The organism is Paenibacillus sp. 01T47 (genome assembly GCF_056398245.1).
Window position 1 is genome coordinate 1 of sequence record NZ_JBFTPA010000014.1, and the last position, 203,042, is coordinate 203,042.

The 203,042-nt window shown below is 44.8% G+C and carries 180 protein-coding genes, 6 tRNA genes, 1 rRNA gene, 4 pseudogenes and 1 other annotated feature; of the genes and pseudogenes, 46 read left to right on the forward strand and 145 right to left on the reverse strand.

Features of this window, described 5'->3' with window-relative positions; all coding sequences use genetic code 11:
- Positions 1-14 precede the first annotated feature (14 nt).
- Positions 15-110, forward strand: coding sequence for an IS3 family transposase (locus AC1DOV_RS23275; RefSeq protein ID WP_441878496.1), 96 nt, complete (start codon positions 15-17; stop codon positions 108-110).
- A 59-nt stretch (positions 111-169) separates the two neighbouring features.
- Here AC1DOV_RS23275 and AC1DOV_RS23280 read toward each other — a convergent pair whose 3' ends face one another.
- From AC1DOV_RS23280 to AC1DOV_RS23295, 4 genes are all read right to left on the reverse strand, one after another.
- The gene (locus AC1DOV_RS23280; protein WP_477551211.1) at positions 170-613 is read right to left on the reverse strand and encodes a hypothetical protein; all 444 of its coding nucleotides are present in this window, start codon (positions 611-613) and stop codon (positions 170-172) included.
- Between the two features lie 4 nt (positions 614-617).
- Positions 618-866 (reverse strand): NAD-dependent epimerase/dehydratase family protein, encoded by a 249-nt coding sequence (locus AC1DOV_RS23285; RefSeq protein WP_477551212.1) that lies wholly within the window; start codon positions 864-866, stop codon positions 618-620.
- A 176-nt stretch (positions 867-1,042) separates the two neighbouring features.
- Positions 1,043-2,527 (reverse strand): amidase family protein, encoded by a 1,485-nt coding sequence (locus tag AC1DOV_RS23290; RefSeq protein WP_477551213.1) that lies wholly within the window; start codon positions 2,525-2,527, stop codon positions 1,043-1,045.
- A gap of 141 nt (positions 2,528-2,668) precedes the next feature.
- Positions 2,669-3,637, reverse strand: a complete 969-nt coding sequence (locus AC1DOV_RS23295; protein WP_477509839.1) for a DMT family transporter — start codon at positions 3,635-3,637, stop codon at positions 2,669-2,671.
- Between the two features lie 117 nt (positions 3,638-3,754).
- Between AC1DOV_RS23295 and AC1DOV_RS23300 the strand changes: the two genes are divergently transcribed.
- Positions 3,755-5,107, forward strand: a complete 1,353-nt coding sequence (locus tag AC1DOV_RS23300) for an aminotransferase-like domain-containing protein (protein WP_441880723.1) — start codon at positions 3,755-3,757, stop codon at positions 5,105-5,107.
- A gap of 3 nt (positions 5,108-5,110) precedes the next feature.
- Here the strand turns inward: AC1DOV_RS23300 and pruA are convergent, their stop codons facing one another.
- Genes pruA through AC1DOV_RS23315 form a run of 3 tightly spaced genes read right to left on the reverse strand, consistent with a single transcriptional unit; the run spans position 5,111 to position 8,838 of the window.
- The gene (pruA, locus tag AC1DOV_RS23305) at positions 5,111-6,658 is read right to left on the reverse strand and encodes an L-glutamate gamma-semialdehyde dehydrogenase (RefSeq protein ID WP_441880724.1); all 1,548 of its coding nucleotides are present in this window, start codon (positions 6,656-6,658) and stop codon (positions 5,111-5,113) included.
- A 60-nt stretch (positions 6,659-6,718) separates the two neighbouring features.
- On the reverse strand, positions 6,719-7,621 hold the full coding sequence (gene rocF / locus AC1DOV_RS23310) for an arginase (RefSeq protein WP_441880725.1): 903 nt from the start codon (positions 7,619-7,621) through the stop codon (positions 6,719-6,721).
- Positions 7,622-7,626: 5 nt separating this feature from the next.
- Positions 7,627-8,838, reverse strand: coding sequence for an ornithine--oxo-acid transaminase (locus AC1DOV_RS23315; protein ID WP_441880726.1), 1,212 nt, complete (start codon positions 8,836-8,838; stop codon positions 7,627-7,629).
- Positions 8,839-9,008: 170 nt separating this feature from the next.
- Between AC1DOV_RS23315 and AC1DOV_RS23320 the strand changes: the two genes are divergently transcribed.
- Positions 9,009-9,320, forward strand: a complete 312-nt coding sequence (locus AC1DOV_RS23320) for a hypothetical protein (protein WP_477509840.1) — start codon at positions 9,009-9,011, stop codon at positions 9,318-9,320.
- A 79-nt stretch (positions 9,321-9,399) separates the two neighbouring features.
- Here AC1DOV_RS23320 and AC1DOV_RS23325 read toward each other — a convergent pair whose 3' ends face one another.
- The 3 genes from AC1DOV_RS23325 to AC1DOV_RS23335 all read right to left on the reverse strand — a co-directional run bounded on the left by AC1DOV_RS23325 (position 9,400) and on the right by AC1DOV_RS23335 (position 11,468).
- Positions 9,400-9,696: a DUF6509 family protein gene (locus tag AC1DOV_RS23325; protein ID WP_339204976.1), complete on the reverse strand. Its 297-nt coding sequence runs from the start codon at positions 9,694-9,696 to the stop codon at positions 9,400-9,402.
- Between the two features lie 109 nt (positions 9,697-9,805).
- Positions 9,806-10,738 (reverse strand): manganese-dependent inorganic pyrophosphatase, encoded by a 933-nt coding sequence (locus tag AC1DOV_RS23330; protein WP_430063283.1) that lies wholly within the window; start codon positions 10,736-10,738, stop codon positions 9,806-9,808.
- A gap of 136 nt (positions 10,739-10,874) precedes the next feature.
- A complete protein-coding gene (locus tag AC1DOV_RS23335) occupies positions 10,875-11,468 on the reverse strand; it encodes a GNAT family N-acetyltransferase (RefSeq protein ID WP_477509842.1) in 594 nt (197 codons plus the stop codon).
- Between the two features lie 412 nt (positions 11,469-11,880).
- Between AC1DOV_RS23335 and AC1DOV_RS23340 the strand changes: the two genes are divergently transcribed.
- The 9 genes from AC1DOV_RS23340 to AC1DOV_RS23380 all read left to right on the forward strand — a co-directional run bounded on the left by AC1DOV_RS23340 (position 11,881) and on the right by AC1DOV_RS23380 (position 19,391).
- On the forward strand, positions 11,881-12,534 hold the full coding sequence (locus tag AC1DOV_RS23340) for a hypothetical protein (RefSeq protein ID WP_477551214.1): 654 nt from the start codon (positions 11,881-11,883) through the stop codon (positions 12,532-12,534).
- 242 nt (positions 12,535-12,776) lie between these two features.
- Complete coding sequence (locus AC1DOV_RS23345) at positions 12,777-13,328, forward strand: RNA polymerase sigma factor (protein WP_477509844.1); 552 nt, start codon at positions 12,777-12,779, stop codon at positions 13,326-13,328.
- The gene (locus AC1DOV_RS23350; protein ID WP_441880732.1) at positions 13,321-14,085 is read left to right on the forward strand and encodes a hypothetical protein; all 765 of its coding nucleotides are present in this window, start codon (positions 13,321-13,323) and stop codon (positions 14,083-14,085) included. The genes AC1DOV_RS23345 and AC1DOV_RS23350 overlap by 8 nt, the downstream gene beginning before the upstream one ends.
- Before the next feature lies 1 nt (position 14,086).
- Positions 14,087-14,968, forward strand: coding sequence for an ABC transporter ATP-binding protein (locus tag AC1DOV_RS23355; RefSeq protein WP_441880733.1), 882 nt, complete (start codon positions 14,087-14,089; stop codon positions 14,966-14,968).
- Positions 14,965-16,254, forward strand: coding sequence for a hypothetical protein (locus AC1DOV_RS23360; RefSeq protein ID WP_441880734.1), 1,290 nt, complete (start codon positions 14,965-14,967; stop codon positions 16,252-16,254). The genes AC1DOV_RS23355 and AC1DOV_RS23360 overlap by 4 nt, the downstream gene beginning before the upstream one ends.
- A gap of 12 nt (positions 16,255-16,266) precedes the next feature.
- Positions 16,267-17,412, forward strand: a complete 1,146-nt coding sequence (locus tag AC1DOV_RS23365) for a hypothetical protein (RefSeq protein WP_477509845.1) — start codon at positions 16,267-16,269, stop codon at positions 17,410-17,412.
- Positions 17,413-17,559: 147 nt separating this feature from the next.
- Positions 17,560-17,988: a MarR family winged helix-turn-helix transcriptional regulator gene (locus AC1DOV_RS23370; protein ID WP_076267273.1), complete on the forward strand. Its 429-nt coding sequence runs from the start codon at positions 17,560-17,562 to the stop codon at positions 17,986-17,988.
- 91 nt (positions 17,989-18,079) lie between these two features.
- Entirely contained in the window at positions 18,080-18,913 is an 834-nt protein-coding gene (locus AC1DOV_RS23375; protein ID WP_477509846.1) for an NmrA family NAD(P)-binding protein, read from the forward strand.
- The gene (locus AC1DOV_RS23380; protein ID WP_477509847.1) at positions 18,906-19,391 is read left to right on the forward strand and encodes an anthrone oxygenase family protein; all 486 of its coding nucleotides are present in this window, start codon (positions 18,906-18,908) and stop codon (positions 19,389-19,391) included. The genes AC1DOV_RS23375 and AC1DOV_RS23380 overlap by 8 nt, the downstream gene beginning before the upstream one ends.
- Before the next feature lie 9 nt (positions 19,392-19,400).
- Here the strand turns inward: AC1DOV_RS23380 and AC1DOV_RS23385 are convergent, their stop codons facing one another.
- The 4 genes from AC1DOV_RS23385 to AC1DOV_RS23400 all read right to left on the reverse strand — a co-directional run bounded on the left by AC1DOV_RS23385 (position 19,401) and on the right by AC1DOV_RS23400 (position 23,004).
- Positions 19,401-19,856, reverse strand: coding sequence for a GNAT family N-acetyltransferase (locus AC1DOV_RS23385; protein WP_477509848.1), 456 nt, complete (start codon positions 19,854-19,856; stop codon positions 19,401-19,403).
- A gap of 322 nt (positions 19,857-20,178) precedes the next feature.
- A complete protein-coding gene (locus tag AC1DOV_RS23390; protein ID WP_441958153.1) occupies positions 20,179-21,072 on the reverse strand; it encodes a sugar phosphate isomerase/epimerase family protein in 894 nt (297 codons plus the stop codon).
- A 19-nt stretch (positions 21,073-21,091) separates the two neighbouring features.
- A complete protein-coding gene (locus tag AC1DOV_RS23395; RefSeq protein WP_477509849.1) occupies positions 21,092-21,949 on the reverse strand; it encodes a sugar phosphate isomerase/epimerase family protein in 858 nt (285 codons plus the stop codon).
- Positions 21,946-23,004: a Gfo/Idh/MocA family protein gene (locus AC1DOV_RS23400; RefSeq protein WP_076267279.1), complete on the reverse strand. Its 1,059-nt coding sequence runs from the start codon at positions 23,002-23,004 to the stop codon at positions 21,946-21,948. The genes AC1DOV_RS23395 and AC1DOV_RS23400 overlap by 4 nt, the downstream gene beginning before the upstream one ends.
- Before the next feature lie 143 nt (positions 23,005-23,147).
- Between AC1DOV_RS23400 and AC1DOV_RS23405 the strand changes: the two genes are divergently transcribed.
- Positions 23,148-24,014 carry an AraC family transcriptional regulator gene (locus AC1DOV_RS23405; RefSeq protein WP_441880739.1) on the forward strand — a complete coding sequence of 289 codons (867 nt, stop codon included), beginning with the start codon at positions 23,148-23,150 and terminating at the stop codon, positions 24,012-24,014.
- A gap of 21 nt (positions 24,015-24,035) precedes the next feature.
- On the opposite strand, the gene AC1DOV_RS23410 is transcribed toward AC1DOV_RS23405, so the two are convergent.
- From AC1DOV_RS23410 to AC1DOV_RS23480, 15 genes are all read right to left on the reverse strand, one after another.
- Entirely contained in the window at positions 24,036-25,316 is a 1,281-nt protein-coding gene (locus AC1DOV_RS23410) for an ABC transporter substrate-binding protein (RefSeq protein WP_477509850.1), read from the reverse strand.
- Between the two features lie 41 nt (positions 25,317-25,357).
- Positions 25,358-26,518, reverse strand: coding sequence for an efflux RND transporter periplasmic adaptor subunit (locus AC1DOV_RS23415; protein WP_477509851.1), 1,161 nt, complete (start codon positions 26,516-26,518; stop codon positions 25,358-25,360).
- A gap of 15 nt (positions 26,519-26,533) precedes the next feature.
- On the reverse strand, positions 26,534-27,364 hold the full coding sequence (locus AC1DOV_RS23420; RefSeq protein ID WP_477509959.1) for a carbohydrate ABC transporter permease: 831 nt from the start codon (positions 27,362-27,364) through the stop codon (positions 26,534-26,536).
- Positions 27,365-27,423: 59 nt separating this feature from the next.
- On the reverse strand, positions 27,424-28,290 hold the full coding sequence (locus tag AC1DOV_RS23425; protein WP_477527592.1) for a carbohydrate ABC transporter permease: 867 nt from the start codon (positions 28,288-28,290) through the stop codon (positions 27,424-27,426).
- A gap of 148 nt (positions 28,291-28,438) precedes the next feature.
- Positions 28,439-29,545, reverse strand: coding sequence for a sensor histidine kinase (locus AC1DOV_RS23430; RefSeq protein WP_477509852.1), 1,107 nt, complete (start codon positions 29,543-29,545; stop codon positions 28,439-28,441).
- The gene (locus AC1DOV_RS23435) at positions 29,538-30,233 is read right to left on the reverse strand and encodes a response regulator transcription factor (RefSeq protein WP_441880743.1); all 696 of its coding nucleotides are present in this window, start codon (positions 30,231-30,233) and stop codon (positions 29,538-29,540) included. Before AC1DOV_RS23435 ends, AC1DOV_RS23430 begins: the two co-directional genes overlap by 8 nt.
- Positions 30,234-30,266: 33 nt before the next feature.
- The gene (rnhA, locus tag AC1DOV_RS23440; RefSeq protein WP_477509853.1) at positions 30,267-30,932 is read right to left on the reverse strand and encodes a ribonuclease H; all 666 of its coding nucleotides are present in this window, start codon (positions 30,930-30,932) and stop codon (positions 30,267-30,269) included.
- Between the two features lie 123 nt (positions 30,933-31,055).
- On the reverse strand, positions 31,056-32,288 hold the full coding sequence (locus AC1DOV_RS23445) for an ArnT family glycosyltransferase (RefSeq protein ID WP_477509854.1): 1,233 nt from the start codon (positions 32,286-32,288) through the stop codon (positions 31,056-31,058).
- Positions 32,289-32,488: 200 nt separating this feature from the next.
- Entirely contained in the window at positions 32,489-32,914 is a 426-nt protein-coding gene (locus AC1DOV_RS23450) for a methylenetetrahydrofolate reductase (protein ID WP_477509855.1), read from the reverse strand.
- Positions 32,915-33,051: 137 nt separating this feature from the next.
- Entirely contained in the window at positions 33,052-33,582 is a 531-nt protein-coding gene (gene pyrE, locus AC1DOV_RS23455) for an orotate phosphoribosyltransferase (RefSeq protein ID WP_477509856.1), read from the reverse strand.
- A gap of 220 nt (positions 33,583-33,802) precedes the next feature.
- Entirely contained in the window at positions 33,803-34,192 is a 390-nt protein-coding gene (locus AC1DOV_RS23460; protein WP_477551215.1) for an NUDIX domain-containing protein, read from the reverse strand.
- 15 nt (positions 34,193-34,207) lie between these two features.
- The gene (locus AC1DOV_RS23465) at positions 34,208-34,870 is read right to left on the reverse strand and encodes an HAD family hydrolase (RefSeq protein WP_477551216.1); all 663 of its coding nucleotides are present in this window, start codon (positions 34,868-34,870) and stop codon (positions 34,208-34,210) included.
- Entirely contained in the window at positions 34,867-36,198 is a 1,332-nt protein-coding gene (locus AC1DOV_RS23470) for a serine hydrolase domain-containing protein (protein ID WP_477551217.1), read from the reverse strand. The genes AC1DOV_RS23465 and AC1DOV_RS23470 overlap by 4 nt, the downstream gene beginning before the upstream one ends.
- Positions 36,199-36,570: 372 nt before the next feature.
- On the reverse strand, positions 36,571-37,929 hold the full coding sequence (locus tag AC1DOV_RS23475) for a UTP--glucose-1-phosphate uridylyltransferase (protein WP_477551218.1): 1,359 nt from the start codon (positions 37,927-37,929) through the stop codon (positions 36,571-36,573).
- An 18-nt stretch (positions 37,930-37,947) separates the two neighbouring features.
- Entirely contained in the window at positions 37,948-38,844 is an 897-nt protein-coding gene (locus tag AC1DOV_RS23480) for a LysR family transcriptional regulator (RefSeq protein ID WP_076267287.1), read from the reverse strand.
- Between the two features lie 119 nt (positions 38,845-38,963).
- Between AC1DOV_RS23480 and AC1DOV_RS23485 the strand changes: the two genes are divergently transcribed.
- Positions 38,964-40,046 carry a branched-chain amino acid aminotransferase gene (locus tag AC1DOV_RS23485; RefSeq protein WP_477551219.1) on the forward strand — a complete coding sequence of 361 codons (1,083 nt, stop codon included), beginning with the start codon at positions 38,964-38,966 and terminating at the stop codon, positions 40,044-40,046.
- Between the two features lie 53 nt (positions 40,047-40,099).
- Here AC1DOV_RS23485 and AC1DOV_RS23490 read toward each other — a convergent pair whose 3' ends face one another.
- The 3 genes and pseudogenes from AC1DOV_RS23490 to AC1DOV_RS23500 form a co-directional block, all read right to left on the reverse strand.
- Positions 40,100-40,501 carry a VOC family protein gene (locus tag AC1DOV_RS23490; RefSeq protein WP_477509861.1) on the reverse strand — a complete coding sequence of 134 codons (402 nt, stop codon included), beginning with the start codon at positions 40,499-40,501 and terminating at the stop codon, positions 40,100-40,102.
- A 132-nt stretch (positions 40,502-40,633) separates the two neighbouring features.
- Positions 40,634-41,164: a chloramphenicol phosphotransferase CPT family protein gene (locus AC1DOV_RS23495; RefSeq protein ID WP_477509862.1), complete on the reverse strand. Its 531-nt coding sequence runs from the start codon at positions 41,162-41,164 to the stop codon at positions 40,634-40,636.
- A 30-nt stretch (positions 41,165-41,194) separates the two neighbouring features.
- Positions 41,195-41,750 (reverse strand): annotated as a pseudogene (locus tag AC1DOV_RS23500) (ATP-binding cassette domain-containing protein); the annotation flags it as partial.
- Between the two features lie 153 nt (positions 41,751-41,903).
- Between AC1DOV_RS23500 and AC1DOV_RS23505 the strand changes: the two are divergent.
- Entirely contained in the window at positions 41,904-45,482 is a 3,579-nt protein-coding gene (locus tag AC1DOV_RS23505) for an S-layer homology domain-containing protein (RefSeq protein ID WP_477551220.1), read from the forward strand.
- A gap of 145 nt (positions 45,483-45,627) precedes the next feature.
- Here AC1DOV_RS23505 and AC1DOV_RS23510 read toward each other — a convergent pair whose 3' ends face one another.
- The 3 genes from AC1DOV_RS23510 to AC1DOV_RS23520 form a co-directional block, all read right to left on the reverse strand.
- On the reverse strand, positions 45,628-45,951 hold the full coding sequence (locus AC1DOV_RS23510; RefSeq protein ID WP_477509864.1) for a substrate-binding domain-containing protein: 324 nt from the start codon (positions 45,949-45,951) through the stop codon (positions 45,628-45,630).
- A 268-nt stretch (positions 45,952-46,219) separates the two neighbouring features.
- Entirely contained in the window at positions 46,220-46,813 is a 594-nt protein-coding gene (locus AC1DOV_RS23515; RefSeq protein ID WP_477509865.1) for a chloramphenicol phosphotransferase CPT family protein, read from the reverse strand.
- Between the two features lie 192 nt (positions 46,814-47,005).
- Positions 47,006-47,503: an AAA family ATPase gene (locus AC1DOV_RS23520; protein ID WP_477509866.1), complete on the reverse strand. Its 498-nt coding sequence runs from the start codon at positions 47,501-47,503 to the stop codon at positions 47,006-47,008.
- 506 nt (positions 47,504-48,009) lie between these two features.
- Here AC1DOV_RS23520 and AC1DOV_RS23525 point away from each other — a divergent pair.
- Positions 48,010-49,248, forward strand: a complete 1,239-nt coding sequence (locus tag AC1DOV_RS23525) for an RNA polymerase sigma factor (protein ID WP_477509867.1) — start codon at positions 48,010-48,012, stop codon at positions 49,246-49,248.
- A 198-nt stretch (positions 49,249-49,446) separates the two neighbouring features.
- Here the strand turns inward: AC1DOV_RS23525 and AC1DOV_RS23530 are convergent, their stop codons facing one another.
- The 4 genes from AC1DOV_RS23530 to AC1DOV_RS23545 form a co-directional block, all read right to left on the reverse strand.
- A complete protein-coding gene (locus AC1DOV_RS23530) occupies positions 49,447-49,947 on the reverse strand; it encodes an immunoglobulin-like domain-containing protein (protein WP_477509868.1) in 501 nt (166 codons plus the stop codon).
- 249 nt (positions 49,948-50,196) lie between these two features.
- Positions 50,197-52,878 carry an S-layer homology domain-containing protein gene (locus AC1DOV_RS23535; protein WP_477509869.1) on the reverse strand — a complete coding sequence of 894 codons (2,682 nt, stop codon included), beginning with the start codon at positions 52,876-52,878 and terminating at the stop codon, positions 50,197-50,199.
- 385 nt (positions 52,879-53,263) lie between these two features.
- Positions 53,264-54,589, reverse strand: a complete 1,326-nt coding sequence (gene murD, locus AC1DOV_RS23540) for a UDP-N-acetylmuramoyl-L-alanine--D-glutamate ligase (protein WP_477551221.1) — start codon at positions 54,587-54,589, stop codon at positions 53,264-53,266.
- Positions 54,590-54,844: 255 nt separating this feature from the next.
- Complete coding sequence (locus tag AC1DOV_RS23545; protein WP_076267294.1) at positions 54,845-56,044, reverse strand: MFS transporter; 1,200 nt, start codon at positions 56,042-56,044, stop codon at positions 54,845-54,847.
- Between the two features lie 439 nt (positions 56,045-56,483).
- Here AC1DOV_RS23545 and AC1DOV_RS23550 point away from each other — a divergent pair, with 439 nt between their 5' ends.
- Entirely contained in the window at positions 56,484-58,745 is a 2,262-nt protein-coding gene (locus AC1DOV_RS23550; RefSeq protein WP_477509871.1) for a fibronectin type III domain-containing protein, read from the forward strand.
- A 56-nt stretch (positions 58,746-58,801) separates the two neighbouring features.
- Here AC1DOV_RS23550 and AC1DOV_RS23555 read toward each other — a convergent pair whose 3' ends face one another.
- The 8 genes from AC1DOV_RS23555 to AC1DOV_RS23590 all read right to left on the reverse strand — a co-directional run bounded on the left by AC1DOV_RS23555 (position 58,802) and on the right by AC1DOV_RS23590 (position 64,740).
- Complete coding sequence (locus tag AC1DOV_RS23555; protein WP_477509872.1) at positions 58,802-59,641, reverse strand: SDR family oxidoreductase; 840 nt, start codon at positions 59,639-59,641, stop codon at positions 58,802-58,804.
- A 17-nt stretch (positions 59,642-59,658) separates the two neighbouring features.
- Complete coding sequence (locus AC1DOV_RS23560) at positions 59,659-60,165, reverse strand: YfiT family bacillithiol transferase (RefSeq protein ID WP_477509873.1); 507 nt, start codon at positions 60,163-60,165, stop codon at positions 59,659-59,661.
- Between the two features lie 22 nt (positions 60,166-60,187).
- The gene (locus tag AC1DOV_RS23565; RefSeq protein WP_477509874.1) at positions 60,188-60,682 is read right to left on the reverse strand and encodes an NUDIX domain-containing protein; all 495 of its coding nucleotides are present in this window, start codon (positions 60,680-60,682) and stop codon (positions 60,188-60,190) included.
- Complete coding sequence (locus tag AC1DOV_RS23570; protein WP_477528806.1) at positions 60,679-61,389, reverse strand: hypothetical protein; 711 nt, start codon at positions 61,387-61,389, stop codon at positions 60,679-60,681. Before AC1DOV_RS23570 ends, AC1DOV_RS23565 begins: the two co-directional genes overlap by 4 nt.
- 440 nt (positions 61,390-61,829) lie before the next feature.
- Complete coding sequence (locus AC1DOV_RS23575) at positions 61,830-62,264, reverse strand: EVE domain-containing protein (protein WP_477509876.1); 435 nt, start codon at positions 62,262-62,264, stop codon at positions 61,830-61,832.
- 38 nt (positions 62,265-62,302) lie between these two features.
- A complete protein-coding gene (locus AC1DOV_RS23580) occupies positions 62,303-62,845 on the reverse strand; it encodes a DinB family protein (RefSeq protein WP_477509961.1) in 543 nt (180 codons plus the stop codon).
- Between the two features lie 67 nt (positions 62,846-62,912).
- The gene (locus AC1DOV_RS23585; protein WP_477527938.1) at positions 62,913-63,860 is read right to left on the reverse strand and encodes a helix-turn-helix transcriptional regulator; all 948 of its coding nucleotides are present in this window, start codon (positions 63,858-63,860) and stop codon (positions 62,913-62,915) included.
- Between the two features lie 295 nt (positions 63,861-64,155).
- A complete protein-coding gene (locus AC1DOV_RS23590; RefSeq protein ID WP_477509878.1) occupies positions 64,156-64,740 on the reverse strand; it encodes a TetR/AcrR family transcriptional regulator in 585 nt (194 codons plus the stop codon).
- 237 nt (positions 64,741-64,977) lie between these two features.
- Between AC1DOV_RS23590 and AC1DOV_RS23595 the strand changes: the two genes are divergently transcribed.
- Positions 64,978-65,448: an anthrone oxygenase family protein gene (locus AC1DOV_RS23595; protein ID WP_477551222.1), complete on the forward strand. Its 471-nt coding sequence runs from the start codon at positions 64,978-64,980 to the stop codon at positions 65,446-65,448.
- A 197-nt stretch (positions 65,449-65,645) separates the two neighbouring features.
- On the opposite strand, the gene AC1DOV_RS23600 is transcribed toward AC1DOV_RS23595, so the two are convergent.
- The 3 genes from AC1DOV_RS23600 to AC1DOV_RS23610 are packed head-to-tail and all read right to left on the reverse strand — an operon-like array spanning position 65,646 to position 67,732.
- Positions 65,646-66,143 (reverse strand): GNAT family N-acetyltransferase, encoded by a 498-nt coding sequence (locus AC1DOV_RS23600; protein ID WP_477509880.1) that lies wholly within the window; start codon positions 66,141-66,143, stop codon positions 65,646-65,648.
- Between the two features lie 18 nt (positions 66,144-66,161).
- Positions 66,162-66,713, reverse strand: a complete 552-nt coding sequence (locus AC1DOV_RS23605; protein WP_477509881.1) for an SMI1/KNR4 family protein — start codon at positions 66,711-66,713, stop codon at positions 66,162-66,164.
- Positions 66,710-67,732: a serine hydrolase domain-containing protein gene (locus tag AC1DOV_RS23610; RefSeq protein ID WP_477551223.1), complete on the reverse strand. Its 1,023-nt coding sequence runs from the start codon at positions 67,730-67,732 to the stop codon at positions 66,710-66,712. The genes AC1DOV_RS23605 and AC1DOV_RS23610 overlap by 4 nt, the downstream gene beginning before the upstream one ends.
- A 197-nt stretch (positions 67,733-67,929) precedes the next feature.
- On the opposite strand from AC1DOV_RS23610, the gene AC1DOV_RS23615 reads away from it, so the two are divergent.
- The 4 genes from AC1DOV_RS23615 (at position 67,930) to AC1DOV_RS23630 (ending at position 70,628) form a co-directional block, all read left to right on the forward strand.
- A complete protein-coding gene (locus tag AC1DOV_RS23615; RefSeq protein WP_477551224.1) occupies positions 67,930-68,586 on the forward strand; it encodes a phosphotransferase in 657 nt (218 codons plus the stop codon).
- On the forward strand, positions 68,583-68,909 hold the full coding sequence (locus AC1DOV_RS23620; protein WP_477551225.1) for a hypothetical protein: 327 nt from the start codon (positions 68,583-68,585) through the stop codon (positions 68,907-68,909). Before AC1DOV_RS23615 ends, AC1DOV_RS23620 begins: the two co-directional genes overlap by 4 nt.
- A gap of 168 nt (positions 68,910-69,077) precedes the next feature.
- Positions 69,078-69,359 (forward strand): ArsR/SmtB family transcription factor, encoded by a 282-nt coding sequence (locus AC1DOV_RS23625; protein ID WP_054025100.1) that lies wholly within the window; start codon positions 69,078-69,080, stop codon positions 69,357-69,359.
- Between the two features lie 72 nt (positions 69,360-69,431).
- Positions 69,432-70,628, forward strand: a complete 1,197-nt coding sequence (locus tag AC1DOV_RS23630) for an MFS transporter (protein ID WP_477551226.1) — start codon at positions 69,432-69,434, stop codon at positions 70,626-70,628.
- A 959-nt stretch (positions 70,629-71,587) separates the two neighbouring features.
- Here AC1DOV_RS23630 and tyrS read toward each other — a convergent pair.
- From tyrS to AC1DOV_RS23705, 15 genes and pseudogenes are all read right to left on the reverse strand, one after another.
- The gene (tyrS, locus tag AC1DOV_RS23635; protein ID WP_477551227.1) at positions 71,588-72,877 is read right to left on the reverse strand and encodes a tyrosine--tRNA ligase; all 1,290 of its coding nucleotides are present in this window, start codon (positions 72,875-72,877) and stop codon (positions 71,588-71,590) included.
- 73 nt (positions 72,878-72,950) lie between these two features.
- Positions 72,951-74,015, reverse strand: a complete 1,065-nt coding sequence (locus AC1DOV_RS23640) for a hypothetical protein (RefSeq protein WP_477527940.1) — start codon at positions 74,013-74,015, stop codon at positions 72,951-72,953.
- A 94-nt stretch (positions 74,016-74,109) separates the two neighbouring features.
- Positions 74,110-75,789, reverse strand: a complete 1,680-nt coding sequence (locus AC1DOV_RS23645) for a glutamine--tRNA ligase/YqeY domain fusion protein (RefSeq protein WP_477509887.1) — start codon at positions 75,787-75,789, stop codon at positions 74,110-74,112.
- An 89-nt stretch (positions 75,790-75,878) separates the two neighbouring features.
- Positions 75,879-76,132 (reverse strand) — a binding site (T-box leader).
- A gap of 73 nt (positions 76,133-76,205) precedes the next feature.
- Positions 76,206-76,532: a YnfA family protein gene (locus AC1DOV_RS23650; RefSeq protein ID WP_076267312.1), complete on the reverse strand. Its 327-nt coding sequence runs from the start codon at positions 76,530-76,532 to the stop codon at positions 76,206-76,208.
- 36 nt (positions 76,533-76,568) lie between these two features.
- On the reverse strand, positions 76,569-77,057 hold the full coding sequence (locus AC1DOV_RS23655) for an SRPBCC family protein (RefSeq protein ID WP_477551228.1): 489 nt from the start codon (positions 77,055-77,057) through the stop codon (positions 76,569-76,571).
- 21 nt (positions 77,058-77,078) lie between these two features.
- Positions 77,079-77,333, reverse strand: a complete 255-nt coding sequence (locus tag AC1DOV_RS23660) for a hypothetical protein (RefSeq protein ID WP_441880783.1) — start codon at positions 77,331-77,333, stop codon at positions 77,079-77,081.
- A 183-nt stretch (positions 77,334-77,516) separates the two neighbouring features.
- Entirely contained in the window at positions 77,517-77,666 is a 150-nt protein-coding gene (locus AC1DOV_RS23665) for a hypothetical protein (RefSeq protein WP_477551229.1), read from the reverse strand.
- Positions 77,667-77,712: 46 nt separating this feature from the next.
- Positions 77,713-77,976 (reverse strand): annotated as a pseudogene (locus AC1DOV_RS23670) (Gfo/Idh/MocA family protein); the annotation flags it as partial.
- 437 nt (positions 77,977-78,413) lie between these two features.
- Entirely contained in the window at positions 78,414-80,960 is a 2,547-nt protein-coding gene (locus tag AC1DOV_RS23675; protein ID WP_477551230.1) for a cadherin-like beta sandwich domain-containing protein, read from the reverse strand.
- 154 nt (positions 80,961-81,114) lie between these two features.
- Complete coding sequence (locus tag AC1DOV_RS23680; protein WP_441880785.1) at positions 81,115-81,318, reverse strand: hypothetical protein; 204 nt, start codon at positions 81,316-81,318, stop codon at positions 81,115-81,117.
- A 153-nt stretch (positions 81,319-81,471) separates the two neighbouring features.
- A complete protein-coding gene (locus AC1DOV_RS23685; protein ID WP_477551231.1) occupies positions 81,472-81,885 on the reverse strand; it encodes a hypothetical protein in 414 nt (137 codons plus the stop codon).
- Between the two features lie 208 nt (positions 81,886-82,093).
- Complete coding sequence (locus tag AC1DOV_RS23690; RefSeq protein WP_441880824.1) at positions 82,094-82,615, reverse strand: extracellular solute-binding protein; 522 nt, start codon at positions 82,613-82,615, stop codon at positions 82,094-82,096.
- A gap of 6 nt (positions 82,616-82,621) precedes the next feature.
- Positions 82,622-82,762, reverse strand: coding sequence for a hypothetical protein (locus AC1DOV_RS23695; protein WP_477509892.1), 141 nt, complete (start codon positions 82,760-82,762; stop codon positions 82,622-82,624).
- 210 nt (positions 82,763-82,972) lie between these two features.
- A complete protein-coding gene (locus tag AC1DOV_RS23700) occupies positions 82,973-84,304 on the reverse strand; it encodes an alpha/beta hydrolase (RefSeq protein ID WP_477551232.1) in 1,332 nt (443 codons plus the stop codon).
- The gene (locus AC1DOV_RS23705) at positions 84,305-85,654 is read right to left on the reverse strand and encodes an alpha/beta hydrolase (protein WP_477551233.1); all 1,350 of its coding nucleotides are present in this window, start codon (positions 85,652-85,654) and stop codon (positions 84,305-84,307) included. It lies immediately after the preceding gene.
- 170 nt (positions 85,655-85,824) lie between these two features.
- On the opposite strand from AC1DOV_RS23705, the gene AC1DOV_RS23710 reads away from it, so the two are divergent.
- The 4 genes from AC1DOV_RS23710 (at position 85,825) to AC1DOV_RS23725 (ending at position 88,821) form a co-directional block, all read left to right on the forward strand.
- On the forward strand, positions 85,825-86,751 hold the full coding sequence (locus AC1DOV_RS23710; RefSeq protein ID WP_441880789.1) for a LacI family DNA-binding transcriptional regulator: 927 nt from the start codon (positions 85,825-85,827) through the stop codon (positions 86,749-86,751).
- A gap of 38 nt (positions 86,752-86,789) precedes the next feature.
- Positions 86,790-86,948: an IS3 family transposase gene (locus AC1DOV_RS23715; protein ID WP_441880790.1), complete on the forward strand. Its 159-nt coding sequence runs from the start codon at positions 86,790-86,792 to the stop codon at positions 86,946-86,948.
- 554 nt (positions 86,949-87,502) lie between these two features.
- Positions 87,503-88,336, forward strand: a complete 834-nt coding sequence (locus AC1DOV_RS23720; protein ID WP_441880791.1) for a sugar phosphate isomerase/epimerase family protein — start codon at positions 87,503-87,505, stop codon at positions 88,334-88,336.
- Positions 88,337-88,350: 14 nt separating this feature from the next.
- Positions 88,351-88,821, forward strand: coding sequence for a heme-degrading domain-containing protein (locus AC1DOV_RS23725; RefSeq protein ID WP_477551234.1), 471 nt, complete (start codon positions 88,351-88,353; stop codon positions 88,819-88,821).
- Positions 88,822-88,906: 85 nt separating this feature from the next.
- Here AC1DOV_RS23725 and thrC read toward each other — a convergent pair whose 3' ends face one another.
- From thrC to AC1DOV_RS23750, 5 genes are all read right to left on the reverse strand, one after another.
- Complete coding sequence (thrC, locus tag AC1DOV_RS23730) at positions 88,907-90,301, reverse strand: threonine synthase (protein ID WP_477509898.1); 1,395 nt, start codon at positions 90,299-90,301, stop codon at positions 88,907-88,909.
- Between the two features lie 220 nt (positions 90,302-90,521).
- Positions 90,522-95,225, reverse strand: coding sequence for an S-layer homology domain-containing protein (locus AC1DOV_RS23735; protein WP_477551235.1), 4,704 nt, complete (start codon positions 95,223-95,225; stop codon positions 90,522-90,524).
- A 266-nt stretch (positions 95,226-95,491) separates the two neighbouring features.
- The gene (locus tag AC1DOV_RS23740; protein WP_441880795.1) at positions 95,492-96,028 is read right to left on the reverse strand and encodes a DUF2812 domain-containing protein; all 537 of its coding nucleotides are present in this window, start codon (positions 96,026-96,028) and stop codon (positions 95,492-95,494) included.
- The gene (locus tag AC1DOV_RS23745) at positions 96,021-96,347 is read right to left on the reverse strand and encodes a PadR family transcriptional regulator (RefSeq protein ID WP_339205035.1); all 327 of its coding nucleotides are present in this window, start codon (positions 96,345-96,347) and stop codon (positions 96,021-96,023) included. Before AC1DOV_RS23745 ends, AC1DOV_RS23740 begins: the two co-directional genes overlap by 8 nt.
- A gap of 194 nt (positions 96,348-96,541) precedes the next feature.
- Entirely contained in the window at positions 96,542-97,198 is a 657-nt protein-coding gene (locus AC1DOV_RS23750) for a pentapeptide repeat-containing protein (RefSeq protein WP_477551236.1), read from the reverse strand.
- Between the two features lie 269 nt (positions 97,199-97,467).
- Here AC1DOV_RS23750 and AC1DOV_RS23755 point away from each other — a divergent pair, with 269 nt between their 5' ends.
- From AC1DOV_RS23755 to AC1DOV_RS23780, 6 genes are all read left to right on the forward strand, one after another.
- On the forward strand, positions 97,468-98,742 hold the full coding sequence (locus AC1DOV_RS23755) for a DUF3895 domain-containing protein (RefSeq protein WP_477551237.1): 1,275 nt from the start codon (positions 97,468-97,470) through the stop codon (positions 98,740-98,742).
- Positions 98,743-99,057: 315 nt separating this feature from the next.
- On the forward strand, positions 99,058-99,582 hold the full coding sequence (locus AC1DOV_RS23760) for a DUF4358 domain-containing protein (protein WP_477551238.1): 525 nt from the start codon (positions 99,058-99,060) through the stop codon (positions 99,580-99,582).
- A 5-nt stretch (positions 99,583-99,587) separates the two neighbouring features.
- Positions 99,588-100,976: an MBOAT family O-acyltransferase gene (locus AC1DOV_RS23765; RefSeq protein WP_477551239.1), complete on the forward strand. Its 1,389-nt coding sequence runs from the start codon at positions 99,588-99,590 to the stop codon at positions 100,974-100,976.
- 21 nt (positions 100,977-100,997) lie between these two features.
- Positions 100,998-102,146, forward strand: a complete 1,149-nt coding sequence (locus AC1DOV_RS23770) for a DHHW family protein (RefSeq protein ID WP_477551240.1) — start codon at positions 100,998-101,000, stop codon at positions 102,144-102,146.
- Between the two features lie 398 nt (positions 102,147-102,544).
- Positions 102,545-103,741, forward strand: a complete 1,197-nt coding sequence (locus tag AC1DOV_RS23775; RefSeq protein WP_339205040.1) for an RNA polymerase sigma factor — start codon at positions 102,545-102,547, stop codon at positions 103,739-103,741.
- Positions 103,742-103,922: 181 nt separating this feature from the next.
- Entirely contained in the window at positions 103,923-104,582 is a 660-nt protein-coding gene (locus tag AC1DOV_RS23780) for a P-loop NTPase family protein (RefSeq protein WP_477509906.1), read from the forward strand.
- A gap of 90 nt (positions 104,583-104,672) precedes the next feature.
- On the opposite strand, the gene AC1DOV_RS23785 is transcribed toward AC1DOV_RS23780, so the two are convergent.
- The 10 genes from AC1DOV_RS23785 to AC1DOV_RS23830 form a co-directional block, all read right to left on the reverse strand.
- A complete protein-coding gene (locus AC1DOV_RS23785) occupies positions 104,673-105,611 on the reverse strand; it encodes a magnesium transporter CorA family protein (protein ID WP_076267332.1) in 939 nt (312 codons plus the stop codon).
- Positions 105,612-105,629: 18 nt separating this feature from the next.
- Positions 105,630-105,770 carry a hypothetical protein gene (locus AC1DOV_RS23790; protein ID WP_179089775.1) on the reverse strand — a complete coding sequence of 47 codons (141 nt, stop codon included), beginning with the start codon at positions 105,768-105,770 and terminating at the stop codon, positions 105,630-105,632.
- A gap of 198 nt (positions 105,771-105,968) precedes the next feature.
- Positions 105,969-106,847 carry an NAD-dependent epimerase/dehydratase family protein gene (locus AC1DOV_RS23795; protein ID WP_477509907.1) on the reverse strand — a complete coding sequence of 293 codons (879 nt, stop codon included), beginning with the start codon at positions 106,845-106,847 and terminating at the stop codon, positions 105,969-105,971.
- A 327-nt stretch (positions 106,848-107,174) separates the two neighbouring features.
- The gene (locus AC1DOV_RS23800; protein ID WP_477551241.1) at positions 107,175-107,810 is read right to left on the reverse strand and encodes an HAD-IA family hydrolase; all 636 of its coding nucleotides are present in this window, start codon (positions 107,808-107,810) and stop codon (positions 107,175-107,177) included.
- Between the two features lie 15 nt (positions 107,811-107,825).
- Entirely contained in the window at positions 107,826-108,740 is a 915-nt protein-coding gene (locus tag AC1DOV_RS23805) for a PhzF family phenazine biosynthesis isomerase (protein WP_477551242.1), read from the reverse strand.
- 66 nt (positions 108,741-108,806) lie between these two features.
- Entirely contained in the window at positions 108,807-109,337 is a 531-nt protein-coding gene (locus tag AC1DOV_RS23810) for a hypothetical protein (RefSeq protein WP_477551243.1), read from the reverse strand.
- A 60-nt stretch (positions 109,338-109,397) separates the two neighbouring features.
- Complete coding sequence (locus AC1DOV_RS23815) at positions 109,398-110,273, reverse strand: DUF72 domain-containing protein (protein WP_477551244.1); 876 nt, start codon at positions 110,271-110,273, stop codon at positions 109,398-109,400.
- A gap of 44 nt (positions 110,274-110,317) precedes the next feature.
- On the reverse strand, positions 110,318-111,931 hold the full coding sequence (locus AC1DOV_RS23820) for a sensor domain-containing diguanylate cyclase (protein ID WP_477551245.1): 1,614 nt from the start codon (positions 111,929-111,931) through the stop codon (positions 110,318-110,320).
- A 256-nt stretch (positions 111,932-112,187) separates the two neighbouring features.
- Positions 112,188-113,423 carry a 2,3-bisphosphoglycerate-independent phosphoglycerate mutase gene (gene apgM, locus AC1DOV_RS23825; RefSeq protein WP_477551246.1) on the reverse strand — a complete coding sequence of 412 codons (1,236 nt, stop codon included), beginning with the start codon at positions 113,421-113,423 and terminating at the stop codon, positions 112,188-112,190.
- A 21-nt stretch (positions 113,424-113,444) separates the two neighbouring features.
- Positions 113,445-114,932, reverse strand: coding sequence for an SLC13 family permease (locus AC1DOV_RS23830; RefSeq protein WP_441880811.1), 1,488 nt, complete (start codon positions 114,930-114,932; stop codon positions 113,445-113,447).
- A gap of 141 nt (positions 114,933-115,073) precedes the next feature.
- Here AC1DOV_RS23830 and AC1DOV_RS23835 point away from each other — a divergent pair, with 141 nt between their 5' ends.
- A complete protein-coding gene (locus AC1DOV_RS23835; RefSeq protein WP_475444362.1) occupies positions 115,074-115,964 on the forward strand; it encodes a LysR substrate-binding domain-containing protein in 891 nt (296 codons plus the stop codon).
- A gap of 136 nt (positions 115,965-116,100) precedes the next feature.
- Complete coding sequence (locus AC1DOV_RS23840; RefSeq protein ID WP_477509916.1) at positions 116,101-117,456, forward strand: dipeptidase; 1,356 nt, start codon at positions 116,101-116,103, stop codon at positions 117,454-117,456.
- A 405-nt stretch (positions 117,457-117,861) separates the two neighbouring features.
- On the opposite strand, the gene AC1DOV_RS23845 is transcribed toward AC1DOV_RS23840, so the two are convergent.
- From AC1DOV_RS23845 to AC1DOV_RS23875, 7 genes are all read right to left on the reverse strand, one after another.
- Positions 117,862-118,314 (reverse strand): disulfide oxidoreductase, encoded by a 453-nt coding sequence (locus tag AC1DOV_RS23845; protein WP_339205055.1) that lies wholly within the window; start codon positions 118,312-118,314, stop codon positions 117,862-117,864.
- A gap of 1,490 nt (positions 118,315-119,804) precedes the next feature.
- Positions 119,805-121,457 carry an extracellular solute-binding protein gene (locus AC1DOV_RS23850; protein ID WP_339205056.1) on the reverse strand — a complete coding sequence of 551 codons (1,653 nt, stop codon included), beginning with the start codon at positions 121,455-121,457 and terminating at the stop codon, positions 119,805-119,807.
- 72 nt (positions 121,458-121,529) lie between these two features.
- Complete coding sequence (locus tag AC1DOV_RS23855) at positions 121,530-122,432, reverse strand: carbohydrate ABC transporter permease (RefSeq protein ID WP_076267345.1); 903 nt, start codon at positions 122,430-122,432, stop codon at positions 121,530-121,532.
- A gap of 43 nt (positions 122,433-122,475) precedes the next feature.
- Positions 122,476-123,339, reverse strand: coding sequence for an ABC transporter permease (locus AC1DOV_RS23860; protein WP_339209762.1), 864 nt, complete (start codon positions 123,337-123,339; stop codon positions 122,476-122,478).
- Between the two features lie 126 nt (positions 123,340-123,465).
- Positions 123,466-124,350: a carbohydrate ABC transporter permease gene (locus AC1DOV_RS23865; protein WP_441885103.1), complete on the reverse strand. Its 885-nt coding sequence runs from the start codon at positions 124,348-124,350 to the stop codon at positions 123,466-123,468.
- Positions 124,351-124,405: 55 nt separating this feature from the next.
- Entirely contained in the window at positions 124,406-125,290 is an 885-nt protein-coding gene (locus AC1DOV_RS23870) for a carbohydrate ABC transporter permease (RefSeq protein WP_441885101.1), read from the reverse strand.
- A gap of 82 nt (positions 125,291-125,372) precedes the next feature.
- Complete coding sequence (locus AC1DOV_RS23875; RefSeq protein WP_441885099.1) at positions 125,373-126,734, reverse strand: ABC transporter substrate-binding protein; 1,362 nt, start codon at positions 126,732-126,734, stop codon at positions 125,373-125,375.
- A gap of 191 nt (positions 126,735-126,925) precedes the next feature.
- On the opposite strand from AC1DOV_RS23875, the gene AC1DOV_RS23880 reads away from it, so the two are divergent.
- Both AC1DOV_RS23880 and AC1DOV_RS23885 read left to right on the forward strand, forming a co-directional pair.
- On the forward strand, positions 126,926-128,749 hold the full coding sequence (locus tag AC1DOV_RS23880; RefSeq protein WP_441885097.1) for a sensor histidine kinase: 1,824 nt from the start codon (positions 126,926-126,928) through the stop codon (positions 128,747-128,749).
- Positions 128,739-130,367 carry a response regulator transcription factor gene (locus AC1DOV_RS23885; protein WP_441885095.1) on the forward strand — a complete coding sequence of 543 codons (1,629 nt, stop codon included), beginning with the start codon at positions 128,739-128,741 and terminating at the stop codon, positions 130,365-130,367. Before AC1DOV_RS23880 ends, AC1DOV_RS23885 begins: the two co-directional genes overlap by 11 nt.
- A 173-nt stretch (positions 130,368-130,540) precedes the next feature.
- Here AC1DOV_RS23885 and gucD read toward each other — a convergent pair whose 3' ends face one another.
- The 18 genes from gucD to AC1DOV_RS23975 all read right to left on the reverse strand — a co-directional run bounded on the left by gucD (position 130,541) and on the right by AC1DOV_RS23975 (position 158,663).
- Entirely contained in the window at positions 130,541-131,998 is a 1,458-nt protein-coding gene (gene gucD / locus AC1DOV_RS23890; protein ID WP_477551247.1) for an alpha-ketoglutaric semialdehyde dehydrogenase GucD, read from the reverse strand.
- 33 nt (positions 131,999-132,031) lie between these two features.
- Positions 132,032-132,964 (reverse strand): hypothetical protein, encoded by a 933-nt coding sequence (locus AC1DOV_RS23895; protein WP_477551248.1) that lies wholly within the window; start codon positions 132,962-132,964, stop codon positions 132,032-132,034.
- A gap of 49 nt (positions 132,965-133,013) precedes the next feature.
- The gene (locus tag AC1DOV_RS23900; RefSeq protein WP_477551249.1) at positions 133,014-134,735 is read right to left on the reverse strand and encodes a dihydroxy-acid dehydratase; all 1,722 of its coding nucleotides are present in this window, start codon (positions 134,733-134,735) and stop codon (positions 133,014-133,016) included.
- 2 nt (positions 134,736-134,737) lie between these two features.
- Entirely contained in the window at positions 134,738-135,715 is a 978-nt protein-coding gene (locus AC1DOV_RS23905) for an aldose epimerase family protein (protein ID WP_477551250.1), read from the reverse strand.
- A 14-nt stretch (positions 135,716-135,729) separates the two neighbouring features.
- Positions 135,730-137,076 carry a family 4 glycosyl hydrolase gene (locus tag AC1DOV_RS23910; protein ID WP_477551251.1) on the reverse strand — a complete coding sequence of 449 codons (1,347 nt, stop codon included), beginning with the start codon at positions 137,074-137,076 and terminating at the stop codon, positions 135,730-135,732.
- Between the two features lie 49 nt (positions 137,077-137,125).
- Positions 137,126-137,905, reverse strand: coding sequence for an SDR family NAD(P)-dependent oxidoreductase (locus tag AC1DOV_RS23915; protein ID WP_477551252.1), 780 nt, complete (start codon positions 137,903-137,905; stop codon positions 137,126-137,128).
- Positions 137,906-137,941: 36 nt separating this feature from the next.
- Complete coding sequence (locus AC1DOV_RS23920) at positions 137,942-138,772, reverse strand: carbohydrate ABC transporter permease (protein WP_339205068.1); 831 nt, start codon at positions 138,770-138,772, stop codon at positions 137,942-137,944.
- 9 nt (positions 138,773-138,781) lie between these two features.
- Positions 138,782-139,648, reverse strand: coding sequence for a carbohydrate ABC transporter permease (locus tag AC1DOV_RS23925; protein WP_083681827.1), 867 nt, complete (start codon positions 139,646-139,648; stop codon positions 138,782-138,784).
- A 67-nt stretch (positions 139,649-139,715) separates the two neighbouring features.
- The gene (locus AC1DOV_RS23930) at positions 139,716-141,041 is read right to left on the reverse strand and encodes an ABC transporter substrate-binding protein (protein WP_477551253.1); all 1,326 of its coding nucleotides are present in this window, start codon (positions 141,039-141,041) and stop codon (positions 139,716-139,718) included.
- 152 nt (positions 141,042-141,193) lie between these two features.
- Positions 141,194-142,768, reverse strand: coding sequence for a response regulator transcription factor (locus AC1DOV_RS23935; RefSeq protein WP_477551254.1), 1,575 nt, complete (start codon positions 142,766-142,768; stop codon positions 141,194-141,196).
- The gene (locus AC1DOV_RS23940) at positions 142,765-144,585 is read right to left on the reverse strand and encodes a cache domain-containing sensor histidine kinase (RefSeq protein ID WP_477509928.1); all 1,821 of its coding nucleotides are present in this window, start codon (positions 144,583-144,585) and stop codon (positions 142,765-142,767) included. Before AC1DOV_RS23940 ends, AC1DOV_RS23935 begins: the two co-directional genes overlap by 4 nt.
- 283 nt (positions 144,586-144,868) lie before the next feature.
- Positions 144,869-146,749, reverse strand: coding sequence for a molecular chaperone HtpG (gene htpG, locus AC1DOV_RS23945; RefSeq protein ID WP_477509929.1), 1,881 nt, complete (start codon positions 146,747-146,749; stop codon positions 144,869-144,871).
- A gap of 265 nt (positions 146,750-147,014) precedes the next feature.
- Positions 147,015-148,073: a polysaccharide pyruvyl transferase family protein gene (locus AC1DOV_RS23950; protein ID WP_477551255.1), complete on the reverse strand. Its 1,059-nt coding sequence runs from the start codon at positions 148,071-148,073 to the stop codon at positions 147,015-147,017.
- Positions 148,074-148,089: 16 nt separating this feature from the next.
- On the reverse strand, positions 148,090-149,211 hold the full coding sequence (locus tag AC1DOV_RS23955) for a glycosyltransferase (RefSeq protein WP_477551256.1): 1,122 nt from the start codon (positions 149,209-149,211) through the stop codon (positions 148,090-148,092).
- 6 nt (positions 149,212-149,217) lie between these two features.
- Positions 149,218-149,910 carry a glycosyltransferase family 2 protein gene (locus AC1DOV_RS23960; protein WP_477551257.1) on the reverse strand — a complete coding sequence of 231 codons (693 nt, stop codon included), beginning with the start codon at positions 149,908-149,910 and terminating at the stop codon, positions 149,218-149,220.
- Positions 149,886-150,761 carry a glycosyltransferase family 2 protein gene (locus tag AC1DOV_RS23965; protein WP_477551258.1) on the reverse strand — a complete coding sequence of 292 codons (876 nt, stop codon included), beginning with the start codon at positions 150,759-150,761 and terminating at the stop codon, positions 149,886-149,888. Before AC1DOV_RS23965 ends, AC1DOV_RS23960 begins: the two co-directional genes overlap by 25 nt.
- Entirely contained in the window at positions 150,745-150,945 is a 201-nt protein-coding gene (locus AC1DOV_RS23970) for a hypothetical protein (protein ID WP_076267366.1), read from the reverse strand. The genes AC1DOV_RS23965 and AC1DOV_RS23970 overlap by 17 nt, the downstream gene beginning before the upstream one ends.
- A 191-nt stretch (positions 150,946-151,136) precedes the next feature.
- Positions 151,137-158,663: a glycoside hydrolase family 3 N-terminal domain-containing protein gene (locus AC1DOV_RS23975; protein WP_477551259.1), complete on the reverse strand. Its 7,527-nt coding sequence runs from the start codon at positions 158,661-158,663 to the stop codon at positions 151,137-151,139.
- 333 nt (positions 158,664-158,996) lie between these two features.
- Between AC1DOV_RS23975 and AC1DOV_RS23980 the strand changes: the two genes are divergently transcribed.
- Positions 158,997-159,443: a tellurite resistance TerB family protein gene (locus tag AC1DOV_RS23980; RefSeq protein WP_441912013.1), complete on the forward strand. Its 447-nt coding sequence runs from the start codon at positions 158,997-158,999 to the stop codon at positions 159,441-159,443.
- Positions 159,444-159,522: 79 nt separating this feature from the next.
- Here the strand turns inward: AC1DOV_RS23980 and AC1DOV_RS23985 are convergent, their stop codons facing one another.
- The 16 genes and pseudogenes from AC1DOV_RS23985 to AC1DOV_RS24060 all read right to left on the reverse strand — a co-directional run bounded on the left by AC1DOV_RS23985 (position 159,523) and on the right by AC1DOV_RS24060 (position 175,562).
- The gene (locus AC1DOV_RS23985; RefSeq protein WP_477551260.1) at positions 159,523-160,113 is read right to left on the reverse strand and encodes a thymidine kinase; all 591 of its coding nucleotides are present in this window, start codon (positions 160,111-160,113) and stop codon (positions 159,523-159,525) included.
- A 53-nt stretch (positions 160,114-160,166) separates the two neighbouring features.
- Positions 160,167-160,733 (reverse strand): hypothetical protein, encoded by a 567-nt coding sequence (locus AC1DOV_RS23990; RefSeq protein ID WP_477551261.1) that lies wholly within the window; start codon positions 160,731-160,733, stop codon positions 160,167-160,169.
- A gap of 313 nt (positions 160,734-161,046) precedes the next feature.
- Complete coding sequence (locus AC1DOV_RS23995; protein WP_477551262.1) at positions 161,047-162,141, reverse strand: toxic anion resistance protein; 1,095 nt, start codon at positions 162,139-162,141, stop codon at positions 161,047-161,049.
- A gap of 18 nt (positions 162,142-162,159) precedes the next feature.
- A complete protein-coding gene (locus AC1DOV_RS24000; protein WP_477551263.1) occupies positions 162,160-162,852 on the reverse strand; it encodes a hypothetical protein in 693 nt (230 codons plus the stop codon).
- A 169-nt stretch (positions 162,853-163,021) separates the two neighbouring features.
- A complete protein-coding gene (locus tag AC1DOV_RS24005) occupies positions 163,022-164,050 on the reverse strand; it encodes an ATP-grasp domain-containing protein (RefSeq protein ID WP_477551264.1) in 1,029 nt (342 codons plus the stop codon).
- 48 nt (positions 164,051-164,098) lie between these two features.
- Entirely contained in the window at positions 164,099-164,896 is a 798-nt protein-coding gene (locus tag AC1DOV_RS24010) for an HAD family hydrolase (protein WP_477551265.1), read from the reverse strand.
- Entirely contained in the window at positions 164,893-166,047 is a 1,155-nt protein-coding gene (locus tag AC1DOV_RS24015; RefSeq protein ID WP_477551278.1) for a cysteine protease StiP family protein, read from the reverse strand. The genes AC1DOV_RS24010 and AC1DOV_RS24015 overlap by 4 nt, the downstream gene beginning before the upstream one ends.
- 27 nt (positions 166,048-166,074) lie before the next feature.
- Positions 166,075-167,376 (reverse strand): annotated as a pseudogene (locus AC1DOV_RS24020) (phosphoribosyltransferase family protein); the annotation flags it as partial.
- Complete coding sequence (locus tag AC1DOV_RS24025) at positions 167,318-168,523, reverse strand: HpcH/HpaI aldolase/citrate lyase family protein (protein WP_477551266.1); 1,206 nt, start codon at positions 168,521-168,523, stop codon at positions 167,318-167,320. The pseudogene AC1DOV_RS24020 and the gene AC1DOV_RS24025, both read right to left, overlap by 59 nt.
- Positions 168,524-168,623: 100 nt before the next feature.
- Positions 168,624-169,415 (reverse strand): TerC family protein, encoded by a 792-nt coding sequence (locus AC1DOV_RS24030; protein WP_076267376.1) that lies wholly within the window; start codon positions 169,413-169,415, stop codon positions 168,624-168,626.
- Between the two features lie 22 nt (positions 169,416-169,437).
- Positions 169,438-170,712 (reverse strand): TerD family protein, encoded by a 1,275-nt coding sequence (locus AC1DOV_RS24035; RefSeq protein ID WP_477509939.1) that lies wholly within the window; start codon positions 170,710-170,712, stop codon positions 169,438-169,440.
- Positions 170,713-170,785: 73 nt separating this feature from the next.
- Positions 170,786-171,364: a TerD family protein gene (locus AC1DOV_RS24040; RefSeq protein ID WP_076267378.1), complete on the reverse strand. Its 579-nt coding sequence runs from the start codon at positions 171,362-171,364 to the stop codon at positions 170,786-170,788.
- Between the two features lie 168 nt (positions 171,365-171,532).
- Positions 171,533-172,114, reverse strand: coding sequence for a TerD family protein (locus AC1DOV_RS24045; protein ID WP_339205093.1), 582 nt, complete (start codon positions 172,112-172,114; stop codon positions 171,533-171,535).
- A gap of 28 nt (positions 172,115-172,142) precedes the next feature.
- Complete coding sequence (locus AC1DOV_RS24050) at positions 172,143-172,736, reverse strand: TerD family protein (protein ID WP_076267380.1); 594 nt, start codon at positions 172,734-172,736, stop codon at positions 172,143-172,145.
- A gap of 541 nt (positions 172,737-173,277) precedes the next feature.
- The gene (locus AC1DOV_RS24055; protein ID WP_441912023.1) at positions 173,278-173,973 is read right to left on the reverse strand and encodes a response regulator; all 696 of its coding nucleotides are present in this window, start codon (positions 173,971-173,973) and stop codon (positions 173,278-173,280) included.
- The gene (locus AC1DOV_RS24060) at positions 173,970-175,562 is read right to left on the reverse strand and encodes an ATP-binding protein (RefSeq protein WP_477551267.1); all 1,593 of its coding nucleotides are present in this window, start codon (positions 175,560-175,562) and stop codon (positions 173,970-173,972) included. Before AC1DOV_RS24060 ends, AC1DOV_RS24055 begins: the two co-directional genes overlap by 4 nt.
- A gap of 262 nt (positions 175,563-175,824) precedes the next feature.
- On the opposite strand from AC1DOV_RS24060, the gene AC1DOV_RS24065 reads away from it, so the two are divergent.
- The 5 genes from AC1DOV_RS24065 to AC1DOV_RS24085 all read left to right on the forward strand — a co-directional run bounded on the left by AC1DOV_RS24065 (position 175,825) and on the right by AC1DOV_RS24085 (position 180,684).
- On the forward strand, positions 175,825-176,841 hold the full coding sequence (locus AC1DOV_RS24065) for a Bug family tripartite tricarboxylate transporter substrate binding protein (RefSeq protein WP_477551268.1): 1,017 nt from the start codon (positions 175,825-175,827) through the stop codon (positions 176,839-176,841).
- Positions 176,842-176,949: 108 nt separating this feature from the next.
- Positions 176,950-177,405, forward strand: coding sequence for a tripartite tricarboxylate transporter TctB family protein (locus AC1DOV_RS24070; RefSeq protein ID WP_339205098.1), 456 nt, complete (start codon positions 176,950-176,952; stop codon positions 177,403-177,405).
- A gap of 17 nt (positions 177,406-177,422) precedes the next feature.
- Positions 177,423-178,949, forward strand: coding sequence for a tripartite tricarboxylate transporter permease (locus tag AC1DOV_RS24075; RefSeq protein ID WP_477551269.1), 1,527 nt, complete (start codon positions 177,423-177,425; stop codon positions 178,947-178,949).
- 39 nt (positions 178,950-178,988) lie between these two features.
- Positions 178,989-180,410: an NAD-dependent malic enzyme gene (locus AC1DOV_RS24080; RefSeq protein ID WP_339205100.1), complete on the forward strand. Its 1,422-nt coding sequence runs from the start codon at positions 178,989-178,991 to the stop codon at positions 180,408-180,410.
- Between the two features lie 28 nt (positions 180,411-180,438).
- Positions 180,439-180,684, forward strand: coding sequence for an HPr family phosphocarrier protein (locus AC1DOV_RS24085; RefSeq protein WP_339205101.1), 246 nt, complete (start codon positions 180,439-180,441; stop codon positions 180,682-180,684).
- A 105-nt stretch (positions 180,685-180,789) separates the two neighbouring features.
- On the opposite strand, the gene AC1DOV_RS24090 is transcribed toward AC1DOV_RS24085, so the two are convergent.
- From AC1DOV_RS24090 to abc-f, 4 genes and pseudogenes are all read right to left on the reverse strand, one after another.
- A complete protein-coding gene (locus AC1DOV_RS24090; RefSeq protein WP_430063362.1) occupies positions 180,790-181,095 on the reverse strand; it encodes a hypothetical protein in 306 nt (101 codons plus the stop codon).
- Positions 181,096-181,528: 433 nt separating this feature from the next.
- Positions 181,529-181,684: pseudogene (locus AC1DOV_RS24095) on the reverse strand (helix-turn-helix transcriptional regulator).
- Between the two features lie 365 nt (positions 181,685-182,049).
- Complete coding sequence (locus AC1DOV_RS24100) at positions 182,050-182,499, reverse strand: DUF4362 domain-containing protein (RefSeq protein ID WP_477509943.1); 450 nt, start codon at positions 182,497-182,499, stop codon at positions 182,050-182,052.
- Between the two features lie 31 nt (positions 182,500-182,530).
- Complete coding sequence (gene abc-f, locus AC1DOV_RS24105; protein WP_477551270.1) at positions 182,531-184,345, reverse strand: ribosomal protection-like ABC-F family protein; 1,815 nt, start codon at positions 184,343-184,345, stop codon at positions 182,531-182,533.
- Between the two features lie 433 nt (positions 184,346-184,778).
- Between abc-f and AC1DOV_RS24110 the strand changes: the two genes are divergently transcribed.
- Both AC1DOV_RS24110 and AC1DOV_RS24115 read left to right on the forward strand, forming a co-directional pair.
- Positions 184,779-186,653 carry a 3-oxoacyl-[acyl-carrier-protein] synthase III C-terminal domain-containing protein gene (locus AC1DOV_RS24110; protein WP_441885026.1) on the forward strand — a complete coding sequence of 625 codons (1,875 nt, stop codon included), beginning with the start codon at positions 184,779-184,781 and terminating at the stop codon, positions 186,651-186,653.
- Complete coding sequence (locus AC1DOV_RS24115) at positions 186,650-187,534, forward strand: DUF6999 family protein (protein ID WP_477551271.1); 885 nt, start codon at positions 186,650-186,652, stop codon at positions 187,532-187,534. The genes AC1DOV_RS24110 and AC1DOV_RS24115 overlap by 4 nt, the downstream gene beginning before the upstream one ends.
- 65 nt (positions 187,535-187,599) lie before the next feature.
- Here AC1DOV_RS24115 and AC1DOV_RS24120 read toward each other — a convergent pair whose 3' ends face one another.
- Together AC1DOV_RS24120 and AC1DOV_RS24125 are read right to left on the reverse strand one after the other, a co-directional pair.
- Positions 187,600-188,838 carry a TraB/GumN family protein gene (locus AC1DOV_RS24120; RefSeq protein WP_477551272.1) on the reverse strand — a complete coding sequence of 413 codons (1,239 nt, stop codon included), beginning with the start codon at positions 188,836-188,838 and terminating at the stop codon, positions 187,600-187,602.
- Positions 188,839-189,114: 276 nt separating this feature from the next.
- Complete coding sequence (locus AC1DOV_RS24125) at positions 189,115-190,728, reverse strand: S-layer homology domain-containing protein (RefSeq protein ID WP_477551273.1); 1,614 nt, start codon at positions 190,726-190,728, stop codon at positions 189,115-189,117.
- Between the two features lie 182 nt (positions 190,729-190,910).
- Here AC1DOV_RS24125 and AC1DOV_RS24130 point away from each other — a divergent pair, with 182 nt between their 5' ends.
- Positions 190,911-191,531 (forward strand): M15 family metallopeptidase, encoded by a 621-nt coding sequence (locus AC1DOV_RS24130; protein ID WP_441885018.1) that lies wholly within the window; start codon positions 190,911-190,913, stop codon positions 191,529-191,531.
- 97 nt (positions 191,532-191,628) lie between these two features.
- Here AC1DOV_RS24130 and AC1DOV_RS24135 read toward each other — a convergent pair whose 3' ends face one another.
- The 6 genes from AC1DOV_RS24135 to AC1DOV_RS24160 all read right to left on the reverse strand — a co-directional run bounded on the left by AC1DOV_RS24135 (position 191,629) and on the right by AC1DOV_RS24160 (position 197,162).
- A complete protein-coding gene (locus AC1DOV_RS24135) occupies positions 191,629-192,645 on the reverse strand; it encodes an LLM class flavin-dependent oxidoreductase (RefSeq protein WP_441885016.1) in 1,017 nt (338 codons plus the stop codon).
- 223 nt (positions 192,646-192,868) lie between these two features.
- The gene (locus tag AC1DOV_RS24140; protein ID WP_076271867.1) at positions 192,869-193,312 is read right to left on the reverse strand and encodes an RrF2 family transcriptional regulator; all 444 of its coding nucleotides are present in this window, start codon (positions 193,310-193,312) and stop codon (positions 192,869-192,871) included.
- Between the two features lie 225 nt (positions 193,313-193,537).
- On the reverse strand, positions 193,538-194,536 hold the full coding sequence (locus AC1DOV_RS24145; RefSeq protein WP_477551274.1) for a hypothetical protein: 999 nt from the start codon (positions 194,534-194,536) through the stop codon (positions 193,538-193,540).
- A gap of 42 nt (positions 194,537-194,578) precedes the next feature.
- Positions 194,579-195,349 (reverse strand): RNA polymerase sigma factor, encoded by a 771-nt coding sequence (locus AC1DOV_RS24150; RefSeq protein ID WP_477551275.1) that lies wholly within the window; start codon positions 195,347-195,349, stop codon positions 194,579-194,581.
- Positions 195,350-195,461: 112 nt separating this feature from the next.
- The gene (locus AC1DOV_RS24155) at positions 195,462-196,370 is read right to left on the reverse strand and encodes an aldo/keto reductase (RefSeq protein WP_441885010.1); all 909 of its coding nucleotides are present in this window, start codon (positions 196,368-196,370) and stop codon (positions 195,462-195,464) included.
- Positions 196,371-196,469: 99 nt separating this feature from the next.
- Positions 196,470-197,162, reverse strand: a complete 693-nt coding sequence (locus tag AC1DOV_RS24160) for a type 1 glutamine amidotransferase (RefSeq protein WP_441885008.1) — start codon at positions 197,160-197,162, stop codon at positions 196,470-196,472.
- Positions 197,163-197,368: 206 nt separating this feature from the next.
- Between AC1DOV_RS24160 and AC1DOV_RS24165 the strand changes: the two genes are divergently transcribed.
- Positions 197,369-198,430, forward strand: a complete 1,062-nt coding sequence (locus AC1DOV_RS24165; protein WP_441885006.1) for an endonuclease/exonuclease/phosphatase family protein — start codon at positions 197,369-197,371, stop codon at positions 198,428-198,430.
- Positions 198,431-198,498: 68 nt separating this feature from the next.
- On the opposite strand, the gene AC1DOV_RS24170 is transcribed toward AC1DOV_RS24165, so the two are convergent.
- The 12 genes from AC1DOV_RS24170 to AC1DOV_RS24225 all read right to left on the reverse strand — a co-directional run.
- Complete coding sequence (locus AC1DOV_RS24170; RefSeq protein WP_477551276.1) at positions 198,499-199,794, reverse strand: PQQ-binding-like beta-propeller repeat protein; 1,296 nt, start codon at positions 199,792-199,794, stop codon at positions 198,499-198,501.
- 142 nt (positions 199,795-199,936) lie between these two features.
- Entirely contained in the window at positions 199,937-200,353 is a 417-nt protein-coding gene (locus AC1DOV_RS24175; RefSeq protein WP_339205123.1) for a DUF2203 domain-containing protein, read from the reverse strand.
- Between the two features lie 214 nt (positions 200,354-200,567).
- Positions 200,568-201,152 carry a GNAT family N-acetyltransferase gene (locus tag AC1DOV_RS24180; RefSeq protein WP_477551277.1) on the reverse strand — a complete coding sequence of 195 codons (585 nt, stop codon included), beginning with the start codon at positions 201,150-201,152 and terminating at the stop codon, positions 200,568-200,570.
- A gap of 40 nt (positions 201,153-201,192) precedes the next feature.
- Positions 201,193-201,366, reverse strand: a complete 174-nt coding sequence (locus tag AC1DOV_RS24185) for a hypothetical protein (protein ID WP_441884998.1) — start codon at positions 201,364-201,366, stop codon at positions 201,193-201,195.
- Between the two features lie 405 nt (positions 201,367-201,771).
- Entirely contained in the window at positions 201,772-201,933 is a 162-nt protein-coding gene (locus AC1DOV_RS24190) for a hypothetical protein (RefSeq protein WP_441884996.1), read from the reverse strand.
- Positions 201,934-202,219: 286 nt separating this feature from the next.
- Positions 202,220-202,301, reverse strand: a tRNA-Leu gene (locus AC1DOV_RS24195).
- 13 nt (positions 202,302-202,314) lie between these two features.
- Positions 202,315-202,391: transfer RNA gene (locus AC1DOV_RS24200), tRNA-Arg, on the reverse strand.
- A 17-nt stretch (positions 202,392-202,408) separates the two neighbouring features.
- Positions 202,409-202,482: transfer RNA gene (locus AC1DOV_RS24205), tRNA-Cys, on the reverse strand.
- 8 nt (positions 202,483-202,490) lie between these two features.
- A tRNA-Gly gene (locus tag AC1DOV_RS24210) sits at positions 202,491-202,565 on the reverse strand.
- 7 nt (positions 202,566-202,572) lie between these two features.
- Positions 202,573-202,647, reverse strand: a tRNA-Gln gene (locus tag AC1DOV_RS24215).
- Positions 202,648-202,677: 30 nt separating this feature from the next.
- Positions 202,678-202,753: transfer RNA gene (locus AC1DOV_RS24220), tRNA-His, on the reverse strand.
- Between the two features lie 167 nt (positions 202,754-202,920).
- Positions 202,921-203,042: ribosomal RNA gene (locus AC1DOV_RS24225) — 23S ribosomal RNA — on the reverse strand; the annotation flags it as partial.

Here is a 203,042-nt window from a genome sequence, read left to right on the forward strand (position 1 = left end):
AGGCACAAAGGAGAATTGAAGAATATTTGCATTTCTATAATAACGAGCGACCGCAGAGAAAACTAAAAAAACTGACGCCTGTTGCTTACAGACGTCAGCTTTCTGCCTAGGTGTTTTTTGCAATGTCTACAAATAGGGGTCTTGACCAGGCCGCCCCATCCTTTTTAAACTATTGCTTCTCTTTATCCAAATAATCGCTCACTAAATATGATATCATCTCAGCATTAGTGCTTCGCGGAGCGCTGGCAAAGTCATCGCGATTCGAACGCAATTGAAAATAATATGCAGCAGCATCATCCTCATATAATCGTTCTCGCAATATACTCTTTTCACTTCCTAATTGATTTAAAATTTGTTCATAAAATTGCCCTTGAGTCAGCGTATCCACTGCGTCTAAATGAAAAATTCCTTTTAGCTCTTTTTCAATAATGAAGCGCAGCTGTTTAGCGAGCAAAACATCCAGAAGGTTGTTAAACACGAGATTGCTGTAAACCTCTATCTCTTTATTATTTTCGATACTATCTTTAACCGTGTTCCATCTCGGAGAATCTTTCCCCCATATCGCGGGTATTCTGACAATGATCGCTCGTTCATTCAAAATTTCTGTAAGCATGTGTTCACATTCGATTTTGAATTTCCCATAATCGGTGCCGGAAATAGGTAGAAATAACAATATCGGGTTTAATCGAATGGATGATTTCCTTCATTTCAGCCATTTGCTCAACATCTAATTTGTACTGCTTATCCGTAGGCAGACTCGTAAATGATGAAGAATAAGTGCCATACAGGTCAAAACCGTGCTGCAATTCATCAACCAATGCTCTTCCTACAAGACCGCTTGCACCTAGAATAAGTACCTTTTGCATTCTAAATACACTCCTCCAAAACACCTTTATTAGAAAACGATCCATAACTAAAAAAAGATACGCAGAATCTAAAACATAACAAGCCATACTTGTTTCTATTCCTTATTTCTTCCCAAAAAAACAGACGCAAACCAGCGGATTATACCCGTTGTTTACGCCTGCTTATTTCAAGCTATTCAATTAAAAGCTGACGGAGATACACGATGCTTGGTCGCCTGCTCAAAGCCATAGGCTAGTTTAATTAAGGTAGGCTCGCTGAAGGCTGTACCTATAAATGTGACCCCTTGCGGTCCCTTGGTCGTATAGCCGCCTTCGGCAATGATTCCCTTCTCCGCATAACCGCCAGGCACGGTAATGACCGGATAACCCGCTCTTGCGGCAAGATCATCGCCATCATCATTGCCTAGGAACAACAAAGCATCCAGTTGATGCTCCTCTAATGCGAAGTCAATTCCCTGCTTGCCTGCCAGCTCTTTATTTCTCAAAACACTATCGACATATTCCTGTTCGGTCAACGTTCCGCTCGTTTCCTCCGCCGAAAGCAGCGTATCCTGCCCATATTTTAAAGCAATGTCTGCATGCTCTTCGTTATAAGCAATTAACTCCTTCAAGGAATGAACCGGAACCGATTCATCCAGCTTTCCGAGGTAGTCATTGATATATTTTTTGAATTCATATCGCAGCACATGCCAATCCCAATCAACCTTCTCACACGGCAGCTCAACGGGATCGATAATCGTCGCGCCAGCCTGTTTCAAAACCGCAATAGTCGACTCCATGATCGCAAGCCTGTCTTCGTCCAAATCTTTATAATAAAAGCGCGGGATTCCGATCCTTGCTTGCTTTAAATAACCAGCATCAAGGAATGGCGTATAGTCGGAATGAGCTTGCTTTGCCCCATTTACCGTAACCGCATCTCGCTCATCGGCGCCTGCCAATGTTCCAAGAAGAATAGCCGCATCCGTTACCGTTCTAGTCATCGGACCTGCTGTATCCTGACTGTTTGTAATCGGTATAATGCCAGCTCGGCTTACTAACCCAATCGTTGGTTTAATTCCTACTAGGCTCGTTTGGCTTGCAGGGCTAATGATGGATCCCGAAGTTTCCGTGCCAATTGCAGCAGCTGCCAAATTGGCGGCAACCGAAGCGCCTGATCCCGAGCTTGAACCGCCAATGAACAGCTCTCCCGGACCATACGGGTTAAGCACAAGGCCTCCTCTTGAGCTGTATCCCGCCCACATTGTGCCTGACATGAAATTAGCCCATTCTGTCATGTTCGCTTTGCCTAGCAGAACCGCTCCTGCGGCACGTAATTGCGAAGCAACAAAGGAATCTTCCGCAGCATATGAATTCGCTAAAGCTACTGATCCCGCGCTTGTGTGCATATTGTCGTGTGTATCGATGTTATCCTTGAGCAAAATCGGAATACCGTGCAGGCTGCCACGACTCCCTTTTTCTTGTCGCTCTTTATCTAACGCTTTGGCAATTTCAATGGCATCAGGGTTCATTTCCAAAATAGATCGAAGAACGCCATCATATTTGCTGATTCGCTCCATATATAACTGGACCAGCTCTTCTGAGCTTATCCATCCTTTTTCCATTGCTGATTGCATGCTTGTAATATCCGCTTCCACAATCCATGTATCCTTATTCTCGATCACTTGATCATCCCCTTAACGCCGCTTCTAATAACCTACAAACCTAATCATATCCATTATTAGAGCAGCTGTCAGCGTAGAGAATGAGTATAACTAAGCTTTCCGGCAGCAGCTGTACGACTCAGATGGAATCGCTGCCTTCTGTTATCGTTCCACCTTTTGAGAAACACTTATCGGAGATGTTCCCTTTCTTTTACCGAATGCCCCCATGTTCGTGCCCAGCACACCAACAACGATAACTGCAGCGCCAATGAAATGGTAGTATGCCAGCTTCTCGCCGAGAAACACAAATCCACCGATAACAGAGACCAACGTTGCCAGATGATTAAATACGCTCACTTTAGACGCTTCAAGCTTGGATAAGGCGTAATTGCTGAGCAAGCTGGATACGAGCGAAGAGAGCACGCCCAAATATAATATCGATAGGAGGAACACTGGACTGGCAAATGGTTCAAAATAATGAGCAATCGTTCCTTTGGCGACATGTTGGCTTATTGCGATAAAGTTAAATACAAGGAAGCCAATAGCCGTCATCATATACGTCATCGTCATTACCTTCATGCGACCAGAGAGTCGCCTTGCTAGTACGCTATAGCCTGCCAAGGAAAGAGCTGACAAAAGTATGAGCAAGGTGCCTTTTACATTAGAAATATCGATTGACGTCCCCTTCATGACAAAGATGAATATAACCCCAACAACAGAGAGCAGGGTCGAAAGCTTCTGTACCTTAGTCGTCCGCTCCTTCAAGAAATACGCTGCGGCAATCATCGTGAAGATAGGCACTGTGGCATGAATAATACCTGCTTCTGCGGAGGATGTAAACTGTAATCCATAGGCTTGGAAAGCAAAAAACATCGACGGATAAAAGACAGCTAGCGGAAGAATGCTTAGCATATCCCGCGCTTTAAGCTGCAGCTTGATCCAGCCGAATGCGACTGGTATTGTTGCCGCAATAAAAGATATGGTGAAACGGTGGGCGAGACTGTCCAGCGGACTTGTAACCGTCAAGGCTAATTTTCCGAAAAGAAAAGAAAGCCCTACAATAGTGGAATAAACAATAATCGCTGTATACGCAAGCCGTTTCGACTTCGAATTATTGTGTGTTGTCATCATGGTATACCTCCTAGTAACTGTTCGCTTTATATAGGTATCGTATCTCCAAAGCTGCACATGCTACAATATACAAAAAAGCCATCTGTATCGGTACAGATGGCAGGAGGCACTGTTAAAATGTACTTTTATTTAAAGCTCATGAATGAGCTGGAGGAGCTCATTGCAAAGCAGCCCTATAAGGATGGGCAGAAGCTCCCTTCCATTCGAGCGCTGGCAGAGCAGTTCAATTGCAGCAAGAGCACAATTATTAAAGCTTTGGATGAGCTGGAGAAACGCCATCTCATTTATGCGATGCCAAGAAGCGGCTATTTTGTTGTAAAAGGAATGAACGCCGCTCAAGATGAAGCAGCCCGCCTGCTCAACTTTGCAGCATCGGCGCCCGATCCGGCATTGTTTCCTTATTTGGATTTTCAGCATTGCATTAATAAAGCAATCGACACTTACCAGAAGGACTTATTTGTTTATGGCACCGCCAAAGGAATGGATTCCTTGATTGATATCGTTCGCAAGCAATTGATGAGCTATCAGGTGTTTGCGCCAGAGCGCAATATCTTTGTTGTCTCCGGGGTTCAACAGGCGCTGTCTCTGCTTGCATCTATGCCATTTCCGAGCGGCAAGCAGAAGGTGCTGATTGAGCAGCCAGGTTATCATCTGTTTATAGAGTATTTACAAACACGGAATGTACCCGTAATTGGCATCGAGCGTCGTTTCTCCGGCATTGATTTCAACAGGCTGGAGGAGATCTTTCGCACAGAGGACATTAAGTTTTTTTATACGATGCCGCGGTTTCACAACCCGCTTGGCTGCTCCTATTCGAAGAAAGAGAAGCAGCTGCTCGCTAAGCTGGCCGCCAAATACGATGTATATATCGTTGAAGACGACTTTCTAGCTGATTTCGAGCAGAACAGCAAAGCCGATCCGATCTACACTTATGACGACTCCTCTCATGTCATCTATTTAAAGAGCTATTCCAAAATTATATTTCCCGGCCTGAGGATCGGTATTGCGGTCATCCCTGATTTACTTGCAGAAGCGTTTCGCCTATACAAAAAACAAGACGACATCGACAGCTCCATGCTGTCGCAAGCCGCTCTTGAAATCTATTTGCGCAGCGGCATGTTCGAGCGTCATCGCGCCAAAATCCGCGGGAAATACTCGGAAAGGGCTAAGCTTCTCGATACGGCGCTTGCGAAGGAAGCTTCACGCAGCAAAGGTGCCTTCACCTATGAGCGATCCAATTACCCGATCGTTCATACTCATATTTTGCTTCATGAAACCATTTCTGTCCCGCTCCTAATCAGCAAATTACGCAAGGAGGACATACTGGTTGATGCCATGGATCGTGACTACTTGTCTACTTTTCAGAGGGCAAATCTATTAAAGCTTAATGTGACCAATGTGATTGAGAGGAACATTGAGAGCGGCATTGAACGGATCGGCAGCCTAATAGCCCAATCCGCTCGCCTGTAACGATTAGAATTTTTCTGATACAACCTTCGCCTGCGTGAAGAGCAGCAAATAATCACGCCCGCCGGCCTTCGAATCCGTACCTGACATATTAAATCCGCCAAAAGGATGGACCCCAACTAAGGCACCTGTACACTTGCGGTTAAAATAAAGATTGCCGACATGAAACTGCTCGCGGGCCTGCTCCAATCTGCTGCGGTTCCGCGAGATGACGGCACCCGTCAGCCCATAATCGGTGTTGTTCGCGATAGCAAGCGCTTCGTCAAAGCTGCCCGCTTTAATAAACGCGAGTACCGGCCCGAATATTTCCTCTTGCGCGATGCGGGCAAGCGGAGCGACATCCTTAATGATTGTTGGTTCAATGAAATAACCGCTGCTATCTCCAATTTTGCCGCCATGTACGATGATTCCTTCGCTGCGCCCAACCTCGATATATTTTAAAATACTCATGTAGGCTCGCTCGTCAATGACCGGTCCAACGTAAGTAGACTGCTCGCTTGCTTTCCCAAGCTTTAGCCGTTTTGTTCGTTCAACAACCTTATCAATAACCTCGTCATAGACGAGTTCATGCACAACAGCACGCGAGCAGGCCGAGCATTTCTGTCCAGCATAACCGAAAGCGGATGCTGTAATCGCATCGGCCGCCAGCTCAAGATCGGCCTCCGCATCAACAATAATCGTATCCTTGCCGCCCATCTCTGAAACGATGCGCTTCAACCATTTCTGATCCGACTGGCCGATAGAGGCTTTCTCGTTAATACGCAGGCCTACCTCCCTTGACCCCGTAAAGCATATAAAGCGGGTTAATGGATGCTCCACCAAAAAATCACCCACCTCATTTCCCGCGCCGGGCAAGAAATTCACAACACCGTCAGGCAGCCCTGCCTCCTCCAGCAGCTCAACAAATTTCGCCGCGATAACAGCCGTCGCGCTGGCCGGCTTTAATACTACCGTATTGCCGGCAACAACCGCCGCCATGGTCATGCCCGCCATAATCGCAAGCGGAAAATTCCATGGCGGAATAATAACGCCAACGCCAAGCGGGATATAGACTAGCTCATTATCCTCGCCTGCTACAGCAACAATAGGCTGACGCTCTGCAAGCCGTTCCATCTCCCGCCCGTAATACTCCAAAAAATCGATGGCTTCGGCTGTATCTCCGTCGGCCTCCGCCCAGCTTTTGCCCGCTTCATAAACGAGCCATGCAGAAAACTCGTGCTTACGCCTTCGCAGTAACGTCGCTGCTTTATACAATACTCTCGCCCTGGCAGAAGGCGTCACTTTCTTCCAATGCTCGAAAGTCTCTGCGGCAGCAAGTATGGCTTTATGCGCCAGCTCAGAATCCGCCTGTGAGACGATTCCTACAAGCTGCCCAACATCAGAGGGATTGATTGATTTTCGCTTTTGAATCGTCTCGATGCGGTCAGCACCAATCCTTAGAAAATACTCTTGGCCCAGCTCCAGTTCAACTTTGCGCAGCGCCTCCTGAAAATCATTAATATGGTCGATTACCGAAAAATCGGTAAATGGTTCGTTCTGATATGGCTCCCGCATAGCTCAGTTCCTCCTGCTCATTCGAATCTTTGCTAGTCGCTTGAGGCTCTTTCCCTTGCTTCACAAAATCTGTTCACCCAGCAGCGAGCCAATTAGCTCCACCGCAAGCTTAGCCGTCTGGTCATTATGGTCGAGGCTTGGATTAACTTCCACGACTTCGGCTGATGTGACCAGATCCGATTGATAAAGAAGCTCAAGTGCAAGATGCGCTTCACGGTAGCTGAGTCCGCCCCTGACAGGCGTGCCCGTACCCGGTGCCTCAACCGGATCAAGGCTATCAATGTCAAAGCTGACGTGGACGCCATCAGTCGTTTGCTTAAGCTGCTGTATCACCTTCTCCATCACGCGAGCAATACCAAGGCGATCAATATCATGCATGGTATAACAAGCGATGCCTAAAGATCGGATATAGGCCTTCTCGCCGGAATCAAGCGATCTGGCTCCGACAATCGCGACATGCTCTGGCTTTATTTTGGGCGAAAATCCTCTTAAATTCGTTAACAAAGGAATGCCTCTGCCAAGGCTGATGCCAAGCGACATCCCATGTATATTGCCCGAGGGACTTGTATCCTCCGAATTCAAATCCGAATGCGCATCAAACCAAATGACTCCAAGATTTTTATAATGCTCGGCTAAGCCAGCAATCGTCCCAATGGAAATGCTATGATCTCCGCCTAGCACTAACGGGAATTCCCTTGCCGCAACGATCTCCGATACGCGCTCAGACAATCGGCTGGTCACTTCGTGCACCTCAGACAAATGTTTGGCATTTGCGGATTGAAGCGGCGGTATTGGAGTAACTAAGCCAATCTCGCCCGCTAACCGATGCGGGATGTGAAGCTCCGCCAGCTTGCGGCTAAGCTCTGCCGCCTGCAATATATGCGCTGGACCAAGCTCCGCACCGGGATTCCCTGCCCCTTTCCCAAAAGGAACAGCAACGATTGCCACCTGTTGAATGCTCATCGCCGTCACGCTCCTGCCTGTATGCTATTCGCGAAGACCGTTTGAATTTGTTCGAAGGCAAAGTCGAGCTCCTCTTCCGTGATGATGAGCGGCGGTGCCAAACGAATGACATGCTCATGCGTTTCCTTGCAAAGCAGTCCCAGCTCCATCAGCTTCTCGCAATAAGGCCTTGCAGGCGTCGAAAGCACAATGGCGATGAACAATCCGCGTCCTCTAATTTCAGCAATGTCCGGATGGCGCAATGTAGCAAGCTTGCTCATCAAATATTGCCCCAACAGCTGTGAGCGTTCCGCCAGCCCTTCCTCTTCGGTTACTTCAAGCGCTGCAATCGCAACAGCGCAGCTAAGCGGATTTCCTCCAAAGGTTGAACCATGAGAGCCCGGCTCGAATACATCCATAATGCTCCCGTTCGCGGCGATAGCCGATACAGGCATGACCCCTCCACCCAGCGCTTTCCCCATAATATAAATATCAGGAATGACATTTTCCCAATCGCATGCGAATTTTCGTCCTGTACGCCCGAAGCCGGTTTGAATCTCATCTGCCACAAGCAGCACCTGCTGTTCTGCACATAGCTGAGCAACAGCAGCAAGAAATCCATCCGGAGGAATCCGAATGCCCGCCTCGCCTTGAATCGGCTCAATCAATATCGCAGCGGTATTCGGCTGCATCACCGCCTTCACTGCCTCTAGGTCGCCATATGGAACAACACGAAATCCAGGTGTAAAGGGACCGTAACCTTGCTTATATTCCTCCGTTGAGGAGAAAGACGTCAGTGTCAGCGTTCTGCCATGGAAATTGCCCTCAAAAGCGATGATTTCAGCTTGATCATTCGGTATTTGCTTGACGCTGTAAGCCCAGCGTCGTACAGCTTTGATCGCCGTCTCAACTGCCTCTGCCCCTGTATTCATAGGAAGAATTCGTTCCTTGCCGGTATAGGCCGCCAGCTTCTCGCAAAACGCACCAAGTGCCTCATTATGAAAAGCTCGTGATGTAATCGTGACCTTATCCGCCTGCTCCTTTAACGCTCTAATGATCCGAGGATGTCGATGCCCTTGATTCAATGCCGAATAAGCGCTCAACATATCCATGTAGCGCGCGCCTTCTGAATCCTGCACCCATACGCCCTCTGCGCTGCTAATCACAATCGGCAGGGGATGATAATTATGGGCGCCAAATTGCTCTGCCAGCTCAATATCCTTATTTGCCCTGTTCATCACCTGCTCCTCTCTGCATGCACCGCAAAAAATAGCTGTTTTTGAATTTTATGCGGTTAAGGGGTGACAAATAACAAAGGGAACCGAGGATAGGCAGAAAGTAACAATTTCACTTGTACAAATCCGCGAGGCTTGCTTTAATAATATTTGGGGGAAAGGGGGGTTGAGTGATGAAAAACAAAAAGGTTTTTCTTACAATGCTGATTAGTCAAATCTTGTTCGGATTGTTTACGCTCGTTTGGCTTTTTGTCGCGTTAATGTCTGTTATGATGTTCGACTCGCCAGGTTCAGAAAATCTATTCTGGCCTGTGCTTTTATTTATTGTGATTTGGCTTTATCCGGTAGCTCTTATTTTGTCCATTATTGCAAGCTGGGTGCTCTATCGGTTCAATAAAATGAAAATAGCGGTTACCATCGCAATGGTACCGCTCATTTGGGTGCTGCCTCTTCTCGGTTTTTTAATCTATGCCAATGTCAGCTAATCCATGACATGGCTAAAAAACGTTGCCAGCCCTGCTCCATACTGAATTATGTATTATAATTCAACTGCTAAAAGGCTGTTTATTCCTCCGACTTGTCAAAATGCTCCTGACAAAACGCCAGTACCATCTTCTCTTCATCCTCTTCCAGCTCAAAATCAATGTACTTATTGGAGGAAGTGGTTAGAAATTCATACTTTGCGATTCGGGCTGTATCCTCTTCGATCACATAAATGACACGGAGCGTCACGCCCTCGTCATGATAAAGCTCATCATCATCCGCTACATCCAGATCAAGAATGAACTCATACCTCTTTCCTGATAAAATGCCAAACGGGTCCTTCATTAATTCAGCGCTATATTCTGTTACAGTAAACATGTCATCCGCTCCTTCTTCTCTAGTATAGCAAAACAAAAGCAGCCTGAAACTTGAAATCCAAGCTTCAGACTGCTATTTTTTTGGCAAACGGCTGCTGCCTCGCTGTTTCTTACAGGCTGCTTAGCGTTTCTGTAAGAACAGGTACGATTTGCGATTTGCGGGAAACAACGCCTTTGAGTACCGCTTTATTGTCTACCAACGTTACGTTGTAAGCTTTCTCAACCGCATGAGCTTGAGCGCCAAGTGCAAGCGCTACGGAATCATTGTTCAAAATGTCCGTTACAACAAGCACAAACAGATCAAGACCTTTTGTTGCAATAATATCGTTAAGTGCTGCTTCCAGCTCAGCTTGACGAGAAATAACATCGTTTGTATCAACCGCGTTTACTTGCGCGATTTCTACTTTGTAGCTGCCCATTGCGAATTCTTTCGCATCTAGGGAAATCAGCTGTGCAATCGTTTTGTCGCTAAGATCCGCGCCTGCTTTAAGCATGTCCAGACCGTAGCTTTCTGCATTAACGCCAGCGATTTCAGCAAGCTCGCGAGCGGCTGCTACATCTTGCTCCGTGCAAGTTGGCGATTTGAACAGCAAGGAATCAGAAATGATAGCAGACAGCATAAGGCCAGCAATTTCTTTGCGGATTTCAACGCCGTTCTCTTTGTACAATTTATTCAAAATCGTCGCTGTGCAGCCTACAGGCTCAGCGCGGAAATATACAGGGTGGCTTGTCTCGAAATTAGCAATACGGTGGTGATCGATTACTTCAAGTACACGTACACTGTCGATATCGTTTGCGGATTGTTGACGCTCGTTATGATCGACCAAAATAACAGTGTCAGTCTCGTCAGCAACATTCTCGATCAAACGAGGAGCTGGGATGCCGAAATAATCAAGAGCGTATTGTGTTTCGCCATTAACGTCCCCAAGGCGAATCGCCTCAACGTCAGCACCTAGCTTTGTTTTTAGCTCAGCGTATGCGATCGCTGATGTAATCGTGTCGGTATCCGGGTTTTTGTGCCCGAAAATAAGCGTTTTAGTCATTTCGAGTACTCCTTAAAAGTTATTTTTCGGCTGGACCAAACAGTCATTAACGGCCCATGTCCTTTTGTAAATGCTATACTAAAAACCATTATAGCTTTAAGTGCTCTTTATTCCTATACCTTTACACTGAATTAAATCATAAAATTTGTGAATGTTGTATGTGCTTAAGCTTGTAATAACTGTATTCCCTATTTTCAATAACGATATTGTTTTGAAATTCAAAACCGCATTTTAGGATCACTTTATTCGATGGTACGTTGCGTATCTGAGCGATAGCCACGAGCTCCTCGACATTCGTATTTTCGAACAAATACTGAATCAATCCGTTTGCAGCTTGAGTCGTGTAACCCTTATTTCTATGATCATTTGAAATCCCATAAAAAATCTCTCTGTTGGGCGGCGATATTTTATCCAATATTCCTGTCCCGCAAACACCGATAAATTCGCCAGTATCTCTGGATATTATACTCAGTCGCAGCCGCAGCTCTCCTATATCACCATCTTTGGATACCGCTTCTAAAAAAAGTAGATTTTCTGGTATTTCATAATGATTGAACCAGTCTGCCCTTTGTTCCTTAGAAACATTCCAATCCAGCAAAAATTCATGAAAATGAGGCTGCCAAGTGAGATTATGCAGAGCATCTAAATCCTCGACCTGATACTCTCTCAAAATAATATCTTTGCACGCTATAGTTAAAATGCTATTACTTGTATTTTGTGAATGACTCATCGATATCCTCCTAATGTATAGAAGGAATACAAAGCAGAATATTGAGAAGCATCATAAATCACAAAAAAAGCAGCAAATCACAAGGATTCGCCGCATGATGTGATGTATAACACACTTTGCTTTGTTTCCTTGTAATAGTAAAAATAGAATTGTGGATTAAACTATTACAAAGTAACTGGCATAGTGTTGATTCCCCTTCCAAATATAACCTGATAGAAATTGTAGCAAAATTCAAACTCAAAGACAATAAAATACACAGATTTTACAGCTCATGAGATTTAAAAACGATCAATAGAAACGATTAATAGACTAGTGTCCTTATTACGTTCTGTATTATAATACTCTGAAATGGGAAATTTTTCTCTATTCCATTCAACATCTTTAGTTATATCGAGCAGTTATTGAGAAAAGGATGTGTTTCAATATTAACTCGCCAGTCCGTACGCTATTTGCATTTCTTTTCGTTTTTATCGTCAATATTTCCTTAAGCATGTTGGGTTTAAGCATCAATTACTCCATCATTTCCAGCTTTATTATTGTCTTTTTGTTCTTTGGATTACCTCTTTATACGCCGCTTCTTGAAACAGATTTGGATCGATTGGAGAAATTTTTAATTGCCCAGCGTAAAAACCCTGCCTTTTATATTTTATATGCATCTTCGAACAGACAAGATGAAGAAGTTGAACGTCTGATGCCTCAATTGCTTCTCAAGTATAAACAGCGCCACAGACAAGCATTGTATATGGCCTTTCATGGTGCATATCGGAAAGATGTTTCCTCGGTAAAAAACCAAATCGTACATATACGGCCAATGGATTACCAACATTATTATGCAGCCTTTGTTCATTTGGAAGAAGGAAACATAGAGCTTGCTCGATCAAGCGCTGCTAGAGTTTCCAAGCCATGGATGAAAAATGCATTACTTTCCGAAATTGAAGAAAAAACAGGAAACCAGCTAGAAGCAGCTTCTTATGCAAAAAAAGCGCTGTTAAGCAGCCGGGGACTGCAGCGTTATGTTTTGCATAAACACTATGAGCGCGAGCTGCCTGAGGCTCTAGCAGGATAATAAATTTATTTATATCATCCTATACAACTGCAAAAGAGAGGCAATGGAGATTATGCTGCTGTGTTGCTGCATTGCTCCATACCTCCTCGAATACCTTCAACCACCAGCGCTTCGCTGGCGGTTTTTCGTATGTGTGCAATTCACCAAGAAAAAGTATTTTTTTAACACATGCAAACTATTTCTGACCGGACTTCGAATATACAAGCAAGCGGCAATTTACTATGCGGGAAAGAGAGAGCGATATGGACACAGAAGCAGCATGGATCAAGCAAGTTCAGCGACAATCCAGTGAAACGGCAGCGAATGCACTCGTTTCCCGGTACTACAAGGAAATGTACAGCTACGCATACAGGCAAACTACGAACAAACAGCTGTCCATGGATCTTACACAGGACATTTTCATTCATATGCTGCAGTCGATTGGAAAATTTGACGGAACACGCGGTTCCTTCCGTACTTGGCTGTACAAGCTTGCCACAAACCGAATTGTCGACTACTATCGCTCCAAATATTACAGCTATGCCCGTCATACCGCTCCGATAGAGGAGGAAATGCCAGATGACGGCGATTTTACATTGGAAATAGAAAAGAGAGAGCAGATTGAAACGATTATGCTCCAGGTAAATCAAATGGATGCTGCCTCACAGCATATTTTCCGCTTGAAGTTTTTTGCTGAGTACACATTCTCTGACATTGCGCCGCTGCTCAATATTCCAGAATCAACAGCGAAGACCAAATACTACGCCATGATCAGAAGGCTAAAAAAAAAGCTTGGAGGCGACAGCAATGAATGAGCAAAAATTTCAGCAAGTCGAACTGCCGGATGAACTTGAGATAGAACAGCATATCCGCAGCATTGTTGCAGCTGGCCTTGTTCCAAAGCAAACGTTCTATCACTATTTACGAACGATGTATCGTCGTCTCGGCTTCAGGCATCTGTTCCATGACTGGACAGAAATCGTCTTTGCGATAACTGCCGGGTTCGCTCTTATCATCTGGTTCGCGCTCACCGCATTTGAACGTACAAGAGTACTGAGTGAAGACCTATATTCAGCCATTTTCATCGGATCTCCCGTTTTGTATCTCGTCATCGCTCTCCTATTTTTTGTCCGCCGAAAATACAGCGATACCTATGAGACAGAAATGACCTGCAAGTATAATGTGTACCAGCTTGCCTCACTGAGGATGCTCGTATTCAGCCTCGCCTGCATGGTCGTTAATGCGGTTTTAATTGTCGCGGCAGCCATCATTTACAGCCAACTAAACGTTTTATTCGCAATATCGCTGTCAGCCGCTTCACTTTTTCTTTTCTCTGCAGCTTTCTTGTACATCATGGTCAGCGTACATTCGGACATGATGAAATATGTGCTCATTGCAGGCTGGTTTATTTTGAATCTGACTCTCCTGCAGCTAAACAAAGAGTTTTATCTACATTTCATATCCGCCATTCCCATTTCGATTTATATTGCAGTCGCCATCTTTGGATGCGCCATATCCTTAAAAAATCTTAAGAAGCTAACGACATTCCAAAGCTCGGAAGGAGCTGTCTGACATGCTAACCGTACAAAATGTGTCCAAACACTTCGGTAACTTCAGCGCGCTGGAGCAAATTAATCTTGAATTCAACAACGGCGTTTACGGACTGCTCGCTCCGAACGGAGCAGGAAAAACGACGTTGATTAAAATGTTAGTCACACTGCTGTACCCCAGTGAGGGTGAAATATTGTACAACGGTGAAAATATTATAAGGCTGGATGAACGCTATCGCGAGCAGCTCGGCTATCTTCCCCAGCATTTCGGCTATTACAAAAATTATAGTCCGCGGAAATATCTTCTGTATATTGCGGCTTTAAAGGGCATCGAGACCACTGCTGCGAAGTCCAAAATCGTGGAGCTGCTGAAGCTCGTTGCGCTTGAAGATGTGATCGATAAAAAGATGAAAAAGTTTTCCGGAGGCATGATCCAGCGTGTTGGCATTGCACAAGCGCTGCTGAATGATCCGCGAATTCTTATTCTGGACGAGCCTACAGCGGGTTTGGACCCGAAGGAACGAGCCCGTTTTCGCAATATGTTGACCAGCCTAGCGCGTAATCGAATCGTTATATTGTCTACACATATCGTGTCGGATGTTGAATCGATTGCGAATGAAATTATTTTGATCAAGGACAAACGTGTGCTGCATAAGGATTCCATTGCGAATATTTGCAGCCTCATCGACGGTATGGTGTATGAAACTACGGTTGATTTCGATGCTGCGGATGCATTTCGACATTCGTATCTGTCGCTTTCTGAGAAGCAGGAATCAGGTCGGATGAAATTTAGGTTTATAGGCACCGGACATCCTAAGCCTGATTGGAACCCATCAGCGCCAAGCCTTGAGGATGTATTCATCTACATATACCAGGATGAAGCTGCTGCGGAACAACCGGTATGAGCTGGAAAATTCGAGTTTGCGAGCTGAGAAAAGCGCTTCTCTCACCCGTCATTATCGCGCTGCTGCTGGTGTTTACCGCTTATAATCTATTCCTCATTGCTCAAGAGGCTTATAAAAAGGATGAAATGAGCATATTGAACGAGCTTGTTGCACAGTTCGGTTCCGAGATTACTAAGCCGATGCAGGAGGATTACAAGTCTTACTATTTGTCGCGACTGGACGATATGAACAAGCTGACGAATAAACGGACATCTCAAACGTATGAGATGCCCAGCGATTTTTTTGAATATGAAAATTATAAGCGTTACGTGACCGATCAACCGAATCTTTACAGCAGAGATGAGCTTGATTTGTTTAATGAGCTGCAAGTTATTCAAAATTATTATTATTTGATGCAAGACATCGATGATACCTATGCTGGGTTCAATATGAAGCAGATCGCCGAGGGCGAGATAAAGAAATATGGATTCAGCGGCTCGGCGGCTGATTTGGTGAGACAGCGGTATGACCACATTGCTGAGAGACTACAGCAGCTTATCGAAAGTGGCGAGCACAAGAATCTATTTTTCATTGGTCAAATCTATCAATCACATTCGATGCTGTTCAAAACGCTCATTGGATCTATTTTGCTGCAGCTGATGATTTTAGTTGTATTAATGACCGGGTATATAAGCAATTACGAATTTGAGCAAGGTACACATCTGCTGCACTACTCCACCAAACGAGGCAGAAAGCTGCAAACGGATAAGCTGCTTTCCTCCTTCGCAGCCAGCATAATCGTGACGACCGCTCTAACCGGAATATCCTTGTCCGCTTACTTCCTGACCTTCAGCTACAAGGGGCTTTGGAAGGTGCCGGTCAGCAGCTTTTTCAATTGGGAATTCGGCATGCCTTATCCTTATTTAACATGGCACTCGATGTCTTATATTACCTATTTAGGCTGTGCTATCGCGCTCATCTTTGTGCTCCTGCTTATCTTTACCGCCATTACCTTTGTGTTAACCGCAATTATTCGCAACAGCTACTTGGTATTTGGAGCATTTGCCATTCTTTTCGGCTCTTTTCTCCTAATTACCAACATCGTACCAAGAGATTTAAAGCTTATTTTATTTACAGGGTTTACTCCGTTTCATCTTGTATTGAATCCGAAAGCGTGGTTTACAGCAAGCGGCGCCTTCATGAGCCTTCCAAATAACGAATGGATTACAGCTGGCATTTGGCTGGCGCTGTTAACACTGTGCTGCTTCCTCTGCTTGCATCAATTTAAACGACAAAATATTAATTAGAAAGGAGCTCCTATGACAATCGTGCTGCATGAAATAAAGAAGGTATTTGGCCTGAGAATGGTCATTATGCTTCTAGCCATCAATGTTGTATTTTATTTTTTATTCATACAGTTTTATTTTCAACATTTTCCTAACGGAAATCCCGATACTGAAATTCATAAAGCCAGCATTGAGATGAAAAAGGATTATGGCACGCATATGGATAATGCTGAGTATGAGCTGTTTAGACAGAAATACGATGAAACAATCGAAAAAGCAGAACAATTCATGAAGACCGATCAGCAATTCATGGATGCTGGGATCACTACCTATGAGCAATTTTACAACAGTGATTATAACAATGAGCAACTGAACAAGCTCCATAATTATGCTGTATTCGAGTCGGATACCGAACTGTTCTGGGAGCTGCAAGCACGCAGGTACATGATCGAACGCTATGAAAATAGTGAAAAATATCCTTACAACGCATATGGCGAGGTTGATGCGAAACAGCAGAATAGAATGGAGAAACATGTTGCTTCCGATGAGGGTGACTCGATATTTACCGATGTTGTATTCAGCAATTATATGAGTTTAATCATCTACATGACCGTTCTTATCGGTTTAAGTATCCTCTTTATGGTTTCACCTATTTTTCTTCACGATAAACGAAGCAATCTTATTCATTTGCAATATACTGCGCGAATCGGACGAAGGCTTTTCTTGCGAAAGCTTACTGCAGCGATGATTTCCACACTCCTTATCGTAACCGTACAGCTTGGCGTCTTCTTCCTCATGTATAGCAGGCTGGGAACAGGATTATTTCTGGACTCGGGCATCAATTCAATATTTAATATAGGTTACTTTTGGTATGATCTCACATTCGGACAATACATTTGTCTGACTGTAGCAGCCATATATATGCTCAGTCTAATCACCGCCGTGTTTGCAGCATGGATCTCAAGCATGGCAACCAATTACATGGTCATCATCGGACTCCAAATCCCTTATGCTTTTCTGATGTTTGGATGGATGGAAAAATTACTAATCGGTAAACTTGCCGATATTTTATACGCGCAGTATGTGCAGCCGCTAACTTATTTGCTTCTTGCCGCCGGCGCAATTCTACTGTTTGTTCTTCGCTGGCGGAGTGAGCGACGAGCAGATTTGCTCGTATAACTGTTAGTTAAAATGCTGAGGCAGCCTAGAATTGAAAAGAAATATTTAGGCTGCCGCAGCCATAAAAAAATTAGGCTTTACAACAAAATGGAAATATATTATATTTGTATGCACAAACAACTTTTATGTAAAAATGAGGTAACTACGATGCTGGATACGTATTTAAAGGAATGCCTGTACTTCACTGCAAACCGATTGGGCAGAATTATTACGAAGATGGCAGAAGATGAATTTGCCGTTAGCGGCATGTCACCCACGGCTGCTTTTTTATTAATGGCTGTGTATGAGAAGGATGGCATCTCACAGAAGGAGTTAGGCGAGATTCTCCATCTCCAGCCCTCCACAGTGACCCGTCTGATTGAGAAGCTTGTTATCAAAGGGCTGCTCACCAGCCGAGTAGATGGGCGTTTATCACTTATTTCCGCCACCGAGAAAGGCAAAGCATTAAATGACACGATTAATGAGTGCTGGATGAATTTGCGTAAACGTTACGCCTTATTGCTCGGGGAAAAAGAAAGCGAAGAGCTGTCCTTTCAACTATGTGCGGTAAGTGATCAACTAGAAAATAAAGAATGACAACATCTTCTTTATTTAAGAAAACATTTGCTTGTGCAAACAAGTATAACTGTTTTGTTGAATATAAATAAAAACGCAAAGGAGAGATTTTATGAGAAACAAACCTATTTTGATCATTGGAGGCACCGGTAAAACGGGTCGCCGCGTAGCAGACAGATTGAGCGCTCGTGGACTGTCCGTACGAATCGGCTCCCGCTCAAGTGATCCTTCGTTCGATTGGGGATATCCGTCAACATGGGCAGCGTCCCTGCAAGGCGTAGAGTCTGTGTATATTACGTACTACCCCGACTTAGCGCTTCCCGGTGCTGCCGCATCGATCGGTGCTTTCGCTGATCTAGCAGTGAAACAAGGAATCAAGCGCTTGGTACTCTTGTCCGGCCGAGGTGAAGAAGAAGCTCAGCTTAGTGAGAAAGCATTGCGCGACTCTGGCGCTGACTGGACGATTTTGCGGGCGAGCTGGTTTTGTCAAAATTTCAGTGAAAGCTTCCTGCTGGACTCCGTACTCAGCGGAAGTGTTATACTCCCTGCCGCGGACGTAGCTGAACCATTCGTCGACGCGGATGACATTGCCGATGTCGCAGTTGCAGCGCTGACTGAGGATGGCCATATCGGCAAGCTTTATGAGCTGACTGGCCCGCGTGCGCTTACCTTTAAGGAAGCTACCGAAGAAATTGCGAGAGCCTGCGGCAGAGATGTCCGCTACGTACAGGTAAATTCCGAGCAGTTTATCTCTGCGCTTGCGCAGCAGGATATGCCTGATTACGTTCTCGCGTTATTGACTGAGCTATTTACTAAAGTGCTGGATGGACGCAATTCACACCTGACAGATGGCGTTCAGCTCGCTCTAAACCGTGAGCCTCGGGATTTTGCCGACTACGCTCGAGACACCGCAGCTGCAGGTATATGGGGGGTTCCAAATGTTTGATCGCTCCATCATTGTCTTAACCTTTTTCTCTGCTCTTGGCTCAGGTTTGATGGCAGGATTGTTTTTTGCCTTTTCGACGTTCATGATGACCGCTCTCTCGCGTCTTCCTGCAGCGCAAAGCATTGCCGCAATGCAGTCCATTAACCTCGTTATACTGAACCCGTTGTTTGGTCTATTGTTTTCTGGGACAGCGTTAGCAAGCATCTTACTTGCGATCACCTCTTTTTTCCGATTAGGTGAACCCGCGGCAACCTATTTGCTTGCCGGCAGCCTTCTCTATCTCATTGGCTCCGTGCTAGTAACGATTGTATTTAACGTACCTTTAAACGATATGCTCGCCTCAGCGGATCCAAGTGTTGCAGGTTCCGAATTATGGACGCGTTATGTTGCGAGCTGGACGCCATGGAATCATGTGCGAACCATTTCCACCCTTGCGTCGTTGGTTTGTTTTATTATAGCGTTCCGACATTCGAGCTAACGGTGGTACTTAAAGCTTCTTTTCAAAGCAAAGGCTTGAATCGCAGGAAATATATTCACCATATCTATCAATTTCATAATAATGATGTTTTTTATAAAAATGAAGCGCTTCTGGCTGAGGAGCCCCTGCTTCCAAACGGATATATTGATAATTCATATCCTTCGCTCTGGCTTCTAAATCATTCAAAACTTGTGCGGCTATGCCGTTCCTTCTAAATTCGGGGCTGACATAAAATCGTTTCAATTCTATATACTCATCATCCAGCGGTTTTATGGCTCCACAACCAACCGCTTCTCCTTGCTCGTACGCAACCACAAATACAATTTGCTCAATTCCAGGATCACTAAAATCTACTGTAAATACTTCCTCTGCCGTATATCTTTGCGCTAAATCCTCATCCAGCTTCTGAATAAGCCTGTGTAAATCCTTATCGTTATGTGATACTTGAACAATCTCCACTGTCATTTCTGCACGTCCTCTAGTTTGAATGGTTTGCCTGGTTATCAATCGATAATACTAGTCCTCTATTATTTTACAGAATTCGCTTCACCCTTGCCACCCTAAAGCTAACTACAAAAGTAAAGAAAGCTCTCATGGATTATACCATGAGAGCTTTCTTTTGGGCGGTTTCATGAGATTTCGCTTAAATCTACATCACACATTCATTTCAAACTGATGACTAACCTCTTATTTGCCACCGTGCAGCCAGACGGTTTGCCTTCCAACTGGACTGCTAGCAGCCTATAATTCATCTGTAGAAAACGATTGAGGATGCTCCATGCCTGTTTTACTGTCCTTTAAAAGCTTTCAAAAACTGAACGGCTTTGCTAATATCCGCTTCTGGGCTCGTACCAACTTCACGCTCGATCGTCAAATAACCTGTATAGCCAATTTCCTGAAGCGCTCGCAAATATGCCGGCCAGTCTACAGTACCATCACCAAGCGGCACTTCGCGGAACGCAGAACCTGTTTCGGCCATCGCAGCAATTTTCTCATGGTCGAGGGCAACCTCGTAGCCATAATCGCCATAAACGTCGCGCGGATCAACATCTCCCAGCTTCACGCCGTCCTTCGCATGCGTATGAACGATATAATCCTTAAGCGTGTAAACGCCTTGAACAGGATCATCTCCCGTAACCATAACCATGTTGGCAGGGTCAAAGTTAACAGCTACGCCTTTGGTGCCAAGACCATCAAGAAACGACTTCAAATGCGCAGACGTCTCAGGTCCTGTCTCAATCGCAAAATAAGCGTTCATATCATTCGCGAATCTAGCTAGCTCTTCACATGCCGCATGCATCGTCTCATAAACACGGCTGTTTTTGTCGCTTGGAACGATACCGATATGCGTCGTAATAATGTTTGTTCCAAGCTCCATGCCAAGCTCCATAATCCGTTTGGATTTATCGATTTTCGCACGGTTTTCTGCCGGGTCCTGAAAACCATGGCCGCCCAAATCGCCAACTAGAGCGGAAATATCAAGGCCTAGCCCATCAATATAAGACTTCCATTCTTTTCTTGCAGCTGCGTTCAGGTTAGCAGGGTCCAGCTCGCCATGTACCGCATACATTTGCACGCCATCCGCACCAACCTGCTTCGCTTTAAGCAAACCTTCCTTTACACCAACCTGAAAGCTATCCACGATAACGCCGATTTTGTTCGTAATGATAGGTGATGTCATCTTCGAGTCACTCCTTCGTTTAAATTTCGTTCCATACACGTCTTACGAATTCAAAGCCAAGTCTCGTTCCAAGACGGCAATCTTCCAAGCCTTCAAACTCGATGGAAATATAATCATCATAGCCGCTTTCTTTCACAGCACGCAGTACTTGCGGCATTGCGATGTCACCATGTCCGACGATTGCTCCCCGAAGCCAATTGCCGCCTTTGGATTTAAACCAGCCTTCACCCGGATTTTCGGTAGATGGACGATAGTAGAAATCTTTAATATGGACCATAGAAGCCAGGCTGACATTGTTTTTAACAGCAGCAAGAGGATTCTCATCCACACAAAGGAAGTTCCCGACATCAAGCGTTGTCTTGAAGTTTGGACGATCTACAACCTCAATGAGTGCCTGTACCCGGTCGCTATGTTGTATAAAATAACCGTGATTTTCTACACTTGTTGTAATTCCAAACGTTGCTGCATAATCCGCAACTGCTTGGCAAGCCTTCGCTAGCTTTGGCAGCTCCAACAAGAAGTTAGAAATGGATAGGTTTTGCGATGATGCCACGTCGTGACGCATCTTCTTCACACCAAGTGCTGCCGCAATATCCACTTCACGCTTCAAGCGGTCAAGCTCCTGCTCGAATTGTTCTTCATTTAATCCGGAGAAGTTTGCACCTACCGCATAATTCGATATTTCAATACCGCTTTCCTGCGCTTGCTTCTTAATCACTTCGATCAGTTCCGGATTTTCAGTAAGGTTAAAGCCAAGCGGTACAATTTCAACATGCTCTCCGCCAATGGATGCGATATATACGATAACATCCTGTATCGTCATTTCGCCCGTTCTCAGTGCATTATATAAGCTGTATGTGCTGATTCCTAATTTCATAGACGCACTTCCGCTCCTTTTGCTGCGGATTCATAAATGCCGACTAATATCTTCATAATTTCCACGCCATCCGCCACTGGGCTGATTGGCTGTTTTCCGTTAGCAACACAATCAACGAAGTGGTTGATTTCATTTTGAAAAGCGCCAACAAAATCAAAGCCAGCGTGATCCGTCTGCGGATATACGTTTAAGATCGTGTCATTTTGCTCTGTTACAATAACGGTTTCCGGATCGATCTCAAAACCGCCCTTTTCCCCATACAGCTTAACTGTGTTTTCATTAGACTTGGCATGCAGCGTGAAGCTGACATCTACGAGCAGCGATGCGCCATTCTCGAAGCGAATAAGTGCATTCGCTAAATCCTCAACTGTGTTTTTCTCCGCATCGTAATCCGCCGCTTGGTAGAAGCTTAAGTTTTTTACATTGGCACGATTGCCAAGCTTGCGATACGTATTGGCACTAACGGATACCGGCTTCGGACGTCCCATCAAATACCAGCAAAGATCGATAACGTGTACGCCAATATCAATAAGCGGTCCGCCGCCTGAGCGCTCAATGTCGGAGAACCATCCGCCTGGATTTCCAAGGCGTCTGAGCGTTGATGCTTTGGCAAAATAAATTTCACCGAACTCGCCTCTGTCAGCCATCGCACGAATCAATTGTGCACTCGTATCGTATCTGCGGACGAAGCCCACTTGAAGGAGCTTGCCGGATTGCTCTACAGCCTCTTGCACAAGAAGCGCATCTTCAACCGTACGGCAAAGCGGCTTTTCTACGAGCACATGCTTGCCAGCTTTAAGAGCCGCAATGCTGATTTCAGCATGCGTATTGTTCCACGTACAAATGCTGACCGCTTCAATAACTGGATCGGCGAGCAGCTCGTGATAATCCGTATAAATTTTTTCGGCGCCATATTTCTCAGCTGCGGCTTTTACGCGCTCTTCATTTAAATCGCAAACCGCGTAAATGTTCGCATTAGGATTTTTCTTATAGGAATCTAGATGAGATGATGAGATAGAGCCTGTTCCAATAACCGCGATTTGTATCGGTTTCATTGCTAATCTCTCCTTATGAATTCTAATAGTAAGGTTTTGCATGTCTACACTTTCGTATTATAATGGTTTCAACCTGCAACTCCATGTAAAGCTGTGCGGTTTGTTTGTACAATTGTGCTATCCTACTGAGGAGGTCTTTCAAGTTGGAAAAATTCGAAGAACTGCGTGAGCCTATGGACATGCCAGACCCTCATTTTCCGATAAAACTGCATCACAACACCTTCGACCAGCAGGGAATGGTCATTTTCCCGCATCATTTTCATGAACATCTTGAATTTTTATATTTTGTGTCGGGCAAAGCCTCGATAGAGTGCGGTTCTACTACGATAACAGCATCCGCTGGCGATCTCATCGTCGTGAACAGCAATGAGCTTCACTACGGAATTAGCCTATCATCAGATTTGTACTACTATGCGCTCATCGCCGACATTTCCTTGCTGCACAGCCAGTCGGTGGATGCTGCCGAAACGAAGTTCATTACGCCCATTACGCAGAACCGCCTTCTGCTGCAAAATTATATTGGCGACGACAGCAAAGTAACATCCTGCATGCATGCCATCATCAATGAGCTCGAACAGCGCGAGTTCGGTTACGAGCTGGCCATAAAGTCCGAGCTCTACCGCCTGTTGACGCTGCTGCTTCGCGGTCATGTCGCTACCGTGCTCACCAAAGACGAATATGCAGAGCGTATGAAGAACATTGAGCGCTTCGCACCTGTCTTCAAGCATATTGAGGACAGCTACAAGGATGAGCTTTCGGTGGACCAGCTGGCAAGCATGGCAAACCTCAGCCGTTACCACTTTAGCAGATTGTTCAAAGAGCTGAGCGGTCATACCGTTACAGAATATATAACGATGACTCGGCTCGGCAAAGCCGATTATTTGCTGCGTCACAGTCCACTTACCGTGTCTGAGGTTGCAACAGCGACAGGCTTCAACGACATTTATTACTTTAGCCGTACGTTCAAAAAACACAAAAAAGTTTCCCCGTCCTCGCTTCGGGGAAACTAATTAGGCTACTTCTATTGTTAACTACTCGTTCAAGTAAGTGGTCACCTTGTTCTGGATCAGCTTCGCAACTTCTTCAGCAGACTTTTGTTCGCTAAAAAATGAGCTGGCCTCATCTCCTACAATAGAAAACACTTTACCGTCCACATCTGAATAGTTATCCGCTGTACTAATCAGTTCCTTAAATTGATTAAATTGTTCATCGGTTACCTGCGGCACTTTCCCGTCCGGAAGCTTGTACGTTCCACCTTTAATTTGTTGCTGAATCTCATTCAGCTGTTTTTCATTCACAGATTTCAGTAATGAAAACCCTACTCTATCTTGCAAAGATTGTCCTTCCACAGATAACAAGAAGGAAATAAACTTCCAAGCTTCTTCTTTAACGGGAGATTGGGCTTGAATGGCGAACCGGGAATAAGTAATAATCCTTGTTCCGCCTTTTTGTTCCGGTTTTTGCAGCAGCTTCGGATTTGAGAAATAGAGTAGAGGAGCATTAATAAAGTCTGCCGGCGATTCAATAACAATGGAATGGAACATTTGCTTACCGATATCAGCATGTTCCGCAGTCATAACTTTATTATCAAACATCCCTTTAATTTGTTGCATCGCCTCCATAAATAATGGAGAGTCGAACTTTGCCTCTTTCGCTGCATGATCCACAAACTCTGAATATTTATCTATAAGCATTTCTTGCAGGAGCATTTCCGGCGGGTCATTTGCCATAGCATAGCGGCGTTCCGGCCCATTCTCCCCCAATACCTTCACAGTCTTCTCGAACTCTTTCCACGTCCAATTTTTATCGTCAATATCCGTGTTCCCTAGAATGTCCCCATCGCCAATGAATGCCCGCAAGGAGAAACCAAAAGGCATAGTATACATACCATCATTCGACTTTAATTGATCCAAAATATTCATTTGCAAGTCGCTCTTATTTATCGTTTTGTCCTTCTCCATAAGCTCATCCATATTTAGAATAAGCTTCTTGCTCACATAATCTTCTATAGGCAAGCTGCTTATATCAAAAATATCCGGTCCTTTCCCTGAAAGGAGCGCTGCGTTCGTCGTTTTTGTATATTTTTCATATTCCTCTGTGACTTGAATTTGAATATCGATGTCCGGATACTTATCTTCAAACTTTTTTTCTGCCGTCTGCAAAAATATGCTCGGTTGTCGCGCTGCCAATGTAACGACCGTTTTCCCCTCACTGCTTCCGGGCTTATTCGCGCTTTCCAACTCCTCGCCGCCCCCAGAACTGCATGCGGTCATGACTAGCATCAAAACCATAATAAACAGCATCTTTTTCATGGTATACATTTCTCCTATCCTTTTCTCTTCTACTTGCTTTACTACTGCAGGCGAACACGATTTCCGTCTTGAAGAGGCTCGCTGCTCTGCAAAATAATCAGTTCATCCTCATATAGGTTATCCGCTTGAATCATCGTTACTATGTCGTTTTTTTCGCTGAAAGGAACTCTGACCTTACGGACAACATAGGCATTGCCTAATGCTCCCCTTTGCACTTCAAGCTTATTGATGAAAATGCCTTCTTGATCCTTATGAATAGCCTCATTGGAGATGAGCAATCCCTCTTGCTGCGAGCGTGCATCCAGTTTAATTTTTGCCTGTTCACCTCCTTTCAGCTCTGAATTTGCGACTTTTATGCGAAGAATATGTTGTGAAACCGTTTTGGTCTGACCAGTATCTTCACTAGATGAGCTATTTGTACGGGGTTCTGCATTTACTACCTCATCAATCATGCCGCCCAGCATATGTGTCTGTTGTTTCTGAGCAGTATCTACCTCGACTTCTATCTTCACTCCGCTTGATAGCCCGAAGCTTGTGAGCAGCCTTGAATCAACTGTTATATCCAAGCGATAACCAAGACTGCTGTTCGAAATAACAACATCAGGTTCTCCTGTTGGTGCTAACCCTTCGACAGCATTCAATTGCGTAATAATGCCATCAAAAGGAGCTGTAATTTCTTTTTGGCTTATTAGCCGCTCTTTCAAATCGTCAATTTTACGTTGCTGCGTGCTAAGATCAAGTTTCATCGTTTCAAGATCCCGTCTTGCTTTCCGAATTTTCAGCTCATCCCCTTCAATCATTGTTTGGATGAACTGATCTTGCATATTTTGCTGCTCAATTTTCTGCTTGTCCAAATTGGTTTTCTCATCTAACAGTTCTCGCTCGGCGGATTTGCTGTCGTAGAGAATGAGCTTTTGCCCCTTCGTTACTCGATCGTTTTCTTTCACGAGGACCTTTCGGACTTTCCAACCAGCAGGGTTCGATAATTTGGCTTGGGCGATCGGTTGCAAAATACCGCTGCCTTCGAGCGACAAGGCAAGGCTGCCCTTGACTGGTTTTTCCGTACTTACTTTCGGCAATGCCAGCGACTGCAGCGTATTGCTAAGAAGCGTAAAAAATAGTAACAGTCCCATCAGAATAAAAAATACAACTAAAATGTTTCGTTTGCGCCTGCGATCTGGTGGCTCTTTTTCCAGCTCCATCTCCCATCTTTCCCCCTAACCTTTAATTCCGGACAATTGAATGCCTTCGATGAAATATGTTTCCGCATAAAGAAACAGCAGCATCATCGGAGCCATGAAAAGCATAGATGCAGCGAAAGCTATCCCCATCTCACCATTCAACCTAGATAAAAACACCGATAGCGGCTGCATAAATGGATCGTCCAAAAAAATAAGCGGCTGCTCTACCATATTCCAATAATCAACAAACAAGAGAATCACAAGCGCAGCCAGACCCGGTTTGATCATCGGAGTAATAATCTTAAAAAAAATTCGCAAATGTCCAGCTCCGTCCATTTTGGCCGCTTCTATGTAAGCATAGGGAATATCAAGCATGAACTGTCTGAGCATAAACACACCAAAAGCCGCGAATATGCCAGGTAATATAATCGCATTCGGATTATTCAGGAGCCCTAGCTTATCCGCCATAATATAATTGGGCACTAGCGTGACTTGGAACGGCATGAGCATTGTCAGGATATAGACGAGAAACAAGTGTTCTCGACCGCGAAATTTCAGCTTTGAGAAAGCGTACGCAGCAAGCGCTGCTACGAGGGTTTGTCCTATGATGATTGGCACGACTAAAAATACCGAATTCCAGAACATCATCAAATATCTCGGACTGCCCACCAACACGTTGTAAAACTGCTCCAGGGTCAATTGATCCGGCAGCAATTTTAAATTTACAAAAGGATTTTCTCTTCCTGCCTCCACTTTTTCTATTTGCCCTATGGGACTATAATTGATGGCAATTTCTTGCTCTGTCATGAATGAGTTTGTGAACGTAATCACAATGGGAAACAACAATAAAACTGCTATTGTACACATGACTCCCGTTAACACTATTTTTTGTACTACTTTTACAACTAGCACAGCCTTCCTTCCCCCTACTCCATGTACTGCCGAAAACGGCGTTCCATCACAAACAAACCCATGACGATCAGAAGAATACATCCTGCCATCAATGTCGCGGCGGCTGTCAGCTTTTGAATATTAAGCGACGTGAACATATTGTTCATGTAATGCTGCATCATGTATATGCTGTCATGCGGATATTCGCCTGCGATCAAATACGTTTCCCGAAATACTTTAAACGAATTAATGATCGACATAATAACTACAAAAAACATCGTGGATGTTAAATAGACCAGCGTAATACTACGAAACTGCCTTAACCGCCCTGCACCTTCAATCTGGGCGGTTTCATAATAATCCTTAGGAATTTGTTGCAGTCCCGCCAAAAATAAAATGACGTTATATCCGATGTTCTTCCATAGATAAACGATAATGATTACGTTTCGGGCCGCATCGGTTTTCATCCAATCCACCCGTTCAAATCCGAACCCGGCAAGCCATGCGTTCAAAGAGCCGTTCCAATCGAACAGCATCTGCCAAATGAGTAGAATCGAGGCGACAGGGACGACAAGTGGCAGCACATAGGCAGTGCGCAGCCAATTTCGCAAATATATATTTTTATTTAAAATGATGGCAAGACCTAACGACAGCACAAGTATAAGCGGAACACTCACCACGCTGAAATAAAACGTATTGGATGACGCTTTTCGGAAGGAGTCGCTCGCAAATAGCTCGCGGTAATTATCTAATCCAACAAACTGGCTATCTACCGTACTATCCATAAAAGAATAGAATACTCCAATGGCAAACGGAATCAGGTAAAATAACGCAAACCCGAAAACGCTCGGCACGAGAAATAGCAAAGCCGCTGAGGAATCCTTTCTGAACCACTTTTTCATATGTTTCCCTGCAATGAAGACATGCCAAAAACCCCACTTCTTCATTCTTCGTTCCACCTCCCATTCGTACATTTAGAATAGGGGTGAATGATAAAAGAAAAAGTAGGGTAAACATAAAATTTTCCTTAAATGAATATTATTATGATTTCTAGCTGCCATCAGATCCTTTATCATGTGGCAACCGAACTTCAAGAATCGTATGAATAAAATTGCTCTCTGCTGAAATAGTGCCTTGATGCTGCATCGTTATGTTTTTCGCAATGAACAGGCCGAGTCCTGTACTTCCTTCTTGATAGGTTCTAGATTTATCGCCGGTATAAAACATATCAAATATATGCGGCAGTTCTTCCTCTGGGATACAATCTCCGTAATTGACAATGTGCACGACCACTTCTTCTCCATCAAGTTTGCCGTTTATATCGATAAACTTGCCGTCTTTTCCATAACGGATTGCATTCGTCAGAAGATTTTCAAATACGCGTGCCAATAAATCCCCGTCACCTCGTATGTTCAAATGCAGAGCGACATTCAGCCTTGTTGTGAGGTGGTTTTTCTCAAAAGCAGGATATAATTCCTCGTTTAATTGAATGAGAAGCTCGCTAAGATCGACTTGTTTTTTTACAATCTTATTTTTTCCGTAATTCATTCTCGTAATTTCGAATAATTCATCTATGAGTTTTTCCAAACGTTGAGATTTTGTATAAGCTATGCTCGTATAGTGGTTTACTTGTTCTTTGGACAGTTGATCATCCTGAAGGATGAAATCTAAATAACCTAAAACAGAAGTTAGTGGTGTACGCAAATCATGAGCTAAATTCAACACCAATCGTTCCTTGCTGTTTTCTTCAAAATCTCCTCTTTCCAAGGCCAGCTTTAATTTTTCGCTTGCTAAATTTATGTCTCTGGCAATATCCCCAAACTCATCTTTGGATGAAATGTTAATGTGGTTGTGAAAGTCGCCCTTCGCCAGCAGGTTAATTCCCCCCGATATTTCATGAAAATACGCTGAATATCGTTTAGTAAGCAGAAAGAAAAACCAAATGGAAAGAGGAATAAATAGGATAAGAAAAAAGTTTACATCTCCAATATCTCTTATGAAGTAACGAACTTTAGTAAAGCTATCCTCTACTTTAGTCGTATAATAATAGAGTTGGAGAACTTTATATATCGAATAGGTGATTACCCCGGAAAATAGCATACTTAGACCAAAAAGTAGAATCATTTTTGAGCGAAAGCTGCGGATCATTTTAGCCATAGAAGCTATAACCTACTCCCCAGACGGTTTTGATCAACTTATTTTTATGTGAGTCTTCTCCGAGTTTTTTCCTTAAGGTGCGGACATGTACCATGACCGTATTGCTTCCTTCATAATAAGCTTCACCCCACACCTGTCGAAATATATGTTCTGAGCTATATACTTTCTTCGGATTACTAGCTAGCAAATACAAAATATCAAATTCTTTCGGCGTTAATCCGATAGGCTTGCCATAAAAAGCGACTGTTCGTTCTTCTAGGCAGATGACTAATCCTCCAGCCTCCAACAAGAGACTGTTAACTGGAGCTACTTGGTTAAACTGCGTAGAACGCCGGAGTTGAGCGTTCACACGCGCTATCAATTCCATAGGATTAAACGGTTTCGTTACATAATCGTCCGCTCCTCTTACTAGCCCTGTAATCTTGTCGAGATCAGACGACTTGGCACTTAAAAAAATGATAGGTATATGATGTTTTAGCCTAATTTGTCTCGTTGCTTCATACCCATCCAACTTTGGCATCATAATATCTAAAATCGCTAAATCGATCGAACGCTTCTGAACAGCATCTACAGCTTCTTGGCCGTTAGAAGCTTTGACACATTGGTAACCTTCTTTCTCTAAGTGCAGCTCGATCAAATCGATAATCTCCGTATCATCGTCAGCTATCAGAATTGTAATTGGCTTCATGCTCTCCGCTCCCTACAAAATGTCAACGTTCCATTACTTTCGCCCAAAATCAGCTTTAATTTCACCCCACTCCTCGGTGTTCCATTTCAACACTTTAGTCGTGTATGTATTCGTGTGCAGCCATTTCACCGCTTCATCCGTTAGCTCCCATATTTTTGCGGTGGATGCGTCCCTTTTTAAGGTGGAGGCTACCTTCTTATTACGTAGCCAACTCAGAGCCGTTCTAGAATCACTATAGATTGTCTTCGTGCTGCCCTTCTCCTTCAAGTACCTAAGTGCATGAACCACAGCGATAAATTCACCTAAATTGTTCGTACCATTCGGAATGGGCCCGACATAAAACAAAATTTCGCTCGTTTGTGTGTCCACACCCTTGTACTCGACAGGCCCTGGGTTCCCTCGCGTTCCTACGTCAACAGAAATACTATCGTAGTCAATAGAAGCCGTTTCTTCCTGAAGCAGTACAGGCTGCTTTACGCTGCTCCCTGTTTTTGCGCTCGAAGCAGCAGCTTTGCCTGAGCCTGTCCCCCAATGACTGCGCCAGCCGTCTTGGAAAGCTTTTTCCGCCAGCGGCTTCGTCTCGAAAGATTTAAACTTCGCATCCTGTACTCCACTAACCTGCGCTTGGCACTCGGGCCATGAAGTGAATATCCCTGTTTTCTTGCCAACCCAGACGACATAATATTTTCCTTTTGCCATTTACCAAAATACCACCTTTGTTAAAGTCCTTATTCATACTTTCTTTCCTGCTGCTTATATTCGAATAAAACGCGATATTACATTTAGTTCTATCTATTATAAAACGTCCATGCCTTAAAGCAACTATGCTCGATAACCTTCGTTTTTATTTGGTCTGCCCTTAGACGTTATGGTGCATGAAAGCAAATATCCCAGTCCCAACAAACAAAGCGGAATCGTCGGATAAAAATATCTTGGCGTAGGCGAGAAGGGAAGATACAGCAGTATGCTAAACACGGCGAGCAATGCAATCATCATATACATCGCATTTCTTCTTTCATGGATAATGATCTTTACGAGTCCACCCAAACCAATGACCATAACGATCATATGCAAAATGGTTATCAGCTTGGAAAATAGCTTATTTACTGTTATATATCCTAAACCCGGAAAAATCTCACTAATATAAATTAGCAGCTTGCCCCAGCTGTACCAGCTCAGGTAAGTGAAAAACTCATTGCGGAAACCATTGATAATTCGCTCATAAGCTATTCTCCCCATTTCCGCGGGATCTTGTTTAACGTCTACATGAGGACTCCGTTCAAAAGGATAAGAACCCCATAACAACGGATTTCCCGTCTGCTCCGCGAGCAACAGCACCTTATCTAAGGTCATCCAATTGCGAATCCACCAGGGCAGCATCATTACAGCAAATCCGATCGTAATAACGGAAATCGCTTTTAGCACCGCTGCCATTCCATATTTTCTGCCGTATACCGCTACACCAGCTAGCAAAACAACTATAAAGGGAACGATCGTTGGCCGGATCAGTACACAAATGCCGAAGACTACACCTAGTGATAGAAACCATCTAAGCTTTGTCTCCTGTGCACACCTCACTAAAAGATAAATAAATATTAGAAAAAATAAACCGTATAACGTTTCTGTTAAAAGATACATTGGCGATAAAATAAACGTGGGATGCAATAAATAACAAGCCATCATAAACAGGCTAATGCCCGTATGCGCAAACATCCGTCTCGCAATCCCATACATGATAACTGCACATATAAGCTGAATCAATATTTGCAGCGCCTGAATTTGTACGACTGGGGGACGATCTCCCGCATATCCAAATACGGCATAACAGCCAGCCAAAAAAAGAGGATAACCTGGTGTTGTAAACGCATTAGGTTTTTCTGAATAAGCATATGGCGCATATCCGTAAACGCCCTCGTGAAGCAGCTGCAGCACCATTTTATTATAGCCAACCTCGTCACCCGTCAGCTTTTTATCCCAATCCGTATAATAACAGCGAAGCAGCAAGCCTAGTACAAGCAATATGGTGAAAATGACCGTTTTGGTTCTGATAGCCATATCGTCTTCAACCCTTTTTTAATATATTGTACGATATCTAAACTTCCTTACATTTCCAAATGACCACACTTGAACGATTGTAGCATTATTATAATCTTGCAGCCAATGAAGTTTTTTTCATAAAAACACAAAAAAGGCTGCTCCTCTTGGCATGTTGCCTTTGGAGACAGCCGTCATTTATTATCCATTCGCATTTTACTTTATACGAGTACTTTACTGAAAATCCCATCAAAATAAGCCTGCAAATCGACTTTTATCGGCATAAAATAAATGTGGCTGTTCGTCTTCTTCGTAAACGCTAATGCTTGCCTCGCAAAATCGATATTCCACTCAAGCGTCGGTTGAAAATCAGCAGGGAATACAACATGATTTCTTGTTTCCCAATATTTTTGCGATTTGTCCGATACGACCGGCGATACGCCCCAGAAAATTTCGGAGCCCTTCAGCATATCTGAATACTGCTCCATCAAGCTCAGATCAAAAAATGGCTGCGTGAAGAAACCGTCTGCTCCCGCTTCAAGCTTCTTTTGTGCATACTCATATTCCTCATCCATGCTGCTACGATAAGGATCTATCGCTGAATACACCTTAATATGGGGGTAATCCTTCTTGATCTTGGCGATCAAGTCTAAACAAGTCGTCGGATATTATTGCATATTAATACATATTAACGAATTTTAATTCAAATTACCAATCAATTTAATAGCAGCTTGCTATCATTTTCTCTTATAAAGGGTAGTAGTTGCTCTGGTATTACGAAATATTACTTAGTCGAAGCTTGCAATAGCTCATCGATATGGAATAAAGAAATGTAGGTTAATCCCGCCTCTTCGAGATTCCTCCTGCCCAGCGGCTCTCGTTCAATCACCGACATAACGGACTTGATCTCAGCCCCATATTTCCTCAGATCATCCGTGCTGATAAGAATCTGCCCTCCTGTTGTAACCACATCTTCAATAATACAGACCTTTTTCCCTGCTATATGTATACCTTCAGCAAGCTTACAGGTACCGTATTTCTTTGCTTCTTTTCTTACAAATGCTGCAGGTATACCTGTTTTCAGTGAAAGAGCTGTTGCAATCGGAATGCCGCCCATCTCGAGCCCTGCCAATACTTCGGTATCGCTGGGTACTAACGGAGCCAGTTTCTCTGCAATTTCTGCCAAAAGCTTAGGATTGGACTCAAATAAGTATTTATCAAAATAGTGATTCGAAACTTGACCTGAACGCAGCTTAAACTCTCCCTCTAAATAGGCTGCTTCATAGATTGCTTTCGCCAATTGTTCTCTCATCATTTCTAAAACACTCCTTCGCGTTTTTAAGTATAAAAAAAACACTAAAGCAGCAATCGCTTTAGTGTTTCATATAAGAATGGAAATATAAAAATGATAATCGAGGTCTTTCCCGAAGCGCCTCTATCATCGTCTTCATACCTCCACCCCTTCCAGTCATTCCTATTATTGTAAAGGTGAATTTACCATTTTACAACTAATTTTTCATAGATGGGGAAAAGAGCTATAGACAAGCAATGACTCTAGACACCTGCAGATCGTTTTTCTTTTCCTCTAATGTAAACCATGCGATTCCTTTCAATACCTGCTCATCAGCAGAGAGCTCAGGGTCTACTCCAAGCTGCGCCTCTTCCTTCGCATCAACGGTAACAAGATAGCAATAATCCGGCCCTAATGAATATTCCGCTTCAAATAGTAGTCTTTCCGCTTTGCCGTTTAGACAGACTTCTTCCTTAACCTCACGAATAACCGCATCCTCATTCGTTTCCCCAGCATCTACGCCACCGCCGGGCAATGTCCAGAAGCTCCGATTCTCGAGGGGATGATCTTGAAAGACCATCAAAATTTTCTCATCACGAATAATTGCCGCACAAACCCTCGGTCTTAGCTCCATTTTAGCTTTCCTCCGTTATTTCCATTGTTCAACTAGATGTCTAATTTCTATTAAGTCCTTCACCTTCGCGTCATACTCAAATGTCTCCGTATAATAGTTGTCTTCCTTCCATATTCCCTTCATGCCTGTCGCTTTGCTCGCAGTGATGTCATTGACTGGATGGTCTCCAACATAAACACATGCCTCTGTCGCCACATTCAGTTTTTCCGCAGCTCGCAGGAATATAGCGGGATCAGGCTTGCGAAGGCCTTCCCGCTCCGAAATAAGAATTTCATCAAAATAATGAGCGATTTGGAGGGCCTGAATATTGCTCGCTTGAAAGTCGCTGAATCCATTCGTAATCATTGCCAGCTTATAGCCTTTCTCCTTAAGGCCATCGAGCAGTTCTATCATATTAGGAAATGAAACCGCATGATCTGAGAAACCTATCTTATAGTCGTCTAGCAACTCATTCCAATCCAGCCTTAGCTCAAACTCTCGTATGAGCTCCTGGTATACTTTGTCCTTCCAAACATAGCCACGACTGTCTAATGCGATGAACCTTTTAATATAACTCTCTTTATCCACCTCGACGTTCGGACTAATCAATCTCTCGAATTGCTCCTCTACGAACTTCAATAAGGAACGATCACGATCCAGCAGCGTACCGTCTAAATCAAAAATAACGGCTTGTATCATGACTTAACACTCTTCACTGCTTTTTTTACGCCGCCAAACAGCTGAACCGTTAATTCTGGTACAGATCCGGTATCGGTATAAGTAATCTTTCCGTCCATTCCATTCAAGAAAAACAGCAGTTCTCCCTCTACTGCGGAATAAGGACAGAGCTCAAATTTAAACCACGTATTTTGGGTGAGATAAAACTTCTCTTGCTCTTGCGAAATGATTAATGGCGAGCCTGGCTCCCCTTCCACATCGTAGCTGCCAATGAGATTGTTATACTGATTGATTTCCAGCTTGATCGGCGTATGCGATATCGGAAGCTGCACTTCCTCGCCCAAAACAAGCCGCGCCAGCTGCTGACTAATCGGTCCTACCTGCGTCGTTACTAGATTAGATAAAACGATTACCGTTACATCTTCTTTTTTATAATGCCTCATTTCGGTTAAGAAACCATTAATGCCTCCGCCATGACCGATAACTTTTCTGAGGCTGCCCATAATTTCTTCCTCATATATAAATAATCCGTAGCCATATGTTTCTTTGAAAGGTGTCGTCATGCTCGCATAAGCCTTCTCGCTGATCTGCCTCTGTGAATGCAGCGCCAGTCCCCAAATATAAAGGTCCTCAACGGTCGAATACATGCCTCCAGCACCGGATGGAATAGTCATTTCCAGAAACTCTGCATTCACTACTTCACCCCAAACCTCGTAGCCGGATGCACGGTTTTTCAATATTTTTTTAGCATGATCATAACCGGTATTTATCATTCCGAGCGGCTTCAATATGGCATGGTAGATATAGTCCTCGTAAGTGCGTCCGGATATTTTCTCGATAATTGCTGTAAGAAGCACATAACCTGAATTGCTGTAATCAAACTTCTCCCCCGGTTCAAACAACAAGGGCTTGTCTGCAAATCTGGCAATGAGGTCGTCTGTAGAAGAAACAAGTCTCATCTTTGATACAAAATCCTCTAGGCCTGTGTAGTTCGGAATTCCTGATGTATGTGTTAGCAAGTGATGAATCGTAATTTTATCGCCATTTGGGTAGCTGGGGAGGTACTCGGAGATCGGATCTTCTACGTTCAAAAGCTTCAGTTCATGCATCATAACGATTGCTGCTGCCGTAAATTGTTTTGTAATCGAGCCAATACGGAATTTCGTCTGCGGGTCATTCGGAACATCTAGCTCAAAGCTTGCCATCCCATAACCCTTGTTTAATATGATTCGTCCCTCGAATGCAACCAATACACAACCGTTAAGATAACCTAGCTTAGCTAGACAATTGCAATGATTGTCTAGTTTTTGTTGCAATTGATCGATAGATGTTACGTGTTCTGTATTCATCAGATCATCTCCCTTTAGAAAGAAGTCTATTCTATTAGCTAATAAACATGAATAATCAGCCACCTCAATAATACCGTACACACGTTCGTAATGTAAACATTTTCCTTGTTGATATCGTTTTATAAAATAGGTAAACGCAGCCCTATATTTAGACTGTGTTGGCGCTCGAATGACTTCAATACATGTAACGAACTCAGGAGACGTTATTTCGCACAAATGATCGTTTTCTAAATTCTAACGAACTCCAGTAACGTTATTCTACAAAATAACTTCAATATATGGAGCTACAACGTAAAATAGCGCCAGTGGGATTCGTTACATACCAAAACGAGTCTAATTTGATCATATAGCGACTCTGGAGTTCGTTAGCGATCAGTCAAAGCTCCAATCTTCCGCTTTCAAGCCTTCACCGTTATACGAAATTAATGGCGAAATTTCAATATCACGACCTTGCAGCTGTTCTTCAGACACACCAGCGGCGCGCAGCCAGCTTCGATGAAGCGACTGAACGAGCTGACGTGCACTAAGCGGACTGTCTTCACCCGATTTATTTTTGACTGGAGCGAATTCCTCCTCACGAGTCCCCTGCACAACAGTAACTTTATCCGCCAATGGAAAAAAATCAAAAATAAAGCGTTCGAGCTTATAGGCGTTTGGCTCCATAGGTGTGATGATGCTTCCTTCGGCGTCCATGTATTTCATCTTTTTGGAGGCAATATGGAAAGGAATATCCGTATCTGCATGCTCTTGTATGAAGTCCAGCTTAAATAAATGGATAGATATATGCCCTAAGCTATAAAACAATCGCCCTTCATTCGTTCTTTTATCCTTAATGGATGACGGAATTTCGTTATACTCGAGCACAGCCGGACGATCATTTTTCAAACATAAAACCCCGATTTTCTCGTCAACATCCGTTTTTTCGATAACCTTTGTTGCAACCATCTGATTGCGTGACGCAGCTAGTCCAATAAATGCAGGGTCTGCGACCTTTATGAGCGCATTGTCTACATTATAATAAAACAACCACGCTAAGCCTCTTTCCTTCATATCAGCAATTGCTCCTGTGCGTTTTAACGACGCGAAACATTCTCCATTGCCGCTAGGGGCCAGCATAAGTGTTCCGTCTTCCGATAAAAGCAGCTTACCGTCATGATCGAGCGCAGGCATCGTATTTTGCTGGAAGAAAAAACAGTCCTCCGCTGGATAACCAAAGTAATGCAAGGAATGAAAAAATGCCTTCGTTGCTTCATGATTATCGGGGCTAGTCATGATATACCATGGGATAGACTTGCCGGCTTTTCTCGATAAATACAGCAGCCGCTCTGCTTGAAGCTGAAATAAAGATTTATGGGATGGAAGTCCAATATCCAGCGTACCCTTAGGCCCATCATGGCCAAGCCTGCTGCCCTGTCCGCCAGCAACAACGATAACTCCAGCTTTCCCAGCTCGCAGCAGCTCCCAGCCCTTTTCGGTATATGCCGCTTTTTCTCCCTGCTCAAAATCTTCCCAGTCTTCAAAAGGTATCGCGGATATCGCATCGTTGTTCAGCTTCTTAGTATCGCTGCGGTCGGCTAAAGCTTTGGCTATCCGCTCAAAATCAATTTCTAAAATTTGCGCAGCCAGCTTGTTTTTCTCCTGCTCCGGCAGGTTTGCAAGCATCTCCAGAACATGCTGCTGCTCATACATACGAAGCTTGGCTTCCGCTAATCTTATAGGTAGTTGATCCAAGTGCTGTCACCTCCTTTATTACATTTCAGTACGAAAGCTTTCAATAAATTGCTGCGCGCGCTTGGGCAAATAATGATCCTTCAGCCATAGAATGCCGACACCCGACTGAAAGTCCGCATCCTCAATGTTGAGCATTTTGACGACGGTGCTTGGAAAAGAAGACATAACCGATTTCGGAAATACGGTCGCCCCAATGCCGCAAGCGATAAGGGACATAATAATGGCGACACTAGAGCATTCGCATATAATATTAGGAACGAAGCCGTGCCGTTTGCATTCGTTCACGACCTGCTCATGCATGCGAGTCGTTCGATCCGTCTTCAAGGTGAGGAACGGAAACTGGGCAAGCTCCTTCATGCACAATGCTTCTTTTCCTGCATATTCCGTCCATGAGCTTGGAATAACGGCAACAAACGGATCTGATGGCAGCGGCATAATGGAGTATTGCTGCGGATGTTTCTGTGCCTCAAACGGCAGCCGAGCGATAACTAAATCTATGGCCCGCTTCTCCAGCTGTTCACCAAGATAGAAGTGATCGCCCTCCGATATTTTAAACGTAACTTGAGGATATTTCTCTCTGAACAGCTCAATATTTTTGGGCAATAAGGAAATGCAGGAAACAACGGACCCGATCGACAGGACGCCGCGAACCCCCTCCTCCATCCCCTTTACCTCTCTGAGGGATTCATCAAATTGCAAGAGCAGCGACTCCGCCTTCTTCTTGAGCAGCTCTCCTGAATCGGTCAAAATCAACCCTTTGCCGTTTCGCTCAAACAGCTTGACGCCAAGCTCCTCTTCCATTTGCTTCAATTGCCTGCTAAGAGGCGGCTGTTCCATATTAAGCAGCTTTGCAGCGCGCGTAACCTGTCCCTCTTGTGCTATAGTTAAGAAGTATTTAAGCTGCCGCATGTCCAATTCGATCACTCCGTCCGTTCATACCCTAAAGGTATGGACATTCAATAAAATAGATATTTTAAATATATCGCATGAAGTGATAGCATTCAATTAACGATCAATAAAGGGAGATGGGCCATTTGCTACAATCATTGGAAATCGAGTTAACCAAAAACAAGAAACAACAACCAGAAGTGGACCAGCTTGGGTTCGGCAATCATTTTACGGACCATATGTTTATTATGGATTATTCGACGGACAACGGCTGGCACAAGCCGCGTATTCTGCCTTACCAACCGATCGTACTAGACCCTGCAGCTAAAGTGTTTCATTATGGACAAACGATCTTTGAAGGCTTGAAAGCGTATAAAACCGACGATGGTCGCGTATTGCTGTTCAGACCTCAAAAAAACATACAACGAATGAATCGCTCTAACGAGCGTCTCAGCGTTCCTGAGCTCGATATCGATTCAACGATTGAAGCTTTAAAGCAGCTTATTTCAGTTGATAAGGACTGGATTCCAACAGCACCTAGCACGTCGCTTTATATTCGTCCATTCGTCATAGCGACTCAACCTCAGCTTGGTGTAGCACCGTCTACAGAGTATAAATTCATCATCATTATGTCGCCGGTAGGCGCTTACTACACAGAAGGCGTGAACCCGGTAAAAATCTTCGTCGAATCCGAGTACGTTCGATCCGTAAAGGGCGGCGTGGGCGAAGCGAAAACGGCCGGCAACTACGCTGCTGGTCTCAAAGCACAGGAGCTTGCTAAAGAGAAAGGTTATTCTCAGGTGCTATGGCTCGATGGCGTACATCGCAAATATATTGAAGAAGTCGGCAGTATGAACGTCTTCTTCAAAATCAACGGTGTTGTTCATACACCTGCACTAAACGGCAGTATTCTCGATGGGGTGACTCGCAATTCCATCATTCATATGCTCCGTCATTGGAATATTGAAGTTGTCGAGCGTCCGATTACGATCGAAGAGCTGTATGAGGCTGGGCGCAGCGGCGCATTAGAGGAAGTTTTCGGAACAGGTACAGCTGCTGTTATTTCTCCTATTGGAGAACTGAACTGGCAGGATGATGTTCTCGTCATCAATGGAGGCCATACAGGCGAAATCTCCAAGAAGCTTTACGATACGCTAACGGGCATTCAAATGGGCAAAATTGCAGATCCATTTGACTGGATGGTAGAGGCTACTCCTGTTAACGTCTAGCTTATTTTAATAAAAGGCTGCCGAATCCATTGATCGGCAGCCTTTTTACTATTTTAGTTGCCTGGGTTGCCATCTGTTCCGCCAAATGCAAAGTGGTAGCCATCCGGATCCTCGATGACGAACTCTTTCCATGGTCCTCCGTCTGCATAAATGATTGGTTCCACGGAAATGATAACATTTTTACTGCGGAACTCCTCGTACAGCGCATCCAATTGTGCCCATGTTTCTGTATAAACCTGTACATCCACGGCATAACCGCCGCCAGCTGGACGCTGATTCGGCCTTACATCCGAAGGGGCGGCCGCTTGAAATAGCTTGAGTGCTACGCCATGCAAGCCGCCGCGCTCTGCCCACCAATCGGTTACATTAAAACCAAGCGAATCGCGATAAAAGTTTTGAGACTTTGCTAAATCGGATACCATTAATACGGTAAGAGAGCTAAGTTGATTAGACATTTTCGCTTCTACTCCTTTGATAGCATCGTAATCCATACTTTTATTCGCTTATTTGTTTATATTTCCTTTTTTCCTTGAAGAAAATGAAGCTGGATCAAAAGGGCAAAACCATTCATTTCATGGATACGCCATCTAGGAAACACTAACATTTCTTTTAACTAGATTCTTAAATACCGAGTATTTCTGATTCGACTTAATAAAACTTAATATCTTTTCGGCACATTCTATTGGATTCATCTCTTCCGTATCTACTTCGAGGTCATATTCATCAATGCTATATGCTTTGCTGAACTGTGAAGCTGCTAGTCCAATATTTCTATCTCCTCTTGCTTGCTCTCTTCTTATGAGTTCTTCTTTCGAGCATATTACACCTATAAATAATGTAGGCTGATTGGAAAATATATCAAGACACTCATTAAACCTCTTGTCATTCTCGATTACAGTATCTACTATTACATTCAAACCCATTTCTGAAAACAATTCAATTGTCGAATAGTACATTGAGACTAAGGGATCAAACATTATTTGTGCGATAACTTGCTCATCTACTTCTCTTGTAGGTTCAATATCTGAAAATTTATTATTAAAAAAATCTTTGATAAAATCATCAATTGATAAATGATAAAAAAGAATCTCTTTCTGATTTATCAGTTCATTAACCAATACTTTTGCAAGTACAAAATCTGTATCTTATAAAGCCAATTCTATTTTCGTTTCAACTGATTTTTTCTTTTGTTCAGTTTCTAAATAGTCTCTATCTAAATGACTAGCATAAATCATCTTTCTAAATTTTTGTATACTCATTTTTCGAATCGTCTTATCGTCAATGATTAAAACATAATCCATACCATTTACCACAAAATAGAAATCATGAGAATCGCACCTTTATGGTCTTCAATGGCTTTCTCCAGTGCTATTTGTGTATAGGTGTCTAAATGACTTGTCGGTTCATCAAGAAGCAATACGTTTGCTTTACTGGCAGAAACTTTAGCCAATTGAAGCATATTTTTTTCCGCCAGATAAAGATTCTATCTTTTGATTAACAATTTCTCCTTCAACCTTCAAAGCAATACTTTGAAATATATGATCTAATCTCTTCATAAGTTTTACACCCAGCATCGATGAATTCTTCTAGTATTGTATTAGAATCCTTTAGCATTTCGCCTTGAATATGAGATAAGTAAGCCACTTTAACATCAGCATTTATTTGAATTGAATCCTGATTATTTTCAAAGATTTCTCGGATCAATCGTTTCCATAGATTCTATATTTTGACAGGTTGAAAACCTGGTAAATATACCACATCATATAGTTGGGCGTTTGTCAAATTGACAATGTGTCCGAATACGATGCGGGTAAGCCGTGGGCGCACCGGATCGAAAAATAAGGAGGATTTTCATTTATGCAAAAACGATTTAGCAGAATGCTCGCGTACCTCTGTTGCTTGGTAATGGTGACGTCGCTAATGCCTACCAGCTATGCCGCCGACACTGACAACATCGAGAACGCAGAAGCGAATGAAACGCCGACCGCCATTTTCGGAACTCCCGAACTCGGGTCAGACGACCCACTGTGGGCCCTGACAATGGAGCATCACATCAACAAAAGCACTGTGCCCGGCGACTCCAGACCCCATGCCACGGGCACAGCCAGAATCCTTTGGGACCACAACTACCTGTATGCCCGCGTAGTTGTGGAGGACAGCAATCTATATCAGGGAGCCGGCGGAGATCACCAGTACGACAGCCTGGAGTTTTATGTCGGTACCGGAACCGGAGGCGCAAACCAATGGCGCGTCAGCGCGACGGGCGTGTTTTCAGGGCAGGCCGCTCCGGGCAGAGCTGCGTGGACCCAGACCACGGAAAAAGGATATATCGTGGAGATGAGAATACCCAAAAGAACCTTGACCTTGGAGGAGGGCATGCTTACCTTTGAGGTTTATATCAATAACTCGACGGAAAAGGGCGGTGACCGCTATGAAGTCGTTTCCTGTTTCGGAGATCCGGACGCGGCTTATACCAGCGCTGCTTCATTTACAAACAGCCTGGAGCTCTCTTTAGCCAATGAAGTGGACACCAGATTCTCAATCACCGCCACGGCGGGATCGGGCGGCCGAATAACGTCGAACCCACCCGGCGATGTTCTGAGAATAGATAGGGGCTCAAACAAAGAATTAACGTTTACCCCCGATTACGGCAAAATTGTGGATACCGTAACGGTAGACGGCGAGGCCGCGACTCTATCCGCTGGCACTTATACCTTTTTAAATGTTAACGCTGACCATACAATTCACGTGACATTCAAAAACGATCCGGACGCGGAGCTGCTTCCCTTTATCGTATGGAATGACAACTTCGCCAGTGGCGAGTACACGACGGCTGTCATCATTGACTTAGGCGAGGGGAAGGCGGCGTTAGGCTCCGAGCTTAATCCGGGCTTGTTTACCTTGTCGGCTAGGAACACGACCCTGAACGGTGACTCGGTGACCTTTGAAGGGACGCGCAAAATCACAAGGGTATACGCCAATGTCAAACCGAAGGTGCGCGGCTATCTGGGGACGGTAAGCAATTCACCGGATTATCAGGCCGGACTGGCAAGCGGCCGTTACATCGTAGTTGAGTCTGAGTTTTATTCAGCGAGCGGCGGCAATATAACGCTGGATGGCAGCAGTAACTCGACAAAGCAGGTTTACAACATCGTCCAAAACGGCGAGATCGTACTGACAGAAGGGAGTCCGCTTCGCAACGTGGTTTTTGAACAGGAAAAAGTTGTGAATCCGATCCTTGACAAGTTTACAACACCCACGGGCAATTCGGTCAATCGCGCGCTCTACCTTCACAAGGATGAAAACGGTGAAGTGTTGCAAGGATTGCCGCTGTATGTCTATACCCACGGCATGGGACGTGGCGGCACAGTCGCTACGACAGACCAAAAAGCGGCCATGAAATCCGCCAACGGTGCGGTCGCTCTGATGAAGAAAATGGAAGAAAACCCCGGCAAATACGCCAGCCATATACTGAATATTTCCTATAATGGCACGTCTACTCCCTCCACAGTCAATGTTAAGAAGGTTATAGACGACCTGGTTGCTAGCGGCGCAGCAGACTCTAATCGTATATATGCGGCGGGCTTCTCATGGGGTGGCCAGTATACGAACAACTTAGTTAACGCCTACCCCGGCTTCTTCGCGGCCGCCGCACCTATGTCCCCTGTAAGCGGCTCACCGAACGCCAACGCCAACGACGTTCACACCAACCTGGCCTATTGGATGTTTATAAATGCTCATAACGTTGGAATATACCAGACTAACCTCACTAGCTTCATAAACACCAATATGCCGAAAATGATCAACGCGAGGGCTTCGCGCTTTGAGAGCAATGAGGCTCTTACGTGGCCCTACAATCAATTTGATCAGCCGAATCAGAGGCCGAATCAGGCCAACACACCTGTCCTGGCTGATTATGTAGCGCACGAAGTTGAAGCGGCGGTTCTTTACAACCAGATAACTACGGGGACTTGGAGCATAGCTCCCACGGCGCAGTCCTCTAACTTGTCGGCTTGGAACAATGACTACACAGACGTCTTTGATTGGATGTTTGCGCAGAGAAAAACGGACGTGCCCGGTGCTCCGGGCGGCTTCAAGGCGACGGCGGGCGACGGACAGGTCACATTGAGCTGGACTGCTCCGGCTGACGACGGTGGCAGCGCGATATTGGGTTACAAGGTCTGGTACGGCAACGTGACGCCAGTCACACTGGGTGCGGCGGAGACCAAATATACCTTCAAGGGCCTGACAAACGACCAAGGCTACACCTTCAAGGTCGTTGCGGTAAGTGCGAAGGGCGACGGCGCGGAGATCAGTGCAACGGCTACGCCGACGAAGACGCCGACTCCCATTGTGCCCGATCCTTCTGGTGGCAACAGCGGCAATACGGGCACCGGGACAAACGCTGGATTGTCGAAGGCGAACTACACAGTGAATACACCTAAGGATAAGCCCGCGGTCACTGACAAAAACGGCAACACCACCCTACCCGGCGGCGGCGAGATTGCGACCAAGGGTGGGACGAAGATTAAGGTACCCGAAGGCACAACTATAGACTCAAACGGTAAGGTGACTATTCCGGCGGACAAGAGCGCCGAAGTGGCACTACCCGGCGGCAACAGCACAGTGACCATTCCGGGCGGCTCGACGATAGCGGGCGACGGTACGGTCACAGTGGGCGGCGGAGACGCGCATGTGAACCTGCCGAACGGCAACCAGGTGGATATCCACGGCGGCTCGAAGATACAGAGCGGCGGCGCGGTTGTGGTAGGACCGGGCGGCGCGAGTGTCGGCTTAGACAACGGCATGTCGCTGAACATCCATGAGGGTACGGAGCTTGTGTTCGATGACGACACCCCGCTGGGCTTCCTCGTGATGTCGGGCAATCCTTTCAAGGATGTCAACATGGACGACTGGTTCTACAGCTACGTAAACTTCGCCTACACATACGGTCTTTTCAACGGCACGACGTCCACGACGTTCTCACCTGGCACCTCAATGACGCGCGCGATGTTCGTGCAGGTACTGGCCAATCTTGAGAACGCAAACCGCTCCGGCTACACGAGTTCCCGCTTTAGCGACGTGACGGACGGGCAGTGGTACACGGCGGCAGTCGAGTGGGCGGCCGAAAGCGGCATAGTCAACGGTATAAACGCAGACCTGTTTGACCCCAATTCACCGATGACGCGCGAGCAGATGCTGGTGATACTGTACAACTACATGAAGTACAAGGGCTATGAGATACCTGAAAGCCAATCTAAGTCCTTCGCGGACGAGAGTGAGATCAGCTCATGGACGTTGGAGGCCGTTCAGGCGCTGCGGGGCATCGGCATTGTATTAGGCAAGCCGAACAACCTCTTTGACCCCAAAGCCACCGCCACCCGCGCCGAAGTAGCCACTATCTTTGTAAGGTTCGTCGAATATCTGGCTAAGTAAAAGCGTAAACAGAAAAATGCGGACCCTTCCGGCTGGACAATATCCAACCGGAAGGGTCTCCTTCTATTTACAAAGAAAATCTCCGGTCAGATGCCTCTAAACACACGACAGTAGCATAGGGTTTTGGTCTATGACTGCTTCATTATCACTTGGGTGCCGCTGTCGATGCACGCGCTATCAATGACGGTCTGTATAATAATCCCTCATTTCCCGGACTATCGGTTTGAATCATATTCAACAAAAACTCGGCGGCTTTTTTGCCGAGTTTTTGCTTTGGATACTTGACGGAAGTCAGCGGAACCTCGCAGGTCGCGGCGAGACTGCTGTCATCGATTCCAACGAGCGAAAGGTCCTCCGGTACGCGACCAAATTCTTCACCCGTTTTCAGATTAGTTGCTTTTAATTGATCATCTTCAAATACAACTTCATAGTTTCTAGTATTAATAACGGCTCTATTAATCATTATCATATTTCATTTTCTTCAATCCCGATATATCCTTACCACACACTCCACATGCGCTGTCTGAGGAAACATATCGTCGCGGGATATGCTCGAGTAATAAATCGATTAGACTGCTTTAAAATAGAAACAGCGGTAGCCTTGGACTCAGATATTAAGTCCAAAACTGCCGCTGTTTATTGAACTAACGTTCTCCGTTAGCTCAATCCCGAAATCCCTCGGACGCTGAGGGGCGATAGCCCTAATGCTTGAATATGGTGGTATCTGGATACGCCATCTAGGAAACACTAACATTTTTTTTGCTTAATTTCTTAAATACCGAGTATTCCTTATCGGACTTAATAAAATTTAATATTTTTTCGGCACATTCTTTTGGGTTCATCTCTTCCGTATTTACTTCGAGGTCATATTCATCAAAGCAATATACTTTGCTAAACTGTGAAGCTGCCAGTCCAACTTTTCTATCTCCTCTTGCTTGCTCTCTTCTTATGAGTTCTTCTTTCGAGCATATTACACCTATAAATAACGTAGACTGATCGAAAAATTGATCAAGAAACTCATTAAACCTCTTGTCATTGTCGATTACGGTATCTACTATTACATTAAAACCCAGTTCTGATAACAATTTAATTGTCGAATGGTACACTGAGAATATGGAATCATCAAGTAATTGTGAGACAACTTGATGATCTATTTCTCTTGGAGGTTCATCTGGAAATTTATTATTAATAAAATCATTGTAATTATTAAAAAAATCATCAATTGATAAATGATAAAAAGGAATCTCTTTCTGATTTATCAGTTCAGTCGATATCGAGGTCTTTCCAGAACTTGAAGTTCCATTTAGATAAACTAATATCCCTTGCTTCAATTTAATCATCCCTTCAAAAAATAATCTTTGCGTATTTTTCAGATAACGTTATATTCACAGTTTATAAAATTATTCAACTCAGGGAATATTCTAGAAACGATTGAATTATCCTGCCCATTAGCTTAATAAAAACAAGGAGCAGCTACCGTAGTATCTGCTTCTTGTACTGTTCAACTAATGTTCCCTGTTAGTTCAAGCGTATTGGAGAACCCACTCTTTTATCTGAGAGGCAACTTCGGTTACATCAGTATCCGTTGTATCAATAGTAGGCATAGGTGGGTTATAGACCTCATCAGCAATTTCAAGCAATCGTTTTGCAAAGTTTTTGTGGTTTTGAATCTCTTCCTCTGACCAATTTCTTTCACGTAGACGTTTTTCGCGAGTTTCTTCATCACAATGTAGGTTTAGGTAATATACATGCTTAAAAAATGGATAGTCCACACATTTTTCAATATCCCAAGGCATCATTGTTCCGCATATTATAGTCATGCGCCCACTTTGAGCGATATTTCGTGCAACCCTAAGCCAAATATTTCGCATTTTCTCCCAATCATGCCCAATAAATTCAACAAGATTATCAGGGTCAAAAATATCAAAATCAGGCATCAATCTCCGTAGTTCCTTAATGACATATGTTTTCCCTGACCCACTTGCACCTGTTACGATAAATAAAGGCAATTTATTTTCCATTAGTTGTACAACCTCCCATTTACTTATATTTACAATTATAGCACCTCACAAATGATATAGAAGGTAGTAAACAATTATAACTAAACTGCCAGTTAGCATAATGAAGCAGCCGATCATTGTTATCGGCTACTTCCGTTTTTTTATTGAAATATCGTTACCCGTTAGTTCAATTGGTTGGGGGGTTATAAATTGAAAGATTCCAATCAAGATGAGCAAAGTCACGAGTACTATTATAAAAGTTAAGCTCAACCTCAATATATTAGATGACTGAAGTTGTTTGTTCTGAACTTGCTTTTCCAGAAAGCCAATACGTTTTTTAAGCTCCTGAATCTCATTCTCCATTGGTAATCCTCACTTAATACCACATGGCTGAATTGCCTTTACGCTTTGCTTTTTCGGGGTTTAAAAAAATGGAATGGCGTCGTGTGAAATTATTTTAAAATGATGTGGCTTTTTACCTCCCTTCGGTGTCTAATGAATTGTAAGTTCAGGAGGAGGTACTACTGGTGTCACGAGCTCAAGACAAAAAGAAAATCCCTGTTCTTCCGGAGGAGCAGGAGCACATCCAGCATTTCGAAGGAATTTATAATCAATATCGAGATAGAATTCGAAATTATATTGCAGTAAAGACAAATTCGGCAACTGCCGATGACTTAACGCAACAAGCTTTTTTAAAAGCAATGGAAAACTTTCACTTGTTTAAGTGTAACTCCAGTATATTTACTTGGCTATTCAAAATCGCGCAAAATATTGTGAAAAACGAGTATCGTACGAGATCACGAAATAAAGAAATGGTGCACGAAGTAATCGATTTTCAGTCCCAATCGATATCCCTCGATATTGCTAGAGATGTCGATATCCGTCTTGATATTAGTGCTGCATTAGCCCGATTGAATGAATTAGATCAGCAAATCATATCATTGCGTTTTTTCGTCGATTGCACTTTATTGGAAATATCCAAAATCATCGGGATGCCTGAAAGCGCAGTCAAGAACAGACTCTATCGTGCCTTAAACAAACTAAAAAAAGAATTAAAAGAATGGGGTGACATTTCAATCATGTCTATTAAAGAATTGGTATCGATTGTGGATAAAAGCGAGGCTCCCTCCAAGAATGATGGTATGAACAAGGTATACCATGACTTATTTGAAGAGTTGAAAAGCAATGTAGATCGAATTATTACAACCTATCGTCATCGACCTTCTCAGAAAATCGCTATTGAGATCTATCCGGATCTGCCCACTTTTCATCAAGCAATGAACGAGCCGGATGCGCCCAATTGGTTTATGGGAACCTATGAAGACAATAAAATTAAAATCGTATCCCCACTCAACCCAGGCCCTGAACATACGTATCAATCGGTACTACGGCACACTATAAGCTTGTTTACGATGTGGTTAGTGAAAGATATCAATCCGTTGGCACCGAAATGGCTTACACACGGGCTCGGCGGGCATGAAGCCAAACAAATGTCACAAGAATATATCCAGTATAGCACCTCCGAAGCGATTCAAAATAACGCTGTCCCTAGCTTTCAAGCATTAACTAATGATACCTGGGATTTCGAGAAGATAGGGGGATATGGATTCTCGCACTTGCTCGTAGAATATCTCATCCATTCATACAGTTTAGATGCGCTCAACAAATTCATACGCGATGCCACTGATTTTCAAGGCGCATTTCAAGTATCGGAAGCTGAGCTGCACGGGATGTGGGTGCAATATTTAAAATCTAGGCTATGTTAAATTTTGATACTAGTATTTGACCATAACAAAACCACCTTCGAAAAGGTGGTTTTGTTATGGTCTCCCATAGCTCAACAGTACACTATACATTGTTCTATCTAGTACAGCCTTATAGCCCCAATCATTAAACTAGCCTGCCCGTTAGCGTAATATCATCAAGTGAAATCGGCTCTTTTAGAATAAACTTCAAACTAACAGCTAATTGATTGTAAACTCCGCCGCCAAAAAGTATGTATCGTAGTCGCCTGCTTTTCTAAAATCGAGTATATCTTTCACTATTCGGTATTCACCAGTAACCAGTCTTCCATAGAGCCAATTCCAATCAACTGTCCATTCGCTAACATTTGAAGACTCCAAGCCATGTCCAATACTATTAAATCCGTAATTACCATCTATAGCAACAGGGACTTGATACCAACTACCATCCATTTTCTTTTCCAACAAAAAATATTCACCATAAATACATTGCTTACCAGAGTTATTATCAAATACTACAGTCAATTCAGTAGTGGTGACCGTTCCTTTCTTAACAGACATCGTTACTCCTTCAAGGTCGTTGACAGTTTTATATTTTGTAAGTTCCCAATCAGTATTTTCTCCTGTATTAGTCTCTTCATTAGCATTAGAGCATCCGACTATTAGAATAAGACAAAGTACGATGCACAGAGTAAGAACAGATGAACAAGATAACTTCTTCATTTAGATACCACCCTCATTTGTTATAAATCCGTTTCAACATAAAAACGAGCTCGTCAGCAGTTTTGTTGCGTTAAACTGCCCGTTCGTTTAATAATCGCTCCTCGTTTAACCCTTGTGTCTAATCGCTTAAAAATTCATACGATCAAGCTTCCATTAAGAGTACCTCTTTTTCGTGCTATGAATGACGCTGCAATATACAAAAAAAGAACCTTCAAGCTGCTCCATAGGCGGCTGAAGGTTCTTTCGTATTTAAATATGCAAGCGATCAAGCAGCCTGAAAATCATGGCCGCGGCTTCCGCTCGGCTTGCTGCACGACCGGAACGGAACGTTAGATCGGTATAGCCCGTTATAATACCTTCCGAAACCGCACGGTTGATGGAGTCCTTCGCCCATGCCGGGATAGCAGCTGCGTCTTTAAATGTCATTTCCGCACTTGCTGGCTGCTGCTCGTTAGCCTTTAAAGCATTCGCAATCATTACTGACATCTCAGCGCGTGTAATCGTTTGATTTGGCTTGAAAAGCATTTTCCCGTTTTGCTCGTAGCCTTTCAAAATACCCGCTTGCATAGCAGCAGCTACATCAGCTCCAGCCCATGCTGGAATGTCGCTGTTATCCGCAAAGCTTGCAGCTCCTGAAGCCGCTGGCAGTCCCAGAGCTTGCACGATCATTTTTGCAAAGGCAGCACGAGTAACCTTCTCTTCTGGATGGAATGTCCCATCCTCAAAGCCTTGAATTACGTTCATGCCAAGCAAGCGATCCGCAAATGGTGCCACCCAGTGCGTTATCGCATCGGAGAACAGCTTCGCTTCTGCTTGGAAAACGGCAAATTTAGTAAAGTGGTTCACCTTGGCTGAAATTGTGCTATCTGCTTTGAAAGTGCCGCCAACATAAATCCAACGCTTTTGCAGCTCGTTATAGTAATAAATGGCCGCTTTTTTGCCCGATTGGACTTGATCCTTCTTGTAGTTGAAGCTAATCTCCACCGGTTTGTTGAATTGGTTGCCTGCTGTGCTTTGGAATTCGACCACCGGACTAAGCGCCTCAAGCGTCCCAGCCGACGGTGCCTCATTCGCCCCTACAACCTTAGCGCTTATTTTTCCGTTAACAGCTGCAGCGCCTGCTGGCACATTAAAGCTGACAACATCTTTAATTGCGCCATCAATCCCCTTCGACACATCTAAGTCTACTTCTACAGACGTAGCTGGAGCCGGAGGAGGCGTCACGATCGGTCCTGGACCTGGACCTGTGTTACCATCGTCGTTTGGCTCACTCGTTACAAAGATAGGATTCGAATAAAACCAAAGATCCTTGTAGTTGCGATCGTTAATCTCATTAAACCGTTTCATATAACGGATATCTAGATCCTCAATCGTTGTATCGTCTTCTGTTCTGACGTCAATGAGCGGCTCGCCGTTTTCAGTTTCGCCAGCTACATTTTCGCCAAGATTAGTGCCTCTTAGTCTAAAATACTGATCTTTGTACGCTGGATCGAGATCATACGTAATGACATTGTAGCCTTCCGCGTCTGTTGTCCAGTCTTCGCTCGTGAATCTGGCAATGACCTTCGTTGAATCATTCGTATCTTTGTTGTATTCATCCGTACCAGGCTTAACCTCACCTGTAACATCACCGGCAATCAAATCAACGTGGTCAACATTAACGGCATTTGTCACGTCACTTTGGTAAATATATTTGTCATTGATTGCTGGATTTTCACTTTTAATCACGGCGTAATTGTTTGTCTGCGGGCTTTTGAAACGAATGGTCAGCTTAAGCGCATCGCCATCCTTCACCTTCAAGTTTTGCCCCATTTCGCCTTTGTTTGCACCGTTAGTAATCGTGAAATCTAGAGCATTAATCAGATCACCTGTTGTCGAAAATGATTTGCCTGAACGCATGCCGTCCAGCACAGCTGACATGTCGCTGCCTTCTACCCATGTATAATTTTTGGAATATTCACCCGGCGCGTAGCCACTGGAATAAAGACCTTGCGATACTTTAAAATGGGAATCAGAGTTGGTGAAATTCCAAAACCGGCGACCTTCTCCAAGCAGCGCATCCCACACCCCGCCAACCTTAGCAATCATATAGTCGGAGCCGCCGTACGTCTTGGTCTTGGGATTATTTTGATTCAAACCGGCTCTATCTGGCTCCATCTGATTGCCTGGCATGCCCTCCATCCCAAAAAAGATGTTTGGCGCTATATTGTTAAAATCACGTATATCTGAAATTCGAAAAATCGCATTGCCATTGACAAGCTTTCTGGATGGATGATTAATGATCATATAGCTGGAATCTGCATAATTTGTTTTCAACCACTTCACAGCATCGCGCGCCGTATCCGCATTTAGTGCAGGCCGCGTTGGGTACTGCAATTTCCACTCTGCTACAACTGCCGGGTCAAACATGCTCTCCGGGCGATCCGTATATAAATATTCAAAAAGGCTCGTTGCCTTTAAGCTGCTTTCTTCGCTATCCGCTAATATGCCTGCTCCGACATGATCGTAGGTTGGCATATCCCACTCAAACCCTGAAAAAATAATTTTATCCTTGTACTTTCCTGCGTCTTTTAGTTTATTAATGATGTTAACCTGATATTTATTAACAGCATCTGTAAATGATATCGGAGAAGGAAGCGAGTTTCCTTCTTCATCCCGCTTTGAAGTTCTCAGATGATCAGATAAATTCATCCAGTCCATCCCATAGGTTTCAAAAGCTTGATCGAGCACCGTCTGCACTGATTGCTGCGTATCATCTGAAACGTAGGTATGGGCATGGTATTCCCCTGCCATCCATTTTCCAGTGCCTGAAGTCCCAGCCGACTGGTTGCCCGCTTCTGCGAATGTTGTTGTCAACGCTATATTTTGCCCTGCAAAGCTTGCTGTTAAAATAAAAGCTGCTGCCAGCTTGGCCCACTTACTAGATAACATGTTATAATCCTCCATTATAATGTTGTAATTGCTTCATCTGCCTATCTCATGTTAACTATGCCGCTAATGCTGACCTCCAATTACTATTGATTTGAACAGCTCCACCCAAATGACCACATGTCTAAAATAAGAGATTGCTCAGGCTCTGTCTATACTTTTGGAGCAAACGATATAATTTCTTAACATTAGAGATTGGCGCAAAAAACCTATTCACATAGGAGCTTCGTTGTAGACTGGCCCCAACTATAAAAAAACAGCGGCAGTCGTGGACGAGAAAAAAAGCCCTAGACTGCCGCTGTATTATTGAGTTAACGTTACCCGTTCCCGTTTACCACACACGCGTTCAATCAGGATTTCCCGGAAAACGCCAGTGTCTTATTCAATCCTATCTCTCCGACCGACGCAGCGCCCCGACCAGCTCTACAAAGTGGCGCCCGCGCTCTTCAAAGTTGCTGTATTGATCAACCGCAGTGCAGGCAGGGCTCAGCAGCACCGTGTCGCCCGGTGCGGCCAGCTTGTGCGCATGCGCCACAGCCTCGGCCAAGCCTTCACAACGAAAAATAGGCGGGCAACTCGGCACGCTGCGCGCTGCAGCCTCGATTTGACTGGCCGCTTCGCCGATCAACAGCAACACCTTGACATGATCAGGCAGCAGCCTAGCCATCTCGTCAAAAGGTACGTTTTTATCTCTCCCGCCGGCGATCAGCAGCACTCGGCCCTCGTGTGCGTGCAGCGTGGCAACGGTACGGGCGGGGCTGGATCCGATTGAATTGTTGTAGTAATGCACGCCGTCCACAGTGGCCACCCACTGGTTTCGGTGCTCCACGCCAGCAAATGTGCGTACCGTCTCCAGAATTGCCTCGTCCGGCACGGTCCCCCTCACGGCGGTCATGGCAGCCATAACGTTTTCCACGTTATACCACCCGGGCAAACGAATGTCACTGATAGGTACCAGACCATCGATCACTCCATCGCAGACTGTGTGACCGCCGAAATACTTGGTCCGCCCCCGCCCGCGCAGTGCGGCGGTAGCCGGGTTGTCGCCGTTAAGAACGGCAAGGTCGTCAGCACTCTGAAAATCCAGCAGGCGACGCTTGGCGGCGATATATTCATCCATGTCGCGGTGCCAGTCGAGGTGATTGGGCGAGAGGTTGGTTATAACCGCCACATGGGGAGAGCGCGTCATGTCCATCAGCTGGAAGCTGGATAGCTCGACCGCGCACACGTCCAGCGGCGACATCTCGCCCGCGCGCGTCAGCAGTGGCGTGCCAATGTTGCCGCCCAGATGAACCGTACGCCCCCCGTTTGCCAGCATGTCTGCAATTAACGACGTGGTGGTAGTTTTACCGTCCGAACCGGTCACGCCGAAAATGGGACAAGGGCACAACGCAAAAAACTCCTCCATCTCACTGGTCACACGGCTGCCGCCAGCGCGGGCCGAGTCCAGCGCCGGATGGTCTGGGCGCATGCCCGGAGTGCGGAACACGATATCGCCCCCAACGCGATCTAGGTAATTCTCCCCTAAGCGGAGCCCAACGCCTAGATCGTCCCACTCGTCCCGGGGCAGGGCCGGATTGAGGTCGCGAACGGTGACGCGCGCCCCTGCTGAGCACAGCATGCGGATCAGCGGTGAGTTGCTGACGCCTGCGCCGATGATGGTCACGTCCTGGCCAGCCAGCGATTCGATATAGTTGTCAAAAGCAGGATTCATAAGCACCTCCGCTTAAAGAATGTCATTAATTCAAATATACCACATATTGGAACTGCCCTGCCTGCCCGTTAGCCGTTCATTCAGCGTAATAATAAGCACATAAAGGATGAATTCTTTCTCTTTTGACAACGAATGCGCCTCAAAAGCTAGAGATAAAAAAATAGGACTAGAAACTAGCCCTATTCCCCTCAATATAAATTAAACCACCCAAATAGATCCAGAAACTACACTTATGCATGAACCATACTTTAGCACTCAGCTAGAAATTTCTACTTTTGGCACCTCAGCTGCTTTCGGCCGAAATCCAAAACCAAGCAGCGCGAAGATAAGGAAGGCCGCACCTAAAAACAGAAAAATACTATGAACAGAAACATAACGAATCCCATAACCGCCAAGCGTCGGGCCCATGATGCTTCCAATACTAAAGTGGATCGAAGCGATAACATTCGCCGCAGGCAATATCGCCCGAGGCAGTATATCAGCTGCATAAGCGAGACCTAAAGAGTAAAATGATCCAACCACTCCGCCAGCAATTGCAAATAATACAAAGAGCAGCGCAATATTATCGCCAGCGACAGGTATGGTGAAAAAGACGAGAGCACCTACCACTGCACATCCAATTAACACCGGCTTCCTGCCGATCCGGTCACTCCAAATGCCAAGCGGCAGCTGAAGAATTAGAGCCCCGACTCCGAATGCCATAAGCAGAAGCGAAATCCAATGCTGGCTCAGGTTGATCCGTAATCCATACAACGGAAAGTTGCTATTCATAGAAGCTTCCATCAGTCCATATAAGAAGCCAGGTATAAGGACAAACCACGCGAGACGGTAGGTTTTTACAAAGCGATTCTCAGACGCCGTTCCTCGTGCTGCCCGCTCCGGCATTTCATTCTTCATACGCAGCACAAGCATCAGTACAGTTACAAAAAATAAACTGGACACTAAGAATGGAACCGCCCTTCCAAGTGGAAGAAGATTGATGCCCAGCGGCCCTAAGCTGAAGCCGAGTCCATAAGCCATACCGTACAGCGAAATAAATTTCCCCCGTCGATCGGCTGGACTTGAGCTTACAATCCATAACTGTGTCGCATAATGGAGCGAGCTATCGCCGACACCAACCAGCAAACGCAAGACGAACCATATCGCCAACGAATGAGTAAATGGAAACAGTAGATTAGCAAGTGTAACTAATGAAATGCCGACTAAAATGACTTTTTTGTACCCAAAACGCATGACCGGCTTCTCAACGAAAAACATTGTACAAAAAATTCCGATATACATGGCAGCTGAATTAATCCCGTTCATATCTGACGATACGCCTGAATCCTCCAGCATAATCGAAAGCAATGGCAGCAGCAGCCCTTGACTCATACCGGCTACTACAACAACTAAAAGCAATGTGGTTAAACGAACATGGAAAGAAGGCGAAGCTGAAGCTAAAGCACTTGATGACAAACCTGTTGCACTCCCTTTACTAAAACTATCATTCTGATTTTCTCCTTACACATTGTATACCTGACAGTAAAGACTGACAACCGCTCATTCATTGGCAGCGCCTCTCGTAATCGCCTATGCTGATTCAGAATTGCTAGGTGCAACGATAAGTGATAGATTTTTCTCCCTAAACTACAGGAAAAATCCCCCTTTATTTTTACTCCTTTCCCCCTCAGAATAAAAGTTGTTTCCTCTTGAATTAGTCTCCTATTTGCCTATCAAGTTTTCTTACTCCATTGCAAGAAGAGTCGAACTCTATTGTACCTCTCGGTTTTTCGCCACACTCTAAGTACATCCCATTTATACGGTTAGGAGGTGATGTTTTTAAGAGATTGAATGTAATCGCTTACAAAAAAGGTAGTGGTCAGAAGCTTTATATTGAGAAGGGAGATAGTTGACGATGAAAAATTATTCGCGATCAACGAAACGAATGATGAAAGCTCTTTTAGCTGCCCTAGCAGCGCTGCTAGTATTGACTGGATTGCCCTTAGGAACGGATAGAGTAGAGGCCGCAACAGCTCGCAACAAAATAATCGTAGGCTACTGGCATAATTTTGACAACTTCTCTACCAATATTCGTTTAAAAGATATTTCTCCGGATTACGACGTGATCCAGGTCGCTTTTGCTGAACCAACAGGTGGCGCACATACTGGCAATATGGTGTTCACCCCTTACAACGCAACAGTTAGCGAGTTTCAGTCTGATGTTGCTTACCTTAAAGCGAGAGGACAAAAGGTGCTCATATCCATCGGCGGCGCTAACGGTGCAGTGGAGCTTACTACACCTCAGGCCAAAACAACATTTGTGAACACGATGAAGGGTATTATTAATTTATATGGATTTGACGGCCTCGATATTGACCTTGAAGGCAGCTCTCTTGCCCTTAACACAGGAGACACCAACTTCAAAGCTCCTACCACCCCAAAAATAGTAAATTTAATTTCTGCTACGCGTGAAATATTAAATAGCTATAGTTCAGATTTCCTTCTGACCATGGCACCGGAAACCGCCTATGTTCAGGGTGGAGCAGGAAACTATACAGGACTTTGGGGAGCATACCTCCCTGTCATCTACGATCTGCGAAATGAGCTGGATTACCTGCATGTTCAGCATTATAATACGGGTCCTATGTTAGGCCTTGATGGTAAAGCCTATTCTCAAGGTACGCCTGACTTCCATGTGGCTATGGCTGAAATGCTGCTTGTTGGATTTCCAGTCGGAGGCAATCCGAATAATATGTTTCCGGCTCTTCGTCCAGATCAAATCGTCATTGGTTTGCCCGCTTCACCACAAGCAGCAGGCGGAGGTTATACAACACCGGCTAACGTGCAGAAAGCTCTTGATTATCTTATAAAAGGTATACCTTTCGGCGGAACCTACGTTCTTCGCAATACCGCTGGTTATCCTGATTTAAAAGGATTGATGACCTGGTCTATCAACTGGGATAAATATACGAACAATCTATTTTCTACGAGTCATCGTACCTATCTCGATCAATATGGTTCTGGTGGAGGTGACATTACAGCTCCGTCAGTTCCTGCAAATCTTCAATTAACTGCCAAAACGTCCACGAGTGCGAGCCTGTCTTGGAGTGCATCTACCGATGATCGAGGAGTAACGGGATATATCGTCTCATATGGTTCAACTTCAACAACCGTTACAGGTACAAGCACAACAATCAGCGGTTTGACAGCTAACAAAGCGTATTCATTTACTGTAAAAGCGAGAGATGCAGCGGGCAATATTTCTGGCGCGAGCAACGTGATTAATGTAACTACTGATGCACCCGTTGTGGATGTAATAGCACCTTCAGTACCTGCTAATTTACGCACGACAAGTACGAGTGCATTCAGTGTCAACTTAGCATGGAACGCTTCGACGGATAACGTTAATGTAACCGGTTATACCGTGACTTACGGTACAACAAACGTGAATGCAACGGGTACAAGCGCAGCAATTAGCGGATTATCCCCTAACACTGCCTATACCTTTACAGTGAAGGCATATGATGCAGCAGGCAATGTGTCTGGTGCAAGTACGCCAATTACGGTTACTACAAGCCCCGCAAATGTTTGCACCGTACAGCAATGGAACACCGACACAGCCTATACAGGCGGACAGCGTGCTTCCTACAACGGCTCTGAATACGAAGCTAAATGGTGGACAAAAGGAGAGCGCCCAGATATTAGCAGCGTGTGGAAATTAATTGGTCCATGCGGCAATGCAGGACCAGCCGATACTACAGCGCCAACTGCCCCAAATAATCTTCAAGCAACAGGTGCTACAGCTTCTACCATTAGTCTTTCATGGGGAGCATCAACGGATAATGTCGGAGTTACCGGTTACACCGTTTATTATGGCTCTTCCAGCCTCAATGTTGCTGGAATTACAGCTACCGTTAGCGGTCTTACAGCAAACACAACCTATAGCTTTACAGTGAAAGCAAAGGATGCTGCAGGAAATTTGTCGGCAGCTAGCAACGTACTTCAAGCCTCAACAACAGCTGGCTCAGGTGGAACAACGACTTGGGCTGCTCAAGCAAGCTATGTTGCTGGAAGTACAGTAACCTACGCAGGCCTCTCCTATGTTTGTCTCCAGCCTCATACCTCACTGGTTGGCTGGGAGCCGCCAAATGTGCAATCTTTGTGGCGGCTTCAATAGTAAAGTAAAAAAATGGACTATGGGCGCAATAACTCATAGTCCATTCCTATCTTATATTACATTTCTAATTGAAGTTTACGGGTATTCAGCATGCCCTCCAGCCCCGTAGGATCGTTGCTTACTTTATATTGTACAAACGCTTCAGCTTTATCGGATGTACGAATGCGCAGCGGCTTCGTCTCCATATTTACTAACTGAAGCACAACATCAGCAACAGATTCAGAAGTTTGAGGAACGGAGTTTCGCTTGGAAAAGGTATTAATAATGGTGTCATACGTTTGTTTATATTCATCATCTGGAATACCGCCTGTTTTTTCAATATGTGCAAAAACAGTATTGTTGAAATGGGTCCCAATTGCTCCAGGCTCCAGCAGAGTCACATCAATATTAAATGCAGGCTTGTAGTAGGTCGCTAAGCTCTCCAACAACCCTTCAACTGCAAACTTGCTTGCGCAATAAATTTCATTTAATGGTTGTCCGACCAATCCGCCTACGCTCGTCGTTGCGATCAAATGCCCAGAGTTTGATTTGCGAAGGAGTGGCAAACCCGCTCGAATCGTATGCATAACCCCGTACACATTCGTATCAAAAACAGCTTGAATTTCCTCGAAAGTAGCTTGACCTAGTGCACGTAATAGCCCAAATCCTGCGTTGCAAAATAAAACATCCATATAACCGTGTTTTTGCTTAATGACCTCAAATGCCTGCTCTAATGATTCCGGTTTAGTTACTTCCATTTCAATGAAATGGAAATTTGGCTGATCGCTATACTTTGTTTGATCACGTTCTGCATGCCGAGTTCCAGCGTAGACGATCCATCCCTCTTCAGCAAATTTTAATGCTGTTGCAAGACCTATTCCGGATGAGGCACCTGTAATGGCAATAATTTTATTCATGCCTGATTCTCCTTTTTTTAAAATATGGAAACGATCTGTGCAGTATGATGCCGATTATGCCAAATGAATCGTTGAAGCGCAGCATCAAGACTCATGGCGCCATGAGTTGGACTTGTAAACGTTCGTTGAAAATCGGATGATTGTAAAGATCGGAGAATTGCTGTAAACCGACCATGAATGGATTCTAGGAGATTCAGCGATGTTTCGAGCGGTGTTTCATAATCGCTTAATTCCGCCCATAAATTTTCTCTATACGAGCTAGCCGTGGGATTATTCTCCGTTAGCGCTCTCTTGAAACGGATAAAAGCATTCATATCGTTGTCAGCCATATGGTGAACAACCTGCCTGACGGTCCAACTGCCCGGACGGTATTGTAAAAGCAGCTGCTCAGACGTTAAATTTTGTACCGTGTGCCGCAGAGTCGGAGATATTTGCGACACATCCTCAATCCAGCTTTGCCGAAGCTCGGTCGTTGCATGCTGTATGAGTTCAAATTGCCCGATTGGATAACGTAAATCATTCATATGCTCACCCCCCATTCTTTAATTAACCTTCAATAAACATAGGGATTTCCATATGGTTAGGATTAGAAATCCATTGTGACAATACATTTCTCGTTGGCGCTCCCATAATAAAATTCAAGTCATTATCGGGATGCAAACTATAGTCGGTTATCTCATGCAATGGAATCCATGCTATGCCAATCTGATGAAGGTCTGGTGTTTCACCGACCGATGCTTCATTGTCGGACGTAATAGCACACAAAAACGTAAAATCAATTTGATGAACATCCGGTTCTAATTCAAAAAACGATGAATCTCTTTTTGCGATAAACTCATTAATAAAAAGTAATTGTTCAATTTCAACCTTTAAACTTACCTCTTCTAATACTTCTCTCTTCAACGTTTCATGGATACTTTCACCATGTTCCTGCCCTCCTCCTGGGAGAACATAAAATTCTCCTTGGACACCAGCCCTCCGTAAGACGAGCAATTGCTCGTCTTTTATAATGACTGCCCTAGCTGCCGTTCTAATTCTCACGTTATCACCTCATTATTGTTATCGCGTTTTCCTTGAAGATTTACATTTGCTGATTGCCTTATTGCTCTTGCATTTTTTATGCTTGTCGCTTCTAATAATTTGTTTAAAATATGTACTGGAGTGTTGGCGTTTTGGGATAATGACAGCCAAACATAGGGCTCTTTTGTCTCAAAAAGGGATTGAAACTCTTCAAGTGTTAAATCATTGCGGTTCGCATATTTAGCAGTGTCCACCACAGTAAGCAATCTTTGCAATGAATCTGCATCCATATTCCTGTTTATAGCCGCTTCGAGCAATCTTCGCTTTTCAGGTGATGACGGCTGTTTATAAATCAAGCTCTCCATCATCCATTTATGATAATCGTATTTGTTAAACAGCAGCTCCATTTCTTCATGGCTAAAGGATAGTTGAGTGTAGACGTCTATCGCTAGTGTCAATAAGGCTTCGTCTACGATCTCTGCTAATCTCCACAAGACATCGTAGTCTTGTTTGGAGTGACCTAAATCCATAATAGCAATATTCCTATCTATAAGGGAAAAAGCGATTTGTTTCGGGAGAGGTTTATCGTATAACGAGATCAGGTTTTTCCAAACCTCCTCCTCCCCATCCGTATTCTTAGCTTCATTGTAAATTTCAAATAATATGTCTTCCGTTAATTCTATTTCCATTTGATTAGAATGTAACAATTGTTCGATAAAAGGATTCATTTTACTCCACTCCTTTCATTAAGAAACGTCAATCCATAGCATACAGATTATTAAATTATTCAATAGCTTGATCCAATAGTTGTTGATTCATATCCGAAATCGTTTCATTTGTATAATAGGCAAGATGTGGTGTACATACAACATTAGGCAGATCATATAGCTTTCGAACGTTTGCTCTAATTTATTTCGTTCCTGTGCTGTTAGATGAATTGTTTTGTCTACTGCACATTGCCATTTCTGCTTCATTTCTATCCTCATCTCATGAATTCTATAGGTTTAATTTCATAATAATAGAGAACCTAAACCGTTTCCAATATCTAGTTTATATAGGAAAAATAGATACAACCTATAACAAAGCACCTCAGAAATTGAAACAGCGACAGCCTAGGATATGAAAATAAAGTCCTAGAGTGTCGCTGTTTTATGAACTTTCTATCCGCTCATTTTAGCATCGCACTGGCAATTGTCAAAAAGTCCTCTCGACCAATCTCAAAATGACCGTAGCGGAAGGAATACCCCCAATTTCGGTTCCCGCGAGTGAAGCTAAGCTTTTCTAAAAGACCTCTAATCTGTACCTCACGGCATGAAATATAGCGGATATTTCTGCGTAATGGCACAAATGATTCTGACATCTGATATTCGTAGACTATATCATCATCCACTTCCCCGATAGCGGTAAACGCTTGGAGTGGTGCCCCTTTCCTCATTTCTGTTCGCGGGGAATAGTAGATCAACCAATCGCCTGCTCGCATCTTACGTAAAGGTGCTGACTTGCCGTGACAGAGCTGAGCGAATCCCCCCGACTCTCCACATTTCACATGGGACGCGGACACAACACCAATCCAGAAGCGGCTTTGCTCGCTTATTTCATCCATTTGCATGCCTCGAAATCCTTTCCTTTTTTAATAAATGTTTATGTCGCTTCCCTTACCAATCCTTGTTTTAAGCGGTCCAGCTGCAGAAGATGATGACGGTAGTGCATTTCAACAAGCAGAAACCATTCCTCCGCACACAATCCGCCGAATCTCGGATGGGACACTTTATGTTGTTTGGACACTTTTTCAAGGGTAGGTTCAATGTCCTTCATTCTCTGGATGACAGTGTGTAAGCCTTGAATTAGCTGCTCTTTGCTTTCCGGCTGCTCCGGAGTATATTGTGGGGAAGGCGGAACATGAATACGAATGGGCGGAAAGCTTCCTTGAGAAAATATAGCCACACCAACCTCGGTTTTTTCCGTTCCAGGTACCGTGGGATCTTGGCTTGGCATCAGGCATTGATCAAGATTACGAAGCTGCATATAAAGCGCCGAGCTAATGAGATGTTGAAACATCTGTCCGATTGACCACTCGTTTTCACTTTGCTTTTGCTTCAGCTGCTCCAGACTGAATTGATCCAGTTCATGAATATAATGTGCCGCAGTTTCCTCAAATCGTTTTAATGCTAACTTTGTTGTAATCATCGTCTATCATCGCCTCTAATCATCTTTTTTCTAAGTATACAAAAACGCTACTGACACCATTATGTCAGTAGCGTTTTAACGTTTTTTTCAGTTCGTTTCTAACCCGATGTCGGAAGGATTCCGGCTCCAGCACAACCACTCCGCCTCCCCAGCTGAGCACCCAATGCAGCAATTCCTCAGGCTGCCGAACACGTAAGGTCACCAGCAGCCCTTCGGTATGATTCTCTATGGTTTCTATATAGAAGTTGTTCGATTCCCTTACCCTATCGGCAATGTCAGGTTGGACACATATGCGCACACGAACGTTGCGATCGTCTGGAGGCTGGTATACATCTAAATTGAAATCTGCTGGCAACATAAATCTATCTTCCAGCTCGATAAGCTCCGACATCCGGGACAACCGAAAATGACGGATGTTTTGACGCAATTCACACTGTGCAACGAGTACCCATGACCCTTGAAGAAGCACAAGTCCATAAGGAGCAACCGTACGAACACTTTGGCGGTTCCCATCAGCCTCGGCAATTCTTTTGGAATAGCGGAATCTTATTTTTCTTTCCTCCAGAATCGCTCGACGAATCGCTTCCAAGTATGCCTTCTCTTGTATTCGTGCTATATCTTCAACGGAAGCAAGCAAACGAAAGCTCTTGCGAATCCGGGATGCCTCGCTGCGGATCGGTTCCGGCAGGATGGCCTCAATCTTCCCTCTTGAAGTTCGAGACTTACTGCCATAGTGAACATCAAACCATTGCTCGATAAAATCTGTCCCGATGAGTAACGTCACTGCTTCTTCCACCGTGAAACTGACTGGCGGTAGGAAATACCCCTCCATTAGGGAGTATCCCTGCCCTGGCGCTCCTATCACGGATACGCCGGCCTCACTTAAAGCCTGAATATCCCTGTAAATGGTTCTCACGCTTGTTTCAAATGTAGCGGCTAAATCCTCGGCTCGTAACACTTCGTTACGCTGCAGCTCAAGCACTATGGCTAACAAACGATCCGTTTTGTTCATGCACTGCACCCTTTTCCGAGAGAATGTTTATACCAGAGTTCCTCCACTGAAAGTATATCACTAGGGTATCCTCACCGTTAGCTTAATGAAGCAACGTCAGTCTACAACTCTATTTTCTTCTGACAACATATAATTTATAGAGAAATGAAGTCAAATAATGGTTAGGTTCGTTACAAACGTTAAAATGAATAAGCTACCGACTTTGTCGGCAGCCTGTGATCATTTCACTATCCTATATTGAATATAACAATCATAAATTTCCAAGTGCTAAAAACCAGTAACACTCATCTATCAGCTATTCGCGAAGGCGGTTAAGAAGAGCTAATGCCATTTCTCTCGCGGCTGCAACAATTTCTTCGTCCGTACGCTCCGTTCCACTGGCGGCCAACAGTGCCGAGTTAATACTGAGAAAGGCCATTCTTACAAGTAATTTCCGTGTAGGATCAGCATCCTTGCCAGCCACAAGCTCAGCCACTGCCCCAAGGCTGTCACGGATTTGACCACCGGGATTGCTAACCACGCTCCGCATGAGATTGGGATTCGCATTTACGAAGCGGATGCCGCGCAGCTTGTCTACAGAAGTAGAATCCACCCAACGAAGCACCGTGCGCTCCAGAAGGTCTGGACTCGATTCTTGGCTGACGGCCCATGCGAGAAGTTCAGCCGCCTCGTTACCGCGGGAGGACATCATTGAATTTACGATGTCATTTTTGCTTTTGAAATGGTAGTATAGCGCAGCCTTGCTGATCCCGAGTTGCTCAGCGATCTCACGAAGTGATGTTGCCTCAAACCCTTTAGCAGTGAAAAGCTCCAAAGCTACACGCTGAGCTTCCGCTTTTGTTTCACTGCCTGTCCGTTTCACTGACTCACTCATACTCATGATTGTCACACTCCTTGCCTTTCAATCATTTTAGCCATACTCATCATACTTGACAACTTACCTGTCGGCAAGTAAAGTGTGTTTTATAGTTATCATTTCAATTTTTCTTCACCACAGTTTGAACGCTCGGTAATCGAGCCGTCATGAAAACAACCATAAGGAGGATATCCTAGTGACTAACATCGTTCTACTATTATCTCCCCTACCCTCGGCTTATACACTGGGTCAGAGCTTATTATGAATCATATCATTATAGAGTTCATCAGTTTATTCCTTGCAGGCATCCTTGCTGGTGAAGAGCTCGTCATTCGCTATGGGGTGCACTTGTCTCTGGCTGGTCTAGACGACCAGTATCAAATTAAAGTTCGTCAAGCACTAGTACTTAAACTGCGTGTGCTGGTGCCCGCTATCTTTTTACCTACGGCCGTGTCGGGAGCTGCGGTGCTAGTACTGAGCGGCTCCGAGCCAGGTTTGTTCTTCCGCTGGGCTGGCGTTCTGGCCTTACTCATCTTCATCCTAGTCACGCTCATTGGCACTGTCCCCATCAACAAGGGTGCGCTCGAATGGAAACCCGACGCGCCGCCTAGCAACTGGAAGTTGCTAATCCGACGCTGGGAGCTGCTTGATGTGGTTCGTTCATCGGCAGCAGTCTTGGCATTTGCATGTTTCTTGACAGCTATTGCACTGCAGTACTCGAGCTTGCAATAACAAGCTTTAGACTCCTTTTAGCGAAAAAGGCAATGGTTGCTTCGGACATGGAAAAAGTCCTAGCTGCCATTGCCTTTTTAAAATCAGATAACAGTTGGTTCAACTATTTAGAAGCCGCTTTCTGCTTAAAATCTTCAATAAAATGCTGTATATCCATTTTCCAAACTAGAATATGCAAATTGATAAGATGACTATTCTCATATGTGAATCCAGTAGTTGCATTTTCCACCTTCATTAGCTTCTAATACACCATTATTTAACTCAATGACTCTTCTAGAAGCGATATTACTTTCCACACAAGACAGCATTACATCCTTTATTCCCATGCTTTCTGCGTTTTTTAGGAGTTCATTTAACATGACCGTACCGTACCCTTTTCCTCGTTTGCTTGGTCTGATCGTATATCCTATATGCCCGCCTGATATTTTTAAGTTATCATTCAAATAATGCCTCAGCTTCCCGTAGCCTACGGGATATGAATCAACGAATAACCAGAAAACAGTCTGGGGAACGTGCTGGGGTAAGAGATCGATACCTTGCGAGATCGCTATATTTTTTCGAATAAATGCCGGAAATTGGCTATAATCGATATCATACGCACTATTCACAAACCCATTTTCTCCCGGGCCTATTTCTACTAACATGTCAAAAATATCACGTCCATCATCTACACTTGCTGCTTTTAGTTCAATCATCTTCTTTAGGCCTCCTATTTATAAGTCTCTTAATCTATTATTATTTCCCGCGTTATAAATGGGCCAATTCCAATATTTCTCACCCTGACATATGATAAACCGATCAAACCATTGCTCAAAATTCATATGCAGCGGCCTCGCATCATGAAATTGATCAATATGGCCTTTGACCATTAAGTAATGGTCTGAGCCTTCATTAAAAGCTTTTAAATGAATAACAATGTCATCCTGATAAATGTAAGCTACTTTCAAATAACCTTCATTAGGCTCCTCGTACGTTACTCCAAATGTATCCTGCCACCCGTATAAGTAGGCCTCTCCTCCGTACTCCGGATGGTCAAAGAGCGAGCAGCCATTCGTTATTCTAAGGAAATTCAAATAATCCTGAGGAAGTTTACAACCCAATTTTTCCTGAAAAAGCATTAAATCTTCTTCCCTTGCAGGAGGTCTAAATGTACATTTGGCCTCATATAGTTCACCTTCACGCAGCTGTAAGCTTAATAACCCGCTCGCCTCTAATCTTTGCTTTAAGGAAGTGATAGTTTTCTTAATAATGTTGCCTTGAATCATCGAGCACCTCCATAACTGCGAAGCAGATCATATGCCATATTTCCAAACTTTCTAATGTCGTATAAGTAATCATACCCGCTCGAATCCTGCAGCTGGTTATACATGCGAACCACTACGGCATCGCAGCTCGGAATGACCAAACAGGCGCAGCCTGTAATTCCAAGAACTTGATAAGCGTCGCTCGGCAGATGCTCCCCAATTTGATTTAAAGGAGTATCACTTTGCAGCCACCATATAAAACCATTTCGAGGCAGGTGTGCCGGAACAGTGAGTGGCGTATGCAGCGAAGTAGCTCTTGCAAAAACAGTTTGCGGCAGCAACTGCTTTCCATTTACATTGCCGTTTTTAAGATGCATATGCCCCCACATCGCTAGATCGCGCGCACTAACGAACAAATTGCTTTGATCACCCGCATCACTATCGTTTGACCCCACCCACGTATTTTCATCATCGTAATAATTATATATACGCTGCTCCGCTGCTTTTGTTCTCCAGCCCGTTTCCTTTAACCCATATTGATTAAATACATGACTCGCCATAAAAGAACTTAAGTTTTGCCCCGAAATATGCCTAATTAATTGAAAAAGCATGCCAATTCCCGTATTGCGGTATTCCCATCCATATCCAGCAGGGAACTCTCTTGTTATCTTCCCGTTCTCTTCGATTAATCCATGGGTATGCGTAAGCAGGTGCCTCAACGTTACCCCTCGCGCTGCATCTTTATAATCATTGAGATACTTCCCGATTTCATCATCCACACTGCCTATTTTCCCTTGCTCTATTAATAAGCTGACAGCAAGCGCTAGATACGTTTTACGGATTGATGCTACGTTGAACTGCGTTTTTTCATCCACGAGTCTCGGCGCATCTGATGCTGCATGTGTACCGGAATACCACTCGTTTACAACAACATCGTTCTGAATGATATACGTTGCGGCAGCTGTGGCGCCGATACTTTGTTGAATAGCATAGACATACTCATTCAGGCTTTGAAAATGATTCGTTACCACTTTCTGCACATAATCCTCTCCTGCTTCAGAGTTGATTTACCAATTCTGATTAACAATAATCCGCTGCTCTTACATTGTCAAATAAACCCAACAAAGAGATTTCCAGCAGTAATAAACAACTATAGCCATTGTTTCTATCCCCTTCGGCTCACGATTGCTATAGGATAAATAGATAATGTGAAAGACATTGAAAGGATGATTGTGACATGCTGCAAATCCCTGCCGTACATACTGTATTTCATAAGGAAACGCTTTTTGAAGCCATGGCCTTATTATATGATATCGGTACACCGCTAAAGAGCCAATTCGTGTCCAATGGCTTGAATGATACCTATTCGGTGGATACGAATACCGGAAAATTTATATTGCGAATTTATAAGCATTTGTGGCGAGCAGAATCCGATATCCGTTTTGAGCTGGATTTGTTAACCTATCTTAAAAACTGTATCCTGCCGGTTTCCTATCCAATCCAAAGACGAGATGGCGAATGGTTGACTGAGCTTGACGCACCGGAAGGCACTCGTTATGCTGTGCTATTCTCTTATGCGGATGGGGCCGGGAAACTTAATGTCGATACAAGCCAAGCTTACGGAAGCGCTATAGCGCAGCTTCATCATGCCATGGATTTCTATGAGCCCAAACATGAACGGTTTGAACTTGATGCTGCCCATTTGCTCGACGAGCCTCTTCGGGCGATGCTTCCGTCTTTACAGCATCGCCCGAACGATGCAGCGTTTGTTCAAGAAACAGCCGGCAGGCTGAAAGCTCGCCTTGCAGAAGCCGCGGATGGTGCATATGACTGGGGAGTATGCCACGGGGATCTGCAGGCTGGAACGTCTTTCATTCGGATGACGGCAGCATGACACACTTTGACTTTGACTGCTGCGGCGTAGGCTGGCGCTCGTATGATCTATCCGTTTATTTATGGGATCGCGTCCATGGCAGATCGGATAGTGAGAGCTTTGAGGATGAATGCTGGGATGCTTTTCTGGAAGCCTATACGAAGGAACGCCCGCTAAGCGAGCAAGATCTCGCGATGATTCCCGTATTCGTAGCCGTCAGACAGCTTTGGCTGATCGGACTTCATACAGGCGGAAGCGCCGTTTGGGGATCTTGGCAGGATGATGGTTACTTTGACGGGAAGCTTAAATTTTTGGCGGCTTGGGCAAAGGCGCATAACCTATAATGCGATGAAAGAAAAGGAGCTGCTTGCGGCTCCTTTCTTCTTTTATACGATTACGGAAATGCTTGTTGTAAAATAAAATGAATGCTTGCCTGTTTACATTCGAATATCGATATGCTATCTTATTTCTACAAATATAGAAATAACGACTGCAAGAAAGGTGAAGCCACAATGACAGAAGATCATGCGGACGTACGTCAAGCTGTAAAAGTATATAAGGCGCTCGGTGAGCCTACCCGTCTGAAAATAGCTCTGCTGCTTACTGAGGAGAAAAATTTATGCTGCTCCGATATTGGCACAAAGCTGGAATCCGTAGCCGGCTCTACCCTCTCACATCACTTGAAGCAATTGACGGAAAGCGGATTGCTAGATCTCCGCAAGGACGGTACGTATATCTACTACAGTGTGAACCGCGAAATGGCTCGCAAGTATGCGCCATATTTGTTGGAGTAATTTTTTTTAGGTTATATTTCTATAGATTTAGAAATATAAAAACAGTGGAGTGGAGAGAGGAGTATTTTTTATATGTCTAACGCGTGGAAAATTTACATGCTGGCTATAATTAGCTTTTTGGTTGGAACGTCAGAATTTATTATTGCGGGTATTTTGGATAAGGTAGCCGACGACATAGGTGTATCCGTATCTGCAGCAGGCCAGCTGATTACCGTTTTCTCGCTAGCTTACGCTATTGGCACGCCGATTCTTATGGCAGTTACGGCGCGTGTTGAGCGGCGTCAGCTGCTCCTCTACTCATTAGGTGTATTCGCGATCGGCAATCTTATTGCCGTTGCTTTGCCTGGATTTGAGTTTTTGATCGTATCCCGAATTGTTCTAGCGCTCAGCACAGGGGTGTTTGTCGTTACCGCTTTGACCGTCGCTTCTAAGCTTGCACCCGTTGATAAACAGGGCAGTGCCATTGCGACGCTCGTTATGGGCTTTAGCACAGCATTAATCGTGGGTGTCCCTCTAGGCAGGGTAGTCGCATCTGTATACGACTGGCATCTCATCTTCGGAGCAATCGGACTGCTGGGCCTGCTTGCAATGCTCCTCATTTTATCCAGCATTCCAAAAACAGATGGTGAAGAGCCCGTTCCACTTCGCAGCCAGCTTGCTCTCTTGAAGCAGCCGAAAATTGTAACGGCACTGACGGTCACCTTCTTGTGGATCGGCGGTTATTCCATCGTTTACACTTATATTTCACCATTCCTGCTTAGCGTAACGAAGCTGAGTGAACAGGGCGTGAGCATCGGACTATTTGCATTCGGTATCGCCAGCCTGATCGGGTCTAAATTTGGCGGCTACAGCACCGATAAATGGGGAGCGCCGCGAACATTAGTCAGCGGCATGCTGTTCCATACGATAGCACTTGTTCTACTCTCATTGGCTGGACAGTCTCCGGTTATCGTATTTCCTCTGCTTATGATCTGGGCCTTTACCGCTTGGTCATCCGGTCCAACTCAGCAGTACCATCTGATGTCACTAGCTCCAGAAGCTTCGGGTATTATGCTAAGCTTGAACAGCTCTGTACTTCAGCTGGGCATGGCTGCAGGAGCCGGGCTTGGCGGGGTTGTCGTTGAGCAAGTATCGCTTACCTCTATCAGCTGGATTGGAGCTACAGGCGTCATTCTCGCCGCTGCTACAGCCGCAACCTCCTTCGGGTTCTCCCGCGCGCGTTCTCGCCGGAAGATAGCCGAGAGCAGCTTAGCAAAGACTAGTGCTTAAACTTTAGCAGCTTTGCTTTGATCATTGATTAAAGTCACTCCTATTTTTAAAAAATGGGGCTGTCTCAAAAGTCATTTTGCGATTTTTTTGAGCACTAATTAGATCTTATTTTCTTTGAGAAAAAGGACCTCAAGCTCCACTTTACAGTGGAATTTGAGGTCCTTTCATCTGAAAACGGAGATGTTCCCCTGTCATGCGAAGACATTTGCGGCAGCGCCTGCAGCAGCTTCATCTAAGCGCAGAAATGCACTTATTTAACCAAATCTTCTTCAAATCTGCTCAATTAGAGGTATTTGTACACCCATTTACATCATTTCAATCTTGTTTGTTAAAAACAGGTGCACTTTTGCACTTATTTACTCTACGCTAACGGTTAACGCACATCACTATCATACAACATGCATAAGCCACTTACATAATCAAATCAGACTTTAATACTAATCGAATTTCAGAGGGCGCAGCCCTTGGGGGGAGGGTGTCAATAGCCATAGGCTCCAGAGGCACCCTCTTTCTAATCCTGAGCTAATATGTACCTCTACACTACCCTTTATCATTGCCTATACTGCATAATCGCTGGATAGAAGCTGCTTTCTCACACTTACATGGAGCTATACTGCATTCTATACAATATAGGTGCACTTAAAAAGCTAAAATGGTCAATCGTATAACAAGATATTGCATGAATACAACATAGATCTCCATCACAGCTCAATATGGGCGAAGTTCCTGCAAATGTACAGGATAGCCAAACGCTGGTCGCAGTGATTGGTGTCGGATAATAGCTAAACGTTGGTCGTGGAGTTTAGTATCGATGGATAGCCAGACGCTCGTCGCGGAGATTGATGTTGGATGATAACCACACGTTGGTCTCGGAGAGCGTAAACTCGACTTCCTAAAGTAGATCTAACATTCAAAAGAAAACCAGACTTCCATTATCGGAAGTCTGGCTTATTTTTGTCCTATTCAAATCGAATCAAGAAGTAATTTTTCTTGCCGCGGCGCAGCACGACAAATTTGTCATAGAGCCTTTGCTCCGAGCCGATGATGGATTCTACATCCGTGTTTTTCGTGCCATTAATTGAAATCGAGCCGCTCGTAATATCTTGTTTCGCTTGGCGGCGAGATGGTGCAGCTCCAGATTCGATTAGAAGATCCATAAGCGCAATCTCTTCTCTATTCGTAAGCACCGTTGTAGGCATGTCCTGCAAAGCTTCAATTAGCTCAGCTTCACTCAGCTGTTTTACATCGCCGGAGAAAAATGCCTGCGTAATTTTCTCTGCGCTGTCGAGCGCTTCTTGTCCATGAACAAGGCGAGTAATTTCACGCGCCAATTCACGCTGCGCCACCCGTTTCTCTGGGTGCGACTGAAGCTCTGTCTCCAAAGCTTCGATTTCTGCACGAGAGAGGAATGTGAAATATTTCAAAAATTTAATCGTATCGTTATCTTCAGTATTGATCCAGAACTGATAGAACTGGTACGCCGATGTCTTCGAACGATCCAGCCAAATCGCGCCAGATTCGGATTTCCCAAATTTCTTGCCGTCGCTTTTGGTAACGAGAGGCATCGTCATGCCGTAAGCGTCGCCTCCGCCCATTTTGCCAATCAGATCAAGACCTGCTGTAATATTGCCCCATTGATCGCTGCCGCCAATTTGCAAGGAACAGCCATGCTCTTGATGAAGCTTATGGAAGTCATACGCCTGCAAAATCATATAGCTGAACTCGGTAAACGAGATGCCTGATGAAAGACGGGAATCGACCGAATCCTTCGCCAGCATGTAATTTACAGTAAAGTTTTTCCCTACATCACGTAAAAAAGTAATGACATCCAGCGGCGCAATCCAATCGTAGTTGCTTACGAGCTTAGCCGCATTATCCGCAGCATTGAAATCAAGAAAGCGGGAAAGCTGACGCTTCAAGCTCTCTGTCCATTCGGATACCGTATCCGCTGTGTTCAGCGAGCGTTCCGTCGAGCGGCCGCTTGGATCACCAATTAAACCTGTTCCGCCGCCAACTAGCGCAAGTGGAATATGGCCAGCCTGCTGGAAACGACGCAAGCACAAAATCGGAAGCAAGCTGCCGATGTGTAGGCTGTCCGCTGTAGGGTCGAATCCGCAATAAAGCACGACGCGTTCACTCGTAAGCTTCTTATGTAATTCCTCGCGGTTAGTAAATTGCTGTACTAGCCCTCGGTATTCTAGATCAGCCAATAGATCTTCATGATTAATGGTTAATGCTTCGTTTGTCATTTAACTCTCTCTCCTCTAATGTTTCCTACAGTTTACGTTGATTTCGAGTTTTTTAAAAGATGTGGACGGACGATTACATGGTTTTGGTCATTTCTCTACGTCTACGAATCGTTCTTCTAATTAAAATATCACAAATAAGCAGCCCTACGCCAACAACAAAGTCGACAAACCCTACAAAAATAGCGTTAAACGGATAACCGCCCATTTTCGAGATATAATATACCGTAAAAGCAAAAATCCCAAATGCACTGATCGTAAATAAAATACTTTTTCTAAAAAACAGCGCAAGCGCTGCAGCAATTACCGTTAATGCGGCGACTGTTCCCAGCACCAAGAGATTATGATCCTTCTCTATATTCGTTGGATACAACAATCTTTTGGGATACGTGTAAGAAAAATACCAGTCCTTGCTGGGCAATTCATTAAAAACAGCTTTGAATGTTTTGGAGTCCGTTTGTTCCATTGCTAAATTCGAATGAAGCGCAGCACCGGGTTCGCTTAGCCGTATTTCCAGCTCGACATGCGGCTCGCCCTCCCAGAAAGCTGCTGGGGTCAAAAAATAAAGATGGGAAAAAATCGTCGTAATTACACCTTTATTATACATCCCCCCATTTTCAATATAGTTGATGACAATATTTTTCGTTTCGTTCGGCTCAAAAGATAAAGGGAACCTCGCTCCTTGTGCTGGACCAATTTCCGCTGAGTAATTGGATAAACGCAGCTCCTTGCCGCTTACTGGATCAATGACCGTATTTTTCAATAGGGTATTCTGCCAATTAACCGTCTTTACATTCGGATCCATGATCACATTAATCTCTTTGTTTCCCTCTGATACCATAAGAGCCTCACTTGCAGGCGTTACAAATAAAACCTCCAAGTCCTTAGCGGAATCGGACGTATTGTGAAGTTCATACTGAACCGTTACTTCCGCATGGCTTTTGTACCTTTCGATATCACGGAAGGTAAACACAACCTTCTCCCGAACCAAACTCACTTGCGATTGATCATCCAGCTCCAGCCTGCCATAACCCTCCGCAGGATAATGCAGCGGTCCCCCGTTGGCACTTGCTGCTTCTGGTAAAAGCATAAATAATAGGACAGCGGACAAAATCAATGGTCGAAGCTTATGCAGGAACACTCCATCACCTCGTTCTCCGATTGTAGAGCCTCACAAAAAAGAAGCCTCCATATGTATTATTTTACCACATGAGAGGCTTCATCTTGTTATCGCTCTATTTTTTCTTCCACGTATCCTTAAGCGGTACGATGCGATTGAAGACTAGCTTCGTATTCGTTGTATGTTTTTTGTCCACGCAAAAATAACCATGCCGAACGAATTGGAACTTATCCTCTGGCTGCGGAAGAACCTCAAAAGGCTCAATTCTACAATCTTTCACGATTTGAAGTGAGCTCGGATTAATGACGCTGTCCCAAGCTATATCGGTATCCTTCGGGATTTCATTACCCCGCAGCAGACTCTCATAAAGGTGGACATCCACCTTAGCCGCGTGACTCTCTGAAACCCAGTGGATCGTCCCCTTCACCTTCCGGCCGGTAAAGCCCGTTCCGCTTTTCGTTTCGGGATCGTAAGTGCAGCGAAGCTCAATGATCTCACCTGTGGCTTCATCTTTAATGACTTCCTCACATTTAATGAAGTAGGCACCGATCAGCCGAACTTCAGCTCCGGGCGCTAATCTGTGAAATCCTTTGGACGGCTGCTCCATAAAATCATCTTTCTCTATAAATAGCGTTCTAGAGAAGGTGACCTTGCGTTTGCCAAGCGTGTCGTTCTCGCTATTGTTATCAATGGACAACAGCTCGGTTTGGCCCTCCGGATAATTAGTAATAACCACTTTCAGTGGATGGATGACGGCCATTACGCCTTTGACCTTCGCCTTCAAATCCTGTCTTGCCGCATGCTCCAGCATCGCGATATCCACGGAATTTTGCGCTCTAATCATGCCGATCTCATCGATAAAATTTCTAATGCTCTCGGGCGTAAAGCCTCTTCGCCTGAGTCCACGGATCGTTGGCAGCCTTGGATCATCCCAGCCGTCGACGAAGCCGCCCTCAACGAGCTGTCTCAAATATCGCTTGCTCGTCACGACACCCGTTAGATTCAGCCTGCCGAATTCCCTTTGCCTTGGCGGCTGAGCAAATTCCAGCTCCTCCAATACCCATTCGTACAAAGGACGATGGTCTTTGAACTCAATGGAGCATAACGAGTAGGTAATGCCCTCGATGGCATCTTGAATCGGATGCGCAAAATCGTACATCGGATAAATGCACCACTTATTTCCCGTCCGGTAATGCTCAGCATGGATAATGCGATAAATAACAGGATCTCTTAAATTAATATTAGGCGCACTCATATCTATTTTGGCACGCAATACTTTGGAAGCGGCCTTAAAATCACCATTTTTCATTTTCGCAAACTGCTCTAAATTTTCATCAATGGAGCGATTTCGGTAAGGGCTATCCTTGCCCGGCTCCGTAAGCGTCCCCCGATATTCCGTAACTTCTTCTGGTGATAATTCACAAACATAAGCCTTTCCTTTACTTATGAGCGCAACTGCAGCATCATATATCGCATCTGAATAATCCGAACCATAATAAATATGGCTGCCCGGACTATAGCCAAGCCAATTGATATCTTCGATAATGGCATTCACATATTCGATGTCCTCCTTCAGAGGATTCGTATCGTCAAATCGCAAATGAAACTTCCCATTATACTTTTGCGCAATCGTATAGTTTGTATGGATGGCATAGGCGCTTCCGATATGCAGGTATCCATTAGGCTCAGGCGGAAACCGCGTGCACATTTCTCGTGTAAACACGCCTGCTTGAAGATCCTCATTTATGATTTTGTATAAAAAATGATCCGTGTTCGGCTCTAATTCGCTGCTCATTGTAAAACCTCCAATTTAGGGTTGCTATCGATACTTTGATTTTTCATGTCCCAAAAAACAAAAAAAATTCCACCCCCAAGACTTCGCGTCTTGGGGACGAAATTTCTCGCGGTACCACCCCAGATTCGTTAATATGTCGCCATATTAACCTCTTCAAGTACGGCACCAAAGGATGCTTATACTCTAGCTCTATAACAGGAGCTCCTGTCACAGCATCCCCTTGCTCAGGTTCCGATGTGATGCTCAGAGACTTGTTTCGATAAACCATTCCTTGCCCCTTTTCAGCTGCCGGGGCTCTCTGCGAAAGAATGTGTTTATGTACTCTTCTCGTCATCGCCTTTTTCAATATTTCATATATGTTAACAAATCGTTCCCTGAATTGTAAATGGTTATTCTACACAGCAAGCTAGATCATACTAATGCCTTGGCGCCCACAGTATAACTGAAACACCGACCAAGCAAATAGCAGCACCTATCCAGTCGTATAAATCAGGTGTTTTTTTATCGACTAGCCAGCCCCACAATACGGCCATCACTATAAAAACGCCCCCGTACGCCGCATAGACTCTCCCGAACGAAGGGAAGGATTGAAATGTAGCAATAACACCATATAGTGCTAAAGCTACGCCTCCGACCATTCCCCAATACATCGGCTTACCTTCACGCAGCCATAACCAAATCAGGTATCCCCCACCAATTTCAGCTAACCCAGCTAATAAAAATACCAATATTCCTGTAATCATCTCTTTCACATCCAATAACCCAAGCTGATTGAATACTTATTTCTTAGCCTGAGGCAAATTTTCAAAAGCTTGTACATATTTATCGTATTTCATTTTCCATACGTCCTTGCGAGAGGCAATGGTTTTTCCGTCCAGCAATGCCTCGATAACATCCAAACATACATCCCAGCCGGCAATATCTCTAGGGGTATGTGCTGTAATTTGGACAAGCTTCTCGATTAATACCAAGCGGCAGCCCTCTGGCTCTGCATATAATTCAAAACGAACGATATCCTCAGCCCACGTAAACTCCAAAACCGATAACGCTTTGAGCTCAATGATGGCCATCTCTTCAAAATGTCCATTCTGCATATCAAATTTTATTAATCCGCCTTCACGCAGGTCCGCGACACGCAGTTCGGGGAACCACTGGGCGAGCTTCTCGTTGTCAGTCAGCATCGACCAGACACTCTCCACAGCATGCTTCAAATTGCGCTCGAAACGGACCGAATATCCATTCTCAGCTTGGGTAATGGATGCCAACATGTATACTCACCTCGTCCTTATTTATTCCTGATTATATTTTTTCTCAAACACAGACCATCGAATCAAAGAAAGAGTAACACCCACGACAACTGAAATAAAAATAATAGGCGCCATTTCGATTTGATCTACACTTTTACGACCAAGTACAATGAGTACTCCCTGAATAATTAAAACGTAAATCAATAAATAAAGCACCCATCTAATAGCGTACGACAGCTTGCCCTTTGTTCTTATCTTGCTCCATTTCTCGCGATTGAATTTGTTGAAGTCATTCACAGGTTATCCCTCACTCAATTACATATTTCTAGTGGTACATACTCCCGAAATAGGATTCAGCACCTTATTTAATATGGCGATTATAACATATGTATAATCAAAATTAGGCTGCAGCAAGAAGAATAATCCTTCTTCACTACAGCCTTGCACGTCAACCGACAATTCATTTTTTGTTATATGAAGCTACGAAAACAACAAAGAATCGCTAATTGCAGGTACATCCATCCACTGTCTCGACTCGGCAGAACGCTCAACAGCTTCAATAACGAGCTGATTTCTATAGCCGTCCTCGAAGTTCGGAGCAGGATTAATCCCGCTCTGCAGCCCTTCCATGAACGTCGCCATCATATTCCATCATATTAATAAAGGTATGCTCGTAGCCGATAATATGACCATCAATCAGCTTCTTAGCTAGCTGTATCGCAGGCGCAAAACGATAATTATGGCAAATCATATGCATAACGCCTGCTTTTTTTACCGCCTGCAGCATCTCCGCTGCTTGGCTTGCACTGACCGCGAGCGGCTTCTCGCAAATGACATGCTTGCCCGCTTCTGCCGCAGCGATTGCCTGAAGCACAGGCTCTACCGGCGTATCGAAGTAGAATGGCAGGTCGCGATAGGCGTGGCTATGCGCTTTCCCCATAATACAAAAAAAATCGAAATGATCCCGTAGTGAACGCAGAATTGGCGCTCCAGCGCATTCTCCTTGATTAAGATCGCGAAACCGTGGCTGTTCAAGTGTTTGTTTTAAAAAATCACCTAAAATCCTCTAAGATATACCCGGTTGAAAGGGTATCCTTCGTGATTATTGGGGTGATTAAGAAAAGTCAAGGGATTTTTTGGTTTGTTCAACAATATACTGACTTTTGGTGATTTTCCATCAGTTGGGATGAACTGCATAAGTCATGTCATCTACAGGTATTATAGCAAGTTTCCAATACCTAATAGAATAGAGCCTCCAAGCCTGCACCTGAGCAGGCCTGAAAGCTCTATTGGTTAACCAACCTTCAATGGCTGATGTCAGGGCAGCAGCAATTTGACTAATAGATCAAGCTGTCGGCTCAGCATAACAAATTGCCTTTATTTGCTCGCTGCTAGATCATCCAATATATATTGAATGATAGCAACGACTTCAGCTCGAGTTGCCGATTCAGCCGGAACAAATAGATTCTTTCCCCGACCCTTCAGGATGCCACGGTCTTTAGCTGTCTTCACAGCATATTTGGCCCAATTTGAAATAAGACGATCATCAGCAAACCCAGTCTCTGGCGCAAGCGCGCCTCCCTCAGGTTCGCCAAGCGCTCTCATAGCTATTACGGCTAACTCCTGACGATTAATTCCCCCCTTTGGTTGGAGGCTTCCATCCGGATAGCCAATAAATAAACCATGCTGGTAACCAAGTGCGATCGCATTCGCTGCATAAGGGGCGATTTGCTCCCCATCACTAAAGCTCGGTTCACTCCCTTGTGCTGGACCAGACCAACCTAATGCCTTAACCAGCATGACGATAAAATCCTGCCTTGATACTTTCTCGTTAGGCCTAAAGGTCCCATCAGGGTACCCCGAAATCCAGCCCTGCTGAACTGCTGACTGTATGATCGGCTCTGCCCATGACCCCAAAATATCGTTAAATGAAATGGGCTTGACGGGACCAACAGGAGTCTCCGTAGTTGGAGTCGGAGATGGCGGAGTATACGGAACAAAAGCTCGGTTTACCCTAATTGTGTATAGCAGTTCTTCACCGCTCTGCGAGACGACTTTAATATGAATATCATTGTTCCCTTGACTCAACAGTAGATCTACGCTGTCGCTAGCACTTGCAACTGGGACATAGGTCGAGTCATTTACTGATACGCTTACTAAAGCATGACTCTCTGCTGCAACTGGTTTTACCGTTATCGCATAAACCGAATAACCAACGGATGCTTCGTAGTTTACTGTTTCAGGATGAAACAAAGGTGTAAGTGTTCCTGCTGACAAACTCAAATCGCTCAGTGTAGCATTGTGGCTTGGCCGCAAGACTTGTACGGTGTAGATTTGCTCATTTCCCTCCTCGGCAGTTACGCGTATGGCAATCGTATTTAGGCCTGCCTCCAGCGGCAGGGGAGCGCTTGCCGTACTGTTGGTCAAGCTTTGATAGGAACCTCCATTGACACTTACCGCTATAGACGCATTCGTTCCCGCTGCCCAAGGCGTCAGCGTAATCGCACTCTGATTACTCCCCACTTCGGCTGAATAGCTATAAATTCCAGCATCGAATAATGGGCTGAGCGTACCAGAAGAGAGAGATAAGCTGCTTAAATTCGCATCGTTGCTCTGCCTATAAACTGTCAGCACATATTGATTCACCGTCGCTCTGTCCTCGGCGGTGACGCGTATCGCAATCGTATTCAGGCCTGCCTCCAGCGGCAGGGGAGCGCTTGCCGAACCGCTGGTCACGCTTTGATAGGAACTGCCATTGACACTTACCGCTATAGACACATTCGTTCCCGCTGCCGAAGGCGTCAACGTAATCGCACTCTGATTACTCCCCACTTCGGCTGAATAGCTATAAATTCCAGCTTCGAATAATGGGCTGAGCGTACCAGCAGAGAGAGACAAGCTGCTTAAATTCGCATCGTTGCTCTGCCTATAAACTGTCAGCACATATTGATTCACCGTCGCTCTGTCCTCGGCGGTGACGCGTATCGCAATCGTATTCAGGCCTACCTCCAGCGGCAGAGGAATGCTTGCCGAACCGCTGAATATGCTAGTGAATGATCCCCCATTAGCACTGTAGGCGATTAAAGCATTCTCTTCTGATGCTGTAGGCGTTACCTTGATGGAATCTTGACTATTTGCTACAACAGCCTCATAGCTGAAGCGTCCGCTGGCGAAATCCGGCTGCAGCAAAGCACTTCCGGATAAGCTTAGCTGCTCCAAAGTTGCATTCGTGCTAGGCTCAGAACGAATAACTTCGATAGTATATTTTCTAGTTTGGGAGCCATCCGCAGAAATCGTTTCAACTGGAATGGCCGTGCTGCCCACTCCAAGCTGGATAGCGGAGCTAGCTTCGCCATCTGTGCCCCCTATTCCATTTATGGACAAGCTACCATCGGCATCGTTTAGAGTAGGAGTGACCTTCGTAGAGACTGTCGAATAAGGAACATGAACGGTGTAATTAAGCGTATTGGCATCGAATGCAATCGTCCCGGCTGAAGTTTCCAGCTTCTTTAGAGCAGCATCGTTGGCCATCGGCCGATGCACATGGAAATTGATCAGTCGAGTGACTGTGCCATCGGAAGAAGTAATTTTTATTTCTATGAGGTTATTAGCCGGATTTAGAGGAAGATGGCCTGTAGATGTCCATTGTCCAAGATTTTTCCAATTATCTCCATTCATTTGATATTGTATCGTTGCATTTTCATCGACGGTCTTGATAGCGAAATAGTACGTAGAAATCGAACTTCTCGGAATGTAAACATCATACTCGTTAATCGTGTTCGAAAGAGAGGGGGTATGCGGATATGTAAATTCAACCCTGTCCACATCCACATTATTGCTCCCAGCCGCCCTAACATAATGACTCAAAGATGCTGGAAGCAGCATGCTAACTACTAACAAGATTAGGCCTATTTTTCTTAACATTAAATGAATTCCCCTTTGCTATTCACTTATTTTTTCCTAACGAAAACCACATCTAGCAAACTATGTTTATTATATCATATAGACATCACTTATACAGTTCGATGAATTAAGTGGGAATTGTGAGAATCTATGCTTGAATAAACCGGCCACCTGGTCATGAGCAGACGCTTGGGCCAATAGGCAGAAATAATGCTTGCGAAAATTCGTACTTCTGTGTCAAAATCGATATCGATTCGTTCAGATCCCTTTTGGTTTCTTTTACGAACATGGCAACGAGTTTTGAAGAGTCCGCGAACCATTTCGCCGTGGGTGCAGCTCTCATTACTCCTTTTTTCTTTGTTTGCTTGCCATAACGCATAGGCTACTAATGCCTCCGTAGCGAACACGAATTCCATATGCGCGGTTGCTAATGATGAGATAGGCTCCCTTGTACGTTGCAGGGCTGTATTCATAGTCCTCTATGCCAACTTCTTTCAAGCGAACAGTGACGACCGCGGCAATAGGGACACGCTTATCTTTCGAGATCGCTTGCCCTTTCTTGAAGGACAACCAGATTCATACACCAGCGATACGTTTTGGATGAAGAGTCGAACAACCAGCATAAGAAAGGCAATTTTTTGGCGTAGGGATGGGCAATAAGCGTATCATCCAAGTTTATGACGTCACCTGGTTTTAGTGCCGTAACGCTAACTTCTTGAAGCCTTGCCGCACGTTTATGACCAAACGTTCTCCATGCAAACGAAGTTGTGAAAAATCGACTAAGTGTATACTGCGCAAGCTTATAGGGTTTGAACATGGTCGCAAGTAGAGCGTCCTTACTGGTTAACAAAGCCATTTGGTTCACAGACGAGTGGTTTTCCATCTGTTGGTATGAACTGCATAAGTCATGTGATTTTTTTCTATAGGATCTTTCTATACCGTTCATCAAATTAACCACCTGCTCTGAACATTTAATAAAAATGATCAAAGAGCCGCAACCATTAAAGAAAGCCGAGCGAAATCAGTTTATGGTTAACTGAAGATCGTCGGCTTAGCAGTAAGCTTATTAAGGTGATAAGATAGCTGAAAGTGAGTCCACACCTTATAGATTTGCACACTACGTTAATACAATGAAGTCGTTCCCTCTGTCTCTTCTATCCTTTAGTCGCGCCTGCCGTCAGACCGTCAACAAAGTGCCTCTGCAAATACATGAACAGCAGCGTAATCGGTATGGCAATGAATACCGCTCCCGCGGAGATCGGCAATATTTCTTTACGCAACTCCGCAAAAGTTTGCATTCCCTTAACCGCACCCTCGTTGTTTAGTCCAATGTCAGCAGAATCCGTGCCTCCGCTCCCGAAGATATAACCACCAGTAGATCCGATGAACGGATAGCTGTAATAGAAAAACGGCACATCGAACATAAACGCGTATTTGTTGCTTTCGGGATCGTTAAACGATCGCCCGAACTCGATGACTTCTTCCATCGTCTTCGGAGGCTCAGAAATCAAATCCTTATTGTAGAACATGGCATAAGTCATGACCTTGATGGGATAGCCGAACAGCTTGTTATTATACGAAGCCGCGGCGACCGCCACGTCCTCGTGCTCGCTGCGCGTCGCGTCCGCAAACTCATCGTTAGGCAGAATCAGCCCGGCGCTTGCCGCCTTGCCCAGATGGTCCTAGGAAGTCGTAATGACGTCTGCCGCAATGCCAGCTGGACCGTCCAGCTCGAATTTTCCGATTTGATCCATCGTTCCAAGCTCCTGCATCTTCACTTCGACGCCGTATAGTTCCGTAAATTCCTTGATGATGGCATCCACAAAAGGCCGGGCTTCTTTGCTCTCCTATACCAGCAAGCTCGCGCCAGTCTCCGGTACAAGCTCCGTATCGATCTTCTCGAACGCCAGATCGAACTGGCTTTGCACGGGAGTTACGCCCGCTCCGGACTCGGTTGTGCCGTTGGAGCACGCGGCTGCGGCGAGCAGCGATAGCGTTAAGAACGCGCCGCGAGTCAGTGTTTTACCCCGTATTCATATCGATTGACTTAGCATCCAACTTTGGACTTCATAATGCAACGTCTTGTTGCTGTCGGCGACGAACCGCCGCTTCGGGACGTCCGCCCCCTCCGGGCCTGCTTCCCTTAGACCAGAATGCTCTGAGACGTGAAAAGCAAATCCCGTATTTCTCGGCAGGAAAAGCCGCCTTCGGTAGGAGCGAGGTCCGGACTTCTCCAGTTCCGCCCCCGCATATACTCTCGCCGTTGCCGAGGTATCGTCTGGTACGACAACTTCCAGCTCCACTTCGACCTTTTCGGATAATTCCGGCACGATCCTGATTATTGTCAATGCGTTCAGCCCATGTCCGCTGTATGCGATCTCACAATCCCCCGTCTTGACTGCCCGGATCAAGCCTGTCGGATCGACCGCCGCTGCGCCTTCGGGCGTTACGCGAAAGCTTGCGTCCAGGTCGACCGAAACTAAACCGCTTTCATATGAGACAAGCGGGTATACCCATGCCTCGGCTCCCTCGATCCCGGCGATAGGATCACCGGTCAACTCGGCTGAGACGGACGATCCTTTGTCTCCGAAGAAGAAGACAAGCGGCGCGTATACCCTCTGCTCCCAAGCTGCCTCGTTATGCTCTGCCATCGGTTCGTAGCAGAACACGAGGTCGTCTCCAGACCGGTAGCCTAGCTTCAAGAAATGCTCCACCATGTGCCTGACGTGATCGACACGCACAGTCATGCCTTCCATGCCGCCAGCATCTATCCATAATTGAAACGGTCCTTTTCCATCGAAAGTCTGAACGATGGGCAGATGCGTCATCGTCTCCTCATTGTATTGGGCAAAATAAGGCGAAACCATGGCCAGCTTGCCAAAAACGTCGGAACGGCGGAACCCGATATGGTAAGTCGCGAGCCCGCCTCTGGACGAACCCATCAGTGCGGTGTGGCGGCTCTCATGCTTCGTCCGGTAAGTACGGTCGATGTAGGGTTTAACTTCCTCCGTCAGGAAACGTTCATAGAACTCTCCCCGGCAAGGGTAGTCGAGCTCCTCCGCGAACGAGCCTTGATGCGCGAACTCGCTGTTTCGCTCCAGCCCCATATTCGAAACCGCCACGACGATCAATTTTTCGATGCGTCCTTCCGCAATCAGACGGTCGCATACGCGGTGCAGGTTCCATGACTGCCCGTTAAATGCTTCATGGAATACGTTCTGCCCGTCATGGACGTAAAGTACCGGATACGTCCTGTCCGCTTCCTGCCCGTAGCCGGGCGGCAAATAAACGAAAATGTCCCTTTCGTTGCGCATAATTTCCGATCGGAAATTCGCGATGGTTTCCACTCGCGAAGGCTGCGTCATTCAAATCTCCTCCTCTCTTCCCGTAACTGGCCTTAAGTCTATCCAATTATGAACCGTGTAAACGACTCTCTTGTCCTCGTCCGTGACAAGCCTTCTGTAAGGCATCCGCCCGAAATCCCGATCGACCTCTTCCTTATCGTAGCCCCGGGTGATGAGAAAATCGAACGTTAATCCTCTAGGCAAACTGACCGTTCCGCCATACAATCCTTTGCCGAGCTTCGGAACGCCGAACGTCGCATAAATCTCGGCATCTTCCGGCGTTGTATCCGGCACGCGAATTTCAAGCTCGACGACGACGGTCTCAGATAGCCGTTCCACGACAGTATACATTCTGGATGCTTCATGGCCCCCATAACGGCAGACGATCGTCGCAGTGCCGGGTTTCCGTGGAAGCAGCCTTCCGTCTGGCGAAATCCCGAGGACATCCGGATTATCCGTCTGGTAATCGGCTCTGAGCAAACTGAAGCGTATGCCGTTGTGAAGCGCGGCAACCGCATTAACGACCACTACAGGCCCGTCGACACCGACGATACCGTCCCCTTCAAGCGCGAGAACCGACACATCGGCGGCTTCGCCAAAGAAGTGCAGCAGCGGCATGTGCGCCCGGCGGCTCCAGTCCCATTCGGAATGCGCGGCTTCCATGTCCAGATAATAATAAAGCTCCTCACCTTGCTTCCAGCCAGCTTGCTGCATATTCTCCGCGACGCTCCGCACGTGGGATGGCATGAAGAACCCCTCCGCCCCACCTATGTCCATCCATATTTTCTGCCCATCATTATAAGGATACAGCCGATACTGCGGCGTTTCTTCCAGCGTGCCGGGATCTACCTGGACGAAAAAAGGCGACAGGATGCCCAGCATGCCGAATACGTCCGGACGGCGGAGCCCGATGTTGTACGTTGCAATGCCGGCCGCCGAGGAGCCCATTAACGCCGTATGCTCCGCATCCGGCAGTGTCCTGAATGCGCGATCTACGATTGGCTTCAGCTCTTCGATTAGAAAATGCTCGTAAAGCTCGCCGACGCAGCGAATAGGATACGCGCACAGGTCGTGGAAATATTCACTGGTTCCGTCCTCGTACTTATGTTCGACCGCTACGATAATAATTGGCCGAATCAGCCCTTCCGCCAATAGTCGGTCCGCTACGCGGTGCATACCCCAGGACTCTCCGGATGGCTTGCTCGGCTCGAATACGTGCTGGCCTACGTGCATGTACAACACGGGATACCTTACGGACGGATCATCGTCATAGCCCGCAGGCAAATAAATGTAGATGTCTCTTTCGTTCCCCAGCCGGGATGCGTGCACCCCGGGTAATACGATCAGCTTCGATTGAGCCGAATTTTCCATATTGCATAGCCCCTCCTGAGAACTTCATTCTTCAAGTTTTAACTTAACCGGTTAAGTGGCTTCAGTATAGGGCGTTTCCCGTGGCTTGTCAACGGCAAGTTTGACATCCTTCCAAGTTCGGACTTATGATTATCTAAACTTTTGATCCTAACGAGGCGGTTACTGATACGATGAAAAAAACGACACTTCGCGACGTAGCCAAAGAAGCCGGCGTCTCCGTCGCCACGGTAAGCTATGTCCTTAATTACGTGAGCACCCAGACGATTCCAGAAGAGACGCGGCAGCGGGTCTTTACGGCAGCGAGCAAGCTTCATTACGTTCAAAATTTGACGGCGAAGTCGCTCTCACTGGGTAAAACCAACGTTCTCGGCGTGCTGTTCGTCAGCACCGGAGACGCCCGCATTCCAAAGCCGGTCAGCTACGGAGCTTTCCTTGACGGATTAGAGCGCCGATGTCGGGAGAAGAGCTATCATCTCCTTGTATCCCAAATTGATCCGGCCAAACCCAATTTCGAGATCATTGCCGAGCGCAAGCTGGATGGCGTCTTTCTGATTGACGCTATGGCCCAATCCTTCCATGCGATATCGAGGAATCTGCAATACGGCTCGCCGCTGGTTATCGTGGACAGCTTAATCGACGATTCCTTGTTCCGGCAAGTCAATCCTGATTTCCAACGATTGTTCAGTGATCTGAACTCGTCATTGCCGGCCGGACAGCCTTATGCTCTCATTCACGAACACATGTCGAACGAGCGGTATCACGAAATCATTCGATCCGCTTCGGGATTGGACGAATCGCTCGTATTTGCGGCCACCAGCGACGAAGAGTCGCTCAAGCAATTTATCCAGCAGCACGAGAACAAGCCTCTCGTCGTCTTCAACGAATTTTTGGCCTTGCAGGTACTGAAGTACCTGAGCCCGGAGAACCTTGTCGTCGTCTGCACCTCGGAATGCCCGGAACTCCTTCCCGAGCAGGTCACAAAGTTCGTTTTCACTCGTTCCAAATCCGAGGTCGCTTTCGGCTTGATGAGCGCGCTACTGCACACTCCTTTCGGCACTTCCGAGGATCAGTACATCTCTCTGGGCAAGAAGGATTAAACGGCTGGGGCTCGTCATGAACCTATGAGACATGGAGGATGAACAGATCCATAGAACGAGTAGCTCGCTGTATCTTTAAGACGGATTTCGCTAACCATGCGCATTTCCTCGCGGAAGAACAGTTTCACATCGAACCCCATGATTACGTCCATTGGTTCAATTTCCAGAAACCACGGGACACTAGATTATTTTATTAAATGACATGGTTATCTTTAATACGTTTACAGATGATGAATTCTAATATGTTGTGATATGAAGTTAATCCACCAGTTGAACATATACATTTTTCAATTAGTCTTATTATTGAAAAATAGAGTTGCACCTAATCAATTTACAGGAATTCTAAAGGTACCTTAATTAAATAATCTAAAAGAAATGCTCGCCTTTGAATTAGGCGAGCATTTCTTTCTTTAAAAAAAGCTTGGTAATATTCAGAATTTCTTCAGAAAGTTCCTAGTCAGTAACTGAGCATTCTTCTCTATACTGATATTGTCGGGCGACCTCAACACTATTTATGTCTGCCTTTTTCAATTGTTGCTAGCCTCTTTCATGAACACGCGTTTATGCCATTGTCATATACATTTCATAAATTGGCTGTCAATCCCTTTGCAGCAACAATATTTTATTTTTTCAATGTGCTCATCCTTATCAAATAGATTGATCTTGTATAAACACGTGTTTATGTTATACTTTGCTCAACATAAGTTATTCCTGCTAGCGAGAAAATATTCGAACAAAGGACGGGGTTTCGATGAGGCTTGGAGGTCAGGTTTTTCTAGAAAATAAAAATCCTGAAAGTTGGTCAAATGCACTTATACAAGCGGGCTTCCGCGCAACAACCTGCCCCATAGACGGCAATGAAGATATTAGCGAGCTGGATGATTACTTAGCCGCAGCAGCAAAACATGATATTCTGATTTCCGAGGTCGGCGCATGGAGCAACCCTATTAGCCGAAATGAGGAAACAAGGCGCAAAGCGATTGCCTACTGCACGCAGCGTCTGGAACTCGCAGAACGGATGGCTGCGCAGTGCTGCGTAAACATTGCCGGGTCACGCGGTGAACAATGGGACGGACCCGATCCAGAAAATTTCAGCGATGAAACCTTTGAGCTGATTGTAGAGACGACGCGTGAAATTATCGATGCGGTTAAACCAGAGAGAACCGTATTTGCCTTGGAAATGATGCCGTGGGTGTTCCCAGATTCGGCCGACTCCTATCTTGCCTTGATCAAAGCGATCGATCGCAAAGGCTTTGGCGTACACTTCGATCCCGTCAATATCATTAGCAGCCCTCGGGCCTATTACCAAAATGGCGAGATCATCCGTGATTTTTTTGCAAAGCTTGGGCCATATATTCGGAATTGCCATGCGAAGGATATTTTGCTGCGCGGCCAATTGACCGTTCATATGGATGAGGTCATCCCAGGTCAAGGCGTGCTTGATTACCGGACATTTCTTACCGAGCTGAACAAGCTGCACCCGGATACGACGCTCATTATCGAGCACCTATCCACCAATGAGCAGTATCAGCAAGCTCGTGAGTACATATGCAAGACGGCTTCAGAGCTTAATATATCGCTGTAAAGGAGATCGGCATAATGAATCACGAACAACTCCTGGATGAATTGAAGCGCGAGGAAGAGGAGCTGCAATTCGACTCCTTCACGAACGAAACCGCCCTGCAAATCGGGCTTGGGCTCATTGAGCAGGCCAAATCGGAGAACAAGTCGGTAACAATTGATATTCGAAAAGGCGAACAACAGCTGTTTCACTATGCTTTTCCCGGCACCTCGGCAGACAATGATGACTGGGTCATGCGAAAAGCACGCGTCGTCAATCGTTTCGGAGTCAGCTCCTATCGTATGGAAATCGAGTTGCGCGCTGCCGGTACAACGCTTGCCGAGCGTTATTCGTTATCCCCTTCGCTCTATGCTCCTTATAACGGAGCGTATCCCATCCACGCTCGAGGGTTCGGGGTAATCGGAACCATTGCTGTATCCGGATTGCCGGATGATCAAGATCATAAGCTGATCACTTCTGTGCTCCGAAATATACTTAAACGAGCCTAAATGTAGGTTCCAATAGAAAAAAGGCAGCAGCGAAAGGATTTCTCCTCTAGCTGCTGCCTTTTCCATCGTATCCAAGCATTCATGATTATGCGTTATAAAATGCTTCTAATTCGCTAACGACCGCTGCAAGCGATCCGTCTACGCGAGTCTGACGCTGTTCTTTGCTGAACAGTGAAGCAATTTGCTCAGGGAATTGCTGCTCGATGCCGCAAAGCTCGATGGCTTCGTTGAACTTAGCCGGATGAGCCGTCGCAAGCGAGATCGTGATTCCTTGTTCATTGCTGTATTTGTCAGCCGCAGCGACGCCGCAAGCTGAATGCGGATCAAGCAGGTAGCCGTTTTCCGCTTCATATTTCTTAATCGTGCTCAGGCACTCTTGGCCTTGTACGCCATGCGCGCCAAACTCGGCTTGCACTCTGCTCAGCGCATCGCCGGCAATGACGATTTGTCCTTCGGCTTTGAACTGATCCATCAGACTGCGAATTTGAGCAGCATCCTCGCCAAGCACATAATACAAGTAACGCTCAAAGTTGCTGGCTACTTGAATGTCCATCGATGGGCTGTACGTGCTGCGGAAGTCGCCCGGCTTGTACACGCCCTCAAGAATAAAGCGCTCCAAAATATTGTTCTCATTCGTAGCTAGAATGAGCTTGCCTACAGGAAGTCCCATACGCTTCGCTAGGTAACCTGCAAAAATATCACCGAAGTTGCCTGTCGGTACGCTAAAGTTAACCTGCTTCGCATCCGTCTGCTTCGCCACTTGGAAGTAGGCATAGAAATAGTAAACCGTCTGCGCCAAGATTCGAACAAAGTTGATGGAGTTGATCGCCGCAAGCTGATTGTTAGCTTTAAAATCAAGGTCAGCGAACAAATCCTTAATCATGCGCTGGCAATCGTCGAAGTTGCCATCTACGGATAGATTGAGCACATTGTCGTCCTGAACCGTCGTCATTTGCAGCTCTTGTACTTTACTTACTTTGCCATGTGGATGTAGAATACAAATCTTGATGCCGTCTTTGCCTTTAACGCCCTCGATTGCCGAAGCTCCTGTATCGCCGGAAGTAGCACCGAGTATATGAATTTTTTTATTTTGCTTCGCTGCAACATACGTATAAAGCTGGCCCATGAACTGAAGCGCGATATCTTTAAATGCAAAGGTAGGCCCGTGGAACAGCTCCAGCAAATAAAGATCATCCTTCAGCTTGCGGACAGGCGTTACTTCCGGGTCACGGAAAGTAGCATAGCTCGCGTACACCATATCCTTCAAATCCTGTGCTGGAATCTCATCATTCGTAAAATGTGAGAATATAGCAAGTACAAGCTCTTGATAGCTAAGATTCTGCCATTCCTTTAATGTTTCAGCTGAAATAACTGGAATTTCGCTCGGAACAAGCAGTCCTCCATCGTTGCCTAAGCCCATCATAAACGCATCGATAAACCCTATTTTGCCAACATTTCCTCTTGTACTAATGTACTCCATCTGTAAATAGCCTCCTACATGCGCACAATTATCGTCAAATTTCGTTATTTAAATCATATCATCGTTTTCCATAATAATCGATTGTTTTCACAACAGTATATCATTTTTATCGTCTAACAAGCTAAAACGCATTCGGCGTTCTTTAGAAAAAAAATATACTGCCTTATATTTAAATAAACGAAAGACATCCCTTATTTTGGGATGTCTCGCGTTAAGCCTGCTATTTGACGAAGTTTGCTACAATCGATGCAATCTCGGCGCGTGTAATCTTTTCCTTTGGCCTGATTGAACCATCCTCATAACCTTTAATGATACCCGCTTCCGTTAATGCTGCTATCGCTTCTTTTGCCCAGCTGGACAAGCTGGGCTCATCCGCAAAGGATGGTTTGGCCGCTCCGGAGGCAACGATCATTTGATCTTTAACCGCTCTATACAAAATAACGAATGCTTCCTCTCTCGTCATTTCCTGATTCGGCTTGAAGCTGCCATCATCGAAACCAGTTATAATTCCAGCGGCATACAAGCCATTCACATATTTACTATACCAAGCCGTCGGCGTAATATCTCCGAAGCCAGATTCACTGCTTTCTGCTTTGAGGCCTAACAATCTGTAAATAACAGCTGAAAATTCCGCTCTGCTCATTTCCTGATTCGGCTTAAAGCTGCCATCTGGAAAACCGCCCAAAATGTTTTGGTCCGACAGCTTGTTAATCGATGCTGCTGCCCAGTGCCCTGCTGTATCCTTGAAATGCGGCTCTGGTTCTGGGCTCGGTGTTGGAACCGGACTTGGCGTTGGGTTTGTTCCAGGGTTTGGCGTCGGACTAGGCGTTGAATCTGGACTCGGACTTGGTGTAGGGTCCGGGCTAGGGCTCGGTGTTGGATCTGGAGTTGGATCTGGAGTTGGGCTAGGCTCTACGCCAGTGTCCTTCTTTTTCTCCACCGTTACGACAACCTTAGCTGTAAATCCACCGTCTACCGTCACAACCGTAAGGGTAGCTGTTCCTTCTTTTAGAGCTGTAACAATGCCGTTTGTATCGACTGATGCAATGGCTGCTGCATCGCTGGACCATAACACGGCTTTATTATCCGCGTTCAGCGGTGCAACTTCTGCATTCAGTTGCAGCTGCTCTTCTTCCTTCAGCATAACCGCATCCTTGTTCACCGTAATTCCTGTTACATGAACAGCCGTATCCGGCTGCTTTAACACAGTAAACGTGAACGTTCTTGTTACAGTCGATTTTCCATCTGATAGAACAGCGGTCAGTGTTACAATCTGATCTCCATTTTCAAAAACAGGCCGTGCAACAGTACCGCTATTACTAATGATTGACTCATTATCTGATTGCCAAGTAATGGTTGCTCCATGCAATCCAGTCGTTGGCAGCTCGAGATCCGTCAGCACTGCATCCTTGCTGCTATTCTCCCCAAGGAAGCTCAGGTCGTCTAATTGATCGGCCGCATGTTGAAGCAGCAGCACCTCCATGCTTGCCAGCTTCTCATTTGCCGCCACATTAAGCTCGCTCACTTCAGAGGCAAGAAGTGCGCCATTATAGATTTGGAAGTCTGCGATCATACCGCCAAAATAAGCGTCTCCCGCATAAAAGGATTTTCCAATAAAACCGCTGATGCCGTTTTTATTGTTAATTTGATCGAGAGTAAAGCCGCCAGCATTACCAGACGAAACTAGCTGGCCGTCTACATACAGCGACAGCTTGTTTTCTGTACTCGACATTACTGCCGTAACGAGCTTCCAATCATCTGATTGGAGCAGCGGCGCTTTCGTCGCCACTTCATTGCGCCACCCATTCGTTGCGATACCGAATCGCGCCGTGTTGTCTGCATTATATTTTGGCGTCATATACAAATAATGTGTATCGCCTTGTCCAAGCGCAAACAGCCATTCTGCACTGTTCTTGCCTTTCCAATTGACAAGGGCAGATACCGTGACATCCGTCAGCCCATCCAAAATACCCTGCGGCATTTCAATATAAGAGCTTGTATTGCCGCCAGCAAAGCTGATGGCTCCTGCTGCATCTGTCTTAATCCACTCCGCGTTGGCAGGGTTAATCCATTTGCCATTATATTTGCCAGTCTGGTCAATGACCGACGTGCCTTCCAACTTGCTCATGTCATAATGGACAATCAGCTCTGTAGGAGTCTCAACAACATCGCCTTTGCTATCCGTTATCATAATCCAGCTAATTTGCGGATCGGAACTGGTGGCGCCTGCATTCGCCGCTCGATGCACCGTCAGCTCCAGCTTTCCGTTATCAACGGCTACATTGCCATAGCTAAGCACATCTTTTGCTGAGGAGAAAACATACCCGCTTGTTTTCACCGTTCCGTTCAGCAAAACATCAGCTATCCGTTTGCCGTTTGAATACTGGGACCACGGATCGTACAAGCCTACATAAACATCGTAGCTTCCATTATCAATGTCGAATTGGTACGAGAGATCATTGCCGGCATTGCTTTTCAAATAACGCAATCCATCAAAAATATTGCCGCTGTTCGTACCGGATGTCAGCGTATTGTCTCCGATATAACCCCAAGTTTGATTGTTCGCCGGATCGTATTTCTGATCGATAACGTTTCCGTTTAGCAAATGATCTTCGCCAATCAATTGAGCAATATCTTTATAATCTGACGTTTCCGCACCGCCTGCATGAACAAAATAAGTACTGCCCTCTGGAATGACATACATCTGATGTTCGATTATTTTATTGGAGAGCTCAGTCAGCTTGCCGCTGACGCGCACCGTCCCCGGAATTTTGAATGACGCTTCATTTATGCTCCAGCTCATCGGCGTATCCTTCACCGTTCCATCCGATAAGGTCACTTGTACAGTAGTCGGAAGTGCTGGCGCTTTGCCAATTGTTGTACTTGTAGGAAGCGGAGTATTCAATTGCACCTTCCCCATGCTGTCGAGCAAATCAAGCGACCACTCATCATGCCATTGAAGTGCAATTTCATCATTTTGACCAAATTCAATCGGCAGCCAAATATAGCGGGAATTCGCAAGATCGTTTTGATTCCAGCGGTCACCCATATAGATGAATTTCCCCGCAGCCGCGTCTACTGTAATCACTTGAGTGCTCTGCGAGCCAAAGGTCGTTGAGCTTCCAGGCGCAACATCGCGCATCGTTTTCCACGGTCCCATCATGCTGTCAGCAACCGTATATTTGCCCACGTTCGGAGCCCAGCCCGTCGCACCGGATGAAATCATGTAATATTTCCCTTGGTACTTAAATAGTGCCGGTGCCTCGCGCTGAGCAAGCGGGAATACGCGCACATAGTCCTCGCCATGCACTCCCTTGTACTCCGTATCTCGCTCTTCGTTGCCGTCTTTATGCCAACCAACAACATCTGTATACGAATCATTGAGCTTGGAGATGTACATCGTTAAATTTTCTTCACTCGAATAAATCAAATAACCGGTGCCGTCGTCATCCTTGAATAACGTCATATCCCGAGCCATGCCTGGCTGGTTTGGCTGGCCGTTATCAGTTGCTCCCTTAGGCGCTTGGTCCATGCGATGGCTCTCCTGATAGACAAAAGGTCCGAGCGGAGAGTCGCTAAGCGCATAGCCGGCTTCTGCTTTCGCATAGTTGGCTGTCGATGTCTCACTTGGGCCATCCGTGTGCATCCACATCACATATTTTTTTGTATGATCGTTATAAATGACTTTAGGACGTTCGATGATGCGATCCGTACCGATGTCGTTCAAAATATCGGCTTGATCTGTCCGACCAGCATATAGCTCTGAAATAAGCGGATCATTCTCAAAGTCATCTATCGAACCGATCGCTGTCAGGGCGAGTCCGTGATCCTCCCAGTTGTACAAATCCTTGGACGCGTAAACCCTTACCCCTCTGGCAGGCAAATAACCATAGGTTTTATCCTCGCCATACCAGTAATAGGTTTGTGTATTCTCATCAAACATCATGCCAGCGCCGTGCGCTTGAATGAGCGCTCCGTTCGTATCTCTCCAAACCGCACCGGGTTTAAAAGAATTGTATGTCTCTTTAACCGCCAGCTCTGATATCGCCTTTGATAATGCTGCGATAGCCGAAATAATCTGCTCCTGAATTGCGAGATCCGTAATATCTGCACCGCTGCCCACTAGCGATTGCAGTATGGAATCACTCTCTTGAATAACCTCGTTCAGTACTGCGAGACTGAATGGCGTATATTTCGTGTTTGTTGCTTCAGCTCTTGCTGCTGCAATCTTGTCATCTAAATCAGAAAGTGGAACCGTTCTGTTCTGTCTAATGATGAGATAATTAATGAGTGGATCGTTATAGTTTGAGAGCGCAGCTGTTGCCGGCCCTTGTATCCTTACGTTTAACATCCCATCGGTAACGCCGATTTTGCGATAAGTAACCGATTTTTCAGCCCCTTCACCGCCAATTGCAAAATCACCGCCAGAAACGTTATTCCCTTCCAGCAGCAAGTTCACGCTTCTTCCGCTCCACGGATTATTGAAGCCAAAGGTCACGTCATATTCGCCTGTTGGCAGCTCAAAGTCATAAGCCAGTGCCTTATCTCTAACCTGCGTACCGTTATAATATCTTAACGATCCGGATTTGGTCGCTGCATCCCAGACGTTTGTGCCGCTCGTTGTCGTCACCAAGCCCCATGATTTAGATGTTAGGGGATCCATTCCATATACCTGCTCCGTAACCGAGCTATACAAGCCCAGCTTGTCGTTCCCTTCAACCGTCTTCGGGGTTGAATCACCTGCATTAACGAAATATAAAATATAATCGTTATCCTTCAGCTCCTGCTCTGTAAAATCGTCGGTGACAGCTAAAGCTTCCTCTAGCCCTTCACTTGCTGCGTTTACAGGGGCAAGCGAGGTTAGAAAACTTGCTAATAGAGAGAAGCATAGCGCCAAAGACAGCCATTTCTTTCTTTTCAACAATTGAATTCCTCCTTTAGTTTGGGTATCGCTCTTTATGTATGCGTTTGCAGATCATGCTGCTTAGAACGTCTCCATGAATGTTAGCCTAGGTGTACCGTCTCTTCAACTGAACAATTTAGACAGCAATGAACTTCCATTAGACCGCCTAATTCTCCCGAAAACGAAGCGGTTATGTTCACTCAGGTTTGATTTTTTCACCTGCTCAAAACGATGTGCACACATGTGAAAAAGAAAAAGACTGCCCGCGGGCAGCCTCTACTTCTGTGCTATTTATGCAAATCTCGTCTCTTGATAAGCATTCGATTATTGGAAACGATACGAATAATACCATAAACAAACAACCCAACAACGATCATATACAAACCTAAAATGATTAATGACCATGGGTTGAACATTTGTAACGGAAAAATGTTTATCAGTATAATGGGAAACTGTGCGAATAATACGACTGAAAGCAGAGACAAAATTCTTTTGTTGCGATCAATTAGAGAGTCCAGATCGGAGTAGATTTCAGGCCGCACCTCACTGTAGGGCATTCGCCAAATATACCAGCCTGCGCCGGAATATACGAGCTCCCAGCCTGCTTCTTTAAACAGCTGCACATAGTTTGGGTCTTTGTTCATCTGATAGTCGAGGCAATATCTTAGCTTTCTAGTCTCACCCTTCTGGAAATGGAAACGAACGACATTGCCGCTTACTTTCCTCAGATGCCATCCTTCAGCTTCCTCTTGCTCAAGCCATCTCTCTATTTTTTCCGAATCCCAGCTTACCCACCATTTCGTCACCCGTTTCTCGTTATTCATGAAGTTTCCCCTCCACTTTTAAACTATTATGATACAGCTCTCCAATCCGGTTCATCTCTAGTTTGAGCAAGGTTTTACCGTCATCCGTGATGCGATAAAACTTACGCCTATCCTCTTCAAGCACAACTTCAATCAAGCTGTCTTTTTCCATGCGCGACAAGCTTCCGTACAAAGTCCCGGCGCCTAAATGAATTCTGTTGTTCGTTAGTTCATCTACATGCTGCATGATCCCGTAACCATGACGAGTCTCTATAAGCGACAGCAAAATATAAAAAGCCGTTTCCGACATAGGCAAATAATTGCGAAGTAATTTCTCCATTGTGACTCGGCTCCTTTTGTGTGGAACTACTGAAAGTGTATATCACCCCATGTTATATCGCATCTCGATATATCATGATGTGATTGTATCACGACACGATATATAAGTAAATCATTCCCATGCAAAAAGAAGACCACTGCTCGTACGCAGTGGTCTTCTTTGTTACCATTTAGGCGTTGGTATACTGCTCGCCATTATGTTCCATCATTCACAACAAGCCCAAAAATCGTCGCCATTGTAATCGCCTGTGCAGGCGAGATGATGCAGCGCCGCAAATCCTCTAGCGACGCGCCTAAGCTGTTAAATTCACAGCTGCTAATATCGATGCCACCAAGCTTCGTCTGTGAAAGCTGCGCTTGATCGATATTTGTTTCATGCAGAAAGAAATTAGCTAATGTCATATTGGACATGTCCGCTTTGGCTAACGAGCTTTTGTCGAATTTAACGCCTTTGGCATTGGTGAAGCGCAGTACCGCATAATCCGCCACACATTGCTCGAACCTTACGTTGCGCAGCATTGAGCCTGTCAAATCCATGCCAAGCAGCTTGCAATTATGGAAGGAGACCCGATGAAATACCGCTTCGCTTAGATCGATATTTGATAAATCGCAGTTGTCAAAACGAACATCGGTAAATTCCGCTTTTCGCAGGCTTGTCGCCCGAAACGATACGTTATTAAACACCACACGATCAAAACAAGGCTTATAAGCCGATTGATTATGAACACCGCTGTCTTGAATGATGCTGTCGCTAATCTCAATCTCATCCGCCCATTCGTAATCAGGAACGTCTAAAGATTGCAATTCGCTTGATATTTTAGGAGCTTCAATTTTCTCTTTTTTGCTGGACATAAGTATGAGGACCTGCCTTTATTATGAAATAAAATCTATACAACCTCAGCTTCTTTATATTATACACTTTCAAATCCTGATAGGACGAATTCGTTTTTTTAGCAACAAATCTTAAGGTTGCGGATTGAACATTATGAAAAAACGGGTAATGAGTTGTATAGTTTGGCATCGCTAATGACTTCTTGTGCTCCCCCATCTATAATGTGAATAAATAAAGTATGCAATAAAGGGGGACTTCACTCCCTTTTTAGACGGAATAGAGGTGTGTTATGAAATACGAGATGTCGCTGGAGCAGCGCGATAACATAATGGGAACGCTCACGGAGGAGCAACGTCATTTTTTGCACCATGAGCTCGTTAGAGGCAGAAGAACGTTGTTCGCACGACAGCTTGCCCGAAAAAAATGCCAGTTCATTCCTGAGGATGCTGAATTCGAGGATATTGAATCGTTTATTGAAGAATGGGACTATATCGGGTTCACCGATAGCGGTGAAGTGTCTCCTCATACAAAATGTGAATGCGGCCGTTCCTTGCGCTACCAGCATCAGGTGCTTCATCTCCCTACCAATACGATTCGCTACTTCGGTATCGAGCATTTACAGCTGCATACCGGAATTGATGCGAAAGCCATATCGGATATTATGAAAGGCTTCGACATCCTCGATGGCGAGATGAATGAAATGTTATGCAAATATAGAGATGGCTGGCAGCTCGATCAGCATCTTTTTTTGCCGCTGCCATCTGAGCTTGAAGTACCTGCCGACATTCAAGCACATATCGATGCCAATCTTCCGCTGCTGGAGAGACAGCTGTCCCGTATCCGCAGAAGACTGCATGAACTGGACCTAGCGAGCAGGAAGAAGCGAATAGCAGCCGCTTTAACCTTCTATGATCAATCATCTTCAGAAGACGATGAACAGCAAATACCGGAGACCCCGAACCTGCATAGCGACTACCGTTCTGACAAGGACATCATGGAGAACAGCAATCAGCCTGTTGACCCTCCAAACCATTCGCAAGGCTCCTTCGATTTTGGAGATAACGAAGTAACGCAAGGCGTACTCAGCTTTGACAATTCCAATGATGGCCAAGGTGCATTTGTATTTGATGAAATCGAAAACAGTCAAGGCGCATTCGTCTTTGATGAGATTGAGGAGAGCCAAGGCGCGTTTGTGTTCGATGAGCCTCCGGTGAACCAAGATGCGTTTGCATTCGAGGAGGCTGGCAAAAAATTAGGCGCTGCCGCAATGCGAGAATCTGAGCTAAGCAGCTCGAATGCCAAAACTTCAAGTCCCTTTTATTTGTCACAGCCGGCTCAACGTGTCGTTGATGATGCTCTTAAATACGGACGTATCAGCGCATTAGCGATCTCTAACTTCTTAATTGAACAGAAGCTTGTACAAGATATACGAATGTCTACCGGAAAACCTGGCATCTATATTGCAGTGGCAGCCTATTTGGACAAGCTTTCAGCTGCAGGCCAATGTGAGCTCGTGCTCGGCAATTCCGAGGATCGCGTTTATTCGAATTCGAAGACTTCGTAATTGCTTTTTGTATCAAGCGTTCATCCAGCTTTCATTTTAAATCGAATTTCTATTTTTGAGTCCACTCTATCGACCTCGTTTTTTTGTGAGAGCTTGACCATCGATATATCGAAAAGCATTGCTGCTTCATGGTCAAGCCTCTCCTCTATGGCAAAAACTCCGCGTAATCACTCATTTTTCTCGTTAAATAAATAATCATATTGTTATGAATTATTAACGTTATTTTTTACCATAATAATTAAACCTGCAACATTAACTTAATATTTTCCGTTTTTAAACTTGATAACAAAAATGACACCGAGGAGATTGATTACGATGAAGAAAAGATATTTTGCATTTATGCTTGTCATTGCTTTAGGTTTGGTGCTGACGGCATGCTCAGGTTCAAACTCAAATTCAGGAGCTAACTCCAATACATCAGGCAACAAAGAAGAGCAGTTCGTAACAACAAAAACGACAAAAGAGATGGTTGACGGCATGTTGGCCAAAATTGAACAACCCGCGCTAGCAGAAATGACAGGCGACATGGTGAAACAAATGTATTACTTCGACCCATCTATTCTGGAAGAATATACAATTATGTCACCGTTAATGAATGTTAAAACAAATGAAATAGCTGTTTTCAAAGTGAAGGATGCTAAAGATATTGCTGCTGTTGAGGACGGAATCAAGAAACGTGCTGCGGATGTTCAAAAATCGTTTGAAACTTATTTGCCGGATCAGTACGAAAACGCCAAAAACTACAAGCTTGTAGCGAAAGGCAATCACGTCTTTTTCGTCATTTCTGAACAAGCGGATAAATTTGTAACTGAATTCGATTCCTACTTCGCTAAAAAATAAGCAATATGGTATTCAGCAGTCTACTTTTCCTATTTCTATTTCTGCCTGCTGTATTGCTGCTGTATTTCGTGTCTCCGTGGCGAATTAAAAACTTTGTTTTATTCGCCACAAGCCTCGTATTCTACGCATGGGGCGAGCCCGTGTACATCGCAATTATGCTGCTCTCGACGGTTACTGACTACAGCTTCGGACTTGCTCTTAGCAACCCGAAGCGGAGCAGCCTGCAGCGGAAATGGATTGTCGTCGCCTCTGTCGTCGTAAACTTAACCTTGCTTGGTTATTTTAAATACGCTGATTTTCTCATTAACAATGTGAATGCACTATTAGGTACACAAATACCATTAACTGAACTGGCGTTGCCAATCGGTATCTCCTTTTATACTTTTCAATCGATGTCCTACATTATTGATGTTTATAGAGGTACAGCAAAGGCACAACGCAACTGGATTGATTTCGGTACGTTTGTCGCTTTGTTTCCTCAATTGGTCGCAGGACCAATCGTGCAATATTCTACAATTGCGGAGCAATTGCGCCATCGCACAGTGAACATCGAGCTGTTCGCTGAAGGCGTTAGACGATTTATTATCGGTTTAGCGAAAAAGGTGCTGCTCGCAAACAATATCGGACTGTTATGGAATACGATATCAAGCACAGGAGCAGATACGATGCCTGCCTTTACCGCTTGGCTCGGCATTATCGCCTTTGCTTTCCAAATTTATTTTGATTTCAGCGGTTACTCCGATATGGCCATTGGGCTAGGCATGATGTTTGGTTTCCGGTTTAACGAAAACTTCAATCGTCCTTATACGGCACAAAGCATTACTGATTTTTGGCGCCGCTGGCATATATCGCTCAGCACCTGGTTCCGCGACTATGTGTACATACCGCTTGGCGGCAACCGCAAAGGTCCGTGGATACAGCTTCGCAACATTATGATCGTATGGCTGCTGACCGGTATTTGGCATGGAGCCAGCTGGAACTTTTTACTTTGGGGCTTATACTTCGGCGTTGTTCTTGTGTTCGAGAAATGGTTTGGACTAAAGCTGCTGCAGCGAATGCCAGCTTGGGTTAGGCATATGTATGCGCTGCTGCTTATTTTGATCGGCTGGGTATTCTTTGCCTTTGACGATTTAGGAAATATGGGTACTTACTTTGCTGCTATGTTTGGCGCCAATGACCAGCCATTATGGAACAATGAAACTTTCTATTTGTTGTACACAAATGCAATTTTACTCGTATTATTAGTGCTCGCATCCTTGCCTAAGCGCAAGCTCAAGGAAAACAGAAGTACGCGACCCGTTTTACAGCTTGGCTGGCATGCTTTGTTGTTCTTTATGTCCGTTGCTTACTTGGTTGATGCGACGTTTAACCCATTTCTTTACTTCCGTTTTTAATGTAAAAGGAGGCTGGCGGTTTTGAGCAAGAAGACGGACCACGTTTTTGTGTGGGGTTTCGTCGGTGTCCTATTTGCTATGTCGTTATTATTTTTTTTACTGCCCGTACAAGCATTCTCGGACGTTGAGAATCGCACGCTCCAGAAGTCACCTGAGCTGACTTGGGATAATCTTTGGTCTAAGAAGTTTGCCGATGATACGGAAAACTACGTAACCGATCATTTTCCTTTCCGAACCAACTGGGTATGGACGAAGTCTGTATTTGAGCAGCTTCGCCTGCAGCAGGAAAATAACGGCATCTACAAAGGCTCTGACGGCTATTTGTTCGAGAAATTTAATAAACCGAACGATAAAGATATAGAAGAATACACTGCTGCGGTGGAGAAGTTTGTACAAAACCATCCTAACGCCAACATCACCTTTATGCTTGCTCCGACCTCCATTGGCCTGTATCCAGAACGGCTGCCATGGCTGGCTGATGCTTACCCGCAAACGAAGGTAAACAGCTTTATTGCCGATCAGGTTAAAGGGAGCTTGTCGTTTATCGACGGATTCGAATTTCTGAAGCCTGAAGCCGGCAGCAGCAGACCGCTTTATTACAAAACAGACCACCACTGGACGACTTATGGCGCCTATCTAGCCTATGTTACTTACGCGGAGAAGATGGGCTGGACGCCAATGGCCGAGAAGGATTTCGACATCGAGACCGTTACCAACTCTTTTCTAGGCAGCTATCATACTCGCGGTCAGTTCAGCGGTTTAACACCTGATTCCATTGAAGCCTACAAAGCTAAAAACGGAATGAAAACAGACATGTACGTGGCTGATACGGACAAAACCTTTACGACCATGTATGATTCGAGCTATTTGGAAAAGAAGGATAAATACTCGTATTTTCTTGGCGGCGTGCACGCTTTAATGACGCTTCACAGCGAGCTTCCTCCGAAGCAAGCCGATAAGAAGAAGCTGCTTGTCATTAAAGATTCATATGCGCACAGCTTCCTCCCTTTCCTGACGCAACATGTCGAGGATATCCATGTGATCGACATTCGCTACTATAACGGCAATATTAGTGACTACATGGAAGCCAACGGGATTGAGGATGTCCTGCTGCTGTTTAATACAACGACCTTCATTGCGGAACGCAATTTATTGAAGCTGAAGTATTGATGGTGGGTGGAAGTTCAAACAATGGATTCGCAAAACAAAGGAGCAGCCGAGATGGCTGCTCCTTTGTTTTTTGGCGTTCCTATCTGAGGTAACTTAGCAGCTGCTAAGCCGTTTAACAGGAAATACTCCCGCTAATTAAAACGATTATTTGCTCTCAAAGCCACTAGATGGAAAAACTCCTGTTATTTTCAGCATATCCTCACCAAATGGGCCTATTTGACGAATATAGCAGGAGAATTTCCTGCTAATGGGGCAAAAAGCCATTTATTTATCGAATTAACGGGAGGTCTTCCTTTAAGCACTAACAAAAAATTCAATCCATAAATAATACATTTTGCTGTGGCTTTTTCAATCTCCCTGGTGTCTAATAAACGTGAAGACAGGGGGAGGTTCACTTGATGTCAGGGGCCCACGACAAATTCGAGGACATTTTCACGCTATATTACGATAGAATTAGAAGATTTCTCTCGCTGAAGGTCGACATTCAGACTGCAGAGGATTTAACACAGCTAACATTTATGAAGGCTATGGAGCACATCAATAGTTTTCGTGGTGATTCTAGTCTATTCACTTGGATATGCCATATTGCGAACAACAATTTAAAAAATGAATTCCGAAGAAAAGATCGTAATTGCGAAACCTATGTAGACTTAAACCACTTAGAAAATCGTTTTATATCTTTTGAATTCACCAAAAATGTAGAGATACGAATCGATATCACCTTAGCTTTAGAACAATTAAGCGAGATTGATCGTGAAATCATTTCGCTCCATTATGATGTCGGCTGCACTTTGAAAGAGGTGTCCGAGATTACTCAGATGAAATTAAGCGCAGTCAAAAATCGCCTGTACAGAGCTTTAGAAAAGTTAAGAAAAGAATTGCACAATGACGAGGAGGTTCGAAGCTTTATGTCTGTAATCGACTATATTACTGTTATTAGTAAAAATGAGCTTAAGGGTGCATCCGAGCAGGATAGCAAGGTGTATCAAGATATCATCAATCATCTGAAAACCAGCGTTGATCGTATTTGTACGCAATTAAGACATCAACCTTCAAAAAAAATATCAATAGAAATTTATCCAGATCTTCAATCCTTCCATCATGCGGTTGGTGAGCCAGATGCGCCCAATTGGTTTATGGGTGTAATTGAGAATAATACGATAAAAATTGCTTCTCCGCTCCATCCAGGTCCAGAACATACGTATCAATCCATTCTTAAATCAACACTCCATCTCTATACGATTTGGTTGGTGACAGATATTAACCCTGCCGCTCCAAAATGGTTATACCAAGGACTAGGCGGATACGAAGCTGGTCTCATGACAAAGGAATACATCGATTCTTCAATAGCAGAGCTTGTGAAACACAGCCAAATTCCTACTTTTGAGGATTTAGAAGATAACACATGGGAATTTGATGAAAAAAAGGGGTTTCAGTTTTCTTATACGCTCTCTGAATTTGTTTTACAACACTATGGCATTGACGCCCTTAATAAAATCATCAGAAATCCACTCGATTTTGAAGATGCATTCAACTGTTCTGCAGCAGAAATTCACAAGCTTTGGTCTCATACACTCAAAGCAAGGTTGAATTAACATTCCTAGTGAAATGAGCCTCACCAGAAAAAGGGAAATGAATTAAACGAAGCGAATCTAATGTTAGAATCCAAACGTTTGGAGGTATAACAAGTGAAAATGAACGCTAATTTCAATTTTTGCTGTCTGAAACCAAGAATGATCCGTCCTTATTCATTTTAAATTTAGGGAGGATCTATACATGAGTAAACAAAAAAGATTAATTATTATTGACGGTATTCCTGGCTCTGGAAAAACGACAACAGCTAAATCCATTTTAGATAAACTAAATTCAAAACAAGTAGCAGCAAGGTGTTTTTTAGAAGAGGAAGCACTACATCCCCTGCTCTTACAAGGACCGGAGTTCAGTTCTTTCACAAATGAAGCAGAAGCAGATCAGTTCATACAGCTTCTCACCACTCGTTATCTTGACTTTGTTCAAGCTGAGCTACACAGTGCCCATGAAGTCATTATTATTGAAAGTGTGTTTCTTCAAGACACCATTAGTGTCGCTCATCTCATGGGCATGGATAAACAGAAGCTTCTCGTTTTCTCTTCTTCCCTACAGCAGATACTGGCACCACTGGCACCTAGCCTTATTTACTATTATCAAGTGGATGTTGAGAAACAATGGCGGTTTATTTGCAGCGTAAGAGGAAATGAATGGGGTCCTGTCTCCCTGCATACAGATGAGGATTTCAAACAAGCTGCAGAGGTGTGGTCACGGAGTCAGTCCTTTGTCCGTGCAACTGTTAATGCGTGGGACATCCCAAAACTAATCATTGAGAATAAAGACTATCTCTGGGATGAATATCACCAGCAGATTAGTGAATTCATTGATTCGCTGCTTCCAGTTCATTAAATAAGCTCATCTAACCCCAAAAGAGGCTGTTCTAAAAGTAGATAAATCTACGTTTAGAACAGCCTCTACTTCATTTAAAGCAGCTATAGTTTAGAAGAACCTCTTCTTCCAGAAGATAACGGCAGTGACACTCGATAAAATAACGGAAATGGTCATCGCGATAAAAAAGGCATGAGGGTAATCCTGAAACGGAATTTTAACGTTCATCCCATAGAAGCTTGCGACCATCGTAGGCAGCGATAAAATAATCGTAATCGATGTCAAAAACTTCATAACAATATTCAGATTGTTGGAAATGACCGAAGCGAAAGCATCCATCATACCGCTTAATATCGTCGTATGCGTTTCAGACATTTCAATAGCCTGTTGGTTTTCTACAATGACATCCTCTAGCAATTCTTGGTCATCCTCATACATTTTCATGTATTTGCTTTTCAACATTTTCTGCATGACGATGTTGTTGGACTTTAATGAGGTTGTAAAATAGACCAAGCTTTTCTCCATATTCAATAAGGAAAATAGTTCTTTATTTTTCATCGACTGATGCAATTTTTTCTCTATTTCGTCTGTCATTTTAATAATTTGCTTAAGGTACTTCAAATATGAAGTCGCTATTAAATATAAAATTTGAAATGAAAACCTAGTTTTTTTGTACGTGTAAAATTGTTTTATTTTATTTTGTGCAAAAACGTGAAAAATCGGATTGTCTTTTAGACACACTGTAATAAAACAATCGTCCGCAATAATCATCCCTAGTGGAATCGTATCATACATGGGAATACCCTTGTCATCCGTCGAAACCAATGGCAGATTTACAACGATAAGCACATTGCTATTATCATTTTCAATCCTTGACCGTTCTTCTTCATCTAATGGATCCTTTATAAAATCCAAAGGAATTTGTGCTTTAGCAGCTACTAGATTCATTTCTTGCTCCGTTGGTGCTACAAGATTGACCCAGCATCCTGAAGTAATCTCATCCGTTTCTTTCAGTATTCCGTGCTCGTCAGTAATATAAATATTCAACATGGTTACAACCTCCTCAGATTAATGAGGAAGCCAGAAATGCCCCTGCCATACAAAAGAGTTGACCTTCAGTTCAGTAATCAATCTTCTGAAGATTGGTTTGTTCATGACTTCCCCCTGCAACAAGCTTGGCTCGGGTTCGGCGCTACTTCGACTATCCATTACAGAACTCAACTCCTTTTTTTCGCTATGGTTAAGCACGCTCATTATAATACGCCAAATAAATGAAAATGTCATGAAATTAAAAAAATCATAAAAAAAGATGGCCCGTGCTTGCAGGGACCACCTCTTGTACGCCTAAATATGGCATTTGCTTATTCAAGCGCTATCCTCAGACAGCGCTGCTTTTCACTATTCAACCTATTCATTTAACGCTGGAATTTCCGAAGGAACCCATAGATTAGCAACGTCGATCCCTTTTTCATCTCTACTCTTTAAGTCTCTCAAAAACTCAAGAAAACCATATGCCGGTTTCCATCCAAGCATCTCCTCTGCCTCTGATAGATCATGCTGCTCAACTTGTTTTGGCAGCGTCAACTCATACTTCTTCAACAGGCGGCTTGCGCCCGGCACTTGTGTCTCACACCATTCTGCGCCAAGCTCGCTGAAGTTTTGAACAACCTCTTGCGGCATATGATGATTGGTATGTACAATTGTGCGAAATAGCCCAATCTTCTTTTCCAAAGCTGCTTTGACCGATGCCACTGTAGCTGCCGCCACATCTCGTCTATCTACCCCATTGCGAAGTAATCGTTCCCCAAACTCTAAATATGGCCGAGGAATAAATTCATGATAACGCAGCATTGCAATCGATGCGCCTGTCATTTCATGATAAGCCTTGCAGAGGTCTTCCCCGATGACTTTGCTTACTCCATAAACCGAGCCCCATCCGAATGCCATAGAGGAGGCATAGACAATCGCTTTTATACCCGCTTGCTTGCATGCTTCTAATAGATAAAAAGTACCATCGACATTAACAGAAAAAATAGTTTCATCACTAACTGGCGGATTGTGTGCACAGTGCCATGCTGCCAGGTGAACAACGGCATCCATGCCCTCCACCGCACGCTGTACATCGCCTGGCGTCCTAATGTCACATCTAACAAACTCAAGCTGCTTCAAATCATCAGACTGAGGGGGCATAACGTCTGCCATCCGAACGGTATAACCAGCTTGGGCCAATGCTTTGCATACGGCCTGACCTCCATTGCCCGCAGCCCCTGTCACAACAACTCTCATTTCGTTCACCTCGTCAGTTTTATCGTAATTTAAAATGGTATAGCTTGGTTGGTTACTATCATGATAACGCTTCCACAAATATCTGAATCATTTGTTTATTCCTCTGCTTAAGCCTTACAAGTCTAATAATAGTACAACGATATACAAATATGAAGTACGCAATTTCTTTTTACTTAGTAACCTATAAGTAACCTATGGATATACATGGCAGTAAGCATGCAAATCAGAGGAGATTCTCATCTCCTCCTAGTTTAATGTCCGTTGGATTGGACGATTCTCATACTTGAATTTCCTTATCTTGTTTAAAATATTCAATAATTTTTTCTTCTATTTTATTAAGATCCCCCTAATTTCATGCGGTTGATCGACTATATAATTCGGACTCTCTCCCAGCAATGATTCTTTTGTATCCAATCCCCAAGACACTGCAATGACATCGATTTCGCATTTCTTACATGCAATAATATCCCGTGTTTCATCACCGATATAAATTACATCTTCACGATTTAATTGATTATCTTTCAAATATTTTTTTAGCGTTTGATGTTTTCCAAATAGTCCATTTGACGATCGAACTTCATTGATACCCTTGAAATTTTGAGTTTGTAAAAAATCAGAGACATTCGCTGCAGAGTTCGATGTAATAATTGCGATTTTATAACCTTCACTTTGAAGAGCATTTACCACTTCTCTCATCTGATCAATAAATAATATCGAGTTAAGATGCTGTTTGTAGCACTCCTTAAATTCCTTTCCTATTTTTCTAATCAAAAGGAACTTATACATCGGAACGTTTAAAGCTTTAAACCGTTCTTTTAATGATAGATGGTTTAATAATTTGTATTCTTCATGATTTACTTTTTTAAAATTATATTTTACTGCTAATTCGTTATAAACCATCATTATTTCCGACGTTGAATCTACTAGTGTGCCGTCAAAATCAAATATTATATGTTTATACATCTATTAAATACACCCTCAATCTATCACTGCTGCTTTAGGTAGTTGAACCTCAAATTCATGAACGTAAATAGCGTTGCCAGTAATCTCGATATCGAGCTGATCATTATTCCTCATTACTGATACACCAACTCTGCCATTGCGGCCAATCTCTTGCCCTTGTTCAACGACAAGATGAATTGATTTTTCCGAGTTGTTATCTATGTACTTCGCGTAGTATACACCCATTACACCAGAAGCCGTACCTGTTACGGGATCTTCAATCGTTCCTGAATATAGCGATGAGAAATGACGAGCATGCATCTGTGCATTCACATCGTATGTTTCTAAACAAAACGGATGGATGGACGCCCTTGGCATTTCTTTTAAAATATGCGGAAACAACGAATTGTTTGGCTTCATTTTACTGAAAGTGCTTAGGCTTTTTATAGGAATTAATAAGGTCCACGCACCGGTACTTCCATACACAGTGGGGAGCTCCGTCTCGATCTCACTTTCATCGATGCCCATAGAATGAGCCAGCTCCAATAAAGAACCATGGAATGGCTGAAATTGAGGAGCGGCTTGCCGCATCGTAATAAGAGGTTCACCATTTGCATCAAAATCGATTTTTATCGGCAATACTCCAGCTTTTGTTTCAATCGTGAATGCTGACGGATGTTCCAGCAGCCCTTTCGTTTGCAGCGCATATATGGTTGCCATCGTTGCATGACCACAAAGATTTATTTCATGGCCTGGCGTAAAATAACGAATTCGAAGATCAGCCATATCCGATTTCAGCGGAAATGCCGTCTCATTGAAGCCTACTTTTTCTGCGATGGTCAGCATCTGCTCTTCGGAGAGATCATCACCATTAAATACGACTCCTGCAGGGTTTCCCATGTTTGGAATATTGCTGAATGCGTCATAGTGATACACATTGATCGTTCTCATAAACAGTCCCCCCGCCTACTCAGCGTATTCAATTTTTATTAAAGTGGAGAATAAAGTTGTACTCACTTATTGTAGAGAATCGGACTCAAACCAATTGGTTATACTTTTCGTTTTCGTAAAACCTAAATATTTGTACGTGATCGTTACATTCTGTATGGGTTGATGTTCATAGCGAATTCGGAGACCGTATTGCATTGGTGTATGTTCTTTTTTCTCTAGTGCTGCTTGAATCTCACCTCGAGAAAGCGCTGGATAAATAGAAGAGGCTGATAGTTTCATAAAATGAGTAGCCGGATCTGAATTCGGAAGGACCTGCACCATATGAGTAGAATCATAAGAGATGCCCAGTTGAACGTCATCCGAGCGATCTTCACCATTCACGCTGACCTTCTTAATGTCGATTTTCTGAAACCCTTCATTGCTGAGCTCAACGACATACTCTACTACCTTTCCATCATGATTATTGATTCGTTGAAGTCCGTTATTTACTAACGGGTCCATTATTCGATACCAAATAATTACGGATAAAACCAATGCGATAAGAATGAACAAGCTGAAGCTCACAACTGTTCTCTTCACGCTCCATCTCTGGTTCATATCAAGCCTCCCATTACATTAATTGGATGATTTTGTATTTACTAAATTATATTCGTCAATCTAAAATAAATCCAACTGCTCGATAATCGGGGGCGGCGGCTCATTCGGACTTTCGCCGTTCGGGCGAGTCAGTCCCAGTATCTCCATCATCCGCTTCGCGTTGTCTGCTGCGTTCCCTCCGGAATTGTTGTTAAAAATGACGTAGATATGCTCGCTCTGCTGCTCCAGCAGCCGCAGCTTATTCGCCCAATCTTGCAGCTCTTCCTCGCTATAGCGATATAAATACCGAACTTCGCGCCAATTCGGTGCACTGGCTTGATTCCAGCCAGACACATTGCGTCCATGGAACCTGACAATAGTTGATTGTGCATTGGTTGCTGTGAGAACGATCGGTATGGAGCCTATTCCTGCCTGCGGCTCATCACAAACACTGTGCATCCACTGCTCCTGCCTCATGAAATCCAGCGTTTTCTCACAGTACTCCTGTGTAAACCAGCTTTGATGACGGAATTCCAGCGCGCAAGGAATGCCATTCATTCTTGCTTTCGTCTCCCGCAGAATTCGCACATTAGCTGCTGTACAATCAAACCACGGCGGATACTGGAACAAGGCTGCCGTCAATCGGCCTGTCTCCATTACAGGCTCCAGCATTTGCCGGAATGCACCGAACATTTCATTTGTCTCCGAAGCCGGCACAGTAGGCCCGCGCTGATGTCCGGTCATCCCTTGATAAGCTTTAACGACGAAGTGAAGGGATTCCGGCGTATCTGCCAGCCATTTGCTGAATCGCTCTTTAGATTGTATGGCATAAAAAGTGCTGTCTACCTCTACTACCGGAAAATGTTTTGCATATTGCCGCAGCTTGCTGCCCGCTTTGCTAACTGGAACATACAGCTGGTCATGATCGCCCCATCCTGCAAGGCCAATTGATATCATATCTTCACCCTCTTAAATACATTCATTCATGGCGTGCTCTTAATCTAATTATTTCTATTAATCGAATACAAATACTCACTTTTCACTTCCGCGATCATCGTCCGGTTTCTTCCCGTATTCTTAGCCTTATACAAGGCTTGATCTGCCAGTACAAACAGCTCATCCGCATTTCTTGATTGTGATGGAAAATGAGCAATGCCAAGTGAAATGGTAATCCTATGCTTTAAGTGATTCTCACTGTTTTCCATCGATTCCCGAATGCGTTCAGCAACCTCATAAGCATCATGCACATTAGTATAGGGCAGCAAAACAACAAACTCCTCGCCTCCATAGCGGCTGCATAAGTCTCCTGGCCTTATCGTAGCCATGACAATTTTCGACAAATGCTGAAGTACTCTGTCCCCTTCTTGATGTCCGTATGTATCATTAACCAGCTTGAATCGATCAATATCCAGTACGATGATGGAATAGTTTTTTTGCTCCTCTATCCATTGCTTCATCGTTTTTTCTAAGCTTCTTCGGTTGCTTAAGCCCGTTAATGCATCCGTCATTGCCGCCTGGGTTAGCTGATCCGTTCTCAATTGTATGCCATTCAAAGCAAGCACTACCGTTTTGGTTAGCACATCCGCTTCGCGATTCCAGTGCTGATCCATCGTAAGGACCTTTTGTTCCTTGTTCCCCATGTTGCCCACGATATTGGCAAGCATAACAAATGGCCTTGCTAGTCGGTGAGCAAACCAAATCGTAGCGAGCATTAATAGAATAAATGGTAAAAGCGAATAAAGCAAAATCTGTCGGATTTGGATATTAAGTTGTGCTTTAATCGTACTTATTTCGGAATATACTACAATTCCCCATTTATTTTCCGGCACATAGGAATACCCAGCCAATAAAGAAATCCCATCTGTTTTCGTAAGCTTATACCCGCTATTTCCTTGCATGAGCTGCTGAACAATCGGATACGAGCTAATATTTTTGCCAATTTGAATGATATTAGGATCGTAAAGAAGACTTCCATCAGAGCCTACAACATATAAGCTCGATCCGCTTTCATTAAGACCGTAATTTCCAAAAATCATGTTTAGGACATTATCTTTTTGCAAATAGATACTCCCGCCAATAAAACCGCGATAGATTCCTTTTTCGTCATATAAAGGCTCACTGATAAATACGATAAGCTGTTTCGTAGATGGGCTCATGAATGGTTTTGATATATATGGTTTTTTACCTTTAAATGCCTCAATCGCTGCATCCGTAACAATTTTCTCCCCTTTAGCCCCAATAGAAGAAGGAGAAATGTTCCTAATTGCACCTGATTCATCTACGACCATAATCGAGTTAAAATAGTTGCTGCTTTTACGGATGAGATCAAGATAGTCCGCATCTGCCGCATTAACCACTGAATAAAAAGAAGCAGCATTTTTGAGGCTGCTGCGCATGGATATAAAGAGAGAATCCATCGTTTGACTCATTTTAGAAGCGGTTGAAAGATTTAGAGTTAGCGTTGTTTCATATAATGATTGTTTCTTGTATTCATAAGATACGAAAAGCAATATCGATAACGTAAGTAGAACTGAAATCGATACTAAACCGATTAAAAGCGTAGCCAAACTGATTTTATTTTTCTTTTTCTCTGTAATTTTGCGCAGTATATACATACCACTCACCCCTTAACAAGTCCGAAATCTCAAAAAATTATAAGTTGCTATATTACGAATAGTTACCTCCTTATCGTTCTCAAGCCTAATATTACCATGTAGTGACAAAATCGTCTTTCATTTGTCAAATATCGACATCAACCCATTGAAAGAAAAAGAAAGCCACGTTTCGAAAACGTGGCCTGACCTTTATGATTAAATTATAACTGTCGCTTCGCCTTGCTTTTGTGAATAAGATTGATCTTCACATGCTACCCTAATTACCCTGCTTTTTCACTCGTCCAATTAATCCGTGCAATGTTTGAATAAACCCATGTCCAGTTAGACGCCCTAATCCCCCATACGCACAATCTAATTCATTATATTGTTTGGTTCGATCTATTCGAATACTAGGTCCATTGATTAAAATAGGCACGGGATCGCCGGTATGCTCACCGATTTCACAAGGGGTAGAATGATCAGCCGCCACAGCCAAATATACATCTTCAGATATTCCCTGCGCTATAATCCCTACCATTTGATCAAACAATTCAATCGCTTTTGCTTTGTCAAACGGCTTATTATCATGCCCCTTAACGTCGGGTGCTTTTAGATGCACTAATACAAAATCATTTTCAGAAATTTCTTCAAGTGCCAGCTTAGCTTTTAGTACAACGTCCGTATCCATATTTCCTGTCATTCTACTATCTGTTACCGATTTAAAGCCAGCCAATTTGGCAACGCCAAGTACGGTACTCTCTCCAGCAATACAGCTGCCCTTCATATGAAGAGCATCGGTTATGGGGTCAAGCTGAACCATCTGTCCAGCTCCACGCGTGAGAATAAAATTAGCTGCTAATTCCCCTTGCTTCATACGCTCTACATTAACAGGGTGATTGGATAAGATGACATGCGCTTTATGAAGAAATAAATTTAGAACCATCGCTGTTCGTTTGGACTCCGCCGAGGAATCAAGCGAGACTATAGTATGATATGGGCAGCCATCGTTTGGCGCTTTCGGATCTGAATCGCTGATTTGATCACTGAGCCCAGTTCCTCTTAATATAAGTACAGCACGATGCTCTGTAGCCGGTTTGAAATATATGCTCACTCCCATTATTTCTAACCCATTAATCGCGTCAGCAAGCTCTTCTGTTCCATTGCGTATCCGTCCTGCCCTGCGGTCAACGACAATCCCATTCTCATCCACTGCAGCAAAGTTGCACCTCAGCACGATATCGCCCGGAAGAACATCCATGTTAATTCCTAAAGCCTCAATTGGCCCGCGTCCCGGATAATGATGAGGCTGATAACCAAACAAAATTAGATGCCCCATATCGGTGCCTACTGGAATGCCAGGGCTAATCAAATCCATGATGCCTGTAACCCCCGTAGAAGCTAATCTATCTAGATTAGGTGTATCTGCATATTCCAATGGCGTTTTGTTTTCAAGCAAAGGATGTGGAAGATCCCCTATTCCATCTGCAATAGCTAAAATAACTTTTCTGTTCAATATGGCTCCCTCCTGCTCTCTCTATATTCCGATTACTTTAAACCAAGTAAAGATCGCCAAGCTAATTACGCATGCTCCGACAAAACAAGTAACTACCGCATATTTCACTTGATCCAACACCGAGAAGTATCCTGTTCCAAAATAGATCGTATTTACCTTCGAATGCGGCGGAAGTGTAATGGTATAAGTCATGGTCATAGCTGCTGCTAATGCGAGAGGCACAGGGTCCATGCCGAGCGTTTTCGCTAAAGCGATGAATGCTGGTATTAATATAGTGACCCTCACTGTTTTACTCGTAAATATAAGATGACTGTACATGCTAAGGAATACGACAACGACATATACCCAAACATGATTCATGCTTTCCAATCCGAGCGCAGCGACTACTTTTCCAATAATCCATTCTGCGCCGCCGGATTTATCCAATGCATTACCTACTGCATAAGCGCCTGCTGCAAAAATCATGAGCTCCCATTTGATGTTCGTTTCTTTCCAGGTCAACAAACCTACCCTTGGAAGCAAACAGAGAAGTGCTGCGAGTACTGCGGTCTGTTCCGTACTGAGTTCAAAGCCAAACCAAGCGTTATGGTAATCTCCTGTAGCCCATAATGCCACCGTAAGGAGGAATATCGTTACTGCCTTTTTCTCATCTAAAGAGAAGGAACCTAATTTTAACAACTCATTTTTTAACGTATCCCTCGCATGATCGAAGTGGGATTCACTTTTGATGGAGAAGAGCTTTAAACCAATGAAGAAAGTAATCATCATCGTAATAATTGCAGTTGGCATAGAGGCGAGAAGCCAATCCATATAACCAATATCTCCGCCCGCTTGTTCATTAATGAAACCAACAGCTATGATATTGCCAGAAGTAGCTGTCATAACACCCGAGGTAGCAAGCGCATCTGCTTGCACGCCTTGAAGCATCATTACTTTTCCAAGATTGCTCTCACCTGGCAGCGCTTTATACACCTCTAATAAAATCAAGCATATAGGCACCATGAGCGTAGCTCTTGCTGTAGTTGAAGGAACAAAAAAAGCTAAAATAAAATTAATGACGATTAATAAAAACAATGTCTTTTTTGGCGTTTTACCAAACTGCGTGACCATCCATAAGGATAAGCGTCTACCCAAATTTGATTTTATCATGGCCGAAGTGAGGATGAATGCGGAAACCATCAGCCAGATCACATCAAATCCTAACGTACCGAATGCCACTTCTTGATCTTCAACTGCTCCTACTAATGGAAGAAGCAAAATAGCGATGATAGATGTTAAGTAAATAGGCAGCGGAGTCGTAATCCATAAAATCAATGCTCCTGTAAATATTGCAATTGCTCTTTGAGCTTCTAAGCTCATGCCTTCCGGTGTAGGCATAAAGAACAAAAGCAGCCCCACAATAAGTGCAAGTGGAATACCAAATCTTTGCATCCCTTCTTCAAGACTCCCTTTTTTCTTCATAGGCGGCTTTTTAGTCTCATTTTCTACATCTCGCGAGACTTCACTCATCTTGCATCCTCCTCAAACTAATAATGTTACCGTTTTCATTTTATAAAACCAGAAAATATAATACAATTTGATTAACTTTGAATAACCATAACGTTTCGTTATAGATTATTTTTAAATGATAAGTCGAAAGGTGTCGTGGAAATGAATATCAATAAACTTCAGACCTTTATTACGCTAACAGAATGCTTAAACTTTACAGAAGCAGCGGAACTTCTCTACTGCTCACAACCATCGGTAAGCATGCAAATTCAAAGTATAGAAGAAGAGCTTGGCGTTCCTCTATTTGACCGAATTGGCAAAAAGCTTTATTTGACGAAACAGGGAGAAAATTTTAAGCCATACGCAGAGCAAATTATTAACCTGCTTCATACAGCCAAAGACCATATTAAGCAGCTGGAAGACTTATCATACGGAACTTTATCGTTTGGTGCGAGCAATTTTGTAGGCGTTTATTTGCTTCCTATGATCCTTAGAGGTTATACCAAAAAATTTCCGCAGATTAAAATAAACATGAACATTACAGCTTCAAATCACCTTGTTCATATGTTGGAATCCAACAAAGTAGAGTTTTTAATTATTTCTGATCGTATTGAAATCGATGAATCCCGGTTTCAACGTAAAACCTTTTACGAGGATGAGCTTGTCTTAATTGTGAACCCCTTGCACCCGCTTGCTCATAAACAAGAGTGCACACTCGAAGATTTGGTCAACGAAACGTTAATTATTAAACCCGATAAATCAGCAACACGCATTTACTTAGAGAAAAAATTTGCTGAGTACGGGCTTGAGTTTCCTACACAAATGGAAATTAGCAATTTAGAAGGAATTAAACAAGGGGTTATTCATGAGCTTGGGGTATCTATTGTTTCTAGCTTTGCTATTCAACAGGAGATCAAAAGCGGCTTATTGGTGAAGGTGAACATTAAAGGAGTAAAATTCAATAGAGGAATTAGTTATGTCTATCATAGGAATAAGCATCTTTCCCCTGCGGCCAAACAATTTATTTCTTTGCTGGATACTAATTATTTATAAACGCAGATATCGGATTGCTTTCCACTATTTCTGCAGATTGCTGCCCGCAATACACGAATTAAATTTTGCAGCTGTTTTACTTATTCACTTGTAGACGTATACTTAGTCTATACCAAATGTAAGGAGCAACTATCCAATGAGCTATGAATCCTATTTTCAGAACCTAAGAGAACAACATTTGGATGAGCTGAAGCAGTTTTTGACGATCCCGAGTATTTCAGCTTTATCCACTCATAAAAACAACATGAACGAAGCAGCCAAATGGGTTGCAGCCAAATTAGAGAAGGCTGGTCTTGAGAATGTGGAGATCCATCCTACAGCTGGGCATCCCATCGTGTACGCCGAGCATATCCATGCACCAGGCAAACCGACAGTACTTATCTATGGCCATTATGACGTGCAGCCTGTAGATCCGCTTAACCTTTGGGAGACTCCTCCTTTTGAGCCAACCATCCGCGATGGCAAATTATATGCTCGTGGTGCAACCGATGATAAAGGCCAGCTTTTCCTGCATGTAAAGGCGGTTGAGGCGCTTCTGAACCAAGAAAATGCGCTTCCAGTCAACGTCAAGTTTTGTATTGAAGGCGAGGAAGAAATTTCAAGCCCTAATCTGCCGACCTTTATGGAGACGAATGCAGATAAGCTGAAGGCTGACGTCATTGTCATCTCAGATACATCGCTTCTTGAAAAAGGAAAACCTGCTATTTCTACTGGGCTGCGCGGACTGTGCTCCCTTGAAGTAACGATACTTACTGCCAATACCGATCTGCATTCGGGTTCATTCGGCGGCGGTGTTCCGAACGCCCTTCACGCCATGATTTCCTTGCTGAGCTCATTGCATGATGATCAAGGCAGAGTTTCAATCGAAGGTTTCTATGAAGGTGTGCCAGAGCTTTCCGCTGCTATGCGTGAAGAGTTCCTAAAGCAAAATCATAATGAAGAAGAATTAAGAAAAAATCTCGAACTTGACGCCTTATACGGGGAAGAAGGATATTCCTTTGTTGAGCGAACAGGTGCAAGGCCAACTCTTGAACTAAATGGCGTTTATGGCGGGTTTCAAGGCGAAGGTTCGAAAACGGTCATTCCAAAAGAAGCTCACGCCAAAATCACTTGTCGTCTAGTTGGCGATCAGGACCCGGCTCAAATACTAGAGCGTATTGTAACTCATCTGGAATCGCATGTTCAGTCCGGTGCAAAGCTAATTATAAAACGCGGCGAAAAAGCTCGTGCCTTCGACATGGACCCATCAAATCCAATGCTCCAAAAGGCAGCCGATGCTTACGAAAAAGTATATGGCACTCGCGCGCTCTTCACGAAGGATGGCGGCTCGATTCCAATTGTCGAGACATTCTCCCGTGTATTAGGCGCTCCTGTCGTCATGATGGGCTTCGGACTTCCAGACGAAAATCTGCATGCTCCTAATGAGCATTTCAACCTTGAGAACTTTGACAAGGGACTTCTGACGATTGTTGAGTTTTTGAAACAACTTTAAGCCGAGGCATAAACGGAGCTGTTCTAGGCGTAGATTGATCTACGCTTGGAACAGCTCCTGCTTTTTTTCTGATGGAGCTTGGGCAGAACGATGTTCTCCCCTTATCATCCGTATAGCTAACGAACCTAGTAGGTCTTAATTAAACCATTTGTTATGAATTAAAATTGTAACGAATACCAGAATCTTTATTTTGAGAAAATTGACTCATGACACCCTATAAATCAGCCTATAGTGTTAATACGGTTCGTTAAAATGAAAGAAAAGTAGTTTTCATCATAATAAGCATAATACAGTTCGTTAGAGAAATGATCCTGCGACGATATGCGCTTAGCTTTATAAACAATGGCAATAAAGGCAGCTGTGCACTCAATTTTTTTGAGCTGCTCAGCTGCCTTTTCCATGAAATTATGACTGTTTATTAAGCTTCTTCAAGCGAAGCAGCGCCGTCAAAATGATCAAAAACGCCACGAGAGCCAGCATTGGAATGGTAATAAATCCAAACCAGTTCAAATAGTCTCCCTGACAAGAAACGGGGCCGCATGCGGCAAGCGGAGAATCATGCGGCAGCTTTTGCAGCACCGTATGATAAAGCGAGAAGCCCCCACCAATTACAACTAAAGGCAGTGCGTACGATACGATGCCTTCATCTCCCTTAGAGTAGGCTATGCCTAGTATGAGTGCCAATGGATACATGAATATTCGCTGGAACCAGCATAAGCTGCATGGTGCAAAATGCATAACCTCACTCAAATACAAGCTTCCCGCCGTCGCCAAAACTGCTGTAGCCCAAGCCACAAACAACCAAAATGATTTTTTCTTAGCCAAATCCTCTTCCACATCATTCGCCTCGGCTTCCATAGGTTATATTACTTTTTTTCTATCTCCTATTCTCCCTCGATAGGGAGGGTAAAAACATGACTCGAAAGGGCTATTGCATGTGAATTATATTTGTGAATTGTAAGCATCAATGCGTGCTTACAGCTTCTTTTCGGTGTCGGCGAACGTGCGAACCATTGCTGTAAGAACCTATGTGTGCTTACAGCTGCAAAGTAACCTCAGTTTGTCCGGTGTAAGAACGTATACGTGCTTACAGCTTCATTTCGGCGTCGGCGAACGTGCAAACCACTGCTGTAAGAACCTGTGTGTGCTTACAGCCACAAAGTAACCTCAGTTTGTCCGCTGTAAGAACATATACGTGCTTACAGCTTCTTTTCGGCGTCGGCGAACGTGCGAACCACTGCTGTAAGAACCTATGTGTGCTTACAGTCACAAAGTAACCTCAGTTTGTCCGCTGTAAGAACGTATACGTGCTTACAGCTTCTTTTCGGCGTTGGCGAACATGCAATCCACTGCTGTAAGAACCTATTTGCGCTTACAGCTGCAAAGTAACCTCAGTTTGCCCGGTGTAAGAACGTATACGTGCTTACAGCTTCATTTCGGCGTAGGCGAACGTGCGAACCATTGCTGTAAGAACCTATTTGCGCTTACAGCTGCAAAGTAACCTCAGTTTGTCCGGTGTAAGAACGTATACGTGCTTACTGCTTCTTTTCGGCGTAGGCGAACGTGCGAGCCACTGCTGTAAGAACCTATTTGTGCTTACAGCCACAAAGTAACCTCAGTTTGTCCGCTGTAAGAACGTATGCGTGCTTTCAGCTTCTTTTCGGCGTTAGCGAACGTGCGAAACACTGCTGTAAGAACCTATTTGTGCTTACAGTCACAAAGTAACCTTAGTTTGTCTAGTTTAAGAACGTATGCGTGCTTACAGCTTCATTCCGGCGTAGGCGAACGTGCGAAACACTGCTATAGGAACCTATTTGCGCATACAGCTGCAAAGTAACCTTAGTTTGTCCGGTGTAAGAACGTATGCGTGCTTACAGCTTCATTCCGGCGTCGGCGAACGTGCAAACCACTGCTGTAAGAACCTATTTGCGCTTACAGTCACAAAGTAACCTCAGTTTGTCCGCTGTAAGAACATATACGTGCTTACAGCTTCTTTTCGGCGTCGGCGAACGTGCGAAACACTGCTGTAAGAACCTATTTGCGCTTACAGCTGCAAAGTAACCTCAGTTTGTCCGGTGTAAGACCGTATACGTGCTTACAGCTTCTTTTCGGCGTTGGCGAACGTGCGAAACACTGCTATAGGAACCTATGTGTGCTTACAGTCACAAAGTAACCTCAGTTTGTCCGGTGTAAGAACGTATACGTGCTTACAGCTTCATTTCGGTGGAGGCGAACGTGTGAAATACTGTTGTAGAAACCCATTCGTTCTTACAACAACAAAAAGAAGGCCGCTCCTAGGTAGAATCCTACCTAGGAGCAGCCCACCGGAGCACGCTCATTTACAACAATTACTTGCCGTTAATCAAAGCAAGGTTTTCTTGCCATCTTGCAGTACGATACTCGTTAACTTTATCGAAGCCAAGCGAGGTTGTTGTCTTTTTCGCTTCCTCGATCAAGCTAAGCACCTCTGCATCGCTTTTCGCGAACAGAATTTTACCGAAATACTCGTTAGCTGTTTCCGTCACTTGCTGATTAATGATTCCTTCATCCGTCTCAGGAGCCGGATCGATGTTATTGAATTGCGTCATATTCATCGATGTTTTCCATGCAATGTTAAGCTGTGCCAACGAACCCCAGTTGCGTTGTTCTTCCGGCAGCGTTTGCTCGATCTTTTGCTTGCTCGTATCTACAAAGGTTGCGTTTCCTGCCCATACATAGGCTTCCAGCTTATCTTTGTCCTTCTCTTCTTGCGGCGTGCTGAACCATTTGTCGTTCGGTATCGGTGCGCCATCCGCATCAAATTCATCCCAGTACAAGCCTTTTGGCCCGAAGAACATGATACGAGTGCCTTCCTCGCCCGTCATCCAATCCAAATACGCAAAAATACCTTCTGGATTTTTAGCGCTTGTTGTAATGACGTTAACGTTCCAACCTAGTGCGTTATAACCGTTTGGATAAATTTTGTTTTTATCCAATCCTGATTTAGCAATTGGCCAAATAAATTCATAACCTGCATTTGGATCTTTTGCCTTTAATGCGTTATGGCCTTCGCGTCCCACATTAGTCGCATTACCGCCAACAAATACAGCTACTCTGCCCGTTGCAAGCTTCTCTTTTACCTGATCATCCTTTTGAGTCATTGCATCCTGTGTCATAAGGCCTTCTCTAAATAACTTGCTTGCGAACAGCATCGTTTCTTTCCAAGCTTCGTTGTTGTAAATCGTATCAAACTTATCCCCATTAGGATATGCTTTCATCGAGTGGAACGCACCGTTTGCACCCTCCTGGAAGCTAGGGAACATTACCTCAACACCCGAGCCATTTCCGCCTACCTCTAATGGAATCACGTCCGGATATTTATCTTTGACCTGCTTTAAGTAAGCATACAAATCATCGATTGTTTCAAGCTTCGGTGAGCCAAGGTCTGCGTAAATTTTCTTGTTCACAAACCAGCCGCCGTTGCCCGTAGGCGCTGCTGTATACCAGTTCGGGAATTGATAGATTTTGCCGTCGCTCGAGCGGAGCATGTTTAGCGTCTCTTCGCCTGCCCATTTCTTCAGGTTCGGATATTTGTCGATATAATCATCCAGCGGAACAAGTGCTCCCGCAGCTCTCAATCGTTCTACTTCAGGTCCCCGGTCCATCATAATTGCACCCGGAAGCTCCTTCGACGCAATCATCGTGCTCAACTTTTGCGCTGCAGCGCCGCCGGATTGAATAGGCTCTACGGTTACTTTTAGATTATCTTGTACCCATTTACTATTCGGATTAGCACCCCACGGCTCCGTAGTCCACCAATCATAATGAACATAATAAGAAAAGTTAACCGGTGTTTCTCCCAAAACAAATCCATTGCTAGTCTCTGTTTTATTCGTGCCTTCCTTACCTGTATTGCCCGAATTGCTTGATTTTCCACCGTCGTTACTGGAGCAGCCAGCTAGAAGCACAGTACCGGCAAGACCAGCGGTCATAAGCACAGTTAACAGCTTTTTTCCTTTCATGTTCGTAAACCTCCCAATTTTTAATATATATACTCATACCCTTCACCGAAGCGCTAAGGTCGAATACCCACATTACTCCTTTAAGGAGCCGATCATAACGCCTTTTACGAAAAAACGCTGTACGAACGGATACACCAAAACGATAGGAATCGTCGCTACCATCATCGTAGCCATCGTTAAGGATTTGCTCGTCACACTCTGCATTCTGCTTAACGCATCTGAGGCAGCACCGCTTCCTTGTGAAGCGATCGAGAGCTGCTCGCTCATCGTGTTGGAGTTCATAATTTGCTGCAGTAAAGTTTGAATCGGATATAGCTTAGCGTCATTAATAAAAATCGTAGCTGTAAACCAGTCATTCCAGTGATAGACAGCTGTAAATAGTGAAAGCGTTGCCAAAACAGGGCCAGATAAAGGCAAAACGATTTTGAAAAAGATCCCAAACGTACTGGCTCCATCGATCTTCGCAGATTCCTCTAGTCCATCAGGCAGCCCCATAAAAAAGGTACGGAATATAATCATATTCCACACGCTTACCGCTGTCGGAATGACCATAACCCAGAACGTATCCATTAAGCCAAGCTCGCGGTTCAGCAGGTAAAAGGGAATAAGTCCCCCGCTGAAATACATCGTAATAATCGCAAAGATCATATAATACTTTTTGCCGATAACGCCTTTAACGGACAAGCCATAAGCGAAGATGGCCGTTAAGAAAATAGAGATCAACGTCCCGACAACGGTACGGGACACCGAGATTAGGAACGCATCAATAATCCGGTTATTTTGAAATACGATTCTATAATTATCAATCGTGAACACCCTTGGCCATAACGTTATTCCGCCTTTTGCCGTGTCCAGCCCTTCGTTAAAGGAGATCACCGCGGAGTTCCAGAACGGGTACAGCGTAGCGAGTCCAAGTAGCACTAGTAAAATATAAATCCAAACCTGCAATACTTTATCGCTGCTGCTCAGCTTCACTAGGCTTCACCACTTTTCTGAATATTAATATAAGTTCGCTGTATTACCATAGGCTTGAACCTGCTCTCCTAGCCATGTAGTTTGCCATCGTCAGCAAGCCTACACTTATAATCGCTTTAAACAGACCAACTGCCGCCGCATACGAGAAGCGGTTATTAATAATGCCTACCCGGTAAGCATACGTATCGATGACGTCCGCCACGTCTCGGAGCATTGCACTCCTGCCGAGCAAGAGCAAATCATCAAACCCTGCATTCAATAAGCTTCCGATGTTCAGAATTAGAAAAATAATAATAACAGGAGTAATTGATGGAAGCGTTATCAAAAATATTTGTTTGAATTTGTTGGCACCATCAATAGAAGCCGCTTCATACAAGCTGGGATTCACGCCTGCGATAGCTGCTAGATAAACAATCGTTGCAAATCCGATTTCCTTCCACAAATTCGTCGTCACGATAATTCCCCAGAAATATTCGGGCAACGACAAGAAATTAATCGGCTTATCAATGAGCCCAAGCGCTTGCAGTGAAATATTTAAGCTGCCGTTATCCACGGACAAAATGGAGATCGTAAAACCAGACACGATAACCCATGATAAGAAGTGAGGCAAATAACTGATCGTTTGAATGATTCTTTTGAAAGCCATATTTCTTACTTCGTTTAACATCAGGGCAAGCAGAATCGGAGCCGGAAAGTTAATGACCAGCTTAAGCAAACTGATCACAATCGTATTCCGAATGACTCTATAAAAATCCGGCGAGTTAAAAAACATTTCGAAATGTTTAAAACCCGCCCATGTGCTGCCAAAAAAACCTTTAAATAAGCTGTAGTCCTGAAATGCCATCAAGACACCGTACATCGGAAAATAATTAAAAACGAGTATAAAGATCAGTGCTGGAAATATCATGAGCTGTACTTGCCATTGCGCCAGAAACCGCCGCCACAGCGGTTTCTCTCTTCGCGAGCTCTTTACTGCTGCATTTGCCGTAACAGGTGTTTGCACGCTACCTCAGCCTCCTTATACTCTCCTTATTTAACCCTTAACTGCACCAGCCGTAATTCCGCGTGACATTTGCTCTGTAAACAATAAATAGATAATAACTGTCGGCAAAGCGATGATGGTCATTACCGCGAACTGTGCGCCATAATTGGATGAGTACTGACCGGTAAACTTCATAATGGAAAATGGCAGCGTCTTGAAGGTTTCGGATGTTAGAAATGTATTGGCCATAATGAATTCATTCCACCAGCTGATGAAGTTCATAATACAAACCGTCGCAATGGCAGGTTTCGTCATCGGCATAATAATTCGGAAAATAACGCCATAGACCGAACAGCCGTCCATAACCGCCGACTCCTCTATGCTCTTCGGAATGGTTTCAAGAAAACCCGAAATAATGAGCAAGCTTATTGGCAGCGAAAAAGCAATGTAAGGAAGGATCAAGGACAACGGGTTGTCAATGAGATTCAGCTTGTCGAACAAAATAAAGTTCGGCAGCAAGGTCGCATGAATCGGTACGATCATACCGAGCATAATGAACGCCATCGCAGGACCGCGCAGCTTCCATTCCATCCGAGTGAACGCATAGCCGAGCATAAGCGCTAGAAAAGCAGCAACCAAGATCGTTACAGTCGTAATAAAAACACTGTTTAATAGAAACTTTGGAACGCTCCCGTAATTGAATGCATTCACATAGTTATTCCATTCAAATGTTTTGGGCCATTTTAATATGCCGCTGCCAAAAAAATCTCCGCTCTTCAGAAAGGAATAATTGATGAGCCAAATGAGCGGAAAAATTTGCAGAAGCGCTACGACCCATAAAACGAGATGAAGAATGACCTTTAATGCGGGCGATGCGGCGTCCTTCTTCTTGCCGTTTTTCGCTTGGCGATTGGTCTTAGCTGCAAGAGCTTCCACGGGCATGCCTCCTAAAATAATTCATATACCAAATGTGCATATACAAGGGTGAGTATTAAAACTCACCAACATCTTTTTTGAACGCTTTGTTCATCGCTACCGTAATAATGAGACAAATGATAACGAACACAACGGATATTGCGTTTCCATAGCCGTACAGCGACGAGGAAAACGCCGTTTTATAAAGGTAATTACCAATAAATTGTGTCGTATTGGCAGGTCCTCCGTTCGTCATGAGGAATACGGTTTCCATCTGCTTCAAGCAAGCCGTAACCGCGATGACGACTGCAACTCGAACCATTGGCGAGAGAAGTGGAATGATAACACGCGTATACAGCTTCACTCTTCCAGCTCCATCAAGCTCTGCCGCCTCATAAAGATCCTTTGGTATGCCTTGAAGTCCGGCGTAATAAAGCAGAAGCGCATAACCAAAGCCTTGCCACATGACCACAACGATAATGCACCAAATGGCAATATTTGAATCGCCCAGCCAATCCTGTTTCCAGGTGCTTAGACCAACGCCTTCAAGCAATTTATTTAACATCCCAAAGTTCGGATGAAATACGCTTACCCACATTTTCGAAGTAACAACGATTGAAATCACTGCTGGTATAAAAAAGATAGCCCGAAACCATTTCTCTAGCTTTCCTGCATGCATCACAAATATGGAGAACAAAAGCGCAATCGGGTGTTGAATCAGAAGCGTAGCTGCAAGCAGCAGTAGGGCATTAAGCAATGAACGCCAAAAAACGCTGTCATGAAACAAAATCTTTTGGTAATTCTCGAGTCCAACGAACTCGTAAGCACCGATTCCTGTCCAATTCGTCGTACCGTAATATGCACTCATAATGATAGGAAAGCAAACCATGAAGAGAAACAGCATAAAACCCGGTGCGACTAGCCAAAAAATGGTGATGCGATTGCTCATCAGTTTGTGCATGGTTCTCCCCGCTCTCTCTTTGGTAGAAGGCGGGGCAGACCGAATGAATTCGGCTGCCCCATCAGCTAACTAGCTCATTTGTTTACTTCAGAACACCGACAGCTGCGTCCATTTCTGTTAAGAACTGCTCAGGTGTAATTTGTTTTCCAAACAGCTTTTGGTGAGCTTCCATTACTTTTGTCTTGAATTCATCCGTACCGTTATCATGTACCGGTGTACCGCTGGAAGAAGTCATTGCGCTGAAAATGCCAACCAATTGTTTTTGAAGCGCTGTTTCGTTGCCAGTCAGGAATTGATCAAACTTCTGAGCTGGAGTGCCTGATCCTGTTTGCCATACTTGCTTCGCCCAGTTCTCAGGCTTGAAGAAATATTGCAAGAAAGCGACTGCTGCTTCAGGGTGCTTCGATGTTTTCGATACGGAGTAACCGCCGCCATACCATGCAGCTACATCTGTTGCTTTACCTTTATCAGAAGCCGGGTAAGAGATCGCTCCTACGTTATTGCGGAAATCTTCAGGGAAGTTCTCGTCTGTTGCAAGACCTGCTTCCCAGTTACCCATCACGAACATTGCCGCTTGGCCTTGCCCGAACAAGTTGCGGGAAGTGCCGTAATCTGCTGTCATGAATCCATCTGCAAGTGCTTTGTTCTCTGCCAGTGCAGCGATGTCTTGTGCTGCTGCAAGGAAGTCAGCGTCGCCTGAGAATTTAGCTTCACCCTTCAATACCGCATCCATTTTGTCAAAATTGCCTGTGTGGCGCTGTGCTGCATACTCAAACCAGATTGGCAGTGACCAGCCTTCCATTGCGTTTGTTGCAAGCGGGTTAATGCCTTTTGCTCTCAGCTGCTTGGATACTTCAAGCAATTCTGCCGTTGTTGTTGGAACCGTTAAGTTATTGTCGTCAAAAATTTTCTTGTTATAGTAGATAACCAAGAAATCTGTACCACGCGGCAATCCGTATAGTTTGCCATCTTGGGAGAATCCATCTTTTGCACCTGGTACAAAGTTGCTGCTCTCAAAATCTGCTTCATTTAACTCAAGCAGCATGTTGTTGTCGATCAAAGGTTTAATAAAAGAAGTTTGGCCCCACGCCTGGATAATGTCAGGTACTGCATCTGTTGATGCATATACTTTAATTTTCGCTTTGTAAGGCTCATCTTGAAGCGCTTCTACTTCTATTTTCACATTTGGATTTTCTGCCATATAACTATCAATGATTGCTTGCTCGATTTTACCTGCTCCATTAGAGCGGTCAGCCAGCGCTGTGAAAAACTTAAGTGTTACCTGCTCCGGCTCCTTCTCTTTCGGCGCCTCCGTTTCTTTTGCTGCATTAGTTGGACTATTCGTCGCTTCGCTGCTTCCGTTTTTCCCATTATTGCCGGAGCTGCACGCTGCTACTGTAAAAACCATCATTATTGCTACTAGCGAAATCCATATTTTTCTCATCGCTACCCCACCTTTTTTTATTTGAGCAGGCGTTCCCTGTTCTGTCCCCATTATATCGTGTTATATCTGCGACAAAATATGAGCCAAATTTAAGAATAGATGCCTCATTTTTTGGATCATTCCCAAAATCAGCCTAACTGGATTTATTTCTTGGTATACTGAAGTCACAAATCTGAATGCTACAGGTGAACATGATGCGATCCTTTTTTACTCCCTTTCGACATATTACGCTGCAACGGAAACTGCTAACCTTAGTCATTCCCCTTCTGATTGCAACCGTTGGGATTACCGGGCTGTATTCTTATTACATTGCCTCGGGAGAAGTGGTAGATAAGCTTCATCAATCTCAAATGAACATGGCGATCAAGACAAAGGATCAACTCGACTATTTTGCCAAAAACACGTTAAGCTTCTCTAATTACTTGTTTCTAAATCCGACCGTTCAAAGCATGGTTATGAATGGCGACACGCAGCAGCGCCGTGATCAAGTGTTCAAAAATTTGCTGCCGCTTATGGTTACCGGTGAAACGATCCAATCGCTAGTGCTTTATCCCTCTACGAAGGATGATGTGCCCGCTCAGCCGTTTGCGATTACACAGACCGGTATTGCAAGCGCTATCAGCCTTGAGCGTTTTATGAAAACACGTTACTATGAGAGGCTCGCTAATACAGAATCAGGACAAATTTGGGATATGTTTTACCCTTCGGATGGCATTCTGCTTGGTGACACCCATCATAAGATCGTTTTAGTGAAGCCGTACAAAAACTTTTACAACTATGTTCGAAGCGGCCTTTTAATTATAGGGATGGACGCAGATAAGCTAAGCAAATCCTTATATCATGACGATGAGGAAGCTACACAGTTTGTAATGAATGATCAAGGCACCATACTCGCCTCAACTGATTTGCGCATGATTGGCAAACCGATAACAATGCTGCCTGTATTCGATCAGATGGATACAGCTGCCATCGAACCTGCAGAAGGATTAGCGCTGCTTAAGGAAAACGAACATTATATCGTTTCAGATTCCTTATCGGATATTACCGGCTGGCGAACTGTCGTTATCCAAGATCGCAGCAAGCTGGTGCTCGAATTGAAGCATATCGGCTCCGTCACCTTCTCGATCATGGCGATCGTAACGCTCATCACGATTATTGTCTCTTGGGTCATTGCCCGCATTATTACGAATCCGATGAAAAAGCTGATGTTCTCCATGAGGGCTCTCCAAACGGGGGATTTTACGCAGAGGGTACACTTCAACGGCAACGATGAGATCGGCAGACTCGGCCATTTGTACAATACGATGGTTGGACGAATTAAAACCTTAATTGATGACGTATATGCTTCGCGACTGAAGCAGAAGGAAGCCGAGCTGAAGGCGCTGCAATCGCAAATTAATCCACATTTTCTATACAACACTTTAAATATGATAAACTGGAGCGCCGTGCAGAAGGGGGATAAAGAAATATCCGAGATGGTCCTCTCACTCTCCCAAGTGTTCCGACTAAGCCTGAATAGCGGCAACGATTTTGTAGAGCTGAAGCACGAGATCGAGCTGGTACGAAACTATTTATTTTTGCAAAAGAAACGATTTACGACGAGGTTTAATTTTGAGATTGATTTGGAGCCCTCAATTGAGCACTTTCGTATGCCTAAGCTGCTCCTGCAGCCGCTCGTCGAGAATGCGATTATCCATGCCATCGAGCCCTCAGGCGGAAATGGACATATTCACATCAAGGCTTATACAGAGGACTCTCTTATTATTCTAGAAGTCACCGATAACGGACCTGGCATGCCGGAGAAACAGGTATACCTTCTTAATCAACCAACCGTAGAGGAGCCAATGCGCAACTTGCAAACGGATGACGCTCACTCTGGGATGGCACTGGCTAACATCAAGGAAAGGCTCGCTTTATTTTATGAACAGGCCGAATTCGAGATCGTAAGCAAGGAAGGCTTAGGCACGAGGGTGCAACTGCGAATTAAACAAGGAGGCAATGGAAATGGTGCTTAAAATGATCGTTGCAGAGGATGAGCAATCGTTCCGAGAAGGCATTCTTACACTTGTCGACTGGAAGCTGTATGGCATTGAGATTGCCGGAGAAGCGGAGAATGGCAAACAGGCTTTGGAAATGATTCATAACAATCCCCCTGATTTGCTGCTGACCGATATCCGTATGCCTTTTCTAAACGGTCTTGACCTTATTCGTGAAGCCAAAGCAGCCGGCCATGAATTTCATTCTGTGCTGCTGACCGGCTACAATGAGTTTGAATATGCCAAGGAAGCGATCAAGCTTGGTGTTTCCGACTACCTCTTAAAGCCTTGTATGCCGCATGATATTATTCGTGTAATTATGGACTTAAAGCGAAAAATTGAACAATCCGAAAATGAAGATAAAGCTTTAAATGCCCTTAACCGCAGCTGGAATCGCAACCTTCATCTGCTGAAAAATCAGATTTTATCGCAATGGGTTCAGCACCCGCTCATGCCTCTGGAGGATCGATCCAGCGTAATGAGTGAAGTGGACATGACGCTCTCGTGCGGACCCATTCAAGTCGGTCTGATCCGCATTGACTCCAACAAGGCGCAGAACGTCACCGCATCCAAACGTGATTTAGAGCTTATACGTTATGCGCTGCTGAATATTGCAGGTGAAACCCTTCGGCCGTTATACGATGGCAAGCTTGAGGTGTTTCGCCATGGCGACGAGATGTTATGGATCGGAAATTATCCAGAAAACACGACCAACGAGGCGATTGAAGGTGCTATGAAGGAGCTCCAGCTTAATCTTGAAGCTTATCTGAAGCTCTCGATCAGCATATCAATCAGCTCTGCAGCTGCTTCGGTTGATTATGCGCATATCGGTTACCAGCAAGCGATTGAAGCGATGGAAGCCAGATTCTATCAAGGAAGAGGCGGCATATTTTTTCATGCCGAGACTGGTAAGCAAACCGCTGCCAAAAGCTCCATTCTAGACGATGCCTATTTGCATCGACTCGAGAAAGACCTGCTTCTCGCCTTGCAGAACGAGCATTATGAGCAGGCAGTTGATGCCATTGAAGCGAGCATGTCTCATATTCGGAACAATTCGAGCTATTCCAAAGCTGAGGTTCATCTGCGCTCCACAAGTCTTATTCTAGAGCTGCAAAAATTCGCCCAAGAGCGCAAAGTTGCCTCTATCGAATGGCAGGACAGCTTCGTGAACTGGATCGAGCAAATCCCTAACATGGAGACGCTTGATGACTGCTCCGTCGTCCTGCAAAAAATCGTGCAAAGCATCGTCGAGGCTGTATCGAACCAGAAGTCACTTCATCGTACCGTACATGCTACCATTGAGCTAATTAAGCAAAAGTACAATACAAATCTCACACTAGAGCTTGCTGCCAAGGAAACCTTCGTCAGCAATTCCTATTTAAGCTCGCTGTTCAAGCAAGAGCTTGGCGTTAACTTTCTTGATTATTTGCATCAATATCGCGTAGAGCAATCGAAGGAGCTGCTGCGCCAAAGCTATAAAATTTATGCGGTTTCCAAGCTGGTCGGCTATCAAGAGGAACGTCACTTTAGCTCAACTTTTAAGAAGTGGACCGGGCTTACGCCTCGGCAATATCAAAAAAACTACAATGCGGGTTGATTCAAGCCGTGTGCCGCATAACAAAAAAACTACGACGGCAAGAGGCCACTGAAAATCTTAAGGATTAAAGTTAATACATTCTCCTCTACTATCGATTTCAAGCTGTGAAAGTTAAGTTAAAAAGTCCCAGTGAGCTCTTGCCTCACTGGGACTTACTTGTTTTCCTATTTACATTAAGCTTTCAAAAAAACGGTTTTAATTGAGGTGAAAAATTCGATTGCCGCTTGCCCCTGCTCTCTCGAATGCGAGCTGGATTGCTTCATTCCGCCAAATGGTGCCTGCAGCTCTACACCTGCCGTTTCCGCATTTATACGTACCAAGCCTGCATCCATATCAGAGATAAAGGTCAGAATATGGCTAATATTTTGTGTATAAATAGAGGCACTCAGTCCATATTCCACGTCATTGGCCAGCGCTAACGCTTCCTTCAAGTCCACAAAAGGTATGAGCGCCAGTACCGGACCAAAAATTTCCTCCTTGGCTATCGTCATATCCACGGTTACCTTTTCGAAGACGGTCGGTTGCACGTAATAGCCATTCGACAATTCCTCATCCTCCGGTATGCTTCCGCCATAGAGGAGGCTAGCCCCTTCCGCGATTCCCTTATTAATGTAGGAAAGAACGGTATTACGCTGCTTTTCATTGGCACAAGGCCCCATCCATGTGGTGGAATCCTTCCCATTTCCCAGCTTCAATTGTTTGACTTGATCCAGCAGCTTCGCCCGGAACGCTTCATAAATCGAGGCTTGCACGAGGACCCTGCTCGTAGCCGTACATTTTTGTCCCGTGGATTTCAAACCGCCGCTAATCGCTGCTTCTACGGCAAGATCGAGGTTAGCATCTTCAGCGACGATAAGCGGATTTTTCCCGCCCATCTCCAATTGATACTTGGCTCCACGCGAAAGAGCCGCTTGGCCAATCTGCTTCCCTACTTTATTGGAACCCGTAAAGGTAATACCTTGAATATTGGAATGATTGGCAATACCGCCTCCAATTAGAGCACCGTCACCTGTGACCATATTGACAACGCCAGACGGAAAGCCTGCTTCCTCAAAGCATGCAAGCAGCTTTGCTGCCGTAATCGACGTTTCAATGGCTGGCTTTATGACAATCGTATTGCCATAAATAAGCGCCGGCGCCATTTTCCATATCGGGATCGCAACCGGAAAATTCCACGGCGTTATGACACCTACGACACCTAGAGGCACTCGAGTTGTGAACATGATCGCCTCATGATCAGTTGAAGGAATAACGTCACCTGTCTTCCGCATGCCTTCCCCGGCATAATAACGAAGAATGGCAACTCCACGAGCCGTTTCACCTTTACATTCCGCAAGGGTCTTGCCCATCTCGCGCATCATGGTTTCAGCTATCTCTTCCAGTCTTGCCTCTAGATGGTTAGCAGCCTTGAACAAATATTCGCCCCGGGCCGCTCCCGAAAGCCTGCGCCATGCTTCTTTGGCACGATTAGCGGCGCTCACCGCAAGCTCAAGATCCGCTTCGTTGGAATCTTGTACATATCCGACGATCTCAGACGAATTCGCAGGATTAATGCTTTCCGTCAACCTTCCGGTTGCGGATACGCTCCATTTTCCATCAATAAAATTCAAATAAGTCTGCTCTATAGTCATTTCTCTATTCACTCCATCCCTTGGGTTATCGCTTTAGCTCACTGAAGGAATTCCCAACCCCTCGGCAAAACTGTCGGATTGAATGGCAGACGAATGATACCTGTCGAGAACTTGAATGCCCAAATGAGCTCTGCGCACTTTCTCCCTGCACTGGGCGATGGCCAGCTCCTTGTTATGAATCCCCGCCGGATACACGCTAACAGCATTCCGAAGCCCGAATTTCAGATAAACCGGTGAAGCGATTCTTACAATTTCCGGAATTTCATAGTTGCGGATAAAACCGCCCAAATCATCCGGCGACTCAATATAGAGATCAATCGGAGCATCAACCACGGTTCGAATCGATGACAGCTGTGGAAGTGTAATATCGCCAGGCAAATTCAAAGTAGTGCCGCCAAGCTCCGTAAAAATCCGAGCATTTACCGGGTTGGTCGGACTCATCAGCGCTGAAATCTTAACGACCAAATTGGCTGGCAGCTGTCCCTTGATTTTCGCTTGATTGATCAGCCATAATAAGCCTTCATCCGCCACAAGAACGCTTCGAATGCCTAATTCAGCCGCACGAAATATTTCTTCCAATCCATAGAGCAGCTGATCCATTCCTGCATGCCGCCCGCCAAGCAGCTTTCCGCTGCTGCTAAGAGACATCGCTCCGATATCAAAGCTCATGCGAGGCCCAACGAAGAGGCATACCTCCATCCCTTCCGCCATGCCCATTTGTACCATATCGCTAATTTCGGAATCACTTAACAGCATAATTCCGCTGCCCTGAGAGACGCGGTTGACCGTTAGTCCAAATTGCTTGGCTTCTGCAATCACGCTCTCCATTATTGCAGGACCCTCTACCGAAGGGATTTCCACACGGTAATGGGCTCCATCTTCAAATCTTTTAGCACTTGTCGCGAGCTGATACTGCTCTTTGTCCGGCAGGCCCAGACTAGCCGCAAAGGCTTGAGCTTTGTTCATCGTTGTTTCCCCCTCGAAGCATTCCATGTATGTGAATGACTAACTCCCACTAGCCTCTTCCGACGATTGGTTCTATAAAGCTAACTTCCTCTTTGGAATTTGGACGCAAAAAATCAAGGTCGCAGCCTTCGTCGGCTTGCAATACATGATCCGCATGCAGCTTCATAAACCCTCGCTTATGCGTACGAACAGGCGACCAATCACGCAGACGCTCACGTATTTCCACATCCGTCAGCTCTACGCTAATCGTACCGTGATCCAGATCGACCACAATCCAGTCCCCGCTTCGAATGGCAGCGATAGGCCCTCCAAGCTGGGCTTCCGGTGAAACATGCAAAATATTCGTTCCGAAGCTAGTTCCGCTCATTCGGGCGTCGCTGATTCGTACCATATCCCGAATTCCCTGCTTTAGCAGCTTCTTCGGAATCGGTAGCGCTCCCCATTCGGGCATCCCTGCTCCCACCGGTCCGCAGTTTCGCAGCACTAACACCGAGGTTCCATCAACCTCCAGCTGTTCGCTATCTATGGTTTCATTCATCTCTTCATAGCTATCGAATACAATCGCTTGGCCTCTATGTTGATGATTAATTAAGGAACTAGCTGCTCGTTTCAGAATAGCTCCCGAAGGCGCCAAATTACCTGTTAGTACAGCAATGCCCGCTTCCACTTTATAAGGTTCGGCCAGAGAATAAATAACATCATCCCGGTAAGCGGGATAATCGCGATAACATTCTTCAAGCGTTGTTCCAAGCGCGCTCAGACAGGTCGCATCGAGCTGGGGCAGCAGCCTTCTGATCACAGCGCCAAGTCCGCCTGCTTCAAAAAAGTCATCCATACTGTGCTCTCCACTTGGTTGAAGATTGACCAAAAGCGGAATTTCACTTGATCTTTCTTCATATCTCTTTAAGGGGATATGGATCCCGAGCCGCCCTGCAATCGCAGTTAAGTGGATAACGGCATTGGTAGAGCCGCCAAGCGCTGCAAGCAGCTTGATGGCATTATCAAATGCAGCTTCCGTCATTAGACGAGCCGGAGTCAATTCTTCCCTAACCATCGCAACAATTCGTTTGCCCGTTTCTTCGGCCGCCCATTTACGGCTGGCATGCGTGGCCGGAATCGTGGAAGTGCCCGGCAGCATCATGCCGAGAATCTCCGATAGGCATTTCATGGTAGAGGAGGTACCCATGACGGGACATCCTCCCTGCGTGCATGAAATGCATTTCTCCAGCTCGTTCCATTCCTCGTCTGTCAGAAGGCCCGCATTGTAATCATCCATCAGCTTCCAAAGATCCGTCCCATAATTCACTTTCTTCCCGCGAAAGGAACCTGATGCCCGGTGTCCGGCAGCAAGCTGCAGCGAAGGAATATTGCTGCTGGCTGCACCCATAAGCTGGGCGGGTGTTGTCTTATCGCATTCGCAAAGCAGCACTGCACCGTCAATTGGCAATGCCCGAATGGACTCCTCAACGTCCATCGCCATCAAATTGCGATAAGGCAGATCCGAAGGCTTCATAAAATCAGCAGGCGTCGTGATCGTATGCATCTCAAGCGGGTATCCTCCGGCAAGCAGCACTCCACGTTTGACAAATTCGACTAATTCTTTATGGGGCGCATTACAGCTATTCAAATCACTCCATGAGTTGAAGATGCCAATAATCGGCTTGCCTACAAATGATTCGGGAACATGCCCATTAGCCCTCATGGCCGACAGATGCTGGAATCGCGTTTCCTTTGACGGGTGTTTAAACCATCGGTCACTGCGCAAAGACATGCTCAAATCACCTCTTCAATCCGAATTCGTGTTGTTGTTGTCACTTGCTCGCCAGGCTGAAGAACACGGAAGCCCGTCAGCTTCTGCGGAAGCTGCAAGTTTGGTGCATTCGTTATCCATGTATAAGGCTCTGGGCACAAATAACCCTGCCGTGCATCATGGTTGTAGACCACCCAATGCTTAAATTGCTCGTCCGCGCTGTACACAACGCGAATGCCGGAATTCAGATCGGTCAGCACCGCTTCATTGGCTCCCGTTCCCGCTGTCTGAAACGCATCGTCCAGCGCGTGCTCGACTAAGCTTTTTCCCTCGCGCAGCTCCTCCAAATAAGGAATATCTACTAGTTCGCCGGTTGGCAAGAAGCGTTCGTCCAGCAACCACTGCTTATCCGCATTCAGAGAAAATCGGCACTGGGCCAGATCCCCTGAGGGATCAAACGGATAATTAAACGTCGTATGGTAGCCGAGTCCCCAAGGAAATGGCGCGGCATCCCGGCTGCTGATTGTCGCTTTAATCGTGAGCGTTGCCCGCTCCAAGATGTAACTCATTTGAACACTAAATGAATGTGGAAACCGAGCTAAAATCGCTTCATGCTCATCGGAATGAATGATCGTCTCCAGTACGATCCTCTCTCCCTCTGCCTCTGCCCGTAAAATCTTCCATGGCGCATCAAATAATAAGCCATGGGTATGATTGTGTTCAGCAGCATCATTAATATCAAACTGATAGTCCCTGCCATTAAATGCAAACTTGCCATCCGCAATGCGATTGGGAGGAAAGAGGATCGGCAGGCCATACAAGATAGGATCTGCCTTGTACGATTCCTGATTTTCTGGAAATCGCAGCAATTCAAGATCTTTATTTTTTAATCGCAAAGACAATAGGTTACTTCCCCAAGCCGGTACCAGCGTGAACGCCAGCTCCTCATTCTGTACCCTTATTGCCGTTTCCCCGTAAAGCTCAAACTGTTCGATAGCCAATTCTGCCTGCCCCCTTAATTAAAGTGCTGTCTCATCGCAGCAAGGCTGGGCAGTTCAAGAATATCATCCAGCAGCGCACGAGCCTGTTTCTCGGAACGGGTCCACGGATCCATCATGATTAACTGGACAAGATCTTCAAGATTCCCGCTATCATAGGCCTGCAGCTCAATTTCCACCGGAGCGACACGATCGCGAAGCGCAAAGTTAATCAGAGACTTAGGCAAGCCTTTGGTCTTAATGCCTTGAACGCCGATTCCACTGACGTAACAAGGAATTTCCACCTGAAAATCGAGTGGGATGCCCGGCACGTAGTTGCTGTCATTCAATATATTAAGGATCATCACTCTAGGCACATCACATGCTATCGCTTCAATAAACGGAATCATCGGTTCCGACGAATGCACCGGCGGGAAATGATCCATAACTGCTTCTGTCGTATTTTCGGAAACCTTCCGAATCCTCTCAACACCAGCAGCGCCTCCTGCGAAGTAAAGGTCCCGCCACCAAGCCTCAGGGTCTTCCTTATAGAGATGCTCCGTTTCTTGATCCGCATGGTGCCAAGCCGGCCAAGAGCCTCCGCCCGGATTTCCCGTATCGCCAATTGGAAATACGCCAAATTTCTTATAGAGATCAAGCGCTTTGGGACCTAACCAGTCGCAAGTAGCGCAGTTCTCAATGTAAGCAGCCGATTTTTCTTCGATCCAACGATCCAAAATAGGAAATGCATTTTCCCCTTTGTATCGGAACTCGGTCAGCCAAATAAAGTGATTCACGCCTGGAATCTCATACGTAATATGATTCGGGTCGAGTCCAATGACCTCAGCCACAGCTTTTACCCCGTTAGAACCATGGCAGAAGCCTGCCAGCTTGGCCTGTGGATACTTGCGCTGCAAGTAGGTTACCCCCGCCATGACCGGATTGGACACGAGCATATACCAAGCGTCCGGACAAATCTCCAAAATATCCAGCATAACCGATTCCATGAGGCGCAGCTGATCGAAATTAATCCAGAAGCCTTCATCATGCATCACATGCAGGCTCCCGCCAAACCGATAACCGTGCTTCTGGGCTATATCCCATCCGTCCTTCAAGCGCTGATGGCCTCCGACCAGCGCAGCAAGCACGACGAAGTCGGCTCCGCGTAGCGATTCTCTACGATCCGTCGTCTTCTCCAGTACCAGATGGATATTAGCTTCTTTGGCGTAGCGTTCGCAAAGGGAATATGCGCTTTCCAATCTCTGCTCATCGATATCCATAAAGCTGACGACACTGCCTTCAAGAGAAGGCGTCAAGCAGATGTCCTTGATTAGGCTGAGGGAGAACATGGCAGATCCTGCTCCGATAATACTAATTTTAGCCATAGGTATAACCTCCATATGAGAGTGAATGATTTTGAATGAGGGCTTGTTATCAAATCGCAGCCGATGCTGCTCCGTCAATACTTAGATTAGAGCCGCTAACGACAACAGATTCGTCGGAGGCTAGGAATAACACGGCATACGCAACCTCGCGCGTCGTTGCCATTCTTCCGAGCGGCTGCTGCTGCTTGATGATGGGATACAATTTATCCATTCCGCCCATGCTTTCGGCAAGACGGACGTTCATATCCGTCTCCACCCAGCCTGGCGAAATCGAATTGCAGCGGATGCCCTTCTCGGTATAGGAGACGGCAATCTCTTTGGTTAAACCAATAATGCCTGCTTTGGAAGCAGAATAAGCGGTATAGCCAGGCTCCGTTAAGGAGGCCATAACTGAAGATGTATTAATGATGGAACCGCCATTTCTCTTGAGCATTTCGGGGATCGCCTTTTTACACATTAAGAACATCGACTTCAGGTTAACTTGAAGCACTTCGTCCCATGTTTCTTCCTCATAATCCAAAATATCGCCAACAGGCATAATGCCCGCATTGTTAAAAACGATATCAAGCCCGCCGTAAGCGTTGACCGCGCTTGCCACAGCATCTTCAGCCGTCTTCATCAGGCCCACGCTGCCGCATACGATCTCGCAGCTTCCGCCCATTTGGCGAATTTCGGCAGCTACCTCATTTAATTTCTCCTCGTTGATGTCGACCAGGATAAGACTCGCGCCTTCTTCAGCAAAGAGCAGCGCCGTTCCTTTACCGATTCCTGATGCCGCTCCTGTAATAATCGCTACCTTTGAAAAGAGGCGTCCTTGCTTCGTACTCATGTGATGACATCCTTTCCTATCCTCATTCGATATCGTTTATTTAACAGCTCCAATAACCAACCCTTTACGAATATAGCTTTGAAAAATAATATAAATCGCAATGGGCGGCAGCGAAGCAAGCAACAGCCCTGACAATAACAGCGGGTAGTCTGAGCTGAACCGGTTTAGCACAGTCGCCACCGCAACGGTTACGGTCTTTAAGCCATCCGATTGCAAATAGATGAGCGGGGTTAACAAATCGTTCCACCAGTTCGTCGCATTAAAGATAGATACTGTGACCACACCCGGCAAGCTCATGGGCAAAATCACTTTGAACATCGCCTGATGATATTTGGCACCGTCTATTTTTATCGCTTCGAGCACTTCATCGGGCATGGCTCTCATTAGTGAAGTGAGTAAGAAGACCGTGCTCGGAATAGCCGAGACAGACCAGATAGTCACCACGGATATGATATGGTCAGTCCAGCCGATCTTTGACATCAACAAATAGTTTGGAATGATAAAAGTAATACCCGGTATGGTCATCGTAGCGATCATAATAATATAAAACCCGTTGCGGTATTTGAATTTTAATTTGGCAAAAGCATAGGCTGCCGGAATAGACAAGGCTAGGGAAGCAACTAAGCTAAGTCCCACATAGACGAGCGTATTGCCAAACAACCGAACAAGAGAGAAGCGATAAATGAGTGCGATGAAGTTATCAAAATACCACGTTTTCGGAAGACCCATCGGATGTTTGATATATTCTATCGTCGGCTTCATACTGCTGATAGCCATGTAGAACAACGGATACATCGCCATGAAGGCAATGACAGCGAGCACGATAAAAATCAGAAATCTAACCATTCTTCTAGAGGCTGTTTTCATAATGTCCTCCTATTGCTCCAAGCGCTTGGATATTTTCAACTGAATCCAGGTAATGAACATAACAATGAAGAACAAGAATACCGAAAGCGCGCTCGCATAGCCCATATTTCCGCTTCGGAAAGCTTGAATATAAATCATATAATCGATCGGTGTTGTCTCGTAACCGGGCCCGCCGCCTGTGATCGAATAAACAAGGCCAAACAGCCCGACAAATACGTAAATAACATTGACGATCGTAAAGTAAAATATCGCTGGATATAACGACGGTATGACGATGTACATTAATCGCTGACGCCAATTGGCTCCGTCTATTTTGGCCGCATCAAACAATTCATTGGAGATCGAAGATAGCCCCGATAAAAAAATGAGCGTTCCTTGGCCTAGCGTCTGCCAGTAAAAACATAGAATCAAGATCATAAATTCGGTCGGCACCGTATTCAGCCAATCCGTCGTAAACGCGCCAAGTCCGGCATTTTCCAGAAGCGTATTCACGATCCCTTTATTCGTAAACATGGATTTTGCCAAAAAACCGATAACGACCGAGGAGAGGATAGCCGGCAAGTAATACACCGAACGAAACAAGCGCCACCCCGGAACCTCCTCATGCAGCAGAACCGACACCGTAAGCGATATGAACAAGATGCCAGGTACCGATAGTAAAAAGATCAGATTGTTACGCAGCATAAGCGGCAAATCGCCATTACTGAGGATCGTCTTAAAATTATCCCAGCCAACAAACGTAGAAGTGACTCCATCCCATTCCGTAAAGCTATGAAAAAACGTGTTAAACATGGGATAACCTACGAATACAGCTAGTAACAGAAAAGCCGGCAGCAAGGAGAACAAACCTACCCATCGTTCTTGCTTGAGACCCATCCTTCTATTCCTCCTTGCCTTTTGGTAGAAGCGACCTCCTTTCCTATGAAGGCCGCTCCTTAACCGCCTATTTATTTTTTAGAAGCGAATCGCGTTTCTGGTCGATTTTTTTCATAAATTCCTCTGCTGTCATTTTCCCGCTGGAAACCAGGGATTGCAGCGACATCATCTCGCTTGTCAGCTCCGCTGGGTAAACATTGTCCGGCCAGAAAATAGTGCTTGGTTCATTGGCCATATCCTGCATCGTTTTCACTAGCGGATCGGATACGTACTCGTTCACATCCACATCGTTGACGACTGTAATACGTGCTTCGCCCGATTTGATTTTGTTGATTTGCTCTTCCTTACTCATCAGGAATTTGACGAAATCAGCCGTTTCTTTCTTGTGCTCTGAGTAGTTCGTCACCACAAACGCAGCGCCCACCCCGCCAGGACCGCCATCGTGGATTTTGACATCCTCGCTGAAGTCTGGAATTTTCATAAAGCCGACCTTGTCGCCCATCTCCTTGCTGAAGTTCAAGATGTCCGCATTTGCTCCAACCGTCATGCCGAGCTGCTCTTGAATAAACAGTTGTCGAACTGAATCATCGGCAATGACCAAGTTTTTCTCGAACAGTTCGCGCCAGCCCTTCATGACATTCACCAGCTTAGGATCGGAGAAATTGGTTGTGCCTTTGACCAAGCTGTCCAGGCCCGGAATATCCACCGTTTGAGCAATCCAATAGTCCGGTACATGAAGGAAGCTGTCTTTAAATAAACCAAGCGGTGTAATATCCTTCGTCTTCACTTTCTCCAGCATAGCTACAAATTGTTGAAAATTTTTCGGGCGCTGGGCAATGGGATCGATTCCGGCATCCGCAAAAATTTTCTTGTTATACGCTAGAAGAAAAGTTCCGTCTGTCCCAAATGGAACGCCATAGGCTTTGCCATCGGCCGTAAAGTCTTCCGTTGTTGCGCTCCATCCAACGATTCTGGATCTTTCTTCACCTGAAAAGTAACTATCCATCGGCTCTAAAAATTGCTTAAACCGAAGCATATAGGAACCTGACCAGAGTACCGTTAAATCAGGACCGTTCTTGGCAATGCTGGCCGTTTGGAATTTAGCAAACAGCTCATCTCCGGATGGAACATCCTGCACATCAATCTTCACATTGGGATTGGCCTTCTCATATCGGGCAACAGCCTGAGAAATGTAGAAGTCTTCTTTTTTCTTCGCTTTGTTATTTTCATCAATGGTCGCAAACCCTGAATTCCAGAAAACAATGTTGACTTTCTCCTGTCCTTCTCCACCTGTAGAAGCGCTTTCATTTTCATTCTTGGAACATGCAGAAAGCGACATTGTAACTAGCATCATTAAAGCTATACTTAAAACAGACCATCTTCTCATTCTCATGGAAACCTTCCTTCTTTCGTTAGTTGATGTCTTGCTTCCTAGTATAGAAGCTTTCCATAAGCAGATGAATCTCCTAAGCCAACCATTTGATTTATCACTTTATATCCGAAGAGGATACCATTTATCATTTTTCAAGCCGCAGTTAACATCTTTTAATTCTTTTCAGCATCTGCATAGTGTGAGGGTGCAATCCCCTTAATTTTCTTAAACATGCGGGTAAACGAGCTTAAGTTTAGGTAGCCCAGCTTGTCCGAAACCTCAGTTAAGGTCATTCCGCTGCGGATCATCGTTTCGGCCTGCTCCACCTTGGCTGTCAAAACAGCGGTGCTGAAAGAAATCCCTTTCTCTTCCTTATATATTCTGCTGAGATATACAGGGCTTACTTTAAGATGCATCGCGATGGCATTTAAACTAATTTCATCAAACCTGTGCTCTTGAATAAACATTTCGGTGGCTTCAACAAACTTCTTTCTTTCATGACCGTTCTTCTCTTTGAATGCCGGTTCTTGCAGCACATGGATAGCGTTGTATAACAAATGCACCGCTTGCGTTAATGAAACGCAGTCCAGCAGCTCAGATCTTTGGAAATAAGTCTCCGATGGACGCCGTCCCGACATTTCGCAGATTTGTTTCAGTTGAAATAAAATATCCTCCAGTACATTGTGCAGCAGGTTTGGTTTGGGATATGGCGGGCCGACGACCTGCTTGAGGTTTGCAAGCAGATCTCCTGCCTGCTCGTATTGAAAGCTGGACAGTTTGTTCATTATCGCCTTTTTCCAAATAAACACGGCATCGGAAAGCGTTGCTTCAGGCAGCTCGCCCTGAAACAGGTGGTCATTTTCACAAAAATATTTGAGGCTTAGCAGGTCGCTAGCAAAACGATCATACACGGTCCACTCCCGCCAGTCTGTAAACCTTTTACTCACAGCAATGGATAGAGTATGGCCCATATACTGCGAAACCGAGTCGATCAACAGCTTCGGGTCGATATCCGAGCTATTCGTGCTGCTTACCAATACATGCCATCGGTTATCATTTATGTTTTCCACGAACCCAATTAGCCTGCTGCGGTAAAGTTCAACAGCCATATGGTCAATCGAATGGCCTATTTTAACGATTTCTTGAGAAGTTAATTTGGATTCATCCTGAGAAGGATCTAACGCCACAACCCATGCCTCATATTCTCCCTTTTGCAGAAAATATTTATACTCTCCCAGCTTCTCGGCAAACGCTTCTGTCTCTTCACTGTTATACAAGCCGTGCAGCCAATCTCTTAATAAGCTGGCTTTACGAACGAATCTTGAACCCGCTTCCGGCGTCCCTTCCTCCTGAAAATGATGCTCCAGCAGCTTGGCTTTCATCTTGGCTGTCAGTTGCTTCAAAATGAGCTGAAGCTCCTCAATTTCCATTGTGGATTTTACAATAAAGTCATGAACGCCCAGGCGCAGCGATTTGCGAACCGTTTCGAAATCTTGGTTGCAGGTCAAAATAACAAATTCCCCGTCAGGATTTAAAGGCTTTACCTTCTCAATAAAATCAAGCCCATTCATTCTGGGAAGCAAAATATCCACAAGTGCGATGTCCGGCAGAAATCTCTCGTACAACTCAACAGCTTCAACTCCGTCTCTGGCTTCGCAGACGACCTCCAGCCCCATCTCAGACCAAGGAATTAATGATTTGATCCCCATTCTAACTAGCATATCGTCTTCAATAATCATCACTTTCATTCCGAATCTCCTCCATTATGATCGATATAGGGAAAGGTAAGCGTTACGTTCGTCCCTTTACCCACTACACTTCGAATTTCGATGCCATACCTCTCGCCATACTCCAGCTGCAAGCGACGATGCACATTTTTAAGCCCGATCCCCGAGGTTCGTTCCTCATCCTCGTACTCATTGGAATCCGTTATCAGCATACCGGCAATGGAGCCTTCTTCAATTCCGACTCCGTTATCTATAACCTCCACCCGTACCTGCTCCGCTTCCATCGCGCAAGTAATTGTCAGCTGTGGCGTAATTCCATCAAGATTAGTAAATCCATGCATGATTGCATTCTCGACAATCGGCTGCAGCGTCAGCTTCAATATTCTTGCACCCTGCACCTCATGCGGCACATCCCATATCGTTTCAATTTTGATGAACATCCGTTTTTCCTGAAACGCAATATAGCTTTTGACATAATCCATTTCCTCGCCGACCGTGCTCCATATGGTTCTTGATTTGCTTAGTGTATAGTTCAGCATGCTGCTTAAATTAACAAGGGTCTGGGCAATCATCTTCTCGCCCTTCATTTCCGCCATCCAACGGATCGAATTAATCGAATTATGCAGGAAATGAGGCTTGATCTGGGACAGCAAGAGATTGAGCTCCAGGCTCGACTTTTCCCGTTCATCCGTTTTAATTCGCTCAATCTGTTCATTAATCCGGCTTAGCATTTGCTGAATGCCCGAGAATAAAATTTCGATTTCCTCCAAGCCTTTGTATTGGAAATTTCCAATGACATCCTGCCCCTGCCCAGCATCATTAAAGCGTATTTTCCGAACCATCCTCGATAAATTCAGCACAGGTATCATCGCTTTTCTTGTGAATATATACAGGATAAGTGAAATCAAAAGAATGGACGACACGGTTACCGTGAGCGTATGGCTCCACAATTGCTTAGTGGGACTTGCCAAAAGCTCTTCCGGCGTTAGCGCAATTAAATACCATCTTAAGAAGGGAATGTTTTGGATGGAGCAAAAGTAGCTTTGGCCGTTCCACTGAATCAGAAAGCTTTCATATCCCCCACCGTCCACCTTCGCCTTCGATATCGCCTGTCTGGATAGCTCCTTCAGGCGGTCGTCATCATCTTCGCTAGAAATGAGCAATTCGCCGTCTTCCTGACTTATGAATGCAAGGGTTGAGCTGTTCAGTTGAATTTTGCGCAGCAGCCGCTGAAATAAGCTCTCGTTGACCTCTACGTTTAAGAGGCCTAGCACCGAATTGCCTTGTACAATATTTTTAGTGAAATAAAAAGCGTTCTGCCCCTCCGAGAGATCGTGAAAGTTGGGGCCCACATTGCGATACATGACGTTATTATCATAAGGTATCCTCTCCGAAGGCCAATTAAACTGCTGCACGACTTGCTTCAACCGCTCAACCTCGGTATCATGCAAAACGTTATTGCTGAATACTTCCCCTTGATCGTTAATAATTTGTACGTATAAGGGCACTCTTAACCGATACGCAGCAGTGAACGACTTCAGCCGGTCTCTGACCGCCTGTTCATTTATGGGAGCGTTATTATTTCGACTTAACAGCCTCTGTAATTCCTGATCCTGCGACAAGGTGCGAATATAATCCTCGATATGGTTCACATAAAAGTCCAAGCTGATGGAGAGCGACTCCATATTGCTCGAAACCGATTTGTCGTATAACGTTTCCACTTGCTTAACCGCTCCTTTGCCCAACATATAACCTTGGATAAGAACCGGAACAATAATAATACACATGAGCAGCAAAATAAGCGTAATTAAGTTTAGCCGGCGTTTTATCCGTATCATCTATAAACCCTCCTCTGCGGCTTCACATTGATTCATGCAATGAATATTGTTTATTTATTTGTTTATTTATTTGTTTCTGCATTCTTATTCAATTATTTCTTATCTTGTAGTGCTATTATATCCGGAATAATAATCAATACCATGATTTATTATATTTTGCGCAAGCACACCACGCGCCTCGTGTAATTTTATCGGTAGCTATGATCAGCATCCATAATTGTTCTGTCGTAGAAAAAAAGCCCGTACGGGAATGACCCCGTACGGGCTTTTTACGCTTGCTCTATTAAACCATTACTTTGCAAATATCGTTCGTAAACGCAACTGGATCTTGAATTGGCAAACCTTCGATAAGAAGAGCCTGGTTGTAAAGTAGGCTTGTATAAAGAGCCAGCTTCACTTTATCCTGCCCAGCAGCATCCTTCAACGATTGGAAAATTTCATGGTTCACGTTAATTTCGAGCACCTTGTCTGCTTTTACATCTTGGTTGTTCGGCATCGAATTCAATATTTTTTCCATTTCAATCGTTACTTCGCCTTCAGTAGATAAGCACACAGGGTGTGTTTTAAGGCGTTTTGAAGCTTTTACGCTTTTTACTTTATCGTTAAGAATTTCTTTCATCTGCTCGAAAAGCTCTTTATTGGCATCCTGCTCTTCGGCCGTTTCCTTGTCCTTCTCGTCCTCTTCAATACCAAGATCGCCGCTTGATACCGACTTGAATTCCTTATCCTTATACTTCGCAACCATCTTGATGGCAAATTCATCAATATCGTCCGTGAAGTACAAGATTTCAAAGCCTTTATCCGTTACCAGCTCGGTTTGCGGAAGTCTATCAATTCGCTCAATAGATTCACCGGAAGCATAATAAATGTACTTTTGATCCTCGCTCATTCTTGACACATACTCGTCCAGTGTAACTAGCTTCTTCTCTTTCGAGGAGTGGAACATAAGCAGGTCTTGCAGCACTTCTTTGTTCACGCCGTAATCGTTATATACGCCGAATTTCAGCTGTCTGCCGAATGCTTTGTAGAATGACTCATACTTCTCTCTGTCATCCTTCAATATGCCAAGCAGCGCGCTCTTGATCTTGCTGTTGATGTTCTTCGCAATCAGCTTCAGCTGACGGTCATGCTGCAGCATTTCACGAGAAATGTTGAGCGATAGATCCTCCGAATCAACCATACCTTTAACGAAGCTGAAATAATCAGGCAGCAGGTCTGAGCATTTATCCATAATTAGAACGCCATTTGAATAAAGCTCCAGCCCCTTCTCATATTCTTTTGTATAATAATCGAAAGGTGTGCTCTCCGGAATATACAAAATCGCATTGTACACAACAGCGCCATCCGCACTAATATGAAGATGCTTGATCGGTTTGTCGAAGCCGTAACGTTTTTCAAAATAAAACTGATCATAATCTTCCGATGTCAGCTCATTTTTGTTTTTACGCCAGATCGGCACCATGCTGTTAACGGTTTGCTCTTCTTGATATTCCTCAAACTCGTTTTCTGCATCTGCTTTAGGCCGTTGGCCCTTCACATCCATCTTAATTGGGTAGCGAATGAAATCAGAATATTTTTTGATGATCGACTTCAAACGGTACTCTTCCAAGTACTCATCGTATTGATCATCTTCGGTATTTTCCTTAATATTAAGTACAATTTCCGTACCAACGGAGTCCTTCTCGCATGACTCAATCGTGTAGCCGTCGGCGCCAGTTGATTCCCATTTGAACGCCTCATCGCTGCCAAGAGCTTTGGTCACAACGGTAACCACATCCGCCACCATAAATGCAGAGTAGAAGCCCACCCCGAATTGGCCGATAATGTTATGTCCATCCTTAAGCTCATTTTCCTTCTTAAAGGCAAAAGATCCGCTCTTCGCAATAACGCCAAGGTTATTCTCCAGCTCTTCCTTCGTCATGCCAATCCCTGTATCGGTGATCGTTAATGTTCGGTTTGCCTTGTCGGCAACGACTTTAACATAATAATCCTCTTTGTTAAATACCATTTGGTCGTCAGTTAGCGCTCTGTAATATAGCTTGTCGATCGCATCGCTGGCATTCGAGATAAGCTCTCTCAAAAAAATCTCGCGCTGCGTATAAATGGAATTAATCATCATTTCCAGCAATCGTTTCGATTCTGCTTTGAACTGTTTTTTGGACATGGATAGATCCCCTTTCCATTCATCAATAATTAGTAAGCCTAAAGGTAACGCAACAGGAAGGCTTGTTCAACGTTTATTAAACCGCTACCTTATATTTTAGCACTCAAACTCTTTGAGTGCCAATCCTTCTTTTTATATATCATAAACTATTTTTCGATGTCAACCTTCTTCCTATAATATCCATCCTTTGTCTATTAAAAAAAGAGCTGCCCCGAAAGTTAATAAACCTTCGGGCAGCTCCTCTTACGCTGTTGCAGCTATTTCCTTAAAACAGTTCTTCTTGAAATGGCTTTTTCAGCAGCTCGCGATAACGGCTCTGATGCGAATAAAACTTTTCGCGAATCATATCCGTTTCTTTTTCAATTTTGGCTACTCTGTCCAGAATGCTTTTGCCAAGTGCCGTATCGCCGGTGGAGAGCACATAATCCTGAAGATCCACCGAGCAGCCAAAGTCTATGCATTTGAATCGATATCCAAGGCTTACGAACGGTACCCCTGCCGCTGCTGACAGGTAACTAGCATGCAATTTGAAATTGACCGTCAGCGCATAGGACTTAAGCTTCTCCATCAAATCCTCATGATGGTACAGCTCCAAATCAAGATCCACATTCGTCTGGTTTCCCAGCTTCGCATACAGACGCTTGCAAGCTTCTCTATCAGGACCCCAAACGGAGAAAATATTGACGCGATAACCCTGCGATATTAATATACGCAGCGCCTCTACCAATTGCTGCTCTACCTTTTCCTCGTTGCCGCCGAAAATTCGATTATAAGCAGTTCCCCAGTTCACACCAATCGTTCTGCTAGCCTGCCCATTCTTGCGTGGCGACGGTGCAGGCAGTAGAAATGCCGGGTCACCGCTTATGATCGCCTGCTCCATTCGGACGCCAGAATCCTCGAGAAACTGATAGGACAACGGACCTCGGACGCCGCAATACTTTGACATCTTCACTAGCTCAGCTAATTTCTCATTCGTTGCTAGGTTCTCACCGGTGTAGGCCAAATGGGCTGCGACCTTCCCCGAGGCATCAATTACAGGAAACTCCTGTCTATCATGACCGCTGCCCCAAATCATTACTTTTTTATGGTTCCGAGCCGCTTGGTAAGCAACATCGATATAACCTGGAATGAGCAGCGAGCCGCCGCCGAGCACGACAACATCATACGGACCCGAATTCCGAATATCTACGCCCGGTATTGACGGAATGACATCATATTTTTTCTCAGGCAGATAAGCTCTACACAAGTCGCGAAACAATAACCACATTAACTCATCACCAACATTGTTAAACCCTAACCAGCCTACATACAAAATTCTTTTCATTCCGTACCGCCCTTCATTAAATCTCCCCAATTGCTGAACGATACACGCTCATCATTTGATCAATGGATTGATCGATATGAAACTCACGTTCCACCCACCGTCTTCCCTCTATTCCATTAGCGCGCAGCCCCTCCAGCCTGCGGCATCCATCTGCAATCTCGCTTGCAAACAAATAACGGGAATAAGCAGCAGACGAACCGTGGTCTCCAAAATAGTTAAGCCAAGCCTGCTCATAATTACCCCGCTCCACCCAGCCAAAATAGCCATGGTTGCCAATGGCAAGCACTGGCTTCTCGCAAGCCATTGCCTCCAGCGCAACGCGTCCTGTACCGACAACGATATCTGAAGCATTGTAATACTCTCGCATTTGCGATTGTTTCCCAACCATATGAATGAAGCGTCTTCCGCTTTCTGCCTGAATAAATTCCGCAAGTTCTGAAATTGCATTATATTTAGGGCCATCCCCGACAACAACAAGCTCAAGCTTATCCCACCCATAACGATAAAGATCCTTCATCGCCCGCAGCAGGACATCACATGCTGTTGCCTTTCCCCAAGCCAAGCGGCTAGCATACATAAGTACAATTGCATCTTCAGAAATACCTAAGTCTGAGCGAAGCTTTGCGCCGCTGGATGGATAAAACTCCGCTAGATCGATGCCATTCGGGACAACGATAGACGGAAAGCCAAACCGCGTGATGTAGCTTTGAAGAGGAGCACTTACACATATGACCGATTCCGAGTAAACAAGCAGCGATTTTAGAGCAGTTTGCGGATAATAGGTGCCATGAACGGTAAATATAGACGGAATTCCTAATAGATTAGCTGCCTTTGCCGTAAATAGACCTGATGGAGTCTGATGCACATGAACGCAATCCACTTTCTCGCTTCGCATAATTTCCTGCAGCCTAACGATTCGCTCCGTTTGAACTGACGCTCCAGCTGGCTGGAATTCAAACAAATATACATGGCACCCGGCATCCTCAAACCGAAACCTCATAGGGCCGTCCGCGGCAATTATACCCACTCTTTGACCTATTTTTATTAGTGCTTTTGCTAGACTTAATACATGTGTTTCCGTACCACCGGCATCCATACTGTCCAGAGCCATTAAGACGGATAACGGCGAACCTGCCATTTCACCTCACTCCTTTTTCGCATAAAAAGCCAATGAACGTTGGCTCGCATGCAGACGATAGTAATAAAGAATTTCAGGAATATTTTCAATACGAGCTTTGTTATTCAAAAATTTAACGATGAACTCATAATCCTCCGCCCCGACAATTCGTCGGCTCAATCCGCCAATTTGGTCAAAAGCATCGCCGCGAAACATGATCGTCCCATGGCAAACAGAGTGACCGCCGTTACGGTAAACATCATGAATATCATCACCGAACCGCAGCCATTTTTCCTGAACATACTGCCTCTTCTCGGCCTCATCAAAGCTAGCGTAGCTCGTTCCTACCAGTGCAACCTCTGCATGGCTTTGGAGATACGCTACTTGTTTCTCTAAACGCTGCGGATGAGAGAAATCATCCGCATCTTGTACCGCGATATATTGTCCGCGAGCGTGGAAGAAACCCGTCGTAACAGCTCCAGAAAACCCAATATTTCTAGGAAGTCTAACGAGTACGATAGATTCTGTGCCCGCTACTCCGTTCGCTTCGCACCAAGCCTCGATAACATCCAGCGACCTATCGGTCGATGCGTCATCTACAATGATGATTTCTTTATTCAAATACGTTTGACTCATCAAGCTGTCCAAACATTCAATGAGATATGCTGCACGATTATAATTTGCAATAACGATACTTACTTTTCCAAATTCCCGCTGCACCCTATCTCTCCTTTCTTGCCCTCTCTCCTGTGAATGGCATGCAGAGCCTCAAAATGATCCCCTATTATTTGCATCGTTGCAATGGAATGGTCTCCTCCGGCATTGCTGTGTTTGCTCGGACGATAACGGTTTAAGCGATCAACTTCTACGCAGTGAACAGCCTTGACGGTTAACCCACCGAGCAGTCCCAGCGCATAAGCCTTCGGCGGACATAATAAATTGGACCAATGAATAACATTAAGCGCCCGCCTATTCAGCGCGAATGGAACATGCACGAGTGAAGCATTCGCCAGATCCTCGCGGCCAACTGCCATATTCAGTGCTATTTTCAGCGTTGTCACGGCACTCCAAGGCATGCGCATGCCGAGGTGGTGATCCAGCTTATTGACAGCCAGATCACATTCGCTTAGCAGCGCATTAGGAAAAGGAGCAAGCTCCTTCCAAGGGATATGAAAATCACCATCCACAAACAGCAGCGCATCGCAAGTGGCTGCATATGCGCCAATAGCTCTGCCAACATCCGTTCCGAGAGGCTCCTGAAAAACGATAACCGACGCGCCAAGCTCTCTAGCAATACTCTCTGTACGATCATTGCAGCCATTAACAACTACGATAATTTCAGCTGGCGACAGCAATATTATTTCTTGGATGACACGTCCTATTGTCCGCTCCTCATTTTGAGCGGGTATAATCACTGACAAGCGCTGGTGAACCCCGCGCCGATTGCCTGTTTGGGAGAAATCTCTTCCTTTTCGTAAAGGAGGCAGCACATCCTTATCCGCGGTCAATCGCTCGACATAGTCACGCCTTCTTCCATCATCCGTACAGCCATTCCTATAAAATCCGGACATATTCGATGACCCGTAAACGTATCAACACATCTTCCGTCCCACCGTATCCAGGTACACTCAAGGTTCGAACCACAATGTATGAGAAGCCTACCGTCAGCAGCACACCCGCAACCACATCCCCATTAGAGAGAATAACTTCTACATCTCTCCCTAGGTACGTGCGCAGCTTAAAATAAAATGACACATAATCAACTCCTACCGTTTGATACCCTCATCCTATTCGCTAGATTAATAGTGAGAACGGCATACGACTATTTTGAAAAAATTTTCATAGAATAGGCAAAAAAAAAGAGAAGCCCTCTTTCCCACTTTAACAGTGAGTTCGAAGGCTTCTTCCTTGTCATTCAATTAGCCGCATCGCTCATTCCAATCTTATTACTTGTTGTAAATGGCATACATAATAACTGCTGCTTCCGCACGGGTTGTATAACCAAGCGGGTTAAGCTTAGCGCCGTCGCCCTTCACAATGCCGTTCGCTACGAGAAGAGCAGCACTGTCCGTTGCATAAGCTGCTAACTGCTTCAAATCGGTGAACGATTTCAATTGCTCCGAGCTTCCTGCTTGCAGCTTCTTGCCAGAAATATTTAACGCTCTTGCTGTCATCGCGATCATTTCTTGCCTTGTAATGGAGGCATTCGGATCAAACGTACCGTCCGCACGGCCAGTTACTACGCCAAGCTTCTTCGCAATGGCAACCGCATCATAATAATAAGAACCTTTTGCCACATCGGTAAACTGACTATCATACGCAGCATTAAGACCTAAAGTTTTCACGAGCAAGGTAATAAAATCTGCCCGCTTCACATTTTGAGCTGGAGCGTATGCTTTATCCGATATGCCGTTGATGACGCCTTTTGCCGTCATAACCTTAATCGCTTGTTGCGCCCAAGGATATTTGCCAAGATCGTCAAACGTTTTGCTTACGAATACTACGCCATACGTACTGAAATGATTTACTGTGAAAAGCACAGCACCTTGCGATTTATCATACTTGCCGCTTGGCACTGCAATCACTTTACCTGCTGCATCGAAATACCACACTGTAATTTGCTCACTGCTCGCCAGCTCATCAGCTGTTGGAGTATAACTAAGCGATACGTTTACAGCAGCTTCTGGATTGCTCCATTCCACTTTAACGCCATCAACGTAGAGATTCAGCTCAACCGCAGGACGGCTGCCGATTGCTGCTCTCGTTTCTTCGCTAAGCTTTGTTTTATCGATGTTCGCAATCACAATGGATACGTTTTTCGCATCCGAAGGCAGTGATTTCAACATATGGCTTGGTACAACAATCGTACCCGTACCTGACTGAATTTCATACTGTACCGACAGCTTAGCCTCGCTAATAGTCCCTTTAGGCAATTGCACCTCGTAGCCATTAGCTCCATTTACACTCGGTACTTTAATTGTAATGGTTTGAACGGTACTATTATTTCCTTCTACTGATTTCAAAGCTTCGTCGATAAGCGTTTGGCTTATCGCAGTTTTACCAAGTCCGCTAGCCGTGTCCATGACCGGAGTTGGTGCAGGTATTGTGCCCTTTCCACTCGGAGGCGTCGTAGGAGCTGGCGTTACAGCTGGCCCCGTCGGTGACGTCGGTGTTGGTGTTGGCTCCGTTGGCGTCGGTGTTGGCGTTGGTGTTGGTGTTGGCTCTCCCCCTGGCGTAATGATATACGTAAATGGTGCAACAAAGCTGTCCTTCATTCCTGCTTTAATCGCGATCGTGCGGAGCACTGTCAGCTCCGAGAGCTTAAGCTCTCCTTTGTACAATTGCCCGTTTGTACTGCTAGGCAGCGATCCATCTGTTGTATAGTAAATGGCAGCCCCTTCTGTAGCAGTCGTTAAAGCAACCGTTTTGGTTCCTTTGTAGGCTCCAGCTTTCAGCGAAGCAGTCGGAAGCGCTGTGGTACCTGTAATTTGCGTAACCGCTTCAGTCTGCTCAAGCGTGATCCAATCAAGGTTTGCCCCATCATTATTGCTAGTAAACTGAATCGTTTGCACGCCTTCTGCAAGCTCTACAATGCCAGAAGCCTCCACATATTTATCCCATCCACCACTTGCTCCTAGCGGCGTAGTAGACAACTTTTGCCCATTCACGGACAACGTTCCACTCACGCCTGCTTGCGGCGTTGCATAACGGTAGGTCACTTTGTAGAAGCTCGATTTTGCGATACTTACGTCAAAATAAAGCGAGCCTGCTGCCGCGATAAAACCTACGTTTTTGAAGAATAGCGTTTGTCCGTCCATATTGCTTTGAACAGCAGCCGCATCCGCATGGGTGTAGCTTTCCGCTTCAATTTTCATAACACCGCTCTGATCCATTACCTGTACAACATACGGCTCAAATTTAATGCCTCTAAGCTCGTAGCCGGATGCTCCAGCCAGAATACGAAGCTTTTGATCACCTTCAATGAGATCAATGACAATCCGCATTTCAACGACCTGGTTGTAAAGGTTTGGTACGTTAATCGTTTTCCGAACAGCGCCATCTTGCGCCTCCAGCACGATGCCATTCACAGCTTGGCCGCCAGATGTAGCCTTAAAGGTTGCAACATAGGAACCAGTAGCTGGAACATGTACCAAATAATCGGCATAATCGCCCGCATCAATTTGGGTTAGCCTGCTCGCGCTTCCTGTTCCAGACACTGCGAATCCTTTTAATCGATTGAACTGATCCAATGAATCAAGGGACAAAAGATTTACTGGCTCCTTCACATTTTCGGTTCCAAGCAGCACTGCCTTAGCGTTTAACGCCGTACCTCCTGTTGAATCATCGTAGGCTTGCAGTGGAACGTTAACCTGCAATTCCAATTCATTATAGTGAACGGTTCCGCTCCAGTTCAGCGTAAGCTTCACTCGATTAGGGCTGAGAAGCTCCGCCGAGCGCAGTGTTACGCCTCCTTGCGAGGTCGCCGCTCCCGATACGGTTATCGCTCCAAGCTGACTCTGCACGAAAGTACCGCCAGCAAGGGTAACGATTAACTCCTTGCCATTTACGTCATAAGCAATCTGACTCTCTGACAAGGATAACGACTCCGCATCATCAATAGCCTTAATGATAACTTTAGAGCTCATCGTCTTACCGGTGCTTCCAGAAGCAGCTTCATATGTGCTGACTGTTACTGTGACGGTACGATCAGAGTCATAGTCTCTAGTCGCCCCTCCTCCTAAGGTAAGCTTAGCCATATGGTCATCAACACGATAAACGCTATCTACAACCGTTCCGACATACCCGTCGATGGACCAATTGGAGGAAGTCAGCTCCTCTTTATACGTGTCGTTAAGCAGCTGGACAAAAATATGGCTTCCAGCCTCTGCACCTTCTGTTACGGCTGAGGCATCTGCGATAATAGCAGGCCCAACCGCAATGGCATTCAAGTTGAAGCCTTGATCAACGATTCGAACTCTTAGCGTATGAACACCTTCAGTCAGAGCAACTGTATCTGAAGCCATTGCCCAAGCATCCCAGCTCTCGCTGTTTGGTAGCTCAGTCATTTTCAGTACATTTCCTCCTAGTGAAAGCTCTGCTTTCGCTCCGTCATAGGTCGTGGAATATTGATACGTTATACCGTAGTTTCCATCCGCTGGAACCTGCACCTCATATTCCATCCAATCATTCGGATCGGCATAGCTGACCGCTGAGCCGTTTACGAGTACATTAAAGGCAGATGTGAATTTACTCGCCTCTATAGATGCGGGAAGTGAAATAGCTGCCTTATCCGCCTTCGTGAACGCAATACTTCTAACATTGAAGTCGTTTTTACTCACTTTCATCGTTAATTTATGCGCACCCTCTGGAAGCATAACGCGCTCGCGGCGATTAGCGAAGTACTCCCACTGGTACGTCGTCTGATTGATCGGCAGTGACACAAGCGGCTGGCCATCCAGTTCAAAGCTAACCAGACCATCCGTTTGGAAACCTGCAATCGCCAGATCGAGTTCATACTCGCCTGCTTCTGCTACATTTACAACATAATCGAACGAAGCTGTTCCATTTGGTGCAAAAGAACCTAAGTATCCGTTCGGATTAACCTGGAACTCGCCTTCTGCTGAAGCGAAGCGCGTAGCGTCAATCGTTGCTGGAACGTTTGTTATTTGCGTACGATTCCAGCGATAGGTTGCTGCTGATTTGGCTGGAATGACCGGTTCAATTTGAAGTCCATCAACTATAATTTTAAATGGCTGCGGGTCACTCGTTTGGTTGATGACAACCGTTACAATTTCTTTGCCGTCTGGGCTTGCAAATGCAACGTTGGTTACTGTCGCAGCCGAGCCGTAATTGCTATCGATTCGCACATAACCAGGCTTCACGAATTTCGTAAACTGCCCCATCAAATAATACTCCGGCAGAAGCCAGTAGTGATCTGGATTCGAGGAATCCTGAACGACTGGGGTCGGATCAGGAATACCTACCCATTGATGGGATGAAATATCGCTGTCCAGCATCGTAACCCAGCTGTTATAGCTTTTAGCATAGTTGCGGAAATATTGTGCGATTCGGTCAGCGCCCGTTGTCCCCCATACCGCACGCTCCGTTAAATACACGCTTTTCTGCGGGAACAGCTTTTGAAGCTCCGTCATCATGGACAGCTCGCCGCCATAATCGTGGAACGCCGTCCCTTCTATGGCATCGTAAGCCCCTTCTACGGAATTACCCAGAATTTGTGCTGGATAAGCCATCGTATCGCCAGGATTGTGGTCGAACATCCATAGCTTTACACTTTTGATTTTTGCATTGCTATTCTGATCTAGCTTTGCCCGCAGCAGCTTGGCTAGACGTGACGCTTGCTGCCATGACATCGCTGTACTTGGATAATCAATTTCGAGCAGCGGCTCATTTTGCAGCGTCATGCCTTCAAAGTAGATGCCATGCTCAGCGTATGCCTCTAAAAATTTCACATAATAATCTGCAAGCACAGGAAGATATTCTTCCTTCACTTGACCTCTTACCATGCTGCCCGTTGTTTTCATCCAGCCTGGAGGGCTCCAAGGCGATGCAAAAAACTGTACATCGGGATTAATCGCTTGTATCTTTTTGACGGTTGGAATAATGCCAAAATCAATATCCTTCTGAATGGAAAATTTCTTAAGCTCAACGTCCGTTTCACCGGCAGGCAAATCATCGTACGAATAAAACTTTTGCGCTGTAAAATCGGAGGTTCCGATTGTTAGGCGAATCAAGCTCATGCCGATGCCGTTATCCTTGTCGATCAATTGGCGAAGCAGCTCTGTCTGCTTCTCCGGAGACATTTTCACAAGATTATGAATCGTCGCTTCTTCCATGGACGAACCGATTCCTAGCATCGTTTGATATTTTTTATCCGGATTTATCGTAATCGTTGTCGCTTTGCTGTTATCTGGAAGGGTAATATCTAAATTCGTCTGCTGCTCCAGCTTCTTATCGCCAGCTTGATAACGATCCGCATAATACCATTTGCGGTCACCCGCATCACGTTCACTGGAGATCCATGCCTCAACAGCTCCGCTAATAAGGGCTGGCTGTTCGCCGCCTCCATTACCTGGATCAGTGCCGCCACCGCCGCCAGCTGGAACATCGCCTGTACGCGTAAACTCTACCCAGTTAAAATTAATGTCTCCGGCAATAAACTCAAGCCTCAGCTTTTGAATGCCTGCTTGGCTTAGCACGATATTCTCGACGGTGGCCGTTTGCCAGCTTTGCCAGCCTCCTGTGGAGCCTACGCTCAACGTACCAAGCGTCGCTCCCGCTTCGCTCTTAATCTTAATCCCCGTTGCACCGCCGTTGCCAGCATAGCGGAAATCGGCTTTATAGGTACCGGGTTCGCTCACTTTCACCCTATAATCCAGCCATGCGCCGCCGGACGTCCAACCAATATTTTTGCCGCCGCCAATGTCCTGCGTGTCCTCTGTATTCAATCCGCTGCTCTTCGCATCGAACGCTTCCGCCTCGACCTTGCCCGGGATAGGCAGTGAAGGCTTCTCTGGTTCTACAGGTTTGCTCGGCAGATCAGGCGTAGCCTGCCCGCTCATCAAGCCGTAACCGATAGGAAACAGTAAATTCGGACTGACATCGGTCATAATTGGATAATTATTCGTTACATAAAATGGCCATTTAATCGGGTTTTTCCCTTTAAACGGTTTGCCCCCAATCAGTACATCAGCCACGCCTTGACCTTCCGTACCTGGAAGCCATGCTGCGACAAGCGCATCCCAGTCACCCAGTTGATCCGCTATCGTAAGCGGGCGTCCGGATACAAGAACAACAACGAGTGGAATGTTCGGATCAGCTGCACGAATATTTGCAATCGTTGCGAGATCCTCTTCGTCGAGATTCAGGCTCGTACGATCTCCATTCGTTTCTGCATAAGGCGTTTCGCCTACAACAGCAATAGCTACGTCATAACCAGCAGCGCCGCGGCCATGCTTGTTGTACGTTACCGTCTTCGCGGCTCCTGCAACCTCTTTAAGTCCTTCATAGATTGTCGTTCCGGTCGTAATCGCCCCGGATGCTCCCTGCCAAGTAATCGACCAGCCGCCAGATTGGTTGCCGATATCGTTCGCATTTTTACCTGCTACGAAGATTTTGTCCATATCCTTCAGCTGAGACATAATCGGTGAACCGTTCACCTCATCGTTCTTCAGAAGAACGAGCGACTCCGCCGCAGCTTGACGCGCAAGCGCACGATGCTCAGATGCACCGAAGTAGCCTGCCAAGTCCGTATCTGTCTTTGGATTCTCAAATAGACCAGATGAAATTTTTACCTTCAAAATACGGAGGACTGCATCATTGATACGCTCTTCCGTAATGCTGCCATCCTTAACAAGACTAATTAAATGCTCAAGGCTGGCTCTCCAGTCACCCGTCAGCATGAACATATCTACGCCTGCATTAACGGACGCTTTCAGCTGATCTTTCAAGCCGCTGACTGCTTTGCCGTCTTGATCACGCGTGATTTGCTGAATCGCGTTATAATCCGAAATAACAAAACCTTTAAATCCAAGCTCACCCTTCAGCACATCCGTAAGAAGCCGCTTATTCGCATGCATCTTGAGGCCTTGAATGCTGTGGTAAGATGCCATAACCGTTTGTACACCTGCATCAACGGCAGCTTTGTACATCTCTAAATCACTTGCAATGAGCTGATCCTCTGTGTACTTCGTTATATTCCCTTGGTTAACGCCGTTATCCGTATAGCCTTCACCTAAAAAATGCTTCGCAGCGCCAACGACATGTTTCGTCTGACTGCGCTCCGCAGCTGTTTCTCCTTGCAGCCCTTGAATGTACGCTGCACCAAGCACTTTGGATATCGCTTGATTGCCGCTGTATCCTTCATAGGTCCGGCCCCATCGAATATCCTGCGGGGCTGCAATCGTCGGCGCAAAATCCCAATTTGCTCCGGTTGCGCGTATTTCCTTTGCTGTCGCGGCGCCGATTTGTTTCACCAGCTCAGCATTATTCGCTGCACCCAAACCGATATTATGCGGGAACAAGGTTGCTCCCTTCACATTGTTATGTCCGTGTACTCCGTCCACGCCATACAGCAGCGGAATCCCAAGACGCGTAGAAAGCGCGCCATCCTGATAGCCGTCTATAAGCGTCTGCCAATTTTCACGCGTGCTGTCCTGCTGCTTGCCGTTCGGGAAAGAACCGCCGCCGCTAAGCACCGAGCCGATAAAATATTGCTTTACTTCCTCAGGTGTAATATTCGACTTCTCTGGCTGTATCATTTGTCCTGCGCGCTCTTCTAGTGTCATCCGGGCAAGCAAATCCGCCGCCCTTGCATCAACGCTCTTTGATGGGTCCAAGTACGTCGGCAATCCCCCATTTGACTGCGTCAAAGGCGCTGCTCCTACTGAAAGCAAGCTCGTCATTAGCGATATGACCAGCAGCATCGCCGTCATCATCGACATTTTTCTTTTCAAACCAAACCCTCCCCATAACTATAATTGTCGTCTCACGGCAAACCCCTTCTTTATTGAAATGGACAGCTGTAGACGAGATTACTTACAAGTATAAAATTGAAAACGATTTCATAATATGAGTCATTTTTAAGATGATGTGCGTTGTTTTTTGTATAATGTAATCGATTTCAAAAATACATCGTCTTTCCTTCTATCGTTCATCCTATTTCCTTCTCATTCAACGATCTAATCTAATAGCATAAACAGACAATTTACCGCAAAATTTGCTAAATGACCCCAATTAAATCTACAATAGAATAATAAGATTAAATTCACCCTAGGAGGCTGAGCTAAATGAGCTCTTTCAAATCATGGCTGCAAACAAGTAAGCAAGGACTAACCGATCAGGTCAAAAAATTCAAAAATAAAGATTTCCTAGATGCGGTAGTAGCTGGCTGTGCGATTGTAGCAGCAGCAGACGGTTCCGTCGACTCCAATGAAAAACAAAAAATGGCCGGCTACATAGGCCGCAGCGAAGAATTAAAAGTTTTTGATATGAGTGATGTGATTAACCGTTTCAATCACTTTGTAGGCAATATGGAGTTTGACGCGATGATTGGCAAGCAAGAGGCGCTTAAAGCGATTGCCAAATTCCGCAGCAAACCAGACGTTGCTCGTGTAATCGTTGGTGTGTGCAGCGCAATCGGAGCAGCAGACGGCGATTTCGATATGAAGGAACAAGCTGCTGTGCGTGACATCTGCAATACCCTTGGACTTAATCCAAGTGAATTCAGTCTTTAATAGCAAACCAAACAAAAGAACCTCCAAAGCCACTGCAACAGTGGATCTGGAGGTTCTTTTGTATTGTTATTACCCCTGCTTACGCATTGCGAAAAGCTTCATTATAGCAGCGTCTGCATACAGGCTTATAATCCTCGTTGCCGCCAATCTGGATTTGCGCACCTGCATTCATCGGCTGTCCGTCATTATAGCGTATAACCATCGTTGCTTTCCGATCACAGAACCAGCAAATGGTTTTAATCTCTTCAATTTTATCCGCCTGCACGAGCAAGTTGTAGCTGCCCTCAAATAATTGATTTTGAAAATCATTTTTGAGTCCAAACGCCATTACCGGGATGTTAAGCTCATCCACAACTTGTGTAAGCTCCAAAATATGATGTTTCTTCAAAAACTGCGCCTCATCTATGAGTACGCAATAAATTTTGGATGGTGCATCTCCTGCAACGAAGCTTTTCACACTTTCAAAAAGGTTCGTATCCTCTTGAACCGGAATGGACTCCCGCTCGAACCCTACACGAGAACCTACACGATCCACCCCGCCTCTTGCACTTACCGATGGTGAATAAATAAGAACCTGCTTGCCCTGCTCTTCATAATTGTGAGCCACTTTAATGATTTCGAAAGATTTACCGCTATTCATTGTTCCATATTTGTAATAAAGCTGTGCCAACCTAATCTCCTCCAGAACCATTCAGTGCTTCTATTATACAGGAAGTGACTCCGTTATTGTATCGTTTGGAGCCTTGTTTTCGCTTCCCCATATGTTTTGACAATTTGTTGAATTTTCTGGAATTCCGGGTCGGTTGGACCTAGATCAGCCATGAACATTCGGTGCAATATTTGATTATAAAGATTTTGACGCGATTCAATCATTTGTAATTCGAGCCGAATAAGATCCTCCAGGTCATTTTCTTCAATTAACTGTTCGATATTGATTTCTTCTGGCTTGGAAGAACGCTCTTCGTCAAAGATCAGGTCCGAACCGCGCCCTATACGAGGAAGCGCTTCGTACTCCACCTCTGTCTCCTGCTGCTGTCCAAGCGGAATGGACGTATTCAGCTCGGAAAGAAGAATGCCTTCTTTCGCTAACATCACTTGAAAAGGTTTATGCTGGATCAAATCTGCTATGACAAGCCTGCTCATATCTTTATTGCGAATCAAAGAGGAATCAAAAGGATGAAGGACCCATTGCTGGTCTCGATTGAACAGATTAAAAGTAAACCACTCACCGCCATAGATGAACCGTACATTAATATTTGACTCCGAAATAATTTCATAGGTAAACTCCAATTGGAACACCTCCGATCAGCCAGTATAATTCATCCTATTATACCAAATCAGAGGTGAACACAAACAGCGATGCTTAAAAATCTTTCAAAATATCCTCCGCCCGTTCAAAGCTGGCAACAACAATTAAGACGACAATGAGTGCAGCTATGGCAATTTCGCCAATCATAGCATGATCACCTCGTTTTTTCTTTAAGACTATGCTGTTTCTTTATGCTTTATGAGCCATTACTTGTAGGACATCCGTCATTTCTTCTCAAAAAACGCAAAAAAACGAGCCCTTGGAGAGCTCGTCCTGCTAATTATTTTTTTTGATTTACTCCAAAAATCCTGTGGCTGCTGAAGAAGGAAGCTCCGCTTGACTAGCTCCAGAACCCGCTTGAATGCCTAAGCGTTGTCCAACCTTTTGATTAATTTGCGTCATTTTTTCCGTTTGCTGGGATACCGTTTGAATAATTTGTCGATTGGAGTTCTCGTACTTGTCCATCGCGGAGAAGAGATCCGACATTGCCCGCTCCACAAGCTCCATGCTCATAGCCGGCTTCGTTAATGCTTGATTAGCTCGCTCGCTCGTTTCATTCAAAAGACGCGCGTTCTCAGCAAATTGATTGCCTAACATTTCATTCGTTGAATTGACTGCTTCTATAGCCTTCATCTGGTCATCAATCGCACTCGCAATCAAGACTGAAACCGACATGAGATGCTGGGTTTTATCTATTGAGCTGTCCAGCGCATCCATCAGCTTATCATTTGTATCATTAATAATATCCGTTGCGGCAATCGCTTGCTGATAAAGCATGATCATTTCCGTATACGTTTGGAGCTTCGTTACAACCTTGCGAAGTCCGCGCTCCAAATAAGTTTTCCGGTGTTCGTTCTCGGGCTTAGCAATTTCCTCTTCGAACATTTTTTTGAGACGATTGCCATATTCGACAAGCAGCTGCAGGTCATATACATTGTCTAGACTGCTGCGCTTCAAATTTCTCATGTGAATGACGTTCTCTTCCAAGTTGTCGCGACCATCTCTGAGCGATTTGACGATCACCTGCACGTTAGACTTGGCAGATTGATATTTATAAATATAAGCCTTCATCGGTGCTTTCCGAAGCAGCTTCTGAACGAGTGAGAGCTGCTTGCTTTTGCTCAAATCCTCAACCTCGCTGCGAAGCTTAAGCATGTTGTTTGCTACCTCAGACCGTTTGCCTGACATGAGATCCGACAGCGGTCTCTCGAGCATCGTAAGCGTCTGGCTTGAGCGCTCAAGCGTCTTCTGGCCTTTTTTCGTAATCTCATCCATTAGTGTATCCAGATGCATAGCATCGGTTGTCGCTACCTTCTGCATCGTGCTTTGCACTTCTTGCTCCAGCTTCTGAATATCTTCATTTTTTAATTGTACGAGTTGTTGCGCCATTGTTCATTTCCCCCTTCATTAGTCAGTAAGTCGATAACGCTGCTGAATTAACTCAGCCTTTGTATGAAGCTCCATAAGATCCTTTTGCTCAAGCGTCTTCGTATAAAAAGTAAGCTTGGAATCTACATCCTTAATGCCATCAAGCAAAAGCCGCCTATTCTGGCGTTTCGCTTCGCCGCTGAGCCGAAGAAATGGATTAATGGTCGAATTCAAATCCTTTCGCACCAATCGCAAAATATTGTGATTAATGCTCGAGTCTCCTAACGCCATTAAATCCGGAATTAGTCGGTTTAGCCGCGACAGCAATGCCAGCGTCTTTTGAACAATTTCATCGTCTAAATTATTTTTCTCGCCTTCGAGTAAAATCATATCTTCAATGATTCCGATGTATTCTAATGCAGAAGCAAGCTCAGGATCTAGAACCTGCGGCGGAATGACAGCTGCAGGAGCTGGCTTTGAAGCCAATGATGCTTGGGCAGTTGAAGCTGCACTGGGTTGTTGTATGGGCGGGTTTTGCGTATTTTGCTGCAGCTCTGGCTCGCGTGTTGGCTGATTAATTTCTTTCCTTGGACGCTGCTTCCATGATAATGCGATTAACAAACCGAACACGGGAACCGCCATAGCTATATATGGGGAGGTAATCCCATTAACAACTAATGTGACTGCATAAACGCCAATCGCGATGGCTGCGTTTTTTTTCAATGCATTCATTGCTGCACCTCCATATGAGCTTTCTGAACCTAATCTTTATGCTCGTCTTCTTCCTACAATTATCTCGTTATTGGTACATAGAAGTCAATTTTAAAAAATAAAAAAAGGATGTTGTGCCAAATTAATGAGCACAATATGAAAAAAAAGGGGCTCTCGCCCCTTTCTTCGGTTATTCTACTCTGTTCATTTCCATGATCAAAGGCTGCTCTACATAACCCGCTTGTATACCAAACTTCGGATCAGGCGGATCAATCGTTTTTCCTTGCAGCGCTTGAACGGCCAAATAAGGCATATTTACGCCAGACAAGCAGGTAATATAAAGGCCGCCAGACATCCGCGGGTTGATCTCCAGCAATTTCGGTATGCCATGGTTGTAACGCACCTGAATATTAAAGGCATAAGGAATGCGAAGGCTTGTCGCAATACGATCTGCAATCGCCAGCAGCTCCGGCGTGTCCTCCAATAGATAAGTCCTGCCCGTTGATTTGCGGCGAGGAATAGCTGTAATGAGTTCACCCTCAGCAGATGCCACACAATCGATACTATACTCCGTACCGTCGAGCAGCTCCATCACCATCAGCGTGTCAAAATGCTCCGTTAATGACAACGTTTCATAAGCTTGCTCAAATGTTGTAGAAAGGGTTACATAGCCATAAAGGTCACGCAGCGGGTCCCGTTCATTATCAATAATCCGGAAACCCATGCCGCCTTCTGACTTCGTTGGCTTAAAGCACACCTTATGACCAGCAGCTGTGAGCTCCTCATAAGCTTGCTTAAACTGTTCTGCTGTATTTACGACACGATAGTCTGGAATCGTCACGAGATCTTTTCCTTGCAGCGCTTCATAAAATTTATCTTTCTCAATCATGGAGTCCAGCAATTCGATATCACGGCATACCATAACCTTCGTGCCGATCTCATCAAATAAATGAACATATCTTGATATTTCCTCCATATGCAAACGAGGAATGAAAATATCAATTTGGTTTCTTTTGCAGAAATCCACACAAAAATCTACGTATTCGCGTCCAAAAACAGCAGGCTCTGTTCCGATATGATCGGATGCAAGCAAGGACATATGATTAATATCCGGGTGCGTGCCAAAAAACTCAAACGACTCGCCGTCTGGATTGTTCCGAATCATATTAATGTAATGGTAAGCTACCGAAAACCAACGATTCATATAAACTCGTGTCATGTATAAAAACCTTCTTCCATCTGATTAGATATATTTTTGCGATTGCATTTATAATCTTCGTGCATGCTCTAAGATGGAGTCTAGCAGTTCTTCCGAGGCAAGCGCGCCTCTTGCTTGTGTAAATTGAATATGTGGATGTGCCGAATAGGATCGTCCTAATTCACCATGTACAGGCGATATGGCATAATCAGCTGCCAGCAGCAGACTCTCATCGAGCAGGCTGTCGCCGGCTGCATATACGAAATTTGAAGCGAGCTTCTCTTTCACATACTGGATGGCCGCTCCCTTGCTTACCTTCTCTGGAACCAAATATATTTTACGGCCTTGAAGTGAGAAGCTCCAGCCAAGCGAAGCAAGCTTCGGCTTTAGCTCCTCCAACGTTTCATGCGGCAGCTGATCTCTCTCTACCTTAATGGAATAAAATAGCTCATCACAAAGATCCGTCGACTTCACCCAGTGGGTAGAAGCAATTTCCGCAAACAGGCTCGCAATTTCCGTATGCTCAGCACAATGCTCCCTCACAGCTTCACGAACGAAGCTATGCCACTCCTGATCAATTTCTCCGTTACGGAGAACGGTACCGCCGTTGCTGACGATCACATATTCCGGACGGAACTGTTCTCTTATCGCGAAGATGCGGTTGTATTGCTCCGGAATTCGCGTCGTCACAGGAACAAATCGCATAATGCCGACAAGCTCTTGCAGCTTCTGAATCGCCGGCTTGGTCATATAAGAAATATATCTTTCCTCATAACGCTCAACGGGAATCATTTCTTCAAGTTCTATCTCGCCTTTGGATCTTACGGAATAAATTAAAGTTTGGTCCAAATCGCTCGCAAAAATCATTCCGTCTCCCCCTTCAACGCCTTAATAATTCCGCAGCAGGAATAGGTCATGTTTGGATATTCCTCCACAGGTACACCACGGTCCTTAGCCAGCAGCAGTATATGCTTCAAGTTAGGATTATCAAGACGATCAACGAGGATTTTCCAAGGGACTCTGCGCAGAAGAACACGAGTCGTTTCACCTACGCCAGGCTTGATGAAATTAATATCAGTGATTGCAAAATCAGTTTGGATACGAGCAATATCCTGCATCCCTTGCCAAGTCATTTCATTTTCCTCAGGATTTGCTTCCATTTGAAGGGCTTCCGCTTTGGAGTCATCCGCTGTCTGATCAAAATAAGCAGAAATCGTGTCCACAAATAATTGAGACAGATCAGAGCTCTCCCACTCCTTATAATACTTTGCACCATGAAAATCATCGGCGCCAATAAGATCGCTGCGCAATACAGTCCGGCTGACTAATCCTGACACCGTTGAATTAAGGCAAGCGCTTGGAATGAGGAAATCCTCTCTTGTCCCGAACGTACTTGCACAATAGCCGGGGTCTGCGAGCACCGCAAGCTCATCGTTCAGCTCAATGCCATATTTTTGCTTCATCTGGCTGCAAGCTGCTATGAGCACTTTGGCAATTGCACCTTTGCCCGTCCAGCCATCTACAAATTGCACGCGTTTATGCGGATGGTTCTGATTGATATACAGCAGCGCATTCTCATCAATGCCTTTGCCTCTAATAATTGAAAGGCTATAATGCGGAACCTCAATACCATACATGTGCTTGATATATCGCTTAATTAATACGCCAATTGGCGTACCGCCTCGCGCTAAGGATGCAAGCACAACATCAAATCCATTTTTTTGAATGATTCGCTCGGAAACCGTTCCAACCGCTCTTGCGATTCGAATGGCCGAATCACTGAGCGTATTTTGAAACAATTGTATATACTCATCAGTAGGCTGATATTCAATCGGCAAGCTTTCCGAATAGTGGCCGCCTGTTTGCATGGCCGCTTCCCGGTCCTCCGTTCGCTGCTCTAACGAAATATCGCTAAGGTCTTTTAGCAGAAAAGTAACATCCTCCTGCTTATAGCTCCCGATAGGAGCCGGACCAGCAAGCTTTTTCCGACTGAAATAAACGATATGAACATGCTGGATTCCTAAGGAGAGAAGCACCTTATTAAGCTCCTCCATTTGTGCTCCTGCAACCTCGCGCTCCATAAACAAAAACATCTCATCATAATAGCCATTCGGTATGTTGTACATAAAATTCATGACGTCAGCATGCTCAGGGGAAATAAAGGGATAAGCTGTATTCACCGCATATTGTGAACTGGAATCCGGATGAATGGGGCTTCTTGTACTCGATTGATACCATACATCATCGCCTAGTTCTGCTGCTATGCGCATAGGAATGAACATGAATTCGCCGGTTCCCATGCAAAGCACCTTGCTGCCTGTTCTATGTTCTCGGAGGAATGCAGCCGCCTGTCCTACTTCCGCGTCAAGCACCAAGCTTTCTTCAGCCGTCAATCCAAAGCGGCCAGTATGATTCAGGTAGGAAACTTCTCGATTCAATGAGGGAAGGCTAGCAAACCGATTGCCCACATAGAGAACATTAATGGCAGGCTCCAACTCGTTTGCTTGCAACTCTGCTGTTTTGTCAGCATTTTGAATAGGGCTACCCTTAACAGATATCCGCCCCGCTACAAGCGATAAGCAATTCACCGATATGCCAAGCTCTTGCTCCAGCTCATCAAAACGTTCCATATCCTCGTTTGAACGCCAATCAAGCAAACTAGCAACAATATATTTTTTCTTCCCATACCTGGCATTCAAATCGTGTATTATATTGATGGCTGTTTTCCCGGTCGTCATCTCATCATCGACCAGCACAATTGTTTCTGCATTCTCGAATACAGCTGGATTGTCAGCATAGCAGCGATGTGTAGTCGCATGGGAATGCTCTTCCTCAAAATCGATGCAGGACGTCATATAGTCAATTTTTTCCCGCGTGGTGTGCAAGAAAGACGCATTACCCTCGAACATATCGAACATGCTGTGTCCAAGCGCTGTTGCCGTTTCCGCAAAACCGATAAACAGCGTTTTCTCATCTATGACCATTTTATTTTGCTTCATCTGTCCATAGATTTTACCTGCTGCCTCAGGAGATTCAAAGGCATGCAGCAGCTGCTCCATCTGGATAGGAAGCTTCTCACCTTTAAATTGCTGATATAAAAGCCCAAGTGCCGCACCCGATAATAAGGACACATGCGGGCGAACAGGAATATGCTTGCCAAGCACCTTGCTTACGAATAAAAAACTGCGTTTTTTATTAATTCGGGCTGCCATTTGAAAAAGCTGCTCAAGCGGTATATGAAACGTATTACTTGTAACTTCAATGGCAATCTCTAAATCTCCAATAATATTAAACGATTGCTGATTCTCGTTCTTCTGCGAGCAAGCAGGTGAAGTTTTGGTTTTCATTTAGCACCCCATAAATGTCTGATCTGAACAATATTCGTTTGGCCCATGTCATATGCGGCTTAAACTCATTCATTTTGTTCGAATAACGGCTCTTCATCACACCCAAATCGCCTTGTTCATTTTCCATAATGTGCAGGGCATCCATATACTCCTCATGCGTCACCACAAGCATCGACTGTACAGGCTTAATGTGGGTAGGATGGATAATGGTTTTGCCAATTATCCCATTTTCCTTGTCCATTGCGACCTCGCGAATAAGCCCGTCCACATACTTATTAATATAATCCATACGCAAAATCCGTCCGTGTCGTCCCATGCTTTCCTCAAAAGGCGTTTGTCTGAGCTGGGGCTTAAATACGCGATCACTCTTAAAGTACTCCCATACGGGACCGGAGATCACATAATGATTATCCATCCGTCCAAAAACATTTACGATATCCGCAATACAATCACGAATGACGCCGATGTCGTAGATCGTATGATCCGGACTTCTTCGAAGCCCAAATAAACTCGAAAAATCTGTTGCTCCAATACGAACATTCAGTACATAGGCCTTATATTCATTCAGCAGCTGGGAAATGCCCATTAGCGTTTCCATTCTTTTCTCGCGATAAATGACGTCAGAGCTTTCCAAAATAGGCATGCCGTATAACGTGGAGCTTGTTGAGTGTTTGTTCTTGTTGTATTCATGCAGCAGCTTTAAATACTCACCGCCAGTCTCCACGTTGAACTTCGGAAACACGATTCCTGTAATATATTCAATCTCTTCACCGAAAAATGAGAGCAGTCGTTTAAGCTGTTCAACAGAGCGTACTCTTATAAACATAAGCGGAATATCGTCGGCATGGAGCAAACCAATCGAAATGTAACGGCCAATCTTAATCAACGTTGCCTTCAACGTCTCTTCGGCAAATTCGATTTGATTATCACCTACTGCATCTTCAAGGTCTATCACCATAGACACGAGTCCTTCGTGTTTTCCGGTTACCAAATCATCTGCTATGTTATCCTTGGTGGCAGGCATATAGAGCGCCGCACCAATCGCGTGAGCAATAACTTCTTTGTCAGCATAATTATTGAACTGAGTTGGAAGGGAGTAAAAGAAATTTTGCTCTTCTTCATTGGTAAGATAGTTAAAATACCTCAAAGTGATCCCTCCTAAAAGTTGTGTAAAGCAATCTGAGAGTGAAAAAATATCCCTCGCGATCCATTGAGGGATATTTTTCATAAACAGAGTATTATCGAATCTAAACCGCTTTTGATTCTCTTTTCTTACGTGCTGCGCTGTAAAGAAGGGTACCACCGAATACAGCTATAATTAAACCGAAGAACAAAGCGTGCGGCACATGCAAGCCATACGCTCCGCCAATCATTTTTGCTGCGATTACGATAATTAGAATAAACGCCGCTTTCTCAAGCTCAGGGAACTTGTCAATCAACTTGAGGAATACTTGAGCAACGCCACGCATCATCAGAACGCCGAGAATACCGCCGAGGAACAGAACCCATACCTCTTCACTCACGCCGAATGCAGCTAGAACGCTGTCGATACTGAACGCGATATCCATAATTTCAACAGCAAGTACCGTACGCCAGAATCCGTAGCCTTTATTTTGAACTTCAGCATCATCGTCGTTACCCTTCTTGCCGATGTAAGGAATTAATGGAATGTTGCCAACACGAGCAAGCTTGAATTCCAGATGGAATAGATTGCTTAACGCAATCCATAACAGATACAATCCGCCCGCTACTTTAATCCATGTAATTTGTACGAGATAGACACCTACTCCGATGGCGATAAATCGGAAGATATAGGCACCAATAATACCGTAGAATAACGCTTTTTTCTGCTGGTCTTTCGGCAAATGCTTTACCATAACCGCTAGTACTAGCGCATTATCTGCCGATAACAAGCCTTCCAAAAGAACGAGTGTTGCAATTATTCCCCAGTTTGTCGGGTTGGTGAGAACTTGTGACAAGTTGTCCCAGTGAAAGAAGCTCCCGAAGTTGGCTATTACATTTTGAAAAAAGTCGACCATCTCTTAAACCTCCGCATTTTCTTTATTTGCTTCCTTGTACCCATCTGAGACCCCAGCGATAAGCCTCGTCAAGCTCTTTATGGCCTGAGAAATATTGCACGAGCCGCTGAATGCTGAAGGTTTGATCATTTACATTCTCGATCATCGCAATCGCACACATACCCTTGCGATTATTATGCTCGTCCATCCGCACCTCTATATCAGGCCCGCCTGTTTGTGTGATGGTTACAATACCAGCAGCCTCCGCCCAGTTCGTAGCTCCTTCATAGATGTATGCGTATATGACGATTCTCTTAATCTCAGAAACTTTATTACCGTTGATTCTAAGATTTTCACCCGTTGTAATAGAGCCGGTTCGGTCATCCCCGTCAAGCGAAACGTACGGCGCTCGCGAAAAATCTCCGAAGCTGTTGCCTAGCGCTTGAACAGAACCTTTCATACCATTTTTCAATTCATACAAACATCCGACATCTAGATCTACACCGCTGCTTGAACGGCCAAAAAAACCAGTGGAGGCTTTTTTCTGATTCCAGTTCAAATTAACGACAATCTCACCAAGTGATCCGGCACCTTTTTGTAAATTGATGACATCACCGCGTTTGGTAAGCGAGATTTTGCTGAGGCTTATTGGCGGACTGCTTGGTTCTGGTACGATTGGTGCGGGAGGTTTAGGTGGAATAAGTGGAGCTTTCACTGGTGCTGGAGTTGGCGCCTCAGCAGGAGCGTCTGCCTTTACTTCAATACCAAAGCTATTGCAGAGTGCAGCAAGACCGCCTGAATATCCAGACCCAATGGCATTGAATTTCCATTCGCCATTATATCTATATAAATCTCCTACGACTATCGCAGTCTCAATAGAGAAATTTTTTCCAAGATCATACCGCAAAATTTCGCGTCCTGTTCCTTCGTCAATAACCCGGATGTAGGCATCATTCACGCTAGAAAAATTTTGTCTCTTCGCTTCCCCATCATAAATGGTTAAAGTAAATGAAATACGTTCAATCGTTTGAGGCACATCGCTAATCGCGATCAATACTTGTTCGGTATCCGTTTTCCCTGCAAAACTTCGTTTATTGCCGCTTGCCAGTTGAATAGAACCGCTGACATCCTTAGGATTGCTGTAAAAAATCAAATCTTGGTCTCCAGCTGTTTTTCCATTCGCTCGTAATAGAAAAGCCGAAAAATCGACATCTACACCTGCTGCAGTGTTCCATCCCATGCCAACTAGAAGGTTTTTTATGGAAGGATTATTTTTGGTAATATCCGCTTTTTGACCTTTCATTAATGCCAGCTCCATGCTTAAACCGCCCTTCGGTAATAATAGAATAGGGTGACAAACCCTCAAACTGCCACCCTATACGCCAGATGAATTAAACCGTAAGCCCGTAATTACGACAAAGCGCTGCTAGTCCGCCCGAGAAACCTGAACCTACCGCTTGGAACTTCCAATCGGCATCATGTCGGTACAACTCGCAGAAGACAATCGCTGTTTCAACGGAGAAATCTTCTCCTAGATCATAGCGCAGCACTTCTCTTCCAGAAGACTCGTCTACTAGACGAACAAAGGCATTGGATACTTGACCAAAGTTTTGCAGCCTGGACTCGGCATCATGAATCGTAACGCTAATTCCGATTCGCTGAATGTGCGGAGGGACTTTTTGGAAATCAATTTTGATTTGCTCGTCGTCACCTTCACCCTCACCGGTACGATTATCGCCCGTATGCTCTACCGCGCCGTTATAAGCAATCAGCGCATTGTAGAATACAAAGTCCTTCTCGTCCTTGGCTTTGCCGTCCTGATGAAGCAAAAACGCGCTTGCATCAAGGTCAATTTCTCCGCCGCCTGAATATTTGTTCGTATCCCAGCCTAGACCGAGAACAACCTTCGTAAGGCCTGGGTTTGTTTTTGTAAGATCAATGCGTTGACCTTTGGAAAGATTTATAGACATCGTTCTATTCCTCCTTGAATTGACTAGGTTTGAACGCCAAAGTCAGTGCAAAGGCCTACTAGACCGTTTTGATATCTGCTGCGACTTTCCGCTGTTCACTTACTTATAAATTGTTATATTTTAAAAAAGGGCCGCCACTGGCGACCCTTTACGGGTAGATAAGTATGACTAGCTAGCAGAAAGACCAAAGTTGCGAGCAAGACCGCCTAGGCCGTCTTGGAAGCCGCTTCCGATTGCGCTGAATTTCCACTCTCCGGAATGACGATATAGTTCACCAACGATTACTGCTGTTTCTACAGAGAAATCTTCTCCAAGATCATAACGGATAAGCTCTGTGCCGCTTTGCTCGTCCACGATACGAACGAATGCGTTGGATACTTGTCCAAAGTTTTGGCTGCGCTCTGCGCCATCATGAATCGTGATGCAAAATGCGATTTTGTCTGTTTCAGCTGGAACGGCAGAAAGATCAACGTTTACTTGCTCATCATCGCCATCGCCTGCGCCTGTGCGGTTGTCACCTGTGTGAACAACGGAGCTGTTAGTGTTTTTTGGGTTGTTGTAGAAAATAAAATCAGATTCAGAACCCGCTTTGCCTTGTGCATTCAAGCAAAATACAGAAGCATCAAGGTCAAAATCTTTTCCGCCGTCATATTTATTAGTATCCCAGCCTAGACCTACTGTAATTTTTGTAAGACCTGGGTTTGTTTTCGTGAGATCGATTTTTTGTCCTTTGGATAAGCTGATTGCCATTTTAAAAGCCCTCTTTTCTCACATGAATTTATTGGTATTGACGTGCAAGGATATCAACATGGGCAGCATGAGTGCCTTCCCCAATTGCATTAAACTTCCATTCACCATTGTGTCTGTAAAGCTCACCTACGACTAGAGCGGTTTTGCCTGAATAATCATCCGTCAAGTTGAAGCGAATCAGTTCTTGATTGTTCGCAGGGTTGACGATACGAATAAAGGCAGATTTGATCATGCCAAAATCTTGTCGTCTGGATTCACATTCGTAAATGTTAACTACGCAAAGGATTTTGTGAATATTAGCAGGAACACGATCAAGCTGCACGATGATTTGCTCATCATCGCCATCGCCCTCACCTGTAATATTATCACCCGTATGAACGACCGAGCTGCATCCGCTTTGCTTGTTGTAGAAACAAACGAGATTTTTCTCGCCACTTAGCTTGCCGTTTTCATCAAGCAATAATGCCGATGCGTCACAGTCAACGTTAGCCGCTTTTTTCATTCCGAAAAAACCGCCTTTGGTTTGAGCCGGGTCCCAGCCTAAACCAACGATAACTTTGCTGAGACCAGCATTGCCTTTCGTTAAATCTACCTTTTGACCTTTTACGAGAGAGATAGCCATTGTATTTGCACCCCCTTTCCATAAGGTTCACTACTAAAAAAATATCCAAATACAGCGATTCTGAACCTACTAACCAACAATACGCCTATTCGACATGCAAGTTCCAAAAAAAATGTATGATCCATACATTATTCTACAAAACCTGAATATTACCTCTTCTTTACGGCAATTTTACATAGAAAAAAGTGCATTGGCAGCAGGCAGTTCCTTATCGCCTCTCCCAATCAATTTTATAACAATTGCTGCTCCAAATACAAATTTCTACAAATAATGAACCTTAAAGCGGAATAAACATAGGCTTAGGCACAAAAGCGTGCATTTTTTCCGTCACAAACTTAATATTCACTTCATTTTTACCAAAAAAAAGGTGGAAAAATAAGCCCAAAAACGAGATAATTATATGTAGTAAAAAAAAGTGGCGAGGTGTTCGAATGGAATTTATAAAAAAGAATAAAACCGGCCTTATCTTTGGTGCGCTGCTCCTCATTAACGGGCTATTTTTATTATCCATTGTCCTCTCGAAAAACTAAGTATGGCAGCCTCATATTTGCTCTTTTCTTTTGTAAACCCGCTCCGGCCTTCCAACGGTTCCATAAGAAATATCAGCTATTAATTCACCCTTGGCCACATAATACTCCAAGTAACGCCGAGCGGTCGTACGGCTGAAACCAGCCTTTTTCCCAAGCTCCTCCGCCGTTAATACTTCAGGACCTGCCTGAATGAAGGAGAGTATTTTCTCATTCGTTATCTTATCGATGCCTTTTGGCAAATAAGAATCCTTATCCGTACGATCATTTACCCCCCACAGCAGCTGATCAATCCCCTCTTGATCCACTTGTTTATTTGAGCCGCCGAGCAGTGCCATTTGGTTATGATATTTTTGATAAGACTTCAGCTTCTCTTGAAAACGTTCAAATACAACCGGCTTGATCATAAAATCATATACCCCGCCGCGAATGGCTTCACGAACCGTTTCAAATTCCTTGGCGGCCGTAATAATAATGACATCTGTTAACGGGTTGTTTTTCTGTATGTAGTGAAGCAGGTCAAGTCCGCTCATATCGGGAAAATATAAATCAAGCAGCACTAAATCCGGGGCCAAAATATCTAAATGCTCATGCGCCAGCTGCTTATCTGTTGCAATTCCAACGACTTCGAAACCTTCTATCTTCTCTAGAAAGCGTCGATTGATTTGTGCAATTCGAAGGTCGTCCTCGATTATGACCACTCGTATCATATATCTTTCCCCTTTTCTTTTGGAATCACAACGGTAAAGATCGTCCCTTCCTGCGGACGCGATTCAAAACGGATATGACCCCTTAACTGTTGTATCGCCTGCGTAACAATCACTAGCCCATAACCCCGATGATCCTCATTTTTCGTGGAGAAACCGAGCTCAAATAGCCGCTCTGCGACATCCTCCTTAATGCCGCTCCCATTATCTTCGATAATGATCGTAAAACTTTTGCCTACGTCAGACAGAAACACCTTCACGGCTCGATTCTCATCATTTTTCTCGAGAACAGCATCCAGCGCATTGTCAATTAAATTGCCGATAATCGTTACCAGGTGATTGCGGTTTAGATCATCGGGGATCGTTTTGAAGGTGCTCTTGGAATCAATCTCAAGCTTCACCTTAAGCTCATTCGCACGATTGAACTTGCCAATTAGTATGCCGCCAATAATAGGATCGGGAATTTCCTGCAGGAGGAAATGGATCAGATTTTGATGAACATCGGTTTCATGTGTAATAATATCCATCGCTTCTTGATACGACTCCAGCTGGATTAGCCCATAAATCGTATACAGCTTATTGGAGTATTCATGCGTTTGTGAACGCAGCGCTTCGGTATATCGCTTCACCTGCGTCAGCTCCTCTGTTAATCGAAGCAGCTCGGATTTGTTGCGAAAGCTGGAAACCGCCCCTACGACCCGGTGCTGATGATCAAATATCGGCAAGCGATTGACGACGACACTGCTTTCGTTAATGGTCATTTCTTGATCGATTTCCGATTGCCCTGATTTAATAACCTCCATTAGCCGCGATTCTGGAATGACATCCCGCACATGCTGCCCGGTAATCTCCATTTGCTCGAGCGGATCGATCAGCTTCAAAGCCGTTTGATTGACAAGGGTAATCGTTCCCTCTGTATCAACGGCAATAATGCCTTCATGGATCGTTTCCAAAATAGCTCTCTTCTCCTGATACAACAAGCCGATTTCCTCAGGCTCTAGACCATGGATCGATCGTTTTACGCTATTGGCAATAACAATGGCTCCGCCAGATCCAACCATCAGCGCAATGGCTGCAAAAATAATCATCGCATTACGGTATGTCACTGCCGATTGTTCAATGTCTTTTAATAAAATACCCACTGATACAATGCCTATAACTTCATTCTGATCATTATAAATGGGAGTTTTTCCCCGCAAGGAGGGGCCCATCGAACCAACGGCCTCTGAAATGATCGATTCTCCATTCAGCACAGGCCCATTGTCACCGCCGACCATTTCTTTCCCGATTCGGTCCGGCAGCGGATGCGCATATCGAATTCCCTCTTTATTCCCAATGACGATGTACTCAGCGTCTGTTTCCATTCTAATTTTCTCAACGATGGGTTGAATGATGGCTGAAGGATTCTCCTCTTCAAAGGCATGTCTAATGACGTCCATCAACGCTACTGTCTTCGCAATTTCCAGAGCTGATGCACCTACATTTTTCTGCAGCGTCGTCACTAGTATTCTCTCAAAGCTGAAGGTAAGTGCAATGATAATAATAAATAGCAAAGTTCCAATTAACAAAATCAATCTCGTTTGTAATCGCATTCAATTACCTCCATGCAAAAACTTCTCATCCGCGGGACGCTGATTTTATTGTATTCTACATGCTTCCCTGAACATAGTCCCTTGAGTCGATAATGGCCGTAAATTTTATGAACAAAATAAACAGTATGACTACTTTTCAACTTATGTGGTTATTGTATTCAACCCCAATTCGCGATGGTAGTATGAAGCATATCAAACAAGTAAGCGCTTACAGTAATCATTCATACGTTTACTTGAATGAAACTAAAGGGGGATTATTCGTATGGGATACCAAACAAAAAATTGGAAAACTATAGTAGCTGCTGCTTTTGTTGCTGTTAGTTTGACGGCCTGCGGCGGAACAGCATCAAAAGGCGGATCGGCTAATTATCCTGAGAAACCTTTTATTGTGACAGCCCCATCGGGAGCTGGCGGCGGATGGGATAAGACAGCAAGGTCCTTGACCAAAGTGCTAGGTGAAACAAAGCTCGTTGATCAAACGATGACTGTTGAGAACAAGCCCGGCGGCGGCGGCACTGTATTTTTAGCCGAATATGTAACCAAAGACAAGAATGACCCATACAAGCTGTTTGTCAGCTCCCCGCCTATTCTTATTAACAATCTCAAAAAAGAAGGAAACAGCCCTTACGGCTACAAGGATGTTACCCCGCTCGCACAAATAACGAAGGACTACGGTGCAATCGCGGTTGCTGCAAATTCCAAATACAACGATCTTCATTCTCTAATTAACGACATTAAGGCAGACCCTTCTAAAGTTACGCTTGCCGGAGGATCAGCGCCTGGTTCTATGGATCATTTAATTAGCGTACTCCCCGCATTTAGAGCAGGCGTTGACCCTAAAACAGTCAAGTACTTGTCCTATGATGGCGGAGGCGAAGCCATTGCTGCGCTGCTCGGCAACAATGCTGATGCGATTGGAACAGACATCTCTTCCCTCGGCAGCTATTTAAAAGCAGGAAAAATCAAAATTTTGGCCGTAACTTCTGATGAACGGATTGAAGGTGACTTCAAGGATGTGCCAACGTTAAAAGAGCTGGGCATAGATGCAGAGTTCACGATCTGGCGCGGCGTATTAGGTCCGAAAGGCATGACAAAAGAGCAAATCGCTTACTGGGATAAAACGTTAAAATCTCTCTCTGAACACGAAGCGTGGGCGAAAGAATTGAAAGCAAACGATTGGGTCAGCGAATACAAAAACTCCGAAGATTTCACTGCCTTCCTTGCTGAGCAAGAAGTTGCGGTACAAGAGCTGTTGACAGCGCTCGGTATGCAGAAGTAAATGACTGAACGAAGAGCAAACGCTTGATAAAAGCATAAGCATGAGTGATTGGATGGGAGAGAGCTAGTCTCTCTCCTCTCCTTTCATCATTCATCGGAGGTGAAGGCCTTGAACAAAACATTTGATCGATACGCCAGCATTATATTTTTCCTTCTCGGTGTTGGATTCATGTGGCAGAGCACATTAATTAGCGCTTCATCCTACGGCAGCAAGGTCGGGCCTAATATCGTTCCCTTTGGTCTGGGGGCGCTGCTTGTCATTTTAAGCTTACGTCTATTTTACGAAGTGTTAAAGTTTAAAGGCTCTAGCAGCAAAGCGGGAAAGCTTGATTACAAGAAGTTTCTCATTATTTTCGCTTCTGCTTTTTTATACGCCTTCTTCTTAGAAACGATCGGCTATATCATCGGGACATTCCTCTTCCTTCTCATTAGCTTTCAAGTTTTGGAAAGAGGAAAATGGCTAAAATCGATCTTGATCTCCGGATTGTTTGCAGTCGGCGTTTACGTCATCTTTGTTGTCATTCTGGAAGGTTCAATGCCTGGTTTTCCGTCATGGCTATCGTAACTAAAGGAGGCATATGAATGGATACACTACAATTTCTCGCAGACGGCTTTGCGACCGCCTTTCAATGGCATAACTTGCTCTTTGCTTTCATCGGCGTGTTGATAGGTACGGCTGTAGGGGTATTGCCTGGTATAGGACCCATGAGCGGTGTCGCCTTGCTTATACCTGTAACTGCATCAATGACGGGCGGATTAGCTCCTGAAGCAGCAGCCACAAGCTCTATCATACTTTTGGCCGGCGTTTATTACGGTGCGATGTACGGAGGATCAACGACCTCTATTCTGCTTAATACACCCGGGGAATCCTCCTCTGTCGTGACAACATTAGACGGCTATCAAATGGCTAGACAGGGTAGAGCTGGTGTTGCCTTATCCATCTCTGCAATCGGTTCTTTCGTTGCAGGAGTATTTGCTGTCATCGCGCTCATCGTATTAGCAGAACCACTATCAGAGGTTGCGATAAAGTTTGGTCCTGCCGATTATTTCTCCTTAATGCTTCTTGGACTATGCGCCGTAAGCGGCTTGGCTGGAAAGTCCATTACGAAAGCTCTCATTATGACCGTATTCGGATTGCTGCTCGCAACCATCGGAATGGACACCGTATCGGGTGTTGCAAGGTTTACTTTCGGCATGCCGTTGCTTTATTCCGGCCTTGAGTTTTTAACAGTAGCAGTTGGTCTATTTGCATTGGGAGAAGTATTCAAAACCATTTTGGAGAGAGACTACACCGCCGGTAAAGCAGCAAAAATTGAACGTATCCTGCCTACAAAAAAGGACTTGAAGGATAGTGCAGGACCGATTGCCCGAGGTTCGGTTTTAGGCTTTTTTATTGGTATTTTGCCTGGTGCCGGTGCGACTTTAGCTTCTTTTTTCAGTTATATTTTGGAGAAAAAAATGAGCAAAAATCCAGAAACCTTTGGCAAAGGCAATATTGCAGGAGTGGCTGCTCCTGAATCAGCGAACAATGCTGCATCAGGCGGGGCTATGATTCCTTTACTTACACTCGGCATACCTGGTTCAGGTACAACCGCTATATTGATGGGCGCTTTAATTATGTATAACATTCAGCCAGGTCCTTTGTTATTTGAGGAACATCCTCAAGTAGCTTGGGGATTAATTGCCAGTATGTTAATCGGAAATCTCATTTTGCTCGTACTCAATATGCCGTTAGTTAAGGTATTTGCAAAAATCATTCAGACGCCTCCGAAATATTTGATTCCAATCATTATTGCCATTTCTATATTTGGTGTTTATGCGGTTCAGGCACAAGTCTTTGATTTAATGCTGCTGCTCGGCTGTGGAATTGCAGGGTTCTTTCTTGTACGAAATGATTATCCGCTAGCTCCACTCGTGCTTGGTTTAGTACTCGGGCCAATGATTGAAAACAATATGCGGAGAGCATTAACGACATCTAATGGAGATTTTATGATTTTCTTGCAAAAACCGATGTCGCTTGTTTTCTTAATTATCGCAGCACTCTGGTTAATTATACCTATTTTGCTAAAGAAGAGAGGGAAAGAGGTTGTCATTAACGAAGAAGGTTAATTACGAACGATAAAAAATACAGATTTGATGGGGGTAGCCATGGATAACAACAAACTAGGTGGGAAAAGTGTAATACTGCGTCTCGAAATGAATACGAAAGAGGTACATTTCGGACAGGTTGCATCCTCTATTTTCGAAGCCGGTGGAGATATCGTGGCCATTGACGTCATTCAGACCAGTCAGCATATGACGATAAGAGATATTACCATTACCGTCACGGATACAGTCGATATTAACATTATTACCGAAATGATTAAGAACCTGCACGGAGTCAAGCTAGTGAATATTTCGGATAGAACATTTCTGCTGCATCTTGGCGGTAAAATCGAAACTAAACTGAAATCGCCTATTCAGAACCGCGACGATCTCTCTCGTGTTTATACGCCCGATGTTGCTCGCGTCTGCTTAGCCATTCATGAAGAACAAAGAAAAGCATTTACGTTAACGATTAAGAGAAATACGGTTGCTGTCATTTCGGACGGCAGCGCTGTCTTAGGGCTTGGCAATATTGGCCCCTATGCAGCTATGCCTGTTATGGAAGGAAAATCTATGCTATTCAAGCAGCTGGCAGACGTAGACTCCTTCCCTATCTGCCTTGATACGCAAGATACCGAGCAAATTATCGCAACTATTAAGGCGATTGCTCCCGGCTTCGGCGGAATTAACCTTGAAGATATTTCATCGCCGAGGTGCTTTGAGATTGAAGAAAGATTGCGTGAAGAACTCGATATTCCAGTATTTCATGATGACCAGCATGGTACAGCAGTTGTATTGTATGCGGCGCTAATCAATGCATTAAAAATAGTGAATAAGCCCATTCATGACATTAAGGTCGTTGTTTGCGGAATCGGTGCAGCAGGCGTCGCTTGCACAAAAATTCTTTTATCCGCCGGCGTTACAAACATCATTGGTGTAGATCGGAACGGCGCGATAACCGCTGGAACTGACTATGATAACCGCATGTGGAACTGGTATGCCGAGCATACCAATCCGAACCGCGTTGAAGGCTCTTTACGAGATGTAATCCAAGGCGCTGATGTATTCATTGGACTTTCTGCTGGAGGACTGCTGCGACGCGAAGATGTTATGGCGATGGCCGAAAACCCTATTGTCTTTGCCATGGCGAATCCAACACCTGAGATCAAGCCTGAGGAAGTTGAGGATATTGTAGGGGTAATCGCCACCGGACGTTCGGATTATCCGAACCAGATTAACAATGTGCTGTGTTTCCCTGGTATTTTCCGCGGGGCACTGGACTGCAGAGCTACTACGATTAACGAGGAAATGAAGCTGGCGGCATCAGAGGCGATCGCATCCGCAATCTCGGATGAAGAACGAAGCAAGCACTACATTATTCCGAGCGTTTTCAATCAGGCCGTTGTGAAAGCCATTCGCGATCTCGTCATTAGAGCAGCGATCAAGACAGGCGTAGCACGCAGAATACCGCGGGAGTACAGATAAACAAGAAAAGTGGAACGGAGGTTATCCAATGACAGCTGGAATCAGAGCTATCGTTGATATTAATCAAATGGCGGCCGATTTTAAATCAAGCATCGTTCTCCGCACCAGTGATTCCAAATTTATCGATGTCAAAAGCATCCTTGGACTTAGCATCATCTTGTACCAAACCCATGCCTACCACCTTGAAATACATGGACCAGATGAAGAGGAAGCCAAAACCGCCATGATTCACATTTTCAAAAAACATAATCTTCAAGTCGATGTGAATCGATAATCCCCCCGCTTCAATTGCCTCGTACGTTGGTTGCAGTGCTTTTAAAAATAGGGGTTGTCCCATAAGCAGATGTCATTGCTTATGGGACAACCCCTTTCCTCTTCCTCACGGACCCGTCCCTACACTCGCTACATACCATAACGGCCCCAGCTTCTTCAAATAAACGGCTCCCAGCTCATCTCCCGTAGGGTAATGCATATACCCGTTCACATTGTATAAATGACCGTACTTTTCATCGACTCTGCCCGTTGTGGAAATATCCGCTTTCAAGCTATTGATAGGCTGCAAGCTCATTAGTATATGTCTGCGGATCGTCCACTCGGGAGATAGAAAGGTAAGAATCCATGTAAAAACAACTACAATAGCTACAACGATAAATATTGCCTTTTTCTTCTTTAAGATCGTACTCACCTCCGAGTAATGGTTGAATCATTAACGTTATAGATACTTCCGTTAATTGTGAATTTTTTTATTCACTCAACACTCAATTATCAATCTCTACTAAAAATGTTTCAATATTTTAGTCCAAAAGCATTCTAGCATAGTGGCTTACCTCAGCCATCTGTGTTTCATGCTTTATCCTAACGAACTCAGGTGTCGTTATTCTTGAATTTCAGGGCTATATTAATATCTAACGAACTCAGGAGTCGTTATCTGCCCTTAATGGAGACCAAACGATCGAAATTACAAGAAATAAGGCTCGCTGTGTTCGTTAGATTCAAAAACAGAACGCTATACAGCAAATAAGGCCACTGTAGTTCGTTAGCTAAAATGCCGAACGCGTGATGCCCCTACTTCTGCACCTCTGACGTGATCCGTTCATCTACGAGCCTCTAAACCTTCATCAAGATGCCTCCCAAAATAGATCGTTTAACGTTTTGCCGAGTGTCTTGCAAATAGCGATACAAAGAAGAATACTCGGATTGTAATTGCCAGCTTCATTGTGTCCGACCGTCTACCTAGTAGCTCCAAACGCGTCAGCCAGCTGCTCCTATGACATATCGTTCTCCACTCTTACCAGCTTTAATTTCACATTTGCATGTTCACCCATTCGTATTCACAACATCTTCCATCATTCACTTTGTAAATACTGTAATTTATATCCATATAGATGTAAACCATATATTGCATTTCTAGCTTTCAAATTCCAGTCATACTACTCTTCACTATTTCAAAGCAACAAAAAAAGGGGATATCCTAAAAGGGTAAATCTGAGTAAGATAATCCCATATTATTTGCAAAAGAACCTTCAAAACCACTATGAAAGTGAATTTGAAGGTTCTTTTTTTCAGAATATTACGTGAAAAGTGGGGGCTGTATATTCAGAGATTGCTTTAAGGAGAGCCCCTCCCTTATATCTACTGCCTAAATCGGAACGTCCAACAAATCTATCGGCTTATTGGCTGCGCCACAGCCACTTAGCTTATAGGCGTAAGCGCGTCCCGTTTCTTCTTTTTTCAAACCGTCACATGAATAGGTTTTTACGCTTGATGATCCATACTGATCCTGTGATGTATCGTAACGCACCTCGATCTGATCCTCCGCCCACGCAAGATTATAAAAAATCGGGTTTCCTTCCGTTATAAAACGTACAACTCGCACCTGATCTATAGCTCCGCTCACAAAAGCATCTAATCTCTCGCTATTCGTTACTTCACCGGACTTTGCAATAACATCCTCCGTCTCATTAATCGTATAGTCATAGGGTTCATCTGAAGCTGAAGTTTGCTTCGGCACTTTATCCTGCTCCTGACCAGCACATCCAGCCAGCATGAGCATCGCTAAGACTATAAACGCCATGTTTCTCCTAACCATGTTGTAAATCCACCTTCCTCCAGCTTACCCATCAGCTATTTATTTGCGCGCGCAGCTGGCGAATTTCATTCATCAATTGCTTCTGCTCCGCTGGATCTTCCGGCTCAGCGCAGCTCATAAGCTGCGTTAAACGCAGCTGCAGCATCTCCCGCTCGTTTTGGCTTACCTGTTCATCCGCTGAAAGCAGCCGGCTTCGATCCTTAGATACATACTCCTCATACGATCCGTGGAACAAGCTCGGTTCACTTTTTCCATCGAGTACGAGCAGTCGATTAGCGGCTTGGCGAATTAAATAGCGATCATGCGTGACAAGCAGAACGGCACCCGGATAATGCTGAAGCGCCTGTTCGACCTGCTCTCGCGTGCTAATATCCAAATAGTTCGTCGGTTCATCAAGCACGAGCAGATTCGCTTTGCCAAAATAAAGCTTCAAGAATGCTACTCGGCATCGCTCACCCATGCTTAAGTCCCCGATTCGCTTAAATACGTCCTCCTTCGTAAACAGGAAGCAGCCCAAAATCGTCCTTGCATGCGACTGCGTCATCTCTGGCAGCAGCAATAAGCTGTCAAGGATGGTCATCTCATTGTCGAGCTTATCAAGCTCCTGCTCAAAATATCCGATTTTCACCTGCGGATGAATGCTAACCTTGCCCAAGCTAGGCAGCAAGCTCCCTGTCGCAAGCTTTAACAATGTCGACTTGCCTACACCATTCGGACCAAGCACAGCTAATCGATCACCTCTACCTAAGGTGAGGTTTAACCTGCTTATAACACTCCTATGCCCCTCATAGGCAAAACTAACGTCCTCCATCCGAAGCAGCGTAGCCGCTGCAAAACCGTCGGACTCCAGCTGCATCTTCAGCTGTGAGTCCTCGCGCGGCTTCTGCACCTTATCCTTGTTCAACCGCTCAAGCGCAGACTCCTTCGCATGCAGACGCGACACGTTTTTCTTAGATTTTGATCTAAGAAAATCATTTTGACCCGCCGCCTTATGCGCCTGCTGAAACCATTCGGCATACATGCGTATGCTCTCAAGCAGCTTCTCACGCTCCAGCTCCTGCTTCTTATGCAGCGCCTCCTGCGTCCTTAGCTCCAGCTCTTTCTGCGTCTTATACTGCGTATATCCGCCCGAATAGCGCCGGCACCCATCTCGCTCAAACTCAAGAACAGTCGTTGCTGTCCGGTCGATAAACGTACGATCATGCGACACATAAATAACCGTTCCCGGGTAATCCTGCACCCATTTTTCCAGCCAATCCAGAGCCGAAGAATCCAAGTGATTCGTCGGCTCATCCAGCACAACTAGCTTCGGCTCTCTTACCATCAGCGCGGCTAATTGTGCTTTCGTCTTTTGACCTCCGCTTAGCTGCGAAAATGATAAGTGCCACAGCGAGGGATCAAAGCTTAACTGCGTTAAGCATCTCTCCACCTTCATCTCCCAGCTATAGCCATCAAGCTGCGCATAACGTTCGTACAGTTCACTGTACTCGCTTAACAGCGACTCATTTGCATCCTCTTGCATTCGCCTTGTTAACTCCACCATCGACCGTTTTAATCGGAACAATTCTTCTGTGCCTGCATGCACGAATTCAAGCAGCGTGAGTGAGGAATTCATCTGTGCCTGCTGGTCGAGCCAGCCCCACTCTGCAAGAGGAAGCAGCCGCTGCACCTCACCGTCATCGAATGAGATTCTGCCAGTCAGTCCTTGCAGCAGCGTCGTTTTGCCCACGCCATTTCGTCCAAACAGAGCCAGCCTTTCGCCTTCTCTGACTTCAAAATTTTTATTCTCGAACAGGATATTGCCGTCCCATTCCTTGTTCACATGTTTAACTTTTAATAGCATCATTGAACATTCCCCATTTCAAAAAAACATAATAAAAAACCGTGGCCAGCGGCACACGGTCGAATACGCAGGGGAATATCAGGTAAACGAAAATAACGATGAGTCACACCGCTAGTTAGCGGGTAAACATCTCGTATCTATCGCTGCTGATTGACTATCCATAAGTCCCCAAATCGACGCACGTATCCCTGACCGGTTCTCGCTATGAGAACGCCGCTTGTACTTAAACAAGTTGTTTACAGGAATCGTGTACTTACTTCATCGGCTGGGTTACCTCCGTCAGTCATCAGTTTTGATATGCGTTTATTATATAAGACGATCATGCATATATTCAAGCCCTACTTTAATTGCGGTACCAAATAAAGTTAGTACTAGGCTTGAAACGCTGCATAACCGATCATAAGACTTATAAATATTTCTTATTTGGAGGTGCTTGATGAATCCCGTCTATATAACCAGCATTGGTAAATTTCTTCCCGGCTCCCCTATCGGTAATGATGAAATCGAGGATTATCTCGGCAAAATAAACGGTAAAAGCTCCAAGTCGATGCGGCGCATTCTTGATCAAAACAAAATACGCTTTCGGCATTATGCGATAAACAAAGAACAAGAGAGCCTATATTCAAATGCAGAAATGGCAGGACTTGCGATACAAGATGCGCTCTCCCGCAACCATGCGGCACTGAGCGATCAAATCGCATTTCTCGCTGTCGGTACGACCCAAGGTGATTTGCTTGTTCCCGGCTTCGCAAGTATGGTGCATGCCGAAACGAAGCTGCCTGTCATGGAGGTTGCGACACATCACGGCGTTTGCGCCAGCGGTATGCAGGCGATGAAAAACGCATTCCTGCATGTGCAGTCAGGAGAGCAGCAAACCGCCATTTCCTGCGCCAGTGAATTTCCGAGCCGCGTGTTCAAAAATACGAGGTTCGAAGCGCAAAAGGGTGTCGCCGATCATCCCATTCCTTTCGACACTGACTTTCTTCGGTTTATGCTGTCCGATGGAGCAGGTGCAGCGGTTCTTCAGCATCAACCTGCCGCCAGCGGTTTATCCCTGCGCATCGAATGGATCGACAACAAATCCTACGCTACTCTATACGATGTCTGCATGTATGCAGGAACCAACAAGGATAATGCCGAGCAGCAAAGCTGGCTTGACTATGCCACCATTCATGAAGCTGCTGACGACGGGGCTCTTAATCTCAAACAAGATATTCGGCTCGTTAATGAAATGCCTAAGGTCGGGGTTAATCGATTTTTCGAGCTGGTAGATGAGGGCAAAATCGAACCGAGCGCTATCGATTGGATGGTATGCCACTATTCATCTCATTTTTTCCGCGACGAAATATTTAAGCTGCTGCAGCTTGGCGGACTCACCATTCCTGAGGAGAAATGGTTTACGAATTTATATACGAAGGGCAACACCGGTGCTGCTTCAATCTACATCATGCTGGAGGAGCTGCTTAACGAAGGCCATTTGAAGCCAGGTGAGCAGGTGTTATGCATGGTGCCGGAAAGCGGCCGATTCCAAACCTCCTATATGCTGTTGACGGTTGTTGGCGACACAGCTGATGTGCGACATATCGCAGATCCGTTGTTTGAAGAGAGGCAGCCTGAGGCACCTCATCTCGAATATAACGAAGCAGACCACGTTCAAGCGCAGCTCGTTAGGCAGCTCGTACAGGTTTGGATTGATTTTGAGCAAAAGCTGGCTCATGTCCCGGTTATTCATAAGCTGTACAACAACAAATTTACCCTTCATGACTACAAGCTGCTAATGGAAAACATCCGCCAACAGGTCATTGACGGTTCGCAGTGGATTGCTCGTGCCGCCTCGTATATCGCGATTGAGCATATCGATCTTCGTTCGACGTTCATTGCCCATGCGCGTGACGAGCATCGTGACTTTCAAATTCTAGAACGCAACTACGTCGCCATCGGCGGGGACCTAGCACACATACAATCAGGCGAAAAAAATATTGGCAGTGAAGCATTGTCGGCTTATTTGTTCCAGCGTGCTAGCCGCGAGAATCCCGTTGATCTCATTGGCGCTATGTGGATTATAGAGGGACTTGGATGCCGTATGGCGCGCTACTGGGGCGAAATGATTCGCGATCAGCTTGGGCTTAGCGATGAAGAAGTGTCGTTCCTGCTTTATCATAGCGACTCTGATGAGAAGCACTTTGAGAGGCTCGAGGCAGTCGTCCAGCATCCGATGCTCACTGCGGAGATTGCAGGACGAATAGTGAAAACAGCTAAAACGACGGCGCGCTTATACTTGCTGCAATTAGAGGAGCTGGGCAATGTATGAGCAAAACTGATTATTTTCATCAAATGCCGCATGACAAAAACGATCCCAATCCGTTTTTAGCCATCTTTATGGATCAGAGCATTCCCTTCAATGAGGAGGCCAAGGCTGCTTACCTCAAGGATTGCTCTAGCAGATCACGGCAGTTTCTGCTGCCCGTACTGCGTCCTTTTGCGAGATTAATGATTATTGTTCTTCAGGTTTACAAAATAATCGTACCTAAAGCACTCACCTCATCCCGGCTGCTGCACCGCGTCCTGCATTTCGGAATGAAAACCTTCGTAAGCCAAGATGCTAATTATATGATTTTGCGCCACTTCTATCTTGGCTCTGAGGTGCTTGGCTTCATTCGTGATAATGTGCCTGACGTTCAGATCGAGATGAACCCGCTCAAACCAACCAATCTGGAGCCGGTAAAAGATGATCTTTTTCTCATTCACGATCTCAATTTATACAACTTCGTCATCAATCTTAATCGCGAGATGCGTCACAAAGGAATTGAGGTTACAAAGCAGGACCGGCTTAACTTTAACGCCATCACATCGGAACCTCTGCCTATTGAGCAAATGCCTAATCGCTGGACCAATTTTATGGATTTGACGACCGCCATTGAATGCTTCACCCCTGTCTATCAAATGTTTCTAACCGATAATGACTTCTGGCGTGCGACGAACTCCCTTCAGCTGGATGAAACGATTGGCATCCTTGCTTCCAAAATTATCGGCAGCAACGACCGACTGGCGCTTATAAACAACAAACATCCCATGGTGCCGCTCACGACGCTTAAAGCAGGCTTTCGACTCGTACTGCATGGCCTAGCGACAGAGCAGCTGCACGCGCTGCTTGTTGAGCTTAAGCTCAAACAGCAGCAGCATATCGGCTGATCATACAGAGAACAAAAAGAAGGCAAGCACGCTCACTGCGTGATTGCCTTCTCTCTTACATGCGGTTATTGACGAACTACAGTAAAACCTTTCTTCTCCAGCAGTGGAACGAGTCCGTTCTCGCCGAGCATATGTGCAGCTCCTACGACTACGAAATATGATTTTTTTGTCGTGTCATTCAAGTAACCCGTTATTTTCTCAACCATTGGAGCATTGCGGTCAGTAAGCAGCGCTTTATTAAGCTCCGCATTCGACGAAGCTGATTTCGTCAGCTCGAGCAGCTGCTCCTCATTTCCGGTAACCCACATTTTCGTAAGATCTTCAATCCCTGATACTTCTGCAAAATAGTTCTCAATAGAACCTTTCAGCATTTCTTCTTGCAGTTTGTCTGAAAAATTATTGAACATATTAAGCTGGTATTCGATCGATTCCAGCTCTAGAATTGGCTTCTTGTTCTCCAGCGACTGCTGCAAGAAATGGGCATCAATCCCTATGCCTGAATCATAACCTTCTTTTGCTGAGCTAAGATAATCCACAGTAGACGAAACGCTCCAAGGCTTATAGGTATCCAGCGTATTTTCCGGTAAGCCGTTCTCCTTCAAAATCTCGCCAAGCTTCTTGTAAGAATCAGCTGAGATATGATCTTTAAGCGTTGTATTATCCTTCAATACGCTTAAATCAAGCACTTGCTTTTGCACCTTCTCATCATTCATCTTCGAAATATCAGCCTCTACAACCAAATAGTCGGATGCATCATAAGCTTTTTGAATTTCAGAGCGCAAAGGGTACATCGCTTTGTTCGCAATATGTATCGACCCCAGCAAATATACGGTGCTGCCGTCCTTTTCTACTTTCCAAAGGAAACCTTTACTTGGCTCATTCTCCTTAAGAGAAACAGAGCGCTGCTCTTTATTCCAAGTAATTTCATAACCTGCTGCTTCACTTACCGTACGCAAAGGAATATAAACAGTTCCTTTAACGATCTTAGGCGCAGCAAGCAATCCAATTTCCGTCTCGTTAGCCATTGCCCCTAAGTTGTCGATTTGGAATAAAAGGGTTAGTCCTTGCTTCTTGCCTGAAATGACTTTATTTTTCTGATCCCAAGTTACTTGGAAATCAAGCTTTTGAAGAACCGTCTTCGCAGGAACAAGAATCGTTCCCTTTTCCATCGTAGGTTGATTCTTGCCAAGCTGTACCTGCTCGCCGTCAATCCAAACTGAAATAGGCTTAGCCTCTGCTTGGATGTTCGTTACGAAAGAAAATAGTAGAGCTAATGATAGAAATAATGCTGCAAACTTTTTCACGAATAGACCCTCTCCCTCTCATCTTAGCGGCTTCATTTCATCTACATATAACCAATAATTACCGCTCTGCCTAACATATTTTACACATTTCCACCACGCAATAGCTAGTTCGGAAAATACGAATCTAGTTTTCGTTGCTTTACAGCATATTCATAACATATAATGCCTCATCTCATAGGTTAGCAGCAGCCTTAAAAAAAGGCACCCCTCTTGATTAGAGGGGTGCCCATGTCATTTGCTTTTGCGAATCAATTCAGCGGTTTTGGTAAATAACTATTATGAGAAGGAATAACCCAAAAATCGATCCGCATTTTTTAGACTTATCCATATATCCGGACTTTCGCCGCCTACGTACCAGTAAGCTAGTCCAGCAAGCTTGCTTTTTACAGCCAGCTTATATTTTTCGGTTAACGAGCGCCCGTCCTCGACCCATATTTTATGCTGTATACCATTCTTCATATATACAGCTGTGTACTGCCCGATTTTGGCGTCCCATAAAGGCCTGATTCCATATTTACTAATGAGCGCATTCTGCTCACCAAATGATATAAATGCAGAGGACTCAACGCTGCCGTCCTTCTTTAAATCCCAATCACGGTTATAAAAGGGCACGCCCAATATTACCTTTTGGCTTGGCACCCATTTAAGAAGCTTATTTACAGCGGCTTCATCAAAACCTATAGAAGCGTTGGAGCCCGCTTCCGAGCCGTCTCCCCAGTGTTCATCATAGCCCATCAATACGATATAATCTGCAAGCTTTCCAAGTGCAGCAAAATCGAAGGCGTCGGTCCAGTCCGTATCACGGTCAGGAGATACATCTAGCGAGAGCGTAACGTTCAAGAGCTTCATTTTTTTAGATAGCTCCGTTATGAATGCAGTCAGAGCTGCTCGGTCCTGCGGGGCTACATTTTCAAAATCGATATTAAGACCATCCAGCTTGTATTTTGTAACAAACCCTGTCAGCTGCGTGATTGCTTTGGTGCGTGCTGCGGAACTAGATAGCAGCTTATGTGTAGCCGCTTGATCCGAGCGGTTGCCGACCATTGCCCATACCTTTTTATTATGCTGTTTCGCCCAAGTCACAAGAGACGGATCCGTGTTATCCGATATTTCTCCCGCTTCCCCTGTAAAATACCAACGCGGAGACAAGGTGTTTACATTAGAATTCAAAACCGTTTGTTCATACTGCTGCGTCGTCTGGCCATACTGCCAGCCTAGCTTTATCGTTTCCTTGGGCTTAGCTGCAAGCTCAGCCGCCCAGTTCACATTTTGCAGCACCCGATGAATCATTACTGCGGTTTCTTGTCTGCTTATCGGATTGCCTGAACGGAAATTCCCCTTATCGTCACCTTTCATAAGGCCAAGAGCGTTCATCGCCGCTACAGAAGAACTTGCCCAAGCAGCAATGCGGCTGTCATCGCCAAAGCTTAGCTTTACTGCCGATTTATGATCCAGCTTCTTCAATGCTCTCGTTAATAATACGGCTGCTTCCTGCCTTGTAACTGCCTTCGCAGGTGCAAACAAAGAGGCGCTGACGCCGTCTGCTAAGCCAAGCTGCACAGCAGCCTGAATCCATCCGTAATACCAAGCCTTCATAGGTACGTCAGTATATGGCGATACTGGCGTCGGTACAGGCTCAAGCCCGAGCAGCCGATCCAGCACAGTGACAAACTCCGCTCTCGAGATCGATTGCTTCGGTGAGAAGCTTCGCTCCGATGTGCCCGTTATAATCTTTTTATTATACAAATCGATTATTTCCTGTTTGGCATAGCTGCTTGATATATCATCAAAAGGCAGCGTGCTTTGAGCCGCAATGGGATGAGCAACAAGTGTTATGATATATAGTAAAGTAAATGCTGCTAGAGCAAATCTAGTATAAGTATGCTTCACGAAAGACCCTCCTCATGCGATCAATCCTCGAAGCATACCAAAATCTACTCTATAACTCATTACTAAAATATTGGTAGAAAGCATAATCAATAGTAATTAAGCCTAATCCCCTACCACAGACTAGGGTGTCAAAATAAACAATATGATAAAATAAGCGGATATAAAACGTAAGGAGATTCAGCATGCTGGAGCGAAATCAAGTTTCTCATCCTACATTACCGGCTCAGCTGAGCCTGGCAGCAAGAAGTAAGCGCAAGCGAAACCGAATACTGCTGTTTATTATTTTAGCGCTAACCGCTGCTCTTTTATGGAAAGTTATTCTTTCCTTTGATCCATACTTGCCGAACAATGATCCTATTGAAGCTCCACCCGTAACGGCACTGCATCCGATCGTATTCATTAAGCAGACCGAGCTGATTGCCGAAACGAGCAAGGCCGGCATCACCATTCTCGTCACAGACGGCTTCCGTTCAAGCGAGGAGCAAAACGCGATTTATGCAAAAGGACGCACAACGGAGGGTAAAGTCGTTACGCAAGTTCAAGGCGGACACTCCTATCACAATTACGGCCTCGCTGTCGATTTTGCCCTGCGAACGAAGAAGGGCGAGGTCATATGGGACATGGAGTATGACGGCAATAAAAATGGGCGGTCCGACTGGATGGAAGTTGTTGAAATCGCCAAGCGCCTTGGCTTCTCTTGGGGAGGGGATTGGAAAAACTTCCCTGACTATCCTCATCTTCAAATGGACTTTGGTTATTCCATTAATAAGCTGCGCAAAGGGCACTATCCGCCTATCGAGTAAATCAGCCCATTTAAAGCAAAAAAAGAGAGTGAAGACTTGGTTATTAAGTCTTCACTCTTTTCTATTCTGCTTCAATTTTATTAGCTAATTCGGTATATTACAGACCCGCTATAATTTCATATGAGCGCAATCTAGCTTGGTGATCATAAATATGTGCGGCGACCATAATCTCATCCGCCTTCGTCGCCTCAATATATTGCTTCAGCTTCGTGCGTACCGTCTCTGGCCCGCCAACAATGGAAGAGCCTAGTTGCTGCATCAAAGCAATCTTCTCCTGCGCTGTCCAGACGTCATCCATATTGCGAACAGGTGCAGGCAAAGCTCCACGCGTGTTGCGAATAAAGGATAGGAACAGCTGCTGCATCGATGTCGCTAAATATTCAGCCTCTTCATCCGTATCTGCCGCAATGACATTGACCGCTACCATTCCTTTTGGCTTATCGAGAATCGCTGATGGCTTAAAGCTGCTTCGATAAAGATTCATTGCTGGAACTGTGAAATTGGGCGAGAAATGTCCTGCAAAAGCAAATGGCAGGCCCAGCTGTGCAGCGAGCAAGGCGCTAAAATCGCTCGAGCCCAGCAGCCAAATCGGAATTTCTAGACCTTCGCCCGGAATCGCTCGCACTGGCATGCCCACCTCAGCACTCGACGGATCTAGAAACGCGCGCAGCTCAGCCAGCTGCTCGGGGAAATCATGCCCATTGCTTCTTCTGTTTCCACGAAGGGCAGCTGCTGTAAGACCATCCGTTCCAGGAGCGCGGCCAAGTCCTAAATCAATACGGCCTGGAAACAACGATTCCAATGTACCGAATTGCTCAGCAATAACGAGCGGTGCATGGTTCGGCAGCATAATCCCCCCAGCGCCTACACGAATCGTGGATGTACCTGCCGCAACATGGCCAATAACGATGGATGTCGCTGAGCTGGCGATGCTTGGCGCATTGTGGTGCTCCGCAAGCCAGTAACGGTTATAGCCCCATTTTTCCGCATGCTGTGCAAGATCTAATGTATTGCTAAGTGATTCGGCAACAGTGCCGCCTTCTACAATGGGAGATACATCAAGAACGGATAACGGAATATTAAAAGCTGAATTGTTTATCGTTTGTTCTGACATGACATTCACTCTTTTCTTTACGAATAGAAGCTGCAGCTTCTATCAATATTATTATTGGCAAATCAACTGTACTATTATTAGATACATTTTACACGTAAAAAAGAGCCGCTGCAAATGCATCAGCTTCATGACAGGAGCGGTAATATACAGTATTCAACCATATTTACCGCTCTATCGTGAAACAGACATGATGCCTGCATAAACTGGCAAGCATTGAAAAGCATCAAACCTGCTTTTCTTTAAGCTGCTGCTGACATTTTCGAATCTTGTCCAAAGCAGTTTGAAGCGTATTTTGCTCCAAATAGGCCACGTAATGAAGCTCTGCCTCGTAAAAAAAATGATCCATCACCACTTGAATATTCGCGGATACCAGACAGTCCTCCTCTGGATTTCCTGAACACCAATGCGGCTTTAGCGTACCGCCTGATAGTGCTCGATATATTTGGGCCAGCGTAACCTCATTCGGCTCACAATTCAAAATATATCCCCCGCCGATTCCTTCCTTTGTCTTCACAAAGCCATGCTTCCGTAAGGAACTCATAATTTTGCGAATACGTGTCGGATTCGTCGAAACGTTGCGAGCAATGGTCTCGCTGCTCGCCATATGATCAGGCAAATAAGCTAACAGCACTAAGCTGTGAACCGCAACCGTAAATTCACTATTCATTTTCACAACTCCCTCTCAAGAAGGATACTGTAATGTTATTTCATACAGTTGATAATGTCAAACCTTCCACCCTAAGAATAGCACAGAGAGAAAGCCTTGGTATAGGCTTTCTCCCTGTCAAACTTTTTTGAGCAGCTTTATTTGAGGCTATCGCTGCTTATATCTTTAAAAACTTTCCCCATTGTCCTTCATCATACACTTGCCCAACCGTTACACAATGATGACTCAGTTCACCCAGATCTCCGAATAATATTCCTTCATAAAATGAAACAGCTGCTCCAACTGCTCCAATCCCTTCGACTCCGCCGCCTGTGCTTGCCGAAGCAGTACGATTGCACGATCCGCGGTTTCAGGGTCCTTCGGCTTGCCGCCTTCTGGGAAGGGGAATAGCTCTCTCAGCTTGCCCAGCGCCTCAGCAACTACCTCGTAATGCAGCGCTGCTTCACCCGCATGCTTGCGAACCGTTCTCTCCACAACATTTGTCCCATCCCAGCGGAATGCCAATTCGCGTAAAAAACGAGCAGCGAACTCACGCGCATCAGAAATGACAGCAATGTTATAGGCATGACCATGCTCATCCGCATTTCGCCGCTCCATCACACCAATCCATGCCTCATAACCCGCTAAGCCCTGTACAAATTTATCCTCGAACACATGCGTCCATTCCTTGCCTCGCCCATGATCCACGATCATCGATAACGCCATGCGCAATATTTCGTATTTCGAGTGAGGCAGGCTTTCGCTAATCGTCGTCACGAACAACAAATCAATCTTGGAATCGGCAAAATCGGCATAACTTATCGTGCCGTCCTTCGATACATCTTTTGCATGAAAGAGCTGCTTATCATCATCATAACCATAGATCAAACCGAATTCAGGTATAAACAAATCAAATGAAATGGCAGGGATGCCACGGTCGATTGACTGCTGAACGAGAGCGATAGTTCGCTCTACTTTATCCGGCGTTAACGGGAGCATAGGATCAGCCAAACAGCTCGTAAAGCCGAGATTTCCTATATTCCTCCTCAATATATATCCACCTGGGAATGAGGTTGGCCCTGCCGCGTTAATACTGACGGGATCAATATTCATGCGAAAGGCATGACCGGTAAATCCCATCACATCTGTTAGCGTAAAATGTTTTTTATCCGTGTAGCTCACCGCGCCATGTATAGCAGCAGCGGCCGAGGTCCATGTTTTGGACCAATCCCTATCCAGCGTCATTATTTTCAGCTCCATTCAAGATTTGTCATAAACGTTCTGAACCTACATAGGGGGCGGAGTGAGAATTTTCCTTCTGGGCAAACCGAGCAACGCCCGTTGCTCCACATATAAACTAATCGATATGCGAATACGCTCCTTCTGAAGCTTAACCCTTGATCTCGACAGCATATTGTATACGTTTGAAGTCGTCGTATCGAACAGCTCAGCAATCTCAGCCGGCGGCAGCTCGCCAAAAAATCGTGCTTCAAAAATGTCCCGCTCCCGCTTGTTCAAGCATCGGATCAGCGTATGAATGCTCTGGAGCGTTTCTTGGCGGATGACAGCATGCTCCGGATTTTGTCCTTCACTCGGCTCATTCATGGCTTGATCTGTTAAATGAAACAGGATGCTATCGATATCGCTCCAATCAACCAACTGCCCGCTTTTACCTGCCTCTGCTGGCAGCCCTGATTGGCTCATGAAGCTAACGAATGGCCGCTCCTTGCTATAGGGTCCGCCTCTCCTCAGCTTCATATAGGCTTGATTTCGCACGATCCGGTGCAGCCAAGGAATAAACCTGCTTGCGTCTGTAAGCGTACCGAGGTGCATAAATGCACGAATCAGCGCTTCCTGCACAATGTCCTCTGCCATAAACGCATCCTTCGTCAAGCTGCCAGCGAGTCCAAGCGCCTTAGCTCGATGACGACGCACCAGCTCCCCGAAAGCTTCCTCATCGCCGGACCTTGTTCGTTCAACTAACGACTGCTCTTGTGCTTCTGCCCCTGCTCCACTGCTTAACAGAGATGGCAAATCGGGCGCCCAAACCTCCATCATTCATCCCCCTTACTAGACAGATGCCACTTACGCCAAATATCTATCAATGGATCAAAACTTTTTTATTTTATAATCAAAAAGAAGCTGCCTATCAGGCAGCCTCTCCTACTCTCTAACGGTGCTGTTCAAAACGGTTTTCTTTACTTAACCTCTTGATGGTCTCCAGCTCAGCGGGAGATAGCTGAAGAACTTCACTTGCCGCGATATTGTGCTGCAGCTGTTCTAACGAGCTCGCGCCAGGAATGACAGCAGCTACAGCTGGATTGGCCAAAGCATACCGGATTGCTGTATGCGCCAAATCACGAGAGCCTTCTCGCATCTCTAGCAAAACGTCTCGCAAAGATGACAGCTCCTCTTTGTCATAATCCAAATAACCCTTATCCGCCTTGGCAGCTCCATTATCGGTTAAAATCCCTTTTGCCACCGGACCTCGAGCGATTAAACTAATGCCCTTCTCTTCTAATAAAGGCAATATTTGCTCTTCAGGCCTTCTGTCCAAAATACTATATTGGCTCATCACACTGACGATATTTGAACGCTCCACATATTCTCGAATAACATTTGGACGAATGGAAGAAATGCCGTAATAGCGAATGAGTCCCTCTTGCTTAAGCTCCTCAAATGCTTCAATCGTCTCCGATATGGGATCATCCAGTGTACCTCCATGCAGCTGATACAAATCGATATAGTCCGTTTGGAGCCTTCGCAAGCTGTCTTTTACAGCCGACTTAATATAAGCTTTGGACGGGTCCCACGACCAGCCCGCTTTTCCCTTCTCCCAACGATTGCCGACCTTCGTCGCAAGTACAATATCTGCCCGTTTTCCCTTTATTGCCTCGCCGATTATTTCCTCATTAAGACCCTCATCATAAAGATCAGCCGTATCTAGAAAATTAATGCCCTTCTCGATCGCTTCATGTACTAAGGCTGTCGCTTTTACTTTATCTGTCCCTAGTGACATGCAGCCAAGGCCGATCTCACTTATGTAGAGCTCTGATTTCCCGAGACGATTGTGCTTCATGCTTGAAATCTCCTTTTCCTTAACCGATAATCTAGCCGCTTCATTATTCATTTATGATATTACTTTTGGACTAAGGGAGCAACAAAAATGGTTCCACTATTAACACTTTAAGGAAATCTGATCCAATATGCCATGTAGTAGCGTTAGAGACTGCTCAGTGCGCGCGAATTGACTGCGAATCTGTTCAGCTGTTTGAATGTATGGCGCCTGAACTAGCTCTGAAGACCAGTGTGCAAACATGGATTCCATGCATGCAGCTGTCGTCTCCAAATGAAATTGCAGTCCCATGACATGCTCGCGATAAGCGAATGCCTGCACCTTGCACGCCTCTGAAGAAGCGAGGAGCCGCGTGTCCTGCGGCAAGTCGAAGGTATCGCCATGCCACTGAAACGAAACAAATTGCTCAGGCATGCCGCAGAGCCAAGGATGCTGCTCCTGCGTACGGTTAATCGAATGCCAGCCTATTTCTTTATGCGTATTTCGGTATACTCGGCTTCCCAGCAGTTCAGCTATCATTTGAGCACCAAAGCAGATGCCCAGCACTTTTTTGCCAAGCTGAATGGCTTGCCGTACGAACTGCTTCTCTGCCGTAAGCCAAGGATATTTCTCCTCTTCATAGACGCTCATTGGCCCGCCGCATATAACAAGCAAATCCATATCGTCAAGCCATTTGACATCAATCTCAAGAGCAGGATTCTTAACATCCAAGCGATGTCCTCCAAAGCTGGCCCATGAACGAAATGCATAATCATCATCAAAAGCGAAGTGTTTAAAAGCTATGATATTCATCATTCATTCCCCATCCTTGGTCGCATATGACCTGTAATGAGCTTAATTATAGTCTCATTATTTAGTATCGTTAATATCACTTTCCTGAATAGTGAGAAGACATCAATAAAAAACAACTAGTTCCCTAACCCATATCATGGTACATTTCCAATAGCATACTTATAATCTTAAATGTGAGTAACGCAATACGTAATGAAAGGATGGATCATATGGGGAAAAAGATATTAAAAACAATTGGTACGCTTATCCTACTCGCAGTTGCGATTGCAGGAGGGTTTTTACTGTATATTACTTTATCCGATTATAAACCCGCAGAAGTTATCGAGATTACGTCAGAAAATAATAAAGAGCAACTCATCGAGCAAGGCGTTCCATTTACAGTTACGACCTTCAATATCGGCTATGCTGGCTTGGACAAAAAACAAGATTTTTTTATGGATGGAGGTAAAAAATCACGCTCCAGCAGCAAAAATCAAACGATTTCCAATCTAGACTCCATTTCCTCCTTTATGAAAACAAACCAGTCCAATTTTTATTTGCTTCAGGAAGTCGATGCCCGCTCGTCAAGAAGCTACCATATTAATGAAATAGACTATTTGGCAAAACCTTTGGAAGATTACGGCTATGCATTTGCTTATAACTATAAAGTGGCATGGGTTCCCGTTCCGATTTTTAATCCAATGGGCTCCGTTCAGAGCGGCCTTCTAACCTTCTCAACATTCAAAAACAAAAGCAATCAGCGATACGATCTTCCAGGCAAAGAGAGCTGGCCGATACAGCAGCTTGAATTGGATCGTGCTTTTATAGAAAGCAGATTTGAGGTCAATAACGGCAAAGAGCTTATTGTTATCAATCTACATCTATCTGCCTTTGATGAGGGTGGCAAAATCCGCAAGCAGCAATTGGATTATTTAGCCGCTTTTTTAGAGAAGGAGAATGGCAAGGGCAATTATATTATTGTAGGCGGAGATTGGAACCATGCCCTGCCCGGCACTGCCCCTGATCGATTCGAAACGACACAGGCATGGCCAGAATGGCTTCAGCAGTTTCCTGAGGATTTCAAACCAAGCGGCTTCAAGTGGATGGTCGACGACAGCATCGCTACTGTACGTACATTAGATATTGCATACACGGAAGGCGTTAATTTCAGAGCCATAATTGATGGTTTTCTCGTTTCTTCAAACGTAGATAAAATTCGGCTGCAAAGTACAGATTTAGCATTCGAACACAGCGACCATAATCCGGTAACCGCTGAGTTTATTTTACGATAAAGCAAAGAGCCCCGATTTTTCGTAATCGGGGCTCTTTTGTAATTAATGATCATTGAGCTGTTATTTAATTACTTGACGCTAGATTTCAAGCTGGCAGGTTGTTTAAATGCGAGCAGCTTGCCTTTTGCCTGAACCACAATCATTCCGCTCTCAAGCAGCGTCTCTCCAAACTCTCTTTCATTTGTTTTTAATTGTACAATTGGCGCTGCTGTATCTAAATGAATAGCTGATACCGTTCCATCCGTTTGCGCCACATATATTCCTTTACCAATTAAATCAAAACGTGCGATGAGGCCTGTTACACCAGCATTATAATCCACGGTTGTCTTATTAATTAATTTAACCCCATATATCCCGCGGCCATTCGTATAAATCAATTTCCCCTCATATGGCCCAGCCGCATATTTGAATCCTGGCGCGTAAACAACAGGCTTATACACCTTGGGCTCTATTTTGCTCGGATCAGCATTTAGAGGGTAACTATACACCTCAGAATTGAAATTGACGAATACGTTGTCCCCGTTAATCCAAGCGTCTCCTTCGTTGCCGGATTCTCCTTTATTTAAGTCAATCTTTAGAGGATTATATTGTTTGCTGTTAAGTACTTTGCCCGTCTTGATATCTAGGGTATCAAGTGTAGTTAATGGAGCAGGCTCGAACAGGTTAACGAGCTTCTGCGCAGTTATAGTTCCATCCTTTGCACCAATTGGAAAGTTGTAATGTGCAGCTTCCCAAACCCTTTTTCCTGTCTTGCGATTAAAAGCATGAAGGAGCGAGTAAGTGTAAGCACCCGATAACTCATTTTCTCCTATTATAAAATCGCCATGAAACAGTATCTTTGTGTGCAGCGGCTCTTTGTAATTGTCACGCCACTGAAATTTACCATCCTTTATGCTGTAAGCTTGAATGTCTCCATTAAAGGTGAACAGCTGATCGCCATCCGGAATAATATCATGAATGTTATTAGCGTTCACGGAAGCCACCCATACTTTCTTGCCTGAGGACGCCTTAATAGCGTGAACACGGCCTCCGCTCGAATTGACGTACAGTTGGCCTTCCTTATATACGACAGGAGCTTTGAGCTGACTGCCATACTCCCAAAGTTTTTTCCCATTCTGAATATTAACAGCTATCACTTTTCCCTTTAACAAATAAAAGGCTTTACCTTCACCTGTTGCTGCTATACCTTCGTAGTTCAATGACCATTGCGGTTTAATAATAGGAGCAGCTATCTCCGTTTCTTTGTTATCTCCCACATAGGAAGTACGTGAATCAAATGATGCAGATACAACAGAACTCATTAATAGTAGAGAACAGCATGCCATCAAAATGCCTCGCGAAAAAGCTGTTTTCCAGTTTCTCATTTCACACCTTCTTATCTCCAATTTTCATCACCCAACTTACATAACGTATAATAATTGTAAAATGTTTCTAATCAATTTGTGTTGTCTTCACACTAAAAAGACCAGCCAAGGATAAATCCTTGCTGGTCATTAATTATGAATACTATTCATCTTGCGGAAACGGTTTTCTGCCCATAAACCCGTCATGTAAACCATGATAATGGCTAACCTCAGCTTCGCCTTCCTTCCAGCAAATCAGAATATCCTCATTATCGAGCACCGCTGGAAAGTCAATTAAACCAGGAGTAATCATTTTCAACTGCACGCCTTTTCGCGAGAAGTTTTCAATTAACAGGTCTACCTCCATCTTCATAAATTCCAGCTGGCTTTCCCTCTCAAAGAAAGGGTCCTCACTGCCTTCAATAGCAGCAAAAACTTGTTCATAAGCAGCCTTCTCTTTCTGATAACTTATATATAAATCTTCAAATTGCGCCGTAATGTGTTGAAGCTTCCGTAAATCCTCTTGCAACTGCGGCAGCATCTCGTTCGCTTCGCTCAGCGTGAAGGTTTTGTTCCCCATCCCGTAAACACTCCCTGTCTGATGATAATCATTTATTTCATTCCATTATAAGTATCCTACACTCTCTTTCAAGCTCCGTAAAGGAATGGGTTCTAGAGAAGAGTTGGAATCTGCTCCTCTTTTGACGAAAGAGCAAGGTTCTGTCTTCCCTCGAACGATCGAAGATACCTATTCATGGTTGAAAAATAAGTATATATAGTGCTGTTCTTTTTCTTCAAAATTCTTTGCCTCTTACTTTCGCAAACAACATCGTATCCCGGAGAATACCGTTGACATCACATTTTTCATTTCGGAGTATGCCTTCTAATGTGAAGCCCAGTCGCTCCGCAACTCGCGCGCTTCGATAATTCCTAGCATCACAACGTATTTCAATACGATTGGCTTCTAGCTCATTTATTGCAAATGTTGAAATTGCATTCGTCGCTTCCGTTATATACCCTTGACTGCTGTAAGCTGTACGAGCCCAATACCCGATTTCAAATTTTCGCGCTTGCCAATTTATGCGATGAAGACCGCTGCTTCCTATCAACTGACCTGTATCCTTTAAAAAAAGAAGCAGCATGAGGTCTGAACGATCCATATACTTGGACCGTGACTTCCTGATGACAACTTCAGATTCTTCGATCGTAGGCATCGCTTGAGCCCATGGCATCCAAGGTTTGAGCTCATCTTCACTTTCTCTAACGGCCTCATTCAGCTTCGCTCCGTCCCCCCATTGGGGCGCGCGGATAAGAAGACGGCTGCTTTCAAAACTCTCTGGAATGGATAACAGCAACGGGTTGTTATTATAATGGCTCATCCTAACGCACCTCCAAGAATGGCTTCCTATCAGCGGAATATTATAATCGTCTGCCTTTTTCATCTAAATGAATATCTAAAGCTTTGATCGCTCTTATCAAAAGTTTAATAAGTAAAAATAGACAATAAATACCCATAAGCGCAACGACACCATACACAATAAACAATACTATTGGAAATATTCCGAAAATAATACCTGATGACATACCGTCCATTACCTCATATCCCCCTTATGTATTTATTTTAAAGAACAGAAAAGTTCAGTTATGTATTAACTTACAGATATTAACTGTAAAATGCAATCATCGCTACGATCATTTTTACCTACGACTATGATATTGCGATAAGAGCAAGCATTCTTCTGAGCAAAAAAAAGAGCCATAGCTAAAATTCTCTTATAGAAGTAGGTGAATAGACAACCTTCAATAGAGGATTTTAGTATGACTCACTATCCGATTAATGCATATTCTGAACCTTTAGCATTTTTTAATCCATCGATCTACTCATTCAAATACGTCGTCACCCGATTCTGGATCAGCTTGCTTACTTCTTCCGCAGATTTCTGCCCGCTCATGAAGCTATTGAACTCCTCCATGGCGATCATTAGCACCTTCATATCGCTAAATCTTCGAAAATCCGTCTACCGACTGAACGTACTTCTCCACGTCTGCCAGCGAGATGGATTCCATGCTCATGCCGCCTTCTCCCGTTTCCTGCGATACTTTGTATTCCTTCAAGTCGATATGAATGTTTGTATGCTTTTCCTCAAATTTTACCATCACTGACGTTTTAATACCACTATCGCTGATCCATCCTGCTGACGTTTAAGCGATGTTTACTTTTACTGCCGATACCGCAACCTACTTTTCACCCAAAACAACTTTTTCATATACGTTTCCGTTCAGTGAGATGTGCACTCCAGCGGATATCATGATCTCCGACCAACGTTAATTCTCATTTGGAGTACATTTCGAAGCTAGCATCGGCTAATGCTATGAAGGAGGTTTTAAAGCAATACAAAAAAAGCTCATTAGATAAAATATCTAATGAACTATCGTTTATGCAATATGGTGCCGATGAGAGGACTCGAACCTCCACGGTTTCCCTCACGATTTTGAGTCGCGCGCGTCTGCCATTCCGCCACATCGGCATTTGAGTAAAGATGGCGTGCCCTAAGAGATTCGAACTCCTGGCCTTTTGATTCGTAGTCAAACGCTCTATCCAGCTGAGCTAAGGGCACATTTTATAAAATTGTAATGGAGGCGCCACCTAGACTCGAACTAGGGGTAGAGCTTTTGCAGAGCTCTGCCTTACCACTTGGCTATGGCGCCAACTTAAATGGAGCGGAAGACGGGAATCGAACCCGCGACCCTCGCCTTGGCAAGGCGATGCTCTACCGCTGAGCCACTTCCGCAACTAAATGGCTGGGGATTCAGGGATCGAACCTGAGAATGACGGAGTCAAAGTCCGTTGCCTTACCGCTTGGCTAATCCCCAACAAAAAATGCCATACTACTTATTAAAAAATGGGGCGATCGAGGGGAATTGAACCCCCGAGTGTCGGATCCACAAACCGATGCGTTAACCACTTCGCCACGACCGCCATAAATAAAATCAGGTGCTGGACAAAAAAGAAAACCCACTTTTGTGGGTCGTCTGCTAATGCATGCATTAGCAAGTTGCGCCCTGAAAACTGGATACGAAAGATTAGGCTTGCTGAAGCCTTTTATGCTGCTGTCTACCGGATGTATGGGTCACAGTAAACGTGTTTAGGATAAGCCCTCGACCGATTAGTATTCGTCAGCTACACACATTGCTGTGCTTCCACCCCGAACCTATCAACCTCGTCGTCTTCAAGGGGTCTTACATACTGGGAAATCTCATCTTGAGGG

Coding starts and splice junctions, on each gene's coding strand:
- AC1DOV_RS23280 (WP_477551211.1), bottom strand. CDS start 613: ATGCTTACAGAAATTTTGAATGAACGAGCGATCATTGTCAGAATACCC.
- AC1DOV_RS23285 (WP_477551212.1), bottom strand. CDS start 866: ATGCAAAAGGTACTTATTCTAGGTGCAAGCGGTCTTGTAGGAAGAGCA.
- AC1DOV_RS23295 (WP_477509839.1), bottom strand. CDS start 3,637: ATGATGACAACACACAATAATTCGAAGTCGAAACGGCTTGCGTATACA.
- AC1DOV_RS23300 (WP_441880723.1), top strand. CDS start 3,755: ATGTACTTTTATTTAAAGCTCATGAATGAGCTGGAGGAGCTCATTGCA.
- pruA (WP_441880724.1), bottom strand. CDS start 6,658: ATGCGGGAGCCATATCAGAACGAACCATTTACCGATTTTTCGGTAATC.
- rocF (WP_441880725.1), bottom strand. CDS start 7,621: ATGAGCATTCAACAGGTGGCAATCGTTGCTGTTCCTTTTGGGAAAGGG.
- AC1DOV_RS23315 (WP_441880726.1), bottom strand. CDS start 8,838: ATGAACAGGGCAAATAAGGATATTGAGCTGGCAGAGCAATTTGGCGCC.
- AC1DOV_RS23320 (WP_477509840.1), top strand. CDS start 9,009: ATGAAAAACAAAAAGGTTTTTCTTACAATGCTGATTAGTCAAATCTTG.
- AC1DOV_RS23325 (WP_339204976.1), bottom strand. CDS start 9,696: ATGTTTACTGTAACAGAATATAGCGCTGAATTAATGAAGGACCCGTTT.
- AC1DOV_RS23330 (WP_430063283.1), bottom strand. CDS start 10,738: ATGACTAAAACGCTTATTTTCGGGCACAAAAACCCGGATACCGACACG.
- AC1DOV_RS23335 (WP_477509842.1), bottom strand. CDS start 11,468: ATGAGTCATTCACAAAATACAAGTAATAGCATTTTAACTATAGCGTGC.
- AC1DOV_RS23340 (WP_477551214.1), top strand. CDS start 11,881: ATGTGTTTCAATATTAACTCGCCAGTCCGTACGCTATTTGCATTTCTT.
- AC1DOV_RS23345 (WP_477509844.1), top strand. CDS start 12,777: ATGGACACAGAAGCAGCATGGATCAAGCAAGTTCAGCGACAATCCAGT.
- AC1DOV_RS23350 (WP_441880732.1), top strand. CDS start 13,321: ATGAATGAGCAAAAATTTCAGCAAGTCGAACTGCCGGATGAACTTGAG.
- AC1DOV_RS23355 (WP_441880733.1), top strand. CDS start 14,087: ATGCTAACCGTACAAAATGTGTCCAAACACTTCGGTAACTTCAGCGCG.
- AC1DOV_RS23360 (WP_441880734.1), top strand. CDS start 14,965: ATGAGCTGGAAAATTCGAGTTTGCGAGCTGAGAAAAGCGCTTCTCTCA.
- AC1DOV_RS23365 (WP_477509845.1), top strand. CDS start 16,267: ATGACAATCGTGCTGCATGAAATAAAGAAGGTATTTGGCCTGAGAATG.
- AC1DOV_RS23370 (WP_076267273.1), top strand. CDS start 17,560: ATGCTGGATACGTATTTAAAGGAATGCCTGTACTTCACTGCAAACCGA.
- AC1DOV_RS23375 (WP_477509846.1), top strand. CDS start 18,080: ATGAGAAACAAACCTATTTTGATCATTGGAGGCACCGGTAAAACGGGT.
- AC1DOV_RS23380 (WP_477509847.1), top strand. CDS start 18,906: ATGTTTGATCGCTCCATCATTGTCTTAACCTTTTTCTCTGCTCTTGGC.
- AC1DOV_RS23385 (WP_477509848.1), bottom strand. CDS start 19,856: ATGACAGTGGAGATTGTTCAAGTATCACATAACGATAAGGATTTACAC.
- AC1DOV_RS23390 (WP_441958153.1), bottom strand. CDS start 21,072: ATGACATCACCTATCATTACGAACAAAATCGGCGTTATCGTGGATAGC.
- AC1DOV_RS23395 (WP_477509849.1), bottom strand. CDS start 21,949: ATGAAATTAGGAATCAGCACATACAGCTTATATAATGCACTGAGAACG.
- AC1DOV_RS23400 (WP_076267279.1), bottom strand. CDS start 23,004: ATGAAACCGATACAAATCGCGGTTATTGGAACAGGCTCTATCTCATCA.
- AC1DOV_RS23410 (WP_477509850.1), bottom strand. CDS start 25,316: ATGAAAAAGATGCTGTTTATTATGGTTTTGATGCTAGTCATGACCGCA.
- AC1DOV_RS23415 (WP_477509851.1), bottom strand. CDS start 26,518: ATGGAGCTGGAAAAAGAGCCACCAGATCGCAGGCGCAAACGAAACATT.
- AC1DOV_RS23420 (WP_477509959.1), bottom strand. CDS start 27,364: ATGTGTACAATAGCAGTTTTATTGTTGTTTCCCATTGTGATTACGTTC.
- AC1DOV_RS23425 (WP_477527592.1), bottom strand. CDS start 28,290: ATGAAAAAGTGGTTCAGAAAGGATTCCTCAGCGGCTTTGCTATTTCTC.
- AC1DOV_RS23430 (WP_477509852.1), bottom strand. CDS start 29,545: ATGGCTAAAATGATCCGCAGCTTTCGCTCAAAAATGATTCTACTTTTT.
- AC1DOV_RS23435 (WP_441880743.1), bottom strand. CDS start 30,233: ATGAAGCCAATTACAATTCTGATAGCTGACGATGATACGGAGATTATC.
- rnhA (WP_477509853.1), bottom strand. CDS start 30,932: ATGGCAAAAGGAAAATATTATGTCGTCTGGGTTGGCAAGAAAACAGGG.
- AC1DOV_RS23445 (WP_477509854.1), bottom strand. CDS start 32,288: ATGGCTATCAGAACCAAAACGGTCATTTTCACCATATTGCTTGTACTA.
- pyrE (WP_477509856.1), bottom strand. CDS start 33,582: ATGATGAGAGAACAATTGGCGAAAGCAATCTATGAAGCAGCCTATTTA.
- AC1DOV_RS23460 (WP_477551215.1), bottom strand. CDS start 34,192: ATGGAGCTAAGACCGAGGGTTTGTGCGGCAATTATTCGTGATGAGAAA.
- AC1DOV_RS23465 (WP_477551216.1), bottom strand. CDS start 34,870: ATGATACAAGCCGTTATTTTTGATTTAGACGGTACGCTGCTGGATCGT.
- AC1DOV_RS23470 (WP_477551217.1), bottom strand. CDS start 36,198: ATGAATACAGAACACGTAACATCTATCGATCAATTGCAACAAAAACTA.
- AC1DOV_RS23490 (WP_477509861.1), bottom strand. CDS start 40,501: ATGTCTAATCAACTTAGCTCTCTTACCGTATTAATGGTATCCGATTTA.
- AC1DOV_RS23505 (WP_477551220.1), top strand. CDS start 41,904: ATGCAAAAACGATTTAGCAGAATGCTCGCGTACCTCTGTTGCTTGGTA.
- AC1DOV_RS23510 (WP_477509864.1), bottom strand. CDS start 45,951: ATGATAATGATTAATAGAGCCGTTATTAATACTAGAAACTATGAAGTT.
- AC1DOV_RS23520 (WP_477509866.1), bottom strand. CDS start 47,503: ATGGAAAATAAATTGCCTTTATTTATCGTAACAGGTGCAAGTGGGTCA.
- AC1DOV_RS23530 (WP_477509868.1), bottom strand. CDS start 49,947: ATGAAGAAGTTATCTTGTTCATCTGTTCTTACTCTGTGCATCGTACTT.
- AC1DOV_RS23535 (WP_477509869.1), bottom strand. CDS start 52,878: ATGTTATCTAGTAAGTGGGCCAAGCTGGCAGCAGCTTTTATTTTAACA.
- murD (WP_477551221.1), bottom strand. CDS start 54,589: ATGAATCCTGCTTTTGACAACTATATCGAATCGCTGGCTGGCCAGGAC.
- AC1DOV_RS23550 (WP_477509871.1), top strand. CDS start 56,484: ATGAAAAATTATTCGCGATCAACGAAACGAATGATGAAAGCTCTTTTA.
- AC1DOV_RS23555 (WP_477509872.1), bottom strand. CDS start 59,641: ATGAATAAAATTATTGCCATTACAGGTGCCTCATCCGGAATAGGTCTT.
- AC1DOV_RS23560 (WP_477509873.1), bottom strand. CDS start 60,165: ATGAATGATTTACGTTATCCAATCGGGCAATTTGAACTCATACAGCAT.
- AC1DOV_RS23570 (WP_477528806.1), bottom strand. CDS start 61,389: ATGAATCCTTTTATCGAACAATTGTTACATTCTAATCAAATGGAAATA.
- AC1DOV_RS23575 (WP_477509876.1), bottom strand. CDS start 62,264: ATGGATGAAATAAGCGAGCAAAGCCGCTTCTGGATTGGTGTTGTGTCC.
- AC1DOV_RS23585 (WP_477527938.1), bottom strand. CDS start 63,860: ATGAACAAAACGGATCGTTTGTTAGCCATAGTGCTTGAGCTGCAGCGT.
- AC1DOV_RS23590 (WP_477509878.1), bottom strand. CDS start 64,740: ATGAGTATGAGTGAGTCAGTGAAACGGACAGGCAGTGAAACAAAAGCG.
- AC1DOV_RS23595 (WP_477551222.1), top strand. CDS start 64,978: ATGAATCATATCATTATAGAGTTCATCAGTTTATTCCTTGCAGGCATC.
- AC1DOV_RS23600 (WP_477509880.1), bottom strand. CDS start 66,143: ATGATTGAACTAAAAGCAGCAAGTGTAGATGATGGACGTGATATTTTT.
- AC1DOV_RS23605 (WP_477509881.1), bottom strand. CDS start 66,713: ATGATTCAAGGCAACATTATTAAGAAAACTATCACTTCCTTAAAGCAA.
- AC1DOV_RS23615 (WP_477551224.1), top strand. CDS start 67,930: ATGCTGCAAATCCCTGCCGTACATACTGTATTTCATAAGGAAACGCTT.
- AC1DOV_RS23620 (WP_477551225.1), top strand. CDS start 68,583: ATGACACACTTTGACTTTGACTGCTGCGGCGTAGGCTGGCGCTCGTAT.
- AC1DOV_RS23625 (WP_054025100.1), top strand. CDS start 69,078: ATGACAGAAGATCATGCGGACGTACGTCAAGCTGTAAAAGTATATAAG.
- AC1DOV_RS23630 (WP_477551226.1), top strand. CDS start 69,432: ATGTCTAACGCGTGGAAAATTTACATGCTGGCTATAATTAGCTTTTTG.
- tyrS (WP_477551227.1), bottom strand. CDS start 72,877: ATGACAAACGAAGCATTAACCATTAATCATGAAGATCTATTGGCTGAT.
- AC1DOV_RS23645 (WP_477509887.1), bottom strand. CDS start 75,789: ATGAGCAGCGAATTAGAGCCGAACACGGATCATTTTTTATACAAAATC.
- AC1DOV_RS23650 (WP_076267312.1), bottom strand. CDS start 76,532: ATGATTACAGGAATATTGGTATTTTTATTAGCTGGGTTAGCTGAAATT.
- AC1DOV_RS23655 (WP_477551228.1), bottom strand. CDS start 77,057: ATGTTGGCATCCATTACCCAAGCTGAGAATGGATATTCGGTCCGTTTC.
- AC1DOV_RS23665 (WP_477551229.1), bottom strand. CDS start 77,666: ATGGAAGGGCTGCAGAGCGGGATTAATCCTGCTCCGAACTTCGAGGAC.
- AC1DOV_RS23675 (WP_477551230.1), bottom strand. CDS start 80,960: ATGTTAAGAAAAATAGGCCTAATCTTGTTAGTAGTTAGCATGCTGCTT.
- AC1DOV_RS23680 (WP_441880785.1), bottom strand. CDS start 81,318: ATGCGTTATGGCAAGCAAACAAAGAAAAAAGGAGTAATGAGAGCTGCA.
- AC1DOV_RS23685 (WP_477551231.1), bottom strand. CDS start 81,885: ATGAACGGTATAGAAAGATCCTATAGAAAAAAATCACATGACTTATGC.
- AC1DOV_RS23700 (WP_477551232.1), bottom strand. CDS start 84,304: ATGACGCAGCCTTCGCGAGTGGAAACCATCGCGAATTTCCGATCGGAA.
- AC1DOV_RS23705 (WP_477551233.1), bottom strand. CDS start 85,654: ATGGAAAATTCGGCTCAATCGAAGCTGATCGTATTACCCGGGGTGCAC.
- AC1DOV_RS23710 (WP_441880789.1), top strand. CDS start 85,825: ATGAAAAAAACGACACTTCGCGACGTAGCCAAAGAAGCCGGCGTCTCC.
- AC1DOV_RS23715 (WP_441880790.1), top strand. CDS start 86,790: ATGAACAGATCCATAGAACGAGTAGCTCGCTGTATCTTTAAGACGGAT.
- AC1DOV_RS23720 (WP_441880791.1), top strand. CDS start 87,503: ATGAGGCTTGGAGGTCAGGTTTTTCTAGAAAATAAAAATCCTGAAAGT.
- AC1DOV_RS23725 (WP_477551234.1), top strand. CDS start 88,351: ATGAATCACGAACAACTCCTGGATGAATTGAAGCGCGAGGAAGAGGAG.
- thrC (WP_477509898.1), bottom strand. CDS start 90,301: ATGGAGTACATTAGTACAAGAGGAAATGTTGGCAAAATAGGGTTTATC.
- AC1DOV_RS23740 (WP_441880795.1), bottom strand. CDS start 96,028: ATGAATAACGAGAAACGGGTGACGAAATGGTGGGTAAGCTGGGATTCG.
- AC1DOV_RS23745 (WP_339205035.1), bottom strand. CDS start 96,347: ATGGAGAAATTACTTCGCAATTATTTGCCTATGTCGGAAACGGCTTTT.
- AC1DOV_RS23750 (WP_477551236.1), bottom strand. CDS start 97,198: ATGTCCAGCAAAAAAGAGAAAATTGAAGCTCCTAAAATATCAAGCGAA.
- AC1DOV_RS23755 (WP_477551237.1), top strand. CDS start 97,468: ATGAAATACGAGATGTCGCTGGAGCAGCGCGATAACATAATGGGAACG.
- AC1DOV_RS23760 (WP_477551238.1), top strand. CDS start 99,058: ATGAAGAAAAGATATTTTGCATTTATGCTTGTCATTGCTTTAGGTTTG.
- AC1DOV_RS23765 (WP_477551239.1), top strand. CDS start 99,588: ATGGTATTCAGCAGTCTACTTTTCCTATTTCTATTTCTGCCTGCTGTA.
- AC1DOV_RS23775 (WP_339205040.1), top strand. CDS start 102,545: ATGTCAGGGGCCCACGACAAATTCGAGGACATTTTCACGCTATATTAC.
- AC1DOV_RS23780 (WP_477509906.1), top strand. CDS start 103,923: ATGAGTAAACAAAAAAGATTAATTATTATTGACGGTATTCCTGGCTCT.
- AC1DOV_RS23785 (WP_076267332.1), bottom strand. CDS start 105,611: ATGTTGAATATTTATATTACTGACGAGCACGGAATACTGAAAGAAACG.
- AC1DOV_RS23790 (WP_179089775.1), bottom strand. CDS start 105,770: ATGGATAGTCGAAGTAGCGCCGAACCCGAGCCAAGCTTGTTGCAGGGG.
- AC1DOV_RS23795 (WP_477509907.1), bottom strand. CDS start 106,847: ATGAGAGTTGTTGTGACAGGGGCTGCGGGCAATGGAGGTCAGGCCGTA.
- AC1DOV_RS23800 (WP_477551241.1), bottom strand. CDS start 107,810: ATGTATAAACATATAATATTTGATTTTGACGGCACACTAGTAGATTCA.
- AC1DOV_RS23805 (WP_477551242.1), bottom strand. CDS start 108,740: ATGAGAACGATCAATGTGTATCACTATGACGCATTCAGCAATATTCCA.
- AC1DOV_RS23810 (WP_477551243.1), bottom strand. CDS start 109,337: ATGAACCAGAGATGGAGCGTGAAGAGAACAGTTGTGAGCTTCAGCTTG.
- AC1DOV_RS23815 (WP_477551244.1), bottom strand. CDS start 110,273: ATGATATCAATTGGCCTTGCAGGATGGGGCGATCATGACCAGCTGTAT.
- AC1DOV_RS23820 (WP_477551245.1), bottom strand. CDS start 111,931: ATGTATATACTGCGCAAAATTACAGAGAAAAAGAAAAATAAAATCAGT.
- AC1DOV_RS23830 (WP_441880811.1), bottom strand. CDS start 114,932: ATGAGTGAAGTCTCGCGAGATGTAGAAAATGAGACTAAAAAGCCGCCT.
- AC1DOV_RS23835 (WP_475444362.1), top strand. CDS start 115,074: ATGAATATCAATAAACTTCAGACCTTTATTACGCTAACAGAATGCTTA.
- AC1DOV_RS23840 (WP_477509916.1), top strand. CDS start 116,101: ATGAGCTATGAATCCTATTTTCAGAACCTAAGAGAACAACATTTGGAT.
- AC1DOV_RS23845 (WP_339205055.1), bottom strand. CDS start 118,314: ATGGAAGCCGAGGCGAATGATGTGGAAGAGGATTTGGCTAAGAAAAAA.
- AC1DOV_RS23850 (WP_339205056.1), bottom strand. CDS start 121,457: ATGAAAGGAAAAAAGCTGTTAACTGTGCTTATGACCGCTGGTCTTGCC.
- AC1DOV_RS23860 (WP_339209762.1), bottom strand. CDS start 123,339: ATGATATTTCCAGCACTGATCTTTATACTCGTTTTTAATTATTTTCCG.
- AC1DOV_RS23870 (WP_441885101.1), bottom strand. CDS start 125,290: ATGCACAAACTGATGAGCAATCGCATCACCATTTTTTGGCTAGTCGCA.
- AC1DOV_RS23875 (WP_441885099.1), bottom strand. CDS start 126,734: ATGAGAAAAATATGGATTTCGCTAGTAGCAATAATGATGGTTTTTACA.
- AC1DOV_RS23880 (WP_441885097.1), top strand. CDS start 126,926: ATGATGCGATCCTTTTTTACTCCCTTTCGACATATTACGCTGCAACGG.
- AC1DOV_RS23885 (WP_441885095.1), top strand. CDS start 128,739: ATGGTGCTTAAAATGATCGTTGCAGAGGATGAGCAATCGTTCCGAGAA.
- gucD (WP_477551247.1), bottom strand. CDS start 131,998: ATGACTATAGAGCAGACTTATTTGAATTTTATTGATGGAAAATGGAGC.
- AC1DOV_RS23895 (WP_477551248.1), bottom strand. CDS start 132,964: ATGAACAAAGCTCAAGCCTTTGCGGCTAGTCTGGGCCTGCCGGACAAA.
- AC1DOV_RS23900 (WP_477551249.1), bottom strand. CDS start 134,735: ATGTCTTTGCGCAGTGACCGATGGTTTAAACACCCGTCAAAGGAAACG.
- AC1DOV_RS23910 (WP_477551251.1), bottom strand. CDS start 137,076: ATGGCTAAAATTAGTATTATCGGAGCAGGATCTGCCATGTTCTCCCTC.
- AC1DOV_RS23915 (WP_477551252.1), bottom strand. CDS start 137,905: ATGAGTACGAAGCAAGGACGCCTCTTTTCAAAGGTAGCGATTATTACA.
- AC1DOV_RS23920 (WP_339205068.1), bottom strand. CDS start 138,772: ATGAAAACAGCCTCTAGAAGAATGGTTAGATTTCTGATTTTTATCGTG.
- AC1DOV_RS23925 (WP_083681827.1), bottom strand. CDS start 139,648: ATGGGTCTCAAGCAAGAACGATGGGTAGGTTTGTTCTCCTTGCTGCCG.
- AC1DOV_RS23930 (WP_477551253.1), bottom strand. CDS start 141,041: ATGAGAATGAGAAGATGGTCTGTTTTAAGTATAGCTTTAATGATGCTA.
- AC1DOV_RS23935 (WP_477551254.1), bottom strand. CDS start 142,768: ATGAAAGTGATGATTATTGAAGACGATATGCTAGTTAGAATGGGGATC.
- AC1DOV_RS23940 (WP_477509928.1), bottom strand. CDS start 144,585: ATGATACGGATAAAACGCCGGCTAAACTTAATTACGCTTATTTTGCTG.
- htpG (WP_477509929.1), bottom strand. CDS start 146,749: ATGTCCAAAAAACAGTTCAAAGCAGAATCGAAACGATTGCTGGAAATG.
- AC1DOV_RS23950 (WP_477551255.1), bottom strand. CDS start 148,073: ATGAAAAGAATTTTGTATGTAGGCTGGTTAGGGTTTAACAATGTTGGT.
- AC1DOV_RS23955 (WP_477551256.1), bottom strand. CDS start 149,211: ATGGCAGGTTCGCCGTTATCCGTCTTAATGGCTCTGGACAGTATGGAT.
- AC1DOV_RS23965 (WP_477551258.1), bottom strand. CDS start 150,761: ATGTCCGGATTTTATAGGAATGGCTGTACGGATGATGGAAGAAGGCGT.
- AC1DOV_RS23980 (WP_441912013.1), top strand. CDS start 158,997: ATGAGCTCTTTCAAATCATGGCTGCAAACAAGTAAGCAAGGACTAACC.
- AC1DOV_RS23995 (WP_477551262.1), bottom strand. CDS start 162,141: ATGGCGCAACAACTCGTACAATTAAAAAATGAAGATATTCAGAAGCTG.
- AC1DOV_RS24000 (WP_477551263.1), bottom strand. CDS start 162,852: ATGAATGCATTGAAAAAAAACGCAGCCATCGCGATTGGCGTTTATGCA.
- AC1DOV_RS24005 (WP_477551264.1), bottom strand. CDS start 164,050: ATGACACGAGTTTATATGAATCGTTGGTTTTCGGTAGCTTACCATTAC.
- AC1DOV_RS24010 (WP_477551265.1), bottom strand. CDS start 164,896: ATGATTTTTGCGAGCGATTTGGACCAAACTTTAATTTATTCCGTAAGA.
- AC1DOV_RS24030 (WP_076267376.1), bottom strand. CDS start 169,415: ATGGTCGACTTTTTTCAAAATGTAATAGCCAACTTCGGGAGCTTCTTT.
- AC1DOV_RS24035 (WP_477509939.1), bottom strand. CDS start 170,712: ATGGAGCTGGCATTAATGAAAGGTCAAAAAGCGGATATTACCAAAAAT.
- AC1DOV_RS24040 (WP_076267378.1), bottom strand. CDS start 171,364: ATGTCTATAAATCTTTCCAAAGGTCAACGCATTGATCTTACAAAAACA.
- AC1DOV_RS24045 (WP_339205093.1), bottom strand. CDS start 172,114: ATGGCAATCAGCTTATCCAAAGGACAAAAAATCGATCTCACGAAAACA.
- AC1DOV_RS24050 (WP_076267380.1), bottom strand. CDS start 172,736: ATGGCTATCTCTCTCGTAAAAGGTCAAAAGGTAGATTTAACGAAAGGC.
- AC1DOV_RS24055 (WP_441912023.1), bottom strand. CDS start 173,973: ATGATACGAGTGGTCATAATCGAGGACGACCTTCGAATTGCACAAATC.
- AC1DOV_RS24060 (WP_477551267.1), bottom strand. CDS start 175,562: ATGCGATTACAAACGAGATTGATTTTGTTAATTGGAACTTTGCTATTT.
- AC1DOV_RS24065 (WP_477551268.1), top strand. CDS start 175,825: ATGGGATACCAAACAAAAAATTGGAAAACTATAGTAGCTGCTGCTTTT.
- AC1DOV_RS24075 (WP_477551269.1), top strand. CDS start 177,423: ATGGATACACTACAATTTCTCGCAGACGGCTTTGCGACCGCCTTTCAA.
- AC1DOV_RS24080 (WP_339205100.1), top strand. CDS start 178,989: ATGGATAACAACAAACTAGGTGGGAAAAGTGTAATACTGCGTCTCGAA.
- AC1DOV_RS24085 (WP_339205101.1), top strand. CDS start 180,439: ATGACAGCTGGAATCAGAGCTATCGTTGATATTAATCAAATGGCGGCC.
- AC1DOV_RS24100 (WP_477509943.1), bottom strand. CDS start 182,499: ATGGTTAGGAGAAACATGGCGTTTATAGTCTTAGCGATGCTCATGCTG.
- abc-f (WP_477551270.1), bottom strand. CDS start 184,345: ATGATGCTATTAAAAGTTAAACATGTGAACAAGGAATGGGACGGCAAT.
- AC1DOV_RS24110 (WP_441885026.1), top strand. CDS start 184,779: ATGAATCCCGTCTATATAACCAGCATTGGTAAATTTCTTCCCGGCTCC.
- AC1DOV_RS24115 (WP_477551271.1), top strand. CDS start 186,650: ATGAGCAAAACTGATTATTTTCATCAAATGCCGCATGACAAAAACGAT.
- AC1DOV_RS24130 (WP_441885018.1), top strand. CDS start 190,911: ATGCTGGAGCGAAATCAAGTTTCTCATCCTACATTACCGGCTCAGCTG.
- AC1DOV_RS24135 (WP_441885016.1), bottom strand. CDS start 192,645: ATGTCAGAACAAACGATAAACAATTCAGCTTTTAATATTCCGTTATCC.
- AC1DOV_RS24140 (WP_076271867.1), bottom strand. CDS start 193,312: ATGAATAGTGAATTTACGGTTGCGGTTCACAGCTTAGTGCTGTTAGCT.
- AC1DOV_RS24145 (WP_477551274.1), bottom strand. CDS start 194,536: ATGACGCTGGATAGGGATTGGTCCAAAACATGGACCTCGGCCGCTGCT.
- AC1DOV_RS24150 (WP_477551275.1), bottom strand. CDS start 195,349: ATGATGGAGGTTTGGGCGCCCGATTTGCCATCTCTGTTAAGCAGTGGA.
- AC1DOV_RS24155 (WP_441885010.1), bottom strand. CDS start 196,370: ATGAAGCACAATCGTCTCGGGAAATCAGAGCTCTACATAAGTGAGATC.
- AC1DOV_RS24160 (WP_441885008.1), bottom strand. CDS start 197,162: ATGATGAATATCATAGCTTTTAAACACTTCGCTTTTGATGATGATTAT.
- AC1DOV_RS24165 (WP_441885006.1), top strand. CDS start 197,369: ATGGGGAAAAAGATATTAAAAACAATTGGTACGCTTATCCTACTCGCA.
- AC1DOV_RS24170 (WP_477551276.1), bottom strand. CDS start 199,794: ATGAGAAACTGGAAAACAGCTTTTTCGCGAGGCATTTTGATGGCATGC.
- AC1DOV_RS24175 (WP_339205123.1), bottom strand. CDS start 200,353: ATGGGGAACAAAACCTTCACGCTGAGCGAAGCGAACGAGATGCTGCCG.
- AC1DOV_RS24180 (WP_477551277.1), bottom strand. CDS start 201,152: ATGAGCCATTATAATAACAACCCGTTGCTGTTATCCATTCCAGAGAGT.
- AC1DOV_RS24185 (WP_441884998.1), bottom strand. CDS start 201,366: ATGGACGGTATGTCATCAGGTATTATTTTCGGAATATTTCCAATAGTA.